The sequence below is a fragment of the Lutaonella thermophila genome (genome assembly GCF_055387725.1).
Window position 1 is genome coordinate 807245 of record NZ_AP043783.1, and the last position, 230686, is coordinate 1037930.

General features: G+C 34.4%; 208 protein-coding genes, 1 tRNA gene and 1 CRISPR repeat array (2 of these 210 cut by a window edge). Of the genes, 110 read left to right on the forward strand and 99 right to left on the reverse strand.

All coding sequences use genetic code 11. The features are described 5' to 3' along the window. Together ACZ5CF_RS03675 and ACZ5CF_RS03680 are read left to right on the forward strand one after the other, a co-directional pair. Positions 1-2658 carry the 3' portion of a carboxypeptidase-like regulatory domain-containing protein gene (locus ACZ5CF_RS03675; RefSeq protein WP_464580454.1) on the forward strand. It extends 81 nt beyond the left edge of the window, so the window shows 2658 of its 2739 coding nt (coding positions 82-2739); its start codon lies beyond the left edge, outside the window; the stop codon is at positions 2656-2658. 1 nt (position 2659) lies between these two features. Beyond that, positions 2660-4030 (forward strand): DUF5689 domain-containing protein, encoded by a 1371-nt coding sequence (locus ACZ5CF_RS03680; protein ID WP_464580456.1) that lies wholly within the window; start codon positions 2660-2662, stop codon positions 4028-4030. Here ACZ5CF_RS03680 and ACZ5CF_RS03685 read toward each other — a convergent pair whose 3' ends face one another. Next, a complete protein-coding gene (locus ACZ5CF_RS03685; protein WP_464580457.1) occupies positions 4031-4636 on the reverse strand; it encodes a DinB family protein in 606 nt (201 codons plus the stop codon). Positions 4637-4718: 82 nt separating this feature from the next. On the opposite strand from ACZ5CF_RS03685, the gene ACZ5CF_RS03690 reads away from it, so the two are divergent. Continuing rightward, positions 4719-5501: an amidohydrolase gene (locus ACZ5CF_RS03690; protein WP_464580459.1), complete on the forward strand. Its 783-nt coding sequence runs from the start codon at positions 4719-4721 to the stop codon at positions 5499-5501. Here the strand turns inward: ACZ5CF_RS03690 and ACZ5CF_RS03695 are convergent. Both ACZ5CF_RS03695 and ACZ5CF_RS03700 read right to left on the reverse strand, forming a co-directional pair. Next, positions 5485-7095, reverse strand: a complete 1611-nt coding sequence (locus ACZ5CF_RS03695; RefSeq protein WP_464580460.1) for an Ig-like domain-containing protein — start codon at positions 7093-7095, stop codon at positions 5485-5487. The two genes, ACZ5CF_RS03690 and ACZ5CF_RS03695, sit on opposite strands and share 17 nt — an antisense overlap. A gap of 53 nt (positions 7096-7148) precedes the next feature. Then, the gene (locus ACZ5CF_RS03700; RefSeq protein WP_464580461.1) at positions 7149-7769 is read right to left on the reverse strand and encodes a ComF family protein; all 621 of its coding nucleotides are present in this window, start codon (positions 7767-7769) and stop codon (positions 7149-7151) included. 120 nt (positions 7770-7889) lie between these two features. On the opposite strand from ACZ5CF_RS03700, the gene ACZ5CF_RS03705 reads away from it, so the two are divergent. Continuing rightward, positions 7890-8792 (forward strand): hypothetical protein, encoded by a 903-nt coding sequence (locus ACZ5CF_RS03705; protein WP_464580462.1) that lies wholly within the window; start codon positions 7890-7892, stop codon positions 8790-8792. 36 nt (positions 8793-8828) lie between these two features. Next, on the forward strand, positions 8829-10370 hold the full coding sequence (locus tag ACZ5CF_RS03710; protein ID WP_464580463.1) for a glycine--tRNA ligase: 1542 nt from the start codon (positions 8829-8831) through the stop codon (positions 10368-10370). 135 nt (positions 10371-10505) lie between these two features. Here ACZ5CF_RS03710 and ACZ5CF_RS03715 read toward each other — a convergent pair whose 3' ends face one another. The 3 genes from ACZ5CF_RS03715 to ACZ5CF_RS03725 form a co-directional block, all read right to left on the reverse strand. Continuing rightward, positions 10506-11060: a hypothetical protein gene (locus tag ACZ5CF_RS03715; RefSeq protein ID WP_464580464.1), complete on the reverse strand. Its 555-nt coding sequence runs from the start codon at positions 11058-11060 to the stop codon at positions 10506-10508. 4 nt (positions 11061-11064) lie between these two features. Further along, positions 11065-12789 carry a hypothetical protein gene (locus tag ACZ5CF_RS03720; protein ID WP_464580465.1) on the reverse strand — a complete coding sequence of 575 codons (1725 nt, stop codon included), beginning with the start codon at positions 12787-12789 and terminating at the stop codon, positions 11065-11067. 135 nt (positions 12790-12924) lie between these two features. Then, positions 12925-13443: a hypothetical protein gene (locus ACZ5CF_RS03725; RefSeq protein ID WP_464580466.1), complete on the reverse strand. Its 519-nt coding sequence runs from the start codon at positions 13441-13443 to the stop codon at positions 12925-12927. A 112-nt stretch (positions 13444-13555) separates the two neighbouring features. Here ACZ5CF_RS03725 and ACZ5CF_RS03730 point away from each other — a divergent pair, with 112 nt between their 5' ends. From ACZ5CF_RS03730 to ACZ5CF_RS03740, 3 genes are all read left to right on the forward strand, one after another. Beyond that, the gene (locus ACZ5CF_RS03730; RefSeq protein ID WP_464580467.1) at positions 13556-14320 is read left to right on the forward strand and encodes an exodeoxyribonuclease III; all 765 of its coding nucleotides are present in this window, start codon (positions 13556-13558) and stop codon (positions 14318-14320) included. Between the two features lie 15 nt (positions 14321-14335). Next, positions 14336-15292 carry an OmpA/MotB family protein gene (locus tag ACZ5CF_RS03735; RefSeq protein ID WP_464580469.1) on the forward strand — a complete coding sequence of 319 codons (957 nt, stop codon included), beginning with the start codon at positions 14336-14338 and terminating at the stop codon, positions 15290-15292. A 62-nt stretch (positions 15293-15354) separates the two neighbouring features. Further along, on the forward strand, positions 15355-16392 hold the full coding sequence (locus ACZ5CF_RS03740) for an NADP(H)-dependent aldo-keto reductase (protein ID WP_464580828.1): 1038 nt from the start codon (positions 15355-15357) through the stop codon (positions 16390-16392). Positions 16393-16812: 420 nt separating this feature from the next. Continuing rightward, positions 16813-18225: direct repeats of the CRISPR family, unit length 46 nt; unit sequence GTTGTGAATTGCTTTCAGTTCTTTAATTTTAAGGAGGATTCACAGG. Between the two features lie 107 nt (positions 18226-18332). Here ACZ5CF_RS03740 and cas2 read toward each other — a convergent pair. The 8 genes from cas2 to panC all read right to left on the reverse strand — a co-directional run bounded on the left by cas2 (position 18333) and on the right by panC (position 28780). Continuing rightward, a complete protein-coding gene (cas2, locus tag ACZ5CF_RS03745) occupies positions 18333-18680 on the reverse strand; it encodes a CRISPR-associated endonuclease Cas2 (RefSeq protein WP_464580470.1) in 348 nt (115 codons plus the stop codon). A gap of 39 nt (positions 18681-18719) precedes the next feature. After that, positions 18720-19616, reverse strand: coding sequence for a type II CRISPR-associated endonuclease Cas1 (gene cas1 / locus ACZ5CF_RS03750; RefSeq protein WP_464580471.1), 897 nt, complete (start codon positions 19614-19616; stop codon positions 18720-18722). Between the two features lie 3 nt (positions 19617-19619). Further along, positions 19620-23753: a type II CRISPR RNA-guided endonuclease Cas9 gene (cas9, locus tag ACZ5CF_RS03755; RefSeq protein WP_464580472.1), complete on the reverse strand. Its 4134-nt coding sequence runs from the start codon at positions 23751-23753 to the stop codon at positions 19620-19622. 197 nt (positions 23754-23950) lie between these two features. Further along, positions 23951-25312 carry a DNA repair protein RadA gene (radA, locus tag ACZ5CF_RS03760; RefSeq protein WP_464580474.1) on the reverse strand — a complete coding sequence of 454 codons (1362 nt, stop codon included), beginning with the start codon at positions 25310-25312 and terminating at the stop codon, positions 23951-23953. A 74-nt stretch (positions 25313-25386) separates the two neighbouring features. After that, positions 25387-26535 (reverse strand): alpha/beta hydrolase, encoded by a 1149-nt coding sequence (locus ACZ5CF_RS03765; protein ID WP_464580475.1) that lies wholly within the window; start codon positions 26533-26535, stop codon positions 25387-25389. A gap of 66 nt (positions 26536-26601) precedes the next feature. Continuing rightward, complete coding sequence (locus ACZ5CF_RS03770; protein ID WP_464580476.1) at positions 26602-27567, reverse strand: lysylphosphatidylglycerol synthase transmembrane domain-containing protein; 966 nt, start codon at positions 27565-27567, stop codon at positions 26602-26604. Position 27568: 1 nt separating this feature from the next. Then, positions 27569-27919, reverse strand: coding sequence for an aspartate 1-decarboxylase (gene panD / locus ACZ5CF_RS03775; RefSeq protein WP_464580477.1), 351 nt, complete (start codon positions 27917-27919; stop codon positions 27569-27571). A 12-nt stretch (positions 27920-27931) separates the two neighbouring features. After that, complete coding sequence (gene panC, locus ACZ5CF_RS03780; RefSeq protein ID WP_464580478.1) at positions 27932-28780, reverse strand: pantoate--beta-alanine ligase; 849 nt, start codon at positions 28778-28780, stop codon at positions 27932-27934. A 101-nt stretch (positions 28781-28881) separates the two neighbouring features. Here panC and ACZ5CF_RS03785 point away from each other — a divergent pair, with 101 nt between their 5' ends. Continuing rightward, positions 28882-30192 (forward strand): phenylacetate--CoA ligase family protein, encoded by a 1311-nt coding sequence (locus tag ACZ5CF_RS03785; protein WP_464580479.1) that lies wholly within the window; start codon positions 28882-28884, stop codon positions 30190-30192. Positions 30193-30204: 12 nt separating this feature from the next. Further along, positions 30205-30852 carry a hypothetical protein gene (locus ACZ5CF_RS03790; RefSeq protein ID WP_464580480.1) on the forward strand — a complete coding sequence of 216 codons (648 nt, stop codon included), beginning with the start codon at positions 30205-30207 and terminating at the stop codon, positions 30850-30852. 1 nt (position 30853) lies between these two features. Here ACZ5CF_RS03790 and ACZ5CF_RS03795 read toward each other — a convergent pair whose 3' ends face one another. Beyond that, positions 30854-31837, reverse strand: coding sequence for an ATP-grasp domain-containing protein (locus ACZ5CF_RS03795; RefSeq protein ID WP_464580481.1), 984 nt, complete (start codon positions 31835-31837; stop codon positions 30854-30856). A gap of 325 nt (positions 31838-32162) precedes the next feature. Here ACZ5CF_RS03795 and ACZ5CF_RS03800 point away from each other — a divergent pair, with 325 nt between their 5' ends. The 7 genes from ACZ5CF_RS03800 to ACZ5CF_RS03830 all read left to right on the forward strand — a co-directional run bounded on the left by ACZ5CF_RS03800 (position 32163) and on the right by ACZ5CF_RS03830 (position 43142). After that, positions 32163-32981: a glycogen/starch synthase gene (locus ACZ5CF_RS03800; RefSeq protein ID WP_464580482.1), complete on the forward strand. Its 819-nt coding sequence runs from the start codon at positions 32163-32165 to the stop codon at positions 32979-32981. Further along, on the forward strand, positions 32968-34770 hold the full coding sequence (locus ACZ5CF_RS03805) for a DUF4270 domain-containing protein (RefSeq protein WP_464580484.1): 1803 nt from the start codon (positions 32968-32970) through the stop codon (positions 34768-34770). The genes ACZ5CF_RS03800 and ACZ5CF_RS03805 overlap by 14 nt, the downstream gene beginning before the upstream one ends. 3 nt (positions 34771-34773) lie before the next feature. Next, complete coding sequence (gene glmS / locus ACZ5CF_RS03810) at positions 34774-36621, forward strand: glutamine--fructose-6-phosphate transaminase (isomerizing) (protein ID WP_464580485.1); 1848 nt, start codon at positions 34774-34776, stop codon at positions 36619-36621. Between the two features lie 172 nt (positions 36622-36793). Then, positions 36794-39604 carry a TonB-dependent receptor gene (locus ACZ5CF_RS03815; RefSeq protein WP_464580486.1) on the forward strand — a complete coding sequence of 937 codons (2811 nt, stop codon included), beginning with the start codon at positions 36794-36796 and terminating at the stop codon, positions 39602-39604. A gap of 75 nt (positions 39605-39679) precedes the next feature. Next, complete coding sequence (locus ACZ5CF_RS03820; RefSeq protein ID WP_464580487.1) at positions 39680-41158, forward strand: SGNH/GDSL hydrolase family protein; 1479 nt, start codon at positions 39680-39682, stop codon at positions 41156-41158. Positions 41159-41330: 172 nt separating this feature from the next. Next, positions 41331-42839: a F0F1 ATP synthase subunit beta gene (atpD, locus tag ACZ5CF_RS03825; RefSeq protein ID WP_464580488.1), complete on the forward strand. Its 1509-nt coding sequence runs from the start codon at positions 41331-41333 to the stop codon at positions 42837-42839. 24 nt (positions 42840-42863) lie between these two features. Then, complete coding sequence (locus ACZ5CF_RS03830; protein ID WP_464580489.1) at positions 42864-43142, forward strand: F0F1 ATP synthase subunit delta/epsilon; 279 nt, start codon at positions 42864-42866, stop codon at positions 43140-43142. 51 nt (positions 43143-43193) lie between these two features. Here ACZ5CF_RS03830 and ACZ5CF_RS03835 read toward each other — a convergent pair whose 3' ends face one another. Next, positions 43194-43733: an N-acetyltransferase family protein gene (locus ACZ5CF_RS03835; RefSeq protein ID WP_464580490.1), complete on the reverse strand. Its 540-nt coding sequence runs from the start codon at positions 43731-43733 to the stop codon at positions 43194-43196. Between the two features lie 66 nt (positions 43734-43799). Here ACZ5CF_RS03835 and ACZ5CF_RS03840 point away from each other — a divergent pair, with 66 nt between their 5' ends. Genes ACZ5CF_RS03840 through bioA form a run of 3 tightly spaced genes read left to right on the forward strand, consistent with a single transcriptional unit; the run spans position 43800 to position 46828 of the window. Then, positions 43800-44933 (forward strand): aminotransferase class I/II-fold pyridoxal phosphate-dependent enzyme, encoded by a 1134-nt coding sequence (locus ACZ5CF_RS03840; protein ID WP_464580491.1) that lies wholly within the window; start codon positions 43800-43802, stop codon positions 44931-44933. A gap of 14 nt (positions 44934-44947) precedes the next feature. Beyond that, on the forward strand, positions 44948-45562 hold the full coding sequence (bioD, locus tag ACZ5CF_RS03845) for a dethiobiotin synthase (protein WP_464580492.1): 615 nt from the start codon (positions 44948-44950) through the stop codon (positions 45560-45562). Continuing rightward, entirely contained in the window at positions 45563-46828 is a 1266-nt protein-coding gene (bioA, locus tag ACZ5CF_RS03850; protein ID WP_464580493.1) for an adenosylmethionine--8-amino-7-oxononanoate transaminase, read from the forward strand. It begins immediately after the preceding gene. Here the strand turns inward: bioA and ACZ5CF_RS03855 are convergent. Beyond that, positions 46814-47245 (reverse strand): cytochrome c oxidase assembly factor Coa1 family protein, encoded by a 432-nt coding sequence (locus tag ACZ5CF_RS03855; protein ID WP_464580494.1) that lies wholly within the window; start codon positions 47243-47245, stop codon positions 46814-46816. The genes bioA and ACZ5CF_RS03855 overlap by 15 nt on opposite strands. Before the next feature lie 67 nt (positions 47246-47312). On the opposite strand from ACZ5CF_RS03855, the gene ACZ5CF_RS03860 reads away from it, so the two are divergent. From ACZ5CF_RS03860 to ACZ5CF_RS03870, 3 genes are read left to right on the forward strand one after another with little or no spacing between them, the layout of a single operon-like run. Then, positions 47313-48467 carry a beta-ketoacyl synthase N-terminal-like domain-containing protein gene (locus ACZ5CF_RS03860; RefSeq protein WP_464580496.1) on the forward strand — a complete coding sequence of 385 codons (1155 nt, stop codon included), beginning with the start codon at positions 47313-47315 and terminating at the stop codon, positions 48465-48467. 45 nt (positions 48468-48512) lie between these two features. Beyond that, entirely contained in the window at positions 48513-49610 is a 1098-nt protein-coding gene (gene bioB, locus ACZ5CF_RS03865; RefSeq protein ID WP_464580498.1) for a biotin synthase BioB, read from the forward strand. Between the two features lie 60 nt (positions 49611-49670). Continuing rightward, positions 49671-50540, forward strand: a complete 870-nt coding sequence (locus ACZ5CF_RS03870) for a cupin-like domain-containing protein (RefSeq protein ID WP_464580499.1) — start codon at positions 49671-49673, stop codon at positions 50538-50540. Here the strand turns inward: ACZ5CF_RS03870 and ACZ5CF_RS03875 are convergent, their stop codons facing one another. The 3 genes from ACZ5CF_RS03875 to ACZ5CF_RS03885 form a co-directional block, all read right to left on the reverse strand. Then, complete coding sequence (locus ACZ5CF_RS03875; RefSeq protein WP_464580500.1) at positions 50541-51017, reverse strand: regulatory protein RecX; 477 nt, start codon at positions 51015-51017, stop codon at positions 50541-50543. A 72-nt stretch (positions 51018-51089) separates the two neighbouring features. Then, positions 51090-52634, reverse strand: coding sequence for an Rne/Rng family ribonuclease (locus tag ACZ5CF_RS03880; RefSeq protein WP_464580501.1), 1545 nt, complete (start codon positions 52632-52634; stop codon positions 51090-51092). Positions 52635-52891: 257 nt separating this feature from the next. After that, complete coding sequence (locus ACZ5CF_RS03885; RefSeq protein ID WP_464580829.1) at positions 52892-53209, reverse strand: HU family DNA-binding protein; 318 nt, start codon at positions 53207-53209, stop codon at positions 52892-52894. Positions 53210-53324: 115 nt separating this feature from the next. Here ACZ5CF_RS03885 and mutY point away from each other — a divergent pair, with 115 nt between their 5' ends. Genes mutY through gldD form a run of 4 tightly spaced genes read left to right on the forward strand, consistent with a single transcriptional unit; the run spans position 53325 to position 56748 of the window. Then, positions 53325-54362: an A/G-specific adenine glycosylase gene (mutY, locus tag ACZ5CF_RS03890; protein WP_464580502.1), complete on the forward strand. Its 1038-nt coding sequence runs from the start codon at positions 53325-53327 to the stop codon at positions 54360-54362. 47 nt (positions 54363-54409) lie between these two features. Further along, positions 54410-54856: a single-stranded DNA-binding protein gene (locus tag ACZ5CF_RS03895; protein WP_464580504.1), complete on the forward strand. Its 447-nt coding sequence runs from the start codon at positions 54410-54412 to the stop codon at positions 54854-54856. A 24-nt stretch (positions 54857-54880) separates the two neighbouring features. Beyond that, a complete protein-coding gene (locus ACZ5CF_RS03900) occupies positions 54881-56194 on the forward strand; it encodes a gliding motility-associated protein GldE (protein ID WP_464580505.1) in 1314 nt (437 codons plus the stop codon). Further along, positions 56191-56748: a gliding motility lipoprotein GldD gene (gene gldD / locus ACZ5CF_RS03905; RefSeq protein ID WP_464580506.1), complete on the forward strand. Its 558-nt coding sequence runs from the start codon at positions 56191-56193 to the stop codon at positions 56746-56748. Before ACZ5CF_RS03900 ends, gldD begins: the two co-directional genes overlap by 4 nt. 30 nt (positions 56749-56778) lie before the next feature. On the opposite strand, the gene ACZ5CF_RS03910 is transcribed toward gldD, so the two are convergent. Further along, complete coding sequence (locus tag ACZ5CF_RS03910) at positions 56779-57273, reverse strand: heavy-metal-associated domain-containing protein (RefSeq protein ID WP_464580508.1); 495 nt, start codon at positions 57271-57273, stop codon at positions 56779-56781. A gap of 103 nt (positions 57274-57376) precedes the next feature. On the opposite strand from ACZ5CF_RS03910, the gene ACZ5CF_RS03915 reads away from it, so the two are divergent. Next, positions 57377-58252 (forward strand): DMT family transporter, encoded by an 876-nt coding sequence (locus tag ACZ5CF_RS03915; RefSeq protein WP_464580509.1) that lies wholly within the window; start codon positions 57377-57379, stop codon positions 58250-58252. A gap of 47 nt (positions 58253-58299) precedes the next feature. Here ACZ5CF_RS03915 and ACZ5CF_RS03920 read toward each other — a convergent pair whose 3' ends face one another. After that, positions 58300-60375 carry a M16 family metallopeptidase gene (locus tag ACZ5CF_RS03920; RefSeq protein ID WP_464580510.1) on the reverse strand — a complete coding sequence of 692 codons (2076 nt, stop codon included), beginning with the start codon at positions 60373-60375 and terminating at the stop codon, positions 58300-58302. 16 nt (positions 60376-60391) lie between these two features. Further along, a complete protein-coding gene (locus ACZ5CF_RS03925; RefSeq protein ID WP_464580511.1) occupies positions 60392-61711 on the reverse strand; it encodes a M16 family metallopeptidase in 1320 nt (439 codons plus the stop codon). 187 nt (positions 61712-61898) lie between these two features. On the opposite strand from ACZ5CF_RS03925, the gene ACZ5CF_RS03930 reads away from it, so the two are divergent. From ACZ5CF_RS03930 to rpmA, 3 genes are all read left to right on the forward strand, one after another. Continuing rightward, entirely contained in the window at positions 61899-62354 is a 456-nt protein-coding gene (locus ACZ5CF_RS03930) for a DUF4199 domain-containing protein (protein WP_464580512.1), read from the forward strand. A 110-nt stretch (positions 62355-62464) separates the two neighbouring features. Then, the gene (gene rplU, locus ACZ5CF_RS03935) at positions 62465-62959 is read left to right on the forward strand and encodes a 50S ribosomal protein L21 (RefSeq protein WP_464580513.1); all 495 of its coding nucleotides are present in this window, start codon (positions 62465-62467) and stop codon (positions 62957-62959) included. Positions 62960-62985: 26 nt separating this feature from the next. Beyond that, positions 62986-63246 carry a 50S ribosomal protein L27 gene (rpmA, locus tag ACZ5CF_RS03940; RefSeq protein WP_464580514.1) on the forward strand — a complete coding sequence of 87 codons (261 nt, stop codon included), beginning with the start codon at positions 62986-62988 and terminating at the stop codon, positions 63244-63246. A gap of 258 nt (positions 63247-63504) precedes the next feature. Here rpmA and ahcY read toward each other — a convergent pair whose 3' ends face one another. Then, complete coding sequence (ahcY, locus tag ACZ5CF_RS03945) at positions 63505-64821, reverse strand: adenosylhomocysteinase (protein ID WP_464580515.1); 1317 nt, start codon at positions 64819-64821, stop codon at positions 63505-63507. A 103-nt stretch (positions 64822-64924) separates the two neighbouring features. Here ahcY and ACZ5CF_RS03950 point away from each other — a divergent pair, with 103 nt between their 5' ends. From ACZ5CF_RS03950 to ACZ5CF_RS03980, 7 genes are all read left to right on the forward strand, one after another. Next, positions 64925-65554, forward strand: a complete 630-nt coding sequence (locus ACZ5CF_RS03950; protein ID WP_464580516.1) for a 4'-phosphopantetheinyl transferase family protein — start codon at positions 64925-64927, stop codon at positions 65552-65554. 69 nt (positions 65555-65623) lie between these two features. Continuing rightward, on the forward strand, positions 65624-65884 hold the full coding sequence (locus ACZ5CF_RS03955) for a hypothetical protein (RefSeq protein ID WP_464580518.1): 261 nt from the start codon (positions 65624-65626) through the stop codon (positions 65882-65884). Next, complete coding sequence (pnuC, locus tag ACZ5CF_RS03960; protein ID WP_464580520.1) at positions 65868-66500, forward strand: nicotinamide riboside transporter PnuC; 633 nt, start codon at positions 65868-65870, stop codon at positions 66498-66500. Before ACZ5CF_RS03955 ends, pnuC begins: the two co-directional genes overlap by 17 nt. After that, positions 66461-67042 (forward strand): AAA family ATPase, encoded by a 582-nt coding sequence (locus ACZ5CF_RS03965; RefSeq protein WP_464580521.1) that lies wholly within the window; start codon positions 66461-66463, stop codon positions 67040-67042. Before pnuC ends, ACZ5CF_RS03965 begins: the two co-directional genes overlap by 40 nt. Next, positions 67032-68585 carry a DUF4301 family protein gene (locus ACZ5CF_RS03970; protein ID WP_464580522.1) on the forward strand — a complete coding sequence of 518 codons (1554 nt, stop codon included), beginning with the start codon at positions 67032-67034 and terminating at the stop codon, positions 68583-68585. The genes ACZ5CF_RS03965 and ACZ5CF_RS03970 overlap by 11 nt, the downstream gene beginning before the upstream one ends. Before the next feature lie 195 nt (positions 68586-68780). Next, the gene (locus ACZ5CF_RS03975) at positions 68781-69086 is read left to right on the forward strand and encodes a hypothetical protein (RefSeq protein WP_464580524.1); all 306 of its coding nucleotides are present in this window, start codon (positions 68781-68783) and stop codon (positions 69084-69086) included. A 107-nt stretch (positions 69087-69193) separates the two neighbouring features. Further along, positions 69194-70543, forward strand: a complete 1350-nt coding sequence (locus tag ACZ5CF_RS03980) for a sigma-54-dependent transcriptional regulator (protein ID WP_464580525.1) — start codon at positions 69194-69196, stop codon at positions 70541-70543. A gap of 1 nt (position 70544) precedes the next feature. On the opposite strand, the gene ACZ5CF_RS03985 is transcribed toward ACZ5CF_RS03980, so the two are convergent. Further along, positions 70545-72983, reverse strand: coding sequence for an ATP-binding response regulator (locus ACZ5CF_RS03985; RefSeq protein ID WP_464580526.1), 2439 nt, complete (start codon positions 72981-72983; stop codon positions 70545-70547). 289 nt (positions 72984-73272) lie between these two features. Here ACZ5CF_RS03985 and ACZ5CF_RS03990 point away from each other — a divergent pair, with 289 nt between their 5' ends. Then, entirely contained in the window at positions 73273-75447 is a 2175-nt protein-coding gene (locus ACZ5CF_RS03990; protein WP_464580527.1) for a TonB-dependent receptor, read from the forward strand. On the opposite strand, the gene ACZ5CF_RS03995 is transcribed toward ACZ5CF_RS03990, so the two are convergent. Then, entirely contained in the window at positions 75444-75884 is a 441-nt protein-coding gene (locus ACZ5CF_RS03995; RefSeq protein WP_464580529.1) for a hypothetical protein, read from the reverse strand. The two genes, ACZ5CF_RS03990 and ACZ5CF_RS03995, sit on opposite strands and share 4 nt — an antisense overlap. 111 nt (positions 75885-75995) lie before the next feature. On the opposite strand from ACZ5CF_RS03995, the gene greA reads away from it, so the two are divergent. Both greA and ACZ5CF_RS04005 read left to right on the forward strand, forming a co-directional pair. Then, entirely contained in the window at positions 75996-76472 is a 477-nt protein-coding gene (gene greA, locus ACZ5CF_RS04000) for a transcription elongation factor GreA (protein ID WP_464580530.1), read from the forward strand. A gap of 99 nt (positions 76473-76571) precedes the next feature. Next, positions 76572-76964, forward strand: a complete 393-nt coding sequence (locus ACZ5CF_RS04005) for an HIT family protein (protein ID WP_464580532.1) — start codon at positions 76572-76574, stop codon at positions 76962-76964. On the opposite strand, the gene ACZ5CF_RS04010 is transcribed toward ACZ5CF_RS04005, so the two are convergent. Both ACZ5CF_RS04010 and ACZ5CF_RS04015 read right to left on the reverse strand, forming a co-directional pair. Continuing rightward, positions 76957-77310, reverse strand: a complete 354-nt coding sequence (locus ACZ5CF_RS04010) for a hypothetical protein (protein ID WP_464580533.1) — start codon at positions 77308-77310, stop codon at positions 76957-76959. The two genes, ACZ5CF_RS04005 and ACZ5CF_RS04010, sit on opposite strands and share 8 nt — an antisense overlap. A 24-nt stretch (positions 77311-77334) precedes the next feature. After that, positions 77335-78492 (reverse strand): sensor histidine kinase, encoded by a 1158-nt coding sequence (locus ACZ5CF_RS04015; protein WP_464580534.1) that lies wholly within the window; start codon positions 78490-78492, stop codon positions 77335-77337. A gap of 116 nt (positions 78493-78608) precedes the next feature. On the opposite strand from ACZ5CF_RS04015, the gene ACZ5CF_RS04020 reads away from it, so the two are divergent. From ACZ5CF_RS04020 to aat, 4 genes are all read left to right on the forward strand, one after another. After that, entirely contained in the window at positions 78609-79481 is an 873-nt protein-coding gene (locus ACZ5CF_RS04020; RefSeq protein WP_464580536.1) for a flavin reductase family protein, read from the forward strand. Between the two features lie 10 nt (positions 79482-79491). Further along, on the forward strand, positions 79492-79875 hold the full coding sequence (locus ACZ5CF_RS04025) for a DUF3127 domain-containing protein (RefSeq protein ID WP_464580538.1): 384 nt from the start codon (positions 79492-79494) through the stop codon (positions 79873-79875). Between the two features lie 75 nt (positions 79876-79950). Next, positions 79951-81327 carry a short-chain fatty acid transporter gene (locus ACZ5CF_RS04030; RefSeq protein ID WP_464580540.1) on the forward strand — a complete coding sequence of 459 codons (1377 nt, stop codon included), beginning with the start codon at positions 79951-79953 and terminating at the stop codon, positions 81325-81327. A gap of 192 nt (positions 81328-81519) precedes the next feature. Further along, the gene (gene aat / locus ACZ5CF_RS04035; protein WP_464580542.1) at positions 81520-82152 is read left to right on the forward strand and encodes a leucyl/phenylalanyl-tRNA--protein transferase; all 633 of its coding nucleotides are present in this window, start codon (positions 81520-81522) and stop codon (positions 82150-82152) included. Positions 82153-82157: 5 nt separating this feature from the next. Here the strand turns inward: aat and ACZ5CF_RS04040 are convergent, their stop codons facing one another. Further along, on the reverse strand, positions 82158-82739 hold the full coding sequence (locus ACZ5CF_RS04040) for a DNA-3-methyladenine glycosylase I (RefSeq protein WP_464580543.1): 582 nt from the start codon (positions 82737-82739) through the stop codon (positions 82158-82160). An 89-nt stretch (positions 82740-82828) separates the two neighbouring features. Between ACZ5CF_RS04040 and ACZ5CF_RS04045 the strand changes: the two genes are divergently transcribed. Next, positions 82829-83440 carry a thioredoxin family protein gene (locus ACZ5CF_RS04045; protein WP_464580545.1) on the forward strand — a complete coding sequence of 204 codons (612 nt, stop codon included), beginning with the start codon at positions 82829-82831 and terminating at the stop codon, positions 83438-83440. On the opposite strand, the gene ACZ5CF_RS04050 is transcribed toward ACZ5CF_RS04045, so the two are convergent. From ACZ5CF_RS04050 to ACZ5CF_RS04070, 5 genes are read right to left on the reverse strand one after another with little or no spacing between them, the layout of a single operon-like run. Next, positions 83423-84163, reverse strand: a complete 741-nt coding sequence (locus ACZ5CF_RS04050; protein WP_464580547.1) for a hypothetical protein — start codon at positions 84161-84163, stop codon at positions 83423-83425. The genes ACZ5CF_RS04045 and ACZ5CF_RS04050 overlap by 18 nt on opposite strands. 50 nt (positions 84164-84213) lie before the next feature. Continuing rightward, positions 84214-84903, reverse strand: coding sequence for a tRNA pseudouridine(55) synthase TruB (gene truB / locus ACZ5CF_RS04055; RefSeq protein WP_464580548.1), 690 nt, complete (start codon positions 84901-84903; stop codon positions 84214-84216). Then, positions 84903-85697 carry an undecaprenyl-diphosphate phosphatase gene (locus ACZ5CF_RS04060; RefSeq protein WP_464580549.1) on the reverse strand — a complete coding sequence of 265 codons (795 nt, stop codon included), beginning with the start codon at positions 85695-85697 and terminating at the stop codon, positions 84903-84905. The genes truB and ACZ5CF_RS04060 overlap by 1 nt, the downstream gene beginning before the upstream one ends. A gap of 8 nt (positions 85698-85705) precedes the next feature. Beyond that, positions 85706-85966, reverse strand: a complete 261-nt coding sequence (locus ACZ5CF_RS04065; RefSeq protein ID WP_464580551.1) for a DUF3098 domain-containing protein — start codon at positions 85964-85966, stop codon at positions 85706-85708. A 10-nt stretch (positions 85967-85976) separates the two neighbouring features. Beyond that, positions 85977-86855: a cell division protein FtsX gene (locus tag ACZ5CF_RS04070; protein ID WP_464580553.1), complete on the reverse strand. Its 879-nt coding sequence runs from the start codon at positions 86853-86855 to the stop codon at positions 85977-85979. Positions 86856-86952: 97 nt separating this feature from the next. Here ACZ5CF_RS04070 and ACZ5CF_RS04075 point away from each other — a divergent pair, with 97 nt between their 5' ends. The 3 genes from ACZ5CF_RS04075 to ACZ5CF_RS04085 all read left to right on the forward strand — a co-directional run bounded on the left by ACZ5CF_RS04075 (position 86953) and on the right by ACZ5CF_RS04085 (position 91570). After that, positions 86953-87888 (forward strand): ketopantoate reductase family protein, encoded by a 936-nt coding sequence (locus tag ACZ5CF_RS04075; RefSeq protein ID WP_464580555.1) that lies wholly within the window; start codon positions 86953-86955, stop codon positions 87886-87888. 74 nt (positions 87889-87962) lie between these two features. Continuing rightward, on the forward strand, positions 87963-90776 hold the full coding sequence (leuS, locus tag ACZ5CF_RS04080; protein WP_464580557.1) for a leucine--tRNA ligase: 2814 nt from the start codon (positions 87963-87965) through the stop codon (positions 90774-90776). A gap of 116 nt (positions 90777-90892) precedes the next feature. Continuing rightward, on the forward strand, positions 90893-91570 hold the full coding sequence (locus tag ACZ5CF_RS04085; RefSeq protein ID WP_464580558.1) for a zinc metallopeptidase: 678 nt from the start codon (positions 90893-90895) through the stop codon (positions 91568-91570). Between the two features lie 45 nt (positions 91571-91615). Here the strand turns inward: ACZ5CF_RS04085 and ACZ5CF_RS04090 are convergent, their stop codons facing one another. Both ACZ5CF_RS04090 and ACZ5CF_RS04095 read right to left on the reverse strand, forming a co-directional pair. Next, complete coding sequence (locus tag ACZ5CF_RS04090) at positions 91616-92086, reverse strand: Lrp/AsnC ligand binding domain-containing protein (RefSeq protein WP_464580560.1); 471 nt, start codon at positions 92084-92086, stop codon at positions 91616-91618. Positions 92087-92135: 49 nt separating this feature from the next. Beyond that, complete coding sequence (locus ACZ5CF_RS04095; protein ID WP_464580562.1) at positions 92136-93506, reverse strand: saccharopine dehydrogenase family protein; 1371 nt, start codon at positions 93504-93506, stop codon at positions 92136-92138. An 86-nt stretch (positions 93507-93592) separates the two neighbouring features. On the opposite strand from ACZ5CF_RS04095, the gene ACZ5CF_RS04100 reads away from it, so the two are divergent. After that, entirely contained in the window at positions 93593-93979 is a 387-nt protein-coding gene (locus tag ACZ5CF_RS04100; RefSeq protein ID WP_464580563.1) for a DUF423 domain-containing protein, read from the forward strand. Between the two features lie 74 nt (positions 93980-94053). After that, the gene (gene pckA, locus ACZ5CF_RS04105) at positions 94054-95670 is read left to right on the forward strand and encodes a phosphoenolpyruvate carboxykinase (ATP) (protein WP_464580565.1); all 1617 of its coding nucleotides are present in this window, start codon (positions 94054-94056) and stop codon (positions 95668-95670) included. A gap of 67 nt (positions 95671-95737) precedes the next feature. Here the strand turns inward: pckA and ACZ5CF_RS04110 are convergent, their stop codons facing one another. Then, a complete protein-coding gene (locus tag ACZ5CF_RS04110; RefSeq protein ID WP_464580566.1) occupies positions 95738-96487 on the reverse strand; it encodes a uroporphyrinogen-III synthase in 750 nt (249 codons plus the stop codon). Between the two features lie 27 nt (positions 96488-96514). Continuing rightward, positions 96515-97171, reverse strand: coding sequence for a DUF4271 domain-containing protein (locus ACZ5CF_RS04115; protein WP_464580567.1), 657 nt, complete (start codon positions 97169-97171; stop codon positions 96515-96517). A 112-nt stretch (positions 97172-97283) separates the two neighbouring features. Between ACZ5CF_RS04115 and ACZ5CF_RS04120 the strand changes: the two genes are divergently transcribed. The 3 genes from ACZ5CF_RS04120 to ACZ5CF_RS04130 are packed head-to-tail and all read left to right on the forward strand — an operon-like array spanning position 97284 to position 99794. Next, positions 97284-98015: a polyprenol monophosphomannose synthase gene (locus ACZ5CF_RS04120; RefSeq protein WP_464580569.1), complete on the forward strand. Its 732-nt coding sequence runs from the start codon at positions 97284-97286 to the stop codon at positions 98013-98015. Between the two features lie 2 nt (positions 98016-98017). Then, positions 98018-99352, forward strand: coding sequence for a dihydroorotase (locus ACZ5CF_RS04125; RefSeq protein WP_464580571.1), 1335 nt, complete (start codon positions 98018-98020; stop codon positions 99350-99352). A 1-nt stretch (position 99353) separates the two neighbouring features. Then, positions 99354-99794: a DUF4296 domain-containing protein gene (locus ACZ5CF_RS04130; RefSeq protein ID WP_464580573.1), complete on the forward strand. Its 441-nt coding sequence runs from the start codon at positions 99354-99356 to the stop codon at positions 99792-99794. On the opposite strand, the gene ACZ5CF_RS04135 is transcribed toward ACZ5CF_RS04130, so the two are convergent. Further along, positions 99787-100797: an NAD-dependent epimerase/dehydratase family protein gene (locus tag ACZ5CF_RS04135; RefSeq protein WP_464580575.1), complete on the reverse strand. Its 1011-nt coding sequence runs from the start codon at positions 100795-100797 to the stop codon at positions 99787-99789. The two genes, ACZ5CF_RS04130 and ACZ5CF_RS04135, sit on opposite strands and share 8 nt — an antisense overlap. A 112-nt stretch (positions 100798-100909) precedes the next feature. Between ACZ5CF_RS04135 and tyrS the strand changes: the two genes are divergently transcribed. Continuing rightward, positions 100910-102205 carry a tyrosine--tRNA ligase gene (gene tyrS, locus ACZ5CF_RS04140; protein ID WP_464580576.1) on the forward strand — a complete coding sequence of 432 codons (1296 nt, stop codon included), beginning with the start codon at positions 100910-100912 and terminating at the stop codon, positions 102203-102205. A gap of 131 nt (positions 102206-102336) precedes the next feature. Here the strand turns inward: tyrS and ACZ5CF_RS04145 are convergent, their stop codons facing one another. The 3 genes from ACZ5CF_RS04145 to ACZ5CF_RS04155 all read right to left on the reverse strand — a co-directional run bounded on the left by ACZ5CF_RS04145 (position 102337) and on the right by ACZ5CF_RS04155 (position 104296). Then, positions 102337-103314 carry a long-chain-fatty-acid--protein ligase gene (locus ACZ5CF_RS04145; protein ID WP_464580578.1) on the reverse strand — a complete coding sequence of 326 codons (978 nt, stop codon included), beginning with the start codon at positions 103312-103314 and terminating at the stop codon, positions 102337-102339. 77 nt (positions 103315-103391) lie between these two features. Then, positions 103392-103775 carry a T9SS type A sorting domain-containing protein gene (locus tag ACZ5CF_RS04150; RefSeq protein WP_464580579.1) on the reverse strand — a complete coding sequence of 128 codons (384 nt, stop codon included), beginning with the start codon at positions 103773-103775 and terminating at the stop codon, positions 103392-103394. Positions 103776-103948: 173 nt separating this feature from the next. Next, positions 103949-104296, reverse strand: coding sequence for a T9SS type A sorting domain-containing protein (locus ACZ5CF_RS04155; protein WP_464580580.1), 348 nt, complete (start codon positions 104294-104296; stop codon positions 103949-103951). A 231-nt stretch (positions 104297-104527) separates the two neighbouring features. Between ACZ5CF_RS04155 and ACZ5CF_RS04160 the strand changes: the two genes are divergently transcribed. The 9 genes from ACZ5CF_RS04160 to ACZ5CF_RS04200 all read left to right on the forward strand — a co-directional run bounded on the left by ACZ5CF_RS04160 (position 104528) and on the right by ACZ5CF_RS04200 (position 110940). Next, the gene (locus ACZ5CF_RS04160) at positions 104528-105217 is read left to right on the forward strand and encodes a response regulator transcription factor (protein WP_464580581.1); all 690 of its coding nucleotides are present in this window, start codon (positions 104528-104530) and stop codon (positions 105215-105217) included. After that, complete coding sequence (locus ACZ5CF_RS04165) at positions 105217-106263, forward strand: sensor histidine kinase (RefSeq protein WP_464580582.1); 1047 nt, start codon at positions 105217-105219, stop codon at positions 106261-106263. The genes ACZ5CF_RS04160 and ACZ5CF_RS04165 overlap by 1 nt, the downstream gene beginning before the upstream one ends. 74 nt (positions 106264-106337) lie before the next feature. After that, positions 106338-107012: a tRNA (guanosine(46)-N7)-methyltransferase TrmB gene (gene trmB, locus ACZ5CF_RS04170; protein WP_464580583.1), complete on the forward strand. Its 675-nt coding sequence runs from the start codon at positions 106338-106340 to the stop codon at positions 107010-107012. After that, the gene (locus ACZ5CF_RS04175) at positions 107009-107647 is read left to right on the forward strand and encodes a LysE family transporter (protein WP_464580584.1); all 639 of its coding nucleotides are present in this window, start codon (positions 107009-107011) and stop codon (positions 107645-107647) included. The genes trmB and ACZ5CF_RS04175 overlap by 4 nt, the downstream gene beginning before the upstream one ends. Continuing rightward, positions 107644-107973, forward strand: a complete 330-nt coding sequence (locus ACZ5CF_RS04180) for an MGMT family protein (RefSeq protein ID WP_464580585.1) — start codon at positions 107644-107646, stop codon at positions 107971-107973. The genes ACZ5CF_RS04175 and ACZ5CF_RS04180 overlap by 4 nt, the downstream gene beginning before the upstream one ends. Before the next feature lie 139 nt (positions 107974-108112). Continuing rightward, entirely contained in the window at positions 108113-109246 is a 1134-nt protein-coding gene (locus ACZ5CF_RS04185) for an Mrp/NBP35 family ATP-binding protein (protein WP_464580586.1), read from the forward strand. 35 nt (positions 109247-109281) lie between these two features. Further along, the gene (locus tag ACZ5CF_RS04190; RefSeq protein ID WP_464580587.1) at positions 109282-109518 is read left to right on the forward strand and encodes a NifU family protein; all 237 of its coding nucleotides are present in this window, start codon (positions 109282-109284) and stop codon (positions 109516-109518) included. 20 nt (positions 109519-109538) lie between these two features. Beyond that, on the forward strand, positions 109539-110591 hold the full coding sequence (locus ACZ5CF_RS04195; RefSeq protein WP_464580588.1) for an NAD(P)/FAD-dependent oxidoreductase: 1053 nt from the start codon (positions 109539-109541) through the stop codon (positions 110589-110591). 19 nt (positions 110592-110610) lie between these two features. Then, positions 110611-110940, forward strand: coding sequence for a 2Fe-2S iron-sulfur cluster-binding family protein (locus ACZ5CF_RS04200; protein WP_464580589.1), 330 nt, complete (start codon positions 110611-110613; stop codon positions 110938-110940). On the opposite strand, the gene ACZ5CF_RS04205 is transcribed toward ACZ5CF_RS04200, so the two are convergent. Both ACZ5CF_RS04205 and ACZ5CF_RS04210 read right to left on the reverse strand, forming a co-directional pair. After that, positions 110937-111518, reverse strand: a complete 582-nt coding sequence (locus ACZ5CF_RS04205; RefSeq protein WP_464580590.1) for a phosphatase PAP2 family protein — start codon at positions 111516-111518, stop codon at positions 110937-110939. The genes ACZ5CF_RS04200 and ACZ5CF_RS04205 overlap by 4 nt on opposite strands. A 49-nt stretch (positions 111519-111567) precedes the next feature. Continuing rightward, positions 111568-112470, reverse strand: a complete 903-nt coding sequence (locus ACZ5CF_RS04210) for a metallophosphoesterase (protein WP_464580591.1) — start codon at positions 112468-112470, stop codon at positions 111568-111570. A 148-nt stretch (positions 112471-112618) separates the two neighbouring features. On the opposite strand from ACZ5CF_RS04210, the gene ACZ5CF_RS04215 reads away from it, so the two are divergent. Beyond that, entirely contained in the window at positions 112619-115000 is a 2382-nt protein-coding gene (locus ACZ5CF_RS04215; RefSeq protein ID WP_464580592.1) for a GAF domain-containing protein, read from the forward strand. Here ACZ5CF_RS04215 and ACZ5CF_RS04220 read toward each other — a convergent pair. Then, positions 114987-116189, reverse strand: coding sequence for a Pycsar system effector family protein (locus ACZ5CF_RS04220; protein WP_464580593.1), 1203 nt, complete (start codon positions 116187-116189; stop codon positions 114987-114989). The two genes, ACZ5CF_RS04215 and ACZ5CF_RS04220, sit on opposite strands and share 14 nt — an antisense overlap. A 49-nt stretch (positions 116190-116238) precedes the next feature. Here ACZ5CF_RS04220 and ACZ5CF_RS04225 point away from each other — a divergent pair, with 49 nt between their 5' ends. Then, a complete protein-coding gene (locus ACZ5CF_RS04225; RefSeq protein WP_464580594.1) occupies positions 116239-119940 on the forward strand; it encodes a metallophosphoesterase in 3702 nt (1233 codons plus the stop codon). Here the strand turns inward: ACZ5CF_RS04225 and ACZ5CF_RS04230 are convergent. From ACZ5CF_RS04230 to ACZ5CF_RS04250, 5 genes are all read right to left on the reverse strand, one after another. Beyond that, on the reverse strand, positions 119905-120780 hold the full coding sequence (locus tag ACZ5CF_RS04230; RefSeq protein WP_464580595.1) for a hypothetical protein: 876 nt from the start codon (positions 120778-120780) through the stop codon (positions 119905-119907). The two genes, ACZ5CF_RS04225 and ACZ5CF_RS04230, sit on opposite strands and share 36 nt — an antisense overlap. Before the next feature lie 52 nt (positions 120781-120832). After that, positions 120833-124189: an alpha-amylase family glycosyl hydrolase gene (locus ACZ5CF_RS04235; protein WP_464580596.1), complete on the reverse strand. Its 3357-nt coding sequence runs from the start codon at positions 124187-124189 to the stop codon at positions 120833-120835. An 84-nt stretch (positions 124190-124273) separates the two neighbouring features. Continuing rightward, positions 124274-125626, reverse strand: a complete 1353-nt coding sequence (locus tag ACZ5CF_RS04240) for a SusF/SusE family carbohydrate-binding protein (protein WP_464580597.1) — start codon at positions 125624-125626, stop codon at positions 124274-124276. 16 nt (positions 125627-125642) lie between these two features. Beyond that, positions 125643-127238, reverse strand: coding sequence for a RagB/SusD family nutrient uptake outer membrane protein (locus tag ACZ5CF_RS04245; protein ID WP_464580598.1), 1596 nt, complete (start codon positions 127236-127238; stop codon positions 125643-125645). Positions 127239-127264: 26 nt separating this feature from the next. Further along, entirely contained in the window at positions 127265-130171 is a 2907-nt protein-coding gene (locus tag ACZ5CF_RS04250; protein WP_464580599.1) for a SusC/RagA family TonB-linked outer membrane protein, read from the reverse strand. A gap of 252 nt (positions 130172-130423) precedes the next feature. Here ACZ5CF_RS04250 and ACZ5CF_RS04255 point away from each other — a divergent pair, with 252 nt between their 5' ends. From ACZ5CF_RS04255 to ACZ5CF_RS04285, 7 genes are all read left to right on the forward strand, one after another. After that, on the forward strand, positions 130424-131446 hold the full coding sequence (locus tag ACZ5CF_RS04255) for a LacI family DNA-binding transcriptional regulator (protein WP_464580600.1): 1023 nt from the start codon (positions 130424-130426) through the stop codon (positions 131444-131446). Between the two features lie 126 nt (positions 131447-131572). Then, the gene (locus tag ACZ5CF_RS04260; protein ID WP_464580601.1) at positions 131573-133105 is read left to right on the forward strand and encodes an MFS transporter; all 1533 of its coding nucleotides are present in this window, start codon (positions 131573-131575) and stop codon (positions 133103-133105) included. Further along, positions 133098-133778 carry a beta-phosphoglucomutase gene (gene pgmB / locus ACZ5CF_RS04265; protein ID WP_464580602.1) on the forward strand — a complete coding sequence of 227 codons (681 nt, stop codon included), beginning with the start codon at positions 133098-133100 and terminating at the stop codon, positions 133776-133778. Before ACZ5CF_RS04260 ends, pgmB begins: the two co-directional genes overlap by 8 nt. A gap of 41 nt (positions 133779-133819) precedes the next feature. Beyond that, on the forward strand, positions 133820-136126 hold the full coding sequence (locus ACZ5CF_RS04270) for a glycoside hydrolase family 65 protein (protein WP_464580603.1): 2307 nt from the start codon (positions 133820-133822) through the stop codon (positions 136124-136126). 19 nt (positions 136127-136145) lie between these two features. Next, positions 136146-137999 carry a glycoside hydrolase family 13 protein gene (locus tag ACZ5CF_RS04275; protein ID WP_464580604.1) on the forward strand — a complete coding sequence of 618 codons (1854 nt, stop codon included), beginning with the start codon at positions 136146-136148 and terminating at the stop codon, positions 137997-137999. Between the two features lie 20 nt (positions 138000-138019). Beyond that, complete coding sequence (locus tag ACZ5CF_RS04280) at positions 138020-140278, forward strand: alpha-amylase family glycosyl hydrolase (RefSeq protein WP_464580605.1); 2259 nt, start codon at positions 138020-138022, stop codon at positions 140276-140278. Positions 140279-140305: 27 nt separating this feature from the next. Then, positions 140306-141718: an alpha-amylase family glycosyl hydrolase gene (locus ACZ5CF_RS04285; protein ID WP_464580606.1), complete on the forward strand. Its 1413-nt coding sequence runs from the start codon at positions 140306-140308 to the stop codon at positions 141716-141718. Between the two features lie 61 nt (positions 141719-141779). On the opposite strand, the gene ACZ5CF_RS04290 is transcribed toward ACZ5CF_RS04285, so the two are convergent. Then, positions 141780-142202 carry a hypothetical protein gene (locus ACZ5CF_RS04290; RefSeq protein WP_464580607.1) on the reverse strand — a complete coding sequence of 141 codons (423 nt, stop codon included), beginning with the start codon at positions 142200-142202 and terminating at the stop codon, positions 141780-141782. 214 nt (positions 142203-142416) lie between these two features. Between ACZ5CF_RS04290 and ACZ5CF_RS04295 the strand changes: the two genes are divergently transcribed. After that, positions 142417-143115, forward strand: coding sequence for a glycerophosphodiester phosphodiesterase (locus tag ACZ5CF_RS04295; RefSeq protein WP_464580608.1), 699 nt, complete (start codon positions 142417-142419; stop codon positions 143113-143115). Beyond that, on the forward strand, positions 143105-144334 hold the full coding sequence (locus tag ACZ5CF_RS04300) for a BaiN/RdsA family NAD(P)/FAD-dependent oxidoreductase (protein WP_464580609.1): 1230 nt from the start codon (positions 143105-143107) through the stop codon (positions 144332-144334). The genes ACZ5CF_RS04295 and ACZ5CF_RS04300 overlap by 11 nt, the downstream gene beginning before the upstream one ends. On the opposite strand, the gene ACZ5CF_RS04305 is transcribed toward ACZ5CF_RS04300, so the two are convergent. After that, positions 144312-144725: a TspO/MBR family protein gene (locus ACZ5CF_RS04305; RefSeq protein WP_464580830.1), complete on the reverse strand. Its 414-nt coding sequence runs from the start codon at positions 144723-144725 to the stop codon at positions 144312-144314. The two genes, ACZ5CF_RS04300 and ACZ5CF_RS04305, sit on opposite strands and share 23 nt — an antisense overlap. A 154-nt stretch (positions 144726-144879) precedes the next feature. On the opposite strand from ACZ5CF_RS04305, the gene ACZ5CF_RS04310 reads away from it, so the two are divergent. The 6 genes from ACZ5CF_RS04310 to ACZ5CF_RS04335 are packed head-to-tail and all read left to right on the forward strand — an operon-like array spanning position 144880 to position 150125. Next, entirely contained in the window at positions 144880-145962 is a 1083-nt protein-coding gene (locus tag ACZ5CF_RS04310) for a diphosphomevalonate decarboxylase (protein ID WP_464580610.1), read from the forward strand. A 32-nt stretch (positions 145963-145994) separates the two neighbouring features. Continuing rightward, positions 145995-146930: a mevalonate kinase family protein gene (locus ACZ5CF_RS04315; RefSeq protein WP_464580611.1), complete on the forward strand. Its 936-nt coding sequence runs from the start codon at positions 145995-145997 to the stop codon at positions 146928-146930. Between the two features lie 8 nt (positions 146931-146938). Continuing rightward, positions 146939-147844, forward strand: a complete 906-nt coding sequence (locus ACZ5CF_RS04320) for a geranylgeranylglycerol-phosphate geranylgeranyltransferase (RefSeq protein WP_464580612.1) — start codon at positions 146939-146941, stop codon at positions 147842-147844. Then, positions 147841-148797, forward strand: coding sequence for a carbon-nitrogen hydrolase family protein (locus ACZ5CF_RS04325; protein ID WP_464580613.1), 957 nt, complete (start codon positions 147841-147843; stop codon positions 148795-148797). The genes ACZ5CF_RS04320 and ACZ5CF_RS04325 overlap by 4 nt, the downstream gene beginning before the upstream one ends. Positions 148798-148833: 36 nt before the next feature. After that, positions 148834-149673 (forward strand): pseudouridine synthase, encoded by an 840-nt coding sequence (locus ACZ5CF_RS04330; protein WP_464580614.1) that lies wholly within the window; start codon positions 148834-148836, stop codon positions 149671-149673. Further along, positions 149673-150125, forward strand: a complete 453-nt coding sequence (locus ACZ5CF_RS04335) for a hypothetical protein (protein ID WP_464580615.1) — start codon at positions 149673-149675, stop codon at positions 150123-150125. Before ACZ5CF_RS04330 ends, ACZ5CF_RS04335 begins: the two co-directional genes overlap by 1 nt. Here the strand turns inward: ACZ5CF_RS04335 and ACZ5CF_RS04340 are convergent. From ACZ5CF_RS04340 to ACZ5CF_RS04360, 5 genes are all read right to left on the reverse strand, one after another. Beyond that, the gene (locus ACZ5CF_RS04340) at positions 150122-151450 is read right to left on the reverse strand and encodes a mannosyltransferase (RefSeq protein WP_464580616.1); all 1329 of its coding nucleotides are present in this window, start codon (positions 151448-151450) and stop codon (positions 150122-150124) included. The genes ACZ5CF_RS04335 and ACZ5CF_RS04340 overlap by 4 nt on opposite strands. After that, complete coding sequence (locus ACZ5CF_RS04345; protein WP_464580617.1) at positions 151450-152934, reverse strand: cellulose synthase family protein; 1485 nt, start codon at positions 152932-152934, stop codon at positions 151450-151452. The genes ACZ5CF_RS04340 and ACZ5CF_RS04345 overlap by 1 nt, the downstream gene beginning before the upstream one ends. Then, a complete protein-coding gene (locus ACZ5CF_RS04350; RefSeq protein WP_464580618.1) occupies positions 152935-153624 on the reverse strand; it encodes a glycosyltransferase family 2 protein in 690 nt (229 codons plus the stop codon). Between the two features lie 185 nt (positions 153625-153809). Next, positions 153810-155360 (reverse strand): 4Fe-4S binding protein, encoded by a 1551-nt coding sequence (locus ACZ5CF_RS04355; RefSeq protein ID WP_464580619.1) that lies wholly within the window; start codon positions 155358-155360, stop codon positions 153810-153812. Positions 155361-155366: 6 nt separating this feature from the next. After that, a complete protein-coding gene (locus ACZ5CF_RS04360) occupies positions 155367-156659 on the reverse strand; it encodes an NAD(P)/FAD-dependent oxidoreductase (RefSeq protein WP_464580620.1) in 1293 nt (430 codons plus the stop codon). Positions 156660-156751: 92 nt separating this feature from the next. Between ACZ5CF_RS04360 and ACZ5CF_RS04365 the strand changes: the two genes are divergently transcribed. Further along, a complete protein-coding gene (locus ACZ5CF_RS04365; RefSeq protein ID WP_464580621.1) occupies positions 156752-157756 on the forward strand; it encodes a glycoside hydrolase family 113 in 1005 nt (334 codons plus the stop codon). Here ACZ5CF_RS04365 and ACZ5CF_RS04370 read toward each other — a convergent pair whose 3' ends face one another. The 12 genes from ACZ5CF_RS04370 to ACZ5CF_RS04425 form a co-directional block, all read right to left on the reverse strand. After that, the gene (locus ACZ5CF_RS04370) at positions 157757-158302 is read right to left on the reverse strand and encodes a ClpP family protease (RefSeq protein WP_464580622.1); all 546 of its coding nucleotides are present in this window, start codon (positions 158300-158302) and stop codon (positions 157757-157759) included. 52 nt (positions 158303-158354) lie between these two features. After that, positions 158355-159047 (reverse strand): TIGR04283 family arsenosugar biosynthesis glycosyltransferase, encoded by a 693-nt coding sequence (locus ACZ5CF_RS04375; protein WP_464580623.1) that lies wholly within the window; start codon positions 159045-159047, stop codon positions 158355-158357. Next, on the reverse strand, positions 159040-159744 hold the full coding sequence (locus ACZ5CF_RS04380) for a DUF547 domain-containing protein (RefSeq protein ID WP_464580624.1): 705 nt from the start codon (positions 159742-159744) through the stop codon (positions 159040-159042). The genes ACZ5CF_RS04375 and ACZ5CF_RS04380 overlap by 8 nt, the downstream gene beginning before the upstream one ends. Further along, a complete protein-coding gene (locus tag ACZ5CF_RS04385) occupies positions 159737-160627 on the reverse strand; it encodes a sterol desaturase family protein (RefSeq protein WP_464580625.1) in 891 nt (296 codons plus the stop codon). Before ACZ5CF_RS04385 ends, ACZ5CF_RS04380 begins: the two co-directional genes overlap by 8 nt. A gap of 3 nt (positions 160628-160630) precedes the next feature. After that, entirely contained in the window at positions 160631-161341 is a 711-nt protein-coding gene (locus ACZ5CF_RS04390) for a DUF2490 domain-containing protein (RefSeq protein ID WP_464580626.1), read from the reverse strand. Between the two features lie 54 nt (positions 161342-161395). Next, positions 161396-162364: an arsenosugar biosynthesis arsenite methyltransferase ArsM gene (gene arsM, locus ACZ5CF_RS04395; protein WP_464580627.1), complete on the reverse strand. Its 969-nt coding sequence runs from the start codon at positions 162362-162364 to the stop codon at positions 161396-161398. Positions 162365-162377: 13 nt separating this feature from the next. After that, on the reverse strand, positions 162378-163193 hold the full coding sequence (locus ACZ5CF_RS04400) for a purine-nucleoside phosphorylase (RefSeq protein ID WP_464580628.1): 816 nt from the start codon (positions 163191-163193) through the stop codon (positions 162378-162380). 4 nt (positions 163194-163197) lie between these two features. After that, positions 163198-163803, reverse strand: a complete 606-nt coding sequence (locus ACZ5CF_RS04405) for a TIGR04282 family arsenosugar biosynthesis glycosyltransferase (protein WP_464580629.1) — start codon at positions 163801-163803, stop codon at positions 163198-163200. Continuing rightward, positions 163793-164290 carry a rhodanese-like domain-containing protein gene (locus ACZ5CF_RS04410; protein ID WP_464580630.1) on the reverse strand — a complete coding sequence of 166 codons (498 nt, stop codon included), beginning with the start codon at positions 164288-164290 and terminating at the stop codon, positions 163793-163795. Before ACZ5CF_RS04410 ends, ACZ5CF_RS04405 begins: the two co-directional genes overlap by 11 nt. A 2-nt stretch (positions 164291-164292) precedes the next feature. Further along, a complete protein-coding gene (gene arsS / locus ACZ5CF_RS04415) occupies positions 164293-165348 on the reverse strand; it encodes an arsenosugar biosynthesis radical SAM (seleno)protein ArsS (RefSeq protein WP_464580631.1) in 1056 nt (351 codons plus the stop codon). Positions 165349-165371: 23 nt separating this feature from the next. After that, positions 165372-165707 (reverse strand): arsenosugar biosynthesis-associated peroxidase-like protein, encoded by a 336-nt coding sequence (locus ACZ5CF_RS04420; protein WP_464580632.1) that lies wholly within the window; start codon positions 165705-165707, stop codon positions 165372-165374. A 190-nt stretch (positions 165708-165897) separates the two neighbouring features. Further along, positions 165898-165970 (reverse strand) — tRNA-Phe (locus ACZ5CF_RS04425). Between the two features lie 105 nt (positions 165971-166075). Between ACZ5CF_RS04425 and ACZ5CF_RS04430 the strand changes: the two genes are divergently transcribed. The 6 genes from ACZ5CF_RS04430 (at position 166076) to ACZ5CF_RS04455 (ending at position 173703) form a co-directional block, all read left to right on the forward strand. Next, the gene (locus tag ACZ5CF_RS04430) at positions 166076-166804 is read left to right on the forward strand and encodes a type III pantothenate kinase (RefSeq protein ID WP_464580633.1); all 729 of its coding nucleotides are present in this window, start codon (positions 166076-166078) and stop codon (positions 166802-166804) included. Next, a complete protein-coding gene (locus ACZ5CF_RS04435) occupies positions 166805-168073 on the forward strand; it encodes a hypothetical protein (RefSeq protein ID WP_464580635.1) in 1269 nt (422 codons plus the stop codon). Between the two features lie 16 nt (positions 168074-168089). Next, a complete protein-coding gene (locus ACZ5CF_RS04440) occupies positions 168090-169457 on the forward strand; it encodes a hypothetical protein (protein ID WP_464580636.1) in 1368 nt (455 codons plus the stop codon). A 1-nt stretch (position 169458) separates the two neighbouring features. Then, positions 169459-170016 carry an LPS export ABC transporter periplasmic protein LptC gene (gene lptC, locus ACZ5CF_RS04445; RefSeq protein ID WP_464580637.1) on the forward strand — a complete coding sequence of 186 codons (558 nt, stop codon included), beginning with the start codon at positions 169459-169461 and terminating at the stop codon, positions 170014-170016. A gap of 196 nt (positions 170017-170212) precedes the next feature. After that, the gene (locus ACZ5CF_RS04450) at positions 170213-171499 is read left to right on the forward strand and encodes a hemolysin family protein (RefSeq protein WP_464580638.1); all 1287 of its coding nucleotides are present in this window, start codon (positions 170213-170215) and stop codon (positions 171497-171499) included. An 86-nt stretch (positions 171500-171585) separates the two neighbouring features. After that, the gene (locus ACZ5CF_RS04455; protein WP_464580640.1) at positions 171586-173703 is read left to right on the forward strand and encodes a peptidylprolyl isomerase; all 2118 of its coding nucleotides are present in this window, start codon (positions 171586-171588) and stop codon (positions 173701-173703) included. Between the two features lie 52 nt (positions 173704-173755). On the opposite strand, the gene ACZ5CF_RS04460 is transcribed toward ACZ5CF_RS04455, so the two are convergent. Then, entirely contained in the window at positions 173756-174670 is a 915-nt protein-coding gene (locus ACZ5CF_RS04460) for a GYDIA family GHMP kinase (RefSeq protein ID WP_464580641.1), read from the reverse strand. Further along, positions 174670-175989, reverse strand: a complete 1320-nt coding sequence (locus tag ACZ5CF_RS04465; protein WP_464580643.1) for a hydroxymethylglutaryl-CoA reductase, degradative — start codon at positions 175987-175989, stop codon at positions 174670-174672. The genes ACZ5CF_RS04460 and ACZ5CF_RS04465 overlap by 1 nt, the downstream gene beginning before the upstream one ends. Before the next feature lie 171 nt (positions 175990-176160). Between ACZ5CF_RS04465 and ACZ5CF_RS04470 the strand changes: the two genes are divergently transcribed. Beyond that, positions 176161-178377, forward strand: a complete 2217-nt coding sequence (locus ACZ5CF_RS04470) for a S9 family peptidase (RefSeq protein ID WP_464580644.1) — start codon at positions 176161-176163, stop codon at positions 178375-178377. A gap of 33 nt (positions 178378-178410) precedes the next feature. Further along, positions 178411-180006 carry a peptide MFS transporter gene (locus ACZ5CF_RS04475; protein ID WP_464580645.1) on the forward strand — a complete coding sequence of 532 codons (1596 nt, stop codon included), beginning with the start codon at positions 178411-178413 and terminating at the stop codon, positions 180004-180006. A 6-nt stretch (positions 180007-180012) separates the two neighbouring features. On the opposite strand, the gene ACZ5CF_RS04480 is transcribed toward ACZ5CF_RS04475, so the two are convergent. The 5 genes from ACZ5CF_RS04480 to surE are packed head-to-tail and all read right to left on the reverse strand — an operon-like array spanning position 180013 to position 184817. Next, complete coding sequence (locus ACZ5CF_RS04480) at positions 180013-182034, reverse strand: ComEC/Rec2 family competence protein (RefSeq protein WP_464580646.1); 2022 nt, start codon at positions 182032-182034, stop codon at positions 180013-180015. A 21-nt stretch (positions 182035-182055) separates the two neighbouring features. Then, positions 182056-182661, reverse strand: a complete 606-nt coding sequence (locus tag ACZ5CF_RS04485) for a C40 family peptidase (RefSeq protein WP_464580647.1) — start codon at positions 182659-182661, stop codon at positions 182056-182058. Then, positions 182642-183760 carry a lipid-A-disaccharide synthase gene (gene lpxB / locus ACZ5CF_RS04490; protein WP_464580648.1) on the reverse strand — a complete coding sequence of 373 codons (1119 nt, stop codon included), beginning with the start codon at positions 183758-183760 and terminating at the stop codon, positions 182642-182644. The genes ACZ5CF_RS04485 and lpxB overlap by 20 nt, the downstream gene beginning before the upstream one ends. A gap of 1 nt (position 183761) precedes the next feature. Next, the gene (locus ACZ5CF_RS04495) at positions 183762-184043 is read right to left on the reverse strand and encodes a hypothetical protein (protein WP_464580649.1); all 282 of its coding nucleotides are present in this window, start codon (positions 184041-184043) and stop codon (positions 183762-183764) included. Further along, a complete protein-coding gene (gene surE / locus ACZ5CF_RS04500; RefSeq protein ID WP_464580650.1) occupies positions 184044-184817 on the reverse strand; it encodes a 5'/3'-nucleotidase SurE in 774 nt (257 codons plus the stop codon). A 137-nt stretch (positions 184818-184954) separates the two neighbouring features. On the opposite strand from surE, the gene ACZ5CF_RS04505 reads away from it, so the two are divergent. After that, positions 184955-187087: a carboxy terminal-processing peptidase gene (locus ACZ5CF_RS04505; RefSeq protein ID WP_464580651.1), complete on the forward strand. Its 2133-nt coding sequence runs from the start codon at positions 184955-184957 to the stop codon at positions 187085-187087. A 49-nt stretch (positions 187088-187136) separates the two neighbouring features. Here the strand turns inward: ACZ5CF_RS04505 and rodA are convergent, their stop codons facing one another. From rodA to ACZ5CF_RS04540, 7 genes are all read right to left on the reverse strand, one after another. Continuing rightward, entirely contained in the window at positions 187137-188420 is a 1284-nt protein-coding gene (gene rodA, locus ACZ5CF_RS04510) for a rod shape-determining protein RodA (protein WP_464580652.1), read from the reverse strand. Further along, a complete protein-coding gene (gene mrdA, locus ACZ5CF_RS04515; RefSeq protein ID WP_464580653.1) occupies positions 188413-190278 on the reverse strand; it encodes a penicillin-binding protein 2 in 1866 nt (621 codons plus the stop codon). The genes rodA and mrdA overlap by 8 nt, the downstream gene beginning before the upstream one ends. Further along, on the reverse strand, positions 190278-190781 hold the full coding sequence (locus ACZ5CF_RS04520; RefSeq protein WP_464580654.1) for a rod shape-determining protein MreD: 504 nt from the start codon (positions 190779-190781) through the stop codon (positions 190278-190280). The genes mrdA and ACZ5CF_RS04520 overlap by 1 nt, the downstream gene beginning before the upstream one ends. Then, a complete protein-coding gene (mreC, locus tag ACZ5CF_RS04525) occupies positions 190774-191601 on the reverse strand; it encodes a rod shape-determining protein MreC (protein ID WP_464580655.1) in 828 nt (275 codons plus the stop codon). The genes ACZ5CF_RS04520 and mreC overlap by 8 nt, the downstream gene beginning before the upstream one ends. Positions 191602-191611: 10 nt before the next feature. Next, complete coding sequence (locus ACZ5CF_RS04530; RefSeq protein WP_464580656.1) at positions 191612-192640, reverse strand: rod shape-determining protein; 1029 nt, start codon at positions 192638-192640, stop codon at positions 191612-191614. A gap of 56 nt (positions 192641-192696) precedes the next feature. Further along, positions 192697-194226, reverse strand: coding sequence for a bifunctional phosphoribosylaminoimidazolecarboxamide formyltransferase/IMP cyclohydrolase (gene purH, locus ACZ5CF_RS04535; protein WP_464580657.1), 1530 nt, complete (start codon positions 194224-194226; stop codon positions 192697-192699). Between the two features lie 81 nt (positions 194227-194307). Then, positions 194308-194763: a GAF domain-containing protein gene (locus ACZ5CF_RS04540; RefSeq protein WP_464580658.1), complete on the reverse strand. Its 456-nt coding sequence runs from the start codon at positions 194761-194763 to the stop codon at positions 194308-194310. Between the two features lie 106 nt (positions 194764-194869). On the opposite strand from ACZ5CF_RS04540, the gene ACZ5CF_RS04545 reads away from it, so the two are divergent. Next, positions 194870-195580: a heavy-metal-associated domain-containing protein gene (locus ACZ5CF_RS04545; RefSeq protein WP_464580659.1), complete on the forward strand. Its 711-nt coding sequence runs from the start codon at positions 194870-194872 to the stop codon at positions 195578-195580. 67 nt (positions 195581-195647) lie between these two features. Here the strand turns inward: ACZ5CF_RS04545 and groL are convergent, their stop codons facing one another. The 7 genes from groL to miaB all read right to left on the reverse strand — a co-directional run bounded on the left by groL (position 195648) and on the right by miaB (position 202300). Then, the gene (gene groL, locus ACZ5CF_RS04550) at positions 195648-197276 is read right to left on the reverse strand and encodes a chaperonin GroEL (protein WP_464580660.1); all 1629 of its coding nucleotides are present in this window, start codon (positions 197274-197276) and stop codon (positions 195648-195650) included. 77 nt (positions 197277-197353) lie between these two features. Beyond that, entirely contained in the window at positions 197354-197632 is a 279-nt protein-coding gene (locus tag ACZ5CF_RS04555; protein ID WP_464580661.1) for a co-chaperone GroES, read from the reverse strand. Between the two features lie 164 nt (positions 197633-197796). Then, positions 197797-198144: a preprotein translocase subunit SecG gene (gene secG / locus ACZ5CF_RS04560; protein ID WP_464580662.1), complete on the reverse strand. Its 348-nt coding sequence runs from the start codon at positions 198142-198144 to the stop codon at positions 197797-197799. Between the two features lie 7 nt (positions 198145-198151). After that, a complete protein-coding gene (locus tag ACZ5CF_RS04565) occupies positions 198152-199045 on the reverse strand; it encodes a hypothetical protein (RefSeq protein WP_464580663.1) in 894 nt (297 codons plus the stop codon). Continuing rightward, positions 199046-199552 carry an LptE family protein gene (locus ACZ5CF_RS04570; RefSeq protein ID WP_464580664.1) on the reverse strand — a complete coding sequence of 169 codons (507 nt, stop codon included), beginning with the start codon at positions 199550-199552 and terminating at the stop codon, positions 199046-199048. Between the two features lie 26 nt (positions 199553-199578). Beyond that, positions 199579-200835: a sigma-54 interaction domain-containing protein gene (locus tag ACZ5CF_RS04575; protein WP_464580665.1), complete on the reverse strand. Its 1257-nt coding sequence runs from the start codon at positions 200833-200835 to the stop codon at positions 199579-199581. A gap of 19 nt (positions 200836-200854) precedes the next feature. After that, positions 200855-202300 carry a tRNA (N6-isopentenyl adenosine(37)-C2)-methylthiotransferase MiaB gene (miaB, locus tag ACZ5CF_RS04580; protein WP_464580666.1) on the reverse strand — a complete coding sequence of 482 codons (1446 nt, stop codon included), beginning with the start codon at positions 202298-202300 and terminating at the stop codon, positions 200855-200857. Between the two features lie 138 nt (positions 202301-202438). Here miaB and ACZ5CF_RS04585 point away from each other — a divergent pair, with 138 nt between their 5' ends. The 8 genes from ACZ5CF_RS04585 to ACZ5CF_RS04620 all read left to right on the forward strand — a co-directional run bounded on the left by ACZ5CF_RS04585 (position 202439) and on the right by ACZ5CF_RS04620 (position 212752). Beyond that, complete coding sequence (locus tag ACZ5CF_RS04585) at positions 202439-203182, forward strand: hypothetical protein (RefSeq protein ID WP_464580667.1); 744 nt, start codon at positions 202439-202441, stop codon at positions 203180-203182. Between the two features lie 97 nt (positions 203183-203279). Continuing rightward, positions 203280-205748: a type I DNA topoisomerase gene (topA, locus tag ACZ5CF_RS04590; RefSeq protein ID WP_464580668.1), complete on the forward strand. Its 2469-nt coding sequence runs from the start codon at positions 203280-203282 to the stop codon at positions 205746-205748. Continuing rightward, positions 205748-206902: a formimidoylglutamase gene (locus tag ACZ5CF_RS04595; protein WP_464580669.1), complete on the forward strand. Its 1155-nt coding sequence runs from the start codon at positions 205748-205750 to the stop codon at positions 206900-206902. Before topA ends, ACZ5CF_RS04595 begins: the two co-directional genes overlap by 1 nt. A gap of 138 nt (positions 206903-207040) precedes the next feature. Next, a complete protein-coding gene (porK, locus tag ACZ5CF_RS04600; RefSeq protein ID WP_464580670.1) occupies positions 207041-208396 on the forward strand; it encodes a T9SS ring complex lipoprotein PorK/GldK in 1356 nt (451 codons plus the stop codon). A gap of 46 nt (positions 208397-208442) precedes the next feature. Continuing rightward, positions 208443-209093, forward strand: coding sequence for a type IX secretion system motor protein PorL/GldL (gene porL, locus ACZ5CF_RS04605; RefSeq protein WP_464580671.1), 651 nt, complete (start codon positions 208443-208445; stop codon positions 209091-209093). Positions 209094-209137: 44 nt separating this feature from the next. Continuing rightward, complete coding sequence (gene porM / locus ACZ5CF_RS04610; protein ID WP_464580672.1) at positions 209138-210709, forward strand: type IX secretion system motor protein PorM/GldM; 1572 nt, start codon at positions 209138-209140, stop codon at positions 210707-210709. A 24-nt stretch (positions 210710-210733) separates the two neighbouring features. Then, positions 210734-211624 (forward strand): type IX secretion system ring subunit PorN/GldN, encoded by an 891-nt coding sequence (gene porN, locus ACZ5CF_RS04615; protein WP_464580673.1) that lies wholly within the window; start codon positions 210734-210736, stop codon positions 211622-211624. Between the two features lie 81 nt (positions 211625-211705). Further along, a complete protein-coding gene (locus ACZ5CF_RS04620; protein ID WP_464580674.1) occupies positions 211706-212752 on the forward strand; it encodes an NAD(P)/FAD-dependent oxidoreductase in 1047 nt (348 codons plus the stop codon). Here ACZ5CF_RS04620 and ACZ5CF_RS04625 read toward each other — a convergent pair. Continuing rightward, positions 212745-213143, reverse strand: coding sequence for a DUF983 domain-containing protein (locus tag ACZ5CF_RS04625; RefSeq protein WP_464580675.1), 399 nt, complete (start codon positions 213141-213143; stop codon positions 212745-212747). The two genes, ACZ5CF_RS04620 and ACZ5CF_RS04625, sit on opposite strands and share 8 nt — an antisense overlap. 64 nt (positions 213144-213207) lie before the next feature. Between ACZ5CF_RS04625 and ACZ5CF_RS04630 the strand changes: the two genes are divergently transcribed. Together ACZ5CF_RS04630 and ACZ5CF_RS04635 are read left to right on the forward strand one after the other, a co-directional pair. After that, positions 213208-215124 carry an ABC-F family ATP-binding cassette domain-containing protein gene (locus tag ACZ5CF_RS04630; RefSeq protein ID WP_464580676.1) on the forward strand — a complete coding sequence of 639 codons (1917 nt, stop codon included), beginning with the start codon at positions 213208-213210 and terminating at the stop codon, positions 215122-215124. Between the two features lie 4 nt (positions 215125-215128). Further along, entirely contained in the window at positions 215129-215308 is a 180-nt protein-coding gene (locus ACZ5CF_RS04635; protein WP_464580677.1) for a CPXCG motif-containing cysteine-rich protein, read from the forward strand. A 3-nt stretch (positions 215309-215311) separates the two neighbouring features. Here the strand turns inward: ACZ5CF_RS04635 and ACZ5CF_RS04640 are convergent, their stop codons facing one another. Further along, positions 215312-215995, reverse strand: a complete 684-nt coding sequence (locus ACZ5CF_RS04640; protein WP_464580678.1) for a Crp/Fnr family transcriptional regulator — start codon at positions 215993-215995, stop codon at positions 215312-215314. A gap of 100 nt (positions 215996-216095) precedes the next feature. On the opposite strand from ACZ5CF_RS04640, the gene ACZ5CF_RS04645 reads away from it, so the two are divergent. From ACZ5CF_RS04645 to ACZ5CF_RS04680, 8 genes are all read left to right on the forward strand, one after another. Continuing rightward, on the forward strand, positions 216096-218471 hold the full coding sequence (locus tag ACZ5CF_RS04645) for a heavy metal translocating P-type ATPase (protein ID WP_464580679.1): 2376 nt from the start codon (positions 216096-216098) through the stop codon (positions 218469-218471). A gap of 71 nt (positions 218472-218542) precedes the next feature. Further along, a complete protein-coding gene (ccoS, locus tag ACZ5CF_RS04650) occupies positions 218543-218728 on the forward strand; it encodes a cbb3-type cytochrome oxidase assembly protein CcoS (protein WP_464580680.1) in 186 nt (61 codons plus the stop codon). 2 nt (positions 218729-218730) lie between these two features. After that, the gene (gene ccoN / locus ACZ5CF_RS04655) at positions 218731-220920 is read left to right on the forward strand and encodes a cytochrome-c oxidase, cbb3-type subunit I (protein WP_464580681.1); all 2190 of its coding nucleotides are present in this window, start codon (positions 218731-218733) and stop codon (positions 220918-220920) included. A gap of 6 nt (positions 220921-220926) precedes the next feature. After that, on the forward strand, positions 220927-221115 hold the full coding sequence (locus tag ACZ5CF_RS04660) for a CcoQ/FixQ family Cbb3-type cytochrome c oxidase assembly chaperone (RefSeq protein ID WP_464580682.1): 189 nt from the start codon (positions 220927-220929) through the stop codon (positions 221113-221115). Continuing rightward, a complete protein-coding gene (locus ACZ5CF_RS04665) occupies positions 221112-221993 on the forward strand; it encodes a cbb3-type cytochrome c oxidase N-terminal domain-containing protein (protein ID WP_464580683.1) in 882 nt (293 codons plus the stop codon). The genes ACZ5CF_RS04660 and ACZ5CF_RS04665 overlap by 4 nt, the downstream gene beginning before the upstream one ends. 25 nt (positions 221994-222018) lie before the next feature. After that, positions 222019-223437, forward strand: a complete 1419-nt coding sequence (ccoG, locus tag ACZ5CF_RS04670; protein ID WP_464580684.1) for a cytochrome c oxidase accessory protein CcoG — start codon at positions 222019-222021, stop codon at positions 223435-223437. Positions 223438-223454: 17 nt separating this feature from the next. Beyond that, positions 223455-223901: a FixH family protein gene (locus ACZ5CF_RS04675; RefSeq protein WP_464580685.1), complete on the forward strand. Its 447-nt coding sequence runs from the start codon at positions 223455-223457 to the stop codon at positions 223899-223901. Next, positions 223901-224608, forward strand: coding sequence for a sulfite exporter TauE/SafE family protein (locus ACZ5CF_RS04680; protein ID WP_464580686.1), 708 nt, complete (start codon positions 223901-223903; stop codon positions 224606-224608). The genes ACZ5CF_RS04675 and ACZ5CF_RS04680 overlap by 1 nt, the downstream gene beginning before the upstream one ends. On the opposite strand, the gene hemN is transcribed toward ACZ5CF_RS04680, so the two are convergent. The 7 genes from hemN to ACZ5CF_RS04715 all read right to left on the reverse strand — a co-directional run. Further along, entirely contained in the window at positions 224605-225969 is a 1365-nt protein-coding gene (hemN, locus tag ACZ5CF_RS04685) for an oxygen-independent coproporphyrinogen III oxidase (protein WP_464580687.1), read from the reverse strand. The genes ACZ5CF_RS04680 and hemN overlap by 4 nt on opposite strands. A 120-nt stretch (positions 225970-226089) precedes the next feature. Next, positions 226090-226371 carry a hypothetical protein gene (locus ACZ5CF_RS04690; RefSeq protein ID WP_464580688.1) on the reverse strand — a complete coding sequence of 94 codons (282 nt, stop codon included), beginning with the start codon at positions 226369-226371 and terminating at the stop codon, positions 226090-226092. 219 nt (positions 226372-226590) lie between these two features. Further along, on the reverse strand, positions 226591-227031 hold the full coding sequence (locus tag ACZ5CF_RS04695; RefSeq protein WP_464580689.1) for a hypothetical protein: 441 nt from the start codon (positions 227029-227031) through the stop codon (positions 226591-226593). A gap of 11 nt (positions 227032-227042) precedes the next feature. Then, complete coding sequence (locus ACZ5CF_RS04700) at positions 227043-227414, reverse strand: helix-turn-helix domain-containing protein (RefSeq protein ID WP_464580690.1); 372 nt, start codon at positions 227412-227414, stop codon at positions 227043-227045. Positions 227415-227426: 12 nt separating this feature from the next. Then, on the reverse strand, positions 227427-227921 hold the full coding sequence (locus tag ACZ5CF_RS04705; RefSeq protein ID WP_464580691.1) for a hypothetical protein: 495 nt from the start codon (positions 227919-227921) through the stop codon (positions 227427-227429). Between the two features lie 42 nt (positions 227922-227963). Beyond that, positions 227964-229235: a restriction endonuclease subunit S gene (locus ACZ5CF_RS04710; RefSeq protein WP_464580692.1), complete on the reverse strand. Its 1272-nt coding sequence runs from the start codon at positions 229233-229235 to the stop codon at positions 227964-227966. After that, positions 229232-230686, reverse strand: partial view of an N-6 DNA methylase gene (locus tag ACZ5CF_RS04715; RefSeq protein WP_464580693.1) — the 3' portion only. Its footprint extends 174 nt past the window's final position; 1455 of the gene's 1629 nt are visible here — the last part of the coding sequence; its start codon lies beyond the right edge, outside the window; it ends in the stop codon at positions 229232-229234. The genes ACZ5CF_RS04710 and ACZ5CF_RS04715 overlap by 4 nt, the downstream gene beginning before the upstream one ends.

The following is a 230686-nucleotide window of genomic DNA, read 5'->3' on the forward strand; positions in this document are numbered from 1 at the left end:
ATTAACGCTGTAGATAATAAACCTATAGAAAATGCAACTGTTATTGTTGTTGGTACTACAATAAAGGCATATTCTAACCAAAACGGCACTTTTACAATAGCTAATATTCCCAGAGGAAACCATCAATTAGAGATAGCACATGTTAGGTATTATTCTGTAATAATTCCAATTAAGATACCTATTAAAGAAGAAGTGTCTGTTGGTACAATTATGTTAGAACCTGATGTAAATGCATATCAATTAGAAAATACTATTGCATTAACAGAATCAGAAATAAATGATGATGAAGCTGTGCTTGAATCTTCCTTTGGGTTTCTTCAATCTACCAAAGATATTTTTTTACAACGCGCTGCATTTGATTTTGGACAAACATTTTTTAAAGTTAGAGGCTACGACTCAAGAGAAGGGATACTACTAATTAACGGTATAGAGCTAAATAAACAAATAAATGGCAGACCTCAATGGAATAATTGGGGAGGGCTAAATGATGTCACCAGAAATCAAGAATTCTCATCAACATTAAAAACTAATAATTACTCTTTTGGTGGTTTACTGGGGACTACCAATATAAGTACACAACCGGAAGCTTACAGACAAGGAATTAGATTGTCTGCATCATATTCTAACAGAACCTACAGCAATAGGTTTATGGCTACATATAGCTCCGGTTTAAAGAAAAAGATGGTCTATACTTTATCTGCTTCTAAACGTTGGGCAAGACAAGGGTATGTAGATGGAACATTGTATGATGCACATTCTCTATTTGGGTCGTGGCAATATAACATTTCGTCTCACAGTAAGTTGCATTTAACAGGTATTTGGGCATATAATAAAAGAGGACGCTCTGCGCCTATTACAGAAGAAGTATTTAACCTTTCCGGAAGAAATTATAATCCGTATTGGGGATATCAAGACAATAAAATTAGGAACGCAAGAGAACGAGTTATTAACGAACCAATTTTCATATTAAACTATTACTTGCAAAATCCTAAGTTTAAATTAAATACAGGAATAGCATACCAAACCGGTTTTATAAAAAACAGTCGGCTAGGATATTATAATGCTCCAAACCCAGATCCGGTATATTACAGATATCTGCCTAGCTATTACATTAGCAGCAATTTTGGTGCTAATTTTAATAATGTATCGCTATCTGAAGAAACTTTTCTGCAAAACTCACAAATAGATTGGGATTTTTTGTATCAGGTTAATAATAGTAATGCAACACCCGAAAAAGCATCGTATTTACTTTACAACGATGTAAACAAATCACAAACAGTATCGGCAAATACTACTGTTAACTTTTTACTTAATCAGCAATTAAAAATAGATGCCGGAATACAATACATAAACACTACAACAAAAAATTATGCAGAAATAACAGATTTGCTTGGCGCTAGTTTTCATGAGGATGTAGATGCCTTTACTAACACGCAAAATAATACTGTAGAGCCCATAACAAAATATGAGGGAGATACTTTTAATTATAACTATTTATTACAAATGGCAAAAGCAAGCGTTTTTGTGCAAACTTCTTATACTTCAAAAAAAATAACGGCATTTATAACCGGAGGGATAACTCAAAATAGTGTACAAAGAGAGGGGCTCTATCTAAATGAGCGTTACCCAACTAACTCTCTTGGCAAAAGTGAAAACATTACTTTTTTAACCAATAAGATTAAATCTGGTGTAATGTTTTCTGTTTCCCCTAAGCATAGAATTAGTCTTAATACCGCTTTAATTACAAGAGCCCCTTTACCGGAAAATATGTTTGTAAATGTTAGAGAAAGTAATCAGACAATTACACCGTTAAACTCTGAGAAAATATGGACTTCAGAGGCAAACTATTTTTTTAAAAATAAAGTTATATCGGCAAGATTATCTGCATACATCACAGAGTTTACAAACAGTACAGATTTAAGTTTTTATTATGTAGATACAGCCCAAGGGTCAGATTTTGTTCAAGAAGTTTTAACCAATAGCAACAAACAACATTTAGGGGCAGAGCTGGGGTTACAATTAGAGGCTTCTTCTACGGTGTTGTTAACAGCTGTTGCAGCATATGGTAACTTTACTTACACAAATAACCCCAACCTTACACTATATTTTGATACAGCCGATGTAAATGGATTATCGCCTAATGGCGATGGAAGTTTAGATTTAGGAGAGGCTAAATTAAAAGGCTATAAACTCTCTAATGGACCACAACAGGCATACTCATTTGGCATAACGTATCGTGATCCTGATTATTGGTGGGTTACGGCAACTACAAATTATTTGCCTGAGCGCTACATAGGGGTAAGCAATATTGCCAGAACCAGCAGTTTTGTAACCAATCCGGATACCGGACAGCCTTACCCAGAAGCAACAGAGCAAGCATTAAATAAACTACTTGAGCAAAAACCTTTAGAGCCGGTTTATTTGCTGAATGTTGTAGGTGGAAAATCATGGAAATATAACAACACCTACATCTCTGTTTTTGCCAGTATAAACAATCTTTTTGATGATACTTTTAAAACAGGAGGTTTTGAACAAAGCCGAAATGGAAATTTTGTGCAAATGCAACAAGACTTGGTAACTAAAAACCCAAGATTTGGCCCTAAATATTGGTATGGTTACGGACGAACATTTTTTATAAACATGGCAGTTAGTTTTTAATATGATTATAGGCAATAAATTTTTAACAAAGGCAACAATTGCACTTGTAGTTTTCACAGTATATTACTCTTGTGTAAACTCAAATTTTAAAGAGCCTACTTTACTTTGTGTAGAATCAAATAACCAAATTACTTTTGAGGATTTATTTGCAATGTATAATGATGAGGTTTTAAAAATCACATCAGATTATACTATAGAAGGCTATGTGATTTCTTCGGATAAACAAGATAATTTTTTTGGAGAATTAATACTTCAAAACACTACAAAGAATCCTACAACAGGAGTTTTAATTTCTATTGATGTTTTTGATAGTCATGTGGTGTATCCTGAAAACCAAAAAGTAAGTATTAATTTAAACGGACTTTACTTAGGTAAACAAAACGATAGCTATAAAATAGGAAGCGCTTTTACCTCTTTTGGCAATACAACCATTGGTAGAATTCCGGCCAGAACAGTCCAGAATAAAGTTCAATTAACCTGTAATAATAAACAAGCTGTAGAGCCTAAAAAAACAACAATTAATACTCTTTCTGATGCTTTATTGAATACTTTAATTACCATAGACAGTTTGGAGTTTTCAGAATCAGACTTAAATAAATCTTTTGCCAACAAGCAAACAGAAACAACCAGGACAATGGTTGATTGCTCAGGTAGTACAATACAATTACTTACCAGTGGTTATGCTACATTTCAAGAGAATATATTACCAAATAACAATGGTACAGTAACAGGTATTTTGGTAAAAAACAACAACAAATATCAAATTAGAATTAGAACCTTAAACGATGTTAATTTTACCAATAGCAGATGTCCTGTAAAACCTACAGAATTTACATCAACCAATATATTTATATCAGAAATAGCAGATCCAAATAACAACTCAGGAGCTCGCTTTGTTGAGCTATATAATGCAGGAACTGAGGCTTTAAACTTAAAAAATTGGCAATTAGTTAGGTATACAAACGCTAATACTACGGTTAGTTCTACTATAGATTTGAGTGAATTTATCATTCAACCACAAAGCACCTTGGTAATATCGCCCAACGCGTCGGTTTTTGAGGCTACATATGGTTTTTTGCCGGATATGGCTGTTTCTACTAATAGCCCTGCAGACTCTAACGGAGACGACAACCTACAACTTATAGATCCGTTTGGAACGGTAATAGATACATTTGGAGTTATAGGAGAAGATGGCTCAGGGACTAATCACGAATTCGAAGACGGTAGGGCGCTAAGAAAAAGCACCATAAATACAGCCAATAGCATTTTTACTTTTTCTGAGTGGATAATTAGTAATGATACCGGAGAAAGTGGCACAGCAAATGCACCACAAAATGCTCCCGATGATTTTACACCGGGAGCAAGAAATTAGTTACTGTTTTGGAAAGCTTTCGTGAGCTTTAATTTCTAAAATTTGAGCTGTATGACGCTCTGTATGAGCACTCATAAACAATAAAATTTGTACGCCATCTATAGTACCAAAAGGTAACTGACCGTAATGATGTCTTAAATTTACATTGGTTTTCTTAACAAATTTCATGTTTTGTTTTCTCTTAGCTAAAAATGCATCGAGGGTTTCTTTAAATGAGCCGTATTTTCCGGTAGGCTCAAAGGGTTTAGAAGTTTTAACTTTCTGGCTTCTGTCGGCAATCATGTTTAATAATTGCTCGTCAGAAACTTTTACTTCGCTTTGTTTTTCAGGGTTTGCCGGTTCTTGTATGGCTTTTTCAAGCATTCCAAATATGTTTTCCTCAGAGATGGCTAAATGCTCTACACACTCTGCAATAGACCATGACTCCGGACTGCTTTTAAAGTTTAATTGAGCATCAGATAAACCTTTGGTAGCTTCAACTAACAACGATTTAGATTTTTTTAATTCAGATAGTGCTAATTCTCTGTCGGTTTTAGATAATTTAGATGGTATTAAACCAAAACTGGCTAAGCCTAAAGCAATTACAAATACTAATAATTTTTTCATTTATATTGAGTTTTATGGTTTACGCAAATTTGTCGTTATATTTAGTAAAGAATAACAAAAACAGTAAAAATAATTTTTAGTTATGACAGTGTTGCCAGAACTATCTGTAGCCTTGGTACAGGCAGAACTTATATGGGAAAATCCGGAAGCTAATAGAAATTATTTTAGCAAGTTAATTAAAAATATAGACGCTACTACTGATTTGATTGTACTTCCAGAAATGTTTACTACCGGTTTTACCATGAATCCTGATAAGGTTTTTGAAACCATGGATGGCCCTACAATTAAATGGATGCAAGATATGGCAGCCCAAAAACAAGCAGCAATAACCGGAAGTATTGTTATTAAGGACAATGATAAGTTTTTTAACAGATTACTTTTTGTGCACCCTTCCGGAGCGGTTGATTATTATGATAAACGACATACATTTACGCTTGCCGGTGAGCACAAAGTTTATGCTGCAGGAACAGAAAAGAAAATAGTAAACTACAAAGGGTGGACAATTTGTACTCAAATTTGTTATGATTTACGTTTTCCTGTGTGGTCTAGAAATGTAGAAGATTACGATGTGTTACTATACGTAGCAAATTGGCCAAAGCAACGTATTATGGCATGGGATACATTACTTAAGGCTAGAGCTATAGAAAACATGTGTTATTGTTTGGGCGTAAATAGAGTAGGTTCAGACCAGAATAACATACATTATTCGGGGCATTCTGCAGCATATGATGTTTTAGGAGAACAGTTAGTGTTTTCTACTGCTACAGAGGTGCTTTACACTACTCTTAATAAATCAGAAATAAAAAATAATAGAGAGCGTTTTCAATTTTTGGCAGACAGAGACACTTTTACTCTTGTAATATAAAGGTCTCTTCTAACTCCCAATTAGCTCTTACATCTAATTCTTTAGGGTAGTGCAACACACGCTCGGGCTGTATATTTTTTAAAAAATTACCCGAATCCCATATGCCATTATTATTGGTATCAAAAATAATTCTAACTCGGTAATTGCCAGGAGTTAAGTGTTTAAATTCAAAAACCGTTTCGTTTTGTGTTGCTCGCTTTTGCTGTACTACAGTACCATCTTTTTGTGTTAATTGCACAATTATAGGGTAGGTGTTATTGTTTTGCAGTACTAAACGCAAGTTGCCATAATCGGCTAAACTCTTTGTGGTAATGTAAAAAGATAAAGAGTCATTAGAATTTCCGAACAAATCTGTAACAGCACCCGGTAAAATGGTTATGCTATATTTTTGTTCCGGAATAGTTGTAAAAGGGATTTCTAATTGATTTTTATTTTTTTGGAGAATTGTATTAAACGGCACAGCAATAGAATCTGAATTTACTACAGAAATTTTGGTAGAATCTGCAGAAACTAAAGGTGTATTTGCTTGTAAAGCTAAGGTGTCTAAAGGAGCAATTGTACCGGTATGAGAGCTTTTTAAAGCTAAAGAATCTACACTAAGTTCTCTAGTTTTAATATTAAAAGTATCTACTTGTTTGTTGTAAGCAACAGTAAAAATTAGTGAATCTGTTTCTAATGGTGTAAACCAATAATGTAGTGTGTCTTTTTCTCTATCTTTTAAAACAGCATATTTAAAAGAATCCGTGGTTTGGTTATGTAGTGTAATTGTAACACTATCTGGTTTACCTTCATACCCAAAAATTATTCTATTTTTAGCAGCTTGTGTTGGTCTAATAGGTTTAAAATCAGGAATTTCTTTAAATAATTTTAATGTATAAAAATTGCCTGAGGGTACATTAATAAGCGTATCAACAAACGCAATTTTATCATCTTTCGGGTTATATAAATTATCACTGTTTTTGTCTTTAACGGCTACAAGCCTGTAAGTTCCGGCTTTTACATTAGTAATAGTAAACGGTTTATTTATGCTATCTAAAGTATTAGTTATATACGTTGGCACATTTTTATAAATAATAGAATCTGTATAGGTAGAGTCTACACTATAAAGCATTACACTTACAAAGTTGGGTGGCGAGTAAGAAAGGGCATCTTCAACTTTTCCGGTAACAGTTAACGAATCAATATAGTTGCCGGTAGAAAATACATATTTAAAGAAGTTAAACGGATTGTTTTCATTGTTATCAACTATACTTTGCCCAAAGTTAAAAACATATGTAGTGTTTTGTTTAAGAGTATCAGTTAGTTTTATTTCAATAAATTTAGAAGCTCCTGTTTGTGGTGTAATTATAGGAGGATTTTTTAAAGGCGGAGATATAATTAATTGCTTTTGTAAATCTTTAAGCTTTACGTATTCATCAAAATAAATTCTAATTTTTTTTTCGTTAAAATTTGTTGCATAGTTTTCGGGGATGGCACGAACCATTTTAGGCGGAGTTTCATCTTTAGGCCCACCTCCCGGAGTGCCTCTTTTTGCACAATTAACTAAAGCTATAATTAAACAAAAACTAAAAAGAAAACTTAACAATCGTTGCATACTCTAACGCTAAAATATAAGCAAAGAAACAACTATTTTTACTAACATAGAAATTACTTTGTGTAAGCCATTGTAGCAATGCTAATTGTACAATTTTTAGCTTGTAAAACTGTTGTGGCGCAAGACTCTAAAGTTGCGCCTGTAGTAATAATATCGTCTACCAATAAAATATGTTTATTTTCCAGCTTTACAGCACTACTTAATTCATAAACTTCTTGTGTGTTTAGCCAGCGTGAAAGCCTGTTTTTTAAGGTTTGAGTTTTAGTTTTAGATGTTTTTAGCAATACATTATTTACATAAGTTGCATTTAGGTGCTTTGCTAAATGTTTAGCAAATAAAGTAACTTGGTTATACCCTCTTTTTTTAAACTTGTTTTTGTGTAAAGGTACCGGAATAACAACATCTATAGTATTAAAAAAAGGATGCTCACTTAGCTCAGGTCCCATCCAATCTCCTAAAAAAGCACCAATTTCTTCTTGATTTCTATACTTTAATTGGTGAATAAGTTCTTGAACAATACCGTTTTTTTCGAAGAAAAGAAAACTAGTTGCGGCTTTAACAGGTACTCTTCCGTAAAAAATCTTTTCAATAGGGTTTTCTTGAACTCGATGAAAGTTAGTTAACGGTAGTTTATGTCGACAAACAGTACATAAATATCGTTCATTATTAACCATGGTTGCATTACATCCAAAACATACCCTTGGAAATAGGATTGTATGTATGTCATTTATTATCTTTATTCCTTTGAGGGACACTTTCACTGGGATTACAGATTTTAAAGCTAACTAATTTAAATGGACAGTCAAAATAAGCAGTCCGATCTTAAGATTGTTATAGGTATTCTATTGGTTGCAATTTTAGCACTTGCGGCTATATTTTACTTTAATAATAGAGAAGTTAGAAATGAGCTTGATAAACTGGCCAACGAAAGAGAGTTAATTCTTACAGAGCTCGAAGATATGCAAAGAAGTTTCACCGCTTTAAGCAGAGAAAACGAGCAATATTCTAAAGAAATTCAACGGTTAGAAGAGCGCATAGAAGTACTTCTAGATTCTATCTCCAGGATAAAGGTGGCAGCCAACCAAATGTTTGCCTACAAAAATCAAGTTATTGCTCTTAAGAAAGAGAATAAAATGCTTAGAGATTTGGTTGATTCCCTCAAAAAAAACAATACACTGTTTAAACAAGAAATTGGCGTAGCCCAAAGCACCATAGAGAACTTAGCCGATAGTGTTGTTGTGCTAAGCGATAAACTACAAGAAGAAGAACGTTTAGAAAAACAAAAACAACAACAATTACTTAAAGAAGCATCAGTTTTAGAGCTAACCCAACTAAACGGCACAGCTTTCAAACTCAGAGCTAACGGTAATATAATAGAAACATCAAACGCAAGTAAAGTACAGCGTCTTAGGGCCTGTTTTACTATTGCTGCCAACACTTTGGTGGCAACCGGAGAAAAAGCATTTTATTTAGAGTTTCTAGACCCGCAAGGCAATATTATTCCTAACCTATCTGCCTTATTAACACAAGGACTTAAAAAATACAGCAAAAAAACTATTGTACTTTATCAGGGTAGAGAGCTACCGGTTTGCGATTTTATTTCGGTCCCAGAAGGCCAATTAGATGCAGGAATGTATCGCATTCAAATATCGTATGCTAACAAAGTAATTGCAACTACTTCATTTGAGCTTAAATAATTACCTAATTGCTGGTAAAAATTCTATTTTTGCGCCATGGCAAAACAAGACGATCAATTTAAGAAGGTTGTTGCACATGCAAAAGAATACGGGTATGTATTCCCTTCTAGTGAGATTTACGACGGATTGAGTGCAGTTTATGATTACGCTCAAAATGGTGTTGAGCTTAAAAACAATATTCGAGAATATTGGTGGAAAGCCATGGTGCAGCTGCACGAAAATATAGTGGGAATAGATGCGGCAATATTTATGCACCCAACTACCTGGAAGGCTTCCGGGCACGTAGATGCTTTTAACGACCCCTTAATTGATAATAAAGACTCTAAAAAGCGCTATAGAGCCGATGTGCTTATAGAAGACTATGTTGCCAAAATTGAAGCTAAAATAGAGAAAGAAATTACCAAAGCAGCTAAACGATTTGGCGATGCTTTTAATAAAGAGCAATTTGTAAGTACAAATCCCAGAGTATTAAAATATAAAGAACAAGCAGACGCTATTTTAAAACGAATGGCCAGATCTTTAGAAAACGAAGATTTAGCCGATGTAAAAGCATTAATAGAAGAGCTTGGAATTGCAGACCCTGAAACCGGTTCTAAAAACTGGACAGACGTTAAGCAATTTAACCTAATGTTTGGCACCAAATTAGGAGCTTCGGCAGAAAGCGCCATGGATTTGTATTTGCGTCCGGAAACTGCACAAGGAATCTTTGTTAATTTTTTAAACGTGCAAAAAACCGGTCGTATGAAAATACCTTTTGGGATTGCTCAAACCGGAAAAGCATTCAGAAATGAAATTGTTGCCAGACAGTTTATTTTTAGAATGCGTGAGTTTGAACAAATGGAGATGCAGTTTTTTGTAAAACCGGGCACCCAAAAAGAATGGTATGAGCAGTGGAAAGAAACACGCCTTAAATGGCACCTTTCTCTTGGTATGGGAGAAGATAATTATCGTTATCATGATCACGAGAAATTAGCTCACTATGCAGATGCAGCATGCGATATAGAGTTTAAATTTCCGTTTGGATTTAAAGAGCTTGAAGGAATTCATTCCAGAACAGATTTTGATTTATCGCAACACGAAAAATTCTCAAATAAAAAACTTCAATATTTTGATCCGGAAGCTAACGAGAGTTATGTGCCATACGTTATAGAAACTTCTATTGGTTTAGACAGAATGTTCTTGGCGGTATTCTCGCATGCTTTACAAGAAGAAGAGTTAGAGAACGGCACTACCAGAACCGTATTAAAGCTACCGGCTGTGTTAGCGCCAACAAAAGTGGCTGTTTTACCATTAGTTAAAAAAGATGGTCTGCCGGAAATAGCTAAAAAATTAGTAGAAGAGTTAAAATGGGATATGGCTGTTGCGTATGATGAAAAAGATGCCGTTGGGCGCCGTTACAGACGTCAAGATGCAGCAGGGACACCGTTTTGTGTTACAGTAGATCATCAAACCTTAGAAGATAATACTGTAACCATACGCCACAGAGATACCATGGAACAAAAGCGCGTAGCTATAAATGCGGTTAGGAATATTATTTTAGATGAGGTAGATATGCGAAATTGGTTGAAAAAGGTATAATTTAAATGATATACTAAAATGAAAGTCGGTTGTGAAACCGACTTTTTTATTTTAAAACTTAAAGCCAACGGCAAGTGCGGCTCTTAGTATAAATATATAATAAATATAATAGTTGTATGAGGGGTCTTTTAACTGTCAATTATCTATGGTAAAAAAAAGATATTTTACGCAAACAGTTTTCCAAATCTTACCATCTCTTTCTAATACCAAGATAAGTTCTTCGTTTTTAGTCTGTAAATATAAAATACATATATCCTCAATAATAAAAGGAGCGCTTACTTTTATAAGATTTTGGTGTTTTACGCTAGAATAATCTTCAACTAGTTTAATATCTTTTAATAGTTTTTTTTTCAATTTACTTAGAGGAACATTTTCTTTTCTTTTTTCTATTTCTTTGATAAAATCATTTCTATTATTAGAAATATAATTTTCAAAAGTTATTTTCCTACTTTTTTTCATACAATGGCCATACAGCTCATCCAATAATTTAGGATTAGACAAAAAAGCATGTATTCCTTTAAAGTCTATAAAATGACTATATAAGTATACCTTTGTGTTTTTTTGCTTTAAAATAGTGTTTATTATTTCAACTATATGATTTTCGTTATCTTTTACTCTATTAGATTGTGAAAACAGATTTGAGCAAAGAGATATAATTGTTATAAAAGTAATTATTATTGCCTTCTTCATTTTTTTATTTACAATTGTTATGTCCTTTTGCAGCCGAAGTAGAACCATTACCAGAACCAGCTTGCCCCTCAGCAATATTAGCATTTCTTACATTAGTTTGAAAAGAATTTGATAAATTATTAAACGCTGGAGTATTCAGCATATCTCCAGACCATGAAAGATAATTATAATAATTTAACTCACCTAGCTTGTTATTATGCCATGTTTGTAAAGAATAAGCCATTGCTTTTACAAAATCTACCATGATTTGGTGCTGAGAGAGATTCGTATTATAACTATTTTGACTTAATAAATTGTTTAAAGTAATTGATAAACTTGAAAAAGGATTGGCTTGGAAATTGTAGCTCAAATAAGCGTGTACAGATTCATGTATTAATGTCCTTGCTACAGCCAAATCGGTTGCATTATTTAAATAGGAATCACTAATAGTTATTGTATACAAAAATATTCCTCCTCCGATAGAAGAAGGGGTTGTACTAGCATTTAAACCATTTGGCAGGGGAGCTACCTGAACCTTTAGATTATGATAGGAATTATTTTCGAATAAATTTAACACAAAAGATGATAGATTTACATCTATAGGCAGGTCAGGAACTAAATTTATTTTAGTTGATTTATTCTTTAGATTTTCCATGATAATTTTTAGGCATTGTGGAACTGAATTGTCGTAAATAATTTTTTTAATGGTATCTACCTCACCACCATTTGCCAAAGCATCAATGCTAGCTAAAGCAAAATTAGAAGCTTCAAGAGAGGGACTTCCATTTAAACTGTTTGAGTTTAAAAAAGTTAAAATTTCGAATAAAGTATCAGCATTATTAGGATCGTTTACATATTGGGTTTGTGCTTGAGTGAGAGGAACACCACATAGACTACTTAAAACCTCAGCCATTTCTTGTTGCCACCATAACAAATCATTAGTAACTGGAGATGAATCAGTATTATTGTTAGGGAAGGGGGCATTATAATTACCGCCATTTCCACCACCTCCAGAACTTCCAAAATTTCCTGGTATATAAATTGACGGCAAACCAAAATCGGGGTTGTGCCAAGAACTACCTCCACTGTATTCAGGCTCTAAAGCAGGTGCGGTTACTGTTACACAGTCTAAATAAACCATAGATCCACCCCCCATTTCCATTAAATATTCAATGTCTGCTAATATATCTTCCCAAGTAGGATCACAACTTGCAGTTGCAGAAATCTCATCTGCAACAAATCGTTTAGTCATCTCTCCATCATTATAAAGATATACATCAGAAAGAGTACCATTTATATTAAATTTTGCTATAGCTCCAGAGAAAGCATCATTAGTAGATGTTGATTTATATAAAAGTGTATATAAGTAAGATTCTACCTCTCCTTCATTTACAATAGAAGCCACTAAAGACTTCACTCTTTTACCTTTTATTTTCTGATTTACAGGGGTATATAATATGCTTAAAGAATCTTGAAATTTAAACTGCTTAACTTTTGAAGCGCTCCAATCTATGTAAAAATCACTTTCTTTGTTTTTTGATAGAAGGTCACTTTTATCAAAAGGATTTTTAAAATTATTAGTTCTTTCTAAATGCTTTTTGGCATCGGCTACTGAAGGAACTGTAAATTTAGAATTTACATCTACAGGGGGGTCAACAACAATAGCATCAATATTATTTTCACAACCGAGTAATAAAACAAACAAAAGAGAAAACGTAAGCCTTAAAATTAATAGTAAGAATTTTTTCATTTCAAACTTTTATAAAATAAATTATTGTAGTATTTAGATGTCATTAAGACATAGAATTTATTTTATAAAATACTTAAAATTCGATAAAAAGAAATGTTTCTTACTATAATTAAGTAGTAAAAATGCTTTTTTATTTTAAAACCTAAAACCAACGGCAAGTGCGGCTCTTAGTATAAAATCATCCTGAAATTCTTCGGGGTTTATATTTCTGCCAATGCCAGCATTTAGCTCTACAGTAAACTGCTCGCTAAAGGTCGTCCATTTATGTCCAACACCGGCGCCCAAAGCAAAAGTGCTAAAGTTATTAGTAAAATTAAAGTTGGATTCTTCGGCAATTATTTCTTCATCGCCGGTATAATATAAAGCAAAACCTTCAATAAAAAATCCGGCTCTGGGAACAGGGCTAAAATAGGCTCTAATATTGGGGCCAATTCCAAACTTACCTAATCTATCTGTGCTTTGAGCATCGTAATAAATAGTAGCACCTAAACTGGCTTCATCATTTAAAAAATGTTCAAAAGAAAATTCTGCAGTTGCATCAGCTAAAAACCAACCAATATTAAATTTAAGTTCGTTGTTTTTATAATAATCTTGAGCATTACTTTTTAGTACAATTGTACATAAAATACAAAGCGCTAACAGTTTAGTTTTCATGGTGTTTAACTTTAGTTAGTGTAGTACCAATTATCATTCCAAAACAAAAATTATAGCAGCTTTAACAACATAATAAAGGGTTATATGTATTTTTAGACCTAAATTTTTTTAGATGAAAATTATATCGTATAACGTAAATGGAATTCGCGCTGCAATAAACAAAGGGTTTTTAGATTGGCTACAGCTTGTAAACCCAGATGTAATTTGTTTACAAGAAATAAAAGCACAAAAAGATCAGTTAGATTTACGGTTGTTTGAAAAAGCCGGATACACGTATAATTTTTGGTTTAGTGCTGAAAGAAAAGGTTATAGCGGGGTAGCAATTTTATCTAAAATAGAACCCGATAATGTGGTGTATGGTACAGGAATTGATTATATGGATGAAGAAGGGCGTAACATAAGAGCCGATTTTAATGGCCTTTCTGTTATGAGTTTGTACTTACCTTCTGGAACAAATATTGCACGCTTAGAGCATAAATTACAATACATGGCAGATTTTCAGGAATACGTTAACAATTTAAAACAAGAAAAGCCCAATCTAATAATCTCAGGAGATTACAACATTTGTCATAAAGCAATAGATATTCATGATCCTATTAGGAATGCAAACGTTTCTGGTTTTTTACCGGTAGAACGCGAATGGATTGGCAATTTTATAGATAGCGGCTTTATAGATAGCTTTAGGCATTTTAATAAAGAACCACATAACTACACTTGGTGGAGTTATAGGGCTAATGCCAGAGCTAATAATAAGGGTTGGCGATTAGATTATCATATGGTTAGTAAACCACTACAAGAAAAATTAAAACGGTCTGTTATCTTGCCCGAAGCAAAACACTCAGACCACTGTCCGATTTTAGTAGAAGTAGAACACTAAATACAATAAAAAACCATGAAAAAGTTGTTTTTGAGCCTTGCAATAGTAGCAGTTTTAGGCTCTTGTGTATCGTCTAAAGTATATAAAGAGTTAGAAGAGAAATATGCAAACGTAAAAGCAGAACGTAATCAGTTATCAGATCAAAATCAGGAGCTTACTGCAGCAAAAAATGCATTAGAAAATCAGTTACAATCGCTTCAAAAAAAATATGAAGAAGCAGTAGCAGAACGCGATAAATTACGACAAGAATATCAGGCAGCTTCAAACAATCTTAAAAACCTACAAGCATCATACGATGCCTTAGAAAAAAACAGCAGTGCAGCCATCGCTGAAAACGCACAAAAAAACCGAGAGCTCTTAGCACAGTTAGAAGAAAAAGAACGGAAATTAGCACAAGAAAATGCACGTTTAGAAGCCTTACAAAAACAATTAGCCTCAAGATCTAAACGGGTTGATGAGCTAGAAGCGTTAATAGCAGCGAAAGATGCAGCCATGACCCAATTAAAAGAAGCTATCTCTAAAGCTTTGCTTGATTTTGAAGGTAAGGGGCTTACTGTAGAGCAACGTGATGGCAAAGTATATGTGTCTATGGAAAACAAATTGTTGTTTGAGTCCGGGAGCTGGGCTGTTGGCAGTGAAGGAAGGCGTGCCGTGCAACAACTAGGAAATGTATTGGCACAAAACCCAGATATAGCAGTGCTTATAGAAGGACATACAGATAACGTACCATATAAGGGTAGTGGCGCGTTGCAAAACAATTGGGATTTATCGGTTAAACGAGCAACGGCTATTGTAAATATACTTAGAGAAAATCCTAATATTAATCCTAAAAACTTAACAGCAGCCGGACGAAGTGAGTATGCACCTGTTGCTACAAATACTACAGCCGAAGGTCGAGCAAAAAACCGAAGAATAGAGATTATTTTAACGCCAAAACTTGACGAAATCACTAAGCTTCTCAATCAAATGTAAACCCATTTAAAAAATTGTATTTTTGACCTCTTTTTTACCATAAAACGAGGTTTTTTATTATGATGAAGTATACAACATTACCCAATACAGAATTACAAGTAAGTAAAATTTGCTTAGGAACTATGACCTGGGGAAGGCAAAATACAGAAGCCGAGGGTCATGCACAAATGGACTATGCAATAGATAGAGGAATTAATTTTTTTGATACAGCAGAGCTCTATCCGGTTCCGGCCATTCCGGAGCTTTATGCTGTTACAGAAACTATTATAGGTAATTGGTTTAAGAAAACCGGCAATAGAGATAAAGTAATATTAGCTACCAAAATAGCGGGTCCCGGAGATTATACCAAACATATTAGAACCACCGGATTTAGCCCTAAAGCTATACAAGAAGCTGTAAATGGTAGTTTAAAAAGATTGCAAACAGATTATATAGATTTATACCAATTGCATTGGCCGGAGCGTAAAGCAAATTTTTTTGGTCAGCGTGGGTATAAACACAACCCAAACGATGCGTGGGAAGACAATATTCACCAAGTGTTGCAAGCCTTAGCAGAATTAGTTAAAAGTGGTAAAATTCGTTACATAGGGCTATCTAACGAGACACCTTGGGGGATTATGCGTTTTCTAGAAGAAAGCAAAAAACATAACTTACCACGAGTAATTACCGTTCAGAATCCGTATTCATTACTAAACAGATTGTACGAAGTAGGTTGTGCAGAAATCTCTATGCGAGAAAATGTTGGTTTATTAGCTTACTCGCCACTTGGTTTTGGAGTGCTTAGTGGTAAGTATTTAGGGGGCAAAAAACCGGAAAAAGCCAGAGTAACACTGTTTCCTAATTTTTCAAGATATAGTAACGAGCAAGCAACCAAAGCAACAGAGGCATATTATAATTTAGCCAAAGAGTACAATATGAGTTTGGCGCAAATGGCACTGGCATTTATTAACCAACAGCCTTTTGTTACCAGTAATATAATTGGCGCAACAAACTTAGAGCAGTTAAAAGAAAACATAGACAGTATAGCAGTAACATTATCTGATGAGGTTTTACAAAAAATAGAAGCTATACATGAGGCAATCCCTAATCCGGCGCCTTAAATAGAGTAGTTTATAGTAACACAGGTTTTTAAAGCAAACCGCAAAAGCAAGAACAACTATAATTATTTGATTTAAAGGTTGTTATTTTTTATATTTGCGGGTAGAAGTCAAAGCATTTTCCCCGACGGAAGGCAATCCTAGTGATCCTTTGGAAAGTGTTTTTGACTTTTTTATTTTTTTGCCCTTTCTTAAAGCTACGTTGTGAGCCTTAATTTTTAAATGTAATTTTAAAACTATTTAGAGCAAATTTTTAATTGCTTTAGCTACGCTGCACCTCGAGACTGAGTTGGTGCTATTGGCAAGCAGTATGTATTACGAGCTGTGTGGAAGCTTATTTAAAGGTTAAGGGATTTAGGTGTCAGTTCTTTAATTTTAAGGAGGATTCACAGGTGTTGAGGAACAAAGAAGACTGTTAAAAGAGTTGTGAATTGCTTTCAGTTCTTTAATTTTAAGGAGGATTCACAGGTACTTTTTGTTGTTTTTTCACATCGCAAATGTTGTGAATTGCTTTCAGTTCTTTAATTTTAAGGAGGATTCACAGGTCATCCCCGTGCTTGCCGTGTTGTTCAACCGTTGTGAATTGCTTTCAGTTCTTTAATTTTAAGGAGGATTCACAGGCCAACAAAAAATTAGGTGCATAACCAAAAGGTTGTGAATTGCTTTCAGTTCTTTAATTTTAAGGAGGATTCACAGGTTGACACATACCATATTGTGAAAAGCGCAGGTTGTGAATTGCTTTCAGTTCTTTAATTTTAAGGAGGATTCACAGGAGCTAAATTGAATTTTGCTTCGTTACGGAAGTTGTGAATTGCTTTCAGTTCTTTAATTTTAAGGAGGATTCACAGGTTAACACCTTGAATGGTAGTCTTATAGCTTGTTGTGAATTGCTTTCAGTTCTTTAATTTTAAGGAGGATTCACAGGTGGGGCATGAACGTGATGATATTGATACTTGTTGTGAATTGCTTTCAGTTCTTTAATTTTAAGGAGGATTCACAGGAGTAGATAAAAATGGCAGCACCAATAGTTAGTTGTGAATTGCTTTCAGTTCTTTAATTTTAAGGAGGATTCACAGGTAAAAAAGAGTATAACAAAACTACCGTATTGTTGTGAATTGCTTTCAGTTCTTTAATTTTAAGGAGGATTCACAGGATTACCTTAGAAATCTTTGTGAAGAAAAAGGTTGTGAATTGCTTTCAGTTCTTTAATTTTAAGGAGGATTCACAGGTGATACTGTTACGCCTTCAAAAAACCAATAGTTGTGAATTGCTTTCAGTTCTTTAATTTTAAGGAGGATTCACAGGACGACCCATTAAACGCTGACATAGAAATAGGTTGTGAATTGCTTTCAGTTCTTTAATTTTAAGGAGGATTCACAGGCACCATTTGCGGGGGCAGTTGTGAGATTTAGTTGTGAATTGCTTTCAGTTCTTTAATTTTAAGGAGGATTCACAGGATTATATATATTATTAATTATTATAGGTTGTTGTGAATTGCTTTCAGTTCTTTAATTTTAAGGAGGATTCACAGGTTGTCAATGATCGTTTCAACAATACAAATGGTTGTGAATTGCTTTCAGTTCTTTAATTTTAAGGAGGATTCACAGGACGACCCATTAAACGCTGACATAGAAATAGGTTGTGAATTGCTTTCAGTTCTTTAATTTTAAGGAGGATTCACAGGACAGGCTTATTAGAGCTAATGGAGATATGAGTTGTGAATTGCTTTCAGTTCTTTAATTTTAAGGAGGATTCACAGGCAATCTTGCTTTAGACCATCCATTTCAGGAGTTGTGAATTGCTTTCAGTTCTTTAATTTTAAGGAGGATTCACAGGATACTTGCTGTAATAGGCTGGTATCCTGTTTTTTATGTGTGTTGTTAGAAATATAAAAAGAACCTTTTTCTAGCAGAAATTAGGGGTGTAACGTTTAGTTTTTTTATTTAAAAAAGCTCTAATTGTTGTGATGGCGGTTCTGGAGGGACTTCTTTTTGACCGAAAAATAATTCAATCATTCCAAACTGTTTATCGGTTATTTGCATAATACCCACTTTTCCTTTTTTAGGTAATGCATTTTTAGTGCGTTTAATGTGTACAGCAGCATTTTCTCTGCTGGGGCAGTGGCGTACATAAATACTAAACTGAAACATAGCAAAGCCATCGTCTAACAAACTTTTTCTAAATTTTGCAGCTGCTTTACGCTCTGCTTTGGTTTCGGTAGGTAAATCAAAAAAAACTAATACCCACATGCTACGGTATTGGTTAAGTCTTGAAAATAAATAATCGTTCATATAACAGAGCTATATAATATTGCTGCTATATTGAATATGTTATTTTAACTTTGGGTATAGTATTTTACGACTACTCCCCATAAAACATTCAAACAAACTGTTGGTGGTACGGCTCATGGCATTCATAAGTGGGCTTAGCTTACCATCTATAACCACATCTAAAGCCGGGATGGTTAATAATTGTGCTTTTAAACTTGTAGTGAGCTCATTTATGGCACAACCGGTTTCTACAATTTCATAAACCAAAGCATCTACAAATACGCGATAGGGCTCCATAATATCATCAGCTAAACAATACGGGTTGTATTTGTTGTGATGGTAAATACCAACGCTTGGTAGTAAACCACTACTTATCAGAGCCCGAGCCGTTATGGCTCGTAAAATAGCGTATCCATAATTAAGCAGGTTGTTGGGCGGAATACCTTTTTGATTTCTGCTAAACTCCGGAATATTAAAAATGTGTTGAAAATAATAGGCAGCTGCAATGGCTTCGTGGTTTTGAGCATCGGCACTTTTAACCTGTTTAGCCCATCGTTTAAGTTTTAGTGCGTTTTTGCCTCGCAGCAATAAATGTTGGGCTTGGTTTTCTATTTTAGCTACTACAGTTTGTTGCCATAAATTCTTTTTTAACGGGATGCTGGCATTTAATTGATACCTAAAACGCTCGGTTTGCTCTGTATGCCCAACCAAAGGCTGTAGTAAAGAGCATGGTAAATGCTGCCTGTCGCAAGTAATAACGGCTGCTTTATGTTGCACCAGTTTCATTAACAGGCCGTTTGTGATGGTAATTTGTGGATGCTCTAACACCACATACCCAATATCTTCTATGGGTATGTGGGTGTCTTTTTTAGAACCATCCGGAAAGCTTACCACCAGCTGCTCATTTTTGGTATGCAAGTAAGCCGGATTACCAAAAAAAAGGGTGCGTTTTATCATTGCTTAAAATTTCCAGGCAATACTACCATCTAATTTCATTTCGAAATCTTTATCTTCTATAATAAAGATATTTTTAGTAGGGGTAAATAAAATTTTTGGCGGTGAAAAATCTTCTGATAAGTCATTAATTGAGAAACCATTTCTACCCTTTGTCCCATATACTTTTGATAATTCTTCATTGCTTCTTGACTCAAGGTGATATTCTAACAAAATGTTTCCATTTTCAGGTTGATGAAGTCTTTTTATATGATAAAGACGCTTGGAAAGCTGAGCCTTGTCTAACTCTTTTAGCTCATTTTTGTTTTCAAAAAAGAACAAAACTTTTTGACCAGGCATAAAAATATGTACAAGTTTTCCTTCTTTAGCTTTTTTTCCTCTTCCAATTAAAACGGGTTCCTTTACTTTAAAAATATCTCTAAGAGAGTCTTTATTCTGATTTAAAGAGAATCGTGCCGCTTCTAACGTGTTTATAGAAACTATTTTTCTGCCATTCTCATTTTCATAAAGGCCAAACACATAGTTGTCACCAGAATCTGTGTAGTAATAATTTTTATACTCTTTATTAGACTCATAGGTTTGCTTCTTAACAACAGTAACATTATCGGGATTCATAGATCCTCTACCAGATTTGACTTCACATCGTAAACGTCTAACAATTTTACCCTGAAAATCTTTTAATTCGTTTTGCTTGATCCCTGATTCAAGTTGTTTTTTTAAGTGCTCAGCAAGATACTCATCAATTACATGGTCTTTATTGAAGTTTACATCTTCTATAGGTTTACGCTCAACCATTTTATAAACATCGTTCCCTTTACCGTCTTTAGCATATAGAATTTCACCTTTTTCATTTCTTAATAAAGAACCTTTTTCATCTTTAGCAGCAACCTTAATTTTCCCATAAAATGTTTCTTTGTGTAACTTTCCCCTTACTGAGTCGCCAGTAGATATTTTAGGAACTCTGTTTCCATTTTTATCCCTTATGTAATTACCTTGTTTATCTCTTAAATATTCAATCTTTCCTCTTTTTCTAACTATTTTTTTGGCAGGGGTTAGTGTTCTATCTTGATCTTTAATGTTATTTATTAAAATCTCCTTTTCTATATTCGTAATCATTGAGTAGTTAAAACCATCAAAAGGTTTTTCGTGATATTGTTTTTTGGGGTTTGCTTCTTCATATTTGTACGCTTTTTCTAAAATCTCTTTGCGTTTAGCACTTGTTGGTAATAAGGTTAAAACAGCTGCATCTATGGCATGATGAGAATGTTTATTACGATCTTTTGATTCATATTTTGGTTGAATACCATAAATCTTTCTAAACTCTGAAGTTATACTCCCCTTAATAGTATCTACTTGATTAAACACAGTTTTTAAATAATGATAAGCATATTTTGAAATAAGTTGTGTGTCAATTAATTGGCTATTCTTAAAGCCGGAAGGGGTGTCTTCTCTTGTAAACCTATCTACTTTATTTTTCCAATAATCGTACTCCATTTGTAAAAGATGCCTTTTTCTAATAGCATTGTCCTTTGCATCTTTATCTGTTGCATTTTTTGATTTTTTTATTTGAGTTTGTATTTGGTTGTAGAGGCTCTCTACTTTGCTTTTCCATTCTTTTAAGCGAGGCTCAATTGCGCTATAACCATGAGACTCTTCTTTATAATTGGGAAGTTCTGTTGGAATTCTATTTTTTTTGATATTTCTGTTATAATCTGCATAACATACTGTAAGGTTAGCTAATGAATTATCGAATGATTTGCTTCTGGGGATAGTGTGCTCAAAATCAATAATATTATCGTTGAATAAATCAGTTAATTTGATTATTTTTCCTGTATACAAACACACACATTTTTGTTCTTTCCATAATCTGTATTTTTTTATCGCATCATTAGAAGCTAAAATTTTTTTCAATACTTCATCGTTATTCTCTATTTGTTCTGCCCAAAGCCTAAACTTTTCCTTATCTTTTTTACTTTCAGGATTGGCTGAACCATTAAAATCAGGGTCTTTTATAAGTTCCGAAATTGCAATGCCAAATTCTAAATTTTCACGCTCTCGGATTCTTTGATAATCTTCTATTGCAGCTCTTTTATTTTTATCATTTAATTCTCTTGCAACCTCTAAAACAATTCTTGTTTCTCTATCAATTAGACCTTTTTCTATTAGGTAATTTATCACATGCCTTAACTTGTGCAAAGTCTTGTAGGCCATGGGGTTTTTAAAGGCTCGAGTTTTTGGCGATTTTAAGAATTCTTGGTCTTCAGAATTTGGGTAGATATCAATCATTGATGGATGATATAATTTTTCTACATTCTCTTGTGAGACATTAAATTCTTTTTTCAAATACACTTGAATGTGAGAAACCAATTTTGGTTGTTTAAAATAGTCTCGTTTAGTAGTAGAAAAGAATTCTTGATATTTTTCAGCCACTTGATTAATTATTATGCTTTGTTTTTTGCCATCAAGCTTAAGCCAATTGTTTGTGCCAAAGTGATTTTCACATGCATTTAGGATATCTTTCTTGTCAATATCGTCTAATTTATAACTAACATCTTTATAGCCAAATTTATTCTCGTTATCAAGAGCCTTGTAGTCTGCTATTAGTGCATTGGTTATATTGACAATAGTTTTAGAATGTTTGTTTTTTTCTATTTCATATTGCAACGCTTCTAAAATACCTTCTTTATGGTCTTCATAAAGCTCTTGACCAATTATGTTAGGAATTTTTGCTAATAAAATTGCCTCGCTATAAATTACACCTTCCTCAAGAAATGGCAAAATATTGTTTATAGCCTTTAAGCTTAAATTAGCATAACCTGTTGGTAGAGCGTTCCATAATTTTTTTAATTGGTCAATTTGATAATCTTCAAGAAGTAATTGTTTGATTAAAAACTCCTCATAGTACTCTTCATCTTCAAAAGAAAATGCAATATGCCATATATCTTCAATTGTGTAGGTCACATCATAAGAATTACCCTTTTTGTCAATTCTGGAGGACTTAATACAGACATTTTCCCAATTGCTTCCAAAGGCTGCCTTTAAATGAGCAGATACAGGACAAGTAGAAACGGTCATCTTATCCATTTTTTTGGAATAATTGAGTTCCCAATTTTTTCTTTCCCCCTTATTTATGAAATTTCTAATGGCACTAAAGGTAGTTTTATTGGATTTTATAAAGAGTTTTTCATTCACAATCTCCTGTTTAAGAGACAAGGGAAGAGGTTGAAATTTTCCTTCTTTATTTGTTCTATACTTTATGTTGTTTACAAAAGACCAAGCTCTGTATAGTTCAAATTTAGGATGGCTAATTGGGCAACGTGGTTTGTTTGGTTCCATAGTGCACTTACCAACCAACCCTTTTTGTGAACGTAAGGGGCGTTGAAAGAAAATGGCTTTTACAACCTGCTCTTTTAAATCTGTTTTTACGCCTTGAAAATCAAGTATTTTATTTACTTCGTTTAAATAGTCTGACCGTAATGTGTATCGGTTTCTTATTCTTATGCCATTATCTTCTAAATGTGCAAAGGCAGCCCCGAGACTACCATGTTCTAAAATTAAATTCTCATAATCATTCCTCCTGATGGTACCTGTTTCCTTACTTCCTTTATAAACAGCAGTTTTTTCATTTGCACCAATCTTTCGGCTGCTTTTAAACCCACGGCGTTGAGCTATGTGGTATAAAGCTCTACCTATTTTGTGGCGATCAGATTTGTTACTTAAATTAAAGTTTTCTTTTATTAACTCCCTACGCAACTGATACGGGCTTGAATAATCGGGTTTACCATCACCATTAAAATCAAGTTTTATCCACTGTTGAAAAGCCTCATCATTTACGGGAAAAACTCTACCCAAACCCTTTTGATAATTTTTCCACTTATTTAACTTTTCTATTGGTAAAGGGCAAAAATCATTTTCAATTAAAACTTTTAAGGTTTCCCACTTTCTATATCGTCTCGCATTATATAACCTACGAGAAGATCTATTCTTTGTACGTTCTGCTGCAAGTGAAAACTCACCTGTTTTACCCTCGCCCACTCCTTTTCTAAAAGTATATACGCCATACCACTCAAAGAAATCACCGTTTCTTAGGGTCATTCCAATTGAATTTGTTCCTAAATCTATACCTAATATTTTATTCATAATTTTTTATATATTTGTAATAAGAACTGTGAGACAATTCACAACAAGGCTATAAGCCGAAGATATTTCTTAATCCTGCGTACTCCGTGGGATTTATTTTTAAAAACACAAATCAAAAATTAACTTACGCATAAATTTACTATTATCTTACTTTTTTGCAAAATAACTTTTAAATAAATTGAAAGAAAAAACAACAGTTACCCAAACAAAGCGCGTACTACATCTTCTATTTTAGCAACGGTTTTAATTGTAATTTTTGGGTTTTTTAAGGTAATAGTATTGTGTTTAGATACAATTATAGTGCTAAAGCCTAATTTTTCGGCTTCTAAAATACGTTGGTCTATGCGTTGTACAGGGCGTATTTCTCCGGCTAAGCCTACTTCTGCAGCACAACAAATAGTTTTATCAATAGCTATATCAGCATTACTAGAAAGTATGGCTGCAATAACGGCTAAATCTATAGCAGGGTCATCTACTCTAATACCACCGGTAATATTTAAAAACACATCTTTAGCACCTAATTTAAAACCGGCTCTTTTTTCTAAAACAGCCAAAAGCATATTTAAGCGTTTTACATTGTAGCCGGTAGCACTACGTTGTGGTGTGCCATATACAGCACTGCTAACCAAAGCCTGAATTTCTATAAGCAATGGACGCATACCTTCTATAGTAGCTGCAATAGCAGTACCACTAAGGGGCTCTGCATTTTTAGAAAGTAAAACTTCGCTGGGGTTGGTAACTTCTCGCAGTCCGTTACCTTGCATTTCGTAAATGCCTAATTCTGCAGTAGAACCAAAACGGTTTTTTAAGGCTCTTAAAATTCGGTACACATAGTTTCTATCGCCCTCAAATTGCAGCACAGTATCTACCATGTGCTCTAATATTTTAGGGCCTGCAATGGTACCATCTTTGGTAATATGGCCAATTAGTAGTACAGGAGTATTACTTTCTTTAGCAAATTTTATAAGCTCTGCTGTTGTCTCTCTAATTTGCGATATACTTCCGGGAGACGACTCTATGTAATCTGTATGAAGGGTTTGTATAGAATCTATAATTACAATTTCGGGGTTTATATGTTCTATCTGCTGAAATATATGTTGCGTTTTGGTTTCGGTTAAAATGTAGCAATTAGTATTGTTAGGATTTATTCTGTTAGCCCGCATTTTTATTTGCTTCTGACTCTCTTCACCCGAAACATACAACACTCTATAAGGTAATTGTAATGCTATTTGTAACAATAAGGTACTTTTGCCAATGCCCGGTTCTCCACCAAGCAAGGTAAGCGATCCGGGCACCAAACCACCTCCTAAAACTCTATTAAACTCTTGATTTTTGGTGTCTAACCGGTTTTCGTTTTCGGTTTTTATTTCGGCAAGTGTAAGGGGTTTGGCAACGGTTTTTTTTATGTCCGGACTTGTTTTCCAGGAGCGTTTATCTTCTTTTTGTATTACTTCTTCTACAATGGTATTCCATGATTTGCAAGCACTGCATTGCCCTTGCCATTTAGGATATTGAGAACCGCAATTCTGACAAAAATATGCTGTTTTGGTTTTAGCCATAAAAAAAGCCTTGATTGTTACAAGGCTTAAAAATACAAAGTGTTTTTAGACTTTTTTAAGGTAGATGGGTTTATTTAAAATCCGAAGTCGGCTTTTAAAGCATCTATTCTGTCTAACGCAAGGTCTTTGGTTAAAAAATCTATTTCGCTCATACCAAATGCTTTTTCGTAAGTTCTTAGCGCTTTTTTAGGTTCGCCACGTTGTTCGTGGTATTCGGCTTCAAAGAAAAATCCCATCATGGTATCCGGATATTCTTTTTTGCACAGATCTGATAATTTTTTAAGCGATTCTAAATCTTCTTTTTTCTTACAGGCAGCATAAATGGCCATAATATCATTAATACTAACTCGTTCTTTAAAACCAAAGAGCGTTTCTATGGCGTTATATTTTTCTTCTAAATAATTAAAAACAGGTTCTTCTAACGTTAAAATTTCTTTTTTATACTGTTCTGGTGTTATGGGTTTGTAGATAGTAAATATTTTATCTAATGCTTTTGGGATGGCATACGATGCTACACCAACATCTGATGTTTCTTGAAAATTATCATAATAATAAGCAAGCGATTCGTTATCAACAGATTTTAAGTTATTATTTAAAATACCAATGCGCCCGGCTTGGTCTTTATCTTCTAATTTTCCGTTGGCCAGGTAATAAAACTTTTTGGTTTTAAAGGCTTGCATTCTATCGGCAATTCTGTATTCCATTTCCGGCGCTAAATCCGGTGCTAACACAATATAGGCGCTAAAAAGCGGATTGTCTTTAAACAAATAATAGTTTATAAAATTGGCGGTTATAGAGTGCCCGACAGCCATTCTAAAAGGAGCTAAATTGTATTTGTCTTCTAAGTACGGAATTAGCTCCATCCCAATAAACTCAAAGAAAAGACTTCCTTTATCGTCCGGCAATCCGGTTCGATCGCTATAATTACAATCTTTGCTTCGTAAATTATTGTAGTTTTGGTTTATGCCTACAACAATAGCTTGTGGCATTTGGTTAAAGTAGCTGTAAAATTTAGCATTGGCCATTACAGCATCAAATAAAAATTCGGCATCTAAAACTACTATTAGCGGATAGGTTTTTTCTTCATCGTAATCTTCCGGAACATATAGTTTTATGGTCCTTTTTTCGAGTAATTTATACGATTCAAAAGATTCTGTGGTTACTTGTGCGCTAAGCGTATTTACAGCAAACGCAATGAGTAGGCAAATTATTAATTTTTTCATGGCCAAAATGTTTAAGAGTTTGGGGTTAAACACGCTGTTATATATAACTGATAGTTTTAAAAAAAATTATGCTTTTTTGTTAAAAAACGGAAGTAAAAAGAGCGATAGAGAACCAAAAACTAAAATCATAGCTGTTTGAGACATCCACATAATCCATCCAAAAGCATCACCCGAAGCAATACTAACACCATATAAAGCTAATGTTTTGCTTACGGCAACCGGAAAAACTCCAATACCACCATTAGTAGCAGTTATGGCAAAAGAGCCTGCTAAAAATGCGGTAATGATTGCCCCAAATGATAAGGTTTGTAAACCGGGCACAGCAAGGGTTACCACCCAAAACATTGCAATATAAAGTAGCCATATTAAAAGCGTATGTAAAATAAATTGAAATTTATTTTGCATGTGTAAAATACTGGTTAGTCCTTGCCACAAACCTTTTATAAAATGCTGAATTTTTAATGCGAATGGATGTGAAGACACTCTTATAATTTTCCAGAAAACAACAAAAGCAATTCCCCCGATCACTAAAACAATTACTATGCTTACAGGATTAACCCCTTTTTCTGTAAAGAAACTTAAAATTGTATCTGTCTGAAAAATTAGAGCAATTGCTATAACTAAAATTAGCATAGCCAAATCTATAACTCGCTCTGCCATAATAGTGCCAAAACCTTTCTCAAAAGGCACATTGCTATAAGTGCTGGTTAACGTTGCTCTTAATACTTCGCCAGATCTTGGAATACCTAAATTGGCTAAGTACCCGGCCAGTACCGCCATAAAACTGTTTTTAAACGGTATGGTGTAGCCCATAGGTTTTAGTAAAAAGTTCCATCTGTAAGCTCGCACAGCATGGCTTAATAACCCTAAAAACAAAGAAAGAGAAACCCAACCGTAGTTTGCTTCTTTAATATATTTTAAAATGGCTTTTTGGTGTTCTGGTGTAGTGTTATAGTAAAAGTACCAAATAACAAAAAGCCCAAAAGCTATGGGCAAAGAAATTTTTAAAATCTTAATAAGTTGTTTTTTCAACTTAAGTTAGTGTATTGTCTTTTTCGTTAGGGAAAACTAAAGCAGGTTTAAATGTTTTAGCCTCTTCTAAATCCATCCACGCGTAGGTAATAAGAATAAGGATATCTCCAACAGCTACTTTTCGAGCAGCAGCTCCGTTAAGGGTTATTTCGCCACTATTGCGAGGCCCCGGAATAGCATATGTTTCTAAACGCTCTCCGTTATTATTATTAACTACTTGTACCTTCTCGCCGGGTATAATATTCGCGGCTTCCATTAAAGCTTCATCTATGGTAATGCTGCCAATATAGTTTAAATCGGCACCGGTTACCTTCACTCTGTGAATCTTAGATTTTACTACTTCTACTTGCATGCGGCAAAGATATTAATTTAGCGCTATATTATCTATAAGTCTAACACCATCTGCATATACGGCTATAAATGCTCGGTATGGCACATTTTTGTGTTTTCGTTTTACAGGTTTTAATGTTTTAGCATTAGCAATTTCAAAATACTCTAACGTAAAAACCGGGTGTTTATTAAATTGATTTTTAACCCATTTGGTTACATTGGTAGCACTTTCTGTGCCAAACTTACGTTTAGCTTCTTTAAGAATAGTATAAATAACACCGGCTTGTTTTCTGGTATTGTCAGAAAGGCGTTGATTTCTGGAGCTCATTGCAAGCCCATTAGGCTCACGTTTTATAGGGCAACCTATAACTGTTACAGGAATTCTGTGCTTTCTAACCAGTTTTTTTACAATTAATAATTGCTGATAATCTTTTTCGCCAAAATAAGCTCTATGTGGTTGTACAATTTCAAAAAGGCGCTTTACAATTGTAGCAACACCATTAAAATGACCGGATCTGAATTTACCCTCCATCTCGTGTTCTAAACCTCCAAAATTAAAGGGTTGCGCACTAATTTCTTGCTCATATATATTTTCTGCCGATGGCGCAAAAACAATAATATCCGGACTTAGTTTTTTTAATAAATTTAAATCAGACTCTAAGGTTCTGGGGTATTTTTCTAAGTCTGTTTTATTATCAAATTGAGTAGGGTTTACAAAAATACTAACCACTACAATATTGTTTTCTTGTAAAGCTTTTTCAATAAGTGATAAATGACCTTGGTGGAGTGCTCCCATGGTAGGAACAAACCCAATGGTTTTACCTAATTCTCTTTTTTGGGCAACAAAGGCTAATACTGCCTCTTTGTCATGTAAAACTTGCATAATGTAGATTTTTTTTGAAAAATCTGTTTTTTTGGTGCTATTTGGCCCATAAATAGCCCTAAAGCCCCAAAAATATTTTTATTACTTAACCTTTTTTGGCCATGCAAAGTTTACACTTTTTTAGAAACAAAGCCTTTAAAATAGTTGATTTTCTTTCCGGAAAACCTTTTTCTAAAGCATATAAAGAACTACAACTTGTTTTAGAGCAACAAAATGCTGATGAAGCTTTGCAAATAAGACAGCAAAATCTTGATAGCTTGTTTAATCATGCTACTACTTTTGTGCCATTTTATAAAGAATTTAAAGAAGCAAAAACACTAACCGATTTTCCTGTAATAAGTAAAAATGTTGTTCAAGATAATTTTGAAGCATTTAAATCGGATACTTTTTCTGAAGTAAACAAACATCAAGTTGCAACCAGTGGATCTACCGGTAGACCGTTTTTTTTGTTTCAAGATCAACACAAGAGAAACAGAAATAGAGCAGATGTATGGTATTTTTTAGAGCAAGCAGGTCATAAAATAGGTGAGCGTATTTATGAACTTGAAGTTTGGAGAAACCACAACAGAAAGAATAGGGTAAAGGCAATGCTTCAAAATATAGTGCAGTTTGATGTTTCTAAAATGTCTGATGACCGCATTGAAGAATTGTTAAATCAATTAAAAAAAGATAAACAACCCAAAACATTGCTTGGTTTTGCATCTGCTTTAGATGCTGTTTGTAAGTATTTAGACGTTCATAAAATTCCTGTTAACAATTTAAACATTAAAGCAATTATAGCTAATTCTGAATATTTAACACCTTACACTCGTAATGCATTAGAAAAACATTTTCAGGTTCCGGTGTTCTCAAGATATTCTAACGAAGAGCTGGGAATTATTGCACACCAAACATTACATTCTAACGGCGAATTTGTTGTTAATTGGGGCAGTTATCATGTAGAGGTATTAGAATTTAATTCAGATACCCCTGTTCGGGAAGGAGCTTTGGGCAGAATTGTAGTTACCGATTTGTTTAATTATTGCATGCCCTTAATTAGATATGATACCGGAGATATAGGTTGTTTTACACAACATAAAGACAAGACGTTGCAAAACTTTAAACATATTGAAGGACGAAAAATGGACTTGATTTTTGATACTTCGGGCAATGTGGTTTCGTCTTTTGTGGTGTATACCAAATTTTACAAATATTATCATCTTTTAAAACAATATCAGTTTATACAAAAAGGACCTAAACAGTACTGTATAAAGCTAAATACAAACAATTTTTTCTCGTACGAAGCAGAACTCATACAAAGCATTAAAGACGATTTTGGAACGGATGCTGAAGCGAAAATAGAATATGTAAAAGAGATACCTCCGTTGTCATCTGGAAAACGAAAAAAAGTTGTAAATACATTTCATAAATAAACTGTTGAGATTATGAATCAAGGAAAGCAAATTAGCAGAAGGACACTGTATGGAATAATCTTAACATATTGTTTTAGTGCGTTGCTTTTACTTTTGGTATGGGCAATGGCAACCTCTCAGAAATTGCCGTTAGAGTATTTTTTTGCTGATCCGGCTAAAACACTTAAAACTCATCCGTTTGTAGGGTTAATGTCTAATGTTGGTGTGCTGCTTTGGTGCGCAAGTGCAGCAATGTGTTTTTTAAGCAGTGCAGTATTACAAAAACACAAACAATCAAGGAAAGCCAAGTTTATGTTATTTTCCGGGTTGTTAACAACTGCTTTGTTGTTAGACGATTTTTTTATGGTGCATGATTATTTGTTGTATTCTACCAATATAGTGTTGCCGTTTCAGTTTATTTTATTTACTATTTACGGAATATTTATAATAGCATATTTAACGCTCTTTTACCGCTATTTTTACTCCAAATTAACCATAGTTTTGGTGGTGGGAATTATATTTTTTGGGCTCTCTATGATAATTGATTTGATGGTTGTAAATCAATCTCAAACAATAGCTGTTTTAGAAGATGTTTTTAAATTTTTAGGAATTGTAAACTGGTCTCTATTTTTAGTTATTACAGCATATAAGCTTATACTGCAAACTACTCAAAACAAATAAGTTATTTTATTTTTTGAAGTAAAATATTTTTGGTGCGCCAAAAATATTTGTACAACGTTGGAATAGGATCTAAAACATAAAATTTAAAGGGAGTATTGCGCCAAATAAAAGAAAATGAAAAAGGCGATTTGTGGTAAGTTCTTAACTTTTTTATCAAGCCCTTTAAGTTTATGTATGGTATTTTCTTGTATGATGGTTTTTTAAAACTATACCCTATACTTGCTAAACACAACAGTTTTGCAAAATTTATTCCTGCCATTAAAGAGCCCTCAATAGATGCCCAAAAGCGGGGGTTTATTTCTATAACACTGTAGGTGTTTTTTTTAATATCGTATCGCATATCTAAATGTGCTAAACCAGACCAGTTTAGTGTTTTCATAGTTTCTTTAACTACGCGCAACAGCTTTTTGTTTTTTACAAACTGTATGCCTATTTGCGGAGCATATTCATGTGCGCCTTTTAAAAATCCTTTCTGAATGGTGTATGCAAGTACTTTACCGTTTTTGCAAAGTACACTACAATCTATATCGTAACCATCTATATATTCCTGAAAAAGATATTGAATGTTTTTTGGTGCTTGCCCTGCAAAAGCATTAAACTCTTGTGGGCTGTTAAATACGTAAATTCCATAACCGCCACCGGCACCTGTAATGGGTTTTATAAGCAACGGAAATGTTGCAGGAGTATGGCTTTTTAACCAGCCAACTTCGGTTTTAGGAGTGTTAATGTTATTTGTGGTTAAATGCTTGGCTAATGTAGCTTTGCAAATTGCTGTATCGTAGCTTTTTAAAGAAGGTAGTAAACAGAGTTTTTTAGGGTCTAATAAGTCTTTGTGTTGTAAAATGGTTTTTATTCTGTGCTCAAAAATCGGTACAACTAAAGTTATCTTATAAGTGTTTATGCAAGTGTTTATTTTGTGTATAAAATCTAAATCGTTTTCCGGTTTATAGTAAATAAACTTGGCTACATTTTTAGAAAACCGCATGTTGTTTTTGCTGCTACTTAAAATATAAATGGCAGCATTTTTAAATTGACTCAAACAATTTACTGCGGGCATTAGTAAATGGCTTTCGCCATCGGGAATAAGAATATTAATTTTAGAGGGCATTTACACAAAAGTTGTTAACACTCTAAAAATACTCAATACTGTTTTTTTTAACATAGATGTTCGAGTAAGGGCTTAATATAGTTGATTAAAAGCTTTTTACAGAAAAATTAACAATAACCATGGCATTACAAACTAATGAATACGCATAATTTTTGTAATTTTGCGTGTTTTAGTACACAGCCTATTATTAAAAAATATTTTTATGACTGATAAAAAGGTATTGTTTGTATCTTCAGAATTAGTACCCTACCTCCCAGAAAACGAAGTTTCATTAATGTCTTACGAAACACCTCGAATGGTAAATGACCGAGGCGGACAAATTAGGATATTTATGCCTCGTTTTGGGAATATTAACGAAAGAAGACACCAATTACACGAAGTTATAAGGCTTTCCGGAATGAACTTGGTGATTAATGATATGGATATGCCTTTAATTATTAAGGTGGCTTCTATCCCTAAAGAAAGAATTCAAGTTTATTTTATAGATAACGAAGAATATTTTAAACGCAAAGCAACTTTTACTGATGAAGACGGAAACTTATTTCCTGATAATGATGAGCGAGCAATTTTCTTTGCCAAAGGAGTGGTAGAAACCGTTAAAAAATTAAATTGGAATCCGGATATAATCCATGTTCACGGTTGGATGGCATCGTTACTACCGTTATACCTTAAAAAGTACTATGCTGATGAACCTTTGTTCTCTGAAAGTAAGATTGTTACATCGGTTTACAACAAAGGGTTTGATGGCATATTAAGTAGTGATATTGTAGATAAAATTGCTTTTGATGGTATAGAACCAGATAGTATTTCGGCTTTAAAGAGTCCTGACTACACTAATTTAATAAAAGTGGCAGTAGATCATTCAGATGCAGTGATCATTGCTTCCGAAGAGCTTCCTAAAGAGCTTCAAGAATACATTTCTAACCAAGAAAAACCAGTATTGCCTTACGTACAGATTAATGAATTCGAAGAGGCTTACATGAACTTTTATAACAACCAGGTTTTACATGAAGAACAATAAAATGAAGGTTATTACAAAAAGACTTAACCTGCTTTTTGTAGCAATCATTGCAAGTGTAGCAATATCTTGCGAAGAAGAATTTAGTACAATAGGAGCTAATGTTATAGACGAGGCTAATTTTAACGTAAAGAAAGCAAACTATAACGTATATGCTGCTAACAAAAAAATAAAAGCTGTTAGAACAAACGGGCTTCCGTTATATCAATTAGGTCGATTTACCGACCCTATTTACGGCACAACAGAAGCACAAATTGCTTCGCAAATGTCATTGCCGTCTGCAAATCCTGTATTTGGTAATTTTTCACAAGAAGTTGAAAACAACGCTGATGCAGACTCAGATGACGCTACAATTCAGGAAAATGAAACTGTAACAGAAGTTTACTTACACATTCCGTTTTTTATAGATGAAGATAATGATGCTGATAATGATGGGGTAGATGACACTGTTGATGCTGACCCAACGGATCCGAACAGTGATACAGATGGAGATGGGGTAAGCGATTCTGTAGAGTCGTCTGTAGGAACTAATCCGTTAGATCCAGACACCGACGGAGATGGTATAGATGATGGAGAGGATACTGATACAGAAGCCAATATTTTTCCGAGAACATTTAAAATAGACTCTATTTATGGTAATAAGTTGGCTAACTTTAATGTTAAAGTAAATGAGTTAACGTACTTTTTGCGTGATTTAGATCCGGATGCAAATTTCCAACAAGCACAAGAATACTATTCAAATCAAGATTTCACAGGCTTTTTAGGTGCTACCCTTTTTGATGGTCCTACTACAATAAGCGGTACCGAAGTAATTATTAATAATGTAGATGATCCTGAGACACCTGATGTAGATGAATCTACCTCTGTAAAAGAGCGTATATCTCCGGGATTAAGAGTAGCATTAGACCCTCAGTTTTTTCAAGAGAAAATTATAGACAGGGAAGGAAGTGTTGAGTTAAGTAGTAATAATAATTTTAAAGAATATTTAAGAGGTATATTCATATCAACACATTCTTTTTCAGAGGATGTTTTAATGCTCTTAGATTACCAAAATGCTAGTGTTACCATTACCTATGAATATGATAAAATTTTAGATAATGAGTTAACAAAAGAGACTAAAACATTCGAAATGAGCTTAAGCCAGTCTATCAACAATGTTGTAAATACATTTACGCATACGGCCTACCCGGACATTAGCGGGGCAGAAAAACTGTATCTTAAAGGAGGAGCAGGTAGCTTTATTGAGCTTAAGTTATTTGATGAAGACGACGAGACAACAACAGTTTTAGATGAGATTAAAAGCAACAATTGGCTAATAAACGAAGCAAGCATTACCTTTTTTGTAGATAGGCAAACGCTTGATGCTGCAGGCGTAAATATAGAGCCACAACGTGTGTATTTATATAAACTGAATGAAACAGGAGAGGTAATAGCAGATTACGATGTAGATTTCCAGCAAACAAGAGTTTTACCGGAGCCTTTTATTAATTATGGTGGGAAGCTTGAAGTTAATGAAAATGATGAGGGGGTATACTATAAAATCAGAATCACAGAGCACATATCTAACATCCTAAAAGACAATGAAGAAAACGTTAGGTTAGGGCTGGTAATTACATCAAACATAAACAATGTAAATACGTTTAACGCGTTACTAGAAACAGATCAAGAAGTTAGATTACCAATAGCTGCAACAATAAACCCGTTGGGTACTGTGTTATTTGGTAATGAAGCATCTGGTGATGATGCAAGTAAAAAATTACAATTAGAGATTGTGTACACAGAAACAAATTAATTTATGTGTGGTATTGTTGGTTATATAGGCCATAGAGAGGCTTATCCTATAATTGTTAAAGGATTAGAGCGCTTAGAATATAGAGGATATGACAGTGCAGGGATTGCTCTTTTTGATGGTGCTAACATAAATTTAACCAAAACAAAAGGGAAAGTTTCAGACCTTGTAAAAAAGGCTAATACAGAGATTTCAAAAGAAGGTTCTTTAGGAATTGGCCATACACGTTGGGCTACCCATGGAGTTCCTAACGATGTTAACTCGCATCCGCATTATTCTAATTCAGGAGATTTAGTCATTATTCATAATGGAATAATAGAAAACTACGAGCCCTTAAAAAAAGAGCTTATTAAAAGAGGGTATACTTTTACTTCAGACACCGATACAGAGGTGTTAGTGAATTTAATAGAAGACGTTCAAAAAAACGAAAAGGTAAAACTCGGTAAAGCAGTTCAAATAGCATTAAACCAAGTAGTTGGAGCGTATGCTATTGCTGTTTTTGATAAGAAGAAGCCTAACGAAATAGTAGTTGCTAGATTAGGAAGTCCTTTAGCCATTGGAATTGGTGAAGATGAGTTTTTTATAGCGTCAGATGCATCACCATTTATAGAGTATACCAATAACGCCATCTATCTTGAGGATGAAGAAATGGCAGTGGTTAGAAGAGGTAAGCCTGTTAAAGTTAGAAAAATTAAAGACGACTCTTTAGTAGACCCTTACATACAAGAGCTTCAACTTAATTTAGAACAAATAGAAAAAGGCGGCTATGAGCATTTTATGCTCAAAGAAATTCATGAGCAACCAAAAGCTATAAAAGACACTTACAGAGGGAGATTGCTGGCTAACAAAGGAATTATAAGAATGGCCGGCATAGATGATAATATAGAAAAATTTGTAAATGCCAACAGAATAATAATTGTAGCTTGCGGTACCTCATGGCATGCAGGATTAGTAGCCGAATACATTTTTGAAGACCTTGCAAGAATACCGGTAGAGGTAGAGTATGCATCAGAGTTTAGGTATAGAAATCCGGTAATAACATCAAAAGATGTAGTGATAGCCATATCGCAATCAGGAGAAACAGCCGATACGCTTGCAGCCATTAAGCTTGCTAAAGAGCATGGAGCATTTGTCTTTGGGGTGTGTAATGTAGTAGGTTCATCAATAGCAAGAGAAACTCATGCAGGGGCTTACACACATGCCGGTCCGGAAATTGGCGTTGCTTCAACAAAAGCATTCACTACTCAAATTACAGTTTTAACGTTACTTGCCCTAAGGCTTGCACAAGCTCACGGAACGCTTTCTAAATCTAAAATTCATGAGTTGCTTACAGAATTAGAATCTGTACCTGCAAAAGTAGAGGCTACTTTAAAGTTAGATGACCATATTAAAGAGATTGCTGCTATCTATAAAGATGCTACTAATTGTTTGTATTTAGGAAGAGGTTATAATTTTCCGGTAGCATTAGAAGGAGCCTTGAAGCTAAAAGAGATATCATACATACATGCAGAAGGGTATCCGGCAGCCGAAATGAAACACGGGCCAATTGCTTTAATAGATGAACAAATGCCGGTGGTAGTTATAGCCACTAAAAAAGGACACTACGATAAAGTAGTTAGCAACATTCAAGAAATAAAATCGAGAAAAGGAAAAATTATTGCTGTAGTTACTCAGGGCGATAAGGTGGTAAAAGAATTAGCAGATCATGTTATAGAAATACCGGAATCTGCAGAATCTATTACACCATTGCTAACTACAATCCCATTACAATTACTATCATATCATATAGCTGTAATGAGAGGTTGTAATGTAGATCAGCCTAGAAACTTAGCTAAATCAGTAACGGTAGAGTAAACAATTAAAAATCAAACAAATACAAAAGCCTTCTTGTTGCAGAAGGCTTTTTTTATATAATAATACAGCCTTAAAATTACGCTATGCGCGCATAACTTTTTTGGGGCTTATTTGTTTTCAACTTAAAAAAATCTGTATATTGTTCGGGTTAAATAACTAATTCAAAAAAAGAATGAGAACAGTAATACTTTTTTGCTTTTTGCTGTTGGGTAGCTTTACGTTTGCCCAAACTACCGTTACAGGAAAAGTGGTAGATCAAGATGGTCAACCAATTCCGGGTGCAAATATTGTTGTAACCGGAAAGGCAATTGGTGCCGTATCAGATTTTGATGGTAATTTTACATTAACAACCAGCGAGGTCACTCCACCTTTTCAATTAACAGTAACTAGCGTTGGTTTTTCTAGTGCAACTGTACAAATTACTAGTAATAACCAAAATGTACAGGTACAGCTACAAGAAGAAGCAACACAATTAAGCGAGATAGTTATCTCGGCTTCAAGAACCCCCGAACGTATATTCGAATCGCCGGTTTCGGTAGAGAGATTCGGGTTAAGAGAAATTAAAAACACTGCATCTGCAGACTTCTACGACGGTTTAGAAAACCTTAAAGGAGTAGACATTAACACAAACAGTTTAACATTTAAGTCTATTAACACCAGAGGTTTTGCAACATTTGCAAACACACGTTTTATGCAGTTAGTAGACGGTATGGACAACTCTGCTCCGGCACTTAACTTCCCGTTAGGTAACCTTTTAGGGATGACAGAAACCGATATTCAAAGTGTAGAATTACTTCCCGGAGCTGCATCTGCTTTATATGGAGCAAATGCATTTAACGGAATTTTATTTATGAGAAGTAAAAGTCCTTTTGATGCACAAGGTATCAGTGCATATTTTAAACAAGGAATAACTTCTCAAGAAGCTGCAGGAGATAACTCGTATACAGATTTAGGGATTAGAGCAGCTCATAAATTTAACGATAAACTTGCTGTTAAAGTAAACTTTGGTTACCTAAAAGGAACCGATTGGGCAGCAACAAGCGAAAAAGATAAATTAAATAGAGGCTTAACTCGAGCAGACATAGATTATGATGGTGTAAATGTTTATGGTGATGAGGTAAGCACAAACATTAATGGTGTTGCGCAAACATTAGAAAATTTAGGAATTTTACCTTCAGGAGCTTCAGCGCTTGTGCCATCTGTAAATGTTAGTAGAACCGGATATAACGAAAGAGATTTAACAGATTACAAGGCAGAAAGTGTAAAAGCAGATTGGGGCGTGTACTACCGTCCGTGGGGTAATGATTTTGAAATTGCCTATGTTGGTAAAGTTGGTACAGGATCTACTATTTATCAAGGAGCTAACCGTTATGCAATAGATAATTTCTTCTTACAACAACACAAATTAGAAATTAAAAATGATAATTTCTTTGTAAGAGGATATATCACCGAAGACAAAGCCGGAGACTCATACGATATGGTATTTACCGGTATTAATATAAACCGTCTTTGGAAACCAGACGCAACATGGTTTGGTGAATATGTAGGAGCGTATGTTCAAGCTACACTTGGCGGTGCAAACTCTGCTCAGGCACATGCTGTTGCAAGACAAACTGCAGATACCGGAAGACTACTCCCGGGAACACCACAGTTTCAAAGCGCATTTAATCAAGTAACAAATGATCCGGATTTAACAACGGGATCTAAATTCCAAGACAATTCTAAAATTTATCATGCAGACGCCAATTATAATTTTGGCCACTTAGTAGATTTTGCCGAAATTCAGGTTGGTGGTTCATACAGAACATACGAGCTTAACTCTTCAGGAACTATTTATACCGATCAAGACGGGCCAATTAGATATTCAGAATTTGGTTTATATACACAAGTTCAGAAGAAATTTATGGAAGAAGAAAGAATGAAATTAACAGCATCATTACGTTATGACAAATCTGAGCTGTTTGATGGTTTCTTCTCTCCAAGAGTTTCGTTAGGATATACTGCAGGCGAAAATAAAAATCACAACATTAGAGCATCTTTCCAAACAGGTTTTAGAAATCCAACTACGCAAGACTTATACATTGGTTTAGATGTAGGTAGAGCTATTTTAGTAGGTGGTGCTAAAGACAATCCTGCCAGAGATGTTAGAATGTACGATTTAAGTGGGACAGGAGCTACAATTTTAGGAACATCAACTATAGAGTTTGATGGTCAAGGAGCTTATAATAACTCCTTTACAGCAAGCTCTGTACAGCGTTTTGCGGTTACCCAAAATCCGGCAGATTTAGAAATAGCAAACTCAGAGTTTGTTAAGCCGGAACAAGTAACTTCATATGAGGTTGGGTATAGAGGAAAAATTAACCGCTTCACTGTAGATTTAAGTGCTTACTACAACCAATACAAAGATTTCTTAGTTAACGAAACTGTTGTAGCACCGTTTTATGGAGATGTTGCTTTAAGTCAGACTGTTCCCGGAACTTCTACACCTTTAGCAATTGCGGCAGTTGCAAACGGAGACTACCAAGCATACCAAACTTATACTAATAGCGATGTAGAAGTAGGCTCGTACGGAGCAACAATCGGAATTAACACTAAAATCTTCGGAGATTTTGACTTAGGCGCAAACTACACCTATGCTAAGTTAGATTTTGATAAAGAAGAGAACCCTAATTTCCGTACAAACTTTAACACTCCAGAGCATAAAGTAAAAGCTACATTCGGAAACACAGATTTATTTGAGAACTTTGGATTTAATGTTGCTTGGAGATGGAGCGATACGTATTTCTGGGAAGCTTCGTTTGGTGACGGTACCGTACCATCATTCCACGTATTAGATGCTCAAATAAACTACAGAGTTCCTAGCTTAAAATCTACCTTTAAAGCAGGTGCTACCAACTTGCTTGGTGAAGAATACTTTACAGCATTCGGAACCGGTAGAATAGGATCTCAGTTTTACGTTTCTTGGACAATTAACAACCTATAATATTAATACAACCAAAAGGCAGTGTTTTATGCTAGTAAAGCACTGCCTGCTTTACAATAAAAAGATTAAAAGGCTATGATAAAATTTAAGTATAACAAGTGGATGCTTTTAGCCCTTTTAGGGATTTTTGCATCATGCGAATCAGATGATGATGGCAATACAATGCCAGACACTCAAATGATCGAAGTAACTGCCGGAGACGCAGATTTTTCTAATTATGTGGCAGTAGGAAACTCTTTAACGGCCGGATTATCAGACGGAGCATTATTTATTGCCGGACAGCAAAACTCTTTCCCTAACATATTAGCAGCAAAATTTGCTTTAGCTGGAGGAGGAGAGTTTAAACAGCCGTTAATGAGCGATAATACCGGAGGTATTCTATTACAAGGAAACCAAATTGTATCAAATCGTTTGGTATTTAATGGTTCTGGTCCTGCACCGTTAGAGTCTGTTATTGGACCGGTTACCCCGCAAACAGAATTAATGGTAAATAACCCTACCGGTCCGTTTAACAATATGGGAGTACCCGGAGCTAAAAGTTTTCATTTACTTGCAAATGGCTATGGTAACGTAGCAAACTTACAAGCCGGTTTAGCTAATCCGTTTTTTGTTAGAATGGCTTCTAACCCAGATGCAAGTGTTTTAGAAGATGTAGTAGCACAAAGTCCTACATTTTTTACTTTATGGATTGGTAATAATGATGTGTTAGGATACGCTACCACAGGAGGAGATGGCTCTAACCCCATTACAGATGTAAATACTTTTACCGGAGCATATAATGCAATTGTAGGGGCTTTAACAGCTAACGGAGCAAAAGGGATTGTTGCAAACATACCAGATGTAACAGCCTTACCTTACTTTACTACAGTACCTTACAATCCGCTACCATTAGATGCACAAACTGCAGCAGCTTTAAATCAAGGATATCAAGACTATAACAATGGATTGCTCTTTATGGAAAGTATAGGTCAAATAACCGCTGAGGAAAGAGAAAGAAGAACCATAAATTTTGTTGAAGGGCAAAATGCAGTTGTTATAGAAGATGAAACTTTAACAGATTTATCAGGTTTTGGAATTCCTCCATACAGGCACGTAACTGCAGATGATTTACTAGTGCTGCCAAGTGCATCGTTTATAGGGACAACCGTTGGAGGAGACCCAACCAAAGTAAACGGAGCTTCTGTTCCGTTAGCAGATAAGTGGGTTTTAATTCCTGCAGAAAAAGAAGAAATTATTACTGCAACAGCAACATTTAACGGCATTATAGAGGCTGCAGCTAATCAGGCCGGATTAGGATTGTTTGATGCCAACGCAAGAATGAATGAACTTGCAGCCGGATTATTAAAGTTTGACGAATACAACATTAATGCGAGTTTAGTGTTTGGAGGGGTGTTCTCTTTAGATGGTATACATCCAAATGCCAGAGGTTATGCCTTTATTGCTAATGAGTTTTTAAAAGCTATAGATGCTACTTACGGTTCTAATTTTGAAGAAGCCGGGGTATTGGCAAAAGCCGGAGATTTTCCAACTAACTACTCTCCAACATTGCCGTAAAGCTAACAAAATAATAATCAGAAAATAGCCCTCTTTTTGAGGGCTATTTTTTTAGCTACAAAAAGGCTAAAAACCTCTTTTTATTTAAATTAAAAAATTTATCTTTGCAGCGCGAAAAAATAGGATAATTTTTTTCGCAGTAACATTTAGCAAAACATTAAATAGTAAGGTAATGTCAAAAATTACAGGTAAAGTTGCCCAAATTATTGGACCCGTAGTAGATGTAGTGTTTGAGTCAGGTTCTGAACTTCCAAAAATCTACGATTCATTAGAGATTAAAAGAAAAGACGGTTCTACCTTAGTATTAGAGGTGCAATCACATATTGGAGAAGATACGGTTCGTACAATTTCTATGGACTCAACAGACGGACTCAGCAGAGGAGAGGTTGTTGAGGCTACAGGGGCCCCTATACAAATGCCAATTGGCGATGAGGTTTATGGGCGCTTATTTAATGTTATGGGAGACGCTATAGACGGATTAGGAAATCTTCCTAAAGCTGGAGAAGATGGTCTTCCAATACACAGAGAAGCTCCAAAATTCGAAGATTTATCAACTTCAACCGAAGTATTATATACAGGTATCAAAGTAATCGATCTTATTGAGCCATATGCAAAAGGAGGTAAGATTGGTTTATTTGGTGGTGCCGGTGTAGGTAAAACGGTACTTATTCAGGAATTAATTAACAACATTGCAAAAGGTCACGGTGGTCTTTCTGTATTTGCCGGAGTAGGTGAGCGTACTCGTGAGGGTAACGACCTTCTTCGTGAGATGTTAGAGTCTGGAATTATTAAGTACGGAGACGACTTTATGAAGTCTATGGAAGAAGGTGGTTGGGACCTTTCTAAAGTAGATAAAGATGCTTTAAAAGAGTCTAAAGCTACTTTCGTATTCGGACAAATGAACGAACCTCCGGGAGCACGTGCACGTGTTGCACTTTCTGGATTAACTATCGCAGAGTTTTTCCGTGATGGAGCAGGAGACGGACAAGGAAAAGATGTATTATTCTTCGTAGATAACATCTTCCGTTTTACTCAGGCAGGTTCAGAGGTGTCTGCACTTTTAGGGCGTATGCCTTCTGCAGTAGGTTACCAGCCTACATTAGCAACAGAGATGGGTGCAATGCAAGAGCGTATTACTTCAACTAAAAAAGGATCTATTACTTCTGTACAGGCAGTTTACGTACCTGCAGACGACTTAACAGACCCTGCTCCTGCTACAACTTTCGCACACTTAGATGCTACAACAGTATTATCTCGTAAAATTGCAGAGCTTGGTATTTATCCTGCTGTGGATCCGTTAGATTCTACTTCAAGAATTTTAACACCAGAAATTTTAGGAGATGAGCACTATAACTGTGCACAACGTGTAAAAGAGTTATTACAACGCTACAAAGAGCTTCAAGATATTATTGCTATTCTTGGTATGGAAGAGCTTTCTGAAGAAGATAAGCTTGCAGTTGCCAGAGCAAGACGTGTACAACGTTTCTTATCGCAACCATTCCACGTAGCAGAGCAATTTACAGGTATTCCTGGAGTGTTTGTAGATATTAAAGATACTATTAAAGGCTTTAACATGATTATGGATGGTGAGTTAGATCACCTACCAGAAGCAGCTTTCAACCTTAAGGGTACAATAGAAGAGGTTATAGAGGCTGGTGAGAAAATGTTAGCAGAAGCCTAATACAAACCAAAGCTATAGTTAGTTATGTATTTAGAAATTGTAACGCCAGAGGCTACCTTGTTTAGCGGAGAAGTAGAATCGGTGGCTGTACCGGGAGTTAATGGCGAGTTTCAAATGTTAGATAATCACGCTCCAATTGTATCGCTATTAGGAGAAGGCAATATTAAAATTTATGGTAATGTATCTTTAAAAAAAGAAGTTGCCGATAAGTTTACAAAAGGTGATAAAAACGAAACCCTTTTGGCTATTAATAGCGGAACAATAGAGATGAAAAACAATAAAGTAATTGTACTTGCAGACTAAGTTTGTAAGACAATATAAGCTTAAAAAAGCCAAGCAATATGCTTGGCTTTTTTATTTAAAATACCATGCTATTAAATCCCAATTCTGACCGCCTGAGCTATATTTTTTTAATAGCTTAAAACCTACAGCATAATGGGCGTTTAGTGATCTTGTATTCTCTGTATCTACTTCAGTTATAACCATTTTATAACTATTGCGTAGCTCTTTTTGCATATAAGTATATAACCCTTTAAAAATGCCTTTTTTTCTGAAAGCTTTGTCAATACAAATTTGCCCCATTACAATATAGCTTTGAGTAGTAACTAAACTATCTATTTGCTTAAACATTGGTTTTAAAATAGGGATTTGATCTTTAAAAACAGGACTCATACATAGTGCATATCCAACAACTTTATTGTTGTAACAGGCAATAATATGAGGGCACTCATCATTCATTTTTTTTAAAATGTCAAAAGAATGTTTAACAGTTACAAAACCCTCTTTTTGCTTTTCGGCATCGTTAACTGCAGAATGATGATTTTTTTGTTGCAAATCAAGAATTTCACGCAATTCTTTATCAGTTACGGCTCGTTTATATTCTATGCTTATCATTAAACAATTCTATCATATATTAATCATAAAGTTATTTAAATAATTACATGATTAGTACTTTTGTGTATGCCTAAAATTCCGGAGCATATTGTATTAGCAATAAAAAACAGAGAAAAAACCAATTCGCTCAGGGTTTTACCGATCGCTGTTAATGATATTGTTGATTTTACTTCTAATGATTATTTAGGGTTTGCCTTAAACAATGATATTAAAATTGAAGCTCAAAAAATTTTACAAGAACACAATATAAATTGTAACGGAGCAACAGGTTCAAGATTGCTCACCGGAAATTACAAGCTATATGATTATGCAGAGCGAATAATTGCAAAGACACATAAAATAGAGAGCGCTTTGCTGTTTAATAGTGGCTACGATGCAAATGTGGGTCTTCTTTCTGCAATTCCGCAACGACATCATGTTATTTTATACGATGAGCTTTCTCATGCCTCTATTAGAGACGGTATAGCTTTAAGCAAAGCAAAAGCATACAAGTTTAAACACAATAATATTGAACATTTACAGCAGCTTATTAATAAGTTTAATGATGCTGAAGCAATATATGTAGTTACAGAATCTGTTTTTTCAATGGATGGAGATTCTCCCGACTTAAATAAAATTATATCGCTCTGCGAAAAAAATAATTGCTATTTAATTGTAGATGAAGCCCACGCCGTTGGAATTTATAATACAGGGTTAATTGATGCGCTCAGAGTTCAAGATAAAATTTTTGCAAGAGTAATAACGTTTGGCAAAGCTCTGGGTAGTCATGGTGCAGCAGTTTTAGGCTCTAAACCGTTAAAAACATACTTAGTTAATTTTGCCAGAAGTTTAATTTACACAACGGCATTGCCACCACATAGTATTGCAACCACACTTGCTGCCTATAAACAGTTAGCTCAAACCAGAGAAATAGATAGATTACAAGACAATATTAACTTTTTTAAAACACAAATTTCTACCTATAACTTGGCTCAGCGTTTTATTTTAAGTGATACCGCCATTCAGTGCTGCATTGTTCCCGGCAATAACAATGTAAAACAAGTATCTAATAAATTGTTAGAGCAAGGGTTTTTAGTTAAGCCAATTTTATCTCCAACAGTTCCGGAAGGGAAAGAACGATTACGATTTTGCATTCATAGCTTTAATTCTAAAACACAAATTACAGAAGTATTGCAGCTACTTACTACTTTTGTTGTTTAAATGCCGATTGTGTTATGAAGCAAAAAAAATATTTTATCACAGGGATATCTACAGAAGTTGGCAAAACCGTTGCTGCTGCCATTATAACCGAAGCGCTACAAGCAGATTATTGGAAACCGGTTCAGGCAGGAGATTTGCATTACTCAGATACCGATAAGGTTAAAAATTGGGTTAGCAACAAAAACTCGGTTTTTCACAAAAATAGCTATGCGTTAAAAACACCAATGAGCCCGCATGCAGCAGCAGAAATAGATAATGTAACAATTACGCTAAACAATATACATGAGCCTAAAACTAAAAATCACTTAGTTATAGAAGGAGCCGGAGGTCTTTTAGTTCCTTTAAATGATGAGCATACAATTTTAGATTTAATAAAACCGGATTATCATGTAATTGTTGTTTCCAGACACTATTTAGGGAGCATAAATCATACCCTGCTTACAGTAAACGCACTAAAAGAAAAAGGGTTTACAACATCTATTTTGTTTAACGGAGAAGAGCATCCAACTACAGAAAGCATTATTAAAAAAATGACTCAGGTTCCTGTTATAGGAAGGATAGATAATGAGCCCTATATTGATGCGAATGTGGTTAAAGAATATGCCGATAAGTTTAAAGATAAGTTGTAAATGAATTTGTTAGAACGCGATAAAAAACACATATGGCATCCGCTTACACAGCATAAAACGGCAGCAGATGCTTTACCAATTACAAAGGCCGAAGGAGCGTTATTATTTGATGATAAAGGGAAAAGCTATATTGATGGGATTGCTTCGTGGTACACCTGTATGTATGGGCATTGTAACCCAAAAATTGTGAATGCTGCCTACTCGCAGATGCAGCAATTAGATCATGTTGTTTTTAGCGGTTTTACACACAAACCTGCCATTTCTTTATCAGAGAAGTTGCTTTCGTTGCTGCCCAGTAATCAAAAAAAGGTTTTTTTCTCAGATAATGGTTCTACCAGTGTAGAGGTGGCTATTAAAATGGCGCTTCAATATTATTTTAATAAAGGAGAAAAACGAAATATCATTATAGCTTTAGAAGAAGGATTTCATGGCGACACATTTGGGGCTATGTCTGTTTCTGGTTTATCTGTTTACAATGGTCCGTTTGAAGATTTCTTTATACAAGTAGAGCGCATACCGGTACCAACCGTGAACAATATTAATAGCGTTTTAAAGCAATTGCAAAACATATGCAGCACAAATAAAGTTGCAGCCTTTGTTTTTGAACCCCTAGTACAAGGAGCAGCTGCAATGAAAATGTACGATGCTACATTGTTAGATCAATTACTTGCTTGGTGTAAAGAAAATAATGTTTTAACCATTGCCGATGAAGTAATGACCGGATTTGGAAAAACAGGTAAAAACTTTGCGTGTGAGCACTTAACAGAGCAACCCGATTTAATGTGTTTTTCTAAATCGTTAACTGCCGGGTTGGTGCCAATGGCAATTACTACATGTACGCAAAGTATATTTGATGCATTTTATGATGATGATATAGCAAAAGGATTTTTTCATGCGCATACTTATTCGGCCAATCCGGTTGCATGTAGTGCTGCATTAGCAGGGTTGTCTTTACTTGAATCTGAAGAAATTCAGAAAAAAATTCAAGAAATTAGTAATATGCACGACCGGTTTGAGAAAAAAATTGCCAACCACCCAAAAGTAGAAGCTACCAGAAAATTAGGCGTTATTTTTGCTTTAGATGTTAAAGTTAAAATGGAGCGTTATGGAAACCTCAGAAACAAGCTTTTTAATTTTTACATGAGTAAAGGTGTTTTTTTAAGACCGTTAGGTAATACGGTTTACATTTTGCCACCTTATATAATAAGCCAAAAACAGCTTGAGCAAGTGTATAATGCAATTGAAGAGTCGTTAGAAATCATTTAATTCATCACCCGATAAAAATATGGTATCGGTTGTTTTTTCGGGAATAACATATAATTCTTTAAAAACCCATTGATCGTTAATTTTTTCGGCATCCAAGTAAAGTAATGCTTTATTTTTAGGACCTGAGAGTGTAACGGAAACAGCTGCTTTACTTTCACTATCAGTTACGCTTATTACACCATTAAAAAGCGGTGCAGTTTTTATGGGTGTTCCGAGAGCATTAACCACATCTTTGTTGTTTTGTGCTAAAGACACGGCATAATTATACGGAGTACTATCATTAATTACTTTTTTAATACCAAAAAAAGCAGCGCCTACACCTAAAATTAAAAGCAATGCTAAGGTTAGGCAGCCACCCAAAGGTAGTACCCACATCCAATTTTTACCAAACCAACTTTTTTGTGGTTGTTCTTGCATTGTATTTTACGTATTCTTATTCGTTAAAAAACAACAGATACCTTACTTTTGCCAAAAAACTAATTAGGTGCAAAACCCTGTATATATACACAGTATAGCTTCAGTTTCTCCTTTTGGAAAAACTTTAGAAGAAGCATATCAACAATATACTCAAAAAAAGCATTGTTTTCAACAGATACACACTTTAGATAGTGTTGTTTGGGCAGCTACTTTACCCGAAGACACAAAACAAGAAGTCTTAAAAATAAAAGATAGAGAACGGGTTTACAGGCATTTAGATAATACGGTTTTGTATGCTATGTACGTAGCCGAAAAGGCTGTACAGCAGGCAAATTGGCAAAATCAATTAAACTTTGGGGTTAATATTGGTTCTTCTAGAGGAGCTACACAGCTTTTAGAATCTTACTTTAATGATTTTTATTCGGGGAAAAGAGTTTCTGTGCAGGCATCGCCTTCTACAACTTTAGGTAATGTAGCATCTTGGGTGGCGCATCATGTTCAAACTAAAGGTCCGGAAATTAGTCATTCTATCACTTGCTCTACAGCTTTACATGCTATGTTAAATGGTATAGCTTGGTTAGAAAGTGGTATGAGTGATGCGTTTTTAGTGGGTGGCACAGAAGCAGCAATTACACCGTTTACGTTGGCGCAAATGCAAGCGCTTCAAATTTATTCTAAAATAGAAAATGCTACGTATCCATGTTTGGCTTTAGACTGCACTAAAGCTGAAAACACCATGATTTTAGGTGAAGCTGCTTCGGTTGCTTGTATCTCTAAAAGCTCAGAAAATGCACTTGCAAAAATTGTTGGTATTGGGTATGCTACAGAGCCTCTTAAACATGGGTCTTCTATTTCTACAGATGCTGTTTGCTTTCAACGTTCAATGGCAATGGCAATGCAAAATCACGATACAAAAAGCATAGATGTAATTATTACACATACCCCAGGAACAATTATGGGAGATAAAGCAGAGCTAGAAGCCATTAAAAAAACGTTTAAAAATTATATTCCAGCATTAACTACTAATAAATGGCAATTAGGCCATACTTTTGCAGCCAGCGGAATGTTAAGTATAGAAATGGCTATACTAATGCTGCAAAAGCAAACATTTTTTGAGGTGCCTTATTTACAAGACACCAAAAAACCAGAGAAAATAGAGAAGATATTGGTTAATGCAGTCGGTTTTGGCGGAAATGCAGTTTCTATTTTACTCTCAATCTAATATTAATTGCTATTTTTGAACTTTAAATTCTTGAAACATTAGAGTATGAGCGAGATTAGACACAATTGGACCAAAGAAGAGATTTTAGAAATTTACAACAAACCTTTAATGGAGCTGCTTTACGAAGCAGCCACGGTTCACAGAAAATACCATGATCCCAACACGGTTCAGGTGTCTACTTTACTATCTATAAAAACAGATGGTTGTCCGGAAGATTGTGGTTATTGTCCGCAAGCAGCCAGATATCATACAGATATTGAGGGTAACGATTTAATGACAGTACAGCAAGTAAAAGCGCAAGCCTTACGTGCTAAAGCAGCCGGGAGTTCTAGAGTTTGCATGGGTGCTGCTTGGAGAAATGTAAAAGACGGTCCGGAGTTTGAACAAGTTTTAGAAATGGTTAGAACCATTAATAAACTCGAAATGGAAGTTTGCTGTACCCTTGGGATGCTTACCGAAAACCAAGCTAAGCGCTTGGCAGAAGCAGGGTTATATGCTTATAATCATAACTTAGACACCTCAGAAGAATACTATAAAGAAATCATTTCTACCAGAGGATATGAAGACCGATTAAAAACTATTGAAAACGTTCGTAAAACAAACGTAACGGTTTGTAGTGGTGGTATTATTGGTATGGGAGAAAAACTAGAAGATAGAGCAGGAATGTTAGTAGCATTAGCTACTTTAGACCCTCAACCGGAATCTGTACCAATAAATGCTCTTGTAGCTGTTGATGGGACTCCGTTAGAAGACCAAAAACCGGTAGAAATATGGGATATGATTAGAATGGTAGCTACTACCAGAATAGTAATGCCAAAAACGCAAGTAAGACTCTCTGCCGGAAGAACTCAAATGAGTAGAGAAGGACAAGCAATGTGCTTTTTTGCCGGTGCTAATTCTATTTTTGCAGGTGATAAACTCCTAACTACACCTAACCCGGATGTAAATGAAGACATGAAAATGTTCGAGTTGCTTGGGTTAAAACCACAAAAGCCTTTTGTTAAAAAAGAGCAACCAAAAACAGTTGAAGCATCTGAGTCTCAATATCAGCCCCTCGGCGAAAAACCAAAATGGTCTAGGCCAAACCATACCATAGAACGCAACGAAATGGCTAAAGCTAAAGCCAAAACGGCTAAAAGCTAAACATAAACCGGCAATTTGTAACAAACCTATTGCTAACTTTGTGGTTTTAAAAGGTACGCTTTGAAACTAAATTTACAGCAAATACCTCGCGTTAAAAACATTTCTAAAGAAGCGTTTTTAACGAATTATTTTAAGCCTCAAAAACCGGTTGTAATAGAGCGGTTTATTGAGGATTGGCCCGCTTATACCAAGTGGAGCTTAGATTATATGAAAGAGGTTGCAGGGCATAAAACGGTACCATTATATGATGATAGGCCTGTAGATTACAAGGACGGTTTTAACGAGCCTCATGCTAAAATGAAAATGAGCGAGTATATTGACTTGCTTAAGAAAGAGCCCACTAAATACCGTATTTTTTTGTGGAATATTTTAAAAGAAGTTCCGGAGCTCCAAAATGATTTCTCTTACCCCGATTTTGGTCTAAAACTAATGAAAGGACTGCCAATGTTATTTTTTGGAGGAAGAGATTCATATACTTTTATGCATTACGATATAGATTTGGCTAACATTTTTCATTTTCATTTTGAAGGAAAAAAGCAATGCATATTATTTGATCAATCCCAAAGCGATTACCTTTATAAAATACCACACTCTCTTATTACCAGAGAAGATATAGATTTTACAAACCCTGATTTTTCTAAATGGCCTGCTTTACGTAACGCAAAAGGATATGTTACAGAACTAAATCATGGCGAAGTTTTGTACATGCCCGAAGGGTATTGGCATTATATGCGTTATGTAACTCCAGGGTTTTCAATGAGTTTAAGAGCGTTAGCACGAAACCCAAAAAATTTAGCTAAAGCAATTTATAATGTTCTTGTAATGAGAAATTTAGATAATGTAATGAGAAGGGTAAAAGGACAAAAGTGGATTGACTGGAAAAATGAACAAGCTATAATTAGAACGCACGCAAAAAACAATATAGCTTAACTATTGGCAAAGCTCGTTTACTTTTTGGTAAACCAAATGAGGTTCCCAACCTCTGTATAATAAATAATCTGCTAATTTCTTTTTTCGTTTAAGCTTGTTAGGCTCCCTTAATTGTGCAGCTTTTTTGTTGGCTAGTTCATTAAAAGTTTTTAGGTAAGTTGCTTCTGAAATTAATTTAAAAGCAGCATCTATATTATACTTAGAAATATTACGTTGTTTAAGCTCTCGTGTTAAGCGTAATCTACCCCATTTTTTTGTAGAAAACTTTCCCAAAACAAATTCTTTTGCAAATCGCTCCTCATTTAAATAATTATTATTAATTAAATGTACAACAATATGGTTTATAGCTTCCGGAATCATGTTCATTTGCTGTAGTTTAGCTACAACTTCTTTGTGGCAACGCTCTTGGTATGCGCAATAATACTCTAGCTTAGCAATAGCTTTCTGTACTGTATATGTTTTGCTTTTAGATTGCATAGCAATTAAAAATTCTGGTATAAAAGTAACTAAATAAAAAAAGCCACAAACAACAGTTTGTGGCTTTATATATTAGTTTAGAATTTTACCAGTTTTATCTTTAAAACGGTATTCTAAGTATGTGTAAGCATCGCGTGGTAAAACTTTTACCCATTTTTTATATTCTAAAAACCATTTAGAACGTATAGATGGAAAACCTTTAGTAAGGTAAGCAGCAATAAAAGGATGCGCGTTTAGTACAATTCCTTTTTTGTGCTCATTGTTTTTAATAATTCTGTCTAAATCTGCACTTATTTTTTGGATTAAGACAATCGGAGCTTCAATCTCTCCGTTTCCGCTTGGGTTTTCTTCGCGGGTTTTAATGTTCATCTCTGGTCTAACACGTTGTCTTGTAATCTGAACAAGGCCAAACTTGCTGGGAGGTAATATTTTATGTTTGGCTCTGTCGTCTTTCATTTCTTCTTTTAGGTGGTTGTATAGTGTTTTCCTGTTTTCAGGATTAACCATATCTATAAAATCAACCACAATAATTCCGCCCATATCTCTTAGGCGTAACTGTCTGGCAATTTCTGTAGCGGCCAACAAATTAACCTCTAACGCTGTTTCTTCTTGATTTTTTGCTTTGTTAGATCGGTTTCCGCTATTTACATCTATTACATGAAGGGCTTCGGTATGTTCTATTACCAAATACGCACCCTTACTCATAGATACTGTTTTGCCAAAAGAAGTTTTAATTTGTCTTTCTATACCAAACTTCTCAAAAATAGGGATTGAAGATTCGTATAGTTTAACGATAGATTCTTTCTCGGGTGCAATGTTTTGCAAATAATCTTTTATTTGGTAGTAAAGCGTTTCATCGTCTACATGAATTCCGGTAAAGGTATCGTTAAAAACGTCTCGTAAAATAGAGGAAGCTCTATTTAATTCGCTTAATACTTTAGACGGATGAGGCGCTTTATATAATTTTTTACACATGTTATTCCAGCGAGACAATAAGTGCTGAAGATCTTTGTCTAGTTCTGCAACTTTTTTGCCTTCTGCTACGGTACGAACAATTATACCAAAGCCTTTTGGTTTAATGCTTTTCACCAATCGTTTTAAGCGATCTTTTTCTTCTTTGCTTTCTATTTTTTGCGAAACAGAAACACGTTCAGAAAAAGGTACTAAAACAATGTATCTACCCGGAATAGAAAGCTCTGAGCTTATTCTGGGTCCTTTGGTAGATATAGGCTCTTTTACTATTTGTACCAGTATAGACTGATTGGCTTTTAAAACATCGTTTATATTGCCATTCTTGTCTATGTCTTCCTCAAAAGGGAAGTTTTTTAATGAGTAATCTTTTAGTTTACCTGTGCTTACACGTTTTACGAATTTTAACAAGGTAGATAATTGCGGACCTAAATCATGATAATGTAAAAAGGCATCTTTATCATATCCAACATTAACAAAAGCAGCATTTAAACCGGAAACTGGCTTGCGTACTTTAGCTAATAAGATATCGCCTACATTAAAGTCGCTACTATCTTCTTCCTTGTGTAATTCTATTAGTTTTCCATCTTTTAATAAGGCAAAATCAACGTCAGAGGAACCAGCTCTTACAATTAATTCTTTATTCACTCTGAATCAATTTTTATCCACCCCAAACAAAAGGTGAGGGATAGATGGATTAAACAATATTTTCACAGGTTTTTTACGACCCGGCGAAACTTTTTAAAGTTTCTATTTCAATGAACGTTAAAAAGAAAAAGTAGTTGTACTAACTACTTTTTCTTGTGGCGGTTAGCTCTTCTTCTTTTTTTACGCTTGTGCGTGGCTACCTTATGTCTTTTTCTTTTCTTACCACTTGGCATGAGTGTATATTTTTAAATTAATAATTACTTAGTTTCTTTAACTTCTACATTTGTTTTTACGCTCTCTACAAACACTTTAGCAGGTTTAAAAGCAGGAATGTTGTGAGCAGGTATTTTTATGGTAGTATTTTTAGAAATGTTTCTACCGGTTTTCTCTGCTCTGGTTTTAATAATAAAGCTTCCAAAACCTCTTAAATACACGTTGTCACCACTTTCCAACGAGCTCTTAACTTCTTCCATAAACGATTCAACAGTTGCTTGAACATCTCCTTTCTCCATGCCAAGCTTTTCTGAAATTCTCGCTACGATATCTGCTTTCGTCATTTTTTCTTGTTGTTTTATTTAACTATTATATTTTTAGGGGTTGCAAATATATAAATTAATTACACAAGTTATTCGCTAAAGAACTTAATTTTAACTATATAACTTGTAAAGGTTGGTAATTATTTCATTTAGAATGGTTTTTTCTAAAACACTTATTAATTGGTACCAAAAAAACAAGCGTAATTTACCTTGGAGAGAGACTAAAAACCCCTATAAAATATGGCTTTCAGAGATAATGCTACAACAAACTAGAGTAGCACAAGGATTACCTTATTATTTAAAGTTTATAGAAGCTTTTCCTACTGTTTTTGACCTTGCAAACGCATCAGAAGATACTGTTTTAAAATTGTGGCAAGGGCTTGGGTATTACTCAAGAGCCAGAAACTTACATGCTACTGCAAAAGAAATTGCATTTAATAAAAAAGGTGTTTTCCCAGACACTTATAAAGACCTTATAAAGTTAAAAGGAGTTGGTGATTATACAGCCAGTGCCATAGCTTCAATTTGTTTTAATGAACCTAAAGCAGTTGTAGATGGTAATGTATATCGTGTTTTAGCTAGATACTTTGGAGTTTCCATTCCAATAAACTCAACAGAAGGGCAAAAATATTTTAAAACATTAGCACAAGAGGTTATAGATAGTAAAGACCCTGCAACATATAACCAAGCCATAATGGAGTTTGGAGCACGGCAGTGTACACCTAAAAACCCTAATTGTACAGATTGTGTACTTAAAACCAGCTGTAAAGCACTTGCCGATAAGATGGTGAATAAGCTACCGGTTAAACAAAAAAAAGCAAAAGTTACGCCCAGGTATTTTAATTATTTTGTGCCTGTAGATTCTGCAAACAAAACCATATTACAACAAAGAAAACAAAAAGGAATTTGGTATAAGTTATATGAGTTTCCGTTAGTAGAAACCGTATCAACCATTTCGTTAAAAGAGGCTCAAGAGCATGCGTTACAACTTAATTTAAATTTAAACGGAGCAAAAATTTATCAATTTAATAAAGAGCCCATAGTACATAAATTATCACATCAGCATTTACATACAACTTTTTGGGTTGTACATTTGCAAAAAGAATTAGCCAACGGAATTTCATGGCAAGAAATTAAAAGCTATGCTGTTCCTGTTTTAATAGCAAATTTTATAGAAGATTTTGGTTTTTAGAAGTACTATAATTTTAGTACATTTGATATAATAGAACAAAAGAAAATATGAGTGGAACACTAAATAAAGTAATGTTAATTGGCCATTTAGGAGACGATGTAAAACTACACTATTTTGATGATAGAAATTGTATAGGGAGATTTCCGTTGGCTACTAACGAAACTTATGTAAATAAACAAACACAAGAACGTGTAACCAATACAGAATGGCACAATATTGTTGTTAGAAACAAAGCTGCAGAAATTTGCGAAAAATACCTTAAAAAAGGAGATAGAGTTTACGTTGAAGGAAGAATAAAAACCAGACAATGGCAGGCAGACGATGGTACTACAAGATATTCTACAGAAATTCATGTAACCGATTTTACGTTTTTAACAGATAAACCCAATAAAGAAATGGCTCAGCCAACACAGCCTAAACAAGAAGAGCCAAAACCTAATGTAGAACCACAGGCAAACTCGGCTGTAGAAGAAGATGACGATTTGCCATTTTAATGATGTCTAACCAAAATTAATGCATTGGACCCAGAACCTTCCAGTTTATACATAGCGTGGTTTATGGAACTCGATGGATTAACCATCATCAAGTTTGTTGTGTTTTTCTTGCTACTTATGTGCTCTGCTTTAATTTCTGGAGCAGAAGTAGCTATGTTTTCGCTATCGCAAACAGATATCAATCAAGAGTTAGAATCTAAAACTACTAAAGGCCTAATAATTGCCAATTTATTAGATAAACCTAAAAAGCTGCTTGCCACTATTTTGGTGGCTAACAATTTTATTAATATAGCTATTGTTTTGCTGTTCAGCTCACTTAGCGAAGTGCTTTTTGGAAGTATTCAAGAAGGGTTTTTACGCTTTATTTTAGAAGTTGTTGTAGTAACCTTTTTAATTTTAATGTTCGGAGAAATAATCCCTAAAATATATGCTAACAGAAACAAAGTAACTTTTGCCAGATTTATGGCATATCCGTTAAGAATGTTAGATGTTTTCTTTACCCCGTTAAGCTCTCCCATGAGATCGGTAACACTATTTTTACAAGATAAGTTAGGAAGGCAAAAAACAAATATATCTGTTGATCAGCTTTCGCATGCATTAGAGCTTACATCAGAAGAAGATACCACTAAAGAAGAACAAAAAATTCTTCAAGGAATTGTCTCGTTTGGTAATACAGACACCAGACAAGTAATGCGTCCAAGAATAGACATTTTTGCCTTAAATGAAGACATGAAGTTTCAAGAGGTTATAGATGCTATTATAAAAAACGGATATTCTAGAATTCCGGTGTATAGAGACAATATGGATAATATTACCGGAATATTATATATAAAAGATTTGTTGCCTTACATAGATAGAAAGAGTTTTGATTGGACAAAACTGGTTAGGGAAGCCTATTTTGTACCTGAAAACAAAAAATTAGACGATTTGCTAAAGGAGTTTCAAGAAATGAAAAACCATTTAGCTTTAGTAGTAGATGAATACGGCGGAACCTCTGGGTTGGTTACTTTAGAAGATATTTTAGAAGAAATTGTAGGTGATATTAGCGATGAATTTGATGACGACGATTTAATATTCTCTAAATTAGATGAGTATAATTACGTTTTTGAAGGAAAAACTAATTTAAAAGACTTTTACAGAGTAATTAAAATTGAAAACGAAAGTATTTTTGAAGAGCAAAAAGGTGAATCTGAAACTATTGCCGGTTTAGTACTAGAAATTGCAGGAAGCTTCCCCAAAAAAGGAGAAAAAATTGTTTTTAACAACTACACTTTTACAATAGAAGCCTTAGATAAAAAACGCCTTAAACAAATAAAAGTAACCCTTCCAAAAGAATGAAAATAAACAACCTTATTATACTTGCTTTAGCTTTAGCAACAATAAGCTGCAACACTAACACAGTGCCAAAACCTAAAGCTATGCTTAGGTTGTCTTATCCAAAAGCAAAATATACAGATACAGTATTGCCGTGTTCTTACACTTTTAAAAAAAATACATTGGCTAAACTTTCTTTAGATTCTGCTTGCAATATGCAATTACATTACCCTTTTATGAAGGCTGCTATTTATCTTACTTATAAGCCAGTAAATAATAATTTAGAAACCTTGTTAAGAGATGCCCAAAAATTAACTTTTGAGCATACTATAAAAGCAGATAATATTACCGAACAGCCTTTTATAAACAATACAGATAAGGTTTATGGAATGTTTTACGAAGTAGGAGGAAATGCAGCTTCGCAATCACAGTTTTATGTTACAGATAGCTTGCATCATTTTGTAACAGGATCGTTATACTTTTATGCCAAACCTAATTACGATTCTATTTTACCGGCTGCAGATTACTTAAAAAATGACATTAGAAAAATAATAGAAACAATTTCCTGGAAAGAATAAAAAAAGCCCTCAAACAGAGGGCTTTAATTTTTAAGCTTTTTTGTTACAACAAGGTTTTTTACAATTTTCCTCGCAGTTTTCAGCTGTTTTTTCAGCCTCTTTTTTACAGCAATCTTTTTTACAATCTTCTTTGCTAGCTTCTTTTTTGTTTTTAGCTGTAGAGAAAGCTTCAACGTTTTTTAAATCAGAAACAGTATAGGTGTCTGAAACTTCAACAACAGCAGTAGCAATATCTTCTAAAGAGAGCTTTTGCTCATTGTATTCTACCATTGCTAATTTCTTGTCAAAATCTACTTTAGCAAAAGCAACACCGTCTTTTTTATTTAAGTTTTTCTGAATGGTTGCTGCGCATCCAATGGCACAGGTCATACCATCTATACTAAATTCTGCTTTGGCGTAAGTAGCATTAGGGTCTTTTTTTGTAGCAGTAGTCTCTACAGCAACAGTTTTAACTTCGGCTTGTTGGTTGTCTTTGCAACCAATAAAAAGCAAGCAAGCCAAAACCATAGTAAAAGTAAATTTCATAAGCAAGTATAATTTGTGTTTATATAACTATTGCAAAAATAAGTAATAATAGTCCTAAAAAAATCATAAAAAACAGCACATTTGCAGTCGCAAAGTTAAATTAATGGCTTCTAATAACACTAAATGGTTGTATTTGGCGGTGCTTTCGTTAATTTGGGGAAGCTCTTTTATATTAATAAAAAAAGCACTTATTGGCTTGACAGCTTTTCAGGTAGGGGCACTCCGTATTGTTTTTACTACGGTTTTTTTAGCTTTTGTTGGAGTTAATACACTTAAAGAGATTGAAAAGAATGATTGGAAATGGGTAGCCTTATCTGGTTTTCTCGGTTCATTTTTTCCGGCCTTTTTGTTTGCCTTTGCTCAAACAGAGATAGATAGCGCTATAACTTCAATTTTAAACTCGTTAACACCATTAAATACACTATTGGTAGGAATTTTACTTTTTGGAGTTTTTTTTACAAAAAGACAAATTTTAGGTGTTATTGTTGGTTTAATTGGTACAATTTTATTGATTGTTAAAGGAGCAGAGTTTAATACCGATCAGAATTATTGGTATAGCTCTTTAATTATAGTTTCATCTGTTGGATATGCATTAAATATAAATATTATAAAGCAAAAACTTTCGCACTTAAGCGCACTTAGTGTTGCTTTTGGAAATTTTGTTTTTATTATAGCACCTGCTTTAATAGTACTTTATTTTACCGGGTTTTTTACTGTTGTTTTACAGTCGCCTTCTATGCAAAAGGCAATGCTTTTTGTAATTGTATTATCGTTATTCGGGACGGCAATCGCTAAAGTGCTTTTTAATCAATTAATTAAAGTATCTAGCCCGGTTTTTGCAGCTTCTGTAACCTATACAATGCCCTTAGTTGCAATTTTTTGGGGCATTTTAGATGGAGAAAAACTAAGCATTTATCAATTATTAGGAGGAGTAATTATATTACTTGGAGTGTATTTAGCTAATAGGCGAAAACCATAAAAAAAGCAGCACAGTTAGTGCTGCTTTTTAATTATAGAAATTAAGGATTATTTAAAATCTTCTTCGGTTACCCCTTCGTTAACTTGAATTTCGGTTACGGTAAACTCTATATTTTGAGGCCCCATGCTTTGTATGTATGCAAATGGGAAAAGAATACCCGAAACTTCTTTATAGTTATCGTAACGTAAAGCTTGTTTCATTTCCATTCCTTGCATTTTAACGGTGGTTACTTGTTGCGTTTTTAATCCGCTTTCTACATCAAAATATAAAGTAACCTTATCGGAAATTTTTACAGCATACGATTTTTTACCGTTTACATCTTCAACACCCTCTAAAGAAATGGCATCACTACTCAATAGGTTTAACTCTGGGAAAGGAGCAGCAGATGCTTTAATATCGTTTATTTGCTCTTCTTTAAGCTCTATTTTTTGACCTTGAGCAACCATGTATCCTTTTTCTCCGTCAAAAACTTGTTTGCTAACAGAGTTGCCCATCATTAAAACATTTTGATAAAACTTATTGTCTTTAGTGTTTTTAATTTCAAGGTTTAAGGTCATTCCTTGCATGCTGCCTTCAGCTTTAACAGAAAGAGTATTTACACCTTTAAGTTTTTCTGTGCCTCCAATAGCATCAATATATTTTTGTAAAACATCTTTTGCGGTTACTCCTTCGGGCATAGTAGAAGTATAATCCGGACGCTCTACAGGGTTTCCGTATTTATCAAAATAAAGAACAGGTATTTTTTTACCTTCAAAGGTTATGTTTTCTAACCCTTCAAGAACATCTTTTCCTTTACCTACAACTACTATTCTGGCTTTGTCTAACTTAAAGTATTTGTTAGCTACACGTTGAACGTCTTCTTTTGTAACTGCATTAATTTTTGCAATAAAATTTTTGTAAAAATCTTCCGGAAGATTTTCTGTTTTAATATTTATGGAGTAATCAGCTACGGTTCTGGGGTTTTCTAATGCCATTATAAAGTTGCCTAAAAACTTTGCTTTAGCATTTGCTAAATCTTCATCAGAAACTGGTTCTACACGAATGCGCTTAATTTCTTTTAGCATTTCTACAACAGCACTATCTGTAACTGCATTTCTAACTTTAGTAGTTGCTCTAAAAGTGGTTGTAGAGTTTTTGTTTCTTCCTAATGATGAACGAGCACCATAGGTAAAACCGTGTTTTTCTCTTAAATTCATATTAAGGTAGCTGCCAAAAGCACCTCCTAAAATATAATTAGCCACTAAAGCCGCATGATGATCTTCGTCTGCCATTTTTAAATTAACAGTATTCATCACGGCTAATTCAGACTGTACGGCATTAGGCATATCAACAAAATTAATCTGTCTGTATTGGGCATCTTCTACCTTTGGTAAACTAACTGCCGGAGCTTTACCTGGTAACCAGCTACCAAAATTTTCTTCTATAAGTTTTTTTGCAGCTTCTGTGGTTACATCACCACTTATAACCATATAAGCATTGCTGGGCACAAAGAAATTTGAGTAGTGATTTTTAATATCATCTAAAGTTATGTTGTTTACGGTTTCTTCTGTTATGTATTCTCCATACGGATGATTTGTGCCATATGCTAAAACGTTTCTAACTCTTGAAGCTACTGCTGCAGCACTATTTTCACCGCTTTTAATATTTTCTATAAGTTTCTTTTTCTCTGTTTCTAAATCTTCTTCAGTAAACAACGGATTTAAAGCACCGTCTGCTAAAAGTTCAATAATTCTCGGAGTGTATTTAGATAATCCTTGAGCAAATGCACTTTCCGAACCGAAAAATATAGTAGCTCCCATGTAATCTACCTCTTCGTTAAAGGCTTCTTTGCTCATGTTTTTTGTTCCGTTTCCTAACATGGCAGACACTAAACTCGATAAACCTGCTTTGTCTTTTTCAGGATAGGGAGGGTTATCTATAGAAATACTAACCGATACTCTGGGTAGTTTATGGTCTTCTACAACTAAAACCGTAAGTCCGTTGTCTAATTTAAATGTATAGGGTTTTCCTAAATTAATTGTAGGCGTTGGGCCTGGTTCTGGCATTTTAGAACGATCTACTTGAGCTTGAGCACCAAGTAATGTAACAAATGCTAATATGAATAGAATGAATTTTGATTTCATGATAATTAGTTTAAAATTATTTAGAAGGTTCTGGTAAGTAATCTAACTCTAACCTTTGGTTTTTGTTTAGGTGTTTTTTTGCTACACGCTGGATTTCTTCGCGGGTAATAGAGTGGTAAATCTCTATTTCTTTGTTAATTAAATTAGTGTCGCCATATAGCATGTAATACCTTGCTAATGAGTTTGCAATACCTTGCATGCTGTTGTTAGAGTTAACAAATTGATTTTCAAACTTATTGTGTAGTTTTTGAAGCTCATCTTCAGAAATCAATTCGGTTTGTAGTTTTTCAATTTCTTCGTCCATTTCCTTCATTAAATCATCTAACGACACATCACCTAAAGGTAATGCAGCCATAATGTAAGTGCCGTAATCTTCCATAGCATCATTAAAGGCAATTACTTGTAAAGCCATTTTTTTCTCATCAACCATTTTTTTGTATAAACGAGAACTTTTACCACCCGTTAATATGGTAGAGATATAATCTAACACATAAGAATCACGCTCTTTTAAACTTGGAGTTCTGTAGGCTAAAGCCTTTAACGGAATTTGAATATTGCTATCGTATTCTGTAGCTTTTATAGTTTCGGTTATAGGGTCTTCAAGAATTTTGTTTCTAACAATTTTAGGTCCGTTATTTGGAATAGAACCAAAGTATTTGTTAATCATTTCTTTGGTTTTGGCAATATCAATATCGCCGGCCACTACCAAGACTGCATTGTTAGGATTGTAATATTTTTGATTAAATGCAATAAATTCTTCTAACGAAGCCGCATCTAAATCTTCCATGCTTCCAATAACCGATAGCCCATATGGGTGCTTATTAAATAGATATTTATTTACACCGGTTCTGTATATAATTTTGCCGTAAGGAGCATTATCTATACGTTGTCTTTTTTCTTCTTTTACAACTTCATTCTGTGTTTTAACACCAATTTCGTTAATTACCGGGTGCAACATTCTTTCGCTCTCCATCCATAAACCTAATTCTAGATTGTTAGACGGAAACGTTTCGTAATAGTACGTTCTGTCTTGAGTAGTATTTGCATTGTTACTACCTCCATGAGCAGAAACTATTTCAAACCATTTACCACGCTCAATATTTTTAGTCCCTTCAAATAATAAGTGTTCAAAAAAGTGAGCAAAACCCGTTCTTCCGGGTTCTTCGTCTTTTGCACCAACATGGTACATAACAGAGGTGGTTACTACAGGAGCTGCATTGTCTTGATGTAAAATTACATGCAACCCATTTTCAAGATCGTACTCTTCAAAAGTAACTTGTTGGGCATGCAAACTAAACGAAAGTAGTAAGCCCAAAGAAAACATAATTTTTTTCATAGCAAAGTGTAATTAGTAAATAGCGTTAAGTGATTAATTGTTAAGCTATTTGTTTAAATAGTTTAGCCAAAATTTATAATTCCTGAAAAGTAGTAAAATTCTTAAACAGCACAAAATCTTAAATGTTACAATTTTTTTAAAAATCTTTTTTGTAATTTAAACACACGCAAACCAATACCCTATAATTATGAATCCCTCTAAAATACATTTAAGATATGGCTTAGTTACAGGCATAGTTTTGATTGCTTATTTTTTGATTGTTAAGCTTTTTGGAGCGCACGAAAATGTTTGGTTAAGGCTATTAAACGGGTTAATAGTTGGGTACGGAATTTTTGCAGCTATCAGATTAAGAAAAACCTTAGAAGGCAAAACTTTTGATTATTATAACGGATTTAGAACCGGTGTTTATACAGGAGCTCTTGCCACTGTTATTTTTGTTGGATTTATGGCTGTATATATGTATCATTTAGATCCTTCTTTTGCCGAAGGAATTATGGATAAATGGCTTACAGAATATAAGCAAGGGCCAGGAATCTTGTTGTTTGTTATTACTGTAGAGGGGCTTGCATCTAGTGTAGTTTTAGCACTTACATTTATGCAAAAGTTTAAAAACACTCAAAATCTCTCAAAAAACACTGCGTAGAAACCATAAAAACATTTGTAGTTTAACTAATTAGCAGTATATTTGCACCCGCCTTAAACAGATTTGGCGGATTATAAGTATAACTAATAATTAATTAAACGCGTTACGCTATGTATGCAATTGTAGAGATAGCAGGGCAGCAGTTTAAAGTTGCAAAAGACCAAAAGGTTTTTGTGAACCGTTTGGCTACCGAAGAAGGTAAGAAAGTTACTTTCGATAATGTTTTATTGGTAGACAACGGTGGAGACATTACCATTGGCGCCCCGGCTATAGACGGAGCCACAGTTGAGGCTAAAGTCTTAAAACACCTTAAAGGAGACAAAGTAATTGTTTTCAAGAAAAAAAGACGTAAAGGATACCGAGTAAAAAACGGTCATCGTCAATTGTTAACAGAAATTGTTATTGAGAATATAGCAACTTCTGGAGCAAAAAAAACAACCAAAAAAGCAGCTAAAGAAACGCCTAAAGCAGAAGCTAAAAAAGAAGCTACAGAAGATTTAAGCAAATTAACAGTAGCCGAATTAAAAGAAATGGCTAAAGCTAAAGGTATAGAAGGAATCTCTTCTATGAAAAAAGCAGATTTAATTGCTGCACTTAGTAAATAAGTTTAAAAGATTAAAAACAGAGTACAATGGCACATAAAAAAGGAGTTGGTAGCTCGAAAAACGGTAGAGAATCAGAATCGAAACGCTTAGGTGTTAAGATTTTTGGTGGCCAAGCCGCTATTGCCGGAAACATAATTGTTAGACAGCGTGGTACGGCGCACCACCCAGGTGAAAATGTTTACATGGGTAAAGACCATACTTTACATGCCAAAGTAGATGGTATTGTGAAATTTGAAAGAAAGAAAAACAACAAATCTTACGTTTCTGTAGTTCCTTTCGAAGCGTAATTTTAGTATTTTTTTAACAATATTTTCTAAGCCTTCAGCAACTAAGTTGTTGAGGGTTTTTTTATGTTGTTTTTTATCCTAAAAAACTGATTTTTAGTCTAAATATTTTTTTTTTGAATGAATTATATGCTACTTTTGGTGTATACCATAGCATAAGTAGGTTAAGTTCATGGTAAGATTTGGGGCAAAAAGGGCGGAGATTTTCCGCCCTTTTTATTTGTAAGATAATTTAAATTTTTATTTAGATTTTTATAATCTTTAGTATCTATAATAATCCGGCTTAAATGGGCCTTCTACTTTTACTCCAATATAATCTGCTTGTTCTGGTGTAAGCGTTTCTAATTCAACCCCAATTTTAGCTAAATGTAATCTGGCTACTTTTTCGTCTAAATGCTTTGGAAGCATATAAACTTTATTTTCGTATTTATCGCTATTATTCCAAAGTTCTATCTGAGCCAAAGTTTGGTTAGTAAACGAGTTACTCATAACAAAGCTCGGGTGACCGGTAGCACAACCTAAGTTAACTAATCTACCTTCTGCAAGTAAAATAATGTCTTTCCCGTTAACGGTATACTTATCTACTTGTGGTTTAATTTCAACTTTGGTATCACCATAGTTTTTATTTAACCAAGCAACATCAATTTCATTATCAAAATGACCAATGTTACACACTATGGTTTTATCTTTCATTTTTTCAAAATGACGCCCAACTACAATATCTTTATTTCCTGTTGTAGTTATAACAATATCGGCATTACCAACAACAGTGTCCAGACGTTTAACTTCGTAACCATCCATAGCTGCTTGTAGTGCACAAATAGGATCTATTTCTGTAACTGTAACAATGGCACCGGCACCTCTAAACGATGCTGCAGTACCTTTACCAACATCACCATAACCACAAACAACTACTCTCTTACCGGCTAACATAACATCGGTTGCTCTTCTAATGGCATCTACAGCACTTTCTCTACAACCGTATTTATTGTCAAATTTACTTTTGGTAACCGAGTCATTAACATTAATTGCTGGCATTGGTAGCGTACCGTTTTTCATTCTTTCGTATAAACGGTGAACTCCGGTAGTGGTTTCTTCAGAGATTCCTTTAATTCCGGCAGCCAACTCAGGATATTTGTCTAATACCATATTGGTAAGATCGCCACCATCATCTAATATCATGTTAAGTGGTTTACGCTCTTCTCCAAAAAATAATGTTTGCTCTATACACCAATCAAATTCCTCTTCGGTCATTCCTTTCCATGCATAAACAGGAATCCCGGCTGCTGCAATAGCTGCTGCTGCATGATCTTGTGTAGAGAATATATTGCACGAGCTCCAAGATACTTCTGCGCCTAAGGCAACTAAAGTTTCTATAAGTACAGCAGTCTGAATGGTCATGTGCAAGCATCCTGCAATACGAGCTCCTTTTAAAGGTTGCTGGTCTTTGTATTCTTCACGTAATGCCATTAAGCCCGGCATTTCTGCTTCTGCTAACTCAATTTCTTTTCTTCCCCAGTCTGCCAATGTAATATCTTTTACTTTATAAGGCACATAGGGAATTGTTTTTGTACTCATATGTTTTTTATTTTTACTTTCGTTAAACAAAAAATACAAAATTTTGTAACTTTTGTACAATCAATTTTGTAGCTGCAAAGTTACGTAATAACTTTTACTATTAATGCCTCTTTACAAAACTATAACAGTTAATCCGGACATTACAGTTTACATCTGGAAAATAGAAGAATCAGAAGAAACACTAAAACAAGGTGTAACACTATCTGATGCTTGTTTAAAGCGAATTAACAGCATGAAATCTGAAATTCACAGAAGAGGTTTTATAAGCATCAGACATCTATTAAAAGAGGCAGGTTACCAACCCTCTGATTTGTATTACGATGAGTTAGGGAAACCTCACTTAACAGATAATAAATATATTTCTATAACCCACTCATTTAGTTTTACCGCAATTATTGTTAGTACTAATCCGGTAGGGATAGATATAGAAAAACAGCGTGATAAAATTGTAAAAATTGCTCATAAGTTCACCACATTCAGATCTTACAAATCATTAGCAAATTTTGAAGCATTGGTTAGAAAACTCACTATTATTTGGTGTACTAAAGAGTCGCTCTACAAGCTTTATGCACAACCCGGATTATCTTTTTTACAACACATAGATATTCAGGATTTTGAATTTAACGATGGTAAAACAACCGGGCACATAATTTATAAAGGAAAACTAACCAAGTATAAGCTGCATTTTCTGGAATTTGATGGGTATACTTGTGCTTATGGCTACCCACAATAAAATTTTACCTACAAAGGAGCCCATAACCCATAAAATTTAAGCACCTTTGTAGGTAAAATTTTTCAAGACATGAAAATCTCTGTAGAACTCACCTTATCCCCTCTTCAAGATAATTTTGAGCCACCCATTATTGAATTCATAAAAAAACTTAGAGCTTCCGGGTTAGTTGTAAAAGAAAATCCGTTAAGCACACAAGTTTATGGTGATTACGATAAGGTTATGAATTTGCTCACCAAAGAGATAAAAGATGTGTTTTCTTTGATTGAAAGCGGACTTATTTTTGTGAAAATTGTGAAATCAGACAGAAGTGATTATGAACCAGCTTTTTGATTTCTTTTTTGGGCAATACAGCACCTACCAAACTATAGATATTGTCTTAGAAATTGTAGCTGTAATTTTTGGTTTTTTAAGCGTTTGGTTTGCTAAAAAAAATAATATTTGGGTTTACCCAACCGGAATGATAAGCACAGCAATTTTTGTGTATTTATTACTTAAATGGGAACTGCTGGGTGATATGATGATAAACGGATACTACTTTGTTATGAGTGTTTATGGATGGTATGTTTGGACAAGAAAAGTAGATTTAACAAAGTATACGCCTATTAGTAAAATAACCCTTAAAGAAAAAAATATAGCAATTGCAATTTTTGTGCTCACACTAATTTTTGTATTTGCAGTTTACACTGTTTTTGATAAATGGAACGGGTGGACAGCTTATGTAGACACACTAACAACTGCAATTTTCTTTGTGGGAATGTGGTTAATGGCCAGAAGAAAAATAGAAAACTGGATCTTTTGGATTATTGGCGATATAATCTCGGTACCTTTGTATTTTTACAAGGGGCTAACTTTTACAAGTTTTCAATATTTAATTTTTACGATAATTGCAGTACAAGGATATAAAGAATGGAATCGTCTCTTAAACAACAACCAAGTAACATCATAAAGGTTGTACTTTTTGGTCCGGAATCTACCGGGAAAACTACACTTTCTCAACAATTAGCCAGACATTATAATACAGTTTGGGTACCTGAATACGCTCGAGAATATTTACAAAACAAATGGAATAACGAGCGAAAAACTTGCGAACCTAAAGATTTGTTACCCATTGCCGAAGGTCAAATTAAATTAGAAAACGAACTTACAACAAAAGCAACAGATGTTTTAATTTGCGATACAGATCTTTTAGAAACCAAAGTGTATTCTGAGGCATATTATTTAGGATATTGTGATTCTGAGTTAGAAAAATATGCCTTACAAAACACATACGATTTGTATTTTTTAACCTATATAGATGTACCTTGGGAAAAAGATGATTTACGCGATAAGCCTAATGAGAGAGAACAAATGTTTGCGTGTTTTAAAAACGCTTTAGAGAAGTACAATAGGCCTTATGTGTTATTAAAAGGAGATAAAAAAACAAGATTACAAGAGGCCGTAAAACATATAGATAGTTTGTTAAAAGCCAAAAAGGAACATGTTTTCTAAATCAGACTTAAAACAAATAGAAGAAAAAAATATAACTGTAGAGCAGGTTAAACAGCAAATAGAAGTTTTTAAAAAAGGCATTCCGGCTGTTAAACTAGTGCAATCTGCTACTGTTGGTAATGGTATTAAGCAATTATCAGAACAAGAGAAAGCACATTACATAACCAATTTTAACACTAAAAAAGATAAATTAAAGCTGTTAAAATTTGTACCGGCATCGGGGGCTGCAACCCGAATGTTTAAAGAGCTTTTTTTGTTTTTAAATAATTTTAATCCAGAGTCAGAAACGTTTAATGCGTACGTAAATAAAACTAAAGCTTTATCACTATCATTGTTTTTTACAGCTTTAGATAAGTTGCCTTTTTACAACATCATTATTAACAACCTAAAGCATAAAAATATAGCATTTGATACCTTAGATGACAATCAGCAAAAAGTTGTTTTTGTAAAAGAGATGCTGCTTCCTGAAGGAGCTAATTTTGGGAGTTTTCCTAAAGGACTGTTGCCGTTTCATAATTACAAAACGCATTATGCAACAGCATTAGAAGAGCATTTGTTTGAAGCAGCTTTGTATAGTGAAGCTAACAATAAAGCTAATTTACATTTTACAATCTCAGAAGAACATAAAGATGCTTTTTTGGCAAAACTAAAAGAGATTTTGCCTAAAGTAAAAGAGATTACCGGAGTAGATTTTAATGTTTCGTTTTCTTTTCAGAAGCAAGCTACAGATACTATTGCAGTTAATTTAGATAACACACCGTTTAGAAACCCAGACAACACATTACTTTTTAGACCATCCGGACACGGAGCTTTGATTGAAAATTTAAACGATCAAGATGCCGACATTGTTTTTATAAAAAATATAGATAATGTGGTTGTTAAAAAACAACATGATGCAATTGCAGATGCAAAAAAAATGCTAGCAGGCTTGTTGTTAGCTATACAAGAAAAAGTATTTGCATATGCTAAGCTGTTAGATGCTCAATCCATTACTAATGAGCAAGTTCAAGAGATAAAACTATTTTTAGAGAACGATTTAAATGTAAAATTCTCTGAAGATTTTAATGCTAAAACGTTTAATGAGCAAATAAATATTATAAAAGCAAAATTAAACAGGCCTATTAGAGTTTGTGGGATGGTTAAAAATGAAGGTGAGCCGGGAGGTGGTCCTTTCTGGATAAAAGATAAAAAGGGCAACATTTCACTTCAAATAGTTGAATCTGCTCAAATAGATAAATCAAATCAACAACAAAAAGAGATACTTAGTACAGCAACACATTTTAACCCTGTAGATATTGTTTGTGGAGTAAAAAACTACAAAGGAGAAAAATATAATTTGTTAGATTTTGTTGATGCTTCGCAAGCCTTTATAACTCAAAAAACAAAGGAGGGGAAACCACTTAAAGCATTAGAGCTGCCCGGACTTTGGAATGGCGCTATGGCTAACTGGAACACCATTTTTGTAGAAGTGCCTTTACATACTTTTAATCCGGTTAAAACAGTAACCGATTTATTAAAGCCAGCGCATCAAATCAGTAGTTAGTTGTGTAAATTTTACACAAGAGCTATAACTTTTTACACAACTATACACAATTTAGAGGCTTCTCTTAAATATTATAAACAACTGAAAATCAGCAATTTATGCTGGTATTGTTAATTTTGTAGTATAATGGCACAAACTTTTCAATATAATAATTGACATTAAAAAATATGTGTAACAATTAAAAAACAATTAATTATGAAAAAGTTTGTATTAGCATCTGCATTAGCCTTTGGAACTTTTACCACATTTGCTGTAACACCAATTATTATTCATGACGGCATTATGGATGAAATAATAACTGTTGAGCAATCAGAATTTAAAGAAATCAGTCCAGATCAATTACCTACAGCTGTAACCGACGCTTTGCAAAGAGACTTTCCCAGCGCAAAAGTAGAAAAGGCTTACATAAACGAAAACAACGAATATAAATTAGAGGTGAGTGTTAACGGTGCAACTCAAACTCTTTATGCTGATGAAGAAGGGAACTGGCTTGAGATGTAGTTAGTTAGGTTTTCAATAGCGGTTTTTAGGGATGCTTATTTGGCATCCCTTTTTTATTTTTTAAAACTCTTAACATCTTTATCGGTGATATATATCGTAATTAGTGTATGATATCAATACTCATAGTTGAAGACGACGTAAGCTTTTCTAGAGTTTTGGAGCGTTTTTTAAAGCGCAATAATTATAACGTTCATGTATCACATTCATTAGAAAAAGCTTTAAATAAATTAGAGCAAAATAACTATAATATTGTGTTTACAGACCTAAGATTTCCTAATGGAAGTGGACTTGATTTGCTAAAAATAGTTCAAGAAAGAGCACTGCAATTACCTGTGGTTGTTATGACAAGCTATGCAGAAGTTCCAACAGCCGTAAAGGCAATGAAACTAGGTGCTTTTGATTATATTTCTAAGCCTTTTAACCAAGAAAATGTATTAACGGTTATAAATAATGTGCTTGACTCTAATAAAACTAAAAAAGTATCTAAACAAGTACAACAACAAAATATACAAAAACCCACAAATACAAGAGAAGACAACTATATAGTTGGAATTAGTACAGCTTCGAAAAAGCTTAATGAGTACATAAATTTGGTAGCACCAACAGATCTTTCTGTGCTAATTACAGGAGAAAGTGGTTCGGGCAAAGAAGTTGTTGCTCAAGCAATACACTTTCAGAGCAATAGAAGCAATAAACCCTTTATAGCTGTAGATTGTGGTGCTATTCCTAAAGAAATAGCCGCAAGTGAGTTTTTTGGTCATGTAAAAGGCTCTTTTACCGGAGCTTTTTCAGATAAGATCGGTCACTTTGAAGCAGCAAATGGGGGGACATTATTTTTAGATGAAGTAGGAAATTTATCATACGAAAATCAAATAAAATTACTTAGAGCGCTTCAAGAGCGAAAAATTAAGCGTATTGGGAGTAATAAAGAAATTGATGTAGATGTTAGGCTAATTACGGCTACTAATGAAGATTTGCAAAAAGCTGTTGAGCAAGGAAAGTTTAGAGAAGATTTATACCATAGACTTAACGAGTTTTCTGTTAGAACACCAAGTTTGGCTGAAAGAAAAGAAGATCTTTTAATTTTTGCAGATTATTTTTTAGAAAAATCTAATAAACAGTTAACGAAACAAATAATCGGGTTTTCTGATGAGGTAGTAGATATATTCCAAAAATATAATTGGCCTGGAAATTTAAGAGAATTTTCGAATGTAATTAAAAGAGCTGTTTTATTAACACAAACAGATGTTATTACTCCAGAAGTTTTACCAAACGAAATTTTAACTTCCTTAGAGATTAAACAAAAAGAATTTTCAAAAAAAGAAAACGAAAAAGAATTAATTATTAAGGCATTAAAAGAAACTAATTTTAACAAAACTCAAGCAGCTAGACTGCTTAAAATTACTCGTAAAACATTGTATAATAAACTAAAAGAATACAGTATAAATGAATATTAATTTATAAGGAGTAGGTTTTTTTAAGAGCTACTACAACCTTGTTTATTTCGTTATTTAGAAATTCTATTTTTTGCTTTAATACTGTATTATTAATAGAATTTACACATTCTAATTCTTTTAAAACAGGTGTTATTGTATGAGCATTTATTTGTAAAAACATAGTAAGCATTTTATGGCTTATTTGATTTATACCTTCTACATTATGGTCTGCAACATATTTTTTTAGTAAAAAAATATTTTTGTGAGTGTCGTCAATAAAAACACTAATAATAGATTTTAATGATTGATTGTTACCCACAAATGATTGTAAGTCTTTTAAATCATAAAGAGGAGATTCTTTATTAGGAGAAAATGTATTTATGATTGGTTTTGGGATATTATTTATAAACAAATTGGAAAACAAGTCTGTTAACTCAAAAGGTGTAAAAGGTTTAAATATAACTGCATTAAACCCATTGTCAAGATAATGTGAAGTATCTAAATCTTTGCGTCCTGTTATTGCTATTACTGGTTGCGCTTTGTAGCCAGAATGTTTTTTTAATAATTCAATAAACCTAAAGCCATTCATTTCCGGTAACTGAATGTCTGTTACAATACAATCAAAAGTAAGATTGTTTATTTTTTCTAAAACTTTAGAGGCACTCTTAAATCCCTTAGCTTTAAAACCAATGTTAGTAAGGGTAATTATAATTAACTCTCTAAGAGTATCATCATCATCAATTACAATGGCATGTAATGTTTTAGGGGGCTGTTTTAAAGGAGAGCCTTTAAGCTTAGAATTATTGTTTTCTGCAAGGGTAATAGGCAAAGCAAGTACAAAACAGGTTCCTTTACCTGCTTGACTTTTAAAAGTGAGAGAACCTTCTAAAAAGGCGACAATTTTCTTTGAAATGGCTAATCCTAAACCAAACCCTGATGAAGTGATTTTAGTGTTATTTAGTTGAGTAAACTCTTTAAAAATTAAATGTTGTTTTTCTTTCGCGATTCCAATTCCAGTATCAGAAACAGAGAGAATTAGTTCGTTATTCTTGGAGCTATCATTATTATTTAAACGCGCGCTGATTTTCACAACCCCTTCATCAGTAAATTTAAAGGCATTGCTAACCAAATTAGTTATTAGTTGTCTAATTCTAAACGGGTCACTAACAATGTTTTCTTCTAACTTATCATCAATCTCTAAAACTAACTTAATAGGTTTTTCACTATACTGTTCATGTATGCTTTGAGTTGTGTCTTCCAGGAGGGTTTTAAAATTAAAACTTACCTTATCTACAGTAATATTTCCTGATTCTATTTTTGAATACTCCAAAAGGTCTTCTACTAAACGGTTAATGTAAGCCGAAGCACTTTTAATTTTATTAGCGTAATGAATGCTTTTTGTGTTTGTAAGTGTGTTTTCAAGCAATTCACTATAACCAATCACTGTGCTTAAAGGCGAACGCAAATCGTGACTAACCATATTAATTAAATGCTCTCTGCTTTTAAGTAACATGTTAGCTTTTGTATTGGCACGCTCTAATTGCAATCTAAAACGTTGCGTTTCCCAAAAATCGCTTAATATTATAATAGAGAATATTACAATCATTACAAATCCAGCCAATGCAGCCAATAATATTATTTTTCTGCTTTTATCTATTGCATTTCGATATTGTTGAGATAGCTGCTGAGTATGTTGGGCAGTATCTGATTCTATTTTAGACAATATTTTTCTGATTTGCTGAGAGATTAACAAATCATTTTCAGCAAGCTTTTTCTCCTTTTTTAGTAAAGAGGTTTGCTGTTTATTAGTGTTAGTTTGTAAATCCTCTAATACCTTTGTTGAAGCTTTAAAGATGGAATCTAATGTTTCTTTAGATACGGTACGATTATCTTTAAAGGCATTTTCATTTAAATAATCAACATATTTTTTTAGCACTTTTTTAGTTGATGGGTTTAATTTGGTTGGGTCTTTCACGAAATCTCCTAGTGTTAGCCTGCCTAACGAAGCTTCTAAATTTTGAAGCTTAGCTAATGCAATAGCTGTATATAGCTTATAATGATTTTGAGATTTTAAAGTTTTAAGAGCGTGTATATTTTTCTGTTTTTCTAAAAGTAACGTTTTAACACTATCTAAAAGATGCGGTTGTTTATACGAGCTTAACAGTATTTTTAAAGAATCTATTTTTTGCAATAAACTATCGTTCTTTTTAGAATAATTTACAAACGAATCCCATGATTTAGATTGTATGGCGCTTCTAGCAACCCCGTCATTTTCATACAAAAGACTAAGTAAATGACTAATTTTTAAAATTTTTTGCTGATCTGTTATTTGGTTTTTTTGAAGAGTTGTAAAACTTTCAATTTCTCTAAAAACAATGTACCCTACTCCAAAAGCAAACGCTACAATAATTAAGTAGCTAGCAACAATTTTTGCTGTTATTTTTTGTTTAGAAACACTCATACAATCGTTTTAAAAAAGCATTCAAAACAAACTACGTGCCTAAATTAATTTTTTGTTTTATGATGCTTAAAAAAATTTCATTAAAAGTTATTTTTTAAACAACTAGAATGTAACTTTGTACCATCTCAATAAGGGGTGCTCTAAATTACGAGCTGAGATCATACCCATTGAACCTTGAACAGGTAATGCTGTTTAGGAACATACCAGATGCTGTTGGGAGGCATCTATAATTAAAAAGCTGTTTAACCATAAGAATAATGGCCCCTTTTATTCGTAAAAAAAATTACGAATGAAAACATTATTTGCAAAAGCCATCTTTTTACTGTTGGCAACAAACGTATGTTATGCTCAAGAAAAAGAAACAGATTCTGTATTGAGCAAAACCGTAACGTTAGATGAGGTTTTAGTCTCATCAATCAGAGTTAAAAACAATGTTCCGGTTACTTTTTCTAATGTAAAAAAGCAAGAAATTAGTAAAAGAAACTTAGGACAAGACATTCCTATTTTACTAAACTTTTTGCCGGGCGTAGTTACAACTTCAGATGCCGGTGCCGGAGTAGGATATACCGGTATTAGAGTGCGAGGTAGTGATGCCACACGTGTAAACGTTACCATAAACGGAATTCCTTATAACGATGCAGAATCTCACGGTACATTTTGGGTTAATTTACCTGATTTTGCGTCGTCTACAGAGAGTATACAGTTGCAACGTGGCGTTGGGACATCAACCAACGGTTCGGGTGCTTTTGGCGCAAGTTTAAATATTTTAACAGATGCCATTAGTGAAAATGCATATGCAGAAATTGCTAATTCATTTGGCAGTTATAACACCAGAAAGCATACTTTAAAATTTAGTTCAGGAAAATTAAACAATACAATAGAGTTTTCTGGAAGACTTTCTGCAATAGCTTCAGATGGTTATATAGATAGAGCTTCGTCAGACTTAAAATCGTATTTCTTGCAAGGAGCATATGCTAAAAACAATACCTTAATAAAAGCCTTGGTTTTTGGAGGGCACGAAATAACTTATCAAGCCTGGTTTGGTATAGATGCAGAAACTTTGGCCGTTAACAGAACATTTAATCCTGCAGGAATATACACAGATGAAAATGGGGTTACACAATTTTATGATAACGAAATTGATAATTACAAACAAGACCACGCACAATTACACTGGAACGAGCAATGGAGCACCAATTGGAGCACCAATTTTGCGCTACACTATACCTATGGTAGGGGGTATTTTGAGCAATATAAAGAAGATCAAGCTTTTGCAGACTACGGTTTGGAGCCTGTAACTTTAGGAGGCGAAACCATAAATGAGACAGATTTAATTAGAAGAAGATGGTTAGACAATGATTTTTACGGAACTACGTTTTCTGCTACCTATAAAAAATCAGACTTAGAGGTTGTTTTAGGTGGTGCTTACAATGAGTATCATGGAGATCATTTTGGCGAAATTATTTGGGCTCGTTATGCATCTAACAGCCAAATTAGAGATAGATATTACGATGATTCTTCAGAGAAAACAGATTTCAACTCATATATAAAATCGGTTTTTTCACTTAATAATAAATGGACTCTTTTTGCTGATGCACAGTTTAGAAGGGTAACCTATAAAGCCAACGGAGAAGATACCGGACTGGTAAATGATACCTTTAACTTTTTTAACCCTAAAGCCGGAGTTACCTATCAACTAAACACAAACCACAAACTGTATTTTTCTTATGCCAGAGCCAATAGAGAACCTAACAGAAATGATTATGAAAATGGTAATCCTAAACCCGAACAATTAAATGATTTTGAATTGGGGTGGCGTTATATTTCGCCCAAAATAACGCTAAACACAAATGCTTACTATATGCGTTATCAAAATCAATTAGTACTCACAGGAGAACTTAATGATGTAGGGGCGCCTTTAAGAGAAAATGTAGGAGATAGTTACAGACTTGGGTTAGAAATAGACGCTAATGTAAGAATTAGTAAAAAGTTACAATGGCAGCCCAATATAGCCATTAGTACTAACAAAAATGTAGATTACTATTTTCAACGAGACGGAGTTTTACAAAACTTAGGAAACACAAATATTGCGTATTCACCAAATGTTGTAGCATCTAACATTATTAGTTATTTGCCAAAACAAAACCTACAGTTTTCTGTATTAAGTAAGTATGTTTCTGAACAATACATGGGGAACATAGATGCGGAAAGCTCAAAATTAGATGCTTACTTTATAACCGATTTAAATGTTGTTTACAACATTCCGGTAAACTCTTTTATAAAACAAATAACGCTACAAGCATTGGTAAATAATGTTTTTAACACCAAGTACGTGTCTAACGGATATTTTTATACATATGATGATACTTGGTCTAACCCCGGAAGTGTACAAACTATAGAAGGTGCAGGGTATTACCCTCAAGCTACCAGAAACTTTTTGTTAGGAGCTGTGCTCAATTTTTAATTGCTAATAATTACCGAACTGCCCACAGTGGTGGTTCGGTAATTTAACATACTATATTTGCGCTCTCCATCATCAGACTCACCTAAAAACTCACCCGAAAAGAGACTATATTCGTATTCTTCGCAATCGCATTTACAGCTTGTTCCGTTTATTTTTTTCATGGTAGAGCAGCTATTAGGTGAGTGATTGGGGCAACTGGCTTCAAAAGCAACATATCCGCTACCGGTATTGGTAACAAAAACACCTTTAATACCAACCCCGTCATTGCCTATATAAATAGAGTTGCCGGGAGTAGCTAAACTACTGTATAAAGGAAGGTTTAAATTAATTTCGAACCTAAAATTAGTTTCCTGTAAATAGGGATTTCGTTCTACACCATCATCACTACAAGCAATTATACCCCCAAAAAGCATTATTAAAATGCCAATTTTTTTCATGTTGATAATTTTTGTGCAATATACTATAAAACCAAGTTGATTAAAAATTTGTATATTTGTGTTAAATCCTCTGGTAGTAGGGGATTTTTTCTATTTATAAACCATGAAGTTATGAGCAAAGTATCATATTATACTGCAGAGGGATTAAAAAAGCTTAAAGACGAGCTTAATTATTTAAAAGATGTAGAGCGTCCAAAAGCATCGCAAGCTATTGCAGAAGCCCGCGATAAGGGTGATTTATCTGAAAATGCAGAGTACGATGCAGCAAAAGAGGCACAGGGGCTGCTTGAAATGAAAATATCTAAACTAGAAGAAGTAATTGCTAACGCAAGAATTATAGATGAAAGCCAGTTAGATACCTCTAAAGTGCTGGTGCTTTCTACAGTTAAAATTAAAAATCTTGCCAATGGCATGGAAATGAAATATACGTTAGTAGCAGAAAGTGAAGCCGATTTAAAAAGCGGAAAGATTTCTGTAAGTTCTCCTATTGGTAAAGGATTATTAGGAAAAGAAGTTGGAGATATTGCTGAAATTGAGGTGCCTAACGGAAAATTAAAATTTGAAATATTAGAAATAACAAGAGATTAATTTTATTCAACAACCAAAAAAATCCTTTGCCTATTGGTGAAGGATTTTTTGTTTTTATTGTAATTTTAAAACAGCTCATAATCATTAATTAACAAAGTCATGGCAAGTATTTTTACAAAAATTGTAAACGGAGAAATACCCTGTTATAAAGTTGCAGAAACAGAAGATTTTTTAGCTTTTTTAGATATAAACCCCAACGCCAAAGGACATACACTTTGTATTCCTAAACAAGAAGTAGATAAGATTTTTGATTTAGATGAAACTACATATTTAAACCTTATGGCTTTTTCGCGGAGGGTTGCTAAAGCGTTAGAAAAAACAGTTTCTTGTAGCAGAGTTGGGATGGCTGTTGTAGGGTTAGAGGTTCCGCATGTACACGTTCATTTAATTCCTATAAACCAAATGAAAGACATGACTTTTCAGCATAAAGTATCTTTAACTTCTAATGAATTTGCCGAGCTAGCTCAGGCTATTCAAGAAAATTTTAAATAATTTCTGCGTAGCGTAAATAAGCAAAAACAGCAATTAAAATAGCAATTGCAGTTAAGGTGAGAATGTAAAACATACTGGTAAAAGCTATAGAGCTTCTTTTAGGGGTTACCAGTTTGTTATAATAATCTACAACACGCTCAATATCATCGGTCCATTTAACCGGGTAAATGGTAGAGTTGCATGTATTACAAGTTACTTTATTACTTACTTCTTTGGTTAAACGCTTAACTAAAGCATCTTCTTTTTGTTTTTGGTAAAAAGTGAGTGTTAGACTGTTATTAAAACACTCCGGGCAATTATTGGTAAGCGTAGCTTTTTTTATAGCAATTAAAGTTTCTTTAGACATAGTTTTAGGTTTAGGGCAACAATACTATGAAAGTACTTTTAATGAAATTTGCATTATGGTACCTTCTTCTCTTGATGACGAAAGCACTCTAATTTTTCCGTTATGATAATCTTCTATTATTCTTTTCACGAGCGATAATCCTAAACCCCAACCTCTTTTCTTGGTGGTAAAACCAGGCTCAAAAATCTTGTTTAAGTTGGCTTTAGGAATGCCACTTCCGTTATCTTTTATTAATACATTAACGTAATTATACTCTAAATTAATATCTATACGTACATTCCCTCTTCCTTTCATCGCATCTATAGCATTCTTTACAAGGTTTTCTATACTCCAATTATATAAACTGGGATTTAGCATAACCCAAACTTCTTCTTGCGAAGAAAAAAAGTTAAACTCTACCAATTTAGAACTTCTAGATTTTAAGTAATCAAAAGCCTTTTGTGTTTCTAACACTATATTATGTCGCTCTAAAGTTGGTACAGAACCTATTTTAGAAAAACGTTCTGTTATGGTTTGTAAACGCGAAATATCCTTTTCTATTTCATCTGTAATGCTATGATGCAATTTTTCTGCCTTTAAAAGTTCGTTCCAACCCAATAAAGAAGATAGAGGTGTGCCAATTTGGTGAGCCGTTTCTTTGGCCATACCGGCCCATAGCTTGTTTTGTTCAGAAATTCTTGAAGCACGGTAGAAAAAGAAAATTACAGCGCCAAACAAGAAAATAATAAGCAATAATGCTATTGGATAGTATTTAAGCTTGTTTAAAACTTCAGAGTTACCGTAGTAGAGCGTGGCAAGCTTTTCTCCTCTAAAAGTAATTTCTATAGGATTGTTTTCTGACTTAAATTTTTTAATAAGTTTTTGCACGTAGGCATCATCTGCAATTCGGGGGTCGTCTATATTATTTATACCATTTATAGAGCCATCATTGTTTACAACAATCATGGGGGTAGTTACATTGTTTCTTAATACTGTTAAAGGCAATTCGCCCAAACTTCTGTTTAAATCTTCGGTTTGTATAAGCTCTGCTTGGGCAGTAGCCCAAGTTTCCATTTTACGACGTTCCTCTTCTTTAAAAATGGTAAAAAACTTATAGGTATTCCACAAAATAAGGGCTACAACAATAAAAGATGCCAGTACCAGTAAAAATTTCGATGTATTTCGTTGGGTTGTAAACACCATGCAATGGTAATTTCAAGTTTAAATATACTGCAATTGTTAAAATATACTGCAATTTTGATTTATATATACGTTTTTTATGCCTGTCAATTTATGTACATTTGTAACGTATGAGTACGATGATTTCTTTTAGTCCCGATCAACTTTCTACAGGAAAATTACATTCATATTTGTTAGGCTCAGTAGCACCAAGGCCTATAGCCTTTGCCAGCACTATTGCTAAAGATGGCACACCAAATTTAGCGCCCTTTAGCTTTTTTAACGTTTTTAGTGCCAATCCGCCTATTATGATTTTTTCGCCTGCTCGTCGGGTACGTAACAATACCACTAAACATACCTTAGAGAACGCTTTAGCTACTAAAGAAGTTGTAATTAATGTGGTAAATTATAATATGGTGCAGCAAATGTCTTTAGCCAGCACAGAGTATCCTGAAGGCGTTAATGAGTTTGTTAAGTCCGGATTAACCATGTTACCGTCAGAGAAAGTTGCGCCATTTAGAGTAAAAGAATCACCCGTACAATTTGAGTGTAAAGTAAATAATGTTGTTTCTTTAGGAAAAGAGGGAGGCGCCGGGAATTTAATTATTTGCGAAGTACTTTTGCTACACATAAACAAAGAGGTTTTAACCGATGATGGTAGTATAGACCAGCATAAAATAGACTTGGTTAGCAGAATGGGTGGCAATTGGTACTCTAGAGCAAATCAAGGCATGTTCGAAGTTCCTAAACCACTCTCTACCCTTGGAATTGGTGTAGATGCAATACCGGAGCATATTAGATTAAGCAAAGTGCTTACCGGAAACGATTTAGGAATGCTTGGTAATGTAGAAAAGTTACCAACTCCCGATGAAATTGCAGCGTTTGTAAACAACTCTTTAGAGATTAAAGCAGTGTTAAGCGCAGACGATGTAGAGCAACAACATAAAAAAGCAAAAGAATTTTTAAATAATAATGATGTACTTTCTGCCTGGAAAGTGCTTTTAGCTAAATAAATAATAATTTATGGAGGTACAAGGAATAATTAAAGTAATCGGAGAAACTAAAGCTGTAAACGATAGAGGATTTCAAAAACGAGAGTTAGTAATTACAACGCAAGAACAATATCCGCAACATTTATTAATAGAGTTTGTTCAAGATAAATGTAGTTTGTTAGATGGCTTAACGGTTGGACAACAAGTAAAAGTTAGTATAAACTTAAGAGGAAGAGAGTGGGTAAGCCCGCAAGGAGAAGTAAAATACTTTAATTCTATTCAAGGATGGCGAGTAGAGGTATTAGCTCCTGCACCAGAAGAAACAACCAATGATATACCACCTATAGCTCCGGACGATGCTTTTGAGCCTGCTAACGAGCTAAACGAAGAAGACTACGACGATTTACCATTTTAAAACAAACAATACAAGAGAGAGGCTTTTAAGCCTCTTTTTTTTGCTTTTTTGTAATTTCACCACAAAACTAAGCTCATGAAACTTACAACTGCTATTGAGACGTTGTTTAAAAAATATCTACCATCACCTTTTACTATAGCAGTTTTACTAACTTTTTTAACCATAATAATAGCCTATTTTTTTACAGATTCTGCAACTAATCAAAATCATTTAATATCCATTTTAACGTATTGGGAAAAAGGTGTTTGGGATAATGCGTTGTTGGTTTTTGCTTACCAAATGATGCTTATTTTGGTTTTGGGGCATGTGTTGGTACTTTCGGCCCCTGTTACACAACTTATAGATAAAATACTGAGGTTTGTAACAAATACTGCTAATGCTGCTGCGCTAGTTAGTGCAACAACTATGTTAGTGTCTTTTTTTAATTGGGGTTTAGGGTTAATTTTCGGAGCTATTTTTGCCAGAAAAGTTGCCGAGTACGCGCAAGCAAAAAACACAGCTATAAACTACCCGCTTATTGGTGCCAGCGGATATGTTGGACTTATGGTGTGGCATGGCGGAATTAGTGGGTCTGCTCCGTTAAAAGTTGCAGAAGGCAATCACTTAAAAGCTTTAATGCAAGGGGTTTCTACGCCAGAGGTATTAAATAAACTTCCTGAGAGTATTGCAACAAGTACTACTGTACTTAGTAGTTGGAATTTGCTGCTGTTTGCAGTACTGTTACTGCTTGTTCCAGGCATGTTTTATTGGCTTGGTAAAAAAGTTTCTGTTAAACCCGTAAGGCTAAAAACCTATAAAATAGGTGTTATAAAATCAGATAGGGCTAAAGGAGCAGAGAAGTTAGAAACCTCTAAAATTGCTACTCTTTTATTTGGGGGACTAATTTTGATGGCATTTTTTGCACAATACACCAACTTAATAACTACCTTAACAATTACACCAAACATGTTAAACCTTTTTATGTTTGGAGTAGCAATACTATTACACGGGAGTTTTAAACATTTTTTAAAAGCTTTAGAAGAAGCTATAAAAGGAACTTCGGGCATTTTAATTCAATTTCCGTTATATTTTGGTATAATGGGAGTTATGAGTAGTAGTGGTTTAATACAAGAGATATCTTCGTTTTTTTCTGAAGTAGCTACTGCAACCACACTTCCTATTTTTACATTTTTTAGCGCCGGGTTGGTAAATATTTTTGTGCCCAGCGGAGGTGGGCAATGGGCAGTACAGGGGCCAATAGTAGTTGAAAGTGCTTTACAACTTGGAGTTCCTTTACCTAAAGCTATTATGGCCTTAGCTTATGGAGACCAAATAACCAATATGCTACAACCTTTTTGGGCGCTTCCGCTTTTAGGAATTACAAAACTTAAAGCCAAAGAAATTTTGCCTTATACCTTATTAGCAATGCTGGTAGGAACTATTGTTTTTTTAGTAGGATTGTTATTAATATAAAAAAAGTCCTTTAAAAAAGGACTTTTAATGTTGTGGTTTTAGGTTTCACCTTTATAGCGAACTCAAAAAGCAATGATGAAAAATTTTGCTATAAAGGCATTAACAAAGTTGCAGAAAAATATTAGATTCTCAAAGAAAAAACCGTTTTTTTAACAGATTTATAAGATTAATTGATAATTATATTAACCCATAATGGTTTTTTTAACTAAAGATATTGTTTTTCCTCCCGTAGAAACAGCTTCTCCTGAAGGTATAGTTGCCATTGGAGGAGACTTATCTGTAGAACGCCTAATTTTAGCTTATAAAAGTGGTATTTTCCCTTGGTTTGAAGAAGGTTCTCCCATACTTTGGTGGAGTCCTGATCCGAGAATGGTACTATTTCCCGATAAACTTAAAATTTCTAAGAGTTTAAAATCTTTTTTAAAAAAAGAATACTTTACAGTAACGTTTAATACAAATTTTAAAGAAGTAATAAAAAGCTGTGCAACTATTAAACGCAAAGGGCAAAAAGGCACCTGGATAACACAACAAATGATTGAAGCTTACTGCAAACTAAATGATTTAGGATATGCAAAATCTGTTGAGGTATGGAAAGACAATGAATTGGTTGGTGGACTTTACGGGGTTAATATTGGAAGTGTTTTTTGTGGTGAAAGTATGTTTAGTAAAGTGTCTAATGCCAGTAAAGTTGGTTTTGTTGCTTTAGTAAATAAACTAAAACAAGAAAAATATAAACTTATAGATTGTCAAATTTACACTCAGCATTTAGCTAGCTTTGGAGCAGAAGAAATACCTAGGGAGGTTTTCTTGTCTTATTTGCGCTAACACAATTACTTTTTAGCCAATTGCTGCACTTGTTTATATCTAAAACAACTTATTTCGTGATCATTAACCATTCCTGTAGCTTGCATATGAGCATAAACTACGGTAGAACCTACAAACTTAAAGCCTCGTTTTTTTAAATCGGCACTAATGGTATCAGACAATTTTGTGTTAGCCGGAGCATCTTTATAATTTTTAATAGCATTTTGTATAGGTTGCCCATTTGTAAATTTCCAGATGTAGTTACTAAAACTACCAAATTCTTTTTGCACTTTTATAAATGCCTGAGCATTGGTTACGGTGGCTTTTATTTTAAGCTTATTTCTAATAATACCGGGGTTGCTAAGTAATTCATTTATCTTTTTGTCATTATAATTGGCAATTTTCAAATAATTAAAATCATCTAAAGCTGCTCTAAAATTCTCACGTTTCTTTAAAATAGTTATCCAACTTAATCCAGCCTGGAAAGTTTCTAAAACTAAAAACTCAAAAAGGGTATCATCATCATACACCGGAACGCCCCATTCTGTATCGTGATACGCTTCATAAATAGGATCTCCTTCACACCAACCACATCTTTTTTTACTCATAGTTTAATTTTTAAGGAAGTTAGTAAGTTTTTTGCAAAAACTTGACTAATGTCATTTCTAAAAGAGAATATAGCCACTACTTTTGAAATATGGAAATTACAGTACAGCACATTATAGCTAATAGTATAAAAAAAGCCATGACCTATAATGAGTATAGGTTGTTGGTATCTAAGTTGTTAGAAGAAGGAAAATCTACCGGGCCGGAACAAACACAATCATTATTAGATTACTCTAAATTAAACGATAGACGCATGCACAGGTTAGATAAAACAATTAAAATACCTGAAGATGCGGCAAATAAAATAAAATCGTATTCTAAAAAAGTTACTTGGTTGGTAATTGCAGAAGGTTGGTGTGGTGATGCTGCACAAACGTTACCAGTTATAAATAAAGTAGCGAGTTTAAATGAAAACATCTCTTTAAAAATTGTATTAAGAGACGAACATCCTGATTTAATGGATGCTTTTTTAACCAATGGAAGCCGAGCAATTCCTAAGTTAATAATGATTGATGATGAGTCTCAAGAGATTATAGATACTTGGGGACCAAGACCCAGCGTAGCAACCAAAATGGTAAAAGAATTTAAAGCTCAACACGGGGCCTTAACCCCAGAGTTTAAACAAGATCTTCAAATTTGGTACAATAAAGATAAGGGAGAGAGCACTGTAAATGATTTATTACAACTACTTTCCTTGGAATAAATAGGTAATTGTCCCTAATTGCTGAGGTTTGGAGCCCTTGTTAAATTTTGCTTTAAGTGCGTAAGCTATCGCGTTATCTATTAAACAGCCGTTTGTGGTGTTAGAACTAGCCTCGTTAAATGTTGCTTCTACCACAAAACCATTGGCATCTACAACAATATTTACAACAACCTTTCCGGATACTAAGCATGTATATATAGGGCTTGGAAGCTGTATATGACTTCTGTTCACTAGAGAATAAGATACCGAGGTGTTACTGTTTGCTGTATTATTTTGTAGTAATTCTTGAGTTTTGTTATCTCCTCTCGATGCCTTTAGTTGTTGTAACCGTTCTTTGTATTTATCTAAAGCATAACCCTCTGCAGAAGGATTATTACCACTGTCATCGTTTAAATCTTCAGCCTCATTGCTATCGTTGTTTTGAGCTTCTTGCATAAGCTCATCGAGTGTTTTAAAAGGCTCGTCGTCTGTAAATTTATTTTTAGCAGCTTGGTTAAAAGCCATGTGTGTTTTTATTTTTTGTTGTGCAGCAAGTTCTTGCTCTAAAGCTTCTTTTTCTTGCAAAAGCTCTTCAATATCTTCTTCTTCAAGACTTATTTCGTATAAATATTCGTCTTCAGCACCGGCAGCTAAATGAATGTTAATAAGCAACAACACTACCAGCATCATAAGCATAGTAGTAATTAGTAATGATAATTGCTTGTTATTAAGATTCAAGTTCATACTTTAATAAACGAATTTTTCAGGAAATATTTTTTAAAACTAACTTAAAATTACGTTAGTAAACTTGCAAAATTGTCGGGCGCAATAGCATTATCTACGTTATAATCGCCTATTTTGGTTCTTCTAAGAGCCGATAAATAAGCACCAGAATTTAATGCTTTACCAAAATCATTTGCTAAAGACCTAATATAAGTACCTTTACTGCAAACCACTTTAAAATCTACTTCGGGAAGTGAAACCCGTGTTAATGTAAATTCGTGTATAGTTACTTTTCTGGGCTCTATTGCTGTAGTTTTGCCTTCTCTGGCAAGCTCATACAATCTTTTTCCGTCTTTTTTTATGGCAGAAAATATGGGAGGGTATTGATTAATTTCTCCTAAAAACGCTGTAGCAGTCTTGTTTAGTAGTTCTGGCGTGATATGATTTATCGGATACGTGTTGTTAACCTCTGTTTCTAAATCATATGATGGTGTAGTTGCACCAAGTGTAAAAGTGCCGGTGTACTCTTTTAATTGACCTTGTAATTGAGGAATTTTTTTTGTGAATTTACCTGTACAAATTAAAAGCAATCCGGTTGCTAAGGGATCTAAAGTTCCGGCATGCCCAACTTTAATTTTTTTTAAGTTGTATTTTTTTTTGATTGCCCACTTTATTTTGTTTACTGCTTGAAATGATGACCAAGTTAACGGCTTATCAATCAATAAAATTTGCCCCTCTTGTATGCTTGCTTGTGTATACATTACGATAAAAAGGAAAAAATAATGGCTCCAATCCCTACAATCAAGCAATACACAGCAAAATAAGATAGTTTACTGTTTCTTACCAGTTTAATCATCCATGTGCAAGCAATTAAACCAGATAAGAATGCTGCAACAAAACCAATGGCTAAGGGTGTAATCGCTTCACTCTTAAAAGAGATATTACCTTGTAAAAGGTGCTTAGCAATACTACCAAATATTAAAGGCACTACCATTAAAAACGAGAAACGGGCAGCTTTGGTTTTATCTATACCTAAAAGCACAGAGGCCGATATAGTTGCACCGCTTCTAGAAATACCCGGAACCATTGCTATAGCTTGGGCAATGCCAATAATAAAAGCGTTGTTATAACTTACATGTTTTTGGGTTTTTTTGGCTTTATCTGCCAAAAACAATAAAAGTGCTGTGATAATTAGCATGAAACCTACCAGCTGGATGTTTTCTACAAAAAGAGTCTCTAATTGTGTTTCAAAAAAATGACCAATAAATACAGCCGGAAGCATTGATAGAATTATTTTAACAGAAAAAGCTGTTTCTTCGTTCCAAGAAAACTTTAAAAGTCCGCAAACAATTTCGATTACTTCTTTTCTGAAAACTACCAGAGTACTAACAGCAGTTGCAAAGTGGAGTACAATTGTAAAAAGCAAGCTTTCTTGCGGAACCATTTTATCTCCTAAAATAGCTTTGCCAAGCTCTAAATGCCCACTAGAAGATACAGGCAAGAATTCTGTGAGCCCCTGAATAATACCTAAAACTATTGCATCTATTATATCCATCAGGAATGTTATTTTTTGTTAGGGTTTAACAAAATGGCATACACTTGTATGGCAAAACCTATTAAAACTAATGTAGGTGCTAACCTAATTCTTCTAAAATTGTAGATTTCAGGATTAAAAACCTCAGGATTGTTACTACCACCACCACTCATTAAAATAAATCCGACAGTAATAAAAAGTAAACCAATAAACATAAATTGGTAGTTTTTTTTACCAAAAATAAAATTGGTGTTGTTTTTATTGTTTTGAGGTTCTTTTTGCTTTTTCATGAATTCATTTTTAATAGTACAAATCGTCTGTACGCAAATTTAAAAAACGTTGCGTAGCAAAATAGGTGCTTACAGCAGAAATTACAATTCCGAGTACAAGCACTCCACCAAACACCGCACTTAAAAGTAATGGGTCTTGAATAATATTTAACTCCGGATAAAGCCGGTCTAAATAGTAGAGCATAACACCCATACCTATTATAGCAAGTATAGCACCCACCATACCTAATTTAACATTCTGCCAAATAAAAGGCTTTCTTATAAATTGTTTGGTTGCGCCTACCATTTGCATAGTTTTAATTATAAAACGTTTAGAATAGATAGATAGGCGTATTGAGTTGTTTATAAGCAAAACAGCTATTATGGTGAAAATGCCACTTGCAATAAGCATCCATGCGCTAATACGCTTTACATTTTCAGCTAACAAATCAATTAATACGTTATCATAAGATACTTCATCAACATAATCTCTCGAGGCTATATCAGACGCTATTTTGCTTAAGCTGTCCGGTAACACATAAGGAGCTTTTAGCTGAACATCTATTGAGTTTTGAAGCGGATTGTGCCCTAAGAATGTTAAAAAATCTTCACCAATTTCTTTACTATGCGCTTCGGCTGCATCTTCTTTAGATACAAATTGTGCAGATTTAGTGTACTCTGCTAAAGCCAAGCTTTTTTGAAGCTGATCTATCTCTACCTGCTTGGCATTATCTTTTAAAAATACTGTAATTGTAACTTGTTCTTTAAAATGGTCTGTTAGCTTTTTAGTATTAATTATTAACAAAGCAAGCATTCCCAATAAAAACAATACCAATGCAATACTTAAAGCTACCGAAAAATATGACGAAATTAACCGGCGTTTTTGGTAACGATCAAAAGCTTTGCTCATAAAGTTTTTTAGTTTTTAAAGGGATTTTTGTAACACTGTAAAAGTAATAAAGTAAATTTAATACCCCATTTAAAAAATTTATAATACTTTATTAATTATGAAAACACTTGTTTTTGGTACGGGTGGCGTGGGCGGATATTTTGGTGGTATGCTGGCTAAAGTCGGTTGTAATACAACATTTATTGCCAGAGGGACACATTTAGAGGCTTTAAAAAACAAGGGTCTTACCGTTAAAAGCTATAAGGGAGATTTTACAATAAAACCTGTGCAAGTAACTAATAATATTACCGATGTAAATAAGGTAGATTTAATAATCTTAGCAGTAAAATCATGGCAAGTGCAAGATGTTGCCAAAATGTTATTGCCGGTTATGCATAAAGAAACTGTTATTTTGCCATTGCAAAACGGAGCAGATAATGCAGACAAGTTAGCCCAGGTTGTTGGTAAAGAGCATGTTTTAGGAGGGTTGTGTAAAATAATAAGTTTTGTAGAAGCCCCGGGAGTTATAAACCACAAAGCCTATGAACCCGAAATTGTTTTGGGAGAGCTTAACAATAAAATTACAGATAGAGTAAAACAGATTAAAAACCTTTTTGATACTGCCGGGGTTAAATGTACCATCTCTGATGCTATCCAAGTAGATATCTGGAAAAAATTCTTATTTATTACTACAGTAAGTGGAATGGGAGCACTTACAAGAGTCCCAATTTCTACCTTTAGAAAAGATAACAACATAAGAGAATTATTAAAACAAACGGCACTTGAGATTATTGCTGTTGCTAACGCAAAGCAAATTCCGCTACCGGAGGCTGCTGTAAATATGGTTTTAGAAGTTATAGACAGTTTAGCAGAAGGCGCTACTGCATCTATGCAACGCGATATTATGCAAGGGAAACCTTCTGAACTTGATAATTTTAATGGTTACATTGTTGCTCAAGGAGAAAAACTCGGAGTGAAAACACCCGTTAATGCTTTTATTTATCATTGTTTACGCCCCATGGAACAATTAGCTCGATCAAAAAACAAAGTGTAGTAAAGTATAAAACAACCAAGTTTTAATCTTTCGTTCAATAACCGTATTTTTGCCCCTTCAAGAAAAAAAGAGCAATGAAGTACAATTTCAATGAAATTGAGGCCAAATGGCAAGAATACTGGGCAAAAAATCAAACGTTTAAAGCCAGTAACGCATCTAACAAACCTAAATATTATGTGTTAGACATGTTTCCGTACCCTTCCGGTGCAGGACTGCATGTAGGACATCCGCTAGGATATATTGCCAGCGATATTTATGCACGCTTTAAAAGACATCAAGGATATAATGTGCTACACCCAATGGGATATGATAGCTTTGGGCTTCCGGCAGAACAATATGCAATACAAACAGGTCAGCATCCGGCTATTACAACCCAACAAAACATTAAACGTTATCGTGAGCAATTAGATAAAATTGGGTTTAGTTTTGATTGGTCTCGAGAAGTTCGTACTTCAAATCCGGATTATTACAAATGGACGCAGTGGATTTTTATCCAGCTTTTTAACTCTTGGTACAATAAAAAAACAGACAAGGCAGAAAGTATAGATACGCTTATTGCAGCTTTCGAAGCTAATGGAAACACAGAAATTGAGGCAGCTTGTGATGAAGACACTCCGTTATTCACAGCTCAGCAATGGAAAGCCTTTACGAGCAAAAAGCAACAAGAAATATTACTTAAATACAGGCTTACATATTTAGCAGAGACAGAAGTAAACTGGTGTCCGGCTCTAGGTACTGTTTTGGCAAACGATGAGATTGTAAACGGGGTCTCAGAACGTGGAGGGCATCCGGTGGTTAGAAAAAAAATGTTGCAATGGAGCATGCGTATTTCTGCATATGCAGAGCGTTTACTAAATGATTTAGAAAAAATAGATTGGCCTGAGCCGTTAAAAGAAATTCAACGTAACTGGATAGGAAAATCAAAAGGAGCAACAGTAACTTTTAAAGTAGATGGATTTAATGATTTTATAGAGGTTTTCACTACCAGACCCGACACAATTTTTGGGGTTAGTTTTATGACCTTAGCCCCTGAACATGAGTTGGTTGCTAAAATAACAACCAAAGAGCAAGAAGAAGAAGTAAAAAACTACGTAGAAGCTACAGCCAAACGTAGTGAGCGTGAGCGCATGGCAGATGTAAAAACTATTTCGGGAGTGTTTACGGGTGCATATGCCATACATCCGTTTACTAAAAAGAAAATACCAATCTGGATTGGAGACTATGTGTTGGCAAGCTATGGTACTGGAGCTGTTATGGCTGTACCATGCGGAGACCAACGTGATTATGACTTTGCTAAACATTTTGGATTAGAAATACCTAATATTTTTGAAGGTATAGATATTAGCCAAGAAGCTTTTGCCGATAAAGAAAACACCATAATTGCTAATAGTGATTTTTTAAACGGGCTTAATTATGAGGAGGCCACAAAAAAAGTTATAGAAAAACTCGAAGAAATAGGCCAAGGAACCGGAAAAACAAACTATCGTTTACGCGATGCAGTTTTTAGCAGACAACGCTATTGGGGAGAGCCATTCCCGGTGTATTATGTAGACGGCATGCCACAAATGATTGCACCAGAGCATTTGCCAATAACATTGCCTGAGGTAGAAAAATACCTCCCAACCGAAACCGGAGAGCCTCCACTGGGCAATGCAACAAATTGGGCGTGGGATACTGTAAATAATAAAGTAGTAAGTAACACTAAAATAGACCACAAAACTATTTTCCCGTTAGAACTTAACACTATGCCTGGCTGGGCAGGTAGTTCTTGGTATTTTAATCGTTATATGGATGCAAATAATGCCAATGAATTTGCATCTAAAGAAGCATTAGAATATTGGCGTGATGTAGATTTGTATATAGGTGGTAGCGAGCATGCTACAGGACACTTGCTATATGCCAGATTTTGGCAAAAATTTATGTTTGATAGAGGATGGGTGCCGGTAGATGAGTTTGCAAAAAAACTCATAAATCAAGGAATGATTCTGGGGACAAGTGCTATTGTTTACAGAGTTTCTGGTACCAATAAGATTGTCTCTAAAGGATTAAAAGAAAAACATAGTGTTGAACCACTTCGAGTAGATGTAAATTTATTAAATGCTTCAGATGAGGTTGATGTAGATGAATTAAGAAAATGGCAACCTCAATTTAAAGATGCTGAGTTTCTGCTTGAAGACGGTAAGTTAATTGCCGATAGGGAAGTAGAAAAAATGTCAAAATCTAAGTACAATGTAGTAAATCCAGATGATATTTGTGAGCAATACGGGGCAGATACCTTACGTTTGTACGAGATGTTTTTAGGGCCTTTAGAACAAGCAAAACCTTGGAATACTGCCGGAATAACCGGAGTACACTCATTCTTAAAAAAACTCTGGAAACTGTATTTTGATGATAACGGTTTAAAAGTTACCAATACAGAGCCTACAAAAGAGAATCTTAAAACACTGCACAAAACCATAAAAAAGGTTGTAGAAGACATAGATAATTTTTCATTTAATACATCGGTCTCTACTTTTATGATTTGTGTTAACGAGCTAACAGCTCAAAAATGTACATCAAGAAGCATTTTAGAGCCTTTAGCTATTATTATTTCTCCGTATGCGCCACACATAGCCGAAGAACTCTGGCATCAACTAGGTCATGCAGAGAGTATTGCTTATGCTCCATTCCCTGAGTTTGAAGAGAAGTACTTGGTAGAGAGCAGTAAAGAATATCCGGTTTCTTTTAATGGCAAAGTACGTTTTAAAATGGAGTTGCCGCTTGATATGAGTAAAGAAGATATAGAAAAAGCAGTTATGAGCCACGAGAAAACTCAAGCTCAATTGCAAGGCAGAACTCCTAAAAAGGTAATTATTGTACCCGGAAAAATTATAAACATTGTTGGGTAAATAAATACTACAATCAAGAAAACTGACAAAAATTCATAAATGCAAAAACCTCGTTAAAATGGCGAGGTTTTTGCTTTCTTTTTAATAGCTTTAAGTAAATAAAAAATATAAAAACTATGAACTCATATTTTATTCTTGTAGGTGCCATAATGCTTGTAAGTTGGCTTGTTAGCTCTAGGCTAAAAAGCAAGTTTAACTATTATTCTAGAGTGCATTTGCAAAATGGCATGAGTGGTGCAGAGATTGCTCAAAAAATGTTAGCAGACCATGGGATTACTGATGTTAAAGTAGTTTCTACGCCCGGAATGCTAACAGACCATTATAATCCACAAACTAAAACAGTTAACTTAAGCGAGGGTGTTTATCATCAGCGCAATGCAGCAGCAGCAGCTGTTGCAGCTCACGAATGCGGACATGCCATACAGCATGCTCAAGCTTACGAGTGGTTGCAAATGCGTTCTAAATTAGTGCCTGTTGTTAGTGTTGCATCTGGACTCTCTACTTGGGTTATTATTGGTGGCTTAGCTTTAATGGCAGCTACCCCGTTTGGTGATGTTTTATTTTATGCCGGAATAACCATGTTTGCTTTAACGGTATTATTTAGTTTTATAACACTTCCTGTAGAGTACGATGCAAGTAACAGAGCCTTAGCGTGGTTAAAAAACAAGAATATGGTAACCCCTAAAGAATATGATGCTGCCGAAGATTCTCTTAAATGGGCAGCAAGAACGTACGTGGTAGCTGCAGTAGGAGCACTAGCCACCTTAATTTACTTTATTGGGTTACGCGAATAAAAAACTTTGAAGTAAAAAATAAAAGGCGCAACACTGCGCCTTTTTTTATATGCTTATTTGACGATCTATTTGCTGATTTAGCGATATAAAAGTTTCGGTTCTAGAGACACCTTTTATAGTTTGAATTTTATGGTTTAATAAATTCATTAAGTGCTCATTGTCTTTACATAACAGCTTAATAAAAATACTCCAATTTCCGGTTGTGTAATGACATTCTAACACTTCAGGAATTTGCTTTAATTGTTTAACAGCTTCAGGATTACGCATGGCTTTATCTAAATAAATTCCAATAAAAGCCAAGGTAGTGTAACCCAGAACTTTTGGGTTTATTACAAATTTAGAACCGGTTATTAACCCGGAGCTTTCTAATTTTCGTAAACGTTGGTGTATAGCTGCACCAGAAATCCCAATTTTTCGTGCAATTTCTAAAATAGGTTTTCGGGCATCGGTCATTAAGGCTCTTAAAATTTGTTTGTCTATACCGTCTAAAACTAAAGTATTGTTAGGATTTTTCAATTTTAGGTTTATTTTTTCAATAAAAATACATAAAAAACCTTATATAGTGTTAGCTGGCAATACTGTCAGGATTATAACCTAAATAAGGCACCATACGTTCTTTAAATACTATACCGTGTTCTTTAAGTTCTTTTAATATTGGGGTATAAACTTCTTTTTTTATAGGAATTTGAACGCCCGGTTCTGTAATATGCCCATTTAATATTTGAAGCGTAGCGATGGCTACCGGAAGACCAACAGTTTTTGCCATCGCAGTATGAAGTTGGTTTTCTCCTATAACAACCATACTGCTTTCTATTTGCTCTTTTTTGTTGTTTAGTTTATAACCAAATTTATGGTGCATAATAATCATATCTTTATCATTTTCATTTAAACTCCAACTTTCTTCTAATATTTTTTGAAGAATTTGAGCAGGAGTAGCATTCTTAAGTCCTACTTTTTTGGTTTTACTAAACAAGTTAAGCTCTACTAATTTATCCCAAATAATATCGTCTTGATCTATTTTTAAATAATGACGAAGTTTTAGTTCAACCGAATCTGAAGGTGAATACGGCAAGAAAGAATTTATAAAATCTCTGTACGACATGTTTTCAGAATCTTCAAGCGTATAGCTATCATCTGTCATCCCTAATTGTACAAACATATTCCACGCTCTAGAAAAACCAATTTGTCTGATAGTGCCTCTGTATAGCGTAAGAATATTGTCTAAACCATAGGCACTACGATATTTTAAAGAGTCTCTGTTGGCATAAGCTTCAAATTTACCATACCCTTCAATATCTAAAAATTCAGTTCGTCTAAACAGTTTATGGTAGGGAATGTATTTGTAGGTTCCTTCTTGAATAAATTTTGCTGCTCCTCCTTGCCCGGCTAAAACAACATTTCTCGGATTCCAGGTAAATTTATAGTTCCATAAATTAGTGTCGCTCTCAGGAGCTACCAGACCACCGGTAAACGATTCAAATAAAAGCATTTCTCCTCCGGCACTTCTAATCCTATCAATAACTTGCATGGCGCTCATATGGTCTATGCCCGGGTCTAAACCGATTTCGTTCATAAATACGAGGCCTTTATTTTTTACCTCGTTATCAAGCGCTTTCATTTGATCGCTTACATACGAAGCTGTAATAAGGTGTTTGCCATAAGTTAAACAATCTTTAGCAGCTTCAATATGAAAGCTTGCCGGAAGCATAGAAACTACAATATCGGCCTTTTTTATAGCTGCCTTTCGTTGTTCTTCGTTAAAAATATCGAGTTTAATTACATTGCTATTAGGATGATTTTTTGTGAGTTTTACAACGTTTTCAGGATTTATATCGGCAATGGTAATAAATAAATGCTCTTCTTGAGACTTATTCAAAAAATAATCAACTAAATATGAAGCTGATTTTCCCGCACCAAAAATCAAAATATTTCGCATGAGTCTTGTTGTTGCTTATTTTTGTTTCACAATTTGAGCGAATGTAGCAAAATGTTACATTTTTAAAAAATTAAAGCTTTTAAGTTATGAACAAAACAATTTGTGCCGTTGGGGCACTTTACGGAATGTTAGCTGTAATTTTAGGAGCCTATGGTGCACACGCGTTAAAAACGGTATTAACACCAGAAGCTATCACTACTTTTGAAACCGGTGTAAAATATCAAATGTATCATGCATTATTGTTGTTGTTTTTAGGGGTAAATAAGACCACAATTAAACATATAAAATTAATTTTTGTTTGTGTTGCTTTAGGTGTTTTACTATTCTCAGGTTCAATTTATTTGTTAGCCACAAATTCTTTAACAAGTTTCAATGCAAATAGTATTGCCTTGGTAACACCTATTGGCGGAACGCTACTTATTTTCGGGTGGTTTTTACTGTTTTACGGTTTTATTGTTAAAACCAATAATTAGGCACTTTTTTAAGTGCTGTAAGGCAATTAATTTCTATTTTTGCACTTTAAAACAATACAACTAAGTATAAACAAATGGGCAATAACATGCTTTCTACTAAAACGATTTCGTTAGAAGAATATGGCATTAAAAATGCTAAGGTTCATTACCAGTTAACACCAGATCAACTTCATGACATTACATTGCAAAAGGGAATGGGGAAAGAAGCTTCGTCCGGAGCTTTAGCTATAAATACTGGTGAGTTTACAGGAAGATCTCCAAAAGATCGTTTCATAGTTAAAGATGAAATTACGCAAGACCGAGTATGGTGGGGAGATATAAATATTCCTTTTGATCCTGAAAAATTTGATAAACTCTACAATAAAGTAGTTGCTTACTTATCTGAAAAGGAAGTCTTTGCAAGAGATTGTTTTGCATGTGCAGACGAAAACTACAGATTAAATATTCGTGTAGTTAATGAGTATCCATGGAGCAATTTATTTGCGTACAACATGTTTCTTCGCCCTGAAGAGTCAGAACTCGAAGGTTTTACTCCAGATTGGTTAGTAATAAATGCACCTGGCTTTAAAGCTAACCCGGAAGAAGATGGCACAAGACAACATAACTTTGCTATTTTAAACTTTAGTAAAAAAATAGCATTAATTGGTGGTACAGGATACACCGGAGAAATTAAAAAAGGAATTTTTTCTGCTTTAAACTTTATCTTACCGGTATTTAAAAATACTTTACCAATGCACTGTAGTGCTAATGTTGGTGAAAATGATGAGACTGCTATTTTCTTTGGATTATCGGGTACCGGAAAAACAACACTTTCTGCAGATCCTGAAAGAAGATTGATTGGTGATGATGAGCATGGCTGGACTAGCGAAAACAGTATATTTAACTTTGAAGGAGGATGCTACGCAAAAGCCATTAATCTATCTGAAGAAAACGAACCCGAAATATACAATGCTATTAAAAGGGGTGCAATCTTAGAAAATGTTATTATGGATGATGAAGGAAACGTTGATTTTACGGATACTTCTATCACCCAAAACACAAGAGTTAGTTACCCAATTTATCATATAGAGAATCTTCAAACACCATCAATAGGGTATAATCCTAAAAATATATTCTTTTTAACTGCCGATGCTTTTGGGGTATTACCTCCAATTTCTAAATTAACTCCGGGGCAAGCAGCATACCATTTTATATCTGGTTATACAGCCAAAGTAGCAGGAACAGAAGAAGGCGTTAATGAGCCTCAACCATCATTCTCTGCTTGTTTTGGTGCGCCATTTATGCCATTACACCCAACCGAGTATGCTAAAATGTTAAGCAAAAAAATGCAAGAAGCCGGAGTTAACGTATGGCTTGTAAATACAGGTTGGACCGGCGGACCTTATGGTGTTGGTAACAGAATGAAATTAAAATATACCAGAGCCATGATTAAAGCTGCTATTAATGGTGAGTTTGGTGAGGTAAACGATGAAAACTTTGATTTTCATTCTGTATTTGGATTAAATTTTCCAAGGCACTGTCCAAATGTACCTTCAGGAGTTTTAAATCCTCGTTTAACTTGGAATAATGATGAAGGTTACTACGAGACCGCCTTTAAATTAGCCAATGCATTTAAAGATAACTTTAAAAAGTTTGAGGAATTTGCAGATGATGAAATTAAAAACGGAGGGCCAAAACGTTTTGGGTACTAAAACAATTAATTCTATAAAAAAAAGGGCTGCATTTGCAGCCCTTTAATTTTTTAGCAGTTCTCTACTGTTATTTAGTTTTATTAGTTTCTTGAATATACTTTTCTAAAGCCATTGTCATAGACGGCGTCTCTGGAGTAGGTGCCTTAATATCTATACGCAAACCGGCTTCGGTAGCTGCCTGAATGGTAGAGTTGCCAAAAACAGCAATACGAGTGTTATTTTGTTTAAAATCTGGGAAGTTTTTAAACAACGACTCAATTCCGGAAGGGCTAAAGAAAACTAAAATATCGTAATAAACATCGCGTAAATCAGATAAATCGCTGATTACGGTTTTATAAAAAATACCTCTTTTCCAGTTAAGTTTTAGCTCGTCTAGAGTTTCTGGAATAACAGGTTTTAATACATCAGATGAGGGTAATAAAAACTTCTCGTCTTTATATTTTTTAAATAGCGGAACGAGATCTTGAAAATTGCGCTTACCAACGTAAATTTTGCGCTTTCTGTAAACAACATATTTTTGCAAGTAGTAAGCAACAGCTTCTGATTGGCAAAAATATTTCATGGTGTCTGGCACCTTAAAACGCATCTCTTCAGCAATTCTAAAGAAATGATCTACAGAATTTCTACTGATAAGAATAATTGCAGTGAAGTTGTTTAGGTCAATTTTTTGTTGCCTAACATCTTTAGCACTAACTCCCTCTACATGGATGAAAGGCCTGAAATCAATTTTCACTTTCTGCTTTTCAACCAATTGTGAATAGGGGGAATTCTCAACCTTTGGTTCTGGTTGAGAGACCAAAATTGTTTTTACTTTCATAGACTAACCTTTGCTTTTTAAACCCCGTTAATTACTTAACAACTTATAACCAATTAAATAGGGCGCTATTTCAAGAGCGCAAAGATACAAAATAAAATAGAACAACTTAGAAAATATTAACTCTCGATGGTTTTTTAATAGTAAAAACCAGCCGGTAACATTCAGCATCAAAAATAATAAAAATATTACAATTATAGAAGTTTTCGATGCATCTATAGAGTAGGTAAATAACACAGAGAACACTAATAAAAGTAGGCTGGAGTGGTTTAAATAACTTATTTTTTTAAAAATATATTGGTCTACTAAGGCATCTATATTAAAAAGGTTAGCAATAATTTTTTGTAGTAAAATCTTGCTTCCCAACAACAGCAACAAAACTCCGGCAGCCACAAAGTAAGAGTGCTCTATTTTTTGCCAAAAAGAAAACTCAAATACAGGTATTACAAGAGTTATAAATTTGGCTGTAATTAAAATTTGAACCAAAGACATGAGTAATGTAAAAGGATGCCTTAAGGTTTGCTCTTTACTATACACCATAAGGTATTTGTTGTTTACCGGAAGCCACAAAAAATCTATAAACCTATTGTAATAAGAAGTTTTAATTAATGCTAAGAGTGATAAAATAGCAACAAAAATTAGGGTGCTGCTATTGTTTTGTATAACGTCTCTTACCAATGCTTCCATTATATTTAATTTGTCAGATTAAAAGTAATCAATATCTATAAAAGAACATAAAAAATAAACCAAACTGTTTAGTAGTTTTTAATATGTATTTTTGCTGTAGATTATATAATATATGAGCGATAGCCTTGTAATTATACCTACTTATAATGAGGTTGAAAATATAGCTACAATAGTGCAACAAGTTTTTGCATTAAAGCATCCTTTTCATGTTTTGGTTGTAGATGATAACTCTCCAGATGGTACAGCAACTGTAGTAAAAGAGCTGCAAGAAGAGTATCCGGAAAAACTTCATTTATTAGTAAGAAACGAAAAAAACGGATTAGGACCAGCTTATATTGCAGGATTTAAATGGGCTTTAGCCCGAGAATACAACTATATATTTGAGATGGATGCTGATTTGTCTCATAACCCTAAAGATTTAGTTAGGCTTCATCATACATGCCATAATAAAAATGCCGATGTGGCCATTGGGTCTAGATATATTAAGGGAATTAATGTGGTAAATTGGCCTTTAGGCAGAATATTGCTCTCTTACGGAGCATCTTTTTATGTTAGACTTATAACCGGGATGCGAATTTTTGATCCCACAGCCGGGTTTATTTGTTATAAAAGAACCGTTTTAGAAGCCATAAATTTAGATGCAATACAATTTGTTGGGTATGCTTTTCAGATAGAAATGAAATTTAGGGCCTACTTAAAAAAATTCACTTTGGTTGAAGTGCCAATAGTATTTACAGATAGGGTTAAAGGAACTTCTAAAATGAGTCCTAAAATTATTAACGAAGCAGTTTTCGGAGTTATAAAAATGAAGCTTAGAAGCTTGTTTCAAAAAGATAAATATTAAACATGCGTTACCTTATAAAAAATGCCAAAGTTGTTAACGAAAATCAGATAAAAGAAGCTGATGTACTACTTACAGACACTACAATAACCAAAATTGAGCCTGAAATCTCTGCAAATCATAACGATATTGTAATAGATGCCAAAGGGCAATATTTACTGCCCGGAGTAATAGACGACCAAGTTCATTTTAGAGAACCCGGGTTAACGCATAAAGCAACAATACAGACAGAGAGCAAAGCCGCAATTGCAGGAGGGATTACTACATTTATAGAACAGCCGAACACAAATCCGCAAACAACAACAATAGAGCGTTTAGAAGAAAAATTTTCAATAGCATCTAAGACTTCGTATGCTAACTATTCTTTCATGTTTGGTGGCACAAACGATAATTTAGAAGAATTAAAACGCTTAAATCCAAACGCTTGTGCCGGTGTTAAATTGTTTTTAGGCTCATCTACCGGGAATATGTTAGTAGATGATGAGCAGGTACTTGAGCAAATATTTTTAAACACAAACTTAGTTATATCTGCCCATTGCGAAGATGAGGGTGCTATTAGAGCGAATTTAGAAAAATATAAGGCTAAGTATGGTGATAATATACCTATTGCATATCATCCTGTAATCAGAAGTCATGAGGCATGCTATTTATCATCAAGTAAAGCTATAGCGCTTGCAAAGAAAACTGGAGCGAGGTTGCATGTTTTTCATCTATCAACAGCAAAAGAAACTTCATTATTTACAAACTCAATACCATTAAAAGATAAAAAAATCACGGCAGAGGTTTGTGTACATCATTTATGGTTTACAGATAAAGATTATGTAGAAAAAGGCACTTTAATTAAATGGAATCCGGCTGTAAAAAATCAAGAAGATAAAGATGCACTTTGGAAAGCGTTGTTAGACGACAGAATAGATGTAGTTGCTACAGATCATGCACCTCACACATTATCAGAAAAGCAACAAGTATATACTAAAGCTCCATCTGGCGGACCGTTAGTACAGCACGCGCTTCCGGCAATGTTAGAGGCAGTAAAAAACAATAAAATAAGTATAGAGAAAATGGTAGAAAAAATGTGTCATAATCCTGCCATTTTATTTGATATAGAGAAAAGAGGCTTTGTTAGAGAAGGGTATTTTGCTGATTTAGTTCTGGTAGATTTAAACAGTCCATGGACTGTTACCCAAAATAATATTTTGTACAAATGTGGGTGGTCTCCATTTAACAATCAGGTGTTTAATGCCAAAATTACACATACCTTTGTAAATGGTCATTTAGCATACCAAAATGGAGAGTTTAGTTCTGAAAAAGCTGCTAAGCGATTAACTTTTAATAGATAGTATGAAGCATAAGATTTTTAGTTTTTTACTAGGGATTGTTTTTTTAGTTGCCTGTGCAGAAGAGGTAGTAAAAAAGCCTGATAAGCTTATATCTAAAAAGCAAATGGAGAACATAATTTTTGATATGGCAGTTTTAAATGCTACCAGAAATGTAACGCCTAAAGCGTTAGAAGAGCAGTACATAATTCCAGATAAGTTTATATTTAAAAAGTACAATATAGATAGTGTGCAATTTGCGCAAAGCTCTGCTTATTATACTACAAAGACCAGTGATTTTATAGAGATATACAGTAACGTTCACAAACGATTAGAAAAGTTAAAAGACAGTATAGATGATGTTGTAAAAGCAGAAGCGCAATCCCGAAAAGAGAGAGCAGCCAAACAAAAAGATTCACTTTCTAAATTAAAAGAACCTAAGCCATTAAAAAATATAACTAATTAAAATCGTCAATGTAATTTTTTGCTACTCTGGCTACCGACTGTTTAACAGGAATAAACGAATAATTTAGTGCGTCTTTTACTTTTTTATTACTGTACTTTTCTGGCGTAAGCAGTGATTGTGCAGTTTGTTTAGTTAGTTTTCTTTTTTTACCGGTTAGTAAACTTCTAAGCCAATCTAATCTCCAGGCTAATTCTAATTGCCATTTGGCAACTTTTTTTGTGGGAGGCTTAGCGTTTATTTTGTTAGCAATTTCGGTAAAAAGAGCACCAAAAGTGTAGTTTTCGCTTATTAAAATATAGCGCTCATTTTTTAGGTTGCTTTCTGTTAGTTTAATCATACAATTAACTACATCTACCACATCTACAAATCCTGTGCTTCCGGTTGTGTAGTAAGGAACACCTTTTTGTGCTAATCTAAATAGAGAACCGCTTCCTTGATACCAAAAACCTTCCCCTAAAATCACCCCCGGATTTACTATAATTGCAGGCACTCCCTCTTGTGTACCACGCCATACCTCCATTTCGGCACCATATTTAGTAATAGCATATACGCTATTATCAGCAGCAGGATTCCAAGGAGTCTCTTCTGTAATGGGTTCATTAGCTACTGCTTTACCAATAGCTGCAATTGAGCTCACATAGCATAATTTAGAAACCTTATGGGTTATACAAAGGTTTACAACGTTATGAGTACCTTCTATATTAATTTTTCTGAGTTTTTGATAATCTTTCGGATCAAAAGATATTAAAGCAGCACAATGATAAACGGTAGCAACACCCTTAAAGGCCTCATCTAAGTCCGGGATGTTAGTAATATCTGCTTCAACCCAATCAATTAAACTAAAAAGCTTCTCAGGAGTATTTGTGTAATAGCTAAAAACCTTTTTTACAGCATTTAAATTACTGTTAGGTCTGTATGTTGCTCTTACCTTTTCTCTCTTTTCAAGTAATTTATAGAGCAAGTGAGCGCCCACTAATCCGGTTCCTCCTGTAACTAATATCATGGCATAAAAGTAATAAAAATAAGTGCTTTTAAAATCAGGAATTAGTTGTTTTCTGCTATAAGCCAATTAACCATTTATACTATCTTTGCCGGAAGGAAAAAATTAGATTATTATGCCAAAAAATTTCGTTGAAGAACTACGTTGGAGAGGTTTGTTACACGATATAATGCCAGATACAGAAGAGGTTTTAAATAAAGAAACTACTGCCGGTTATATTGGTTTTGACCCCACGGCAGATTCATTGCATGTGGGAAGTTTACTCCCTATAATTGTGCTTATGCATTTTCAACGATGCGGGCATAAACCAATAGCATTGGTTGGAGGCGCAACCGGGATGATTGGTGATCCGTCGGGAAAATCAAAAGAACGAAATTTATTAGACGAAGAAACATTAAATAAAAATGTTGCCGGTATAAAAGCCCAGTTATCCAAGTTCCTTGATTTTGATAGTGATGCTCCTAATGCTGCCATCTTAGTTAACAACTACGACTGGATGAAAGAGTTTAGCTTACTCGAATTTGTTAGAGACATAGGCAAACACATTACGGTTAACTACATGATGGCTAAAGACTCTGTAAAAAAGCGTCTTAGTGCAGACGCAAAAGAAGGAATGAGTTTTACAGAGTTTACCTATCAACTATTTCAAGGATATGATTTTCTGCACCTTTACCAAAATCATAATTGTAGATTACAAATGGGAGGTAGTGACCAATGGGGTAACATTACTACCGGAACAGAATTAATTAGGCGTAAGGCAGGAGGCAAGGCATATGCCCTAACATGTCCGCTTGTTACAAAAGCCGATGGGTCTAAATTTGGTAAATCTGAAGGAGGAAATATTTGGTTAGACGCTTCTAAAACGTCACCGTATAAATTTTACCAATACTGGTTAAATTCAAGTGATGAAGATGCAGAAAACTATATAAAAAAGTTTACGTTTTTAAGCAAAGAAGAAATAGAGGATTTAATAGCACAACACAAAGAGGCGCCGCACTTAAGGTTATTACAAAAAAAATTAGCAGAAGAGGTTACAATATTAGTGCACTCTAAAGAAGATTTTGAAAATGCAGTAAAAGCCTCAAATATTCTTTTTGGTAAATCTACAGCCGACGATTTAAAGCAACTAAATGAGCAAACATTTTTAGATGTTTTTGAAGGAGTACCACAGGCTGAGGTTTCTTTGGCAGAAATAGAAGAAGGGCTAGATATGATTGCTGCACTTTCTGCTAAAACTAATTTCTTAGCTTCTAACGGAGAGGCTAGAAGGGCTTTAAAAGAGAACTCTATTGCTGTTAATAAAACCAAAGTAAAAGACAATTATGTTATAACTACTAAAGATTTAATAAATAACAAATTTGTGCTTTTACAACGTGGTAAGAAAAACTATTTTGTTCTCAGAGTTGTATAAAATAATATCCCCCAAAACAACTTAGGTTTTGGGGGATATAACCTAACCAAACGGCTTTTTTATGAAAAAACTACCATTGGTTTAGTAGTGGTTTTTTGGGTTTCATTACAAGCTTAACAAAACTTTAGCGTTTATAAAACCATTAAATTACACCCTCTAATATCTGCATTGTCAAAACGTCCTAAAACTTCAAAGGTTTCATCTTCATATACTTTCCCTAAATCTTGTGTGGCAATAAAAGAGCATGAATGTAAATTGGCTAAATCTATCACATTAATACCTCCGGTTTTACCAAAACCCGTTTGTGAAAGTGGGTCTTCTGGATCTCTGGTTAAAATTTTCATCCATGGCGGACAAGAAAATATGCCATTGCCTTTAGAATAGGCTTGAGACAAAAGTTCGGTCATACCATATTCAGAATGTATTATGTTTACACCAAACCCTTTGCGTAAAATTTGGTGCAGTTCTTCTCTAATAAGCTCTTTTCTTCTGCCTTTCATTCCGCCGGTTTCCATAACAATTGTATTATTTAAGTTAAATTGGTACTGCTCTACCAAATCTAACAAGGCAAAAGAGACACCTATTAGTAATATTTTTTGTCCGGATTTATCTAAATGTTTTAGGGTATTGGCAAGCTCTTTAAAATTATGCAGGTAAAAGCCGCTATCAGGATGCTTACTTTTTTTAATTAAGCAATCTACCATATATACTAATGATGAACCTGTTCTTTCTAGATAAGATGGTAGTAAAGCCAGAATAACATAATTGCCCGGGGCTCCATAAAACTGTTTGAAAGCTTTTATAAAACTAGTTTCGTAAAGGTGTTTGTTGGCTACAAAATGTTTGCTGGTAATGCTTCCGGTGGTACCGCTACTGGTAAATAATATCTCTTCTTTACGGTTTTTATCAATAATTCTTAATTGCTTAAAGAATGATATTGGTAAAAAAGGGATTTCGGTTATACTAGTTACATTTTCAGGGGTTTTGCGTAAATAATCACAAAAAGATTTGTAAACGGTAACATTTTGGTATTGGTAGTTAAATACCTTTAATGCTGCTTCGGCAAATTGCTCTTTTGAGGTAATATTAAAAACAAAATCAGCATTCATAGTTAGTTTGCAAAGGTATATAAAATAAAAACGCACCTAAAAATAAGGTGCGTGGCTTTTTGAGTATATTCCTAAAACTATTTAATAACTAATTTTCTGGTTACTGTTTTATTGCTTTCTGTAACTTTTAAAATGTAAACCCCAGACGATAAATCAGAAACATTTACATAGGTTGCAGACACTTGTTTTTGCATCACTATTTTACCTAACACATCATAAATGGCAATATCTTTTATTGCATTTTGTTTTGTAACAATAAAAACTGTTCCATCTGTAACGGGGTTAGGAAATAGTCTGAAACCTTCTATTTGAGGATCGTTGTTTGAAAACGAAATACTAGAAGAAGACCTCTTTAGGTGTTCTTTGTTTTTGGTTCCACTAGCTTGATTTGAGGTCGAGTGCGTTTGGGCGAAGGCAATCGACCCTATCAAGACTAACATAAGTAAATAATGCTTAGTCATGATTTATGGGGCTGATTTCTCTATCAAATGTACTAAAAAAGTAATGTGTTCGTTAGGTAATGTTGTGAACTCTCAATTTTTGTAGGTAAAAGCCTTTTTTAGCGTTATGAACAAAAAAAATAGGGAGTAAAGATCCCTATTTATTTAAGTTTTTTTAGTGCTATCTGTGTAAATTATTGAATTACAAGCTTTCTTGTAGAAATTCTTTGATCTTCTGCCACACGCAAAATGTAAACACCACTAGACAAATCAGAAATATCAAGTTGCGTGTTAACCAACATTTTTCTGTACACTTGTTTACCCAACAAGTCGTAAATGGCAACCTCTTTAATTAAATTTTTTTGAGTGTAAATGTTAAGCTTGCCTGTAGTAACCGGATTTGGAAACATTCTAAACCCGTTAATTTCTTCGCTTGCCTGAACAGAAATTTCATTATTTGGGGCAGCTTGCAACTCTTTTTGCTCTTGGGCAGAGAGCGAAAAAGAAAGCAATAAAAAGAAAAAGAAGTAAAAATTTTTCATAAGCCTTTAATAATAAGTAGGTTAATTAGTATTCAAATATAATAAAAATAAAATTTTTTCGTTTCAATTTTTTTTAACAAAACCAGATTTTTTTCAGTTGCTTTTTTGCGTAAAATGTTTTGCTTATAGCTTGTTATTTTAGTGTTACCTGTACATTAAATCAATGTTAAGTCCATATTAATTAGATATATTATCTTTACTTTTGAGGGAAGAAATTCATTGATTACCCAAATGAAAAAAAGCGATATAAAAATTCTTTTAGTAGATGACGAACCCGATATTCTTGAGATTGTTGGCTACAATTTAACTTCTGAAGGCTATACAGTTATAACTGCAAACAATGGTATCAAAGCCGTGTCTAAGGCAAAAAAAGAACTCCCTCATTTAATTATTTTAGATGTAATGATGCCAGAAATGGATGGTATTGAAGCTTGCGAACAAATTAGAAAAATACCGGAGCTTTCAAACACTCTAATTGCTTTTTTAACTGCCAGAGGTGAAGATTATTCTCAAGTAGCCGGTTTTGAGGCCGGTGCAGACGATTACATTACAAAACCCATAAAGCCTAAAGTTTTAGTTAGTAAAGTAAAAGCTTTATTAAGGCGTTTTAAAGATGATACTACTACCACCACCGAAGAGGTTTTTAAAGTAGGAGATATTGTAATTAACAGAGAAGAGTATAAAGTAATTAGAAAAAAAGAAGAGATTATTTTACCCAGAAAAGAGTTTGAGCTCTTAGCCTTATTGGCATCTAAACCGGGTAAAGTTTTTAAAAGAGACGAGATTTTAGATAAGGTTTGGGGAAATGAAGTTGTAGTGGGTGGTCGGACCATAGATGTGCATATTAGAAAACTTCGCGAAAAAATAGGAGACGATCACTTTAAAACTGTAAAAGGGGTAGGATATAAGTTTAAGTTGTAATGCCAACCAAAATAAAAAAGTCGTACAAATTTGCGTTCAGATCGTCGTTATATGTAACCCTTTCTGCCGTTGCAATATTAACCGGTTTACTGTACTTTTTTCATGAAATAAATTATGTTTTTATACTCTCATTTGGAGGATTGCTCTATATAATTTCATTTTTTTTACTTCAATATAGAGTTGAGCGTTTTATTTATAAACGTGTAAAAAAAATATACGATGATGTGTCTTTGTTAGAATCAAGCTCCTTCCATAAGCAGCCTATCACAACCGATATGAAAACGCTTACCGAAGAGATTCAAAAATTTGCTCAAAACAAAAAACTCGAAATAGAAACCTTAAAGGTTAGAGAGGCCTACCGTAAAGAATTTTTAGGGAATGTTTCGCACGAATTAAAAACACCACTATTTACTGTGCAAGGATATATTTTAACACTTTTAGATGGAGCGGTAGAAAATAAAGGCATCAGAAAAAAATATTTGCAAAGAGCGGCTAAAGGAGTAGAGCGGCTTATATATATTATTAAAGATCTCGATATGATTACCAAGTTAGAGAGTGGTACATTAAATATAAAACGAGAGAATTTTGATATTGTAGAGTTGTTAAAAAATGTGTTTGAGCTTTTAGAAATGAAAGCATCAAAAAAAAATATCAGCTTAGTTTTTGATACCGATTATAAAAAGCCAATTTATGTAAATGCAGATAGAGAGCGTATTCAACAAGTGCTCACAAATTTAATAGTGAACTCAATAAAATATGGTAATGAAGGAGGCACAACAGAGGTTAGTATAGAGAATCTCATTCAAAATAAAGTTATTGTTAGAGTTACAGACAATGGAGAGGGTATTGAGGCGCATCATATTCCCAGATTGTTTGAGCGTTTTTATAGGGTAGATAAAACTGGTAGTCGAAAAGAAGGAGGTTCCGGATTAGGCTTATCAATTGTTAAGCATATAATAGAGGCGCATAACGAGAAAATTTATGTAGAGAGCTCCCCCGGAATTGGCTCAGAATTCTCGTTTACCTTAGAAAAAGCCAAAAAATAATCCAGTCAATTACAGTAGGTTTTCTAAATTTGCTTCGTTTATAAAAAATAAGTCTTCCAGAAAAAAATAAACCATTGGGAAGTAAAAATAAACTTAAGAGATTTAAAGAAAACGAGACGTTTTCAAATGTTATTCAGCCTAAAAGAGAGCAGGTTCTCAATAAAGAATTCTCTTTTAAAGGTAATTGGGCTACTTTTTTTAAGAATAACAACCCAATTGTGTTAGAGCTTGGATGTGGTAAAGGCGAGTATTCTGTTAATTTAGCCAGAAAATATCCTGAAAAAAACTTTATTGGCATAGATATTAAGGGAGCTCGTTTCTGGAGAGGTGCCAAAACAGCATTAGAAGAAAACCTTCCTAACGTAGCATTTTTAAGAAGCCAAATAGAGTTGATTGATTTGCTTTTTGATGAAAATGAGGTAGACGAAATCTGGATTACATTCCCAGATCCGCAAATTAAATACAAACGCACAAAACATAGGCTTACAAATCAAGAGTTTTTAAATAAGTATAAAAAAATAGTTAAGCCAGGAGGGTTAATACATTTAAAAACTGATAGTGAGTTTATGCATGGTTATACGCTTGGGTTGCTTCATGGCTTAGGATACGAAATACTATACGCTCATCATGATATTTACAGCAATCTACATGCCCCTGAAGAACTAACAAAAATTCAAACTTTTTACGAAAAACAGTATCTTGAGCAAGGTAAACCTATAACATATATTAAGTTCAGATTAGAAAAATGACCCACTTAATTATTCTTTTCTTTGCAACTTTTTCTGCCGCATTTATGGCTACAGTGCCTCCGGGATTACTAAATATTAATGCAGCAAAAATTAGTGTAAGAAAAGGAAAAAACAATGGGTTAATGTTTGCCTTAGGAGTAAGTCTTGTAGTTATGTTACAGGCTTACGTTGGGGTACTAATTTCAAGATACTTATACAATAATCCGGTTGTAATAGATTTACTGCTAAAAATTGCACTTATTGTATTTGCAGTTTTTGCCATTTACTTTTTTATACTGGCTAAAAAAAACAAAGACAAAAAAATAAAGATTGTTAACGTAAGCAAAAAAAACAGCTTTTTTAAGGGCATGCTTTTAGCAATGCTTAACTTGCTTACCATACCCTATTATAGTGCACTAAATGCTGCCTGGAAAGTTTCAGGGTGGATTAAATTTTTATGGCAAGATGTGCTAACATTCATGTTAGCAGCTGCATTGGGTACTTTTAGTGTGCTGTATCTTTACATAGTTTACTTTAATAAATTAGAAACAAAAACCGATAGGTTTTCTAAATACTCAGACTATATTTTAAGTGTGTTAATGCTTATTTTATTAGTTATAACACTTATTAGAATTTTCTACAAAGACATAGTATGAGTTCTTCCGATAGTTTTTTTGAAAAAGTATACAATGTTGCAAGGCAAATACCTTATGGCAGAGTTACCTCGTATGGTAGTATAGCCAAATATTTAGGTGCTGCCAGAAGTGCCAGAATGGTTGGTTGGGCAATGAACAATGCTGCCGGTAAAGACGTTCCGGCACATAGAGTTGTTAACAGAAATGGAGTCCTAACAGGAAAACACCACTTTCAAGGAACCAACCTTATGCAACAACTGCTGGAAAGTGAAGGTGTGATTATAAAAAATAACCAAGTGCAAAATTTTAAGGAAGTTTTCTGGGACCCCGGCAAAGAATTAAAATAAGCTGATTTTTATCATTTTATTGCAATATAAACCAAGGTTATCTTAGCATCATTCTTTTCAATACCATTACTTTAGAATATAAATTGTAAGCTGTATCTTTGCAATTTAGAATGATTTTAAGTTAAGCTAAACCACTGTAATGAAGCTACATAAGAACGATATTTTAAAAGCATTAGAAACTATTACAGCACCCGGAGAAGGTAAAAACCTGGTAGAAAGCAATGCTGTAACCAATGTGGTAATTTTTGGCGATGAGGTTGTAGTAGATGTAACCATTTCTAACCCAAGCTTGCAAGCCAAGAAAAAAACAGAGGTTTCTATAATGAAAGCCATTCATGACCATGTTTATGAAAAGGCTAAAGTAAAAGTGAATATAAAAGTACAAGCGCCAGAAAAGCCTCAAATAAAAGGGAAAGCCATTCCCGGAATTCATAATATTGTTGCCATAGCATCTGGAAAAGGCGGAGTAGGTAAATCTACCATTACTGCCAACGTGGCCGTTACACTTGCTAAAATGGGCTTTAAAGTAGGATTGTTAGATGCAGATATTTATGGGCCTTCTGCTCCAATTATGTTTGATGTTGAACACGAGAAGCCTTTGGCAGTAACCGTAGATGGCAAATCTAAAATGAAACCAATAGAAAACTATGGAGTAAAAATTTTATCTATAGGATTCTTTACTCAGCCCAACCAAGCAGTAATTTGGCGTGGGCCAATGGCTGCTAAAGCATTAAATCAAATGATTTTTGATGCTGCATGGGGTGAGTTAGATTTTTTACTGTTAGATCTCCCACCTGGTACCGGAGATATTCATTTAAGTATTATGCAATCGCTTCCGGTTACCGGGGCAGTTGTAGTAAGTACGCCACAACCGGTAGCACTTGCCGATGCCAGAAAAGGAGTAGCAATGTTTCAGCAAGAGGCCATTAATGTTCCGGTTTTAGGAATTGTAGAAAACATGGCGTATTTTACTCCAGAAGAATTACCGGATAACAAATACTATATTTTTGGAAAAGAAGGAGCTAAAAACCTTTCTGAAGATTTAAAAGTTCCTTTTTTAGGAGAAATACCATTAGTTCAAAGTATTAGAGAGGCAGGAGACGTTGGCAGACCGGCTGCATTGCAAACTGCAACACCTTTAGAAAAAGCTTTTGAAAACTTAACCAGAAATATAGTAGAGCAAGTTGTTAAACGCAACGACAGCTTACCACCAACACAAGCCATAAAAATAACCACTATGGCAGGGTGTTCGGCTGTAAATAAACAAAAATAGTCGGCATATAATTTTTTTGAAGTTATTAAATGAGTATGACAATAGAACAAACCAAAGCAAACGTTGAAAAAGCACTCGCAGAAATCAGGCCTTTTTTAGAAAGTGATGGCGGTAACATATCGTTAGTTTCAATAGAAAATGATCTTGTAAAGGTAAGGCTAGAGGGTGCTTGTGTGGGGTGTAGTGTTAATCAAATGACGCTTAAAAGCGGAGTAGAGATGACCATAAAAAAATATGCACCACACATAAAAGAGGTAATCAACGTTGAATAAAAAAATGCCAAAAGATTATCATGATTAAAACCGATATATTAATTATTGGAGCTGGCCCTACGGGCCTTTTTGCAGTATTTGAAGCAGGATTACTAAAGTTAAAATGCCACTTAATAGACGCCTTACCCCAGCCCGGAGGACAGTGTGCAGAAATATATCCTAAAAAACCAATTTATGATATTCCCGGATTCCCGGAGGTTTTAGCCGGTGATTTAATAAAGAATTTATTAGAACAAATTAAACCGTTTAACCCTGGGTTTACACTCGGTGAACGCGCTGAAACTATAGAAAAGTTAGACGATGGAACTTTTATTGTAACAACTAATAAAGGTACTAAGCATCATGCTCCAGTGGTGGCAATTGCCGGAGGGTTAGGAAGTTTTGAACCCAGAAAACCACTTATAGATAACATTAGCGATTATGAAGATAAAGGAGTAGCCTACTTTATTAAAAACCCTGAAATTTATAAAAACAAACGTGTTATTATAGCCGGAGGAGGAGACTCGGCATTAGACTGGACTATTTACCTGGCCGAAGTTGCTTCGCAAGTAACACTAATTCACAGACGAAACGAATTTAGAGGCGCATTAGATTCTGTAGAGAAAGTACAGCAGTTAAAACGCGAAAATAAAATTAACTTAATCACCCCTGCAGAAGTTGTGGCACTACATGGTAAAAACCATTTAGAAGCTGTAACTGTAGAGAAAGAGGGAGAAAAACAACAGATAGAAACCGATTATTTTATACCGTTATTCGGACTTTCGCCTAAGCTTGGTCCTATTGCAAATTGGGGACTTGAAATAGAGAAGAATGCCATTAAAGTAAATAATGCTTTAGATTACCAAACAAATATTCCGGGTATTTACGCCATTGGCGATGTTAATACCTATCCTGGAAAACTTAAATTAATATTGTGTGGTTTTCATGAAGCAACACTTATGTGCCAGAGCGCATACCAACGCATTCATCCGGGTAAAAGATATGTTTTAAAATATACTACGGTGAGCGGTATAGATGGTTTTGACGGCTCTAGAAAAGAAGCAGAAAAAGCAGTAATTAAATCAATAGAGTAATTGTTTTTACCCAAATTTTATGTCAGATATAAAAGTTACTATAATAGATAGAGAAGGAGTAAAACACGAAGTAGATGCTCCTACAGATATGGCAATGAATGTAATGGAGTTATGTAGATCGTATGAGTTGGCTCCAGAAGGTACAATAGGTGTTTGTGGTGGTATGGCTATGTGTGCTTCTTGCCAGTGTTATGTGTTATCTGATCATAATTTACCGGAGCGCTCACCAGACGAAGAAGCTATGCTTGCCGAAGCATTTTATGTGAAAGATAATAGTAGGCTGGGTTGCCAAATTCAGTTAGATAATACGTTAGATGGATTAGTAATAGAACTTGCGCCAGAGAGCTAAAATGTTACTACAACTCCTATAACGTAATTATTTTTATTAGAGCTGAAGTTAATTTTTACTTCGGATTTTTGTTTGGGTTTGGTAAATATATAAGTGCTTCCAATTGCTATGGCAGCACCACCAACTACATCCCAGATATCATGAAACCCATTCGGTCCTTCCATTCTGCTCACACCAACTACTGCAGCCAGTAAATAAGCCCACTTTCCGTATTTCCAACCATATCTTCGTTGAATAAATGAAGCTCCTGAAAATGCCGAAGAGGTATGCCCTGAAGGGAAAGCATCAAATAAATGTCTGCCCTCTGGACGTTGCTTATGAATAAGCTTTTTTAAACTATAAGTTGTAACCATTGTAGTAGCATAAGAAAGTAAAAACTGTTTGGTTCCTTGCCAATCTTTACTAATTACAGTTGTTAATCCGGCAGTTAAAGGCAATGCAATTTGTAATACATCTCCGCTATACTCTAAGGCAAACTCCCAGTCTTCATGACCAGTTGCATCTACCATATCTTGAGCCGGTAAAACAGCAACATTAAAAATTAAAAAAAGAAGTAAGTAAAGCGTTCTCTTTTTCATGAAAACAAAACGCTATTTGTTTGTTGTATAGTGTTTTAAGTTGTTGCTTTTAGCTTAAAGGTTTAAAATAATCGCTTAACTTCTTGGGAGGTTCTAAAACGCGTCTAACAATTTGTAAAAACCCTTCGGGTGTAATGTCTATATGCCACTTAATTAAAGAAATTTTGCCGTTCTCTATCTCTATACCGGTAATGCTTCTGGGATGTACACAGCTACCCGTATTAAAAAAAGCTATTTCACCGGGGTTAGGAAAACGCGGTCTGTGAGTGTGCCCGGTAATAGTTAGTTGGTTGTTATTTTGAATAATCCACTTTTTTATTCGGCGCTCTACTTTTATGAGTTCTTTGTAGTTTTTTGCCGGACTGGTAGGATCTGCAATGCCAACAACTTGTAGTGGTTTCCAAAGCACTCTAACCATAAACCTGCTAAAACGCCAAAAAAGATAATTCCAAGTATCTGCCTGATGCCCATGAGTTAAAAATAATTCTTGTTGTGTTTGTGAGTGTTTTAACAATAGTGCTTCATGAAAAGTGATACCTTTAAATAAGGGCTCATTTTTTCCGGTAATAGGCTCAAAATAAGTGCTTAAATGTTTATCAACATAATTAGGGTCTTTGTAAACCATGTCATGATTACCATACAATAAATACAACCTTTTTTCATCATAAAAACGTTTCATTAAAAGGTATACATTCTTATGGGCATGAAAAAGTTGCTCAAACGACAGGTTTTCCCACAGCTCATCGCCATCACCTAACTCAATATAAGTAAAACCTTCATTATAATAATATTTTAAGGCGTGGTAATATACGTTTTTGTTGTTGGCAAAATCATCTGCAAAACTATTATCACCTCTATGGCAATCACTAAACAAAATAAATTTAGACTCATTGTTAAATAAAACAATTTGTGCTTTTTTAAAGGCTCGTGTGAGGCGGGTTTTAGATGACATTAAGAAAGTTTTAATAAATATCCATAAAAAAATCGAGTAATGAAACTCTCTTTCTTACTACTAAGCTTATCTAAAAAAGCAAACACTTTGCAGACGCAATGAAAAGCATTGTAGCTTATTTCGTATTTTTGCAACTTGTACAGGAGTTATGAAGATTATACACTCAAATAAAGAAGAGAAGTTAGAGCTGCCTTTTAAGCTGTTATTAAGCTTTGAGGATGTGTTAGATTATTATAAAAAATATGCCGAAGATAGTAAACATCCTTACCATAAATCGGCTAAGTATTTGGTAGATGAAATCAACAAACATCCTGAGCTTATTAATGGGTTTTCTGATTTTTCATTACTTGATACTTACAGTGAAACTATTGACTTATTATTAGATCCGCTTTTTCCTGAACCTTTAACACAGAACGAGATAAAGGCGGTAAGTATTCCTTTTGATTTTACTTCGTTTAAGTTTACAAAACGATTTGAAAATATAATTAACAATGCCGGACCGGATTTTAATTTAACTCTTAGAAACTTAGACGAAGATAAAATATATATTCACGCCTGTACAATGATTTTGACGTTTTACCACAAACGTCCGATAGATTTAAGAAGACCTTTTTTCTTTGATATTCCTGATAAAAACACCGGTATTACACATCATTACAGAGTAGCGTTTAATGCCGATTTTTCTAAAATAACTCCAACAGAAAATGCGCCTAAAATTACAGACGAAGATTTTAAAATGCTGTTAGACAACTTTGAAAATGTAGCTATTTGGAAAGAAAAATTTCCACCCGGGAGTTATATTTTTAAAGGGTTTGGTATAATGAATTTGTTTGATGTAACGATTGAAGAAACCCTATCTTCTTTAAAAGCCAATATGCTTAGAAAAGATGATAATTTAATTGAAGATGTTGCATTAAACCTTCAGGAGTTTTTTAGAATTAACGATTTAAAAGTTGGATTCTCTGCATTTGATTTAAACCGAAAAGAAAAAACAACAACGCTGGTAAAGCGTTCAGATAGTTTAATTATAAGTAACACACAAGAAATTAAATGCGATAATTTTTTCTGCAAGAGTGTTTTAGATACCCTTTTTAACAAACAAAAAGTATTAACCATATCTGATGTAGAGGCATATGGTAAGGCATCTAACCAAAATGAGTTTTATAAAAACTTAAAAAATAATAACATAGGAAGCATTATTTTAATTCCGCTTAAAGGAGAAGACAACTTTTTTGCTTTGTTAGAAATTGCTTCACCAAGACCGTATGAGTTAAACTCTGTAAATCAAAATAAATTAAGTGATGTCATTCCGGTGTTTGAGGCTGCCGTTCAACGTGCATCAGAAGAACATAAAAATATTCTTGAAGCCTTTATTCAAGAGCACTATACAGCTATTCATCCATCTGTAAAATGGTGTTTTTACAGAGCTGCCGAAAACTATTTTAGAAAACTTCAAGACGGAGTAGAGTCGCCTCCAATAGAAGAAATTGTATTTAAAAATGTGTATGCGCTATATGGGCAAACAGATATTAAAGAGTCTTCTTTAAAACGAAATGAAGCCATTAAAAAAGACCTCAGAACTCAACTTAATTTATTGAGTAAAATTTTTGTTGAAGCCTCTAAAGTTGAGTCGTTGCCAATTTACGACGAGATGAATTTTAGAATTAAAGGATATTTAGATGAGGTAAAACAAGATTTAAAAACAGATGCCGAACAGAAGATTTTAGACTTAGTAAACGAAGAAATTCATCCGGTTATAGTACATATAGGGCAAAAAAATGACAAGCTCAAAGAAATGGTAGAAAACTACTTTGATTGCTTGCATGATAACGGGTTTATTTATCATTATCGCAGAGATTATGATGAATCTGTAACCAAAATAAATGCTTGTTTAACTAAAGTTTTAGATGCAAAACAGGTAGAAGCCCAAAAAATGTATCCGCACTTTTTTGAGCGCTATAAAACAGATGGAGTAGAGCATAATATGTACATAGGCTCATCTATAGCTAATACAAATGATTTTAATGAGATTTACTTAAAAAATCTACGTTTGTGGCAGCTGCAAACTATGTGCGAAATGGAAAATGAGTTTTACAATTTAAAACCTAATTTACCTTTAGATTTAGATGTAGCCTCTATGATACTGGCATTTAGCACGCCAATTTCTATTAAATATAGATTAGATGAGCACCATTTTGATGTAGATGGTACGTATAACGCCAGATATGAGATAATAAAAAAGCGTTTAGATAAAGCATTTATTAAGGGCACTAAAGAGCGAGTAACTCAAAAAGGAAAAATTGCTATTATATATTCTCAGAAAAAAGACGAACGTGAATACATGCGCTATATAAATCTGCTACAAGCCAAAAACTTTATTTCTGAGAAAGTAGAAATTGTTGATTTAGAAACCCTTCAAGGTGTAAGTGGGCTAAAAGCTATACGAGTAGAGGTTCTTTATAGAAAAAAAGGAGACCCCGAAGAGTATTATACCTACAAAGAGTTAGCAAAAGCACTTAAACTTCAATAGGAATTCTGGTTTTAAAAGCTATTATAAAGGCTATTACAGATATTATTACTCCGGTTAAAAATATGGTGTAGGTTACCCTTAAAATTTTGTACTTTCTGTGTAACACTACGCCTAAATAATACAGGTCTTTTGTTAACGAGTTATACAAGTAGTCTTTGTCTTTAATTACTTCTCCTAACGCCCATTCATATTCTTCGAGCTTCATTTTATGAAAGTTCCCAAAAAACAATAAATTAACTTTTCGTTCTTCTACATCTTTTTTAGTAAACTCACCTCGTGTAACATTAGGTCTTGTTGCCAAAATAGACAACGCCATAGAGACTAAGCTAAAAACTATAAAAATTACAGTTGGCACAAAAAGATAACTATTAGAAGGGTTATCTAATTTAGGGATTAAATTAGCCAGTACTAACGATATTATAATGGCATTTACAGAGAGTAAAATATTAGCTTTAGTATCTGCAATATCACTAAGTTTAATATGGTTTCTAAGGGTTACTCTGTAAAGTGTTTGTACACCTCTATCGGGGTTTTCGTTTTTGGCTTGAGCTTTTAGCTTGGCTTTAATTTTTTCTTTCTTGATCTTTTGCTTTTCTTTTTTCTGTTTTTTTAAAAGTTTGGCAAGATTTTCTTCTTTTTTTGCTTTCCAATTTTTTAAAGCATAATCTGTATAAAAAGTGTGTTTGTTTACAAAAAAATCTATGTTCTTGTTTAGCCACTCTTTAGGAGTGTAATTTTGTATTTTTAATAAAGCCAGCTCTTGTCTTAAATACTCTGAAGTTTCAAAAAAAGAATTTTTTGCAAAGTGAGAGCTATCGGCATCACGAATTATTTTTTCTAACTCATTTTGTGGTATGGCAATATCTCGTGTAGCTAAAATTAAATCACAAACATCATTAATCGTTTTTTTGTCGGCTTTTTCTTGTTGTAAAAACTCTTTTGCAATCTCAACGCTGTGCTCTTCATGATTTTTGTAGTCTTTTACATAACCAACATCATGAAGCCAAGCAGCTAGTAAAAGTACCTCTTCCTCATCTTTTTTTAGTTTAGTATTCTCTATTATTTCTTTTGTACTTTTAACAACTCGTTCGGTATGTGTAAGATTATGGTATAAATAAGCATTACTAAGCTCTGTAGTTAATAAATTTTTTACGTATTCTGCAGCTTTATCAACAAGAGATTTTGCCATTTTTCTTTTTTTTTATATTATATACAACAAATAAAATTGTATGATAAGAATGTGCAAATTACAAAATAGATTACTTTTTATTATACTCTTATTTATTTTTGGATGTGCTACATACAAACCACAGTATAAAGATAGTAGTAACCTTACCGCATACCCATCTTATAAAACTGTAGAAAAAACATTTTATTTAATTGGTGATGCCGGTTATGCAAAAGCAAACCAGAGTACTCCGGCATTATTGGGGTTAAAAAAAGTTTTAGACACGGCATCTAAGCAAGACTACGTGATTTTTTTAGGAGATAATATTTATCCTAACGGAATGCCTAAAAAGGGTAATAAACACAGAACCATTGCAGAACACAGACTTAATGTGCAATTAGATGCGGTTAAAGATTTTAAAGGAGAGATTATTTTTATTCCGGGAAATCATGATTGGTACGATGAAGGAATAAAGGGGTTAGACCGACAGGAAGATTATTTTGAAGAGCGTTTAAAAGATAAAAAAGTTTTTTTGCCCAGTGATGGTTGCGGACTTACAGATGTAGATGTTTCAGAAAATATTCAATTAATAATTATAGATTCACAATGGTTTTTAGAAGATTGGGATAACCATCCGGGAATTAACGATGACTGCCCTGAAATTAAAACCAGAGAAGCATTTTTTTTAGAAATAGAAAGCCTGCTTAAAAAGCATCAAAATAAAACTATTGTATTTGCGCTACATCATCCGCTACTTACCTACGGGCCTCATGGCGGGAAATTTGCAGCAGAAAAGCATTTATATCCTACTCAACATAAAATCCCAATGCCCGGCTTAGCATCTTTAATAACATTAATCAGAAAATCGGGCGGAGTTTCTATACAAGATCGTATAAATGAGCGCTACAATAAATTAGCAAACCGATTAATGACTTTGGCAAAAGACGCTCAGAAAATAATTTTTGTTTCTGGCCATGAACATTCTTTACAATACAACAAAGAAGACAACATACCACAAATAGTTTCGGGTTCAGGAGCCAAAATATCGGCAACTAAACTTACCGAGTATGCTCAATTTACGTATGGCGGATACGGTTTTGCTGTGTTAGATGTATTTACAGATGGCTCATCGTGGGTAAGATATTATGCAACAAAACTAACGGGAACAACACTTATTTATCAAACTCAAATTCACGAGCCAAACCCTAAACCTGTATTAGATACGCTCCCATCAAAATTTCCAAGTCATGTAAAAGCATCAGTTTATAAACCAGAACGCACTCAAAGATCTAAATTTTACAAAAGTATTCTCGGTAAACATTACAGATCTGTTTACGGAACACTAATTAACGCTAAAACGGTTAATTTAGATACGCTTTATGGTGGCTTAAAGCCAGTAAGAATGGGAGGAGGACATCAATCTAAAACACTCAGGTTGGTAGATAAAAACGGTAAAGAATATAACATGAGAGCACTAAAGAAAAGTGCAGTTAAGTTTTTACAATCGGTTGTTTTTAAAGACACTCACATAGAAAATAAACTAGAAAACACATTACCTGAAGATTTAATATTAGACTTTTATACAGCAGCACATCCATACACTCCGTTTATAATAGATGAGCTTTCTGCTGCCGTGAGTGTATATCATACCAATCCAAAACTATTTTATGTTCCTAAACAAAAAGCACTCGGTAAATACAACAATCTTTACGGAGATGAACTCTACATGATAGAAGAAAGGCCAATGGAAGCTTTTTCTGATTTAGAAAGTTTTGGTAAGCCCGATGATGTTGAAAGTACTGCAGATTTGTATAAAAAATTAAGAGAAGACGAAAAGTATAAGTTAGATGAACGAGCGTACATTCGTGCCAGACTTTTTGATATGCTTATTGGCGATTGGGATAGGCATGAAGACCAATGGAGATGGGCAGAGTTTGAAAAAGAAAACGGTGACCATATTTTTAAACCCATTCCCAGAGATAGAGATCAGGCTTTCTCTAATTTTGATGGGCTTTTTCTGGGGACAATAAGAGCCTTAATATCATCTTCAAGATTAATGCAAGTGTACAATGAAAAACTAAAAGATTTACAGTGGTTTAATATAGAGGCTTTACCGTTAGACAGAACTTTAATAAAAAATGCTACCACTCAAGATTGGGTAGAAGAAGCTAAATTTATTCAGGAGCATTTAACAGATCAGGTAATTGATAAAGCCTTTAGCAAGTTACCAAAAGAGGTTCAAGATCAAAACATACCAGTAATTAAACAAAAGCTAAAAGGCAGAAGAAGCAATTTAGTAAGCATTGCTAAAAAATACAGTAAGATTGTTAATAGGCTTGCAATTTTAACGGCAACAGATAAAGATGATTATATAGAAGTTTTACGATCTGGAGATAACGAAACAACCGTTAAAATATTCAGAATTAAAGACGGTAAAAAAGCCGATACAATTGTAAATAAAACATTTAACAGAGCTACTACAAAAGAAATTTGGATTTATGGTTTAGATGATGACGATGTGTTTGAAGTGTCCGGAAAAGCTAACAACCCAATTTTTGTAAGACTAATTGGCGGACAAAACAATGATGTTTACAAAATAAAAAACGGCCGAAGAGTTAATATTTACGATCACAAATCTAAAAAGAATACAATACAAGAAAACAATGGCGCAAAAATAAAACTAACAGACCTCTATAATGTTAATTTGTTTAATTATAAAAAGGATGAGAAGAAAACCACCAACTTTTTTCCGGCATTTGGGTATAACCCGGACGATGGGTTTAAAATTGGCGTAAAAGCACAACGAACAAAATTTGGATTTGAGCGAAATCCGTTTACAAAACAGTTTACAGTTCAGGCAAATTACTTTTTTGCAACAAGCGGTTTTGAGTTTTTATTTGATGGAGAAATAGCCAACATCTTTAACAAAGCAAACTTCACCTATGGAGTAAAAGCAACAAGCGAAAACTTTACACAAAACTTTTTTGGCTACGGAAGCAATACTCCCAATTTTGATGATGATTTGGGCTTAGATTATAATAGGGTTAAAATTAGTTATTTATCGGGCTACATTGGTTTTGTTAGGCGTTCTAACTATGGCAGTGATTTTAGCGGTAAATTGCGTTTAGATGGAGTAGAGGTAGAAGATACCGAAAACCGATTTGTAAATACCTTTTTTACATCTCAAGAAGACTTTAAACGTAAATATTTTTTAACTGCACAAGCAACTTACACGTTTAAAAGCTTTGACAATACACTAAACCCAAAAAGAGGAATGCTTTTTACGTTAACACCGTCTTACACAATTAATGCAAAAGAAGCCAGACGTAATTTTGGGTATGTAAAATCTGCCTTAATGTTGTACAACAGTTTAACTAACAACAAAAAATTAGTGCTTAAAAGTAAAGTAGCAGGTAGAGTTACATTTGGAGATGAGTTTGAGTTTTATCAGGCTGCTACATTGGGCGGAAGAGAAACATTAAGAGGATTTAGGGATGAACGCTTTACGGGTAAAAACAGTCTAGTTTTAAGTACAGATTTGCGCTATAGTTTTGAAAGTTTTAAAACACCGTTTTTACCTTTACAAATAGGAGTTTATGGAGGTTTTGATTATGGTAGAGTTTGGGTGCCTAACGATGTTAATGATGCTTGGCAAAAATCGTATGGAGGCGGATTGTGGATTTTAATGGCCGATTCTTTAAATACAGATTTAACCCTGTTTAATTCTACAGATGGTTTACGATTTACCTTTGGGTTTGGCTTTAGGTTTTAACGAAATTTTGTAAAGATTTCTACCGGTTGGGCCTTGCTGTTCATCAGAGATTAAGAGTGTATGATTATCTAAAAAACAAATACTCTCTTTTTGCGAAAAATGTTCAAGCGGAATTCTTTTTAGAGGCTTTTTGCTTAAGGTTTCTTCGCTAAAATTATCTAACAACCACACGCTATTTGATGTTAAAAGTGCCAATGTTTTACCATTTGGGTTTATGGCAGCCCCGGTAACTTGGCAACTAATTTTTTGGTTACATATATAAACAGTGGCTATTAACTTAGCTACGTGCTCTCCAGGCTTTGCAGGCAGCTTATAACATTTAGTTAATCCGTTAAAAGGAGTAGTATTGTTTTTAGTAAAAATGTACAAAAAGCCGTTATGGTATATAATGGCTTCTGCATTGTAATTAAAGTTTTCTTTTGCCGGAGGAAATGAATCTTGATCTGAATACGAAAATTTTATTTTTTGAGCTTCTAAATCTGAGCTATCTGTTAATTCGGGGTTAGTAATTTTATATATAACGAGGTCTTTTCTGTTGTTTGCATTATTTCCTATATCTGCAATGTAAATGTTACCTTCAGCATCTTTAGTTAAGTCTTCCCAATCATGATTTTTAGCATTTTTAATATTAATATCTCTAATTAAGTTTCCGTTAAAATCAACTCCATAGATATGATCTTTATTCCCGGAATCATTAATAAACCAACATAAATCACCAGAAAGCGTAACAATACCGGAATTTTCTTTTAATTTTTTAGGAAGCTTTGTAACATAGGTTAATGCACCATAATCATTACAGCCAAAAATCAATAAAAAATATAAGTATAACAACACTCTCATAGCTCACAAAATAATAACATGAGCCAAAAGCTCCAAAACTATTTTACCAATCTTACTTTTTTAGTAGAGTAACAGATTTCTTAACGGTTGGACCATTAATGGTAACAATAAACTGAGAACCAATTAACTGCTGTGTTGGTATTTGTAATAAACGATTTGCCGGTACATTCTTGTTTTTAGAATAAATAAGTTTACCGGTAATAGTATAAATGGTCACAGTTACTTGCGAATCGTTTCCGGCCAGATAAATATTTAAGTTGTCTGAAACCGGATTCGGAAATACTTCAACTGAATTTGAAACAAAAATAGTTTCATTATAAACACCTTGGCACAATTTGTCTGTGCTAACTTCTAAGGTGTTTAATCCTGGTTTTAAAGTAAGTGTTAGTTGGCTATTATTAGTTTGTTGTACCTTTCCATTTAAGTTTATGTAATAGGTTTTACTACCATTTAAAGTTAGCGAAACACTTTTACTAGTTTCACTAAATTTAGTGTAAACCGATAAATCTTCAGGTTCGGTTACAGATACGGTAAAACATTGCTCGTAGCCAGCTTCTCCGGAAACAGTAAAACAAAGGGTGTAAGTACCGGCATTTAAATTTTCTACAGACCAATTAGTTGTAAAACTACCTGAATCAGAAAATCCATTAGGGCCGGTAACAGAAACGTTATAATTTAAAGCTGTTTGTGTAGTTATATTTATTTGACCATTATTGGCATTACGGCAAGTTTCACTAATTGTAGAAATTTGGTAATTATTTGCCGGGAGGCTAAAAACTTCACATCCATCTACATTAACTGTTGCGCCAAAAGGTGTATTGTTACAAAGATCGTTAGCGTTTTCAACGCCATCGCTATCGGTATCATTAGGGTCTATTACCGGCTTATCGGCTAATACCATAAATTCTCCGGGCTGTAATGTAATGGGATCGTTTACATTTGTTATTTCAATAGGAGTATTCCTCTCTAAAATATTATACCAAGTTCCGGTTATTTGAAAATTCGGATCAATATTTTGTGTAGTAACTCCAAAATTACCAATTATGGTAACGTATTGTAATTCTTGCCCAGTTGCAGCATTATAAGTAAGCTGAATTTTTTTTAATCCGGAAGCATCGTTAGCATCAATACTAACATCAGTGGTTTTAAAAATAGGTTCGGTAAGTTTTAAGTTAATTAGCTTAGCCCAAGTATCGTATATAGCTTTTCTGTTAGGGTTATCAGCATATTCCCATAAAATTGGTTTGTTGCCGGTTCTACCATTCTCATCTATAGAAATGTCATATCCCAGCTCTCCAAATTGCCAAATCATTTTTGGTCCGGGAATAGTAAAAAAGAATACACCGGCTGTTTGCATTCTGTAAAGCGCTGTATTTAAATCTTTTACCGAATAGCCATTAGCAGCATTACCAAATTCTAAATTTTTATACATAAGCCGTTCTTCGTCGTGGCTTTCCATATACGATATAGCTGATGGACCATTAAATCCTTTTACGGCATAATGTGCCCAAGCAAAATTAGATTTTCCATTGTCATGGTAGCCCATGGTAGCTTCATTGTATGGGTCTGTAACTTTATTCCATAATAAAATACCTTTCCCTTCTGCAGCTCTATACTCTGCCCACTCACTTTCTTCGGTAATACCTCCTAAATGTTCAAAAATCACATAAAAATCAGGATTTATTTCCCACTGATAATCTGCATAAAGTTTTAAAACATCAACCCTATCTTGTTGATAGTTATTTGTACACGATTGGTCGTTTGCAGTACAATTTTGTGTAAATCCTTTTGTTAAATCCCACCTAAAACCATCTATTTTAAACTCTTCAATCCAGTACTGTGCCGTACGTTTCACATAATCTCGGGTTGCCTGCGAACTATGATTAAAATCATTAAATACACTATATGAATGAGTTGCTTGTTGGTTAAAGAAAGGGTTGTCTGGTGTTGCGCTTCCGCCTAAACCACCGTTAGAATCGTTCCACAATCTAAAGTATGGATTCTGGCCGGTTGCATGGTTGTAAACCACATCTAAAATAACGGCAATTCCTCTGGCATGACATTCATCTATTAACGCTTTAAAAGCATTTTTTGTACCGTAATATTTATCTAAAGCCATATGAAATGAAGGGTTGTACCCCCAGCTTTCGTTCCCGTCAAATTCACTAACCGGCATAAGCTCAATTGCATTTATGCCTAACTCTTGTAGGTAGTCTAATCGGTTTTTAAGAGCATTAAAACTATGAAGCTCATCAAAATCTCTTAACAATATTTCGTAAACAACAAGGTCTTCTTTATTTGGTGCTTGAAAATTTGTGGTTTGCCAAACATAATCCGGATCACCGGTACGTAAAACAGTAACAGCTTCGGTTGTTTTACCTGTTGGATAGGATGGTAAATCAGGATAGGTAACTGCATCAATAAATTGGTCTGTATAAGGATCTGCAATCAAGGTAGAATAAGGATCTGCTATATTAATTTCATAATCTACTAAGTATTGATACATATGATTAAATTGAGGAGTAAGCCCTGTTAGCTCTATCCAGAACCTATCAGATGCAGAGTCTTTATTCATCACATAATTGTTGTCTATTTTCCAATCGTTAAAATCACCAATTACATGAACAAATTGTTTTAAAGGGGCATATAACACAAGTGTAGCTTTGGTTGGGTCTGCAGTATCTAAATTTATACCGTCTTTCATGCCTGCTGGAACCGGAGCTTCTGTTACGGTAGGTGGTATTAATGCTTGAAATGTTACACTATCTGTGTCTGACCCGTTAGTAGCCGATAAAACAAAGTCTGTATTTTCTGTTACAGAATAGGAGTAAGAGTAATTAGTAATATTATTTTGCGTATCTACAACATTACCGTTGGCTGTTAGGGTAAAAGTGGCTGTTAAAGTTGTTGTAGCGGTTATAGTAAAGTTTTCTCCCGAAGTAACAATGCTAACATTTTCTGATGGATTACTAAGTATAAGCTGAAAAGCACCTACATCAAAAAAGAAATCGTTACACCCATTATCTTTTAGCTCTTGGCTTCCATTTTCGTTTCTAAAAACCATACCAATTTTAGTTGCATTGGCAGCTTGTGTATCTGTTAGGTTAAAATAAGTTTTCGGGTTTATAGTTATACTCCAAGTTCCGTCTCCGTTGTTGGTCATTTCTCCAACACCATCATCTTCCCCCCAATTTCCAACTACACTAAAACCCCAAGGGTTAGAGTCGTCTCCAATACCCGCATGCATATACACTTTAGTAGGATTGTTAAATCCGTTACAATCTGTAAGTGTACTATTAGCATCTACAGTAATTGTAATAGTATCATCTACCTCGAAAGCAGACGGAGAGATAGTTACTTGAGCAAGTGTTAATAAAGGAAAAAAGAAAAGGAGTATAATTTTTTTCATGTAATGTTTGTTTAGTTGAAAAAAAGGGCTTCTCAAAAAACAACTTGAGAAGCCCTTTAAAGTTATGGAATTAAATAATAAGCATTACAATACTTTGTTTAGGGCATAGGTGTTGTTGTTTAAATCTAATACAACACGGTAGCTTCCGGCTTCATCTACTACAATATTAGCGCCACCGGCATCTAAAGTACCATCACCACCATCATCACCAAAATCGGTAGTCCATTGGTTGTTTACTCTAAACTTCATTTCTCCTGCACTTAGGGTAACAATATCTCCGTACCATAAACCTGGGTTTACTTGGGTTAATGAGAAATCGTCTGTAGCACCCCAATCATTGTATGCAGAACCTACAACACCCCAGATTTCTGCTGGTTCCATAGTGTAGGTGTTATTATTTAAATCTAATGTAATGCTGTAATGGCCTGCAGTAACCGGAATATTAGCTCCCCCGGCATCTAAGGTGCCATCAGCGCCATCATCACCAAAGTCTGAGTTCCAAGCATTGTTAAATCTAAATTTAATTTCTCCATCTACTAATTTAACACCTACTTTAAAGGTATCTGTAGTATAATCATAGTAGAATTTAGCATCTGGACCGGCATTACCCCAATCATTATAACCAGAACCTACAACACCCCAAGAGAATTCTTCTATTGTATAAGTATTGTTGTTAAGGTCTAAGGTGATTTTATAGTTACCTGCAGTTACCGGAATGTTAGCTCCTCCAGAATCTAATGTACCATCGTTACCATCATCTCCAAAGTCATTATCCCAGGCGTTATCTTCTCTAAATTTAATTTCACCATCTACAAGTGTTACATAGGCTACTAATACATTAGCTTGATCTGTGGTGTAGAACGGAGCATCTTCAAATGCACCCCAGTTGTTATAACCGGAACCTACAACACCCCAAGATGAAATTTGTACACCGCTACCAGAACCGGTATCTTCCGGTAAAACAACGGTTAGTGCTTGAGGCTGTGAAATGTTTTCGGTTGCATTGCTACCACCGTCTCCGGCATACGCACGAACTCTAAAATATAACATTCCTGTGTTTGGCTTGTCGTCTGTACTTGGGTCGTTATCTAAGCCTGCAGCTTCTGCAAATGCTAACATCTGACCAATGGTAACAGCCATTTCTGTACTGGTTGTAGTTCCTACAACTTCGAATGAGCTAAAATCTTCGCTTGCAGATTGCTGTAAATCGTAAGAGATATTGGTTTGAACACCAAAATCTACAGGATTCCAAATAAAGCGCTCTGCAATATTGCTAGATGCGTTAGAAACTAAAATGTATTCGTCTATAAAAGTGTTTAAAAAGCTAACACCTTCTGGGTCAGGTTGTGTAACAAACACAACATCGTCGTCATAATTACATGCATTAAATGATACTAATGCGATGAGCGACAGGATTAATATTGATAACTTTTTCATTGTCTTTAATTTATAATTAGTAACCTGGGTTTTGTTTTAAGTTGGTATTTACACCTAAATCTGTTGCCGGTAAAGGCATAATGTTTCTGAAAGCTTCAGTAGTTGTACCCTGAGGTACATTACCTTTAAATGCCCATATACCATTTTCGGTAAATTGTCCGAACCTTATTAAATCGGTTCTTCTGTGAGCTTCCCAATAGAGCTCTCTTGCGCGTTCTTCTAAGATAAAATCTAATGTTAAATCAGATTGTGTGATGTTTCCGCTTGTATCTCCATAAGCACGAACTCTAAGCTCGTTTATGTAATTTACGGCAGTAGCTAAGCTTCCGCCACCACCTCTTAATACAGCCTCTGCATACATCAGGTAAACATCTGCAAGACGAAACATTGGGAAGTCGGTATCCGGATGGTTGTCTGGGTCAGACCCGGGGTTACCGTTTACATCTACATTTTTATATTTTACAATCGCATAACCGTCTGTAAATCTCGAGATATTTTCTATTTCTTTAGTTTGGCCATCAGTATGGAAAGAAGCTCTAGAATCTGGAGAATTTGCTTCGCCAGGGAATAACTCTACAAATTCCGGAGTTGTTCTAATTCCGGCCCATCCACCATTAATGCCAAACTCTGCAGGATCCATACTACCACCTACCGGAGCATGAACAAAGAATGTCATTCCTCCAAATGATTGCGTGTTTAAACCATCAAAAGGAATGGTAAATATAAACTCGTTTTGAGCTCCGTTACTATCATTATCAGCTAAGAATAAATGCTGATATGGTACATTTGCAATACTGTACCCTGCATTAATTATTTGGTTACAGTATGTAATACAATCTGCATAGCGCGGAGTACCGGTGTACACTTCTGCATTTAAGTAAAGTTTAGCTAAAAGCGCCCAAACAGCTCCACGGTCTGCTCTACCATATTCGTTTTGTCTGGCAGCAACAATTTCATCTTCTATATCTAAAAGCTCAGACTCTATAAAGCTGAATAATTCTGCTCGCTCAATTTGAGGAGGTAAGAATGCACCAATCGGGTCATCCTCGGTAACAAATGGAGGGTTTCCATATAAATCCATTAAGTGCCAGTAGCTAAGTGCTCTCATAAAACGAGCTTCTGCTCTGTACTCTTGTATGGAGTTTCTTAAATCGCCAGATACACCTCTTTCATCTAATTTAGCATCTGTTGTTTGACGAAGAAACTCGTTGGTTAATGATACCTGATAAAGTAAACGAGTGTACATAGTACGAATAAACTCGTTACCTGATGTCCAAACTTGACCGTGAAGGTCTTTTATAGTACCATCATTCCAACCAATTAGGGCTTCGTCTGTTGTTAACTCTTGCATTTTCCAGTACAGGCGCAAGTAGTTAGAAAATCCTTCGTCTAACCCGGCTAAATCTGGGTCTCCGGCAGGCCCCTCTTGTCCGCTTAACGAAATTCCGGCGTAAATTTTTGCCAAGAATGCTCGGTAAGCGCTTGGGTCATCAAAAGCAGAAGCCGATGTTAGCCTATCGTCTTCCGGCTCAAGGTCTAATTCTTTCTCACATGAAACAAAAACTGCTGCAGAGAGAAACAGGATTAGATATGTTTTTAGTTTGCTAAACATAATATTGTGTTTTAAACTTTTCATAATTAATAGGTAAGATTAATGCCAAGCACAAATGTTCTAGGTCTTGGATAAAAATTATTGTCTATACCACTTGGAATTTCCGGGTCTAAACCTTCGTAATCTGAAATGGTAAATATGTTTGTTGCTGTAAGCGATAAACGAAGATCTATTTTTTCTCCAGGAACCAAGTAACCTAAAGAAGCGTTATCTAATCTAACAAAATCTGCTCTTCTAATATAATAATCTGAGAACAATTGATTAGACTGGAATCCGCTATCTAGTAAGTTAGTGCTTGCATTGGCATAATAATTACCCGGTGTATTGGTAACCGCTTCTACGTAGCCGGTGTTAGATTGTACGTTGTTGTAGTTATAATTGCCAAAGCTACCTCTAAATGTAAAGCTAAAATCTAAGTTTTTATAGCTTAAGTTAGATGTTAACCCAATAAAAGCATCTGGAGTTGCTTTTTTGTATGGCACTCTATCTGCTTCTGTAATCTGGTTGTCTCCGTTAACATCTGCATAAGCACCTTCTATTGGGTTTCCTGCTTGGTCATAAACTTGTCTGAACACAAAGAAAGTAGAAGGGTCGTAACCTTCTTTCCAGATTTGAATGGTGTTACCTACACCACCAGATATCCCTCCTTGCGGAATAAAGAAATCCGGGTCGTTACCAAGAGAAATTTTAGTAATTTCTCTGTCTTGGAAAGTAACATTAAAACCTAAATCCCAAGAAAAATCATCGGTATCAAATAGTACACCGTTTAAATCTATTTCTAAACCTTTACTGGTTGTTTGTCCTACGTTTGTAGTTAATAAATCTGAAAGGTTAGAACCTGCCGGTGTTGGGATAGTAGCTAAAAGGTCTTGGGTCTCTCTGTAATAAGCATCTATTGTACCGCTTATACGATTGTTAAATAAACCAAAGTCTATACCGGCATTGTATTGTGTTGTTTCTTCCCATTTTAAATTTTCATCAAATTCTTCAGGACGTAATGTATTTACGAATTCGTTGCCAAATTGAACTCTTGCAGAGTTTTCACTTGGGCTGTAAATTCCTAAATAACCATAATTAGCTCCAATTTCTTGTTGCCCCGTAATACCCCAACCTGCACGTAGTTTAAGGTTAGATATAGTTTTAGAGTCTCTTAAGAAATTTTCATTACTAACTTTCCATCCGATTGATGCTGCAGGGAAACTACCCCAACGGTTATCTTCAGAAAAACGAGAAGAGCCATCACGTCTGTAACTTGCAGAAATCAGGTATTTGTCTGCAATGTCAAAGCTTACTCTTGCAAAGTAAGACTCTAACGCGTTACGGTTTACGGTTCTTGGGATGATAATTTGATTGCCGTTTACCGTAACTTCTCTATCAGATAGCACAAAGAACTCTTGGAAAGAGTGTCCGGCTGTTATATCGTAAGAGATATCTACGCTCTCAATTTCGTTTTTATAGTTAAAATAAAAGTCTAATAGCTTGTTTCTGTTAAGCCCTGAATAAAAGTTTCTAGTTTCTGTTGTACTAGTAACTACAGCAGATTTTAAATCAATATATTGTTTACCTCTTAATTCAGAGTAGTCTATACCGGCATTTAAGTTAAAACGTAATTCCGGTAAAAAGTGAAATCTGTAATCTATATTTAAGTTTGTAATATTTCGCTTGTTACGCGCTCTATTATCAAATTGTTCTAATAATGCTACAGGGTTTCTGGGTGCATTAACTTCAATTTGGTCACCGTTTCTAAACTCAAAATAACCTCCAAATGGGCTATCAGGATCATAAACAGGTTGAGTAGGGTCAAAACTAACGGCAGCACCAATAGCACCTTGGTTAGCATAAACATTATCATCCATTATGCCCTTGGTAGATAGTGTAAGTTTTAACTTATTATCAAAAAGTTTTTGAATTAAGTTAATGTTTACGGCATTACGTTCGTAAAGATCTGTTTTTAAAATACCTGTTTGTGATGTATGATTTAAGTTTACTCTGTAGTTAAAGTTCTCAAATCCTTGAGAGAAGGTAACATTGTGTATTGCTCCAACGGCATGTTGGTAAATTTTATTTTGCCAGTTGGTACGGGCAGTACCCAATAAACTTGGATCGGTTCCCGGAGTGCTTTCTACAACATTTCTAAACTGATCAGGATTTAAAACAGATACAGTTTCTGTAACTTCACCAATAGAAGCTTTTAAATCGTATTCTACTTGAAAAGGAGCACCGTCTTTACCTTTTTTGGTTGTAATTAAAATTACACCGTTAGAGGCTCTCGATCCGTATATTGCAGTTGCAGATGCATCTTTTAAAACAACAAAATCTTCAATTTCGTTAGGGTTAATAGCATTAAGCTGGTTTCTAACACCTTGAACACCTCGTTGATCTAACGGAATACCATCTACTACAATAAGCGGGTCATTACTGGCAGAAATAGAGGCTCCACCTCTAATTCTAATTTCTGCACCACCACCGGGTTGACCACCGCCAGAGGTTATTCTGACACCGGCAGATTTACCGGAAAGTAATGCTTCCGGAGAAACAATAGCTCCTTTGTTAAACTCTTCAGAATCAATTTTTTGCACCGCTCCTGTTGCGTCTTGCTTGGTAGTACTACCATATCCAATAACAACAACCTCATCTAGTTTAGCTCTATCTTCTTGCATACTTACATTAAGTGTAGAGCCGGTAACGGTAACTTCTAGAGTTTTAAAACCTATGTAAGAGAACACTAATACATCTCCTTGATTGGCTTCAATTTGATAATTACCGTCAAAATCAGAAGTTGTACCAGTTGTGGTTCCCTTAACAACAATATTTACTCCGGGCAAAGGGGTATTTGTGCCTTGCTCGGTTACTACACCACTAACAGTTTGAGCTACCATTCCTAACGGAATACATAGCGTCAAAATTAGGATGTACTTTCGTAATTTTTCCATACGTTACAATTAATTTTGTTAGCTAATTTTTGCGTTATATTTTTACTTCTCACAGTTAAATGTAGGTAAATTTAATGTTAAAATTAGGCCTACCTTAATAACTATAGTTATGAAAACGTTTTCGAAAACCTATGAAAACGTTTTCGTGTTAATAACTTTTTAAACCTGATAAATTTGTAATTTAGAACCCGAAAGATTACCATATTGTTAGTAAATGCTATGGTTTATTGATAGATTATCAATTATATATTAATGAGAAAGAAAATTACCTTTAAGCAAATAGCTAAAGAATTAGATGTTTCTGTTTCTACCGTTTCAAAAGCGTTACGAAACAGTAAAGAAATCAGTAAAGATACCAGAGAAAAGATACAAGCTTTTGCAAAACTCTACAACTACAAGCCTAATAATATTGCCATTAGTTTAAAGAATAAACGAACCAAAAACATTGGCGTTATTATTCCTGAAATTGTACACCACTTTTTCACTACCGTAATTACCGGAATAGAGCGTGAAGCTAATGCCAGAGGATACAATGTAATTGTTTGCCTATCTGATGAATCTTTTGATAAAGAGGTGGTAAACATGGAGATGTTAGCCAATGGTAGTATAGACGGATTTATTATATCGCTCTCTAAAGAAACCCAAGCCAAAAAAGACTTCCATCATCTAACCGAAGTTATAGACCAAGGAATGCCGTTGGTAATGTTTGATAGAGTTTCTGATGATATTTATTGTGATAAAGTTATAATAGATGACGCGCAAGGAGCTTACGAAGCCGTAAACCATTTAATTAAAACCGGATGTAAAAAAATAGCACTCATTACAACGGTAGATTATGTGAGTGTAGGAATGCTTAGAACCTTAGGTTATATGAAAGCACTACAAGATGCCGGAATAGAAGTAAACGAAGATTTGATTTTAAAAATAGAAGATATAGAAAACTGCGAGAAAGCTATAGCCGAACTATTTAATAATCAAAAATTCGATGCTGTTTTTGCAGTAAATGAGCTTTTTGCTGTTACAGGGATGAAAATTGCTCAAAAAAGAGGCTTCTCTATACCGGAAGATATTTCGTTTATAGGATTTACAGACGGGATACTCTCTAAACATGCTACACCAACGTTAACCACAGTAGCACAGCATGGTATAGAAATGGGTGAAATTGCAGCTAAAATGTTAATAGATAAACTAGAAGAACGTGTAGATGAAGACGCTTGTTTTGTAGAGATTATTAAGACCTCGTTAATAGAACGAGAGTCTACAAAAAAACTTTGATTTTGTTGTTCAAATAAAAAAAATACTATCTTTACCCCAATCAAAACTTATATTTTTACTTCTCACCCGTGTAAGTTTTGATAAGTACAGCGCTTATCAAAATAGTATTAATCTAAACATACTATTATGAAAAAGCGAACACTGGGTTTCTGGGAAATTTGGAACATGAGTTTCGGTTTCTTAGGAATTCAAATGGGTTTTGCTCTCCAAAATGCCAACGTTAGTAGAATTTTTCAAACCTTAGGAGCAGAAATAGACGATATTCCTATTCTGTGGGTTGCTGCACCACTAACAGGGTTAATTGTTCAACCTATTGTAGGGTATTTTAGTGATAGAACCTGGCACAAAACCTTAGGACGTCGTAGACCTTATTTTTTAGTAGGGGCAATTTTAGCCTCTGCAGCCTTGTTTGTAATGCCAAACTCTCCAACACTTTGGTTTGCTGCCGGAATGTTATGGATAATGGATGCCTCTATAAACATCTCTATGGAGCCTTTTAGAGCTTTTGTGGGAGATAATTTGCCAGACCACCAGCGAACCAAAGGTTTTGCAATGCAAAGTTTTTTTATAGGTATTGGGGCATATGTAGCTTCTAAATTACCATTAATTTTAACATATTTTGGAGTAGCCAATACAGCTCCTGAAGGCGTAATCCCAGACTCTGTTAAATACTCATTTTATATTGGAGGTATAGCTTTTTTTACAGCTGTACTCTGGACAGTTATCAGGTCTAAAGAATATTCTCCGGAAGAAATGAAGGTTTTTGAAGCCGAAGAAGGAGATGAATTTAAAAAAGAAAAAAAGCCTATAGAATGGTATGTTTCTAATGGAAAAAATCACATTAAAAAAGGCGTAATCACATTACTCATTTCTGCAATTTCTACGTATTTGGTTTACCACTTTAACCTAAAAAAAGATTTATATGTATTAACTGTTGGGTTAGTTGGTTTAGGAGGACTTGCAATGCTTATATCTGGGCTATTGCAACGTAAAGAAAACATAAAAAATGGTTTTGTAATCATTGTTAACGATTTTCAGTCTATGCCAAAAGTGATGAAACAGCTGGCATGGGTACAATTTTTCTCTTGGTTTGCACTATTCTCTATGTGGATATATACCACCGGAGCTGTAACAGAACATATTTATAACACAACCGATACAACTTCTGTTGCTTATAATACCGGAGCAAATCAAGTTGGAGAAATGTTTGCAAACTATAACATTATAGCTGCTTTAGTTGCTTTTTTATTACCGGTTTTAGCAAAAAAAACCAGCAGAAAGTTTACCCACTTTTTAGCCTTAGTAGCCGGAGGCTTCGGATTGCTCTCTATTTACTTTATAAAAACACCGGGTGTTTTAACATTAGAGTGGTTACCAATGATTGGTGTAGGTATTGCTTGGGCAAGTATTCTATCCATTCCGTATGCAATGCTATCAGGCTCTTTACCGGCTTCAAAAATGGGATATTATATGGGTGTATTTAATTTCTTTATTGTAATTCCGCAATTAGTAGCAGCATCTATACTAGGCTTTTTAGTAGCAAAGTTTTTTAACAACCAACCGGTATATGCTTTAGTAATAGGAGGAGTTTCGATGATTCTTGCCGGAGTATTATCGTTAACAGTAGATGATAAAGCCACAATAGAAATAAATGAATAGTAAAGGATTTATATTTGATTTAGATGGTGTAATTGTAGATACTGCCAAGTATCATTTTCTAGCCTGGAAAAAATTGGCTAACAGCATTGGAATTGATTTTACCGAAGCACAAAACGAACAATTAAAAGGAGTAAGCAGGGTAGCATCTTTAAAAAAAATACTTGCCTGGGGAAACAAAGAAGTATCAGAAGATAAGTTTATGGAACTCATGGCACTTAAAAACAACGATTACCTGAGTTTTATAGACAAAATGACTCAAAAAGAGGTGTTGCCAAATGTTATACAAACACTTACGTATTTAAAAAAACAAAAACAACCTATTGCTTTAGGCTCTGCGAGTAAGAATGCTAAAACTATTTTAAGAAAAGTAGATTTGTTAGTTTTTTTTGAAGCAATAGTTGATGGAAATGAAGTAGAGAAAGCAAAACCAAATCCTGAAGTATTTTTAAAAGCTGCTAAATTATTACAATTACCTCCGGAGCAATGCGTAGTTTTTGAAGATTCTGTTGCCGGAATTCAGGCAGCCAATACTGCTAACATGATTTCTATTGGTATTGGCAATAAAGAAATTTTAAAACAAGCAGATTACGTTTTTGAAAACTTTACAGAGATAACACCAGAATTTTTAGACCAAATCATAAAACATCCCCCAAAAAAACAACTAATAAAATAAGTATTGTAGAAGCAGATTAATGTAAACTGATTAGTAAAAAGATGAATCAAGATTATATCATACCAAACGAGTGGTCTATTATAGAAGAAGGTTTCGATGCGTCTAAAGTTAAAGCCTCAGAGAGTTTGTTTAGCTTAGGAAACGGAGCAATGGGGCAGAGAGCTAATTTTGAGGAGCACTATTCCGGACCAACTTTTCAAGGAAGTTATATTGCAGGAGTTTACTACCCCGATAAAACACGTGTAGGTTGGTGGAAAAACGGATACCCAGAATACTTTGCTAAAGTGTTAAATGCACCAAATTGGATTGGGATTAACGTATATGTGAACAACGTTCAATTAGACTTGCATACTTGCAAAGAGATAAAAAACTTTAAAAGAGAACTAAACATGAAAGAAGGATGGTTGTTACGTACTTTTACGGCAACCCTTCCTAACGATGTTACCGTAGCAGTTAGCGCCAAACGCTTTCTGAGTTTAGATATAGATGAGGTTGGTGCAATACAGTACCAGATTACACCTTTAAATACTGCTGCCCAAATTACCTTTAAACCTTATTTAGACGGAGGTATTAAAAATGAAGATAGTAATTGGGATGATAAGTTTTGGGAAACACTAAAAATTTCTCAGCAAGACAACATGGCATTTATAATTTCTCGAACCATGAAAACAGATTTTCATGTGTGTACGGGAATGCTAACAAATGTTTATATAGATGGGGTACAACAACCCCAAGTAAAACAACATGAAACAGTAGATGAGCGTATAGTTTTTGAGTACAACTACAATATTAAAGCTAACCAAACTGTTAGCTTAGTTAAGTTTGGAGGATACACAGTATCACTAAACCACCCAAAAGATAAGTTGCTGCAAGCTTCAACCAAAGTGCTACAAAAAGCTGCTGCAATTGGCTTTAATAAACTGTTGCAAATGCAAAAAGAAGCTTGGTGCAAGATTTGGGATATGGCAGATATTACTATTTCCGGCGATGTAAAAGCACAACAAGGTATTAGGTTTAATATATATCAGCTTAATCAAACCTACTTAGGTAAAGATGCAAGATTAAACATTGGTCCAAAAGGATTTACCGGCGAAAAATATGGCGGTAGCACCTACTGGGATACAGAAGCATATTGCCTACCATTTTATATGGCAACAAAAGACCAACAAGTTGCCAGAAATCTATTAACGTATAGGTATAATCATTTAGAAAAAGCCATAGAAAATGCAGAGAAACTGGGCTTTTCTAACGGTGCAGCATTATACCCAATGGTAACCATGAATGGAGAAGAATGCCATAATGAATGGGAGATTACTTTCGAAGAAATTCACAGAAACGGAGCTATTGCATATGCAATTTACAATTACCATAGGTATACAGGAGACTACAGTTATATACCCGAAAAAGGGCTTGAAGTATTAATAGGTATAGCTCGTTTTTGGCATCAACGCGTTAATTTTTCTGAAGAAAAACAACAGTATGTAATTTTAGGAGTTACCGGCCCTAATGAGTATGAAAACAATGTAAATAATAATTGGTATACAAATTACATAGCACGCTGGTGCATAGAATATGCTTTAGAGAACATACAAAAAGTTAAAGAAGAATATCCAACAGATTACGCCCGAGTAATTAATAAAGTAAAACTCTCTGAAACAGAAATGCAAAACTGGAAAGAGGTAGCCAATAACATCTATTTTCCGTATTCAGAGAAGCATCAGGTTTTCTTGCAGCAAGATGGTTTTTTAGATAAAGAAATGACAACCGTTGCCGATTTACCTCAATCAGAAAGACCTATTAACCAAAAATGGAGTTGGGACAGAATTTTGCGCTCACCATACATTAAACAAGCTGATGTTTTACAAGGATTTTACTTCTTTGAAGATCATTTTACAACTCCGGAGATAGAACGTCATTTTGATTTTTACGAACCTTTTACAGTTCACGAAAGCTCACTTTCACCATGTGTTCATAGCATATTGGCAGCCAAACTTAGAAGAAAGGACCAAGCCTATACATTTTATTTAAGAACATCTAGGTTAGATTTAGACGACTATAATAAAGAAGTTCACGAAGGCTTACACATTACCTCTATGGCAGGAACTTGGATGAGTATTGTAGAAGGGTTTGGAGGCATGAGAGTTAAAAATAACACATTAAGTTTTACGCCACAAATACCGGATCAATGGGAGGCATATTCGTTTAAAGTAAACTTTAGAAACCAGATTTTAAAAGTAAAAGTTTGTAAAAACGACACTAAGTTTGAGTTAGAAGGAACCACACCGTTACAACTTGAAGTAAACGGAAAGTTAATTACAATAGAACCTAACAATTTGGTTACGGTATAAAACACAAAATACTTAGGTAATGAAAAGGATAGTTTTAGTATTACTAATTATTAATAGCTTTTTTTTAGAAGCTCAAATAAGTAAGGTAGAGCCCCCATTTTGGTGGAGCAACATGAAAAACCCCGAACTTCAATTACTATTTTACGGAGATAATATTGCTCAATACGAGCTAGAGTTTCCATCAGAAATTAAAGTAGTTAATGTTCGTAAAACCGAGAATCCAAACTACCTTTTCGTTACTATAAATATTCAAAATGTTTCGCCAAAAAACGTTGCCATAAAGGTTAAAGATAATGGTAAAACAATACAGAATCTGTCCTACGAACTCAAAAAAAGAAGAGAAGGCTCTGCACTCAGAAAAGGGTTTGATTCTAGTGATGTAATCTATTTACTAATGCCCGATAGGTTTGCCAATGGCAATCCGGATAATGACAGTACAGATGATACAGTTGAAAAAGCAAATAGAGAATTTAATGGAGGAAGACACGGAGGAGACATTCAAGGTATAATTAATCACTTAGATTACATTAAAGAACTTGGTGCAACAGCCATTTGGAGCACTCCAATGTTAGAAGATAACGAACCTACATATTCATATCATACCTATGCACAAAGCGATTTATATAAAATAGATCCTCGTTATGGTACTAATGAAGATTATAAGCGCTTGGCAGCAGAGATGCATAAACGTGATATGAAACTTATAATGGACTATGTTACCAATCATTGGGGGAGTAAACACTGGATAATTAAAGATTTGCCTACCAAAGATTGGATTCATTATTGGGAAAATGGCGAAAACGGTTTTCAGCGTAGTAATTACAGAATGACAACCCAGTTTGATGCTAATGCCTCTAAACATGATTCAGAAGCATGTATGAATGGTTGGTTTGATACCACCATGCCAGACATGAACCAAAGCAATCCTTTACTACTTAAATACATTACACAAAACGCTATTTGGTGGATTGAATATGCCAATTTAGACGGGTTTAGAGTAGACACCTATTCGTATAACGATAAAGAAGCAATTGCAAAATGGACTAAAGCAATTATGGACGAGTATCCAAACTTTAACATAGTAGGTGAAGTTTGGATGCACAACCAAGCCCAAATTGCGTATTGGCAAAAAGACAGTAAAATTGGTGCTATAGACAGCTATAACTCATATCTGCCAAGTGTTATGGATTTTACCTTGCATGATGCTATAATGGTAATGTTTAATGAAGATGAGCAAGGATGGGATAAAGGTATGGTTAGAGCCTATGAAAACTTTGTAAACGATTTTCTTTATCCGGATATTAATAACATTTTAGTTTTTGCCGGAAATCACGATACCAACAGAATTAATGAAATTTACAAGGGCGACTTTAACAAGTACAAAATGGTAATTACATTAATTACAACTGTTAGAGGAATACCCCAATTTTATTATGGAGATGAGATTGGTATGATGGGAAACAGAGACAAAAAAGGAGATGGAGATATACGACGTGATTTCCCTGGAGGCTGGCCTGGCGATACTAATAATGCTTTTACAGAAACCGGTCGTACCGCATTACAAAACCAATATTTTAATTTCACAAAAAAACTGTTTAACTGGCGAAAAAACAAAAAAGTAATACATACGGGTAAAACCATGCAATTTGTACCACACAATAACGTGTATGTTTACTTTAGGTACAATGATTCAGATAGGGTTATGGTAATTATTAATAACAACCCAAAAGACCAAGAAATTAAATTAGATAGGTTTACCGAAATGCTGAAAGATGCTAAAAGTGGCTACGAGGTTATTACAGATAAAACAATAAGCTTGCAGCAAAAACTAAAAATACCCGGAAAATCATCTATGATAATAGAAATTAACTAAACCAAAACACATCAGCCATCATGAAAAAAATAGCCTCCCTTATTTTCATTTTTTTACTAATTGGATGTCAGTCTAAAAAAAGCAATTGGCAGCCATCTGTAATAAAAGGGATGGCAACCCCCATTTACCTTAAGCAGCAACAAGACACCATTTTCTTGTCTGATTATTTTTTAGATACATCTGTTATAGATTCTGTAAAAACACATAAATCAAGTTCTGTTAAACTTATAAACGAAAATAAAAAAGCAGTAATTAAGGTTTCTAAAACTACACCGGATGTAACCAATTTAAGAGTTTATACTAATGGTGTTGCAAACGATATTCCTGTTTTTAAAAGCAATAAAAAACAAGTAACCATTGCTATTCCGGATAGCAACAAACAATATAAAACCGTTAAGGTTAAAGGAGAGTTTAGCAATTGGCAATTACTACCGCTAACCTTTAAAGATAGTTTATGGGAATATACTACATATGTATACCCCGGAAACCACCAATATGTGCTTGAGATAGATGGTGTAGAGCAGCCAGATCCAACAAACACCAATCAGGTTAGTAATGGTATGGGAGGTATAAATTCTGTATTGGCTATAGAAACATACCAAGATAGTGTTCCTTTTGTTAGCACAAGTACTTTTACAGAGAAAGCATTTACACTTACAAGTGCCAACCCTATTAACACAGCATTAGTATATTCAGATAATGTTTTAGTTGATTCTTTTTTTGATGAAAACGGAACAACGTCTATAACTATTAACATACCCAATAACACTGCTAAACGTTCCCATATACGAGTTTATACAGCCAATAAATTTGGTAGAGGGAACGATGTTTTAATTCCTCTGGAAGAAGGGAAAATAATTACCGATGCTACCAAGCTTACACGTACAGATTTTCATACCCAAGTAATGTACTTTTTAATGGTAGATAGGTTTAAAGACGGGAACCCTTCAAACACAAAAAAAGTGCAAAATGATAGCATTCATCCCAAAGCTAATTATTATGGTGGTGATTTAGAGGGAGTGCTATTAAAAATTAAAGAAGGATACTTCACAGAACTCGGTATAAATACCATTTGGCTATCTCCTATTACTCAGAACCCTGAAGGAGCTTACGGCTTATGGCCGGATCCGTTAACAAAATTTTCGGGGTATCATGGTTATTGGCCCATTAGCAATACTAAAATAGACTACAGATTTGGTAATGAGGATGTGTTTAGAGAGTTAATACAAGAAGCACATAAGCGTAATATTAATGTAATTTTAGATTATGTAGCTAACCATGTTCATGAAGAGCATCCTTTATACAAAAAACATCCTGAATGGGCTACCAATTTATACCTTCCGGATGGTACATTAAATACAGAAAAGTGGGATGAACATAGGCTAACCACTTGGTTTGATACCTTTATGCCAACGTTAGATTTTAGTAAACCCGAAGTGGTTGAGAAAATGACAGACTCTGCAGCTTATTGGGTTACTAATTACAATTTAGATGGGTTTAGGCATGATGCTACAAAACACATTCAACTTGAATTTTGGAGAACGCTCACCAAAAAAATTAAACAACGCACCAATAGGCCTATTTTTCAAATAGGAGAAACCTACGGAAGTCCGGACCTGATTAGAAGTTATGTAAACACCGGTATGCTCGATGCTCAGTTTGATTTTAATTTATATGATGCAGCTGTACAGGCCTTTGCAAAAAACGAAACAGGGTTTCAGCACTTGGCTGCCACCTTACAAAAATCATTACAATATTATGGCTATCATCATTTAATGGGCAATATATCGGGTAATCAAGACAGAGCAAGATTTATAAGTTACGCCTCGGGGGATGTTAGGTTTGATGAAGACGCAAAAAAAGCAGGCTGGACACGTAAGATTGGTATGAGCGACACCACTGCCTACAATAAATTAGCAATGTTGCAAGCCTTTAATATGGCTATTCCGGGAATTCCATGTATTTATTACGGAGATGAGTATGGTAGTATTGGTGGGAACGACCCCGACAACAGAAAAATGATGCGCTTTACAGGGCTTAATAAGCACGAGCAACAATTAAAGCAGAAAGTTGCAAACCTTGTAAAAACACGACGTAATTCGATGGCGCTGCAGTATGGTTCAACTAAAATAGTAGAAGCTTCAGATAATGCATTAATTATAAAAAGAACCTATTTTAATGAACAAGCAACGCTTATTATTAACACATCTGACAAGGAGTTAATTTTTGAAGGCGTTACTGTAAAACCAAATGACTTTGAACTTGTTATAAAAAAATAAACTAAGCACAACCAAAAACAACACACTATGAAAAAACTATGCGTACTATTGGCTGTTTTACTATCGTTTTCATGTAAAGAGCAAGAAAAAAAAGTTGCTAAGGAAACCGCACAAGCCATAGAGCCTGTTTCTAATAGTATGATGGAAACAGCAGTAATTTACGAAGCAAATATTAGGCAGTACTCCCCCGAAGGTACTTTTGATGCTTTCACAAAAGATATCCCTCAACTTAAAGAGTTAGGAGTAAAGGTAATATGGCTTATGCCAATTTTTCCAATTTCAGAAACTAACAGAAAAGCCAAAGGCGATTTAATGGTAGAAGATATAGAAGATCCGGAAGAAAGAAAAAAATACCTTGGCAGTTATTATGCTGTATCAGATTTTACTAAAATAAACCCCGAATTTGGCACAATAGAAGATTTTAGAGAGCTTATTAAAACCGCTCACGAAAATGGCATATATGTAATCTTAGATTGGGTGCCAAACCATACTGGATGGGACCACAAATGGATAACTACCAATCCGGAATTTTATACTAAAAACGAAGAAGGAGAAATTATACACCCGGAAGGAACGGATTGGACAGACGTAGCCGATTTAAATTACGATAATAAAGAGCTTAGAAAGGCTATGATTGCAGATATGATGTACTGGATTACAGAAGAAAATGTAGATGGTTTTAGATGTGATGTGGCAGGTTCAGTACCGTTAGATTTCTGGGAAGAAGCAATTCCGCAACTACGCGAAAAAAAGTCGTTATTTATGCTAGCAGAAGCATGGGAGCCAGAATTACTAAAAGATAATTTATTTGATATGGCTTATGCTTGGGAAGGACACCATATAATGAACGAAATAGCACAAGGAAAGAAAACAGTAGCTGAGTGGGATACTTATATGCAAAAAATGAGTGAGCAATATGAAGCCGATGATATTTTAATGAATTTTATAACCAACCACGATGAAAATTCATGGAACGGTACAGTTTATGAGCGCATGGGAGAAGCAGCTCAAGCCATGCAAGCCTTAACATATTTAGCTCCAGGAATGCCTTTAATTTATTCCGGACAGGAATATGATATGCAGCACAGGCTTAAATTTTTTGAAAAAGACAGTATTCCAAAAACCAAAGGTAAAATGTGGCCGCTATTAGTTAAACTGGGAGCTTTAAAAAATAACAATCCGGCTTTAAATGGTGGTAAAAATAAGGCTTCTTACAACAGAATTGAAACTAATAACGACGAAGCTATTTTAGCTTTCACAAGAAGTAAAAACAACCATACAGTAATGTATCTTGCCAATTTTTCTAAAGATACTGTGTTAGTAAAAGTAAATACCTCGGGAGTTTTTACAGACTACTTATCGGATGAAAAAATAGAATTAAATCCTGATTTTCAAATAAAACTTTCACCGTGGGACTATAAAATCTTAATAAAACAATAAACACAAAAAAAGGCTTCAAGTTCACGCTTGAAGCCTTTTTTAAGTTATGGTATATGCTACATTATTCAGACTTCACTTTGCCGTAAACCATGCTGGCTAATATACCCATCACTAAAAAGTAAATAATATAAATTACTGCATTTAAAAGAGTACCGGTTAAGGTTAAAATATTTGCTGTAGCAAAATCTATTAAACCTTCTCCTACACCAGACAGAAGACCGAGCCAAAGACCAAATTGAGCACCTTGTGAAGCACTGTGCATTCCTCTGGCCCATTTAGAATAAATAATGCAAAAAATAAAAGCTAAAATTAAGCAGCCCAGTGTTAAGTGAACAAAATCTGGCGTTTCTTTCATTACACCAGAAGCAGAACCCAGATGATCCATCATTAGGGATTCACCTAAAATACCCCAAAGCAAATAACCTCCAAAAAACGCCCATAACCCTGTTACAAGCGTTGCAATAATGTTAGTTTTAGAAAACATTTGTAAAGTTTTAATTGGTTAATAGTTTTACTAATATAATGAAATAGAGCATATTAACATGTATAATATTACAAGCAGAATCAATTTAAATTTAAAATGTAGCCTTAATTAACATTACATAAAACACTATTTTTGAGCCTTAAAAAGTAAAAAGGTTATGAGTAAGTTTAAACTTTACTGCTTGGCTTTTTTATTATTAATTAGTTGCAACAAAATGAAAAATAAAACCATTAGTATTGGTCACCGTGGAGCAAAAGGGCATGTTGCAGAAAACACTATACAATCTATAGAGAAAGCAATAGAACTTGGAGCACAAATGGTAGAATTTGATGTCCATAAATGTAGTAGTGGAGAAATTGTACTTATGCACGACACCACATTAAATAGAACCACTAATGGTAAAGGAAAAATATCTGACTATACGTATAAACAGCTCACTCAATATAAAGTAGCAGGGGAATATGCTATTCCAACCCTCCAAGATGTATTAAACACAGTTAAAAAGAAAGTTGCGTTAAATATTGAGCTAAAAGGAAAAAGTACGGCGAGCAATGTTTCGTTTATTTTAAACAGATATATACAAAAAACCCCCTATGCTCCCGATGATTTTTTGGTTTCGAGTTTTAATTGGGAAGAGTTAAAGAAATTTAAACTTTTAAGTCCGCAAATACCTGTTGCTGTTTTAACAGAAAGCAATCCGGAAGAAGCTATTTTATTTGCAAAAGAAATTAACGCTGTTGCAATTCATGTAGACTATAATTTACTTTCAGAACCAATATTAAAAAAAATGCACCAGGAAGGATTTAAAGTGCATGTTTTTACAGTAAACAAGCCCAAAGATATTGCAAGATTTAAAGAGTGGGGAGTAGATGGAATAATAACAGACTATCCGGAACGTGTTCATGAAAACTAATGTTTTAATAGTAGGTGGTGGTGCTGCCGGTTTTTTTGCAGCAATCAATATTGCAGAGTTAAATCCAAATCTTACTGTAACCATTGTAGAAAAAAGTAAAAATGTACTACAAAAGGTAAAAGTTTCAGGTGGGGGCAGATGTAACGTTACCCATGCAGAATTCAACCCTAAAGAGCTGGCAAAAAATTATCCGAGAGGAGAAAAAGAACTCATTGGTCCGTTTTATCAGTTTTGTAGCGGAGACACTATGGCTTGGTTTCAAGATAGAGGAGTGCCTTTAAAAATTGAGGAAGATGGGCGAGTTTTTCCTAAGTCAAATAATTCGCAGAGTATTATAGATTGTTTTATTGATTTGGTTAATAAACACAAAATAACATTACTAACTAAAGAAGGTGTAACAGCATTACAGCAAAATCCGGAAGGTATTTGGGAAGTTACAACAACAACTAAAACCATATATGCAGATTCTGTTGTAATTGCAACAGGGAGTAGTGATAAAATCTGGAATATGTTGGCTAAATTAGGTCATACGATAGTAAATCCGGTCCCATCGCTTTTTACATTCAATATAAAAGACAATCGTATAAAAAACTTAGCAGGAATAGCAGTTAATGCAACAGCACAAATAAAACAAAGTAAATTATTTGCCCAAGGAGCAGTTTTAATAACGCACTGGGGGTTAAGTGGTCCGGCAATACTAAAACTATCTGCATGGGGAGCAAGAGAGTTAAATACCAAAAAGTACAACTTTACTTTGGTAGTTAATTGGTTAAACGATACTGGTACGTATGAAGCCGAAGAAATTTTAATTTCATTAAAACAAAAAACACCCGGTAAAACAATTTATGCTAACAATGCTTTTTCAATTCCAAAACGTTTGTGGCAATCTTTAGTTAATGCAGCAGCTATACCGGAAACACTAACATGGGCAGAAATAAGTAAACAACAAATAAGAATCTTAGCCAATCAATTAACTCAATGCGAATTTAACGTTACCGGGAAAAGTACATTTAAAGAAGAGTTTGTAACTGCCGGAGGTGTTAGCTTAAAAGAAGTTGACTTTAAAACATTTAAAAGTAAGCTTTTTGATTCGTTGTACTTTGCCGGAGAAGTGTTAGATATAGATGCAATTACCGGCGGATTTAACTTTCAAAACGCATGGACAGGTGCTTACTTAGCAGCTAAAGCTATTGCTGTTAATTCAGTTTCCAAATCATAAAATTTAAAGCTGTTGCAAATAGCACCCAAGCTAAATAAGGATACAATAAATAAGCAGCAACTTTACTAACCACTTTAAACCATTTAATGGTTAATACAATTAGCAATACGAGAGCTACTATTATAATTAGTGCCCAAAACGGTGCTTTAAAGCCAAAAAACACTATGCTCCACATTGCATTAAAAAGCAACTGAAACCCAAAATGATATAATGCTGTTTTAACCCAAATATGGTAAAACCCTTTACTCCACACCAATCCGGCTGCAACTCCCATTAAAATATAAAGTACTGTCCAAACCGGACCAAAAATCCAATTAGGCGGATTAAAAGAGGGTTTATTTAAAGCAACATACCAATCAGAAACTGAGCTTTGTGTTGCATAGCCAGACATATAGCCAACAGCTAAACAAACTAAAACGGCGATACCTATATGCCTTACTTTTTTGGTCAAGAAAGATTATTTAGGTTTACCACTAAAGTAATAATTTATTTAATTGTAAGGTTTACTGCCTGATATAGAAGTATATTTGCAAAAAAAGTTTTTTATGCAGGAAAACGATTTTTTATTTGATAACATGCCCAAAGTCTTGCCTGAAGGAAAAATTACATGGCAAGCACCCAGTAACATAGCACTGGTAAAATATTGGGGAAAAAAAGAAAATCAAATACCGGCTAACCCATCAGTTAGTTTTACATTAAGCAAGAGTACAACCACTACTACAGTTAATTATAAACCTTTAGAAAAGGCTACAGATAATTTTAGTTTTGATTTATTTTTTGAAGGAGAAGAAAAACCGTCTTTTAGGCCTAAAATAGCGCAGTTTTTCACAAGGATTTCACCCTATATACCTTTTATAAAAAACTACCATTTTACAATTCAAACCTCAAACTCTTTCCCGCATAGCAGTGGCATAGCATCATCTGCAAGTAGTATGAGTGCATTGGCACTGTGTTTAATGAGTATAGAAAAAGAGATAAATCCTGCTATAACCAATAGCTACTTTAATAAAAAAGCATCTTTTTTAGCTCGTTTAGGATCTGGCAGTGCTTGCAGAAGCGTAACAGGGCCACTTGTTGTTTGGGGCAAACACAAAGCTGTAAATAATAGTACAAATTTATATGGAGAGCCTTTGCAAAATAAAATAGATCCTATTTTTAACACTTTTCATGATACTATTTTATTGGTAGATAAAGGACAAAAAAAAGTAAGTAGTAGTGCCGGGCATAATTTAATGCATAACCATCCTTTTGCAGAGCAAAGATTTAACCAAGCACATCATAATTTAAGTAAATTATTAACTGCTTTAGAAGAAGGAGATCTACAAACATTTATTAATGTGGTAGAGTTAGAGGCACTTACCTTACACGCTATGATGATGACATCCTCTCCGTATTACATTTTAATGCATCCTAACACACTAAGTATAATTAATGCAATTTGGCAGTTTAGAGAGGCAACCCAAAGCAATATTTGCTTTACGTTAGATGCCGGAGCAAATGTTCATGTTTTATATCCTGATAATGAAAAAGATAAAATTTACCATTTCATTAAGAATGAATTAGTTGCATATTGTGAAGGGGGGCAATATATTTGCGATAAAATTGGATTGGGAGCAAAAAAATTGTAGTTTTAATAACGTTATTAGTCCCAAAAAAAAATATGAAAGGACCGCTTTTTTATTCAAAAATTCTTCTATTCGGGGAGTACGGTATTATAAAAGACTCTAAAGGGCTTTCTATACCGTATAATTTTTACAATGGAGCGCTTAAAGTAGATAATAATTTATCTGCCAAGGCAAAAGCATCTAATGAGAACTTAAAAAAGTTTGCTGATTATTTAGAAGCACTTACCAATAAACAACCCGATTTAGTTCAGTTTGATTTAAAAAAGCTAAGAGAAGATATTGCGGCCGGGATGTATTTTGATAGCTCTATACCTCAAGGATATGGAGTTGGTAGTAGTGGGGCTTTGGTTGCTGCAGTTTACGATAAGTATGCGTTTAATAAAATAACAGTTTTAGAAAATTTAACCCGTGAAAAACTCCTAAAACTTAAAAACATTTTTGGAGAAATGGAGTCGTTTTTTCACGGAAAATCTTCCGGATTAGACCCGCTAAACAGTTATTTAAGCATACCAATTTTAATTAATTCTAAAGATAATATTGAGCCTACCGGAATTCCGTCTCAAAAGCAAGGCAAAGGAGCAGTGTTTTTATTAGATAGTGGTACTACAGGAGAGACCGCTCCTATGGTTCAGATATTTATGGAAAACATGAAGCACGAAGGCTTCAGACAAATGCTCAAAGATCAATTTATTAAACATACAGATGCTTGTGTCGACGATTTTTTAAAAGGCGATGTAAAATCGTTGTTTTCTAATTTAAGACAACTGTCTAATGTAGTGTTTGATAATTTTAAGCCAATGATTCCGAAGCAGTTTCATGATCTATGGAAAAGAGGCATTGAAACCGGAGAATACTACCTCAAATTATGTGGTTCTGGTGGTGGAGGGTACATTTTAGGATTTACCCAAGATATTGAAAAAACAAAAAAAGCTTTAAAAGGACATAAATTAGAGGTGGTGTACAACTTCTAAAACACCACATGTTTACCCAAAAAAATAAACAACTACTCATTAAGCTATTTAGCTTGTTTTCTGTTGTTAGGGGTTATAATATTTTAATTATAACCTTGGCTCAATATTTAGCTTCAGTTTATATATTGGCACATAACAGACCGTTACGACAAGTGGTGTTAGACCCCAATTTATTTGTGCTGGTAACCGCATCTGCTTTAGCAATTGCTGCAGGCTATATTATTAATAACTTTTACGACTCTGAAAAAGATTTAATAAACAGACCCAGAAAGTCTATGTTAGACCGCATGGTTAGCCAGCGAACAAAATTAAGTGGGTACTTTATTTTAAATATGCTTTCTGTTTTGTTTGCCAGTTACGTATCGTTCAGAGCAGTACTGTTTTTTTCGGCATATATTTTTGGTATTTGGCTTTACTCGCACAAATTAAAAAGGATTGCTTTTGTTGGTAATATAGTATCTGCAATCTTGGCAATTACACCATTTTTCGTGGTGTTTATTTATTACAAGAATTTTGATTTGGTAATTTTTGTACATGCCACCTATCTTTTTCTTTTAATTTTAATAAGAGAATTTGTAAAAGACTTAGAGAACATTAAAGGAGATTTATTGCTAGATTATAAAACCATACCCATACTTTACGGCGAAAAAACATCAAAAAAAATTATCACCTTTTTTGTTTTAATAACCTTGCTACCTATTTTTTTACTTATAAAATACTTTAACGTGGGTTATATGTACTTATATTTTTATGTGAGTACAGTGCTTTTAATTTTATTTTTAGGATTACTCTGGAAATCTACCAGTAAAAAACAATACGTTTGGCTGCATAACATTTTAAAAAGCATTATTGTTTTAGGTGTTTTTAGTATTTTGTTGATAGATATTAATTTGGTTTTAAATAAAGTGTTATGAGTTTAAGTACTCTCACAGTGGGGTTAGCGCAGATGGCACCGGTTTGGCTTAACAAACAAGAGACCCTTCAGAAAATAAAAAAATATATAATAGAAGCCGGGAAGCAAGGGGTAGAGTTGGTTGTGTTTGGAGAAGCTTTATTGCCCGGGTATCCTTTTTGGTTAGCACTTACCGATGGTGCAGCTTGGAATACGCAAGTAAATAAAGAGCTACATGCACATTATGTAATGAATGCTGTTCAGATAGAAAAAGGAGATTTAAACGAGATATGTTTTTTAGCCAAGCAATACAAAATAGCCGTTTATTTAGGAATTATAGAACGCCCTTTAGATAGAGGAGGGCATAGTATTTATGCATCATTAGTTTATATAGATCAATACGGAGAGATTAAATCTGTTCACAGAAAACTGCAACCTACTTATGATGAACGATTAACATGGTCTCCCGGAGACGGCCACGGACTTAAAGTGCATGCATTAAAACAGTTTTCTGTTGGAGGGCTAAACTGTTGGGAAAATTGGATGCCTTTACCCAGAGCAGCCCTATATGCGCAAGGAGAAAATTTACATATAGCAGTGTGGCCCGGAAGTAAACACAATACACAAGATATAACACGTTTTATTGCTAGAGAATCAAGGTCGTATGTGATTTCTGTATCAGGATTAATGAGAAAAGAAGATTTCCCCGAAAACACACCACATTTAGATAAAATTTTGCATAAAGCACCAGATATACTTGCTAATGGAGGAAGCTGTATAGCCGGACCGGATGGCGAGTGGATTATTGAGCCTGTGTGTAATAAAGAAACATTAATTGTAAAAACACTTACATACAGCAGAGTCCTGGAAGAACGTCAGAATTTTGATCCTGTTGGTCATTATTCAAGACCTGACGTTACAAAACTTATAATAAATACAGATAGACAAAGCACGTTACAAATTAACGATAATTAATTACGTACCTTTGCACGAAAATTTAGCATAAAATTTATGAGCAGATCAGATAGAAGCAGAGGAAAATTCTCTGGAAGACAAGGAGGAGGTGCAAAAAAGAGAAGTTTTGCAAGAGGGAACGCTCCAATTAAAAAAAATACCCAAAGAGGAAACAATTCTCAAGAAAGTAAATTAATCAGACTAAACAAATACATTGCTAACTCTGGAATTTGCTCAAGACGTGATGCAGATATTTATATAGCTGCCGGAAGTGTAACGGTTAACGATAAGCCTGTTACAGAAATGGGTTATAAAGTTAAACCAACCGATGTAGTGAAGTTTGACGGTAAAGTGATTACACCCGAGAAAAAAGAATATATTCTTTTAAATAAACCTAAAGGGTTTATTACAACTACAAAAGATGAGAAAGGAAGGCGTACAGTTATGGAACTAGTGTCTAAAGCCTCTAAAACCAGACTTGTACCTGTTGGTAGATTAGACAGAAACACTACCGGATTGCTATTATTTACTAATGATGGTGATTTGGCAAAAAAATTAACACATCCAAAGCATGGAGTTCGTAAAATTTACCATGTTGTATTAGATAAAAATTTAAAATCAGACGATTTTAAGAAAATAGAAGAAGGCTTGATTTTAGAAGACGGGCCAATACATGTTGATGAAATTTCGTATATTGAGAATGCTTCCAAAAAAGAAGTAGGAGTAAAACTACATAGCGGCAGAAACCGAATTGTTAGGCGAATTTTTGAACATTTAGGATATCAAGTTATTAAATTAGATAGAGTAGTTTTTGCCGGACTTACTAAGAAAGACTTACCACGAGGGCATTGGAGATTTTTAACAGAACAAGAGATTATTAACTTAAGAATGCTATAATGAAACTCAAAGAAATCATATTACGAAAACCTCATTTCGTGGTATGGTTTTACGTATTACTTGTTTTGAGTTTCTGTATGCTTGTAAAAGATACCACAGCAGATTTCTCTGTTAGTGATTGGTATTTAGTAATTAGTGTATTTACACTTACTATTCCAATCGGATTTTGGTTACTACTTTGCGGGCTAGGATATTTTATAGTAATAACATTAAAAAAAGAGTTGTCGTTTTTACTAACAGCTATACACTTGTTTTTTACATTGTTAGCTTTACTGGGCATTTATTTCCCAAAACTTTTTGTTATAAATACTTATGATGCACGTAACAAACATGTTTATGAAACTATTCTGGTAGAAGACCAAGTATTGCTTTTATCGTGTTTTGTGTTTTTTGCTGTCCAAATTCTATATTTTGTAAATCTGTTTTTTGCTGCAGTTAACAAAAAAGCTTAGTGCGCAATAGTTTCACTTTTTTTAAAAACAAGCTCATAAATAAACAAACTGTAAACAAGAGTGTATTGTAATGTTACCATCCATAAATTTTCTTCGTATAGTGGGTTGCTGTATGTTATGTAGCTTAAAATTATTAGCAAACTCCATAAATAAGGGTATTTATAATTACAAAAAACACATAGTAGTAAAAGCGTGCTTAAATACCATGGGTGTACAGTTGTAGCAAAAAATAAATACACAGTAATAGCTAAGGTGCTTACTTTAAAAAGTTGCTGTACAGAGAGTACGGGTTTCTTTAATGTAATTGCCAATATTATTAAAAGTGTTATTACAGATAATATAGGTCCGGCAGTTTTAATAATATTATAGCCGGTAATATGCATCCCGATTTCTCTAACTAAATAGTAAATGCTTGCATTAAACTCAAAGTTTATAAACCAAAGAGACAATGTTTGGGCATAATTGTCTAGTAGTTGTAAAGGTGTAAAAAGCATAAACGTACTAATGCTAATTACTATTACCCCTAAGCAATAAATAAATCCCTTTTTTAACCCTAAATAACGCCATATAATTGGTAAGAGAACTAAAGGCAGTAGTTTAACCAAAACAGCCCCGGAAAATGCAACTACAGAAAGGTAATTATTTTTTATTGCTAAATAGTAAATGGCAATGCTTAACAATAATAGCATTAGGGCTTCAAAGTGAAGGTTGCCTGTAATTTCTATAATAATTAAAGGATTTAAAAAATACCAAAATAACGTTTGCTTGGGGAGGTTAAACTTTTCAAGTATTTTTTTCGCATATATTAAAATTCCAATGTCAGCTAAAATTAGCAGTAATCTCATAACAATTACACTTCCTGTAATAGTTTTAAGCCCCATTAAAACGGAGAGTGCAAAATATAGTTGTGCTAAAGGAGGATAGTTTGAATAATGAGATGCGCTGAGCCATCCCATTTTTTCATGAAGCAAGTAAGCATCATTAAAGTTAGCGGTTGTAATTAAAAAATCTGGAGTGTATTGATAAGGATTAATTCCTTGTAAAAGGAGCTTTCCATCCCAAATAAATCTATAAAAATCTTGAGATAAGTTTGGGGTTGCAGCAATAAATACTAACCTAAAAACTATTCCGGCAATTAATAAAAAAGTAAAATTATTACCGGTTATTTTTATGAGCTTAAAAGCAAAGTAAAAAAGTGCAACATAAAGGCTGCAAAGTTTTATAAAATCGGCTCGATCTAAATAATAGGCAAAGCTTACATAAAATACTATACTTAAAAAAACTGTTAAAAGAGGTGTTTTATTTAGCTTTAAATACGTAAGCATTACGCTTTAGCTGTAAGCGATTTCATGAAAACATAACCAAACCCTACAAAAAGCATAAAATGAAAAGGAAATAAACCAAAATCATTTAAAGGTATAGCACTATACATACCAAATAAAAAATAAATAGCTAAAATACCTTCAAGTATAGTGTTTGGTGATAGGTTGTTAGTTATATATTTGTTGCCTTTCCAGGAGTCTTTTAAACTTTGAATGTTAAATTTAGGTGTTCTAACAAATTCGCTTCGTTTACCCATATGCCCTTCAAGTACGGCAACTGTGTTGTGTAATGAGAAACCAAGCGCCACAGAAAAGAAGCTAAAAAACAGCTTAATATAATCTATAAAATTATCGAATCCGCTTCCTTGAATACTTTTATAGGTAAACCAGTAGCAAATAAACAAGATTATGGTACTTACAATAAAGAAGCTTGTAAGCTCAAAAACCCAGTCTAAATGCCCATATGTGTTTTTAATGTACAGCATAGGAATACTTAGTATGGCAACTGTAAAAACACATAAAAACATAGTGCTGTTTAATAAATGCATAACACCATGAAACTTAGTTTTAAACGGAATGTTTTTAGCGGTAATAACACTCCAAACGGTTTTTCTGAAGTTTTCTGCACCTCCTTTGTTCCATCTAAATTGTTGTGAGCGCGCAGCACTAATAACAACAGGAAGCTCGGCAGGAGTTTCTACATCTTCTAAATACTTAAATTTCCAGTTTTTAAGCTGAGCTCGATAGCTTAAATCTAAGTCTTCGGTAAGAGTATCGCCTTCCCAGTTTCCAGCATCTTCTATACATTGTTTTCTCCAAATACCTGCTGTGCCATTAAAATTAATAAAATGCCCTTTAGCATTACGTCCTACTTGCTCTAACGTAAAATGCGCATCTAAGGCAAAGGCTTGTATTTTAGTAAGTAAAGAGTAGTCTCTGTTTAGGTGTCCCCAACGGGTTTGAACTACGCCAATTTGAGGATCTTTAAAATAAGGAACGGTTTTCTTTAACCAATCCGGTTCCGGCAAGAAATCGGCATCAAAAATGGCAATAAACTCGCCTTTGGCAACTTTAAGCCCCTCTTTTAATGCACCTGCTTTAAAGCCAACTCTATTTTCTCTTCTAATGTGCTTTATATCTAACCCTGTTTCTTGCAGCTCTTTAATTAATCGGGCTGTTTCTTTAACAGAGTCGTCTGTAGAATCGTCAAGAACCTGAATTTCTAGTTTGTTTTTTGGGTACTCTAATTTTGAAATATTTTCTAATAGCCTACCAACAACATACTCTTCGTTATAAATAGGCAATTGTACCGTAACGTAAGGAATTTGGGTTGGGTCTAACAAATTAAACTTTGGCGCTTCTTGTTCTTTACGTTTGTAGCTTAAGTAATTAATTAACAGATTAAGCTGAGCCAAACTGTAAAAAAAGATAAGCAACAGCGCGGTGCTGTAAATAGCAATGATGATGTACGAAATAATTAAATTCATTTATTTAAAACTATATTTAAAGATCCAACCTAATATCTTTACGGCTGCAAAGATAGTACCTTTTATGGTTCCTGAAACTTTTGAGACTCCAATTCTTTTTTTGTAACGTACTGGTACTTCGGTATATGCATATTTTTGGCGCAATGCTTTTAGCTGCATCTCTACTGTCCAGCCGTAAGTTTTATCGGTCATATTCAGAGCTAAAAGCTTATTATATTTAATGGCTCTAAACGGACCCAAATCGGTAAATTTAGCATTAAAAATAATACGCATTAAAAAAGTAGCCAACCAATTACCAAAAACCTGTTGCGGAGTCATTGCATTTTTTTCTCTAAGTTGTTTTGTTCTAGCCCCTATAACCAGGTCTATGTCTTGCTCAATAATTGGTGCTACCACTTTTGTTAATTCTTCCGGGTAATCAGAATAATCCCCATCTATAAATACGATTATATCGGGCTTTTTGGATTGCGAGTTTATGTAATTTATTCCTTTAAGGCAAGCATAACCATAACCTCTTTTGTTTTCGGTAAGAACAGTGGCTCCGGCTTTTTGTGCTTCTGCAACTGTTTGATCTGTAGAGTTGTTGTTTACAACAATAATTTCATCTACAATTTCCGGAATTTCTGCAATTACTTTACCTATTGAGTTGGCTTCGTTATAAGCAGGAATAATAACTTTTATTACTGGCATTGGTTGGGTAAGCAATTAGCTTTAGTTTAAAAAAGTATGTTAGGTTTATTGGAGTGTAAAGAAACAACAAATCTGGAGAATAATACAACTACTTAATAAGCATGTTTTTTAAAATTACCAATAATAAAACTTATACAAGCCTCTATTACTTTAATGAGATTGGTAATTATTTTTAAACTAAGTACTTATTTTAAGTTATTTCCTAAAGGATACTTTACTTGTGTAATTCTATCAGTCAACGGTCCGTTTTCTAATTTTAAAACTCCTCTAGGGCAAACAGCACTACAAATACCGCATCCTACACAACTGGCACGAATAATATTTTCGCCTTTTTGGGCATACGCTCTAACATCTATACCCATTTCGCAATAAACAGAGCAATTACCGCAAGAAATACATTGACCGCCATTGGTTGTTATTCTAAATCGTGAAAATAACCGTTGTTGTATTCCCAAAATAGCAGCCATTGGGCAACCAAATCTGCACCAAACTCTACTTCCAAAAATTGGGTAAAACCCAACACCAATTACTCCCGAGAAAGCTGCACCTATTAAAAAACCATATGTTTTTCTGAGTGTAAGTGTATCAATAAAGAAAATTGAACGAGCATCAGAAAAATGACCAATTAATAGTGTGCCTATTACTATTGCAAATATTGATATAGCGGCATACTGTGCATCTTTATTTAACTCTTTACGTTTGTAATAAAAAATAGCTGTAATTAATGCAGTTAAAAAAATTACAACACCCCAAATAAATTGAGATTGTGTTATAATACTTTGTTTTGGGTTTTTGCCTAAAAAAGAGTACACAACGGCAATGGTCATTACAACAGCAAAAACTAATACTAAGTGTATAAGCCATCGCTCTAGTTTCCAGGCGCTAAGTTTTTTACTGGAAAGATGCCTAAATGGGTCTCCTGCAGTTTCTGCCAATCCGCCACAACCGCAAACCCAACTGCAATACCAACGTTTACCATAAAAATAAGTAAGAATAGGTGATATTATAAAAATAGAGGCTATTCCGAAAATTAACATGGCTAAGCCAACGGTACCGCTATTTAAAAAGCCTTTAATATTCCAATCAAAAAAGAAATAATAATTAAGTGGCCACATATTTTTTAAATCGTAATACGGGTAGTTAAGTTTGGCCATAAATTCCGGAATTAAAAAGGCAAAAGCTAACTGAAAAAACATAACCGATATGGTTCTGTTTATTTGATATTTATTATGCCGATATTTTAAAATAAACTTATATCCAAAAAATAAAATAGCTACTGTGTATAATGTGCCATACACAAACCATTGGCTGGCAGGGTTACCACTTAAAATTCTGCTTAAAGGGTCAAATAATGCAATAATACCGGTATGATTACCATTAGCTTGCAAGCCTAAATACTCAGGAAACCAATAAAGTGCTACATAAAAAAGTGTAAGTGCAACAGCAGTAATCCATCCTATAAGCCCTTTAGATGAGATAGACTTAAACCAAACACCATTATTTTTTATTCCTTCTGGTTTGTTTAGGTAAGCATTGTTAGAAAAAATCATGATGCCTAAACCAATACAAAAAATAGATAACCACAAAAAAAAGCTTTTGTTAGGAAACTGCACATTGGTTAAAGACAAGGTTAAAATACCCACGCCCAACATTCCTAAAACAACCGCTAATTTTTGCACTATAGTTAAGGCTTTAGGTGTAGTACTTATAATTATATTTTTAGCCGAATTATTCATAAACAGTTATTTACTTTGAGCAAAGAATGCTGATTTAAAACTTTTTTCGAATGCATTAAAAAACTCAGGGTCAAAATTTGCTTTTTCTAAATTAGATAAAACATACGATACAGATTTTTCTTCACGCAAAACACGATCAAAGAAATCGTGCTTTAATCGTATTCCCATGGCAATAATGCCAAGAAATTTTTGCGAGTGTTTATCAAAAGCAATTCTAATACTTTTTTTACCACTTTTATGTTCCCAATAAAATTGTTCTTCGTAAGGTTTTTTTGTTGCCCAAACCCAACCGTAAGTTTGATATTCTATATCAAAAAATTTAGCCGAATTAAACCAAGGTCCCGGATTGTAAGGAGTTCTGTTTCCACAAATGGTATGCGCAACAGTTTCGCCCATCATTCTACCTGTGTACCAAACGGCTTCAACAGGTTTTCTATACTCTATGGGTTCTCTTTGTTGTGCACAGTCACCAATGGCATAAATGTTCGGGATGTTGGTTTCTAGATACCTATTTACCAAAATACCTTTATCGGTTTCTATAGGCGTTTGTTTTAAAAAGTCAATATTAGGAGACACACCTGCTGTGAGCCCAACAAAATTACATGGTATTTCTTCTCCGGTTTCTTTTATAACTACCGATTTTGCATACCCGGATTCATCAGCTTTAATCTCTTGCAAATTTACCCCCAAGCGCAAATCTATATGATGTTCTAGAATATGCCTGTTTACCATTTCAGATTCTTCTTTGGGGAGCACTCCATTCCAAAAACTACGTTCTCTAACCAAAAACGTAACAGGTATGTTTCTGGTAGAAAGCATCTCTGCAAGCTCAATGCCTATTAAACCACCACCAACTATTACGGCTCTTTTGCATATCTGGTTATTGGGAGCATATTTCTCTAAACTATCTAAATCTTGTTTACTGTATAGACCTTGTACACCTTTTAAATCTTCACCGGGCCACCCAAATTTATTGGGCTTACTTCCGGTTGCTAAAATAAGTTTACTATATGTTAACGTTTGGTTATTATCTAATTTTAAGGTATTCTTTTCAGTGTCTATATGGGTTACAAAGGCTTTTATTAAATTAATATTGTTTTTTTTCCAGAACCAATTTTCGTAGGGTTGCGTGTGTTCAAATTTCATATGTCCCATGTACACATACATTAGGGCAGTTCTCGAAAAAAAATAATCAGTTTCTGCAGAGATAACAGTAATTTTTTTGTTAGATAATTTTCTAATATGTCTGGCTGCAGTAATACCAGATATACCATTACCAATTATTACAACATGCTCCATATAGGCTTAGTTTACTTGAAAAGTTGGTCGGAAAAAAATAAAAAACTTAATCTTAATTTTTAGTTTCACTAAATTTAGAGATATTTTTTAAGATGAAAACATTAAAGCCACTTATTATAGTGCTGCTTTTTACGGCATGCGGATTAGAGTATCCTACCGAGAAAATTAACGGAATTAGTTTTGTGGGAGGTCCTAAACCCATTAACAAAAATCACATAACACCTGTAGAAAAAGTTAATGCTAATTGGGTGGCTATAATGCCATTTGCTTTTATGCAAAAAAAAGATACATCGGCTTTAGTTTTTAATGTAGATAGACAATGGTGGGGAGAACGAAAAGAAGGGGTTAGCAAAACAATAGAACTCTTTAACAATAGAGGGTTTAAAATTATGTTAAAGCCACAAATTTGGATATGGAGAGGTGTGTTTACCGGAACAATATCTATGCCTTCTGATAAAGAATGGATAACATTCAAAAAAAACTACGAGAACTATATTTTAGAGTTTGCTAAACTGGCAGAAGAGCATAAAGTTGCTCTTTTTTGTATTGGTACAGAACTAGAAATTTTTGTAAAAGAACGACCAGAGTTTTGGAATTCATTAATTAATAAAATTAAAAAGGTTTACTCAGGAAAACTTACCTATGCAGAGAACTGGGATTGTTTTAACCAAGTGCCTTTTTTACACAAGTTAGATTATATAGGAATCGATGCCTATTTTCCGCTAAGTAGTAGTAAAACACCAACCAAGCAAGAGCTTATTACTGCTTGGCAGCCCTATAAAAAACTAATAAAAGCGGTTTCAGACAGTTTAAAAAAACCAATTTTATTTACAGAGTATGGTTACAGAAGTGTAGATTATACTGCAAAAAAACCTTGGGATTTTAGCAGAGAAAACAATCAAGTAAACGCTACAGCACAAGTAAATGCGCTTTCTGCTTTGTATGATGTTTTTTGGAGTGAAACATGGTTTGCCGGCGGGTTTTTATGGAAATGGTTTGATGGTTACAGAACCATTAACCCAACAAAAGACAGCCGATTTACTCCACAGAATAAACCGGCTGAAGATCTTATTAAACAAGTTTACAGAAGGTATTAATTACAGTATACCATCTACAATACCATACTCAAGAGATTCTTTGGCATCCATCCAATAATCTCTATCAAAATCTTTCATTACTTTTTCTACTGTTTGACCGCAATTTTCGGCTAAAATTTTAGCACCAAGCTCTTTAGTTTTTAAAATTTCGCGAGCTTGAATTTCTATGTTAGAAGCTTGACCTCTTGCTCCGCCACTAGGCTGATGAATCATTACCTTAGCATGTGGGTAAATAAAACGTCTGCCTTTTTCTCCGGCAGAAAGCAAAATAGAGCCCATAGAAGCTGCAAGCCCTGTACAAATGGTAGATACCGGGCTTTTTAGAGCTTTAATAGTATCGTAAATAGCAAATCCGGAAGTTACATAACCTCCCGGGCTGTTAATTATTAACTGAATTTCTTTGTTTTCTAGTAAATCTAAATACAATAAACGATCTATTACATGCTTGGCAGAATCATCGTCTACCTGCCCCCATAAAAACACTTTTCGTTCGCTAAGTAGCTTATTGTCTATAATATCTTGAGTTTTCTTTGGCTTATAATCCATAGTACACATTAAATATGATTAATCTGAGCTAAAAGTAAGGATTAAAACCCTATTAGGCAACGATATTTTTTTTGTAGTAATTATATAGGTTTTTAGGTGAAGCACCTAACCAATACAACAAATGAATTACAGCAAAATGAAATTGCAATTTTACCGTACCATTTTTACTGTATTTGCGGGCAGAGGTAGTTACATAATCAGGAATAACTTTAAATGTACTGGCTTTATAAAGTCTGTTTATAAACTCGCAATCTTCGTATATAACATAAGCCGGGTTAAAACCATTTAAAGATTTAAAAATGCCTTGCGTAACAAACAAAGATTGGTCGCCACCCCTGCAAATTCTCAGGTTAAATCTGGTAAACCATTGTGATAGCCTTAAAACCCAATGTTTGCTGTTAAATTTTAACCTAAAACATCCGGCAGTAAACCCTTTATTTACGTAGTTAACAATACGAGCATCAAACCCCTCTGGCGGAAAGGTATCTGCATGCAAAAAGTATAGTATATTTGATTTAGCTGCAATTGCACCTGCATTCATTTGGTTAGCCCTTCCTTTTTTAGAGCTTAATACAGTAACGTGCTTATAAGATTTTGCAATAGTAACGGTATTATCTGTACTGCCTCCATCTACAATAATAATTTCGTTAATAAAGTTGGTGCTATTTGCAGCTAAATAAGGCAGTAATTGTTTTAAATTCTCTGCTTCGTTTAAAACCGGAATAATAACAGAAATCTTATTCATTTAACTGCCAATCGTAAGGTAGATAACTAATTTTAACAGCATCAGAAATCTCAATATCAGAATACTTTTGTATAAAGGTAACAACACCACCGGCTACATCAAAATCATTCTTATACCATTTAAAAATTTTAGATAGTTTTAATTGTGTAGCTGTTATCTTGTTTTTCGATGTGTCTGTTATAAATGCTTTAGTGGCAAAATCTAATTGTTGGTATATTTTTTCAGGCAAATAAGCTGTTGTGAGTAGCTTAGGGCAAGAGGCCGATGCACAATTGATGGCAAAATGAATTCTGGGCTCGTTTAGGTTACGTAAAACGGTATGTTCTATATAATGTAAAGAAATAAGATTGCCATTTATTGGAATAAATTTTTTGTGCCACACATTGTCTATATCCTTAATGCTTTTTATTGGGTAATTATCTATTACAACTTTTAAGGTAAAAGCATTGTAAGCATTAATCCAGTAGGCTAACTTTTCTTCTTTAGCCCAAGTAGTTTTCGGGCTGTTTTTTACAAGTTCATTTAAATATGCATGAAGCTGTTTTTTGTTTTCTGATAGCTTAGCATAGTTAACCGATCCGTTTTCAGAAACATACTCACTTAAAACAACATCAAACAGTGCGTGATTAACTTTTTGGGAAGTTGCTGTAAATCCAAAAAATAAAACAATACCAAATATTACAATGTTTCTAATCACTCTTTTTTTTAGATAAAGGGTATAGCTCTTGGTTTATAAAATCTTCCGGAAAAGTTTCGTCTCCTTCAAACCCAAGCTCAATATCTCTGCCGGAATGTGGTATGTAATCTGTTTTAAAAATGTAATCCCAAATACTTAATGTTAGTCCGAAGTTAACTCCATACCTTGCATGTTGAGGTAAGTGTTTAGCATGATGCCAAATATGCATTATAGGATTGTTAAAAATGTATTTTAAAAACCCGTAATCCCACCCCAAATTGGCGTGGTTTAAATGGCCAATTGCTAAAGCAAAAAAGTGTACAATTGCTACATCTTGTGCATTAAAACCACCTATTATTGCAATAGGAATATACAGTAAAGATTTATATACAACGGGCTCCATCCAGTGATAACGTAAATGGGCAGCAAACCCCATTTGTTTTACAGAATGGTGTACCTTATGAAAGTTCCAAAGTGCCGGCACACGGTGCAATAGCCTGTGGGTGTTCCACTGAACAAAATCACTTACCAAGAAAAAAATAGTTAGCCCTAACCACTTTGGCAGTTGCCCAATATTTACAATTTGAAAATCTGATAGTTGTACGCCAAAAACACTCAGCAAATCATTAAACAGTTGCGCTGCAGTATTAGAAAGTGCAATTAAAACTATTAAGTTTAACAGAAAAAAATTAAAGAACATGTAAAAGGTGTCCAGCCAAAAATCTTTCCTAAAAACAGGCTGATTTTTACGCCACGGGAACAAAAGTTCTAAAAGCCAAACAACAACAGAGATAATTATGAGACCATAAAAATAGTTGTCCCAATCTAAAGTGGTTATTTCGTGTTTTAAATAATTAAAATACCCTTTGTATGAGTTTTCTATTATGTTTAGGTATTTTTCCATGCCTTAATTTAGGCTAAATTTTAATGTGGTTTGTATTACGTTATTGTCTCTAAATAAATCATCACCAATTTTACCATAGTCATTCATGTAACCAATGCTTAAAGATGTTTTGTTAAGTATTGGATACGATACCCCAACATAAAACCAATTTTGATTAAAATCTCTTGGGACAACTTTTTTTCCTGTTAAAAACCAAATTTCATCAAAAACAGTAAACGATAGTTTTTTGTTTTTTATGGAAAAAAGAGGTAAGCTCCATGTTATACGATAGCGCCATCGCATAGAAAAATCAGTATCTACCTTTTCATAAACACCCAAGGCAGTTTCTGCAAACTGTTCTATAAAACGTTGCTCAAACCTAAAGCGATGCTTAAATTTAGATTGTCCTGAGCTGTGTTGTAATTGTACTTCTTCCCAAACGTTATTTTCTTGAGCATCAAATGCGTCAGAATAGTTTTTTATATACGAATATCCGGCTGTAAAAGTTACGGTTTCGTTGGCTCTGTAGTTAATTGATGGTCTTACAATAAACTGTTGCCAATCGGTCATAAAATTGGTGCGTCTAATCTGAAATTCATTAAATAAAAACCATTTTTCGTTTAGGTTATAGTTGGTTAATATGGTGTTCCAGGTGCCATACATTTTTTCTGATTGAGCTTGTGCAAAAAATAACGTAGGACTAACAAGTATAAATAACAAAAAAAGTTTTTTCATAATACTGTTAAGTTTATAGCTGTTTGAGTAAGTATTAGGTTTTTTTAAGTTTTTTTAGCAGCATCCGCCACCATCGTAATGCCAAGTAGATTTACTTATAAAAATATCATCACGGTTTAATGCAGCCAATGCTGAAGCTGTTTTATCACAAATGGCAAGAGGCTGATTTTTTAGTAAAACATGACCTTTTCCGTCATCAAAATAATCATCTTCACCAAAATAAATAGCCGCTTTACCTGTAAACACACATGGGCCATCTTCGGGCATTGGGTCTTTAATAGCTGCTACCTCTATAGACTCAATGTAAATTAATTCATCTGTTGGGTAATTTTTAGGATCAAGAATCCTATAGGGTTTTCTGGCTCTAATTTCTATGGTGCCAAAACCGGCATCGGTAAGCATTTTTACATACTCTGCAATGGGTAAACTACCACTTAAACAAAGTGCGCGTAAACGTTCATCGTTTCTAAGGGTTTCATTCATGGGCTGCTCGCAAGTTGGATCGCTCATAACTAAGCGCCCGTGCGGTTTTAAAACCCTATACATTTCAGCAATGGCTTTTTTTAAATCATCTTCTTTAAAAATATTAAATAAACAGTTTTGGGCAGCAACATCAATGCTATTGTCTTCTACGGGGAGGTTTAGCGCATCGCCCTTTCTTAAATCTACAAACTCGCTTTTAAACCATGGGTTTAATGCTTCGGCTTCTTTAAAGTTTTTGCGTGAGGCTTCCAGCATTTCATCAACAACATCTACACCAATTACACCTCCTTTTTGACGAGAAAAATACGCAAACTGCAATAGCTCCATTCCGCCACCAACACCTACGTACAGGATTTTAGGATTTCTTACCAAATCTCTAGCATGAACGGTGCTCCCGCAACCATAGTTCATGTCTTGCATAATTTTTGGAATTTTTAATCCGGGTAATTCCCAAACAGGATTGGTGGTGCAGCAAAGTCCAACATCTGGTGTTAACGCTGCTTCTTTATATACATTTTTAGTGGTTTCTAAGTAGCTCATTTTTTTTGATTTACTAAAGTGATTGTAAAAGCCCTCTAAAGAGTTTAATCATTTTGGGTTGGGTGCGTTCTGCAATTTCTATAATTTCTGCAACGCTTATTGGTTTTAAATTATCTGGGTCGCACTCATCTGTTAAAACTGACACTGCCACTACGGGTAATTTTAAATGATTAGCAACAATTACCTCGGGTACAGTACTCATGCCTACGGCATCTGCGCCAATAGTTTTTAAAAATCGGTACTCTGCTCTGGTTTCTAATTGCGGACCAACAACCGATGCATAAACACCTTTATGAAGGGTAATACCTTCTTTTTTTGCAGTCTCTTGTAAAATGTTGCGCATGTTAGTATCGTAAGGATTACTCATATCTACAAAACGCTCACCAAACTCGGCAACATCTTTGAATGCTAACGGAGAGCCACCTTGAAGGTTTATGTGATCTTCTATAAGCATCATATCTCCTTTTTTGTATTCTAAATTTATAGCACCGGCAGCATTAGAAATAATTAAATGCTTAATCCCTAACTTGTGCATAACTCTAATTGGGTAAGTAACATCTATTAAATTGTAGCCCTCATACAGGTGAAAACGCCCTTGCATCACTACAACTTTTTTGTTTTCTAATGTTCCGTAAATTAGTTTTCCGGAGTGAAACTCTACTGTTGCCAGTGGAAAAAACGGAATGTGGTTGTAGTGCGCTTCAATAGGGTTTTCTATTTGTTCTACCAATTGCCCCAAACCACTTCCTAAAACTACGCCAATCTCCGGGTTTAAAAATCCTTTGCCTTGTAAATATTCTGTAGTTTTTTCTAATTGTTCTAATGTCATAAGTTTATTTTTTTATAAAAGATTGTAAAATATCTATATCCTTTATATCATCGTAAGTATCTATATCATTTTTAACATCAAGCAAATATACATTATGGTTTTTTAAGTCGTTGAGTGTATCTTTTAATACGGTTTCTGTGCTCCATTGTTTGTTGTTAAAAATATCTTTTGGAATTTGGTTTTTAAGTCCTAACAAATAATAACCACCATCTAAAGCCGGACCAATTACAGCATGGTTGGTTTCTAAAACATTAAATGCATTTTCAATATCTTCTTGACGTAAAGCGAACATGTCTGTACCTATTATAATAACTTTATTATAGCTATTTAATACATCTTTAAATGCGTTATGCATGCGCTCTCCTAAAGTAGCACCAGACTGTATTTTTTTTTGATATATGTTAGCATCCCACACATCTGTTTTGTCAATAAAATTAGTGTAGTAAACAAATTTTTGGCACGGTATATTTTTAGTGATATTAACCGTGTGCTGTACTAAAAACTTATAAATGTTTAAGGCTGCAGTATCACCAATTGTTTTTGCAAGGCGTGTTTTTACTTTCCCCAACTCGGGGTTTCTGGTAAAAATTATAATAGCGCTATCTGTCATAAATTTTATATCCGTTTTTTAAATACAATCCCCAAAACCAAGAATAAGTATGTACTGAATCTGTAGGTTTATTTTGGTTGTTATAAATGGGGTAGGATTGATTTTTCCATTCTATTATACCTCCGTATAAATTATAAACATTGCTAAATCCTATTTTAACCAACTTTTCAGCTACATCTTCAGAGCGTACTCCTAAAGTACAATAAACTACTACCGGAGTATCCGGATTAGGAATTATGGTTTTAATTTTTTTAGAAGAAATACCTTTGCTACCTATAAAATGTGCATTTTTTAGCCTGCTTACCTCAAACTCTTTTATAGTTCTGGCATCAAGAATAACATAATTTTCAAGGTTGGCAGCTAATTCTTTAGCTTTAATGTAGGGAACACTTTCGGTATTGAGCGTTTTCAATAACAAATTCATAGACTCTTGCGCCCATCCAAACGTAGTAAGCCACATACTTAAAACAATAAAACAGGTTCTCATAATTAAGCAACAGTTCCTTGGCAGCTACTACCTGAACCGGCAGTACAACCATAACAATGTTGAGAGATTACAATGTTTCTATTTTGTAATTCTGTTTCGTTATAATTAGATATATGGTTTATTTTATTAGCTACTTTTAACCCTAACATTTGGTTAAAATCGCAATCGTACAGCCAACCGTCCCAACTAACCGATAACGTATTGGTACACATAACATTGGCTACAGCAGCCGGATTAAAAGCATCTACTAATGCATACATGTAATCTTCATAGTTTTCTGAAGCAATTAAATATTCTAAAAACCTGCTAATAGGAAGGTTGGTTATCGCAAACAGGTTGTTAAACTCTATATTAAAATCTTCTTTTAGTGCTTTTTTAAAATCACGCTCCATAGCTTCTTGGTTGGTAGGCAAAAAAGCTCCGGCAGGGTTGTACACTAAATCTAACTTTAAACCCGAACCTTCTTTACCATAACCTACGGCATTTAGCATTTTTAGAGCTTGTATGGATTTATCAAAAACGCCATCACCACGTTGACGGTCTGTTTTTTCTCGTTTATAAAAAGGTAACGAAGAAACCACATGAACGTTATGTTTTTTAAAAAACTCCGGTAAATCGTGGTATTTTTTATTGGCAACAATAATGGTAAGGTTAGAGCGAACAATAAAATCTTTAATACCGGCTTTAGAAGCCTCTTCTACAAACCACCTAAAATTAGGGTTCATCTCTGGGGCGCCTCCGGTTAAATCTAAGGTATGAGCACCTGTATTTTTTATAACTTCCAGGCATTGCTGCATGGTTTCTTTGGTCATTATTTCTTTTCTATCGGGGCCGGCATCTACATGGCAATGAGAGCATACTTGGTTACACATGTAGCCCACATTAATTTGCAGTATTTCTAATTTTTTAGGTTTAAGCGGAAAATGGTTATGCTGCTTTAATTTCTCGCTAAAGGTAGGGAGCTCACCATTTTTAAAAATACCGTTAGATAATATTTCTAGTTGTTTCTCTGTGTTTGCAAGTTCGTTATGCCTGGCAGTAAGTGATTTAGTGGCCATGTTTACATTGGGTTGTGTTAAAATTACATTGAAAGCTTATTGTACTTATTCATCATCTGTACACCGTGCACTAATGATGCACCTCCTCTAATAGCACCGGCTACATGTAGGGCTTCCATCATTTCTTCTTTAGTAATACCGCGCTGTAAGCCGTCTCCGGTATAGGCATCTATACAATATGGGCACTGTATGGTATGTGCTACTGCCAAGGCTATTAACGATTTCTCTCTGGCAGACAACGTTCCCTCCTCAAAAACCTTGTTGTAGTACTCAAAAAACTTTTCTCCTAATTCTTGATTCCAATCGGTTATTTTTCCGAATTTTTTTAAATCGGCCGGATCATAATATGTTTTTTGCATGATGCTATTTTATTTTTTTGATTAATTAAGACGAAAAGATATAAATTACTTTACAAATAAAATGTAAAAGGTTTGCTGTAGTAATTTAGTAAGCTGAAAACTAACAAATTAAAATAATGAAAAGATAAAGGGTGAAGATGTTAGGTTATTACAACAAAAAAACCCGAACATTTGTTCGGGTTTTTTAACGTGGTGCCTCCAGGAATCGAACCAGGGACACAAGGATTTTCAGTCCTTTGCTCTACCAACTGAGCTAAGGCACCAGTTGCATTTGCGGGTGCAAATATAAATTTAAAAAATAATATTCGCCAAAAAAAATTTATAAAAAATTACGTTTTTTACCTTTGATAATTAATTTTGAATGCGTTATGAATTTAGTTATAGATGCCGGAAATACGTTTATTAAGCTTGGGGTATTTAAAAATAACGATTTAGTTTTAAAAAAAACGTTTAATAAGCAAGGTTTTTTAACACAAATAGAATCGGTTTTTAAACAAAATCCCAACATAAATGCAGCCATTGTAAGCTCGGTTACCAATCTTTCTGAGCGTTATTATAAGGCGTTGGCTGTATTTTGTAAAGTGTATAAGGTTTCTGCTAAAACCAATATTCCTTTTATTAACAAGTACAACACTAAAACTACGCTAGGAACAGACAGAATGTGTTTGGTAACGGCAGCTTACTACAAATATTCGCAAACAAATGTGTTAATTATAAGTGCCGGAACTTGTGTTACCTACGATTTTTTATCGGAAAATGGGGCGTATTTAGGCGGAGCAATTTCTCCCGGATTAACAATGCGATATAAAGCATTAAACCAATTTACAGCAAACCTGCCATTGCTTGAACCGGAGCAAATTTCTTTTTTAATTGGAGATAGCACACAAAACAGCATTCACAGTGGTGTAGTTAATGGTATAACTAACGAAATAGATGCAACAATTTCTCAGTATAAAGCTCGCTACAAAGATTTAACAGTTATTTTAACAGGTGGAGACACTGATTTTTTGTCAAAACGATTAAAAAATACCATATTTGCCCATTCTAATTTTCTTTTAGAAGGTCTGAATTACATTTTAGAATACAATAAACGCTAAATGATAAAAAGGGTTTTAACTGTTGTGGCGCTTATAGCCGGTGGGTTAATTTATGCGCAAGACGGAACATCATCGCCATATTCATACTACGGAATAGGTGAATTAAAATTTAAAGGAACCATAGAAAACCAGTCTATGGGAGGGTTAAGCATTTTTACGGATAGTATTCACTTAAATTTGCAAAACCCTGCTGCTTATGCAGATTTAAAATTAACAACGTATACCGGAGGGCTTACACACAATGTAACCAGGTTTAATACCACAGAAACCAAAGAAACTAAAGAAACTACTTCTTTTGATTATTTAGCGATTGGAATTCCGGTAAGCCAAAAATCTGCAATTGGTTTTGGGGTGCTGCCCTACACAGCAGTAGGCTACGGTTTAGAAACTCTTCAAAATGAAGCAGCCGGTTTAACAGCCACCAGATATAGCGGTGAAGGAGGTATTAATAGGGTGTTTTTCTCTATGGGATATGCCTTAAACAAATCGTTTTCTGTAGGTGTAACCGGTAATTACGATTTTGGTAATGTGCTAAACGAAACTATTAAGAGTGTAGAAAACGTACAGTTAGCAACACAAGAAATAAACAGGTCTGATTTAAGCGGTTTTGATTTTAATTTTGCGTTAAACTTTAAACAGCCAATAAATAATAAATTAACGTTGCGTTCTACGGTAACGTTTTCTCCCGAAGCTAAATTAAACTCAGAAAACAGACGTACATTTTCTACTGTACAGCTTTTAGATAACGGTGCAATTTTCCCGCGCGATATACAAGAGGTAGATTTAGAAGCTCTGGGGCTAAAAGAAACCGAATTAACATTACCAATGAACACCTCTTTTGGTTTAGGAGTAGGCCAAGAACGCAAATGGTTTTTTGGAGCAGAGTATAAGTTTAAAGAAATCAGTAAATTTGACAATCCTTTTATTCAAGTAGAGAATATTAATTATAAAGACGGCTATACTTTTTCTGCCGGAGGTTATTTTATACCAAAGTACAACTCATTTAATAGTTACTGGAGTAGAGTTGTTTACAGGGCAGGAGTTAGGTTAGATAATACCGGCTTAGAGATAGAAGGAGAGCCAATAAACAACTTTGGCATATCTTTTGGAGTAGGTTTACCGGTTGCCGGTTTTTCTAATGCAAATTTAGGTTTTGAAATTGGAAGAAGAGGTACCACAGAAAAAAACTTAATTAGAGAAGATTATTTTAATGTTAGAATCAGTTTATCGTTTAACGATAAGTGGTTCTTAAAACGAAAGTTTGATTAACCAAAAATTTAAAGAGATGAAAAAGAAATTTTACGTATTGGCGGTTAGCGTATTAATGGCTGTTGGTTATGCGAGTGCTCAACAAGCACAAAACCCGGAGTGTATGCAAAATTTATCAATATTCCATCAGCATGTAAAAGTTAAAAATTACGATGCAGCATACACCCCATGGAAAATGGTATACGATAACTGTCCGGATCTTCATGCGGCAACCTATGTAGATGGAAAAAAAATCTTAAAAGACCGTATTAAAAAAGGTGTAGATAAACAAGCTAGTATTACTTTATTAATGGAGATTTATGACAAGTCTCACCAATATTTTAAAGATAAATTTACTTTAGCTAGCGTACTATCTGATAAAGCTATTTTAATGTACGATGAAAAATTAGGTTCTGACGAAGAGCTTTTTAACGTACTTGATAAAGCATTTAACGAAGATCGTAAGAACTTTAAAAACCCTAAAGCTTTATACTTATACTTCTCTACACTAGTAGATTTATATAAAGCAGGTAAAAAAGATTTACAAGCTGTTTTTGATACTTACGATGATGTTACAGAGCGTATAGACGAAGAAAACAAGAAGCTTTCTAAAGTATTAAATGAGTTTGCAGACTTAGACGAAGCTAATTTAAACTCTAAGCAAAAAAGAAAGCTTAGATATGCAACTGTAAACTCAGAAGCATTTGGTAAAATATCAGAAAGTATAGATGGTAAATTGGGTGAATTAGCAAACTGCGAAAACTTAATACCGCTATACCAAAAGAATTTTGATGCTAAAAAAGGTGATTTAAAATGGGTTAAGCGTGCCGTAGGTAGAATGTTTGCTAAAGAATGTACAGACGACCCATTGTTTGTTAAATTAGTAGAGGCGCAGAATGCATTAGAGCCATCGGCTAATTCAGAGTTTTACTTAGGAATTCTTAAAGAAAAAGCCGGAGACTCTAAAGGTGCTCTAGGACATTACAACAGAGCGGTAGAGTTAGAAACAGATAACTACGAGAAATCTCAAATTCTTTACAGAATTGCAGTTTCTCAAAAGCGTAGAGGAGCAAAATCTTCTGCCAGAAATTATGCTCAAAAAGCAATTAACCTTAACCCGTCTATGGGTAAAGCATATTTGTTAATTGCTAACCTTTATGCAAGCAGTGCAAACGAGTGTGGCTCAACTCCTTTTGAGAAGAGAGCTATTTACTGGAAAGCAGCAGAAATGGCTAGAAAAGCAGCTCGTGTAGACCCATCTATTGCCGGTACTGCAAAAGCAACAGCTAATAGCTACGAGCAAAGAGCACCTAGTAGAGCCGATATTTTCCAGGCTGGTATGGCCGGAAAAACCATTACGTTTAACTGTTGGGTAGGCGGTAGCGTAAAGGTTCCTAACCTCTAATATGAATCATCTCTTTAAAAACATAAGAGCAGGCGTTGTCACTATTGCTATAGTGACAACGCTTTTTTCTTGTCAAAATAATTATAAAGAGCTGCAACAGTTATCGCAAACTAAAAAGTTTCCGGCAGGGGTGGCTCAAAACTTTACCTTAACATATACAGATTCCGGTAAGGTAAAAGCAATACTTAAAAGTCCGTTAAACAAAGATTTTTCAAATCAGAGTTTTCCATATCAAGAATTTCCCGAGGGTTTGCAAGTAGACTTTTTTGATGACCAAAACAATAAAAGTACCGTTACGGCCGACTACGGAATTATATATAACGCTACAAATTTGGTGAATCTAGAAGGGAATGTAATTTTAAAGACTCACGACGGTAAAGAACTTCATGCAAACCAATTGTATTGGGATCAAAAAAACGAGTGGATTTTCACCGAAAAAAACTATATTTATACAAGTCCGGATTTAAATATGTCTGGAGTAGGAATAGATTTTAATAAAGAGTTTACACGCGTAAATTCGCACAGAAATTCTGGTACTGCAATAATAGAAGAGCAATAACTATGAAATATTTTAAAACATTTAGTGTTGCGTATATAGTAATCGCAATTTTATCGGTAGTAGAAGTTTTCAGACTCTGGAACGCTGATCGCCAACGCGCATACATTTTCATTTTTTTGGCCGTAGGCTCTCTGTTTCTTTTCTTCTTTAAAAGACATTACTACAAAAAGTTTCAAGAGCGAGAAAAAAATAAATAATGGACTACTCCGTCGTTATTATCATTATAAGCCTATTGTTATCGGCTTTTTTCTCGGGCATGGAGATTGCTTATGTCTCTGCTAATAAAATTCACATAGAAATAGAAAAAAAGCAAGATGGTTTTTGGGCCAATATTCTTAGGCGTTTAACCAAAAAGCCTTCAAAATTTATTGCTACCATGCTAATAGGTAACAACATAGCTTTGGTAGTCTATGGGTTTTACATGGGCGATTTGCTTATTAATTGGTTTAACACACTTACACCGCAATATGAGTTTGTAAGTTTGCTTTTAACAGAGTTTAGGCTGCTTAGCCAAACAGTTATATCTACACTAATAATTTTAGTAACAGCAGAGTTTTTGCCAAAGGTTTTTTTTCAGATTTATGCCAATACACTTTTAAAGTTTTTTGCCTTACCGGCCTATTTATTTTACCTGTTGTTTAGTGTAATATCTGAGTTTGTAATCTGGGTGTCTGATGTGGTTTTAAAAAAGCTCTTTAAAACAAACGGAGACCAAGTTCAGTTAGCATTTACAAAAGTAGAGTTGGGCGATTATATCTCAGAACAGATGGAGGCAGTAGATGAAGACGATGATGTAGATTCAGAAATTCAGATATTTCAGAACGCATTAGAATTCTCTGAAGTTAAGGCCAGAGAAGTAATGATTCCGAGAACAGAAATAGAAGCTGTAGAACTTCACGAAACCCCCAAAAATTTAACAAAACGCTTTTCTGATACAGGCTATTCTAAAATAATGGTCTACAAGGATACCGTAGATGATATAATTGGGTACGTACATTCTTTTGATATGTTTAAAAAACCCAAAACCATAAAAAGCGTACTAAAACCGGTAGAATTTGTTCCGGAAACAATGTTAATAAGCGATGTACTTAATGCGCTAACAAAAAAACGAAAAAGCATTGCTATTGTGTTAGATGAGTACGGAGGTACATCGGGGATGATTACAGTAGAAGATATTATAGAAGAGCTTTTTGGAGAAATAGAAGACGAGCACGATTACACAGAGTTGTTAGAAGAACAAATAAGCGAAACAGAATACAATTTTTCGGCCAGATTAGAGGTAGATTACTTAAACGAAGAATACAAATTAGAAATTCCGGAAAGTGAAAACTACGAAACGTTAGGCGGATTTATAATGAGCCATACTGCGCAAATTCCCGAAAAAGACGATGTAATTGACATAGATAACTATCAGTTTAAAATTTTAGAGGTATCTAACACTAAAATAGATACTGTACAGCTTAAAATTATAGAGCGAGACTAAACCACGCTATTTTATCTTTTAAACCACTTTTATTATTGGGTAGAAAATGGTATTTTCGCCCACTGAATTTTATAAAAAACGTACAGATGGCAGTTCTTGAAAGCATCAGAAAACGATCATTATTTTTAATCCTTATTATCGGATTAGCATTATTTGCTTTTGTTATTGGAGACGTAATTAACAAAAACAGCTTTAGCGGACCTAAAGCAGGCACTACTGTTGGAGAGATTAACGGAGTTAAAATTTCTCGTGATGAGTTTGTGCAAAAGGTAGAAAACAGTGCCAGACGTTTTGGTACAAACGTATCTACAACCCAAATTGTAAACACCGTTTGGAACCAAGAAGTTAGACAAGTTTTATTATCACAACAAATAGAAGATCTTGGTATAAACGTTGGAAAAGATCAAATAGTTAGCATCATAAAAAATAATCCGGCATTTACACAAGATCCTACTTTTCAAAATGAAGCAGGATTATTTGATGAGCAAAAATTTATAGAGTTTATTGCCGATTTAAAAGCAAACAATCCTGTTGCATATCAAGGCTGGACATTGCAAGAAGAAGCGCTTATACAAAACGCAAAAGAGCAAATGTATTTTAACCTTATAAGAGCAGGGGTGGGAGCAACGTTAAAAGATGGAGAGCTAGCCTATAAAATGGAAAATGATAAGGTAGATATTAAATTTGCGAGAGTACCTTACACTAGCATCCCTGATAGTACAATTACAGTAAGCAAATCAGAGATAGAGAAATATATAAAAGAGCATAAAGACGAGTTTAAAGAAGAAGCTTCAAGAAACATTCAATACGTTTATTTTGAAGAGAAGCCATCTTTAGAAGATGAAAACGAAGCTAAAAACAGTATTGTATCCCTTTTAGAAAACTCAGTAGAGTACAACAGTACAACCGGTACAACCGATACGCTTGCCGGATTTAAAACGGTAACAGATGTTGAGGCTTTCTTGTCTAAACATTCAGACATAAAATATAACTCGGCATATATAACTCGTCAGAACTTACCAAACGAGCACGCCGACTCTATTTTTAACCTTAACAAAGGAGAAATTTACGGTCCTTACAAAGATGCAGGCTTCTTTAAAATCACCAGAATGTTAGATAAAAAAGAGCGTGCTGCAGTTAAGGCCAGTCATATTTTATTGGCTTATAAAGGAGCAGAACGTGCCAGCGCAGAGACTGAGCGCACTAAAGAAGAAGCTCGTGCTAAAGCACAAGAATTAGCAAAAGAACTTAAGAGCAATCCGGATAAATTTGCAGCGTTAGCTAATGAGTTTTCAGACGATCCGGGCTCTAAAAACAGAGGGGGAACGTACGATTTTATTCCGGAAGGGCAAATGGTAAAGCCTTTTAATGATTTTATTTTTAGTAAGCCGGTTGGAGCAATTGATGTTGTTGAAACAGATTTTGGTTTCCACGTAATAAAAGTAGATGCAACATACCCTGGTGTACAAATTGCTACATTGGCCAGAAGAATTGAACCATCTGAAGAAACTATAAACAGTTTGTTTACCGAAGCAACTAAATTTGAAATGGAAGCTGCAGAAAAGAACTTCTCTGAGCTTGCTAAAGAAAACAATTATGTGGTACGCCCGGTAAATAAAGTTAGACCTTTAGATGAAAACTTACCAGGACTGCCAAACCAAAGAGGTATTGTACAATGGGCTTTTGATGAAAACACAGAAGTTGGTGAGGTAAAGCGTTTTAATGTAAACAACGGCTACGCAATTGTACAATTAGTATCTAAAACCAAGGAAGGTTTAGCAAGTGTAGAAGATGCATCTGCACGTGTATTACCAATATTACGCAAGCAAAAGAAAGCTGCTTTAATAATAGAGAAAAACAAAGGAAAATCTTTAGAAAACTTTGCTAAAGATAATAATGTAGCAGTAAGTACAGCATCTGCTTTAACCATGAAAACGCCAACAATTCCTGGAGCCGGTAGAGAGCCTAAAGTAGTTGGTACTGCATTCGGTTTAGCAGAAGGAGCAACGTCTGATTTAATAGAAGGAGAAAACGGGGTATATATTATTCAGGTTACTAAAAAAACTCCGGCACCAGAATTAGATAACTACTTAACTTATGCTAAATCAGTAGAAATTCAAAACCAAGGAAGAGTTAATACTGCCGTTTACAATGCATTACGTGAAGCTGCAGAGATAGAAGATAATAGAGCAGATTTTTACTAATAAAATAGACTAACCCAAACCGAAAAAGCCTCTGTTTTAGCAGGGGCTTTTTTTATAGTATTAATTCGTTAAAAGGGATAACAACATCAAACCCTTTTTTGGCAAAATACATTGGAGTAAACTCGTTACCGGTAGCCAGCACAAAATCGCCTCCCCAGGCACCTAAACTTTTTATGCTTCCGGGGTAATCACTAAAAAAAAGGTCTTTAACTTTTTCTAGTTTCAAGTAACTGGCAAGTAAGTTTTCGTGCTCATTTATAGCCTCTTTAAAGGTGTTTATAGATGATGTAGTAGCAATGGTATTTGTTAGTGCAGAAATTTGCTTAATAAGCTCTTTTTTATCGTCAGACTGAATGGTTTTGTAATGTGCTATAGCGTCTTTGCTACTTTGCTTTTTGTTTAGATATACAAAGAAAAGCTGATTGGAAAATTGTGGTTTAAAATTTATGGGTGTTATGGTAGGATTACCATTTTGTAGTGAATACAATATTGGGGTATTGTGCTTGGCACAAGCAATATCATAACCACTGCCTTTAAAGGTTTCTCGCAATAATTTATACGGATTTACATTTGCCCATAAAGAAACATTGTGTATAAGAGTAGAAGAGGTGCCAAGCCCCCAAAGTCTTGGGAAGGTAAGCTTTGTAGTAACTTTAACACCATTACAATTAGTTAAAAACTCAGGGTTAAGCTTTTTGGCTGCTTTTAAAATACAAATTAACCTAAATGTAATGCTGTTAGTTGTATTTATTCCGTCATCAAAAACAGCGCTTAAAGTAAAAGCTTCTGAAAACCAAGGGTTGTTGTTTTCGTCTAAGCTTTCCCAGATAAGTTTACCCGAATCATTATACTGCACAGTTAGGCTTTGCCCCGGTTTTGTGGGTAGTGCCAATGCTTTAGCTCCATCTAACACAACATACTCTCCAGTAAGTAAAAGTTTTCCGTTGCTATAAAATTGCTGTGCCATTATACCTTAGCTCTAAGTTTTTGTAAAGTAGCAACAACTTCGCTGTGGGTAACAGTTTTATCTTTAAAATAATTAATTACCTGCTCTTTTTCGTCTTGTGTTGCCTGAAGCTGGTTTAAAATATTAAGCAAGTGCATTTTCATGTGCCCTTGTTGTATTCCGGTTGTAATTAACGATCTAACAGCAGCAAAGTTTTGAGCCAATCCGGCAACAGCAACAATTTGCATTAAATCTTTGGCTGATGGATTTTGTAAAATGTCTAATGCAATTTTTACTAAAGGATGTAAACTTGTAAGTCCGCCAACAGTACCCAAAGCCAGAGGTACTTCAATCCAGAATTTAAACGTGTTATTTACTATTTCTGCATGTGTTAAACTAGAGTACTTGCCGGATTTAGCAGCATATGCATGAACACCGGCTTCTACAGCTCTAAAATCGTTACCGGTAGCTAAAATTACGGCATCTATGCCGTTCATTATTCCTTTGTTGTGGGTAACGGCTCTGTAGGGTTCTGCTTTTGCAATATTTACAGCTTGTACAAATTTTTCGGCAAAAGCTTCCGGAGTAATATTTTTATCTTCGTTTAACTCAGGTATTTCACAAGAAACTTCTGCTCTAACCAAACAGTTAGGCACATAGTTAGAGAGAATACTCATAACAATTTGCAACTCTTTTTCATCTGCCGTAAAATCTTCAAACTTTTGTGCTTGTTCTTTAAACGTTTTGGCAAATTGCTCTAAACAAGAGTTAATAAAATTAGCTCCCATTGCATCTAAAGTTTCAAAAGTGCAATGTAGCTGGTAGTAATTTTCTAACTCAGTAGTTTTATCTACAAGTTCAATATCTAAAATACCTCCACCGCGCTTATTCATATTTGCAGTAATGGCTTTGGTATTTGCTATTAAAGCAGGTTTACATATCTTAAAAAATGTTTGCAAAGCCTCTTTTCGTCCTTTATATATAAAATGTACTTGACCAATTTTTTCTGTACCGATTACTTTAGTTTTAAATCCGCCACGAGTAAGCCAAAATTTAGCAGCTTTACTGGCTGCAGCCACAACAGAGCTTTCTTCTATTACCATAGGAATGGTGTAAAGCTTGTTGTTTATTAAAAAATTTGGAGCTACCCCAAAAGGCAAATAGAAATTGGTTAGGGTGTTTTCTATAAACTCATCGTGTAATTTTTGCAATTGTAAATCGCTATTCCAATATTTTTTTAAAATAGCAATACCATGCTCCGGATTAGAAAAATAGTGATTGGCTAACCAATTAATTTTCTCTTTTTTAGTAAGTTTAGAAAAACCAGAAACGGGTTTCATGAGCTTATAATTATTAATACAGGCGCAAAGATACTAATTAACATAACCAATATTACTTTGGCTAAATATTTGATGACAAAAAAACATTGTGATGGGGTTTAACTAAAAAAGTTTAATTTTTTGTGAATTATTTAGTAAACTTGACGGTTTTAAAATTCAATTGTAAGTAATATGAAACAATTTGTACGCACTCTTTTGGTATTGTTTTTAGTTACCTATACTTCGTACGCACAAGAAAAAATAATCAATTTAGAAGAAATTTGGGGAGGCGCATTCAGAACAGAAGGAATGGATGTGCTCCGATCGTTAAAAAATGGAAAACAGTATGCTGTTTTAAATTTTGATAGAGAAACAAGATCATCTTCTGTAGATAAGTACGATTACAGTACTCTGCAAAAAGTTGGTACCATTGTTTCATCGCAAGATTTAGAAGAAATACAATATTTTACATCATACACTTTCAGTAAAGACGAGTCTAAATTAATTTTAGCAACTAACGTAACACCTATCTACAGAAGATCTAGATTAGGAACTTACTATGTTTATGATACAGCTACAAAACAGCTTCAGTTAATTTCAGAAAATAAAATTCAAGAGCCAACATTTTCTCCGGATGCTAAATATGTAGCTTACGGGTTTGAAAACAACCTTTATGTAAAAGATTTAACTACTGGAGTTACTACTCAAATTACGTCGGATGGCGAAAAAAATAAAATCATAAACGGAATTACCGATTGGGTTTATGAAGAAGAATTTGGCTTTGTTAGAGCTTTTGATTGGAATAAAGAAGGTTCTAAAATAGCGTTTATTAGGTTTGATGAAACTGATGTTCCGGAGTTTTCTATGGATGTTTACGGGGATGGCTTGTACCCAACACAACAAACTTTTAAATACCCTAAAGCCGGCGAAAAAAATGCAGAGGTGTCGCTTCATATCTATGATATTATAACCGGTAAAACTACCAACATTGATTTAGGAGAGGTATACTATATTCCAAGAATAAAATGGACCAACGATGCCAACACCCTTAGCGTTCAGGTTATGAACAGGCATCAAAACCATTTGCGTTTGCTTTTTGTTAACGCATTAAATGGTGAAGTTAAAACCGTAATGGAAGAAAAAGACGACGCATACATAGATGTTACAGATAACTTAACATTTTTAAATGATAATAGCTTTTTATGGACAAGCGAGAAAGATGGGTTTAACCATATTTACCATTTTAGTAAAACGGGAGAGTTAATTAGACAAGTAACCAAAGGACCTTGGGAAGTAACCAGTTTTTATGGTTTTAATCCCAAAAATGGTAGAGTATACTACCAATCTACAGAACAAGGTTCTATTAACAGAGCTGTTTATACTATTGGTATTAACGGAAAAGGCAAAAAACTATTAACACCATCTGTAGGAACTAACCACGCAACATTTAGTGCAGATTATACTTATTTTATTAATTCTTTCTCTAATGCAACCACGCCATATACTTACTCTTTACACAGTGGTAAAGATGGTGAAAAGCTCAAAGAAATTGTAAATAATAATGCGTTGTTAGAGAAGCTTTCTGAATACAAAATTTCACCTAAAGAGTTCTCTACCATAACCGTTAATGGTAATGAACTTAATATGTGGATGATTAAGCCTGCAGATTTTGATCCTAATAAAAAGTATCCGTTATTTATGTACCAATATAGTGGTCCGGGCTCTCAGCAAGTTAGCAATCGTTGGATGGGAACAAACGATTATTGGTATCAAATGCTGGCACAACAAGGCTACATTGTTGTTTGTGTAGATGGTAGAGGAACCGGCTATAAAGGAGCAGAATTTAAAAAAGTAACCTATAAACAATTAGGAAAATACGAAGTAGAAGATCAAATTGCTGCTGCAAAACAATTAGGAGCATTACCTTATATAGATGAAAGCAGAATCGGAATTTGGGGCTGGAGCTACGGAGGATTCATGTCTTCTAATTGTATTTTAAAAGGGAATGATGTATTTAGTATGGCCATAGCAGTAGCACCGGTTACTAACTGGCGTTTTTACGATACTATTTATACAGAGCGCTATATGCAAACTCCACAAGAAAATCCGGAAGGATATGATGATAACTCGCCAATTAACCATGTTGATAAGTTAAAAGGAGCATATTTGTTAATTCATGGTACAGCCGATGACAATGTGCATGTACAAAATACCATGCAAATGATAGAGGCACTTGTGCAAGCAAATAAACAATTTGATATGGCTATTTATCCCGACAAGAATCATGGTATTTACGGAGGTAATACACGTTTGCAGTTATATACCAAGATGACAAATTTTATTCATGAGCATCTGGGTAAAAAAGAAGAAGTTAAAGAGCCAGAAACAACAGAAAAAATTAAAGGATAAACCATCAAACTATACTAACTAAACACGAAACTTATGGAATTTAAGTACGGAGGATCTGAAATTAATCAAAGAACAGTATTAGGACATCCATCTGGATTATTTGTGTTGTTCTTTACAGAAATGTGGGAGCGTTTTAGCTACTACGGTATGCGTGCGCTTCTAGTTTTATTTTTAACTACTGCTTTATTAGGAGATAATCCCGGATGGGGATGGGAACGAAGCGAAGCACTTGTTTTATACGGCTGGTACACCGGATTAGTATACTTAACCCCGATTTTTGGAGGATTAATTGCCGATAAAATTCTTGGGTACAGAAAAGCTGTAATTGTTGGTGCTTTTTTAATGACACTTGGGCACGCATCTATGGCGTTAGAAGTTTTTGTAGATGCTTTCTTTTACCTTGGGTTGTTATTACTAATTCTTGGTAACGGATTGTTTAAGCCAAATATCTCATCAATCGTTGGAAAACTTTATAAAACAGAAGATAAAGATAAAGATGCCGGGTACACAATATTTTATATGGGAATTAATGCCGGCGCTTTCTTAGGAATTTTATTATGCGGTTACATTGGCGAAAAAGTTGGGTGGCATTACGGTTTTGGATTGGCTGGTATTTTTATGTTGTTAGGAATGCTTCAGTTTCACTTTGCACAAGATATTTTTGGCGCAATTGGTCTTAAACCAAAAAAGAAAGGTGATTTAGATGATGTTGTAGAAGATCAATTAGATAAAATAGAAGATAATATAGAAGATGTAAAAGACGAAGCAAAAAAATCTAAAGTTGTAAGAGATAGAATTTTTGTAATATCAATATTCGCTTTATTTACTATTTTCTTCTGGTGGGCATTTGAGCAGGCCGGAGGTTCTATGACTATTTTTGCAAGAGATTATACAGATAGAGCTTTAGAAGGCACAGCAGCCGACACGTTTAAAATAATTAATACCATAATAACCATTGTTCCGATGGTAATTATAACATGGGTATTATGGCTTTTATTTAGAAAAACTTTTAGTGCATTTGCGCTTTCAAATGCCGTTTTAGCCACAAGCTTTGTAATTATTTGGGGAATTGTTATTTGGATGATTGTAAGAGAGTTTTCTGTAGAAAACACAGAAGTTCCTGCTTCATGGTTCTCTGTACTAAATTCACTCTTTATAATTACCCTTGCGCCATTATTCTCTAAACTATGGCAAACTAAATTTAACCCTTCAGGGCCAATGAAATTTGCTTTAGGGTTACTACTTGTAGGGATTGGTTTTGCAGCATTATCATACGGAGCATGGAATATTCCTAAAGGAGCACAAGTAGCATCGGTTAGTATGATATGGCTGGTTCTGGCATATTTATTTCATACTATGGGAGAGCTATGTGTTTCTCCGGTCGGATTATCGTATGTTAGTAAGTTAGCACCAGCTAAATTAGTTGGATTAATGTTTGGAATCTGGTTCTTAGCCAATTTCTTTGCTAATTTATTAGGAGGTTTAACAGGAAGCTTTATAGACGATATTACTAAAGAATACTCTATAGCTACCTTCTTCTTAATATTTACGTTAGTACCAATTTTCGCTGCAATTGTAATGGCTGCTATGAATAAAATGCTTATTAAAAAGATGCACGGAATTCACTAAAAAAGTTTAGCGTATTATATAAGCTCCCTTTTTACCCGTATAGTAAAAAGGGAGTTTTTGTTTTATACACGTTTCTTCCCAACGCTTTACAAAACTTTTATAATTACTGCCATCTGCTATAATAAGCTCTGGTTGGAGTTTTTGTATTAGCCTATCAAGATGAATTTTAGGTGAAAACGTTAAAACAACAATGTTGGGCTTTACGTTTTTAAGATTATAAATACCAAGACTATCTATCACTAAAATAGTTTTATTGTCTTTAAAGTAAGCTAACTTGGGGTTATTAAAGCTCACCTCTTTTATGTTTTTGGCTGTAGTAAAATTTACAATAGGATTATGGTTGTAATTTGGGTTTTCAGGATTAGTAAATACTGTTAATTTTTGTCCGATTTGTTGTGCTATAACACTAGTTTTATTTTCATGAAAAACTATAATACTGTTTTCTTGAGAGGTATAATAGTTTGTATAAATATAAGTAGCTTGTAATAAAATAATTGAAACAAAAAATAATATACCGTAACGCCACTTTTTAGTAGAAACCCAAGTAAAGAACATTAACAATACTAAAAACAGTAAAAACATTAAAACCTCGTTAAAGAAAATATGTTTTACAACAAAATCTTCTTTATCGCCAATCCAAGCAACAATGTTATTCATTACCTTAATAATTTGTAAATAAGTATTGGCTAAAAAGGCGGGCAGTAAATTAATTGCTCCTAAAAAGATAATTATGATACCAAATCCTAATATGATTCCTAAAAAAGGGACAAGCATTAAATTACTCAAGAAAAATAATCCAGGAAATTGATGAAAGTAGTATAAACTTATGGGTAATACACCAATTTGAGCCGCAATAGAAACTCCCATTACATCCCAAAAGCGTTTTAAAAACCAATTAGACGGATACCAAAGTTTAAGCAAAAAGGGATGAATTGTTATAATGGCAAATACTGCTGCATAGCTTAATTGAAACCCGACATTAAAAAGAAGCATAGGTTTTCCTAATAATAAAAAGAACATAGAAAGCGCCAACACATTATACATGTTTGTTTGTCTTTTTAAATAAAAGGCGTAAGCAATAAAAGAAAACATGGTTACGGCCCTAATCACCGAGGCAGACAATCCTGCAATAAATGCAAAAGCCCAAAGTAGGAGCACTACAATTATTAATCGTAAAACCCTTCCGTTTTTAAAACGTAAAAGAAAACTAAAACAATAATTAAGCAGCAACAAAATAACACCAATATGTAATCCCGAAACTGCCAAAATATGTAGTGCTCCTGCATTTTTATAGTTGTTATAGGTTTCTTTAGATATGTCTTCTCTTTGCCCAAGTAAAAGCGCTTTAATAATGGCTAATTCTTGTTTTTTAAAACCATTTTTTTGTAAAGATTTTATAATGTTTTCCCTAAAGCTATGTGCCAAACCAAAAATGGTTGTTTTAGAATTTTTTAATAAGAATATTGATTTAGGGTGTGCATAAAGCTGATGATAAATGTGCTGCTTTGCTAAATAGTTTTTGTAGTTAAATTGATGCGGATTTAAAGGACTGTTAATTGTATGTAGCCTATTAAGTGTTACAATTTCTTGGTCTACACTAAAGTTTTTTAAAGTACTATCTTTTTCTACAAGCAATAAAACAGTGCCTGAGGTAAGAGCGTTGTTTACTTTTAATACAGATGCTAAGTATTTGTGATGATAAATGGTAGGTTTTTCAATTTTTTTAATTTTTAAATAAAGTGTATTTGGTTGTTGGGTTATATATTTAGAATAATGATTTTCTGAATTTTTAGGGTTGTTTATACTTTGCGATAGAATACCTGCAGAGAAGCAAAGCAACAGAATAAGTGTAGTGCCTAAAACACGATTAGCACTCTTAAAAACAAAAATTGTAACAACAATACAGACAATAAAAACTAAGAGTAATAAAAAAGCAGTTGTTAACGCTATATTTAAATAATACCCAAGTAGAATACCAATTATAAGCGATATCAGGAGTTTAAATAACGGGAAGTTAAGTGTTTTCACACTTAAAATATAGTAAAAATATTATTCTAAAATACGTCTTGCTGCTACAAAAGCATAATTCCAGTAGCCTTCAGAGAGTGAAGATACAAGCACACCCCTAGAGGTTGTTGCATGAATAAACTGCACATTGCCATTTGTGACTTTTACAACCAAACCAACATGATTAATACGATTTCTTTTTTTATTGGTTTTAAAAAAAAGTAAATCGCCAACCCTAATTTCATTTTTATTAATTAAAGTTCCTTGTGTAGCCATAGCTCCAGAGGTTCGGGGTAGCTGGTGGTTGTGTTCTTTGAAAGCAACATAAATTAATCCGGAGCAGTCCATGCCTTTTCTGGTTGTACCTCCAAATTTATAGCGTGTTCCGGCATAAGATAAAGCGGTAGAAACAATAGCTTCAATTGTATCAGATGGAGCACTTGTAGTATAATTTTCGGGATTATCTGTTATTACATTTGTAGTATCTTTTTCTGTAGCGCTTACTGTAACGGTATGCTTTTTTTTATGTGTTTTCTTCTTTTTTGAAGCTCCGCAAGAAACTAAAATACTAAGAGTTAAAGCATAGGCTAAAAATAGTAATACGGTATTTATGTTTGGGTAATAACGTTTATTTAGATATTGCTTCATAAACTAGTTTAGCAACTTTATTACTGGCTCCTTTTCCTCCTAATTTATTTTCTAATTCAAAATAGTTAATAAACACATTTTCTCTGTGAGAAGGATCTAATATTTTACTTAACTCTCTTTTTAAGTTTTTAGTGTTTAACTCGTGCTGAATTAGTTCTGTTACTACCTCTTTATCCATTATTAAATTCACTAAAGAGATGTATTTAAGTGTAATTACGTGTTTTGCTATCTGGTACGAAATCCAATTACCTTTATAACAAACAACTTCCGGTACTTTAAATAAGGCAGTTTCTAAAGTTGCTGTTCCGCTAGTAACCAGCGCTGCAGTAGCAATGCTAAGTAAATCGTATGTTTTGTTAGATAATAATTTTACGTTTTTGTTAGTTAAAAACGGATTGTAAAACTCTTCATCTATACCGGGTGCTCCTGCAATAACAAACTGGTAATCAGGAAAAAATTGTACAACCGAAAGCATAACAGAAAGCATTTTCTTTATTTCTTGTTTTCTGCTTCCCGGTAATAAAGCAATTACAGGTTTGTTTGGTATTAAACCATGTTTTTTTGAAAAGTCTTCAGGATTAACCTGAGCTCTATTGGCAATAGCATCTAATAACGGATGTCCAACAAAATGAACAGGAAAATTATGTTTTTGCTCGTAATATGTTTTCTCAAACGGAAGAATAACATACATTGCATCTATACTTTTTCTAATATCTTTTATTCTTCCTTCTTTCCAGGCCCAAATTTGTGGAGAAATATAATAATGTGTTTTAAAGCCTTTTGCATGCGCCCATTTTGCTATGCGTAAGTTAAACCCCGGATAATCAATAAAAATAATTACATCAGGATTAAAAGTTGTAATATCTTCTTTGCAAAACCGAATGTTAGACAGAATGGTTTTTATATTTAGTAGCACTTCTACAAACCCCATAAAGGCTAAATCTTTGTAGTGTTTAACGAGAGTGCCACCAACAGCGTGCATTAAATTACCCCCCCAAAACCTAAATTCTGCGTTAGGATCTTGCTTTAAAAGAGCTTTCATTAAGTTTGCCCCGTGGAGATCTCCCGAAGCCTCTCCGGCAATAATATAGTACTTCATGCTATATTAATTTAAACACTACAATAGTTAAAGCTGCTAAAAAAGTTGCAATTAAAACACCTCTTGCTCTATATTCTCTGTTAATTTTTAAAAACAAGAAAAAAGCAGCTAAATTTAATAAGGCCCCAAGAGCAATAATGCTGCCTAAATGCCCATCTTCTTTGGCTAATAGTAAAGTGGTTTTAATACTAAGTTTAGAAAATAGTAATATGTATAATAGCATACCTAAAGTATTGCAAATAATACCTACTAAAAAACCAATAACAATTTCTTTTTTAATCATTTATATATCCCAAGTGTTTATATCTTGAATTGCATGATGAGCAGTTAAATCAAACTGAACAGGAACTACAGAAACATACCCGTTAGCCAAAGCCCACTCATCTGTATCTTGCCCTCTGTCTTCGTTTACAAATGTTCCGGTAAGCCAGTAATACTCACGGCCCATGGGGCTTACCCTTTTATCAAACTCTTCTTCCCAATGCGCTTTTGCTTGCCGGCATACTTTTATCCCTTTTATTTTCTCTTTAGGTAAGTTCGGGAAATTTACATTTAGCACAACATCTTTGGGCATACCATGTTTTAATGCTTCTAGAGTAATTTTCTTTACATGGTCTTTAACAGCATTAAAATCTGCATTCCAATTATAGTTACATAACGAGAACCCAATGGCAGGAATACCTTCTACACCGGCTTCTACAGCAGCACTCATAGTGCCCGAATAAATAACATTTATAGAAGAATTAGAGCCGTGATTAATGCCACTAACACACAAATCGGGTTTTCTGTGTAAAATTTCATTCACTGCCAACTTAACACAATCTGCAGGAGTTCCGCTACAACTATATTCTTGATGTGTAGCATTTTTTTCTACACTAACCCTACTTAAATAAAGAGTGTCGTTTACTGTAATGGCGTGCCCCATGCCGGATTGCGGGCTATCTGGAGCAACCACAACAATATCACCAATTTCTTTCATTACTTGAATTAAAGTGCGTAACCCGGGAGCGGTTATACCATCATCATTTGTAACAAGTATTAGGGGCTTAGATTCCATTTTTTTAAATTTTGTATGCTAAAATACGTATTTTGAGCGTTAGTACTCATGTTGTCGTTTAACAAAAAATTAGTAGCACCATGTAAGTAATGGCATGGTTTTTTCACTAAATTAGAGCGATTTAAAAAACACGTACCATGGTAAAGAGAAACATAGCCTATTTGTTAATAGCATTTATTGTCTCTGCAGCTTCATGCAGCTTTACAAACAAAACGTTTGAGAATCCTGATAAAGACAAGCTATTAATAGATTTAATTTCTTATGTGCTTGAAAAAGGGCACTACAACCCCAAAGATTTTGATGACAAATTCTCTGAAAATGTTTTCGAAGATTTTATAAATAGTATAGATCCATTTAAGCGTTATTTTTTAGCGTCAGATATTAAAGAGTTTGAAAAATACAAACACAAAATAGACGACCAGCTAAAAGAAACAGACATTACCTTTTTTAACATAGTTTACAATAGGCTAATGCAAAGAATGGATGAGGCTAAAAGCATGTATAAAAAAGTGCTTGAAGAGCCTTTTGATTTTACAAAGGATGAAACCATTAATGTAGACTACGAAAATCAACCTTTTGCCGAAACAAAAAGAGAACTTTTAGACAAGTGGCGTAAACAATTAAAATACGCTACGCTGAACGACTTTTATATAAGGTTAAAAGATGAAGAAAAGAAAAAAGAAAAAGACCCTTCATACACTATGAAGGCAGTTGCCGAAATAGAAAAGGAAGCTCGCGAGACTACTCGTGCTACAATGGATGAGTTTTTTGAGTTTATGGATGAGTTAGAACGCAAAGATTGGTTTGTACAGTATATTAATAACATTGTAGATGAGTTTGATCCGCATACCTTTTACTTTGCTCCAGAAGATAAAGACCGTTTTGATGTAAGCATGTCTGGTAAATACCAAGGTATTGGTGCCAGATTACAAAAAAAGCAAGGTAGGATAATGGTTATTGAGGTAATCTCCGGAGGACCGGTTTGGAGAGATAAATCTATAGAGGTTGGTGATGAAATTTTAAAAGCGGCAGAAGGAGACGGAAAACCAAAAGACCTAACCGGAATGCGTCTGGACGATGCTATAAAATATATTAAAGGTCCTGAAGGCACAGAGGTTAGATTAACAGTAAGACGTGTAGATGGTACTATAGAAGAAGTTAGTGTAACCAGAGGCGTGGTAGAGTTAGAAGAATCATACTCTAAAACTGTTTTAGTTGAAAAAAATCAACGTAAGTTTGGTGTAATTAACTTACCCAAATTTTATGTAGATTTTAATGATTACAATAGTCGTAATGCAGCTTCTGATGTAGCAAAAGAGATTGAGCGTTTAAAAGAGCAAGGCATGCAAGGACTTGTTTTAGACTTAAGAAATAACGGAGGAGGATCATTAAGAACTGTTGTAGATATGGCCGGTTTATTTATTAAAGAAGGGCCAATTGTTCAGGTTAAATCTACCGGAAAAAGAAAAGAAATTTTAAAAGATAGAGATAAGCGTGTACAATGGGACGGACCTCTTGTAATTTTAGTTAACGAACTTTCTGCATCTGCTTCAGAAATTTTAGCAGCTGCAATGCAAGATTATAAAAGAGCCGTTATTATAGGCAGTAAACAAACCTTTGGTAAAGGAACCGTTCAGAATGTATTAGACCTGAATCAATTTATAAAAGGAAGTGAATTTGGTGATGTTGGCGCTTTAAAACTTACAACCCAAAAATTTTACAGAATTAACGGAGGGTCAACTCAATTAGAAGGAGTAAAAAGTGATGTAGTTGTTCCGGATCGTTACAGCTACATAGATATAGGAGAGCGTGATGAAGAAAACCCACTTCCTTGGGATAAAATAGAACCTGCACCATATAAGCCTTGGGATGGGTATATAGATTACGAAGAAACTATAGAGAAAAGTGCAGCCAGAATGGCTCAAAACCCATATATTAAAATAATAGATGAAAACGCAAGATGGGTTAAAGAGCAACGTGAAGTAAAAGAGTATTCGCTTAATTTTGAAGAATATTCTAAAGAATTAAGAAGAGATGAGCGTAAGGCAGATTACTTTAAAAAGCAGGCGAACTATCAAAATAATTTAAAATTTTCTCCGCTTCCGTATGAAATTGAGTTGATGGAAAAAGACGAAACGTTAAAAGAAAAGCGTGAGCGTTGGTACGAAAGTTTGTCTAAAGATGTTTATATAGAAGAAGCTATAAATGTTCTGGAAGACCTACAGTTAAATAACATACGACGCAAAAATGCATTAAGCGTAAAAAACTAAACAAATTAATTTACAAGATTATAAGCTCTGGGTTTTCTCAGAGCTTTTTTTATATCCATTGGTGAATTCTATTGGCGTCTAATTTTAAGAAAATAAAAAGTAAAATGGTAAAGCCCCATAAGCCGGAGCCACCATAACTAAAAAACGGAAGTGGGATACCAATTGTTGGCAAAAGCCCTATTACCATTCCAATATTGATAGCAAAATGAAAAAATAAAACCGAAACAACCCCATAACCGTAAATTCGGCTGAAATTAGACTTTTGGCGTTCTGCCAAAACAATAAGTCTTAGTAGCAAGACAACAAATAAAATTACTACTATAGTGCTGCCAACAAATCCCCATTCTTCTCCTACGGTGCTAAAAATATAATCGGTGTGTTGTTCAGGCACAAAATCTCCTTTGGTTCTGGTGCCTTGTAAAAAACCTTTCCCCCAAAAGCCTCCAGACCCGATAGCTTCTTCAGATTGATAGGTGTTGTATCCAATGGTTTTTTTAATCTGCTCTAATTTTTCGGGATCTTTTTCAAGTCTTAACCAAAGATTAAACCTGTCTCTGTGGCGTTGTTCAAAAACATGATCAAAAATAAACTGAACAGAAAAAGCAAAACTAATAGCTATAATTAGAGATCCTATAATAGGTAGAACACCAATTTTTAATTGATTTTTTTTAAAAAAAGCAAAGGCAAAAATGGTTAGAAGGAAACAAACTATAGATACAGCAATAGGACCGAAAATTAGGGTGCAAGCAAACAATAAAACAGCTATAAATCCTATTAATAAATAAAATAAAGGTAAGCCTTCTCTATACAGTACAAAAAAGAATGCTGTATATACTAAGGCGCTCCCAGGATCGGGTTGTGGTATAATTAACAGGGCAGGAGCTAATATTATTAAAAAAGCGTATAGCTGGTGCCTTACTATTTTTATATTGGTCTGAATATCACTTAAATATTTAGCAACAGCTAATGCAGTTGCAGCTTTAGCAAATTCAGAAGGCTGTAATGTCATGTTGCCAATTGCATACCAAGAGGTAGCTCCGTTAACATTTTTTCCTAGAACAAATAAACCAAGCAGTGAGACTAAAGAGAGTAAGTAAATCACGCTAGAAAAACGTTCAAAAAATTTTGCTTCTATTGCTAAAATAAACACTATAAGCACCAAGCTTGTGCCTATAAAAAACAATTGCTTTCCGTATAGTGTAGTTAAGTTTAATAAAGGTAGGTTATCGTTTGTAAGGGTACTTGAGTAAATATTTATCCAGCCTATACCTACTAATAAGAGATAAAGTAAAACTGTTAACCAATCTATACGTTGTACAATGCTATTACTCATTTATAGTAAAAGGTTTACCACTGTATGGTTTTGCATATTCTTCTTCAAGACTTCCGTTAAGCAAAAAATCTTCTAAATCGGTTCTAGTAATAGAGCCTTTCAAATATTTTTCAATCATTAATCCTGCAATTTTACCGGCCCAACGGCTTCCCCAGTAACCATTTTCTACAAATACTGCTATGGCAATCTTAGGGTCTTCTATGGGGGCAAAAGCCACAAAGATAGAATGGTCTGTTAGTTGCACTCTTTTACCGTCTATTTTAGTAAAGTTTTCTGCAGTTCCGGTTTTTCCGGCAATGTTAATGCCGGGAATCTGTATCCATTGTGCTGTACCATAATTATACACATCAAACATTCCTTGAATTACCGGATTAAAATGCTCAGAACTAATAGAGGTATAATTAGGACGAGTAAATTTTTCAGGGATTTTTTCGCCTTTAATATTTTTTATTATATGTGGAGTGTAATAGTAACCTCTGTTAGCAATAGCAGCTGTCATGTTAGCCAATTGTATAGGGGTTGTTAATACTTCACCTTGCCCTATAGAATTTGATATTGTTGTAGAGGCAAACCACCTGTTTTTTCCGTAACTTCTGTTATAATAGTCAGCGTCTGGAATTCTGCCTTTTTGCCCGGTAGATAAATCGTTTCCTAAAAAATTTCCTAACCCAAAACTTTTCATGTGTTTTTCCCAAACAGTTAAACCCTCATAAGATGATGGATATTTTTCTATAATGCGTTTGTAAGTGTTTGCAAAATAAGTATTACATGATTTGTAAAGCCCATTGTTTAGACGTCTTACTCCACCACCACAATGGCATCCCATAAACGCATTAGGGCCTCTACCATACCGAAATCCGTTATAACAGGTAAATGCAGTTTTTGGGGTAATAACACCTTCTTCCAGTCCTGCTAAAGCTACAAGGGCTTTAAACGGAGAACCCGGAGGATACATAGCAAGCAAGCCTCTATCAAATGTTGGTTTTGCTATAGAATCGTAGTATAATTTGGTGTAATTTTTAGAACGTTGTCTTCCAACAAGTAAAGAGGGATCATAACTTGGGGCTGTTACTAAGGCTAAAATTTCTCCGGATTTTGGTTCTATAGCAACAATTCCACCTCGTTTATTAACCATTAACTTTTCGCCATAAGCTTGCAAATCGGCATCAATAGTAATGTAAATGTCTTTTCCTTGCTCAGGAAGCGTATCGTAAATTCCGTTTTTGTACGGACCAATATCTCTGTTAAAACGATCTTTTTGAATAAATTTTACGCCTTTTCTTCCTCTTAATATTTCTTCGTAAGTAAGCTCAACTCCATATCGTCCTTTTAGTTCTCCTAAAGAGTAGTAGCTGTCTTCTTTTAAATCTCTTTCATTTACTTCGCTAATATAACCCAACACATTAGCTCCGTGTTTTGTTAGGTAGTGTCTTAAGGAACGCTTTTGTATATAAAAACCTTTATACTTGCGCATTTTTTCTTGTAAAGCAGCATATTCTTCTTTAGATAATTGGGCAACAAAAACAGAAGGCAATCTGGGAGAATATGTAAATGCTTTATTTAATTTCTCTATAAAATCTTGTTTGGTAATATTCAGTAAATTACAAAACTCTAAAGTGTCTAACGGTTTTACTTCTCTGGGAATAACCATTACATCATATGCAGGTTGGTTGGCTACTAATAACTTACCATTTCGGTCGTAAATATATCCTCTATCCGGGTAATCGTAAACAGCTTTAATAGCGGTATCTGAAGTAATGTTTTTAGGCGAAAAGTTAAACAGTTGTAAATACGATAAACGCCCTATATACACTATCCCAATTATAATAATTATAGAAGTGAGCAGTAATTTTCTCATTATTTTCTTGGGCTAAATAGCGGAATTACAATTAAACACAATACCAAGGTAAACCCTCCGGAGAACAAGGTTCTCTTAACAATAGAAAGTATGTGTGTAAAGCTAAAAAAATCTAATGAGAAAAGAATAAAATGATGTGCTAAAATTAGTAATGATAAGTATGTAAAACGCTGAATTGGAGATACATTTTGAAGTTTCACGCCTTGCAATTCATAACTTATACCAAAAGCAAAGCGTAAAATAACAGGTCTTATGTAGGCAGCAGTAACCGATGCAGCTGCATTTATACCACCGCTATCTGTAAAAAAATCTATAGTTAATCCTAATAAAAAAGCAGCTAATAAAAATAAACCTCGATTGGGTTTTAACGGGTAGAAAAATATAAACAGAATGTATAAATATGGGTTAATGTAGCCTAAAAAATTTATATTGTTTAGAACCACCACCTGAAGCAGAACTAAAGCCACAAACCGAACACTATTTTTAATTAATGTACTATTCATCAGGTAAAAGCTGTTGTAAAGAATCGGCTTCTTTTTTCTGGGTGTTTTTTATAATATATATATTGTCCAAGCGAGTCATATCGTTAAACAACTTGACATTTATAGTGTAATAATTTTTAGCTTCTGTAAGCGCATAGTTTTCTATTACACCAATAGGAATTCCTTCTGGAAATATAAACGACATACCCCCGGTTGTAATCGTATCTCCAATTTTAAGTTCTGCTAATCTTGGAATATCTATTAACTGTACCGTGTAAGGATTTTTAGTGTCCCAAATTAACGTACCAAAATGGTTGGTGTTTTTAATTTTAGCATTAATTTTTGACCGTGTATTTAAAATGGTTTGTGCTGTGGCAAAATTAACCGAAGTATTTTCTATTATCCCCACAATCCCGTTAGGACTAATAACTCCCATGTCTTGTTTAATGCCATGTTTACTACCCTTGTTTATGGTAATGTAGTTGTTGGGTTTAGAAAAACTGTTTTTTAAAACTTTACCGGAAACAATCACAAAGGGTTTAGCGTAAAAAGCACTATCTATATCTTGGTAAGGAACTACAGAGTCTGTTTTATTAAAAAGCAAAAACCTAAGACGTTGGTTTTCTTTAACCAGTTTTTGATTTTCTTGCTTTAAATTAAAATACGACTTTATATTGGCAACTGTACTATAAATACCACCCGAAAGCCAATTGGCAGAGTTTATAAATTTAGATTGATGGTACGAACGGGATTGTATGGTAAATAGCAACGAAATAAACAGCAAAAACAGATAAAGAAGTAGGTTCTTATTCCGTATTAAAAAGTTTATTATTTGTTGCATTCACCTTTTTTTACTTTATCAAGATGCTTTTATAGCGCTCTAAATTTTTTAACGAAATTCCTGTGCCTCGTACAACAGATCTAAGCGGATCTTCGGCAATGTAAACCGGTAAATCTGTTTTTTGAGATAAACGCTTATCTAATCCTCTAAGCATAGAGCCTCCACCGGCTAAATAAATACCGGTATTATAAATATCTGCAGCTAACTCCGGAGGAGTTTGTGAAAGCGTTTCCATTACAGCATCTTCAACTCTTAAAATAGACTTGTCTAATGCCTTTGCTATTTCTCTATACGAAATTTGTACTTGTTTTGGTTTACCGGTAAGTAAGTCTCTACCTTGAACCGACATGTCATCTGGCGGAGACTCTAAATCTTCGGTGGCAGCTCCTATGGTAATTTTTATGTTTTCTGCAGTGCTTTCACCAACATATAGGTTGTGTTGTGTGCGCATGTAATAAATAATATCGTTCGTGAAAACATCTCCTGCAATTTTAACCGATTTATCGCAAACTATACCACCTAATGCTATTACTGCAATTTCTGTGGTTCCACCACCAATATCAACAATCATATTTCCTTTGGGTTGCATAATATCTAACCCAATTCCAATTGCAGCAGCCATGGGTTCATGTATTAAGTAAACTTCTTTACCATTAACACGCTCTGCAGATTCTCTAACGGCGCGCATTTCAACCTCTGTAATACCTGAAGGAATACACACTACCATTCGTAACGATGGCGGAAACCATTTTTTCTTTAATGCCGGAATGTTTTTAATAAACATGTTTATCATTTTCTCCGATGCATCAAAGTCTGCAATAACACCATCTTTAAGCGGTCTGATGGTTTTAATGTTTTCGTGTGTTTTACCCTGCATCATGGCAGCATCTCTACCTACAGCAATAACTTTACCGGTAGTACGATCTCTTGCTACAATAGAAGGGCTATCTACCACAACCTTGTCGTTATGAATAATAAGTGTGTTTGCCGTACCAAGGTCTATAGCAATCTCTTCGGTTAAGAAGTCAAAAAATCCCATGCGCAATTAGGTGTTAAAGTTTTAGTAATTTAACGAATTCAACAAATGTAACAAAATTAATGTTTAAAATGACGCGTACCAGTAAACACCATACTTAAGTTATTGTTATCGCAATAATCTATACTTAGTTGATCTTTAATAGAACCTCCCGGCTGTATTACAGCTTTAATGCCTGCTTTATGTGCAATTTCAACACAATCCGGAAACGGAAAAAATGCATCGCTTGCCATTACAGCACCATCTAAATTAAAATCAAAACTTTTAGCTTTTTCAATGGCTTGTTTAAGCGCATCTACTCTGCTGGTCTGGCCTGTACCACTTGCGCAAAGTTGCTTGTTTTTTGCCAGTACTATGGTGTTAGATTTTGTGTGCTTACATATTTTAGATGCAAATAATAAATCGGCTATCTCATTACTGTTAGGTTTTTGTTTTGTTACAAATTGTAAATCTGCTTCGCCGTCTGTTTTAGTGTCTTTATCTTGAACTAAAACTCCATTTAAACAAGTTCTAACAGTAGTTTTTGGTAGTGCTATATTTTTTTGTTTTAAAATAATTCTGTTTTTTTTCTGCTGAAGCGTTGCAAGTGCTTCTTCACTAAAATCGGGGGCAATTACAACTTCGCAAAATAACTTATGTATTTCATTGGCCGTTTCGGCATCAATACTTTTGTTAGCAATTAAAATTCCGCCAAAAGCAGAAACAGGATCGCCTGCAAGTGCAGCTAAATAAGCTTCTTTTATTGTTTTTCTGGTAGCAACACCACAGGCATTGTTATGCTTTAAAATGGCAAATGTAGGTTCATCGTCTTTAAATTCTAACATTAAATTTACGGCTGCATCTACGTCTAATAGGTTATTGTATGATAACTCTTTGCCGTGTAGCTTAGTAAACATGGCGTCTAAATCTCCAAAAAAGAAACCTTTTTGATGCGGATTCTCTCCGTATCTAAGAGCTTTGCCATTAGGTTCACTAATTTTTAATACAGGTTGATTGTGTTGGTTAAAGTAGTTAAAAATAGCCGTGTCGTAATGCGATGAAATATTAAATGCATTGGTAGCAAAATGCTTGCGCTGCTCTAAGGTTGTTGAAGCTCCTGATGTATTTAAAATTGATAAAAAATCACTGTAATCATTAACCGAAGCAATGCATACAACGTCCTTAAAATTTTTAGCTGCAGCTCTTATTAATGATATTCCTCCAATATCAATTTTCTCTATTATTTCTGCTTCAGATGCGCCACTTTCAACAGTCTTCTCAAAAGGGTAGAGGTCTACAATAACAATGTCTATAGACGGAATCTGATACGATTCGATTTCGGTTTTATCTTGCTCAAAATCACGCCTGTTTAAAATTCCACCAAAAACTTTTGGGTGTAAAGTTTTTACTCTGCCTCCTAAAATAGAAGGGTAGCCGGTTAAATCTTCTACGGCAATAACCGGGATTCCTAAATCTCGAATAAATTTTTCGGTTCCTCCGGTAGAATAAATTGTAACGTTTAACTCGTGAAGTTTCTGTACGATTGGTTCTAAGCCATCTTTATTAAAAACAGAAATTAAAGCGGCTTGGGCTTTTTTTGTAGTGCTCATTTAGTGTGTTGTTTATTATGCTGCAAAAGTAATTTTTTTGCCTAAAAGCAACTCTAAATAAGCTATTAAAAATTAATTTTTTTACAGAATTTTAGCCACTTCGCTGTTAACAAATTCAAGAAAATATTCGTCTTCTTTTGTAAACGGATCTGGTGTGTGAGAATCTATATCTATCTGACCAATGTTTTCTCCGTTCACAAAAAGCGGGATTACAATTTCTGCCTTTACATGAATGCTACATGCTATATAATTATCTTGAGCAGAAACATCCGGAACAACAAAATTTTTATTAGATACTGCTACCTGACCACAAATGCCTTTGCCAAAAGGTATAATTGTATGCTCTGTAGGCTCACCGGCAAATGCTCTGAGTTTGAGTTCGTTTTTAGTGCCGTTTTTAAAATAAAAACCAACCCAATCATAATACGATACATTTTCCTGAAGTAGTTGGCATACCTTAGTTAAACGCTCATTTATGGTTAGCGTTTTATCATTTAATATTTCTACAACTTTTGGTTTTAATTCTCTTAAATTCACAGCTAAAAAGTTTGCCTCAAAAATACTAACTTAAAGTTTAGCTAAAACCTTTATGCTTAGTTAAATTTGTTATAAATAAGTATTACAAATAAATAATGTGGTATAAATGAAACAGACATATACAATAACCGGAATGACTTGCAACGGTTGCGTTGAAACCGTTACAGATGCATTAGAACGCTTAGAAGAGATAGCACAAGTAAATGTAGATTTAGATGCAAGCCAAGCAACAATTACATTTAATAAAAAAGTTGATTTGCAAACACTCCAAAAAGCTTTACCTAAAAAGTATTCTATTACTAAAAAAGAAACCAATGTTTTTAATACGGTACAAGAACCGGAAAAATCTATCTGGAAACAGCTTTACCCACTATTTTTAATTTTCTTTTACCTTACGGTAAGTTCTGTTTTACTAAATATAAAACCATGGGATATTCAGGGTTTTATGTTAGATTTTATGGGGCTGTTTTATATAGTATTTAGTTTTTTTAAGTTTTTAGACTTAAAAGGTTTTCCGCCCACTTTTTCTATGTACGATCCGTTGGCAAAAATGCTACCTGTTTACGGCTGGATTTATCCGTTTATAGAGCTTGCCTTAGGACTAATGTTTTTAATGCGTTTTAATATTGATATTGCACTGTGGGTAACCATTGTTATTTTAGGATTAACAACTATTGGTGTTACCAGAGTGTTATTAAACAAGCAGTCTATACAGTGCGCTTGCCTTGGTACAGCTTTAAAGCTACCCATGACTAAAGCAACTTTTATAGAAAATACTGTTATGCTTGTTATGGCGATAGTAATGTTATTAAGTTAACTTTATTATTTAATAAAAAAGTCCGCAACATTGTTGCGGACTTTTTTCGTTTTATAAGGAATGCATATTACATCATACCAGGCATTCCTCCGCCACCCATTGGAGGCATTGGGTTTTCTTCTTTAATATCTACTAAAGCACACTCGGTTGTTAAGATCATTCCGGCAACAGAAGCAGCATTTTCTAATGCAACTCTTGTTACTTTCTTAGGATCTATAATACCAGCTTTAAGCATATTTACATACTCGTCTGCTTTAGCATCATAACCAAAGTCGTCTTTTCCTTCCATAACTTTAGCTACTACTACGCTTCCTTCGCCTCCGGCATTTTCTACAATTGTTCTTAATGGAGACTCAATAGCTCTAGCTACTATGTTAATTCCGGTAGCTTCGTCTTGGTTTGTAGCTTTTAAGCCATCTAATGCTTTTTTAGCTCTAACTAAAGCAACACCACCACCAGCTACAATACCTTCTTCTACAGCTGCACGAGTTGCGTGTAATGCATCATCTACACGATCTTTTTTCTCTTTCATTTCTACTTCAGATGCAGCACCAACATAAAGTACAGCTACACCACCTGCTAGTTTAGCTAAGCGCTCTTGTAGTTTTTCTTTATCGTAGTCTGATGTGGTAGTCTCTATTTGAGCTTTTATTTGGTTTACACGAGCTTTAATATTTTCAGGATCGCCTTTACCGTTAACAATAGTGGTGTTGTCTTTGTCTATTGTAACAGTCTCTGCAGTACCAAGCATATCTAAAGTTACATTTTCTAAAGAGAATCCTCTTTCTTCAGAAATTACAGTACCACCTGTTAAAATAGCGATGTCTTCTAACATTGCTTTACGTCTGTCTCCAAATCCTGGAGCTTTAACAGCAGCAATTTTTAAACCACCTCTTAATTTGTTAACTACTAGTGTAGCAAGCGCTTGGCCTTCTACATCTTCAGCAACAATTAAAAGAGGTCTTCCAGATTGTGCAACAGGCTCTAAAACCGGAAGAATTTCTTGTAAGTTAGATATTTTCTTATCGAATAATAAGATGTAAGGGTTATCTAACTCTGCCGTCATTTTATCGGCATCTGTTACAAAGTAAGGAGAAAGGTATCCTCTGTCAAATTGCATACCTTCTACAACATCTACATAGGTGTCTGTACCTTTAGCCTCTTCAACAGTAATAACTCCTTCTTTGCCAACTTTTTCAAACGCCTGAGCAATAAGCTCACCAATAGTATCATCATTGTTAGCAGAAATAGATGCAACTTGTTTTATTTTCTCTGTAGAGTCTCCTACCTGAGTTGCTTGTTTATCTAGGTTAGCAACAATAGCTTCTACAGCTTTGTCTATACCTCTTTTAAGGTCCATTGGGTTTGCTCCGGCAGCAACGTTTTTTAAACCTTCTTTAACGATTGCTTGCGCTAAAACAGTAGCTGTAGTTGTACCGTCTCCAGCAAGATCATTAGTTTTAGAAGCTACTTCTTTTACCATTTGAGCTCCCATGTTCTCTAGTGCATCTTCTAGTTCTATTTCTTTAGCTACAGATACACCGTCTTTAGTAACTTGAGGCGCTCCAAATGATTTGCTTATAGTAACGTTTCTACCTTTTGGACCTAAGGTAACTTTTACAGCATTTGCTAACGCGTCTACTCCTCTTTTAAGGCCATCGCGAGCTTCAATATCAAATTTTATGTCTTTTGCCATTGTTTTAAATTTTTGGTTTTTAGTTTCCGATGTAACGGAAGTGTTTTGTTAGTGAGTTTTATTTTTTAAAGAAAAGATTAAATGATTGCTAGAATATCGCTTTCACGCATCATTAAATAATCTTTGCCATCTAATTTTAATTCGGTTCCGGCATACTTACCATATAAAACAGTATCACCTACTTTTACGGTAATAGGCTCATCTTTTTTACCGGGACCAACGGCAACAACTTTTCCTTTTTGTGGTTTTTCTTTTGCAGTGTCAGGAATAATAATTCCAGAAGCGGTAGTAGTCTCAGCTTCCATTGGCTCTACAAGCACTCGATCTGCTAAGGGTTTAATATTCACGTTTGCCATTTGTATTGTGTTTTTTAATTTTAGGTTACTTTTAATTACTATTAAAAACAGTTGCTTTTAGGCAGAAACTATGCCAATGCGGTTTAACTGCCATTTTTTAAAACAAAAATGCCAGCTTGTCATTTTCAAGCTGGCATTTTGTGTGTGTTGCATTCCTATTTGGTTTACTGTACACTATCTTTTTCTGTAGTAGTGCCGGTTTGAATAGGAGCAGTATCTTGTGTAGTTTCTATTGCGTCTCCTTCTAAAAGTCTTGAATCTGATCCTTCCGAACCACCTTTAATAGCAATATTAGAAAGTAATATTAATGCTATTAAAATGGTAGCAAGAGTCCAAGTACTTTTATCTAAGAAGTCGCCGGTTTTTTGCACTCCACCAATCATTTGGTTTCCTCCACCTCCGAACGAAGAAGATAAACCTCCACCTTTAGGGTTTTGTACCATAATTACCAGTATTAAAAGTACTGATACAAAAAGTATTAAACCTAAAAAAACATAAAATGTAGTAGTCATTTTTGTATTAATTATTTTGTTGTAATTTTTTTATCGCTCTAATTTGGTCTGCAAAGAAACCACTTTTTTCCGGATATTTCAAACTTAAAATTTTATAGACCTGAATTGCCTCATCGTACTTTTTTTGCTCTAAATAAACCCTTGCCAAAGTCTCTGTCATTATCTCTTTTTTTGGCTTTGTAGCTTGCTCGGCTAAATTTACAGATGATAGTTTAGATTTTGACGGTACTATTTTGGGGTTTTGTGCAATAAATTTATCTATTAACTCAAACTTTCGTTCTTTATCTGAGTTTGTTGGTTTTGATTCTTTCTCAACAGTTTTAGAAGCTGTTTTATTATTTTCTCGCTCTATAGGTTTTATGCTGGTTAGTTTTAACCATTCTGAAAACGAGTGAAGTTCTGCTTTGTTAAAAGAAAGAGGCTTACCTAACTCTAATTGTTTTTCGGCTTCTTTTCTGTTGGCAAGAAAGTCTGCCATTCGGGGATCTTTAGGTGTAAAGAGCTCGGGATCTAAAATATGCTCTGCCTCATCTGGGGCAGTAGGTAAGGGTTCTTTATTTTCTACAATGGTTGGTTTTTTTACTACAATTTCTTCGGCTACAACATCTATATTGTTTACATCTAACCATTTACTGTTTATGGTTTTGGCAATTTCATGTTGCTCAAAAGTTTTAGAGGTAATAAACTCAAATAGAATATGCCTGTCTGTAGTGTAAGCAGCTGTTTTTTTTAAGGTGTCGTTGTATTTAAAACTATCAAGATTTTTTAGTCCTTTTAAATAGACTGCTTTTGGCGCCTGAAAAAAAGGATATTCTGCAATTATATCTTGCAGTTGTTTAACCTGTTCTAAGGTTATTTTCTCAGGTTGTTCTAACAAATATGTAAAAGCAGTAACATTCATTTACCAATTGGCTAACGATTCGTTAAAAATATCTTGTGTTAAGCGTTCAAAAATTTCTTGATAGGCAGCCGATTTAACTTGTTGTATTTGTTGGGTAGCCGGATAATCGTAAAAGAAAGAAAATCTTTTTTCAAAGTCGTTTTCCGGTTTGGTTTTATTATAAAATCTAACATTAACGGTAATGGTTAACCTGTTTTGTGCAGCTGTTTGCTGTGCGGTTGCACTCATAGGCGCAATACGGTAGTCTGTTATTTCTCCTTCGTAAAGTAAATCTCCGTTAGCACTTACCAAATCTAAATTAGTTTGATTTAAAATTAAATCTTGTAGTGCAATGGTAAAATCTCTGTCTAAACCGGGCTCTATAATAGATGCATTGTTCTGAAAAAAGTTTACCTGAAATGTTTTTGCATTACCTACATCGCCACCGGTAAAATTGTAAACTCCGCAACCGGTAACAATTACAAGTAAAAAGATTGCACAAAATTTGGTTAAGCTTATATTTTTCATGTAAAGCAGAAAATTACAAAATTTAATTATAGGTCGTATTGTTTTATTTTACGGTAAAGAGTACGCTCAGAAATGCCCAGCTCTTTTGCTGCAGCTTTGCGCTTACCATTGTTACGTTGCAATGCTTTTTTTATTAGCTCAAGCTCTTTGTCTTGTAAAGATAAGGTTTCTTCTTCCTCTATTTCTTCGGCAAAATGGTATTTGTCTTCTGTAGGTTCCGGTTTTTTTTGTGGAGGTATAACCGGAAGCGCTTCATATGATTCTTCTACGGGAGCACTATCAAAACTTACAGAATCTTTACCGTAAATTTTTTGAATTAGTCCTTGGTTTTCTTCTCGTACTTGCTGGCTATTTCCGCTTTGAATGAGCTCGAGGGTTAGTTTTTTCAAATCGTTTAAATCGCTTTTCATGTCAAAAAGCACTTTGTATAGAATCTCTCGCTCGTTACTAAAATCACTTTCTCTTTTTTCTTTGTTTATTACAGCCGGTAAATTAGTTGTTGCATTGGGTAAATAACTGGCTAAAGTAGCAGCCGAAATGCTTCGGTTTTGCTCTAAAACAGATATTTGTTCGGCTACATTTCGTAACTGACGGATATTACCGCTCCATCTGTATTTAAGTAATAGTTCTACCGCATCGTCTTCTAACCTAATGGTTGGCATCTTGTATTTTTGAGCAAAGTCTGAAGCAAATTTTCTAAACAATAAATGTATATCGTCTTTGCGTTCGCGAAGTGGTGGAAGATGAATTTCTACTGTGCTTAATCTATAATAAAGGTCTTCTCTAAATTTTCCTTTTTCTATTGCTTCAAACATATTAACATTGGTAGCAGCAACAATTCTAACATTGGTTTTTTGAACCTTAGAAGACCCTACTTTTATAAACTCTCCATTTTCTAACACACGCAATAAACGTACTTGCGTTGTGAGTGGAAGTTCTCCAACTTCGTCTAAAAAAATAGTACCGCCATCTGCTTCTTCAAAATATCCGCTTCGGGTTTGGGTTGCTCCAGTAAAAGCACCTTTTTCGTGCCCGAATAGTTCAGAGTCAATTGTTCCTTCAGGAATTGCACCACAGTTTACAGCAATAAATTTACCGTGCTTTCTGTGTGATAATGCATGTATAATTTTTGGGATAGCCTCTTTACCAACACCGCTTTCTCCGGTAACTAAAACCGAAATATCTGTAGGGGCCACTTGCATGGCTTTTTCTATGGCACGATTAAGTTTTATGTCGTTACCAATTATACCAAATCGTTGTTTTATGGCTTGTACAGATTCCATTGTATAGTTACGGTTTTTTTTAATTGTTATCGCTTAAGCCAACGGCTTCTCCTAAGAGAGTTGCCGAGGTACAATCGTTAATTTTTACATTAACAAACTGACCAACCTTGTAGTTTTCTTTAGGGAAAACTACTACGGTGTTTTGGCTGTTACGACCCATCCAGTGGGCATCAGATTTTTTAGAAGTTCCTTCTATTAACACTTCTTCTATTTTGCCAACGTGCTGCTGGTTTCTGTATAAGCTGTGTTTTTGTTGTAGATTTATAATTTCTGTGAGTCTTCTTTTCTTAACTTCGTTTGGTACATCGTCTTCCATTTTTCTGGCTGCCAGTGTACCTGGGCGCTCAGAATAAGCAAACATAAAACCAAAATCGTACTTAACGTACTCCATTAATGATAGGGTATCTTGATGGTCTTGCTCAGTTTCTGTTGGGAATCCGGCAATCATATCTTGCGAAATGGCGCAGTCCGGCATAATGGTTTTAATGTTGTCTATAAGCTCCATGTATTCTTCGCGGGTATGAAGACGGTTCATGGCTTTAAGTATTCTGTTGCTACCACTTTGCACCGGTAGGTGAATATATTTGCAAATATTTGGGTATTTAGCCATGGTTTTAATCACATCTAACGTCATGTCTTGAGGGTTAGATGTAGAGAATCTAATTCTCATTTTTGGTTGTGCTTCTGCTACCATTGCTAAAAGCTGAGCAAAATTTACAGCAGTAGCTTTTTGTATTTCTGAAGCTTTATCAAAATCTTTTTTTAGGCCACCACCATACCATAAATAGCTATCTACATTTTGTCCTAAAAGAGTTACTTCTTTATAGCCTTGTTCCCAAAGTTGATTAACTTCTTCTATTATAGATTGCGGGTCTCTGCTTCGTTCTCTACCTCTTGTAAAGGGTACAACGCAAAATGTACACATATTATCGCACCCTCTGGTTATAGATACAAATGCAGTTACACCGTTACTATTAAGCCTTACAGGAGCAATATCTCCGTAAGTTTCTTCTTTAGATAAAATTACGTTTACAGCGTTTCTGCCTTCGTCTACTTCTTTAACCAAATTAGGAAGATCTTTGTAGGCATCGGGGCCTACAACCATATCTACAATTTTCTCTTCTTCTAAAAACTTACTTTTTAAACGCTCTGCCATACAACCTAAAACCCCCACTTTCATGCCCGGGTTTATTTTCTTTACAGCATTAAATTGCTCTAAGCGTTTTCTAACAGTTTGCTCTGCCTTATCTCTAATAGAGCAAGTGTTTACAAGCACTAAATCTGCCTCTTCAATATTTTGGGTAGTATTAAAACCTTCTTTTGCTAAGATTGATGCTACAATCTCGCTATCAGAAAAATTCATTTGGCAACCATAGCTTTCTAAATACAGTTTTCGGGTGTTTTTAGCATTTTGCTCTAAAACTACCGATTGCCCTTGCTTGTTTTCATCAATAATCTTCTCCATTGTTGTTGTTTGAGAACCCGTAGGTTAAAATAGACTGCAAAGATAATATTTTATACAGAGTTATGACAAAGTGTCAGCATTATTTTAACAGCATATTTAGATGTTTTAACTTTAGTTCTTATTTTTAACAAAAAAAGTATGAATTATACCAGCCTTCTTGAACGAATTAATGAAAACAAACATGTAGATTTTGGCGAAACGTTTAATAATGCTTTCGAGCTTTTTAAAAAGGTTTTTGCCTACGGTTTGTTACTGGTGGTTTTACAAGTTTTATTTGTATTACCCCTAATAGCAGTTTTATATTTTCCGTTGTTATCTATGGGTATATTAGAGAGCTACGGAGATAGTGTTTATGATAGTAGCTTTGATTTTAAGGCTGTTAGTGCCGGAGTTTTAATTTTATTTTTTATTTGGGCTTTAGCTGTAATTTTTGTTATTCAGGCTATAGCAATGGCGCTTAATGCAGGGTTTTTAAAAATTTGTAAAGCAGCCGATAATGGAGAAATTATAGATATAAAACTATTCTTCACCTATTTTAAATCTACCTATTTAAGCAAACTTTTTGTGTTGTCTATTGCATCGGCAGGGATCTCTATATTAGCTTTACTGTTATGTGTGCTTCCTATATTTTATGTAATGGTGCCTATTTATTTGTTTGCTGTAATTTTTGCCTTCAATCCGGAGTTAAGTGTATCTGAGATTATTAAATCTAGCTTTAAACTTGGCAACAAAAAATGGTTAGTAATATTTGGTCTTATAATGGTTATAGCCGTATGTGTTCAAATATTAGCCTATGTAACATGCGGATTAGGAAGTTTGCTATCTTTCTTTACTATGCTTGCGTTATACAACGTTTACAAAAAAGCTATAGGTTTTAATTAATTATAACATAAAGAAACTTCAATACATAGTTAGCCAACCTTTTTTATAGAGGGTATAAATTTTTTTACCATACTTTTGCACCAACAAAAAGAGTTAGATGGCAAAGAATTTAGTAATAGTAGAGTCGCCTGCAAAGGCAAAAACAATAGAAAAGTTCTTAGGGAAAGATTACAAAGTGGCTTCTAGTTTTGGGCACATTGCCGATTTGCCTGCCAAAGAGCTTGGTGTAGATGTGGAAAAAGACTTTAAGCCTAAATATATTGTTGATAAAGACAAAAAAGCAGTTGTAAAAAAGCTTAAGGACCTTGCAAAAGAAGCCGATACGGTTTGGTTGGCAAGTGATGAAGATAGAGAAGGAGAGGCGATTGCCTGGCATTTAGCAGAAACCTTAAAATTAGATCCGAACAAAACCAAGCGAATTGTTTTTAACTCTATTACTAAAAATGCCATACAGAAAGCTATAGAAAACCCTAGAGGCATAGATTATAATTTGGTTAATGCCCAACAAGCCAGAAGGGTTTTAGACAGGTTGGTGGGGTACGAGCTGTCTCCGGTACTTTGGAGAAAAATTAAAACCGGTTTGTCTGCCGGTAGAGTTCAATCGGTTGCCGTACGATTAATTGTAGAAAGAGAACGCGAAATTCAAGAATTTGTACCGGAAGCTTCGTATAGAGTTGTTGCAGAATTTAGTACAGAGAACGGTAAATCGTTTAAAGCAAAACTTAATAAAACATTTGCTTCTAAAGAGGAAGCTAAAGCGTTTTTAGAGCAAAACATATCAGCTGTTTTTTCTGTTGAAGCGTTAGACACAAAACCTGCAAAAAAATCACCTGCAGCACCTTTTACTACATCAACATTACAACAAGAAGCATCCAGAAAATTATATTTTTCGGTAAGCAAAACCATGTCGTTAGCCCAGCGCTTGTATGAAGCCGGATTAATAACATACATGCGTACCGATAGCGTAAACCTATCGCAAGAAGCAATTAATGCTGCTAAAACCGAAATAGAAAAAGAGTTTGGTAAAGAATACAGCAAGCCTCGAAATTTTGCAACTAAAAATAAAAGTGCTCAAGAAGCACACGAAGCCATCAGGCCAACAGATATTTCTAAACATAGTATTGCAGCAGATAGAGACCAGGCAAGACTTTACGAGTTAATCTGGAAACGTACCATTGCATCGCAAATGACCGATGCTAAATTAGAGCGTACGCAAGTAACTATTGGGGCAAACACGCACAACCAGAAGTTTACGGCCAATGGCGAAGTTTTAAAGTTTGACGGGTTTTTAAAGGTTTATATAGAAGGAACCGATGAAGAAACAGAAGAAGAAGAAGGAATGCTTCCGGCTTTATCTGTAGGAGAACAGGTTGTTAAAAATTACATTACAGCAACAGAACGTTTTACCAGACCACCTTACAGGTACACAGAAGCCTCTTTAGTTAAAAAGTTAGAAGAGTTAGGTATTGGCCGTCCATCAACCTATGCGCCAACAATATCTACTATTCAAAATAGAGGGTATGTACAACGAGGAACAGTAGAAGGAACCGAAAGAGAATACACTCAACTTATACTAACTAACAGTGATGTAAAACAAAAAACGCTTACAGAGACAGTTGGCTCAGATAAAGGTAAACTGGTTCCTACCGATATAGGTATGATTGTAAATGATTTCTTAGTGAATCATTTTTCAAATATTTTAGACTATAATTTTACAGCTAAAGTAGAGCAGAGTTTTGATGATATTGCTTCGGGTGATCAAGATTGGACAGAAATGATGAAGCAGTTTTATAATGATTTTCATCCGCAAGTTCAAGACGTTCAAGAAAATGCCGAAAGAGAATCCGGAGAGCGTATATTAGGAACAGACCCGGAAACAGGAAGACAAGTAAGTGTTCGTTTAGGAAGGTTTGGCCCTATGGTACAATTAGGTACAGCCGAAGATGAGGAAAAGCCTGTTTTTGCCAGCCTTCTACCAAATCAATCCATAGACACACTAACTTTTGAGGAGGCTTTAGATTTATTTAAACTACCAAGAATTTTAGGAGAATACGAAGGGCAAGAAGTTGCCGTAAATGTTGGTAGATATGGCCCATACGTAAGGTTTGGCAAACAATTTATTTCGCTGGCTAAGGGAGAGGGCGTTTTTGATGTTACCTTAGAAAGGGCTATAGAACTTATAAAGCAAAAACAAAAAGCCGATGCGCCTATAGCCAATTATAAAGGTAAAGAAGTAACCAAAGGAAAAGGTAGGTTCGGGCCCTTTATAAAATGGGACGGCATGTTTATTAATGTTGGAAAAAAGTATGACTTTGATAACCTTTCTGAAGACGATATAAAAGAACTGATAGAAGATAAATTAAAAAAAGAAGCCGAAAAACTTATTAAAGAGTGGCCCGAAGAAGGCATTGTTATAGAAAAGGCAAGATGGGGCAGATCTGTTATAAAAAAAGGAAGAAGTAAGGTAGAACTTAACAAAGATGTAGATGCCTCTAAACTAACTTTAGATGAGGTAAAAGCACTTTTAGAAAACAAAAAATCTAACACCAAAAGCAAAAAGAAATAATGGGTTTTGAGTTTTTATCGCCAGTAGAAGATGTAGTTTTAGCACACACGGCGCTTCTGCCAAAACAATCTATAGGCAAATCCATTAGTAAACATACTCAAAACAGTTTTCCCGATTTAGAGCAAGTTAACATAGCTTTAATTGGTATTCCGGAGATTAGAGGCTCATACCAAAAAGAACATGAGCCGTTAAATTTGGCTCAAGTTAGACTAGAATTTTACAAACTTTTTTTAGGTAATTGGGATGCCTCTATTGCAGATTTAGGAAATCTTATTCCCGGAGCTACAGTAGAAGACACTTATTTTGCGGTTAAAGAGTTAGTAGCATCTTTAGTAAAACAAAAAGTTGTGCCTCTTTTAATAGGAGGCGGTCAAGATATTACCTATGCTGCTTATCGTGCGTTCGATACGCTTGAGCAAATGGTTAATTTGGTAGCAGTAGATTACAAGTTTGATTTTGGTGAAGCCGATGAGCTCATATCGTCTAACTCTTATATGAGTAAAATTATAACCAACCCCCCAAACAACTTATTTAATTTTAGCAACCTTGGTTACCAAACCTACTATAATGCACAAGAAGAAATAGACCTCATGGAGCGTTTATTTTTTGAGGCGTACAGGTTAGGAGAACTCATAGACGATATTACCCTGGCAGAACCCGTTTTACGCGATGCAGATATTGTTAGTATAGATATCAGATCGGTTAAAGGGGCAGACCTGGGCAACCCTCTTCAATCACAGCCTAACGGTTTTGATAGCAGAGAAATTTGTGCAATTGCCAGGTACGCCGGTATAAGCGATAAAGTTTCTGTTTTTGGAATTTTCGAGTTGTTAAATGCTTTACCTACATCGCAATTAACAGCTCAAATACTTTGGTATTTTATAGAAGGATATAACTTTAGAGCTAATGAATACCCTTTTGCTACAAAAGAAAATCTCACAAAATATATTGTTCCGGTAGAAGAAGAAGAACTACATTTTTACAAGAGCAATAAAACAGAACGTTGGTGGATAGAAATACCATCAATGCTTACTTCACATAATAAAATAAATTCCCTTGCGTTATTACCTTGCAGCCATAAGGATTATTTGGATGCGTGCAACCAAATTATTCCTAACAGATGGTGGAAAGCTTATAAAAAAAGCTTGAACTAAAAGTTCATTAAAATAAATAACACAATTTTTTAAAAAATTAAAGCTGCCCTACACAATAATTTGTGCTAAATGTAGTTTTTCACAAACACAAATTATGATAGTAAGCTTTAAAGCTATAACCTAAATTTAACCTAACGTATGAGAAAGCTGTTGTTTTCATCTGTAGCCCTCGTAATACTTTTAACAAGCTGTGGTTCTAAAGACAAAGGAGAACTTGTTGGTGTAAGAGGAAAAAAATGGTTCCCCGAAAAACCTTATGGTATGACTTTAATACCCGGAGGTGCATTTATTATGGGGAAATCAGAACAAGATATGGCCCAAGTGCTAAATGCCCCCACAAAAACAGTTACGGTACGATCGTTTTATATGGACGAGACAGAAATCACAAATAGTGAGTACCGTCAATTTGTAGAGTGGGTAAAAGATTCTGTAGTTAGAACACGCCTGGCAATTTTAGCCGATGAGCTTGGAATGACTCCAGACGATGGCGGTATTGGTGAATTTGCATTTAAAGATGCAGATACAGCAAACCTTTCTGTTTACGAAAAGTATATGTTAGAAAACTACACCGGATTTGGCGAAACCGGTTATGAGGGGAGAGCTTTAAATAAAGATGTAGATTTAATTTGGGACACTAGAGATTACCCGGATGAATATTACGCAGAGGTAATGGACTCTATGTACATACCATTAGAAGAATCATATAATGGGCAACGTACCATAGATGTAGATAAATTAATTTTTAAATACACCTGGATGGATATTCAGGCAGCAGCCAGAGCAAAAAAAGGAAAAAGAAGAGACTTCATTAAAACTGAAGAAATAAAAATTTATCCGGACACTACCGTTTGGATAAAAGATTTTGCATACTCATACAATGAGCCTATGCATAATGATTATTTCTGGCATGATGCTTATAGTGATTATCCTGTTGTAGGAGTATCTTGGAAACAAGCTAAAGCATTTTGTGCTTGGAGAACCAAGTATAAAAATGACTATCAAAGAAGCAGAGGTAAACAACACGTTAACCAATTTAGATTGCCAACAGAGGCAGAATGGGAATATGCTGCGCGTGGTGGTATCGAGTCTGGAACATACCCATGGGGTGGTCCGTATGTGTTAAGCGATAGAGGATGCTTCTTGGCAAACTTTAAACCACAACGTGGTGATTATGCTGCAGACCAAGCACTCTACACAGTAGAAGCAAAATCATACGAGCCTAACGATTATAACTTGTACAATATGGCAGGAAACGTATCTGAGTGGACAAACTCTTCATACGATCCGGGATCATACGAATACGTATCAACAATGAACCCTAATGCTAATGACGATAATAACAAGCGTAAGGTTATTAGAGGAGGTTCGTGGAAAGATGTTGCTTACTTCTTACAAGTAAGTACGAGAGATTATGAATATCAAGATTCAGCGAGAAGCTATATAGGATTTAGAACTGTACAAGATTATATGGGTACAGATGTTACACAAAACTAATTATTACATAAAAAACTTACTATTTACTTAACTTAAATTTATTATTATGGCACAATCAAAATCATCAAAGAAGCTATTTAACATGGCTTACGGACTGGGAGCTTCGATTGTAATTATTGGAGCGCTTTTTAAAATTCTTCACTGGGAGTGGGGACCACTAACCGGAGGTTTACTCCTTGCAATTGGTCTTATTACAGAAGCAGTAATTTTTGCTATTAGTGCTTTTGAACCGGTAGAAGATGATTTAGACTGGACAAAAGTTTACCCTGAATTAGCAGGAGGAGAAAGTAAAGGAAGAAAGAATGATGCTCAACAAGCTAAAGAAGCAGAAGGATTACTTTCTAAAAAATTAGACGAGTTACTTAAAGAAGCTAAAATAGATTCAGAGTTAATGGCAAGCTTAGGAAACAGCATTCGCAATTTTGAAGGTGCTGCCAAAAGCATTACCCCAACTGCCGAAGCCCTGACATCTACCAAAAAATATTCAGAAGAATTAGCATTAGCTGCTGCTCAAATGGAGTCGCTTAACAGCTTGTACAAAGTACAATTAGAAAGCGCAAGCCGTCAAGCAACCATTAACGAAGAAGTTGCAAATAATGCCGGTAAACTTAAAGAGCAAATGGAGTCTTTGGCTTCTAACCTATCTTCATTAAATGGAGTTTACGGTGGAATGTTATCTGCTATGAATGTGAAGTAATTTATTTAACTAAAACTTACCTTAACAAAAAACCTCACAAGATAATGGCAAGCGGAAAACTTTCACCACGTCAGAAAATGATTAACCTAATGTACCTGGTTTTCATTGCAATGCTGGCGTTAAATATGAGTAAAGAGGTGCTTACGGCTTTTGGTTTAATGAACGAGAAGTTAGAAGAGTCTAACAAAAAAACTACGGCTAATAACCAAGCGTTTTTTAAAGGCTTAGAAACCAAAGCATCAGAGCAACCTGAAAAATTTGGACCTCTATTTGAGGATGCCAAAAAGATAAAAGAACTATCGGCAGATTACTATGCTTATCTAGAAAATCTTAAAAATAAGATGACAGAAAAACTAGATGCCGATAAACGTACCGACTACGAAACCATGGATAAGTCTGATTATTTAGACAATATTTTCTTCCAAGGAGATAATTACTCCAAAGAAGGACAAGAATTCATGGATAGAATGACCCAGTATAGAGATCAAGTTGCTGCAATTTTAGGAGACGATTTTAAAGAAACTAAAGAGGCGGTACTCAACAGATTTAATACTGGAGAAGACGGTAAAGTTAAAAACAGAGATGGTAAAAAAATAGATTACTTAAACTACCATTTTGAAGGATTCCCGTTGGTAGCATCGCTTACTAAAATTACCCAAATGCAAGCAGATATTAAAGCAACCGAAGAAGATGCTTTATCTGCAATGCTACAAGGGCAGCTTACCAGCGAGATTTCTATGACCAACTATACTACCTTGTTACAACAACCTAAGTCTGCATATTATGCCGGCGAAACTTTTGACGGGGCTATAGTATTAGGTCGTACAGACGAAACCACAAAGCCAAACGAAGTACACCTTACTTTAGATGGTAGAAAACTAGAGCAAGGTAAAGACTTTGAGCTAGATGGTGGGCAGGTAAAACTTAAAGTAAATGCCGGTAGACCGGGCGATCATAAATTAGAAGGTAAATTAGTGTTCTTACAAGACGGAGAACCAATAGAAGTACCTGTATCGCAAACATTTGCTACAATTACAAAACCTAATGCTGCAGTAATTTCTGCAGATAAAATGAATGTAGTTTATAGAGGAGTTGCCAACCCAATGACAATTTCTATTCCTGGAGTTCCGGACAACAAAGTAAGTGCATCTGCTCCTGGTTTAAAAAGAGTTTCGGGGAGCAAGTTTGTAATGAACCCAGGAAAAGGTAGAACCGTAAATATCACAGCAAGTGGTACGTTACCAGATGGGCAAACCATTAAAACTACATCGCAATTCAGAATTAAAGATATACCAAGACCTTCAGGAACTATTCGTGGAGAATTTGGTGAGGTTAAAATGCCACGTTCTAACTTAGAGATATCTACAGTTGGTGCATTACTGGAAGATTTTGATTTTGACTTGAACCTTGCTATAAGCGGATTTAAGTTTAAAGTTCCCGGACAACCAACCGTACAAGTTAGAGGTAACAAATTAGATGCTCGTGCAAAAGCTGCACTAAAAAGAGCTAAGCGTGGTGATGCCGTTCAAATATTCGATATAGAAGCTTATATTACCAATAACAGAAGCTACAAGTTAAAGAAAGTGTCTCCTGTTGTTATAGAGCTTACAAACTAAAACATAGATAAAGTTACTTGTGTTATGAATTGGAAAAACAAAATACTAACCGGTCTAGCCTTAGTGGTAACCCTTAGTGGGTTTTCGCAGGCCAATATCTTAAATGCTAAAAGACCAGAAGAAATTGGAGTTAAAACAGAGGCTCAAAAAATAGCTGATAATGATGCTCCGCTTCCGTATGGCTATGTAGACGACAGAGATATTTTATGGGCTAAGACTGTTTGGGAAAAAATAGATTTAGACGAACGCGTTAACTTTCCGTTTTATTATCCAATAGATACTGTAGATATTGGAGCTAACAGACGCTCATTATTTGATGTGCTGATGAAAAACATCAAAAACGGTAAAATAAAAGACATCTATGCAGATTCTTACTTTACCGAGAAAAGAAAGTTAAGCGATCTTGAAGCTACTTTGGTTAGAGTAGATACTACAGACCTTGGTTATGAGCAGCTTAATGCAGGCGAGCAAGTTTCTCCGGAATATATAAACAGAAGAGAGCTTACTGCTGCAGATATAGAAGCTTGGCACATTAAAGGAATCTGGTATTTTGACAAGCGTCAAGGTGAGTTAAAATACAGACTCTTAGGTTTGGCACCGGTGGCTCCAGACGTTAACTTTATAGACAGTGAGCAGTCTGATATGGTTGAGCTTTTTTGGATATGGTTTCCGGGAGTTCGAGACATTTTGCACGAAGCCAAAGTGTTTAACCCCAGAAATACAGCCCAACCACTATCGTTTGACCATATGTTGAACTCCAGACGTTTCAATGCAGTAATCTACAAAGAAGATAATGTTCACGGAGATCGTGCCATAAAAGATTACATTACAGATAACGCCTTGTTCCAATTGTTAGAAGCTCAAAAAATAAAAGAGCGTATTCGAAACAGAGAGCAAGATATGTGGAGCTATTAACCCAACTGGTTTAGTTAGATTTCCAATTCAAAATAATAATTTAAAAAACGCCCAAGCTGGGCGTTTTTTTATTTTTGTGCTATGAAAGTAAACACAATTGTTGTGGGATTTGGGTTGGCCGGTATGGCCATAACGCATAAATTATTGGCAGCAGGTAAAACAGTTTTGGTTTTTGATGAGGATAGTGAACGAGGGTCATCGGTTGTTGCCGGAGGGTTGTATAATCCTGTCATTTTAAAACGATTTACGTTAGCTTGGAAAGCAACAGAGCAATTACATGAAGCATTACCCTTTTACAGAGAAATAGAGAATAAATTCAAAAAAAACTATATTCAACCATTAGGGGTATGTAGAAAATTTGCATCGATAGAAGAACAGAATATGTGGTTTGAAGCAGCCGATAAGCCTTCTATACAACCTTATTTAAATACAACATTGGTTAAAAACAATAACCCTTATATTAATGCACCTCTTGGCTTTGGCAGTCTGTTTAATACAGGAAGATTAAAAACTTTAGAGTTACTATCAGACTACAAAGAGTATTTAACAGAGATAGGAGCTTTTAAAAAAGAAGCTTTTAACTATGCTAAACTTAAGATAACATCTAATACTGTTTTGTATGATGAGGTTAAAGCCGATTCTATTGTTTTTTCTGAAGGCTTTGGGCTGAAAAAAAATCCTTTTTTTAAACAACTGCCATTAATGGGTACTAAAGGAGAGCTTTTAACTATTAAAGCACCCGATCTTAACTTAGATTTTGTATTAAAATCTACGGTGTTTTTAATACCACTTGGTGATGGTTTATATAAAGTTGGGGCAACGTACAATTGGGATGATAAAACTACCAAGCCAACAATACAAGCAAGGGAGTTTTTAGAAAATAATCTTAAAAAACTAATTACGTGTAATTACCAAATTGTTAATCAAGAAGCAGGAATAAGACCTACTGTAAAAGATAGAAGACCATTAATTGGCCAACATAAAAACTATAAAAATATGTATGTTTTAAACGGGCTTGGTACGCGTGGTGTAATGTTGGCTCCTTACACAGCTTCTATTTTATTTAATTGTATAACAGCACAAAAACCAATACCTAAAGAAGTAAATATAACCCGTTTTGTTACATAGCTTTTTTTAGAGAATCTTTTTTATGCGGCTCGTACTTTATAAAAAAGTTAATCCAAATATTTCTGCTTAATCGCATTATAACCGGCATAAAAGCTATTAGCGTTCCCACAATAGCAAAAAAAGAAGTTTTAAGAGTAGCGCCAATAAAAACATACGATATTATAAAAGCAGCTACTGCAAAGGCAACTCCAACAGCATAGCTAACATACATTGCGCCATAAAAAAATGAAGGTTCAAAATTGTATTTAAGTCCACAATTAGAGCACTGCTCATTCATTTTTAAGGTGTTAGAAGGAGCATATAAATTTTTACTGGTGTACATATGCTCTTGGTGGCAACGAGGGCAAGTTCCTGTTAAAATGCTGTAAATTTTGGTTCCTTTTTTTAACATTTGCATTTAGTTTGTACAAATATACTACAAACCATACAGTAACTTTGTAACTCAAGTAACATTTATGTTAAGTGTAAATAATGTATCGGTAGTATTTGGAGGTGAGACCCTTTTTGAAGATTTTTCATTTAGATTAAACCCGGGAGATAAGGTTGGATTAATAGGTAAAAACGGTGCAGGAAAATCTACTTTACTAAAAATATTAGCCGGAGAACAACAACCAGATTCGGGAGAAGTCTCTACAGATAAAGAGGTGTCAGTAGGTTTTTTAAAGCAAGATATAGATTTTAGCTACGGAAAGACCGTATTAGAAGAAACATACCGAGCATTTTCTAACATAAAAAAAATTGAGCAAGAAATAGAGGCTATAAACAACCAATTAGCTAACCGAACAGATTACGAAACAGAAAACTATAATAATCTCATTATAAAACTCAATGAGCTTAATCATCAATACGAGGTATTAGGAGGTTATAATTATGTAGGTGAAACCGAAAAAGTTTTACAAGGACTCGGGTTTTCTCGTGATGATTTTAATAAACTAACCGATACTTTTTCTGGTGGTTGGAGAATGCGCATAGAGCTTGCCAAGTTGCTATTGCAAGACAATCAAGTGTTGTTGTTAGATGAACCTACAAACCATTTAGATATAGATTCTATAATTTGGTTAGAGCAATTTTTAAAAGCTTACACAGGCGCAGTAGTTATAGTTTCTCACGATAAGAGGTTTTTAGATACTGTAACCAACAGAACCATAGAGATATCTTTAGGGAAACTATATGATTTTAATAAGCCTTATTCTAAATACATTACTATTAGGGAAGAGATGCGTGAACAGCAACGTAACGCACAAAAAAATCAGCAAAAACAAATACAGCAAACAGAGAGATTAATAGAGCGCTTTAGAGCCAAGGCATCTAAAGCTACAATGGCGCAATCATTAATAAAAAAGCTCGAAAAAATTGATAGGATTGAAGTAGATGATGAAGATGCTGCCGTAATGAATTTACAATTTCCGGTAGCCGTACAGCCCGGAAAAGTTGTTATTGAAGCAAAAAACGTAAGTAAAAGCTATAGTAGTAAGCAGGTGCTTAAAAACATTAACTTGCTTATAGAAAGAGGTAGTAAAACAGCATTTGTTGGACAAAACGGACAAGGGAAAACAACTTTAGCTAAAATTATTGTTGGAGAAATAGATTTTGAAGGTGAATTAAAATTAGGGCATAATGTTAAAATAGGATATTTTGCTCAAAACCAAGCCGAATATTTAGATGGTAACAAAACCTTGCTCGAAATAATGGAAGAAGCTGCTAACGACTCTAACAGGGCAAAAGTTAGAGATATGTTAGGAAGTTTTTTGTTTAGCGGAGACGATGTAACTAAAAAAGTAAAAGTGCTTTCGGGAGGAGAACGTAATAGGTTGGCACTGTGCAAAATGCTATTAGAGCCTTTTAATGTTTTAGTAATGGATGAGCCTACAAACCATTTAGATATAAAGTCTAAACAAGTGCTTAAACAGGCTTTGCAAAACTTTGAAGGAACTTTACTTGTGGTGTCTCACGATCGTGATTTTTTGCAAGGACTAACCAATAAAGTGTACGAGTTTAAAAATAAAGGTATTAAAGAATATTTAGGCGATGTAAATTATTACCTTGAAACCAGAAATGTTGAGAGTTTTAGAGAGATAGAAAAACAAATACAACCAAAAGAACAAGCCAGTACAAAACAAGTTGCAAGTGGTAAATTATCTTATGAAGCTCAACGAGAAAAAAAGGCTATAAAAAATAAAATCAACAAAACAGAAAATAAAATAGCCCATTTAGAAACAGTTATTGCAGAGTTAGATGCAAAATTAGCGGCCAATTATGATGAGGTTTCTGCCAATCCGGATTTTTTTAAATCGTATGAACTCAAAAAACAAGAGTTAGAGAATTTAATGTTAGAGTGGGAGCAATTACAAGAGCAGTTAGAAAGTATTTAATTTTATGTTACTACATGAATACATTTGCCCATATTGTTGGCAAATAAATACCATAAATATAGATACATCTGTAAACAACCAGACGTTTATAGAAGATTGCCAAGTATGTTGTAACCCAATAGAATTTAGCTTTACGCTACATAAAAACGAGCTTAAAACAGCCTATGTAAAAAAAGCGCAATAACTACTACTCGTTAATTAAATATTCTAATTTTTTAATATCTAAGAGCTTAATTTTTTTGCCTTCAAAAGCAATTAACCCTTCTTTCTTAAAACTAGAGAGTAGCCTGATGGCAGATTCGGTTGCGGTACCAACCATATTAGCCATTTCTTCTCTAGAGAGTTGTATGTTTAACACGCCATCATCATTAATCCCAAAGGTATCGTATAAATAAAGTAGTGCTTCTGCTAAACGTTGCTTTACATTGTGTTGTGCCATATTTACAACGGCATCGTTAGCTTCTTTTAAATCGTCACAAACATCTTTTATCATCTCTTTAGAAAACCTAACATTTTTAGCTAAAGCATTTACAATCTCTGCTTTAGGAATAAAACAAACCTCCATATCGTTTACGGCAGTAGCAGTTAGGTTAACGGCTTCGTTACTTAAAACACTACGTTGCCCAAGTAAATCGCCTCGAGAGATAAATTTTAAAATTTGCTCTTTTCCGTTAGGACTTAATTTTGTGAGTTTGCAGGCACCTTGTTTTATACAATAGACACCGTGTAAATATTCTCCTTCTTTAAAAATAACAGTTCCTTTTTTTACTGTTTGTGAAGTTTTGCATTCAGACATCGCAACCAGTTCGTCTTTAGTTAATGCTTTTAAAGAACTTAACTGCCTGACAATGCACTGTTCACATTTGCTCATGGTAAAATAATTTGCTCTGCCTAAAATACAAAACGTATGATAAATATCATATTTTTTTAAACTAAGTATTATAACCTTTGCTGCAGGTAATTGAGCAAATATGAATTCTACTTGTTTTCACTGTGGTAATCTCTGTGAAGCCGAAGCATTGGTATATGATAGTAAAGACTTTTGCTGTAATGGCTGTAAAACGGTTTACCAGATTTTATCTGAACACGATTTAACCTCGTATTATGATTTAGAAAAAAGCCCAGGGGCAAGACCCAAATTAAGTGAGGGTAAATTTGATTTTTTAGACAACCAAAAAGTAGTAGAGCAGCTTTTGGAGTTTAATGATGCCGATGTTCAGATTATTAATTTATACATTCCGCACATTCACTGTAGCTCGTGTATTTGGGTTTTAGAAAACTTAAATAAAATAAGTAAAGCCATAACAAGTGCTCAAGTAAATTTCCCTAAAAAAACAGTCAGAATTTGTTATAGCCCTTCTAAAATAACATTAAAAGAGGTTGTTATTTTATTAGCCAATATTGGTTATGAACCCTATATAAGTTTAGAAGATTATACTAAGCCTAAAAGAAAGCAAAACTCAAGCATGTTGTACAAATTAGGCGTTGCCGGTTTTGCTTTTGGCAATGTCATGCTGTTGTCTTTTCCGGAGTATTTTGAGGTAAATGAGTATTGGTTAAACCAGTACAAGCCTTTTTTTAGGTGGATTATGTTTGCCATGTCTGTACCGGTTGTTTTTTATGCAGCACAAGATTATTTTATATCGGCTTATAAAGGATTACAATCTAAATTATTAAATATAGATGTTCCTATAGCGTTAGGGATATTGGTATTGTTTTTTAGAAGCGTTTTTGAAATTACTACAAACACCGGCCAAGGTTTTTTTGATAGTTTAACCGGACTTGTATTTTTCTTATTACTAGGGAAGTTTTTTCAGCAGAAAACATATAATTTCTTATCGTTTGAGCGAGATTATAAAAGTTATTTTCCTATCGGAGTTACTAAAATTAGCAGTGATGAATCAGAAACTAATATTCCGGTTTACGATATTAAAAAGGGCGATAGGCTTTTAATTAGAAACCAGGAGCTATTGCCGGTAGATGCTATTTTAATTTCTGAAAAAGCAAAAATAGATTACAGTTTTGTAACAGGCGAATCGCAACCGGTAACAAAACAAAGTGGCGACAAATTGTTTGCCGGAGGAAAGCAATGCGAAGGAGCCATAGAAGTAGAAGCCATAGCTACGGTATCGCAGAGTTACTTAACACAACTATGGAGCAATAAGACATTTTCTAAAGACAAAACGCAAGGTTTTAAAACACTTACAGATGCAGTTAGCAAATATTTTACAATTGCATTGTTGTTGATAGCTTTTGTAGCAACAACCTACTGGATTTTTACAGATTCCTCTAAGGCTATAGGCGTGTTAACGGCTATTTTAATAGTTGCGTGCCCATGCGCATTGGCATTATCTGCTCCGTTTACGTTAGGAAACATGCTACGAATATACGGTCAGAAAAAATTCTATTTAAAAAATGCCCAAGTTATAGAGCGTTTGGCGCAAATAAATACAGTAATATTTGATAAAACAGGAACAATAACAAAATCACAAGAAAGTGCAATAACCTACCACGGAGAGCCTTTAACTAAACAAGAAGAAGCGCTTTTGCGTTCCTCTTTACGAAACTCTAACCACCCGTTAAGCAGGCAATTGTATAGTTTGTTAAAAGAACATAACATTGTTAGCTTAAATCATTTTAATGAATATACCGGTAAAGGAATTGAAGCAGCCAAGGACGGAGCTTCTGTAAAAATAGGTTCAGAGCAGTTTGTTACCGGTAAAACCTCATCGCAAACAGCACTGCAAACGGCAGTACATATAAGTGCCAACAACAATTACAAAGGAAAATATACTTTTTATAATAAATACAGACCCGGAATAGCCAAGCTTTTCAAAGCATTAAAAAAACAGTATGATTTAGCAATACTCTCCGGAGATAATGAAAGCGAAAGAGAAAACCTAAAAAAAATACTGCCGACTAAAGCTAAAATTTTATTTAACCAAAAACCCGACGATAAGTTAAACTACATAGCATACCACCAAAAAGAAGGAGCTAATATAATGATGGTGGGAGATGGGTTAAATGATGCCGGTGCCTTGCAACAAAGCAATGTTGGAGTTGCTGTGAGTGAGAATGTAAACGTGTTTTCTCCGGCATGCGATGCTATTTTAGATGCTAATAAACTTACCTCTTTAGCTTCGTATTTATGGGCTTCTAAAAAGGCAGTACAGGTTATTAAAGCCAGCTTTGTGTTATCGTTTTTATACAACATAGTAGGGCTTTATTTTGCTGTTACGGGAAAATTATCACCTGTAATTGCTGCTATTTTAATGCCCTTAAGTTCTATTACAATAGTTGTTTTTACTACTGTGATGACCAATTTAATAGGAAGAAAATTAAAATAATTACAAAGCATGATAAATGTCATTTTTTACAGGACTGTGTCAAACTACATTTGTGTAAACATTCAATAGGTATGAGTGTCATCTACATGTTAATTACTATAAGTATTGTTGTAGCAGTTGGGTTCTTTATTGCTTTCGTATCGGCTGTAAAAAGTGGCCAGTACGAAGATAGCTATACCCCATCTGTTAGAATGCTTTTTGAAGATGAGTTAATAAACCAAACGGATTCAGAACAAACTAAAGACAAACAATCATAATTATGGAAGTGCAACAATTTTACTACGACAACAAAATTGTTAAAAAGTTTCTGTACGCCACATTACTTTGGGGTGTTGTAGGAATGCTTGTAGGCTTACTGTTAGCCTTTATGTTTTTGTACCCTAATTTAACCGATGGTATTCCGTGGTTAAGCTTTGGGCGCATTAGACCCTTACACACCAATGCAGTAATTTTTGCATTTGTGGGGAATGCCATTTTTGCCGGTGTATATTACTCATTACAGCGCTTGCTTAAAGCAAGAATGTATAGTGATTGGCTTAGTAATTTTAATTTTTGGGGGTGGCAAGCAATCATTGTAGCTGCAGCAATTACGTTACCTCTAGGATATACCACATCTAAAGAATACGCAGAGTTAGAGTGGCCTATAGACATTGCCATTGCTTTGGTATGGGTTGCTTTTGGGGTAAACATGATTGGTACTATCTTAAAAAGAAGACAGCGCCACTTGTATGTTGCCGTTTGGTTTTACATTGCCACTTTTGTAACAGTAGCTGTACTACACATATTTAACAGTTTAGAGCTTCCGGTTAGTGCTTTAAAAAGCTACTCTGTTTATGCCGGTGTGCAAGATGCATTAGTACAATGGTGGTACGGGCATAATGCGGTAGCATTCTTTTTAACCACACCGTTTTTAGGATTAATGTACTACTTTGTACCGAAGGCAGCCAATAGACCGGTGTATTCATACAGGTTGTCTATTGTTCACTTCTGGTCATTAATATTTATATATATATGGGCTGGTCCGCATCACTTATTATATACAGCATTGCCGGATTGGGCTCAAAATTTAGGTGTAGTATTTTCTGTTATGCTTATTGCTCCGTCTTGGGGAGGTATGATAAACGGATTATTAACACTAAGAGGAGCATGGGATAAAGTTAGAACCGATCCGGTTTTAAAATTCATGGTTGTAGCCATTACAGGATATGGTATGGCAACTTTTGAAGGCCCTATGCTATCATTAAAAAACGTAAATGCTATTGGGCACTTTACAGATTGGATTATTGCACACGTTCATGTGGGAGCGTTAGCTTGGAACGGGTTTTTAACATTTGGTATGTTGTATTACTTAGTGCCAAGAATGTTTAAAACCAAATTACACTCTGTATCCCTTGCTAATTTTCATTTTTGGATTGGTACGTTAGGTATTATTCTTTACGCACTACCAATGTATGTAGCGGGCTTTACACAAGCTTCTATGTGGAAGCAGTTTAACCCAGACGGGACACTTGTTTATGGTAACTTCTTAGAAACAGTTACGCAAATTGTACCAATGTACTGGATGCGTGCTATTGGAGGTACACTTTATGTAATAGGTGTTTTAGTGGGTGTTTACAATACCATTAAAACCATTAGAAGCGGTAGTAAAGTAACGGATGAGCTTGCCGAAGCGCCTGCATTAACAAGAGTAAGTAAAGGGCGTTTAGCCGGAGAAAAGTTTCATACTTGGTTAGAGCGTAAGCCGGTTCAGTTAACCATATTAGCAACCATAGCAATTTTAATAGGAGGTATAGTGCAAATAGTACCAACTATTTTGGTGAAATCTAATATACCAACTATTAGCAGTGTTAAACCATATACACCTTTAGAGTTAGAAGGTAGAGATTTATACATTAGAGAAGGTTGTGTGTCTTGTCACTCTCAAATGATTAGACCTTTTAGGAGCGAGGTAGAACGCTACGGAGAGTATTCTAAAGCAGGAGAGTTTGTATATGATCACCCCTTTTTGTGGGGAAGCAAACGTACAGGACCTGATTTAATGAGAGTTGGAGGTAAATATTCAGATAACTGGCATTTAAATCATATGTATGATCCGCAAAGTACATCACCGGGAAGTATAATGCCTGCTTACCAATGGTTAATACATAATGAGTTAGATAAGTCTGATATTGAGGCTAAAATGAGAGCCATGGTTAAACTTGGTGTTCCTTATACAGAAGAAGATATTGCAAATGCACGTGCTCATATAGAAGAGCAAGCAAAGCAAATAGAACAAAATCTTTACAACGATCCTGATTTTGCAAAAAATTACGAAGCGCAAAAGAAAGCTGCCCTAGAAAAAGGAGAAGCGTTTGTAGAGATGAAAGATAGAGAAATTGTAGCCCTAATAGCTTATTTACAGCGTTTAGGTACAGATATAAAAGTTAAAGATGAAACCGCATTAAAGTAGTAAGCTATGTTAAAATTTGTAAAAGATCATATGGCAACAATAGATGGCGTAGAAATCTACCCAATTATATCACTAAGTATATTCTTCCTGTTTTTTGTTGGTCTTTTTTGGTGGGTTTTAACAGCTAAAAAAGATTACATACAGCAGGTAAGTGAACTCCCATTAGATAACCAACAAAACAATTCTGAATCATGAAAAGTTTTTCATCATATTTACGAGTAGTAGCTATTGTTGCCATTGTATTTATGGCAGCAGAGTACTTTATAGATTCCGGGAATAAGCCAGCATTTATGGTGTATCCGGAGGTATTAATTTTCTTAGTACTCTTCACCATTACTTTGGCAGCAATAGAGATCATGGTAGGTGCTATGCAAGGGTTAGCAGATAAAATGATGACTCCCGAGCAAAAAGCAGCTTACGAAGCAAAAAAAGCCAAGCGTTTACAAAATGCTTGGTACAAAAAGCTGTATAAAAAACTTACCAAGTCTAAACCAATTGAAGAAGAAGGAGAAATTATTTTAGACCATAATTACGACGGTATTAAAGAACTTGATAATGCATTACCGCCATGGTGGTTGTATGGGTTTTATATAACCATAGTTTTTGCTGCTGTATATTTAGTTAGATACCATGTTCTTGGAGCAGACGATCAGGCAACAGAATACGAAAAAGAAGTAGCAAGAGCTAAAATAGAAATAGAAGAGTATAAACGCACAGCTAAAGATTTAGTAGATGTAAACACAGTAACGCTGCTAACAGAGGCTTCAGATTTGGCAAAAGGAAAAACTATCTTTAACACTAATTGTGTGGCTTGCCATCAAGCAGATGGAGGCGGAGGTATTGGTCCTAATTTAACAGATGAGTACTGGATTTTAGGCGGAGGAATTAAAAATGTATTTAAAACTATTTCTGAAGGAGGTAGAGACGGTAAAGGTATGGTTGCCTGGAAAACTATCTTAAAACCTTCAGAGATACAACAAGTAGCAAGTTATGTACTCTCTATGCAAGGCACAACACCTGCAAATCCTAAAGATCCCGAAGGAGATATTTGGGTTGATGAAGAGAGTAATTAATAAAAATAAGTAGCATTAACCCCAAATGACAACAAACAACGAACAATTTAGAGACTCAATAAGCACGGTTAATAAACAGGGTAAACGCGCATGGGTTTACCCTAAAAAACCGAGCGGTAAATTTTACACTTACAGAAAATGGGTTAGCTATATTTTGTTGTTGTTTTTGTTTGCATCGCCCTTTATTAAGGTAAACGGAAATCAGTTTTTACTGTTTAATGTAATAGAAAGACGTTTTAATATTTTCGGATTTCCGTTTTGGCCGCAAGATTTTCACCTATTTGTGATTTCTATGATTATAGGGGTGGTGTTTATAACACTTTTTACAGTTGCATTTGGAAGAATTTTTTGTGGATGGATTTGCCCTCAAACCATTTTCATGGAAATGGTTTTTAGACGAATTGAGTATTGGATTGAAGGAGATAGAGGGGCACAAATGCGTTTAAGTAAACAACCCTGGAATGCTCAAAAAATAAAAAAACGATTAACTAAGTGGACCATCTTCTTTATCATATCGTTTTTAATAGCCAATGTTTTTTTGGCCTATTTAATTGGTAGCGATACCTTAATAAAATACATTGTAGAGGGCCCGGAAAAACATTTAAGTACATTAGTATCATTACTGATTTTTACAGGTGTTTTTTACTTTATTTTTGCCTGGTTTAGAGAACAAGTATGTGTAATAGCTTGTCCGTATGGCCGTTTGCAAGGCGTGCTGCTAGACACAAAATCTATAGTTGTTGCTTACGATCATAAACGTGGAGAAAGAGAAAAAGGCAGAAAAAAGTTTAGAAAAGGAGAAGATAGAGCTAAACTTGGTTATGGTGATTGTATAGATTGTTTTCAGTGCGTACACGTTTGCCCAACAGGAATAGATATTAGAAACGGCACGCAATTAGAATGTGTAAACTGCACAGCTTGTATAGATGAGTGTAATCATATAATGCAAAAAGTAGGGCTGCCAAAAGGATTAATACGGTATGCCAGCGAAGAGAACATAGAGAAAAAGGTTCCGTTTAAGTTTACAGCCAGAATGAAAGGCTATGTGGCGGTACTAGCAATTTTAATAGGAGTTTTAGTTGGAATGCTCTTTTTGCGTAATGGTGTAGAAGCAACTATTTTACGATTACCGGGACAACTCTATCAACACAAAGGAGAAACATTACTAAGCAATGTTTATACCTACAAGGTGGTTAATAAAACAACCAAAGAAATAGATGATGTGTCTTTTAAATTACTGTCTCATACAGGAGAAATAAAACTGGTAACTCATACAAACTTTGTAGTGCCAAGACAAGGTTTGGCAGAAGGCACACTGTTTATAGAAATAGACCAAACAGATTTAGATGATGAAAAAACGAAACTAAAAATTGGAGTTTTTAGTGGAGACGAACTAATAGAAACAACTACAACAACCTTTTTAGGGCCACGTAGTTACAGATAAATTAAAGTAAAAAAAACATGAAAATTAATTGGGGTACAGGTATAGTAATAGCATTTGTGGCATTTATAAGCTTCATCATGTATTTTGTAATAACCATGAATGTTAACAAAAAATATGACCACGATTTAGTTACAGAAGAGTACTATAAAAAAGAACTATTGTTTCAAAATGAGATAGATGCACAGCAGAGAGCGAATACGCTAAAGGTAAACCCTGAGATAGAGAAAACAGATCTTGGTTTATTAGTTAGTTTTCCCGATACGTTAGTGCCAACTAACATATCTGGTACAGTGTTCCTATATCGGCCGTCAAACAAACAATTGGATTTTGAAATCCCGATTTCGCTTTCCAATTCACATTTGCTCATACCTAACAAACGTTTGCTAGACGGCCGTTGGAACATTGTTATAGAGTGGCAATATAACAATCAAGAGTTTCTAACCAAAAAACAATTAACACTTTAATGCTCTGGAGTGCGGTAATATTAGGGTTTTTAGGGAGCTTACACTGTATAGGAATGTGTGGCCCTATTGCCTTTGTATTACCACTATCACATAATAATCCGCTACAAAAAACAGCACAAATATTTTTATATCATACCGGTAGAATTTTTAGTTATAGCTTACTAGGGCTTATGTTTGGTGTTTTAGGCAAAGCACTTTACGTTAGTGGTTTACAACAACGACTTTCTATTGTAATTGGATTACTTATAATTATAGCTGTACTACTCCCAAAAAAAGTTACTGCAAAATTTAATAGTACTAAGCCTGTTTATAAGGTTATATTTAAGATAAAAAACAGATTAGGATTGTTGTTAAAGCAAAAAAACAAAAAAGCACTGCTTACCATTGGGGTGCTAAATGGTTTTTTGCCATGCGGATTGGTTTATATGGCTTTGTTTGGTGCAGTAGCCATGGGGCAACCGGTTAAAAGTGCTTTTTATATGGCTTTATTTGGGTTAGGCACTATACCATTAATGACCGGAGCAGCCTATTTAGGCAACTTTCTATCAGTTACAACACGACAAAAAATTAGGCAATTAGTTCCGGTTTTTGTAGTTGTTTTAGGAATGTTATTTATACTTAGAGGAATGGGATTAGGTATCCCATTTATATCTCCGGCAGATGTGCAGTTAATTGTAAAAGCAAACCCCGATTGTGTAGTTCCTTAAACCGTCATGCTAAAAACTTGTGTGTTTGGCTTTTTACGTTTCAGCCTTAAATCAAAAGCCATGCAAATGTTTCTAATAAAAGGTTTCCCTTTTTTGGTTACAACAAGTTTATCGGGGTAAATATCTACTAACCCATCATCTTGCATTTCTTTAAGCATACCAATAGTTTCAGAAAGCATGTTAAACTGTAAATGAGGCTCATTAAAATGAGTTGTAAAAGTGCACATAAGGTTTAAAATGTGCTTTCTTATTGTTAAATCTTCATCATTTAAAATATGACCTCTATACACTGGAATGATATCTTGCTCTAACAAATGGTAATATTCTTCTATATTTTTTACGTTTTGAGCAAAACCATACCAGCTATCGCTAATGCTAGATGCCCCCAAGCCAATCATTAATTGTGTTTTAGAATGCGTATATCCCATAAAGTTTCGGTGCATTTTACCTGTAATAGCTGCTTTATAAAGGCTATCTGAAGGAAGGGCAAAATGATCCATTCCAATTTCTTTATACCCTAATTCTTCTAATAATTGTTTGCCTTTTTCGTAAAGTGCTCTTTTATGTGCTCCTTTAGGTACATCTTCATCCTTAAAACCACGTTGTCCGTTACCTTTTATCCATGGTACATGTGCATAGCTGTAAAAGGCAATACGGTCTGGCATAAGTTTTTTAGTGCAAGAAATAGTGCGCTCAATATCTGATATCTCTTGAAAGGGTAATCCAAAAACTAAATCGTGACCAACAGAAGTGTAGCCAACTTCACGAGCAATTTGTGTTACCATTTCTACACGTTCAAAAGGCTGAATTCTGTTTATGGCTTTCTGAATGTTTGGGTTGTAATCTTGCACTCCAAAGCTTACTCTTTTAAAACCGTAATTGTATAGTGTTTGTAGGTGTTCTTGAGTAGTGCTGTTTGGGTGCCCTTCAAAACTATAATCACAATTTTCTGCTTTTTTGGCATATTTAAAAATGCCGTCTAATAGTTTAGCTAAATTTTCCGGAGAGAAAAAAGTAGGAGTACCACCACCAAAATGTAACTCTTTAATTATTGGGGTGGTGCCCAACACATTACAGTAAAGCTTCCATTCTTTTAAAACGGCATTTATATAAGGCGTTTCTACCTCGTGGCGCTTGGTAATACGTTTATGGCAGCCACAAAAAGTACATAGGCTTTCGCAAAATGGTAAATGAATGTAAACACTAATGCCTTCTGTTAAGTTACTTTCTTTAAATGATTTTTTAAATGAGTTAACCCAGGCTTTGTAAGAAAATGTGTTTTCATCCCAGTACGGAACCGTTGGGTAGCTGGTATAACGAGGCCCGGGCACATTATACTTTTCTATTAATGTTTTGCTCATACAATGTATTATTTACATAGCAAAATTACATGTTGAGCAAAAGGAATTTTATGATATTTATCAGCTTAGATTACCATAAAAAGTGATGAGGTTGGTTTATTGATGCTGCCAGTTTTTTGTTTAATGTTTATTGTCTAAGAATACGAGCTCGAAATTAGCCTCTCTTAACTTTTTAAATGCATCATCGGCAGAGCCAAATTTTAATTTATGTTTTTCTTTGGTGCCACCGTGAGAGTTGCCATCTTCCCACGCTGAATTTTTAATAGTATCTTTTAATAACTCTTTTAGCTCTTCGCTTACGTTAAGCCACCCATTAAAGCTTATATAACCAATTTTATTTCCGGTTTGTTCTTCTTTTTGTAGCCCGTAATAGTGTTTGGTTTTATATACTTTTAGTTTCATGATTAGTGATATTTAAAAACTATTTAGATTATTTGGGAGATATACATAAAAATTTTGATGAGTTACTTATACTTAGCCTTTTTTTCTGCAACCATACCCAACTTTTTTTGCCTCACCAATAAAACACCTGCCCATTCATCAACATAGGTAACAACCCATCGCATATAGCAGTGAGTTTTTTTTTGTTTTAAGGTTTCTACTTTGAGCAGAACGGGTATTTTATTTAGATTCCTCGCCTTTCTGCAATGCTAACATCTTTTGAGGGGAAACAACAGGTAAAATTATTCCTTGCATATTGGTATTTGATAATCTTTCATAAATGATACCTCTTGCCGTGGAAAAACTTATACCTAGAAGAGTGGCAATAAGCAATCCTGAAAAAATGGGAGAATTATCTTCTTTTAACTCATAATAGTTATTTAATTCTTCAATTTTAAAATGAAAATCAAAAACAAAACGTGCTCTAGCTTCAGAAGATACATCGTTGTGTATTAAGTCTACAAACAATCCAATTTTAACTCTTTCATCTTTCAAGTTGTGCATGGTTGTTTGAGCAATTTCTATGTTAAAGTTGTTGTTTTCTTTTTGCACAACATCTTTAATTGCACTTTCCACTATATCGATGTGAAATAAATGTATTTTTTCTGGATTGATTTTCATCTTTTCATTCATTAGACTGCTTCATTATAAACCGATTCTTCATAATCATTTATAGCATCTTTCATTCCACCTTGAATAGTGCCTAGATAAACATATTCTATTTCCTTAATTGGCTCAACATTAATGAGATTAATCCCCAAAACATTTTCCATTTTGGTTATGCTTTTTAACGTTAGGTTATGCAAACCTGATAACCATTTAGACACTTCAGAAGGCGATTTACCTAACATTTTTGCAAATTCTTTCTTTTTGATGCCTCGTTCTTTTAAAACGGTGTTTACCTTTTCTGTAATTGCTAAATTTCTTTCAATAAATTTATCAATTTCTGGGTTTTGGTTTTCTGCTAGCCAATTATCAAGTATGTTTTCTTTAGGAAATTTCATTTTTGTTTTGCTTTAATAATAAAGTTTAAAATCTTCACTACAATTAATTAAAGTATAATCTTCGTTCCAAACAATGTCTTTTTCGCGAAAAGCATTATCAATGGCTTTTGTAAGTGCATTGGCTAATTTAAAATGATGTTGAACATTTGGACAATCTTGTGCTTTATTGGTTGTTTTAATATCGCCACTAAACAAAAAGACAACATTTTTATTAGCTTTTTTCTTACCATACTCTACATAATATGGATTTCTATCTTTGCCAACGGGTGGTAATGCTGAAGTATCTGCTTCTTTTGCTTCATTTCTAAAAAAACGATTTTGTGCGCCATATTTATCACCTATTAATTGTATCCATTTTTGGATATGATATAATTTATCTTTATTCTCAACAGTATGTTTTTCAACAAACTCTTGATAGATTGTTTTCTCATTACCCGCTAAACTAACAGAATAATAGGCTACTGTTTTAAGTTTAAAGAGTGGTTTTATGTATGCAAAGTTATTCACTTATAAGTTAATTTACAACTGTTTTTCACTTTTAAGTTAATTTTAAGACTTGCTTTTGTATTTCTCAACGGGTTCTGCAACCATACCCAACTGTTTTTTTGCCTCTCCAACGGTAACTTGCCCATTCATAAGCATTGGTAACAACCAATCGCGTAAGGCGGCGAGTTTTTGGTTTTCTAATAAGTTTTTTTGTTTCTTCTGGTGTAAGACTTTTACTTTATTATGAAATTGCTCTACGATTTCTTTTGGTGGCTTCACAACTTTATAGTTGGTTATGAAATTTTCAAATAACAAGTTTTTTATACCACTTGTTTTTCCTTCCCAACCAAATAAAACTCCTGCATCATACAATCTATTCCAATTGTAAACAAAATTGTATAAATATGTTTCATCTTTAAGAGTAACAGCTTTACAAAAGTTAGAACAGATTAAAGGATTCTCAAATCTATCTAAAGTTTCTTTGGTAATAAAAGCTAGACGACCTGTAGATTGAGTTGGACTACCGCCAGAAATTTCAACAATTAAATCGCCTTCTTCTAATATTTTATGGGTGTTTTTTTCTAAAATAAACCTAGTTGGTGATTTTACCTCACCATTTCCGTTTAATCCATTAATATCTGCACCTCGAATACAGGACACTTTTTCTGTGTAATTTCCTTCCTCTTCTTCTTTTCCCCAATCACCATTTTTACCTTTTTCAATCCAATCAGAAATTGTCGAATCAGTCCACCCCTCAGGAATCTCACGTTTTAGCTGCTCGTTATACACCATTTTACCACCAGACGATTTGTAGGGTTTGCCATTGGCATCGGGAAAATCGAACTGGACAAACCAATAGTCGTAAATGGTTTTGGCGAGTGCCTCTAACTCTGCATTGATTTTGTTGTTGACTTCTATTTTGGCATCTAAATCGGATAAGACTTTGGCGATTTGTTTTTGGACTTCTAATTCAGGCAGGTTGACTTTTATACCATAGTACGCTCCAAAGGTCATACTTGGTACACCTGTCCCTGAATTAAGGTTGCTTAAATCCAACAATTTCAAATAATGATACAAATAATAAGCATCAACTTTTTCCTTATTAACTTCGGTATAATAGATTGTATCTACTGTCCAAAAAGGCTTATTGGTATACTGTATATTATTTAATGTTCCTTTTCGAGGAAGCAGAATGCTTTCTTCTTCATAAAGAGATTCGTTTGCATAACGCATAATTCCACCACTTCCATAAACAGGAATATCACCATCTTCAAGGTGCTTATGGTCTCGACCATTCTTGATTTTTAATAGTTCACTTAAAAGATATTCTGTCATAATTTCAATTCCTTCAAATTATTTTGAATTTCTTTTTCCAGTGTATCACTTTTAGCAAATAGCTTCTCTAAATTGCTTTCAAATTCTTTTAGTTTGGCATTAAACTCTTCTGCAGTAATATCTATATATTCAATTTTTACTTCAAAATATTGTCCTGCACTTAAGGAGTAGTTTTTGGCTTTTATATCCTCGTACTTTACCACTACCGAGAAATCTTCTACTTCGGTTTTATTGGTAAAGGTTTCAATAATTTGGTTTTCTTCGGCTTCGCTCAAAACCGTTTTTTGGTTTTTACCATCTTCTTTTACGGTGGTTCCTAAATTAGAGGCGTCTATCAATACCACATTGTCTTTGTTTTCTTTATCTAAAAACACAATAGAGACATTGGTTCCTGTGGTCGCAAATATGTTGGATGGCATACTTACCACACCTGCCAGCATTTTGTCATCTACCAGTTTTTGGCGTATTTTTTTATCGATTCCACTTTGTGCGGTAATAAAACCTGTAGGCACAACAATGGCGGCTTTTCCTGTGTCATTGAGACTATACATAATGTGTTGTAAAAACAGGGTATAAATGGCCATACTTTCCTTTTTCTTTGGTGGCACATTGGGTATCCCAGCAAAAAAGCGGTCTTTGTTTTCCTTTTTCTTTAGGGTTTCTACATCATCACTAAAATCGAGCTTAAATGGCGGGTTGCTCACGATATAATCAAACTTACGTAGTTCACCATCTTTTTTGTGATATGGGTCGGTCATGGTGTTCCCCTGTATCACATTTTCTATACTGTGCACCAAATTGTTGAGTACCAAATTTAACCGTAACAAGTGCGACGATTTTTGCGAGATGTCTTGTGAGTACACCGTACATTTATCTGGGCCTATTACGTGTGCCAGATTCATTAACAAGGTGCCGGATCCTGCACTCGGATCGTAAATGGTTTTATTGCTCACAGGTTCTGGCACCAAGATGTTGGCAATAATTTTAGATACGGCGTGTGGTGTGTAGTATTCGGCATACTTTCCGCCAGCATCGCTGTTGTAGTCTTTAATTAAGTATTCAAAAATGGTAGAGAAAAAGTCAAAACCTTCGCCCATAATGTTTTCAAAATTGAAAATGGTAAGTTTATTAAACAATGCTTTGGCAAAGGCATCGCGCTTACTACTTACAAACTCGGTAATACGGTCGAAGAGGCGTATTTTTTGTCCGTCTTCGGTTTTTACAGCAAACAAATCGTTGTTGGTTGCCGCAATATCCATTAAGGTATCGTCAACAGTTTTGGCAAAATCGGGTTCGTTTTGGCGTTCAAATAAATTTGGGATTAATTGGTGTGGTAATAAAAATGCTGTACCAGCAATCATTTGGTAGCGTAGCATTTGGTATTCGTTATCGGGTATTTTTGCCAGTTCTTTTTCTATATTTTCTGCAGTTGCCAGTTCTGGCTTTACTTG

Bases quoted from the DNA above. Each gene is read 5' to 3' on its own strand.
- ACZ5CF_RS04690 (WP_464580688.1), bottom strand. From the start codon at position 226,371: ATGAAACTAAAAGTATATAAAACCAAACACTATTACGGGCTACAAAAA.
- ACZ5CF_RS04645 (WP_464580679.1), top strand. From the start codon at position 216,096: ATGAATTCTACTTGTTTTCACTGTGGTAATCTCTGTGAAGCCGAAGCA.
- ACZ5CF_RS03795 (WP_464580481.1), bottom strand. From the start codon at position 31,837: ATGCGGTTTTCTAAAAATGTAGCCAAGTTTATTTACTATAAACCGGAA.
- ACZ5CF_RS03965 (WP_464580521.1), top strand. From the start codon at position 66,461: ATGGAATCGTCTCTTAAACAACAACCAAGTAACATCATAAAGGTTGTA.
- panC (WP_464580478.1), bottom strand. From the start codon at position 28,780: ATGCAAGTTTTACATGACAAAGAGGCAGTATTAGCCTTTGTTGCCCAA.
- ACZ5CF_RS04145 (WP_464580578.1), bottom strand. From the start codon at position 103,314: ATGAATGCTGATTTTGTTTTTAATATTACCTCAAAAGAGCAATTTGCC.
- rplU (WP_464580513.1), top strand. From the start codon at position 62,465: ATGTATGCAATTGTAGAGATAGCAGGGCAGCAGTTTAAAGTTGCAAAA.
- ACZ5CF_RS03685 (WP_464580457.1), bottom strand. From the start codon at position 4,636: ATGAAAAAATTATTAGTATTTGTAATTGCTTTAGGCTTAGCCAGTTTT.
- ACZ5CF_RS04350 (WP_464580618.1), bottom strand. From the start codon at position 153,624: ATGCCAGTAATAAAAGTTATTATTCCTGCTTATAACGAAGCCAACTCA.
- ACZ5CF_RS03740 (WP_464580828.1), top strand. From the start codon at position 15,355: ATGAAGTATACAACATTACCCAATACAGAATTACAAGTAAGTAAAATT.
- ACZ5CF_RS03875 (WP_464580500.1), bottom strand. From the start codon at position 51,017: ATGCAATCTAAAAGCAAAACATATACAGTACAGAAAGCTATTGCTAAG.
- ACZ5CF_RS04100 (WP_464580563.1), top strand. From the start codon at position 93,593: ATGAACAAAACAATTTGTGCCGTTGGGGCACTTTACGGAATGTTAGCT.
- ACZ5CF_RS03970 (WP_464580522.1), top strand. From the start codon at position 67,032: ATGTTTTCTAAATCAGACTTAAAACAAATAGAAGAAAAAAATATAACT.
- ACZ5CF_RS04695 (WP_464580689.1), bottom strand. From the start codon at position 227,031: ATGAAAATCAATCCAGAAAAAATACATTTATTTCACATCGATATAGTG.
- greA (WP_464580530.1), top strand. From the start codon at position 75,996: ATGAGCAAAGTATCATATTATACTGCAGAGGGATTAAAAAAGCTTAAA.
- ACZ5CF_RS03855 (WP_464580494.1), bottom strand. From the start codon at position 47,245: ATGCAAGAACAACCACAAAAAAGTTGGTTTGGTAAAAATTGGATGTGG.
- cas1 (WP_464580471.1), bottom strand. From the start codon at position 19,616: ATGATAAAACGCACCCTTTTTTTTGGTAATCCGGCTTACTTGCATACC.
- ACZ5CF_RS03785 (WP_464580479.1), top strand. From the start codon at position 28,882: ATGCAAAGTTTACACTTTTTTAGAAACAAAGCCTTTAAAATAGTTGAT.
- ACZ5CF_RS04710 (WP_464580692.1), bottom strand. From the start codon at position 229,235: ATGACAGAATATCTTTTAAGTGAACTATTAAAAATCAAGAATGGTCGA.
- ACZ5CF_RS03950 (WP_464580516.1), top strand. From the start codon at position 64,925: ATGCCTCTTTACAAAACTATAACAGTTAATCCGGACATTACAGTTTAC.
- ACZ5CF_RS03955 (WP_464580518.1), top strand. From the start codon at position 65,624: ATGAAAATCTCTGTAGAACTCACCTTATCCCCTCTTCAAGATAATTTT.
- radA (WP_464580474.1), bottom strand. From the start codon at position 25,312: ATGGCTAAAACCAAAACAGCATATTTTTGTCAGAATTGCGGTTCTCAA.
- ACZ5CF_RS04065 (WP_464580551.1), bottom strand. From the start codon at position 85,966: ATGAAAAAGCAAAAAGAACCTCAAAACAATAAAAACAACACCAATTTT.
- ACZ5CF_RS04300 (WP_464580609.1), top strand. From the start codon at position 143,105: ATGAAAACTAATGTTTTAATAGTAGGTGGTGGTGCTGCCGGTTTTTTT.
- ACZ5CF_RS04390 (WP_464580626.1), bottom strand. From the start codon at position 161,341: ATGAAAAAACTTTTTTTGTTATTTATACTTGTTAGTCCTACGTTATTT.
- ACZ5CF_RS03980 (WP_464580525.1), top strand. From the start codon at position 69,194: ATGATATCAATACTCATAGTTGAAGACGACGTAAGCTTTTCTAGAGTT.
- ACZ5CF_RS04095 (WP_464580562.1), bottom strand. From the start codon at position 93,506: ATGCGAAATATTTTGATTTTTGGTGCGGGAAAATCAGCTTCATATTTA.
- ACZ5CF_RS03800 (WP_464580482.1), top strand. From the start codon at position 32,163: ATGACTGATAAAAAGGTATTGTTTGTATCTTCAGAATTAGTACCCTAC.
- ACZ5CF_RS03925 (WP_464580511.1), bottom strand. From the start codon at position 61,711: ATGAAAAAAATTATGTTTTCTTTGGGCTTACTACTTTCGTTTAGTTTG.
- ACZ5CF_RS04700 (WP_464580690.1), bottom strand. From the start codon at position 227,414: ATGAAATTTCCTAAAGAAAACATACTTGATAATTGGCTAGCAGAAAAC.
- ACZ5CF_RS04420 (WP_464580632.1), bottom strand. From the start codon at position 165,707: ATGCAAAAAACATATTATGATCCGGCCGATTTAAAAAAATTCGGAAAA.
- atpD (WP_464580488.1), top strand. From the start codon at position 41,331: ATGTCAAAAATTACAGGTAAAGTTGCCCAAATTATTGGACCCGTAGTA.
- ACZ5CF_RS04440 (WP_464580636.1), top strand. From the start codon at position 168,090: ATGAAAAAGAAATTTTACGTATTGGCGGTTAGCGTATTAATGGCTGTT.
- bioA (WP_464580493.1), top strand. From the start codon at position 45,563: ATGAATTTGTTAGAACGCGATAAAAAACACATATGGCATCCGCTTACA.
- ACZ5CF_RS04240 (WP_464580597.1), bottom strand. From the start codon at position 125,626: ATGAAAAAGTTATCAATATTAATCCTGTCGCTCATCGCATTAGTATCA.
- ccoG (WP_464580684.1), top strand. From the start codon at position 222,019: ATGACAACAAACAACGAACAATTTAGAGACTCAATAAGCACGGTTAAT.
- ACZ5CF_RS04165 (WP_464580582.1), top strand. From the start codon at position 105,217: ATGCCAACCAAAATAAAAAAGTCGTACAAATTTGCGTTCAGATCGTCG.
- porM (WP_464580672.1), top strand. From the start codon at position 209,138: ATGGCAAGCGGAAAACTTTCACCACGTCAGAAAATGATTAACCTAATG.
- panD (WP_464580477.1), bottom strand. From the start codon at position 27,919: ATGCAAGTAGAAGTAGTAAAATCTAAGATTCACAGAGTGAAGGTAACC.
- ACZ5CF_RS04495 (WP_464580649.1), bottom strand. From the start codon at position 184,043: ATGATTAAAAAAGAAATTGTTATTGGTTTTTTAGTAGGTATTATTTGC.
- ACZ5CF_RS04435 (WP_464580635.1), top strand. From the start codon at position 166,805: ATGATAAAAAGGGTTTTAACTGTTGTGGCGCTTATAGCCGGTGGGTTA.
- ACZ5CF_RS04155 (WP_464580580.1), bottom strand. From the start codon at position 104,296: ATGAAAAATTTTTACTTCTTTTTCTTTTTATTGCTTTCTTTTTCGCTC.
- ACZ5CF_RS04295 (WP_464580608.1), top strand. From the start codon at position 142,417: ATGAAAAATAAAACCATTAGTATTGGTCACCGTGGAGCAAAAGGGCAT.
- ACZ5CF_RS04260 (WP_464580601.1), top strand. From the start codon at position 131,573: ATGAAAAAGCGAACACTGGGTTTCTGGGAAATTTGGAACATGAGTTTC.
- ACZ5CF_RS04330 (WP_464580614.1), top strand. From the start codon at position 148,834: ATGAGCAGATCAGATAGAAGCAGAGGAAAATTCTCTGGAAGACAAGGA.
- ACZ5CF_RS04005 (WP_464580532.1), top strand. From the start codon at position 76,572: ATGGCAAGTATTTTTACAAAAATTGTAAACGGAGAAATACCCTGTTAT.
- gldD (WP_464580506.1), top strand. From the start codon at position 56,191: ATGAAAATAAACAACCTTATTATACTTGCTTTAGCTTTAGCAACAATA.
- ACZ5CF_RS04200 (WP_464580589.1), top strand. From the start codon at position 110,611: ATGTCAGATATAAAAGTTACTATAATAGATAGAGAAGGAGTAAAACAC.
- pckA (WP_464580565.1), top strand. From the start codon at position 94,054: ATGGGCAATAACATGCTTTCTACTAAAACGATTTCGTTAGAAGAATAT.
- ACZ5CF_RS04195 (WP_464580588.1), top strand. From the start codon at position 109,539: ATGATTAAAACCGATATATTAATTATTGGAGCTGGCCCTACGGGCCTT.
- ACZ5CF_RS03895 (WP_464580504.1), top strand. From the start codon at position 54,410: ATGAGTGGAACACTAAATAAAGTAATGTTAATTGGCCATTTAGGAGAC.
- ACZ5CF_RS04505 (WP_464580651.1), top strand. From the start codon at position 184,955: ATGGTAAAGAGAAACATAGCCTATTTGTTAATAGCATTTATTGTCTCT.
- ACZ5CF_RS04020 (WP_464580536.1), top strand. From the start codon at position 78,609: ATGATTTCTTTTAGTCCCGATCAACTTTCTACAGGAAAATTACATTCA.
- ACZ5CF_RS04345 (WP_464580617.1), bottom strand. From the start codon at position 152,934: ATGAATTTAATTATTTCGTACATCATCATTGCTATTTACAGCACCGCG.
- ACZ5CF_RS04620 (WP_464580674.1), top strand. From the start codon at position 211,706: ATGAAAGTAAACACAATTGTTGTGGGATTTGGGTTGGCCGGTATGGCC.
- ACZ5CF_RS03815 (WP_464580486.1), top strand. From the start codon at position 36,794: ATGAGAACAGTAATACTTTTTTGCTTTTTGCTGTTGGGTAGCTTTACG.
- ACZ5CF_RS04225 (WP_464580594.1), top strand. From the start codon at position 116,239: ATGTGCAAATTACAAAATAGATTACTTTTTATTATACTCTTATTTATT.
- ACZ5CF_RS03995 (WP_464580529.1), bottom strand. From the start codon at position 75,884: ATGAAAAAAATTGGCATTTTAATAATGCTTTTTGGGGGTATAATTGCT.
- ACZ5CF_RS04015 (WP_464580534.1), bottom strand. From the start codon at position 78,492: ATGGTGTTTACAACCCAACGAAATACATCGAAATTTTTACTGGTACTG.
- aat (WP_464580542.1), top strand. From the start codon at position 81,520: ATGGTTTTTTTAACTAAAGATATTGTTTTTCCTCCCGTAGAAACAGCT.
- surE (WP_464580650.1), bottom strand. From the start codon at position 184,817: ATGGAATCTAAGCCCCTAATACTTGTTACAAATGATGATGGTATAACC.
- ahcY (WP_464580515.1), bottom strand. From the start codon at position 64,821: ATGAGTACAAAAACAATTCCCTATGTGCCTTATAAAGTAAAAGATATT.
- purH (WP_464580657.1), bottom strand. From the start codon at position 194,226: ATGAGCACTACAAAAAAAGCCCAAGCCGCTTTAATTTCTGTTTTTAAT.
- ACZ5CF_RS04215 (WP_464580592.1), top strand. From the start codon at position 112,619: ATGAAGATTATACACTCAAATAAAGAAGAGAAGTTAGAGCTGCCTTTT.
- ACZ5CF_RS04485 (WP_464580647.1), bottom strand. From the start codon at position 182,661: ATGAAGCAATATCTAAATAAACGTTATTACCCAAACATAAATACCGTA.
- ACZ5CF_RS04595 (WP_464580669.1), top strand. From the start codon at position 205,748: ATGGGTTTTGAGTTTTTATCGCCAGTAGAAGATGTAGTTTTAGCACAC.
- arsM (WP_464580627.1), bottom strand. From the start codon at position 162,364: ATGAGCTACTTAGAAACCACTAAAAATGTATATAAAGAAGCAGCGTTA.
- ACZ5CF_RS03710 (WP_464580463.1), top strand. From the start codon at position 8,829: ATGGCAAAACAAGACGATCAATTTAAGAAGGTTGTTGCACATGCAAAA.
- ACZ5CF_RS04050 (WP_464580547.1), bottom strand. From the start codon at position 84,163: ATGAACTTGAATCTTAATAACAAGCAATTATCATTACTAATTACTACT.
- ACZ5CF_RS04075 (WP_464580555.1), top strand. From the start codon at position 86,953: ATGAAAACACTTGTTTTTGGTACGGGTGGCGTGGGCGGATATTTTGGT.
- ACZ5CF_RS04325 (WP_464580613.1), top strand. From the start codon at position 147,841: ATGAGTTTAAGTACTCTCACAGTGGGGTTAGCGCAGATGGCACCGGTT.
- ACZ5CF_RS04410 (WP_464580630.1), bottom strand. From the start codon at position 164,290: ATGAGAACCTGTTTTATTGTTTTAAGTATGTGGCTTACTACGTTTGGA.
- ACZ5CF_RS04185 (WP_464580586.1), top strand. From the start codon at position 108,113: ATGAAGCTACATAAGAACGATATTTTAAAAGCATTAGAAACTATTACA.
- ACZ5CF_RS04125 (WP_464580571.1), top strand. From the start codon at position 98,018: ATGCGTTACCTTATAAAAAATGCCAAAGTTGTTAACGAAAATCAGATA.
- cas2 (WP_464580470.1), bottom strand. From the start codon at position 18,680: ATGAACGATTATTTATTTTCAAGACTTAACCAATACCGTAGCATGTGG.
- ACZ5CF_RS04520 (WP_464580654.1), bottom strand. From the start codon at position 190,781: ATGAATAGTACATTAATTAAAAATAGTGTTCGGTTTGTGGCTTTAGTT.
- ACZ5CF_RS04120 (WP_464580569.1), top strand. From the start codon at position 97,284: ATGAGCGATAGCCTTGTAATTATACCTACTTATAATGAGGTTGAAAAT.
- ACZ5CF_RS04085 (WP_464580558.1), top strand. From the start codon at position 90,893: ATGAACTCATATTTTATTCTTGTAGGTGCCATAATGCTTGTAAGTTGG.
- ACZ5CF_RS04375 (WP_464580623.1), bottom strand. From the start codon at position 159,047: ATGAATAAGATTTCTGTTATTATTCCGGTTTTAAACGAAGCAGAGAAT.
- ACZ5CF_RS03715 (WP_464580464.1), bottom strand. From the start codon at position 11,060: ATGAAGAAGGCAATAATAATTACTTTTATAACAATTATATCTCTTTGC.
- topA (WP_464580668.1), top strand. From the start codon at position 203,280: ATGGCAAAGAATTTAGTAATAGTAGAGTCGCCTGCAAAGGCAAAAACA.
- mreC (WP_464580655.1), bottom strand. From the start codon at position 191,601: ATGCAACAAATAATAAACTTTTTAATACGGAATAAGAACCTACTTCTT.
- ACZ5CF_RS03990 (WP_464580527.1), top strand. From the start codon at position 73,273: ATGAAAACATTATTTGCAAAAGCCATCTTTTTACTGTTGGCAACAAAC.
- ACZ5CF_RS03930 (WP_464580512.1), top strand. From the start codon at position 61,899: ATGAATCCCTCTAAAATACATTTAAGATATGGCTTAGTTACAGGCATA.
- ACZ5CF_RS04210 (WP_464580591.1), bottom strand. From the start codon at position 112,470: ATGTCATCTAAAACCCGCCTCACACGAGCCTTTAAAAAAGCACAAATT.
- bioB (WP_464580498.1), top strand. From the start codon at position 48,513: ATGAGCGAGATTAGACACAATTGGACCAAAGAAGAGATTTTAGAAATT.
- lpxB (WP_464580648.1), bottom strand. From the start codon at position 183,760: ATGAAGTACTATATTATTGCCGGAGAGGCTTCGGGAGATCTCCACGGG.
- ACZ5CF_RS04575 (WP_464580665.1), bottom strand. From the start codon at position 200,835: ATGGAATCTGTACAAGCCATAAAACAACGATTTGGTATAATTGGTAAC.
- ACZ5CF_RS04175 (WP_464580584.1), top strand. From the start codon at position 107,009: ATGACCCACTTAATTATTCTTTTCTTTGCAACTTTTTCTGCCGCATTT.
- ACZ5CF_RS04565 (WP_464580663.1), bottom strand. From the start codon at position 199,045: ATGAATGTTACTGCTTTTACATATTTGTTAGAACAACCTGAGAAAATA.
- pgmB (WP_464580602.1), top strand. From the start codon at position 133,098: ATGAATAGTAAAGGATTTATATTTGATTTAGATGGTGTAATTGTAGAT.
- ACZ5CF_RS03835 (WP_464580490.1), bottom strand. From the start codon at position 43,733: ATGATAAGCATAGAATATAAACGAGCCGTAACTGATAAAGAATTGCGT.
- ACZ5CF_RS04235 (WP_464580596.1), bottom strand. From the start codon at position 124,189: ATGAAAAAAATTATACTCCTTTTCTTTTTTCCTTTATTAACACTTGCT.
- ACZ5CF_RS04475 (WP_464580645.1), top strand. From the start codon at position 178,411: ATGGAATTTAAGTACGGAGGATCTGAAATTAATCAAAGAACAGTATTA.
- ACZ5CF_RS04460 (WP_464580641.1), bottom strand. From the start codon at position 174,670: ATGGCACAGCAATTTTATAGCAACGGAAAACTTTTACTTACTGGAGAG.
- ACZ5CF_RS04570 (WP_464580664.1), bottom strand. From the start codon at position 199,552: ATGAAAAATATAAGCTTAACCAAATTTTGTGCAATCTTTTTACTTGTA.
- ACZ5CF_RS04370 (WP_464580622.1), bottom strand. From the start codon at position 158,302: ATGGATTATAAGCCAAAGAAAACTCAAGATATTATAGACAATAAGCTA.
- ACZ5CF_RS04455 (WP_464580640.1), top strand. From the start codon at position 171,586: ATGGCAGTTCTTGAAAGCATCAGAAAACGATCATTATTTTTAATCCTT.
- ACZ5CF_RS03920 (WP_464580510.1), bottom strand. From the start codon at position 60,375: ATGAAATCAAAATTCATTCTATTCATATTAGCATTTGTTACATTACTT.
- ACZ5CF_RS04335 (WP_464580615.1), top strand. From the start codon at position 149,673: ATGAAACTCAAAGAAATCATATTACGAAAACCTCATTTCGTGGTATGG.
- ccoS (WP_464580680.1), top strand. From the start codon at position 218,543: ATGAGTGTCATCTACATGTTAATTACTATAAGTATTGTTGTAGCAGTT.
- ACZ5CF_RS04205 (WP_464580590.1), bottom strand. From the start codon at position 111,518: ATGAAAAAGAGAACGCTTTACTTACTTCTTTTTTTAATTTTTAATGTT.
- ACZ5CF_RS04270 (WP_464580603.1), top strand. From the start codon at position 133,820: ATGAATCAAGATTATATCATACCAAACGAGTGGTCTATTATAGAAGAA.
- mutY (WP_464580502.1), top strand. From the start codon at position 53,325: ATGGTTTTTTCTAAAACACTTATTAATTGGTACCAAAAAAACAAGCGT.
- ACZ5CF_RS04430 (WP_464580633.1), top strand. From the start codon at position 166,076: ATGAATTTAGTTATAGATGCCGGAAATACGTTTATTAAGCTTGGGGTA.
- ACZ5CF_RS04585 (WP_464580667.1), top strand. From the start codon at position 202,439: ATGAATTATACCAGCCTTCTTGAACGAATTAATGAAAACAAACATGTA.
- ACZ5CF_RS03790 (WP_464580480.1), top strand. From the start codon at position 30,205: ATGAATCAAGGAAAGCAAATTAGCAGAAGGACACTGTATGGAATAATC.
- ACZ5CF_RS03915 (WP_464580509.1), top strand. From the start codon at position 57,377: ATGGCTTCTAATAACACTAAATGGTTGTATTTGGCGGTGCTTTCGTTA.
- ACZ5CF_RS04135 (WP_464580575.1), bottom strand. From the start codon at position 100,797: ATGATATTAGTTACAGGAGGAACCGGATTAGTGGGCGCTCACTTGCTC.
- ACZ5CF_RS04635 (WP_464580677.1), top strand. From the start codon at position 215,129: ATGTTACTACATGAATACATTTGCCCATATTGTTGGCAAATAAATACC.
- ACZ5CF_RS04150 (WP_464580579.1), bottom strand. From the start codon at position 103,775: ATGACTAAGCATTATTTACTTATGTTAGTCTTGATAGGGTCGATTGCC.
- rodA (WP_464580652.1), bottom strand. From the start codon at position 188,420: ATGAGTAATAGCATTGTACAACGTATAGATTGGTTAACAGTTTTACTT.
- ACZ5CF_RS04250 (WP_464580599.1), bottom strand. From the start codon at position 130,171: ATGGAAAAATTACGAAAGTACATCCTAATTTTGACGCTATGTATTCCG.
- ccoN (WP_464580681.1), top strand. From the start codon at position 218,731: ATGGAAGTGCAACAATTTTACTACGACAACAAAATTGTTAAAAAGTTT.
- ACZ5CF_RS04665 (WP_464580683.1), top strand. From the start codon at position 221,112: ATGAAAAGTTTTTCATCATATTTACGAGTAGTAGCTATTGTTGCCATT.
- ACZ5CF_RS04310 (WP_464580610.1), top strand. From the start codon at position 144,880: ATGCAGGAAAACGATTTTTTATTTGATAACATGCCCAAAGTCTTGCCT.
- ACZ5CF_RS04470 (WP_464580644.1), top strand. From the start codon at position 176,161: ATGAAACAATTTGTACGCACTCTTTTGGTATTGTTTTTAGTTACCTAT.
- ACZ5CF_RS03690 (WP_464580459.1), top strand. From the start codon at position 4,719: ATGACAGTGTTGCCAGAACTATCTGTAGCCTTGGTACAGGCAGAACTT.
- ACZ5CF_RS04405 (WP_464580629.1), bottom strand. From the start codon at position 163,803: ATGACAGATAGCGCTATTATAATTTTTACCAGAAACCCCGAGTTGGGG.
- ACZ5CF_RS04365 (WP_464580621.1), top strand. From the start codon at position 156,752: ATGAAAACATTAAAGCCACTTATTATAGTGCTGCTTTTTACGGCATGC.
- ACZ5CF_RS03805 (WP_464580484.1), top strand. From the start codon at position 32,968: ATGAAGAACAATAAAATGAAGGTTATTACAAAAAGACTTAACCTGCTT.
- ACZ5CF_RS04040 (WP_464580543.1), bottom strand. From the start codon at position 82,739: ATGAGTAAAAAAAGATGTGGTTGGTGTGAAGGAGATCCTATTTATGAA.
- ACZ5CF_RS04385 (WP_464580625.1), bottom strand. From the start codon at position 160,627: ATGGAAAAATACCTAAACATAATAGAAAACTCATACAAAGGGTATTTT.
- truB (WP_464580548.1), bottom strand. From the start codon at position 84,903: ATGTATACACAAGCAAGCATACAAGAGGGGCAAATTTTATTGATTGAT.
- ACZ5CF_RS03720 (WP_464580465.1), bottom strand. From the start codon at position 12,789: ATGAAAAAATTCTTACTATTAATTTTAAGGCTTACGTTTTCTCTTTTG.
- ACZ5CF_RS04275 (WP_464580604.1), top strand. From the start codon at position 136,146: ATGAAAAGGATAGTTTTAGTATTACTAATTATTAATAGCTTTTTTTTA.
- ACZ5CF_RS03680 (WP_464580456.1), top strand. From the start codon at position 2,660: ATGATTATAGGCAATAAATTTTTAACAAAGGCAACAATTGCACTTGTA.
- ACZ5CF_RS04110 (WP_464580566.1), bottom strand. From the start codon at position 96,487: ATGAAAGTAAAAACAATTTTGGTCTCTCAACCAGAACCAAAGGTTGAG.
- ACZ5CF_RS04290 (WP_464580607.1), bottom strand. From the start codon at position 142,202: ATGTTTTCTAAAACTAACATTATTGCAACGCTTGTAACAGGGTTATGG.
- ACZ5CF_RS04355 (WP_464580619.1), bottom strand. From the start codon at position 155,360: ATGAATAATTCGGCTAAAAATATAATTATAAGTACTACACCTAAAGCC.
- ACZ5CF_RS03725 (WP_464580466.1), bottom strand. From the start codon at position 13,443: ATGAAAACTAAACTGTTAGCGCTTTGTATTTTATGTACAATTGTACTA.
- groL (WP_464580660.1), bottom strand. From the start codon at position 197,276: ATGGCAAAAGACATAAAATTTGATATTGAAGCTCGCGATGGCCTTAAA.
- mrdA (WP_464580653.1), bottom strand. From the start codon at position 190,278: ATGAGAAAATTACTGCTCACTTCTATAATTATTATAATTGGGATAGTG.
- bioD (WP_464580492.1), top strand. From the start codon at position 44,948: ATGAAGCAAAAAAAATATTTTATCACAGGGATATCTACAGAAGTTGGC.
- ACZ5CF_RS04030 (WP_464580540.1), top strand. From the start codon at position 79,951: ATGAAACTTACAACTGCTATTGAGACGTTGTTTAAAAAATATCTACCA.
- pnuC (WP_464580520.1), top strand. From the start codon at position 65,868: ATGAACCAGCTTTTTGATTTCTTTTTTGGGCAATACAGCACCTACCAA.
- ACZ5CF_RS04305 (WP_464580830.1), bottom strand. From the start codon at position 144,725: ATGTCTGGCTATGCAACACAAAGCTCAGTTTCTGATTGGTATGTTGCT.
- ACZ5CF_RS04255 (WP_464580600.1), top strand. From the start codon at position 130,424: ATGAGAAAGAAAATTACCTTTAAGCAAATAGCTAAAGAATTAGATGTT.
- ACZ5CF_RS04245 (WP_464580598.1), bottom strand. From the start codon at position 127,238: ATGTTTAGCAAACTAAAAACATATCTAATCCTGTTTCTCTCTGCAGCA.
- arsS (WP_464580631.1), bottom strand. From the start codon at position 165,348: ATGGCCACTAAATCACTTACTGCCAGGCATAACGAACTTGCAAACACA.
- rpmA (WP_464580514.1), top strand. From the start codon at position 62,986: ATGGCACATAAAAAAGGAGTTGGTAGCTCGAAAAACGGTAGAGAATCA.
- ACZ5CF_RS04360 (WP_464580620.1), bottom strand. From the start codon at position 156,659: ATGGAGCATGTTGTAATAATTGGTAATGGTATATCTGGTATTACTGCA.
- secG (WP_464580662.1), bottom strand. From the start codon at position 198,144: ATGACTACTACATTTTATGTTTTTTTAGGTTTAATACTTTTTGTATCA.
- ACZ5CF_RS04285 (WP_464580606.1), top strand. From the start codon at position 140,306: ATGAAAAAACTATGCGTACTATTGGCTGTTTTACTATCGTTTTCATGT.
- ACZ5CF_RS03730 (WP_464580467.1), top strand. From the start codon at position 13,556: ATGAAAATTATATCGTATAACGTAAATGGAATTCGCGCTGCAATAAAC.
- ACZ5CF_RS04680 (WP_464580686.1), top strand. From the start codon at position 223,901: ATGCTCTGGAGTGCGGTAATATTAGGGTTTTTAGGGAGCTTACACTGT.
- ACZ5CF_RS03705 (WP_464580462.1), top strand. From the start codon at position 7,890: ATGGACAGTCAAAATAAGCAGTCCGATCTTAAGATTGTTATAGGTATT.
- ACZ5CF_RS04555 (WP_464580661.1), bottom strand. From the start codon at position 197,632: ATGGCAAACGTGAATATTAAACCCTTAGCAGATCGAGTGCTTGTAGAG.
- ACZ5CF_RS04115 (WP_464580567.1), bottom strand. From the start codon at position 97,171: ATGGAAGCATTGGTAAGAGACGTTATACAAAACAATAGCAGCACCCTA.
- ACZ5CF_RS04530 (WP_464580656.1), bottom strand. From the start codon at position 192,640: ATGGGATTTTTTGACTTCTTAACCGAAGAGATTGCTATAGACCTTGGT.
- ACZ5CF_RS03765 (WP_464580475.1), bottom strand. From the start codon at position 26,535: ATGAAAAAATTAATAATTTGCCTACTCATTGCGTTTGCTGTAAATACG.
- ACZ5CF_RS04025 (WP_464580538.1), top strand. From the start codon at position 79,492: ATGGAGGTACAAGGAATAATTAAAGTAATCGGAGAAACTAAAGCTGTA.
- ACZ5CF_RS03975 (WP_464580524.1), top strand. From the start codon at position 68,781: ATGAAAAAGTTTGTATTAGCATCTGCATTAGCCTTTGGAACTTTTACC.
- ACZ5CF_RS04675 (WP_464580685.1), top strand. From the start codon at position 223,455: ATGAAAATTAATTGGGGTACAGGTATAGTAATAGCATTTGTGGCATTT.
- ACZ5CF_RS04625 (WP_464580675.1), bottom strand. From the start codon at position 213,143: ATGTTAAAAAAAGGAACCAAAATTTACAGCATTTTAACAGGAACTTGC.
- ACZ5CF_RS04070 (WP_464580553.1), bottom strand. From the start codon at position 86,855: ATGAGCAAAGCTTTTGATCGTTACCAAAAACGCCGGTTAATTTCGTCA.
- glmS (WP_464580485.1), top strand. From the start codon at position 34,774: ATGTGTGGTATTGTTGGTTATATAGGCCATAGAGAGGCTTATCCTATA.
- ACZ5CF_RS03910 (WP_464580508.1), bottom strand. From the start codon at position 57,273: ATGAAATTTACTTTTACTATGGTTTTGGCTTGCTTGCTTTTTATTGGT.
- ACZ5CF_RS04180 (WP_464580585.1), top strand. From the start codon at position 107,644: ATGAGTTCTTCCGATAGTTTTTTTGAAAAAGTATACAATGTTGCAAGG.
- cas9 (WP_464580472.1), bottom strand. From the start codon at position 23,753: ATGAATAAAATATTAGGTATAGATTTAGGAACAAATTCAATTGGAATG.
- ACZ5CF_RS04220 (WP_464580593.1), bottom strand. From the start codon at position 116,189: ATGGCAAAATCTCTTGTTGATAAAGCTGCAGAATACGTAAAAAATTTA.
- ACZ5CF_RS04315 (WP_464580611.1), top strand. From the start codon at position 145,995: ATGAAAGGACCGCTTTTTTATTCAAAAATTCTTCTATTCGGGGAGTAC.
- ACZ5CF_RS04010 (WP_464580533.1), bottom strand. From the start codon at position 77,310: ATGTCTAAAGAAACTTTAATTGCTATAAAAAAAGCTACGCTTACCAAT.
- tyrS (WP_464580576.1), top strand. From the start codon at position 100,910: ATGCCAAAAAATTTCGTTGAAGAACTACGTTGGAGAGGTTTGTTACAC.
- ACZ5CF_RS04465 (WP_464580643.1), bottom strand. From the start codon at position 175,989: ATGAAACCCGTTTCTGGTTTTTCTAAACTTACTAAAAAAGAGAAAATT.
- ACZ5CF_RS04230 (WP_464580595.1), bottom strand. From the start codon at position 120,780: ATGAGAGTGTTGTTATACTTATATTTTTTATTGATTTTTGGCTGTAAT.
- ACZ5CF_RS04630 (WP_464580676.1), top strand. From the start codon at position 213,208: ATGTTAAGTGTAAATAATGTATCGGTAGTATTTGGAGGTGAGACCCTT.
- hemN (WP_464580687.1), bottom strand. From the start codon at position 225,969: ATGAGCAAAACATTAATAGAAAAGTATAATGTGCCCGGGCCTCGTTAT.
- ACZ5CF_RS04660 (WP_464580682.1), top strand. From the start codon at position 220,927: ATGTTAAAATTTGTAAAAGATCATATGGCAACAATAGATGGCGTAGAA.
- ACZ5CF_RS03695 (WP_464580460.1), bottom strand. From the start codon at position 7,095: ATGCAACGATTGTTAAGTTTTCTTTTTAGTTTTTGTTTAATTATAGCT.
- ACZ5CF_RS04045 (WP_464580545.1), top strand. From the start codon at position 82,829: ATGGAAATTACAGTACAGCACATTATAGCTAATAGTATAAAAAAAGCC.
- ACZ5CF_RS03820 (WP_464580487.1), top strand. From the start codon at position 39,680: ATGATAAAATTTAAGTATAACAAGTGGATGCTTTTAGCCCTTTTAGGG.
- ACZ5CF_RS04545 (WP_464580659.1), top strand. From the start codon at position 194,870: ATGAAACAGACATATACAATAACCGGAATGACTTGCAACGGTTGCGTT.
- ACZ5CF_RS03840 (WP_464580491.1), top strand. From the start codon at position 43,800: ATGCCTAAAATTCCGGAGCATATTGTATTAGCAATAAAAAACAGAGAA.
- ACZ5CF_RS04450 (WP_464580638.1), top strand. From the start codon at position 170,213: ATGGACTACTCCGTCGTTATTATCATTATAAGCCTATTGTTATCGGCT.
- ACZ5CF_RS04060 (WP_464580549.1), bottom strand. From the start codon at position 85,697: ATGGATATAATAGATGCAATAGTTTTAGGTATTATTCAGGGGCTCACA.
- ACZ5CF_RS03830 (WP_464580489.1), top strand. From the start codon at position 42,864: ATGTATTTAGAAATTGTAACGCCAGAGGCTACCTTGTTTAGCGGAGAA.
- lptC (WP_464580637.1), top strand. From the start codon at position 169,459: ATGAATCATCTCTTTAAAAACATAAGAGCAGGCGTTGTCACTATTGCT.
- miaB (WP_464580666.1), bottom strand. From the start codon at position 202,300: ATGGAGAAGATTATTGATGAAAACAAGCAAGGGCAATCGGTAGTTTTA.
- ACZ5CF_RS03985 (WP_464580526.1), bottom strand. From the start codon at position 72,983: ATGAGTGTTTCTAAACAAAAAATAACAGCAAAAATTGTTGCTAGCTAC.
- porL (WP_464580671.1), top strand. From the start codon at position 208,443: ATGGCACAATCAAAATCATCAAAGAAGCTATTTAACATGGCTTACGGA.
- ACZ5CF_RS04190 (WP_464580587.1), top strand. From the start codon at position 109,282: ATGACAATAGAACAAACCAAAGCAAACGTTGAAAAAGCACTCGCAGAA.
- ACZ5CF_RS04320 (WP_464580612.1), top strand. From the start codon at position 146,939: ATGTTTACCCAAAAAAATAAACAACTACTCATTAAGCTATTTAGCTTG.
- ACZ5CF_RS03700 (WP_464580461.1), bottom strand. From the start codon at position 7,769: ATGGTTAATAATGAACGATATTTATGTACTGTTTGTCGACATAAACTA.
- ACZ5CF_RS04340 (WP_464580616.1), bottom strand. From the start codon at position 151,450: ATGCTTACGTATTTAAAGCTAAATAAAACACCTCTTTTAACAGTTTTT.
- ACZ5CF_RS04640 (WP_464580678.1), bottom strand. From the start codon at position 215,995: ATGAGCAAATGTGAACAGTGCATTGTCAGGCAGTTAAGTTCTTTAAAA.
- porK (WP_464580670.1), top strand. From the start codon at position 207,041: ATGAGAAAGCTGTTGTTTTCATCTGTAGCCCTCGTAATACTTTTAACA.
- ACZ5CF_RS03735 (WP_464580469.1), top strand. From the start codon at position 14,336: ATGAAAAAGTTGTTTTTGAGCCTTGCAATAGTAGCAGTTTTAGGCTCT.
- leuS (WP_464580557.1), top strand. From the start codon at position 87,963: ATGAAGTACAATTTCAATGAAATTGAGGCCAAATGGCAAGAATACTGG.
- porN (WP_464580673.1), top strand. From the start codon at position 210,734: ATGAATTGGAAAAACAAAATACTAACCGGTCTAGCCTTAGTGGTAACC.
- ACZ5CF_RS04280 (WP_464580605.1), top strand. From the start codon at position 138,020: ATGAAAAAAATAGCCTCCCTTATTTTCATTTTTTTACTAATTGGATGT.
- ACZ5CF_RS04160 (WP_464580581.1), top strand. From the start codon at position 104,528: ATGAAAAAAAGCGATATAAAAATTCTTTTAGTAGATGACGAACCCGAT.
- ACZ5CF_RS04400 (WP_464580628.1), bottom strand. From the start codon at position 163,193: ATGACATTAGAACAATTAGAAAAAACTACAGAATATTTACAAGGCAAA.
- ACZ5CF_RS04130 (WP_464580573.1), top strand. From the start codon at position 99,354: ATGAAGCATAAGATTTTTAGTTTTTTACTAGGGATTGTTTTTTTAGTT.